Source organism: Ensifer sp. 2TAB8, from assembly GCF_052115125.1.
Taxonomy (GTDB): domain Bacteria; phylum Pseudomonadota; class Alphaproteobacteria; order Rhizobiales; family Rhizobiaceae; genus Ensifer.
The window spans coordinates 893,411-1,112,323 of record NZ_JBFRGB010000001.1 but is presented as its reverse complement, the minus strand read 5'-3'; the positions used below and the strand labels follow the sequence as shown (position 1 = coordinate 1,112,323).

The 218,913-nt window shown below is 63.0% G+C and carries 229 protein-coding genes, 3 tRNA genes and 1 other RNA gene (2 of these 233 only partly in view); 113 read left to right on the top strand and 120 right to left on the bottom strand.

Annotation, left to right across the window (positions count from 1 at the left end; genetic code table 11):
• Window positions 1-645 carry the 5' portion of a tetratricopeptide repeat protein gene (locus AB4Z53_RS05550; RefSeq protein WP_223726015.1) on the bottom strand. 180 nt of this gene lie to the left of the window's left edge, so the window shows 645 of its 825 coding nt (coding positions 1-645); it begins with the start codon at window positions 643-645; its stop codon lies off the left edge, out of view.
• A 131-nt stretch (window positions 646-776) separates the two neighbouring features.
• Here AB4Z53_RS05550 and AB4Z53_RS05545 point away from each other — a divergent pair, with 131 nt between their 5' ends.
• The 3 genes from AB4Z53_RS05545 (at window position 777) to AB4Z53_RS05535 (ending at window position 3,462) form a co-directional block, all read left to right on the top strand.
• Window positions 777-2,168: a leucyl aminopeptidase family protein gene (locus AB4Z53_RS05545; protein WP_223726016.1), complete on the top strand. Its 1,392-nt coding sequence runs from the start codon at window positions 777-779 to the stop codon at window positions 2,166-2,168.
• Between the two features lie 82 nt (window positions 2,169-2,250).
• Window positions 2,251-2,601: a MarR family transcriptional regulator gene (locus AB4Z53_RS05540; protein WP_275022093.1), complete on the top strand. Its 351-nt coding sequence runs from the start codon at window positions 2,251-2,253 to the stop codon at window positions 2,599-2,601.
• A 6-nt stretch (window positions 2,602-2,607) separates the two neighbouring features.
• Window positions 2,608-3,462 carry a C40 family peptidase gene (locus AB4Z53_RS05535; protein ID WP_291150075.1) on the top strand — a complete coding sequence of 285 codons (855 nt, stop codon included), beginning with the start codon at window positions 2,608-2,610 and terminating at the stop codon, window positions 3,460-3,462.
• A 54-nt stretch (window positions 3,463-3,516) separates the two neighbouring features.
• Here the strand turns inward: AB4Z53_RS05535 and AB4Z53_RS05530 are convergent, their stop codons facing one another.
• The 5 genes from AB4Z53_RS05530 to AB4Z53_RS05510 all read right to left on the bottom strand — a co-directional run bounded on the left by AB4Z53_RS05530 (window position 3,517) and on the right by AB4Z53_RS05510 (window position 10,390).
• A complete protein-coding gene (locus AB4Z53_RS05530; RefSeq protein ID WP_441595153.1) occupies window positions 3,517-4,476 on the bottom strand; it encodes a 2-hydroxyacid dehydrogenase in 960 nt (319 codons plus the stop codon).
• 9 nt (window positions 4,477-4,485) lie between these two features.
• Window positions 4,486-6,114 carry an ABC transporter ATP-binding protein gene (locus AB4Z53_RS05525; RefSeq protein WP_291150080.1) on the bottom strand — a complete coding sequence of 543 codons (1,629 nt, stop codon included), beginning with the start codon at window positions 6,112-6,114 and terminating at the stop codon, window positions 4,486-4,488.
• An 8-nt stretch (window positions 6,115-6,122) separates the two neighbouring features.
• Window positions 6,123-7,268, bottom strand: coding sequence for an ABC transporter permease (locus tag AB4Z53_RS05520; RefSeq protein ID WP_441595151.1), 1,146 nt, complete (start codon window positions 7,266-7,268; stop codon window positions 6,123-6,125).
• A complete protein-coding gene (locus AB4Z53_RS05515) occupies window positions 7,268-8,353 on the bottom strand; it encodes a microcin C ABC transporter permease YejB (protein ID WP_223726021.1) in 1,086 nt (361 codons plus the stop codon). Before AB4Z53_RS05515 ends, AB4Z53_RS05520 begins: the two co-directional genes overlap by 1 nt.
• Before the next feature lie 177 nt (window positions 8,354-8,530).
• A complete protein-coding gene (locus AB4Z53_RS05510) occupies window positions 8,531-10,390 on the bottom strand; it encodes an extracellular solute-binding protein (RefSeq protein ID WP_223726022.1) in 1,860 nt (619 codons plus the stop codon).
• Window positions 10,391-10,622: 232 nt separating this feature from the next.
• Between AB4Z53_RS05510 and mepA the strand changes: the two genes are divergently transcribed.
• From mepA to AB4Z53_RS05480, 6 genes are all read left to right on the top strand, one after another.
• Complete coding sequence (gene mepA / locus AB4Z53_RS05505) at window positions 10,623-11,678, top strand: penicillin-insensitive murein endopeptidase (protein ID WP_441595148.1); 1,056 nt, start codon at window positions 10,623-10,625, stop codon at window positions 11,676-11,678.
• Window positions 11,679-11,778: 100 nt separating this feature from the next.
• Entirely contained in the window at window positions 11,779-12,162 is a 384-nt protein-coding gene (locus tag AB4Z53_RS05500; protein ID WP_113539909.1) for a methylglyoxal synthase, read from the top strand.
• Between the two features lie 116 nt (window positions 12,163-12,278).
• Window positions 12,279-13,298: a glucokinase gene (locus tag AB4Z53_RS05495; protein WP_223726024.1), complete on the top strand. Its 1,020-nt coding sequence runs from the start codon at window positions 12,279-12,281 to the stop codon at window positions 13,296-13,298.
• A 112-nt stretch (window positions 13,299-13,410) separates the two neighbouring features.
• Window positions 13,411-15,228 carry an ABC transporter ATP-binding protein gene (locus tag AB4Z53_RS05490; protein ID WP_441595145.1) on the top strand — a complete coding sequence of 606 codons (1,818 nt, stop codon included), beginning with the start codon at window positions 13,411-13,413 and terminating at the stop codon, window positions 15,226-15,228.
• A gap of 118 nt (window positions 15,229-15,346) precedes the next feature.
• Window positions 15,347-16,165: a 4-hydroxy-tetrahydrodipicolinate reductase gene (gene dapB, locus AB4Z53_RS05485; RefSeq protein WP_441595143.1), complete on the top strand. Its 819-nt coding sequence runs from the start codon at window positions 15,347-15,349 to the stop codon at window positions 16,163-16,165.
• A gap of 35 nt (window positions 16,166-16,200) precedes the next feature.
• On the top strand, window positions 16,201-16,836 hold the full coding sequence (locus tag AB4Z53_RS05480; RefSeq protein ID WP_441595141.1) for a 2,3-bisphosphoglycerate-dependent phosphoglycerate mutase: 636 nt from the start codon (window positions 16,201-16,203) through the stop codon (window positions 16,834-16,836).
• A 77-nt stretch (window positions 16,837-16,913) separates the two neighbouring features.
• Here the strand turns inward: AB4Z53_RS05480 and AB4Z53_RS05475 are convergent, their stop codons facing one another.
• Window positions 16,914-17,801: a methylated-DNA--[protein]-cysteine S-methyltransferase gene (locus AB4Z53_RS05475; RefSeq protein ID WP_223726028.1), complete on the bottom strand. Its 888-nt coding sequence runs from the start codon at window positions 17,799-17,801 to the stop codon at window positions 16,914-16,916.
• A gap of 105 nt (window positions 17,802-17,906) precedes the next feature.
• The gene (locus AB4Z53_RS05470; protein WP_223726029.1) at window positions 17,907-18,404 is read right to left on the bottom strand and encodes a DUF2244 domain-containing protein; all 498 of its coding nucleotides are present in this window, start codon (window positions 18,402-18,404) and stop codon (window positions 17,907-17,909) included.
• 22 nt (window positions 18,405-18,426) lie between these two features.
• Here AB4Z53_RS05470 and nth point away from each other — a divergent pair, with 22 nt between their 5' ends.
• Window positions 18,427-19,203 (top strand): endonuclease III, encoded by a 777-nt coding sequence (gene nth / locus AB4Z53_RS05465; RefSeq protein ID WP_441595139.1) that lies wholly within the window; start codon window positions 18,427-18,429, stop codon window positions 19,201-19,203.
• A gap of 3 nt (window positions 19,204-19,206) precedes the next feature.
• On the opposite strand, the gene AB4Z53_RS05460 is transcribed toward nth, so the two are convergent.
• Window positions 19,207-19,800 carry a TetR/AcrR family transcriptional regulator gene (locus tag AB4Z53_RS05460; protein ID WP_441595137.1) on the bottom strand — a complete coding sequence of 198 codons (594 nt, stop codon included), beginning with the start codon at window positions 19,798-19,800 and terminating at the stop codon, window positions 19,207-19,209.
• Between the two features lie 66 nt (window positions 19,801-19,866).
• Between AB4Z53_RS05460 and AB4Z53_RS05455 the strand changes: the two genes are divergently transcribed.
• Both AB4Z53_RS05455 and AB4Z53_RS05450 read left to right on the top strand, forming a co-directional pair.
• Window positions 19,867-20,295, top strand: coding sequence for a VOC family protein (locus AB4Z53_RS05455; protein WP_441595135.1), 429 nt, complete (start codon window positions 19,867-19,869; stop codon window positions 20,293-20,295).
• Window positions 20,296-20,382: 87 nt separating this feature from the next.
• Complete coding sequence (locus AB4Z53_RS05450) at window positions 20,383-21,375, top strand: adenosine kinase (protein WP_441595133.1); 993 nt, start codon at window positions 20,383-20,385, stop codon at window positions 21,373-21,375.
• A 40-nt stretch (window positions 21,376-21,415) separates the two neighbouring features.
• On the opposite strand, the gene AB4Z53_RS05445 is transcribed toward AB4Z53_RS05450, so the two are convergent.
• Window positions 21,416-21,967 (bottom strand): SH3 domain-containing protein, encoded by a 552-nt coding sequence (locus AB4Z53_RS05445; RefSeq protein ID WP_113539918.1) that lies wholly within the window; start codon window positions 21,965-21,967, stop codon window positions 21,416-21,418.
• A 284-nt stretch (window positions 21,968-22,251) separates the two neighbouring features.
• Here AB4Z53_RS05445 and AB4Z53_RS05440 point away from each other — a divergent pair, with 284 nt between their 5' ends.
• Entirely contained in the window at window positions 22,252-23,256 is a 1,005-nt protein-coding gene (locus tag AB4Z53_RS05440; RefSeq protein ID WP_113539919.1) for a 2-hydroxyacid dehydrogenase, read from the top strand.
• A 60-nt stretch (window positions 23,257-23,316) separates the two neighbouring features.
• Here AB4Z53_RS05440 and AB4Z53_RS05435 read toward each other — a convergent pair whose 3' ends face one another.
• The 3 genes from AB4Z53_RS05435 to recF form a co-directional block, all read right to left on the bottom strand.
• Entirely contained in the window at window positions 23,317-23,784 is a 468-nt protein-coding gene (locus tag AB4Z53_RS05435) for a GNAT family N-acetyltransferase (protein WP_441595231.1), read from the bottom strand.
• Between the two features lie 10 nt (window positions 23,785-23,794).
• On the bottom strand, window positions 23,795-24,556 hold the full coding sequence (locus AB4Z53_RS05430) for a molybdopterin-synthase adenylyltransferase MoeB (RefSeq protein WP_441595131.1): 762 nt from the start codon (window positions 24,554-24,556) through the stop codon (window positions 23,795-23,797).
• Between the two features lie 120 nt (window positions 24,557-24,676).
• A complete protein-coding gene (recF, locus tag AB4Z53_RS05425; protein WP_441595129.1) occupies window positions 24,677-25,801 on the bottom strand; it encodes a DNA replication/repair protein RecF in 1,125 nt (374 codons plus the stop codon).
• 203 nt (window positions 25,802-26,004) lie between these two features.
• On the opposite strand from recF, the gene AB4Z53_RS05420 reads away from it, so the two are divergent.
• Window positions 26,005-26,649 (top strand): DUF47 family protein, encoded by a 645-nt coding sequence (locus AB4Z53_RS05420; RefSeq protein ID WP_113539957.1) that lies wholly within the window; start codon window positions 26,005-26,007, stop codon window positions 26,647-26,649.
• Window positions 26,649-27,653 (top strand): inorganic phosphate transporter, encoded by a 1,005-nt coding sequence (locus AB4Z53_RS05415; protein ID WP_113539921.1) that lies wholly within the window; start codon window positions 26,649-26,651, stop codon window positions 27,651-27,653. The genes AB4Z53_RS05420 and AB4Z53_RS05415 overlap by 1 nt, the downstream gene beginning before the upstream one ends.
• 51 nt (window positions 27,654-27,704) lie before the next feature.
• Here the strand turns inward: AB4Z53_RS05415 and AB4Z53_RS05410 are convergent, their stop codons facing one another.
• Both AB4Z53_RS05410 and AB4Z53_RS05405 read right to left on the bottom strand, forming a co-directional pair.
• Window positions 27,705-29,063 carry a serine hydrolase gene (locus AB4Z53_RS05410; protein ID WP_441595126.1) on the bottom strand — a complete coding sequence of 453 codons (1,359 nt, stop codon included), beginning with the start codon at window positions 29,061-29,063 and terminating at the stop codon, window positions 27,705-27,707.
• A gap of 177 nt (window positions 29,064-29,240) precedes the next feature.
• Window positions 29,241-30,140: a LysR family transcriptional regulator gene (locus AB4Z53_RS05405; RefSeq protein WP_113539922.1), complete on the bottom strand. Its 900-nt coding sequence runs from the start codon at window positions 30,138-30,140 to the stop codon at window positions 29,241-29,243.
• Window positions 30,141-30,279: 139 nt separating this feature from the next.
• On the opposite strand from AB4Z53_RS05405, the gene AB4Z53_RS05400 reads away from it, so the two are divergent.
• The 3 genes from AB4Z53_RS05400 to AB4Z53_RS05390 all read left to right on the top strand — a co-directional run bounded on the left by AB4Z53_RS05400 (window position 30,280) and on the right by AB4Z53_RS05390 (window position 32,749).
• Window positions 30,280-31,029 (top strand): SDR family oxidoreductase, encoded by a 750-nt coding sequence (locus tag AB4Z53_RS05400; protein WP_113539923.1) that lies wholly within the window; start codon window positions 30,280-30,282, stop codon window positions 31,027-31,029.
• Window positions 31,030-31,226: 197 nt separating this feature from the next.
• On the top strand, window positions 31,227-31,862 hold the full coding sequence (locus AB4Z53_RS05395) for a DUF1326 domain-containing protein (RefSeq protein WP_223726039.1): 636 nt from the start codon (window positions 31,227-31,229) through the stop codon (window positions 31,860-31,862).
• A 5-nt stretch (window positions 31,863-31,867) separates the two neighbouring features.
• Complete coding sequence (locus tag AB4Z53_RS05390) at window positions 31,868-32,749, top strand: DUF2182 domain-containing protein (RefSeq protein WP_441595123.1); 882 nt, start codon at window positions 31,868-31,870, stop codon at window positions 32,747-32,749.
• 63 nt (window positions 32,750-32,812) lie between these two features.
• Here AB4Z53_RS05390 and dnaJ read toward each other — a convergent pair whose 3' ends face one another.
• The 4 genes from dnaJ to AB4Z53_RS05370 form a co-directional block, all read right to left on the bottom strand.
• Window positions 32,813-33,949 (bottom strand): molecular chaperone DnaJ, encoded by a 1,137-nt coding sequence (dnaJ, locus tag AB4Z53_RS05385; protein ID WP_113539926.1) that lies wholly within the window; start codon window positions 33,947-33,949, stop codon window positions 32,813-32,815.
• 255 nt (window positions 33,950-34,204) lie between these two features.
• Window positions 34,205-36,127, bottom strand: a complete 1,923-nt coding sequence (dnaK, locus tag AB4Z53_RS05380; protein WP_113539927.1) for a molecular chaperone DnaK — start codon at window positions 36,125-36,127, stop codon at window positions 34,205-34,207.
• Between the two features lie 259 nt (window positions 36,128-36,386).
• Window positions 36,387-38,651: a transglycosylase domain-containing protein gene (locus tag AB4Z53_RS05375; RefSeq protein WP_441595120.1), complete on the bottom strand. Its 2,265-nt coding sequence runs from the start codon at window positions 38,649-38,651 to the stop codon at window positions 36,387-36,389.
• Window positions 38,652-39,017: 366 nt separating this feature from the next.
• Window positions 39,018-39,332, bottom strand: coding sequence for a hypothetical protein (locus AB4Z53_RS05370; protein ID WP_441595118.1), 315 nt, complete (start codon window positions 39,330-39,332; stop codon window positions 39,018-39,020).
• A gap of 559 nt (window positions 39,333-39,891) precedes the next feature.
• Between AB4Z53_RS05370 and AB4Z53_RS05365 the strand changes: the two genes are divergently transcribed.
• The gene (locus tag AB4Z53_RS05365; RefSeq protein WP_441595116.1) at window positions 39,892-40,380 is read left to right on the top strand and encodes a hypothetical protein; all 489 of its coding nucleotides are present in this window, start codon (window positions 39,892-39,894) and stop codon (window positions 40,378-40,380) included.
• Between the two features lie 75 nt (window positions 40,381-40,455).
• Here AB4Z53_RS05365 and AB4Z53_RS05360 read toward each other — a convergent pair whose 3' ends face one another.
• The 3 genes from AB4Z53_RS05360 to AB4Z53_RS05350 form a co-directional block, all read right to left on the bottom strand.
• The gene (locus AB4Z53_RS05360; protein ID WP_441595114.1) at window positions 40,456-41,415 is read right to left on the bottom strand and encodes a lysylphosphatidylglycerol synthase transmembrane domain-containing protein; all 960 of its coding nucleotides are present in this window, start codon (window positions 41,413-41,415) and stop codon (window positions 40,456-40,458) included.
• A gap of 470 nt (window positions 41,416-41,885) precedes the next feature.
• Window positions 41,886-43,277: a M20/M25/M40 family metallo-hydrolase gene (locus AB4Z53_RS05355; RefSeq protein ID WP_113539932.1), complete on the bottom strand. Its 1,392-nt coding sequence runs from the start codon at window positions 43,275-43,277 to the stop codon at window positions 41,886-41,888.
• A gap of 223 nt (window positions 43,278-43,500) precedes the next feature.
• Window positions 43,501-43,944, bottom strand: a complete 444-nt coding sequence (locus AB4Z53_RS05350; protein WP_057247769.1) for a MarR family winged helix-turn-helix transcriptional regulator — start codon at window positions 43,942-43,944, stop codon at window positions 43,501-43,503.
• A gap of 504 nt (window positions 43,945-44,448) precedes the next feature.
• Here AB4Z53_RS05350 and polA point away from each other — a divergent pair.
• Window positions 44,449-47,457 carry a DNA polymerase I gene (polA, locus tag AB4Z53_RS05345; RefSeq protein WP_291150139.1) on the top strand — a complete coding sequence of 1,003 codons (3,009 nt, stop codon included), beginning with the start codon at window positions 44,449-44,451 and terminating at the stop codon, window positions 47,455-47,457.
• Between the two features lie 237 nt (window positions 47,458-47,694).
• Complete coding sequence (gene purU / locus AB4Z53_RS05340; protein ID WP_441595111.1) at window positions 47,695-48,549, top strand: formyltetrahydrofolate deformylase; 855 nt, start codon at window positions 47,695-47,697, stop codon at window positions 48,547-48,549.
• Between the two features lie 57 nt (window positions 48,550-48,606).
• Here purU and AB4Z53_RS05335 read toward each other — a convergent pair whose 3' ends face one another.
• From AB4Z53_RS05335 to AB4Z53_RS05295, 9 genes are all read right to left on the bottom strand, one after another.
• Window positions 48,607-49,251: a TetR family transcriptional regulator gene (locus AB4Z53_RS05335; RefSeq protein ID WP_441595109.1), complete on the bottom strand. Its 645-nt coding sequence runs from the start codon at window positions 49,249-49,251 to the stop codon at window positions 48,607-48,609.
• Between the two features lie 51 nt (window positions 49,252-49,302).
• Window positions 49,303-52,443, bottom strand: a complete 3,141-nt coding sequence (locus tag AB4Z53_RS05330; protein WP_441595107.1) for a multidrug efflux RND transporter permease subunit — start codon at window positions 52,441-52,443, stop codon at window positions 49,303-49,305.
• A gap of 9 nt (window positions 52,444-52,452) precedes the next feature.
• Entirely contained in the window at window positions 52,453-53,676 is a 1,224-nt protein-coding gene (locus AB4Z53_RS05325) for an efflux RND transporter periplasmic adaptor subunit (RefSeq protein ID WP_441595105.1), read from the bottom strand.
• A gap of 257 nt (window positions 53,677-53,933) precedes the next feature.
• On the bottom strand, window positions 53,934-54,935 hold the full coding sequence (locus tag AB4Z53_RS05320) for an ABC transporter ATP-binding protein (RefSeq protein ID WP_441595103.1): 1,002 nt from the start codon (window positions 54,933-54,935) through the stop codon (window positions 53,934-53,936).
• Window positions 54,936-54,947: 12 nt separating this feature from the next.
• A complete protein-coding gene (locus AB4Z53_RS05315) occupies window positions 54,948-56,012 on the bottom strand; it encodes a Gfo/Idh/MocA family protein (RefSeq protein ID WP_441595102.1) in 1,065 nt (354 codons plus the stop codon).
• Window positions 56,009-56,848, bottom strand: coding sequence for a carbohydrate ABC transporter permease (locus AB4Z53_RS05310; protein WP_057247778.1), 840 nt, complete (start codon window positions 56,846-56,848; stop codon window positions 56,009-56,011). The genes AB4Z53_RS05315 and AB4Z53_RS05310 overlap by 4 nt, the downstream gene beginning before the upstream one ends.
• 11 nt (window positions 56,849-56,859) lie before the next feature.
• Window positions 56,860-57,810 carry a carbohydrate ABC transporter permease gene (locus AB4Z53_RS05305; RefSeq protein WP_441595100.1) on the bottom strand — a complete coding sequence of 317 codons (951 nt, stop codon included), beginning with the start codon at window positions 57,808-57,810 and terminating at the stop codon, window positions 56,860-56,862.
• A gap of 347 nt (window positions 57,811-58,157) precedes the next feature.
• Entirely contained in the window at window positions 58,158-59,417 is a 1,260-nt protein-coding gene (locus AB4Z53_RS05300; protein ID WP_291152493.1) for an ABC transporter substrate-binding protein, read from the bottom strand.
• A 58-nt stretch (window positions 59,418-59,475) separates the two neighbouring features.
• Window positions 59,476-60,372, bottom strand: a complete 897-nt coding sequence (locus AB4Z53_RS05295) for an N-acetylmuramic acid 6-phosphate etherase (protein WP_291152496.1) — start codon at window positions 60,370-60,372, stop codon at window positions 59,476-59,478.
• Window positions 60,373-60,571: 199 nt separating this feature from the next.
• Between AB4Z53_RS05295 and AB4Z53_RS05290 the strand changes: the two genes are divergently transcribed.
• From AB4Z53_RS05290 to nagA, 4 genes are read left to right on the top strand one after another with little or no spacing between them, the layout of a single operon-like run.
• Window positions 60,572-61,456: a BadF/BadG/BcrA/BcrD ATPase family protein gene (locus tag AB4Z53_RS05290; protein ID WP_441595097.1), complete on the top strand. Its 885-nt coding sequence runs from the start codon at window positions 60,572-60,574 to the stop codon at window positions 61,454-61,456.
• A complete protein-coding gene (locus AB4Z53_RS05285; protein ID WP_034804855.1) occupies window positions 61,453-62,217 on the top strand; it encodes a GntR family transcriptional regulator in 765 nt (254 codons plus the stop codon). Before AB4Z53_RS05290 ends, AB4Z53_RS05285 begins: the two co-directional genes overlap by 4 nt.
• Window positions 62,218-62,245: 28 nt before the next feature.
• Window positions 62,246-63,268: an SIS domain-containing protein gene (locus AB4Z53_RS05280; protein WP_441595095.1), complete on the top strand. Its 1,023-nt coding sequence runs from the start codon at window positions 62,246-62,248 to the stop codon at window positions 63,266-63,268.
• Window positions 63,265-64,425, top strand: a complete 1,161-nt coding sequence (gene nagA / locus AB4Z53_RS05275) for an N-acetylglucosamine-6-phosphate deacetylase (RefSeq protein WP_441595093.1) — start codon at window positions 63,265-63,267, stop codon at window positions 64,423-64,425. Before AB4Z53_RS05280 ends, nagA begins: the two co-directional genes overlap by 4 nt.
• 75 nt (window positions 64,426-64,500) lie before the next feature.
• Here nagA and AB4Z53_RS05270 read toward each other — a convergent pair whose 3' ends face one another.
• Genes AB4Z53_RS05270 through AB4Z53_RS05260 form a run of 3 tightly spaced genes read right to left on the bottom strand, consistent with a single transcriptional unit; the run spans window position 64,501 to window position 67,501 of the window.
• Window positions 64,501-65,235 (bottom strand): copper homeostasis protein CutC, encoded by a 735-nt coding sequence (locus AB4Z53_RS05270; protein WP_113539944.1) that lies wholly within the window; start codon window positions 65,233-65,235, stop codon window positions 64,501-64,503.
• Window positions 65,232-66,143, bottom strand: a complete 912-nt coding sequence (locus AB4Z53_RS05265) for an ROK family protein (RefSeq protein WP_441595092.1) — start codon at window positions 66,141-66,143, stop codon at window positions 65,232-65,234. The genes AB4Z53_RS05270 and AB4Z53_RS05265 overlap by 4 nt, the downstream gene beginning before the upstream one ends.
• Complete coding sequence (locus AB4Z53_RS05260) at window positions 66,140-67,501, bottom strand: amidase (RefSeq protein WP_441595090.1); 1,362 nt, start codon at window positions 67,499-67,501, stop codon at window positions 66,140-66,142. The genes AB4Z53_RS05265 and AB4Z53_RS05260 overlap by 4 nt, the downstream gene beginning before the upstream one ends.
• A gap of 199 nt (window positions 67,502-67,700) precedes the next feature.
• On the opposite strand from AB4Z53_RS05260, the gene AB4Z53_RS05255 reads away from it, so the two are divergent.
• Together AB4Z53_RS05255 and AB4Z53_RS05250 are read left to right on the top strand one after the other, a co-directional pair.
• Window positions 67,701-68,438, top strand: coding sequence for a sulfate transporter family protein (locus AB4Z53_RS05255; RefSeq protein WP_441595088.1), 738 nt, complete (start codon window positions 67,701-67,703; stop codon window positions 68,436-68,438).
• Window positions 68,439-68,540: 102 nt separating this feature from the next.
• Window positions 68,541-68,750 (top strand): SlyX family protein, encoded by a 210-nt coding sequence (locus tag AB4Z53_RS05250; protein WP_113539946.1) that lies wholly within the window; start codon window positions 68,541-68,543, stop codon window positions 68,748-68,750.
• Between the two features lie 75 nt (window positions 68,751-68,825).
• Here AB4Z53_RS05250 and AB4Z53_RS05245 read toward each other — a convergent pair whose 3' ends face one another.
• The 3 genes from AB4Z53_RS05245 to AB4Z53_RS05235 form a co-directional block, all read right to left on the bottom strand.
• Window positions 68,826-69,818 carry a BMP family lipoprotein gene (locus AB4Z53_RS05245; protein WP_113539947.1) on the bottom strand — a complete coding sequence of 331 codons (993 nt, stop codon included), beginning with the start codon at window positions 69,816-69,818 and terminating at the stop codon, window positions 68,826-68,828.
• Window positions 69,819-70,221: 403 nt separating this feature from the next.
• Window positions 70,222-70,875: a peptide-methionine (S)-S-oxide reductase MsrA gene (msrA, locus tag AB4Z53_RS05240; protein WP_441595085.1), complete on the bottom strand. Its 654-nt coding sequence runs from the start codon at window positions 70,873-70,875 to the stop codon at window positions 70,222-70,224.
• A gap of 41 nt (window positions 70,876-70,916) precedes the next feature.
• Entirely contained in the window at window positions 70,917-71,234 is a 318-nt protein-coding gene (locus AB4Z53_RS05235) for a hypothetical protein (protein ID WP_441595083.1), read from the bottom strand.
• Window positions 71,235-71,613: 379 nt separating this feature from the next.
• Between AB4Z53_RS05235 and AB4Z53_RS05230 the strand changes: the two genes are divergently transcribed.
• The 7 genes from AB4Z53_RS05230 (at window position 71,614) to AB4Z53_RS05200 (ending at window position 75,480) form a co-directional block, all read left to right on the top strand.
• A tRNA-Ser gene (locus AB4Z53_RS05230) sits at window positions 71,614-71,703 on the top strand.
• Window positions 71,704-71,891: 188 nt separating this feature from the next.
• Window positions 71,892-72,206, top strand: a complete 315-nt coding sequence (locus tag AB4Z53_RS05225; protein WP_113539964.1) for an ArsR/SmtB family transcription factor — start codon at window positions 71,892-71,894, stop codon at window positions 72,204-72,206.
• Window positions 72,203-72,559, top strand: coding sequence for an SRPBCC family protein (locus AB4Z53_RS05220; RefSeq protein ID WP_441595081.1), 357 nt, complete (start codon window positions 72,203-72,205; stop codon window positions 72,557-72,559). The genes AB4Z53_RS05225 and AB4Z53_RS05220 overlap by 4 nt, the downstream gene beginning before the upstream one ends.
• Before the next feature lie 44 nt (window positions 72,560-72,603).
• Window positions 72,604-73,236: an ATP-dependent Clp protease proteolytic subunit gene (locus AB4Z53_RS05215; protein WP_441595079.1), complete on the top strand. Its 633-nt coding sequence runs from the start codon at window positions 72,604-72,606 to the stop codon at window positions 73,234-73,236.
• Window positions 73,237-73,421: 185 nt separating this feature from the next.
• Window positions 73,422-73,727, top strand: a complete 306-nt coding sequence (locus tag AB4Z53_RS05210) for a putative quinol monooxygenase (RefSeq protein ID WP_291152520.1) — start codon at window positions 73,422-73,424, stop codon at window positions 73,725-73,727.
• A gap of 125 nt (window positions 73,728-73,852) precedes the next feature.
• Window positions 73,853-74,710: a sigma-70 family RNA polymerase sigma factor gene (locus AB4Z53_RS05205; RefSeq protein ID WP_441595077.1), complete on the top strand. Its 858-nt coding sequence runs from the start codon at window positions 73,853-73,855 to the stop codon at window positions 74,708-74,710.
• A 131-nt stretch (window positions 74,711-74,841) separates the two neighbouring features.
• Window positions 74,842-75,480: a class I SAM-dependent methyltransferase gene (locus AB4Z53_RS05200; protein WP_441595075.1), complete on the top strand. Its 639-nt coding sequence runs from the start codon at window positions 74,842-74,844 to the stop codon at window positions 75,478-75,480.
• A 48-nt stretch (window positions 75,481-75,528) separates the two neighbouring features.
• Here AB4Z53_RS05200 and AB4Z53_RS05195 read toward each other — a convergent pair whose 3' ends face one another.
• A complete protein-coding gene (locus AB4Z53_RS05195) occupies window positions 75,529-76,344 on the bottom strand; it encodes an aminotransferase class IV family protein (RefSeq protein WP_291152529.1) in 816 nt (271 codons plus the stop codon).
• A gap of 92 nt (window positions 76,345-76,436) precedes the next feature.
• Here AB4Z53_RS05195 and AB4Z53_RS05190 point away from each other — a divergent pair, with 92 nt between their 5' ends.
• Entirely contained in the window at window positions 76,437-76,790 is a 354-nt protein-coding gene (locus tag AB4Z53_RS05190) for a MerR family transcriptional regulator (RefSeq protein ID WP_291152532.1), read from the top strand.
• A gap of 132 nt (window positions 76,791-76,922) precedes the next feature.
• On the opposite strand, the gene AB4Z53_RS05185 is transcribed toward AB4Z53_RS05190, so the two are convergent.
• Window positions 76,923-77,390, bottom strand: a complete 468-nt coding sequence (locus tag AB4Z53_RS05185; RefSeq protein ID WP_441595072.1) for a DUF6636 domain-containing protein — start codon at window positions 77,388-77,390, stop codon at window positions 76,923-76,925.
• Window positions 77,391-77,533: 143 nt separating this feature from the next.
• Here AB4Z53_RS05185 and AB4Z53_RS05180 point away from each other — a divergent pair, with 143 nt between their 5' ends.
• The 3 genes from AB4Z53_RS05180 to AB4Z53_RS05170 are packed head-to-tail and all read left to right on the top strand — an operon-like array spanning window position 77,534 to window position 78,977.
• Window positions 77,534-77,866 carry an ArsR/SmtB family transcription factor gene (locus AB4Z53_RS05180; RefSeq protein WP_291152619.1) on the top strand — a complete coding sequence of 111 codons (333 nt, stop codon included), beginning with the start codon at window positions 77,534-77,536 and terminating at the stop codon, window positions 77,864-77,866.
• A gap of 1 nt (window position 77,867) precedes the next feature.
• Window positions 77,868-78,344 (top strand): SRPBCC family protein, encoded by a 477-nt coding sequence (locus AB4Z53_RS05175; protein WP_113538833.1) that lies wholly within the window; start codon window positions 77,868-77,870, stop codon window positions 78,342-78,344.
• Between the two features lie 12 nt (window positions 78,345-78,356).
• A complete protein-coding gene (locus AB4Z53_RS05170) occupies window positions 78,357-78,977 on the top strand; it encodes a dihydrofolate reductase family protein (protein ID WP_291152540.1) in 621 nt (206 codons plus the stop codon).
• A 116-nt stretch (window positions 78,978-79,093) separates the two neighbouring features.
• Here AB4Z53_RS05170 and AB4Z53_RS05165 read toward each other — a convergent pair whose 3' ends face one another.
• The 5 genes from AB4Z53_RS05165 to AB4Z53_RS05145 form a co-directional block, all read right to left on the bottom strand.
• A complete protein-coding gene (locus AB4Z53_RS05165; RefSeq protein WP_441595069.1) occupies window positions 79,094-80,023 on the bottom strand; it encodes a hypothetical protein in 930 nt (309 codons plus the stop codon).
• Window positions 79,963-80,931: a MerR family transcriptional regulator gene (locus AB4Z53_RS05160; RefSeq protein WP_441595067.1), complete on the bottom strand. Its 969-nt coding sequence runs from the start codon at window positions 80,929-80,931 to the stop codon at window positions 79,963-79,965. The genes AB4Z53_RS05165 and AB4Z53_RS05160 overlap by 61 nt, the downstream gene beginning before the upstream one ends.
• Window positions 80,932-81,053: 122 nt before the next feature.
• Window positions 81,054-82,250 carry a CmlA/FloR family chloramphenicol efflux MFS transporter gene (cml, locus tag AB4Z53_RS05155; protein WP_441595065.1) on the bottom strand — a complete coding sequence of 399 codons (1,197 nt, stop codon included), beginning with the start codon at window positions 82,248-82,250 and terminating at the stop codon, window positions 81,054-81,056.
• Between the two features lie 252 nt (window positions 82,251-82,502).
• Window positions 82,503-83,309, bottom strand: a complete 807-nt coding sequence (locus AB4Z53_RS05150) for a nucleotidyltransferase domain-containing protein (RefSeq protein ID WP_441595063.1) — start codon at window positions 83,307-83,309, stop codon at window positions 82,503-82,505.
• Between the two features lie 140 nt (window positions 83,310-83,449).
• Complete coding sequence (locus AB4Z53_RS05145; protein ID WP_441595061.1) at window positions 83,450-83,722, bottom strand: BON domain-containing protein; 273 nt, start codon at window positions 83,720-83,722, stop codon at window positions 83,450-83,452.
• Window positions 83,723-83,963: 241 nt separating this feature from the next.
• Between AB4Z53_RS05145 and AB4Z53_RS05140 the strand changes: the two genes are divergently transcribed.
• Entirely contained in the window at window positions 83,964-84,908 is a 945-nt protein-coding gene (locus tag AB4Z53_RS05140; protein WP_441595059.1) for an AEC family transporter, read from the top strand.
• Between the two features lie 165 nt (window positions 84,909-85,073).
• Here AB4Z53_RS05140 and AB4Z53_RS05135 read toward each other — a convergent pair whose 3' ends face one another.
• A complete protein-coding gene (locus AB4Z53_RS05135) occupies window positions 85,074-85,775 on the bottom strand; it encodes a c-type cytochrome (RefSeq protein WP_441595057.1) in 702 nt (233 codons plus the stop codon).
• Between the two features lie 156 nt (window positions 85,776-85,931).
• On the opposite strand from AB4Z53_RS05135, the gene AB4Z53_RS05130 reads away from it, so the two are divergent.
• From AB4Z53_RS05130 to AB4Z53_RS05120, 3 genes are all read left to right on the top strand, one after another.
• On the top strand, window positions 85,932-86,696 hold the full coding sequence (locus AB4Z53_RS05130; protein ID WP_441595055.1) for a 3-deoxy-manno-octulosonate cytidylyltransferase: 765 nt from the start codon (window positions 85,932-85,934) through the stop codon (window positions 86,694-86,696).
• Between the two features lie 18 nt (window positions 86,697-86,714).
• Window positions 86,715-87,569, top strand: a complete 855-nt coding sequence (locus AB4Z53_RS05125; protein ID WP_441595053.1) for a prephenate dehydratase — start codon at window positions 86,715-86,717, stop codon at window positions 87,567-87,569.
• A 454-nt stretch (window positions 87,570-88,023) separates the two neighbouring features.
• Entirely contained in the window at window positions 88,024-88,161 is a 138-nt protein-coding gene (locus tag AB4Z53_RS05120) for a DUF1127 domain-containing protein (protein ID WP_064817013.1), read from the top strand.
• Between the two features lie 106 nt (window positions 88,162-88,267).
• Here the strand turns inward: AB4Z53_RS05120 and AB4Z53_RS05115 are convergent, their stop codons facing one another.
• The 4 genes from AB4Z53_RS05115 to AB4Z53_RS05100 form a co-directional block, all read right to left on the bottom strand.
• Window positions 88,268-88,636 carry a VOC family protein gene (locus AB4Z53_RS05115; RefSeq protein WP_113538842.1) on the bottom strand — a complete coding sequence of 123 codons (369 nt, stop codon included), beginning with the start codon at window positions 88,634-88,636 and terminating at the stop codon, window positions 88,268-88,270.
• A 75-nt stretch (window positions 88,637-88,711) separates the two neighbouring features.
• Window positions 88,712-89,419, bottom strand: a complete 708-nt coding sequence (locus AB4Z53_RS05110; protein ID WP_441595051.1) for a helix-turn-helix transcriptional regulator — start codon at window positions 89,417-89,419, stop codon at window positions 88,712-88,714.
• A 28-nt stretch (window positions 89,420-89,447) separates the two neighbouring features.
• Entirely contained in the window at window positions 89,448-90,428 is a 981-nt protein-coding gene (gene nudC / locus AB4Z53_RS05105; RefSeq protein ID WP_113538844.1) for an NAD(+) diphosphatase, read from the bottom strand.
• A 2-nt stretch (window positions 90,429-90,430) separates the two neighbouring features.
• On the bottom strand, window positions 90,431-90,880 hold the full coding sequence (locus AB4Z53_RS05100; RefSeq protein ID WP_162768814.1) for an HIT family protein: 450 nt from the start codon (window positions 90,878-90,880) through the stop codon (window positions 90,431-90,433).
• A 64-nt stretch (window positions 90,881-90,944) separates the two neighbouring features.
• Here AB4Z53_RS05100 and ffs point away from each other — a divergent pair.
• The 6 genes from ffs (at window position 90,945) to AB4Z53_RS05070 (ending at window position 96,124) form a co-directional block, all read left to right on the top strand.
• An RNA gene (ffs, locus tag AB4Z53_RS05095) (signal recognition particle sRNA small type) lies at window positions 90,945-91,041 on the top strand.
• 45 nt (window positions 91,042-91,086) lie between these two features.
• Window positions 91,087-92,955, top strand: coding sequence for a DNA polymerase III subunit gamma/tau (locus AB4Z53_RS05090; RefSeq protein WP_441595048.1), 1,869 nt, complete (start codon window positions 91,087-91,089; stop codon window positions 92,953-92,955).
• A 39-nt stretch (window positions 92,956-92,994) separates the two neighbouring features.
• Complete coding sequence (locus tag AB4Z53_RS05085; protein WP_029742357.1) at window positions 92,995-93,318, top strand: YbaB/EbfC family nucleoid-associated protein; 324 nt, start codon at window positions 92,995-92,997, stop codon at window positions 93,316-93,318.
• A gap of 230 nt (window positions 93,319-93,548) precedes the next feature.
• On the top strand, window positions 93,549-94,160 hold the full coding sequence (locus tag AB4Z53_RS05080) for a LysE family translocator (RefSeq protein ID WP_113538847.1): 612 nt from the start codon (window positions 93,549-93,551) through the stop codon (window positions 94,158-94,160).
• Window positions 94,161-94,237: 77 nt separating this feature from the next.
• Window positions 94,238-94,843 carry a recombination mediator RecR gene (recR, locus tag AB4Z53_RS05075; protein WP_113538848.1) on the top strand — a complete coding sequence of 202 codons (606 nt, stop codon included), beginning with the start codon at window positions 94,238-94,240 and terminating at the stop codon, window positions 94,841-94,843.
• A gap of 42 nt (window positions 94,844-94,885) precedes the next feature.
• Window positions 94,886-96,124 (top strand): lytic murein transglycosylase, encoded by a 1,239-nt coding sequence (locus tag AB4Z53_RS05070; RefSeq protein ID WP_113538849.1) that lies wholly within the window; start codon window positions 94,886-94,888, stop codon window positions 96,122-96,124.
• Between the two features lie 121 nt (window positions 96,125-96,245).
• Here AB4Z53_RS05070 and AB4Z53_RS05065 read toward each other — a convergent pair whose 3' ends face one another.
• The gene (locus tag AB4Z53_RS05065) at window positions 96,246-97,880 is read right to left on the bottom strand and encodes an MFS transporter (RefSeq protein WP_291152587.1); all 1,635 of its coding nucleotides are present in this window, start codon (window positions 97,878-97,880) and stop codon (window positions 96,246-96,248) included.
• Window positions 97,881-98,152: 272 nt separating this feature from the next.
• Between AB4Z53_RS05065 and rimP the strand changes: the two genes are divergently transcribed.
• From rimP to rpsO, 10 genes are all read left to right on the top strand, one after another.
• Window positions 98,153-98,773 carry a ribosome maturation factor RimP gene (gene rimP, locus AB4Z53_RS05060; RefSeq protein ID WP_113538851.1) on the top strand — a complete coding sequence of 207 codons (621 nt, stop codon included), beginning with the start codon at window positions 98,153-98,155 and terminating at the stop codon, window positions 98,771-98,773.
• A 46-nt stretch (window positions 98,774-98,819) separates the two neighbouring features.
• Entirely contained in the window at window positions 98,820-100,439 is a 1,620-nt protein-coding gene (gene nusA / locus AB4Z53_RS05055) for a transcription termination factor NusA (protein ID WP_113538852.1), read from the top strand.
• 5 nt (window positions 100,440-100,444) lie between these two features.
• On the top strand, window positions 100,445-101,152 hold the full coding sequence (locus AB4Z53_RS05050; RefSeq protein ID WP_441595044.1) for an RNA-binding protein: 708 nt from the start codon (window positions 100,445-100,447) through the stop codon (window positions 101,150-101,152).
• A 105-nt stretch (window positions 101,153-101,257) separates the two neighbouring features.
• Window positions 101,258-103,969, top strand: a complete 2,712-nt coding sequence (gene infB, locus AB4Z53_RS05045) for a translation initiation factor IF-2 (RefSeq protein ID WP_441595042.1) — start codon at window positions 101,258-101,260, stop codon at window positions 103,967-103,969.
• Window positions 103,969-104,421 (top strand): hypothetical protein, encoded by a 453-nt coding sequence (locus AB4Z53_RS05040; protein WP_291152592.1) that lies wholly within the window; start codon window positions 103,969-103,971, stop codon window positions 104,419-104,421. Before infB ends, AB4Z53_RS05040 begins: the two co-directional genes overlap by 1 nt.
• 82 nt (window positions 104,422-104,503) lie before the next feature.
• Window positions 104,504-104,911 carry a 30S ribosome-binding factor RbfA gene (rbfA, locus tag AB4Z53_RS05035; RefSeq protein ID WP_104662459.1) on the top strand — a complete coding sequence of 136 codons (408 nt, stop codon included), beginning with the start codon at window positions 104,504-104,506 and terminating at the stop codon, window positions 104,909-104,911.
• An 8-nt stretch (window positions 104,912-104,919) separates the two neighbouring features.
• Window positions 104,920-105,855 carry a tRNA pseudouridine(55) synthase TruB gene (gene truB / locus AB4Z53_RS05030; protein ID WP_113538857.1) on the top strand — a complete coding sequence of 312 codons (936 nt, stop codon included), beginning with the start codon at window positions 104,920-104,922 and terminating at the stop codon, window positions 105,853-105,855.
• 184 nt (window positions 105,856-106,039) lie between these two features.
• A complete protein-coding gene (locus AB4Z53_RS05025; protein WP_441595230.1) occupies window positions 106,040-107,749 on the top strand; it encodes a sensor histidine kinase in 1,710 nt (569 codons plus the stop codon).
• A 21-nt stretch (window positions 107,750-107,770) separates the two neighbouring features.
• Window positions 107,771-108,118: an SH3 domain-containing protein gene (locus AB4Z53_RS05020; protein ID WP_441595039.1), complete on the top strand. Its 348-nt coding sequence runs from the start codon at window positions 107,771-107,773 to the stop codon at window positions 108,116-108,118.
• Between the two features lie 169 nt (window positions 108,119-108,287).
• Window positions 108,288-108,557 (top strand): 30S ribosomal protein S15, encoded by a 270-nt coding sequence (gene rpsO, locus AB4Z53_RS05015; protein WP_029742369.1) that lies wholly within the window; start codon window positions 108,288-108,290, stop codon window positions 108,555-108,557.
• A gap of 17 nt (window positions 108,558-108,574) precedes the next feature.
• Here rpsO and AB4Z53_RS05010 read toward each other — a convergent pair whose 3' ends face one another.
• Entirely contained in the window at window positions 108,575-108,841 is a 267-nt protein-coding gene (locus AB4Z53_RS05010; RefSeq protein ID WP_291152603.1) for a hypothetical protein, read from the bottom strand.
• A 65-nt stretch (window positions 108,842-108,906) separates the two neighbouring features.
• Between AB4Z53_RS05010 and pnp the strand changes: the two genes are divergently transcribed.
• From pnp to AB4Z53_RS04995, 3 genes are all read left to right on the top strand, one after another.
• Window positions 108,907-111,060: a polyribonucleotide nucleotidyltransferase gene (pnp, locus tag AB4Z53_RS05005; RefSeq protein WP_441595037.1), complete on the top strand. Its 2,154-nt coding sequence runs from the start codon at window positions 108,907-108,909 to the stop codon at window positions 111,058-111,060.
• 81 nt (window positions 111,061-111,141) lie between these two features.
• On the top strand, window positions 111,142-112,158 hold the full coding sequence (locus AB4Z53_RS05000; RefSeq protein ID WP_441595035.1) for a class I SAM-dependent methyltransferase: 1,017 nt from the start codon (window positions 111,142-111,144) through the stop codon (window positions 112,156-112,158).
• A gap of 161 nt (window positions 112,159-112,319) precedes the next feature.
• Entirely contained in the window at window positions 112,320-112,541 is a 222-nt protein-coding gene (locus AB4Z53_RS04995; protein WP_113538862.1) for a hypothetical protein, read from the top strand.
• 74 nt (window positions 112,542-112,615) lie between these two features.
• On the opposite strand, the gene fabI is transcribed toward AB4Z53_RS04995, so the two are convergent.
• The 3 genes from fabI to fabA are packed head-to-tail and all read right to left on the bottom strand — an operon-like array spanning window position 112,616 to window position 115,212.
• On the bottom strand, window positions 112,616-113,422 hold the full coding sequence (gene fabI / locus AB4Z53_RS04990) for an enoyl-ACP reductase FabI (protein WP_113538863.1): 807 nt from the start codon (window positions 113,420-113,422) through the stop codon (window positions 112,616-112,618).
• 4 nt (window positions 113,423-113,426) lie between these two features.
• Window positions 113,427-114,650, bottom strand: a complete 1,224-nt coding sequence (gene fabB, locus AB4Z53_RS04985) for a beta-ketoacyl-ACP synthase I (protein WP_113538864.1) — start codon at window positions 114,648-114,650, stop codon at window positions 113,427-113,429.
• 46 nt (window positions 114,651-114,696) lie between these two features.
• The gene (gene fabA, locus AB4Z53_RS04980) at window positions 114,697-115,212 is read right to left on the bottom strand and encodes a 3-hydroxyacyl-[acyl-carrier-protein] dehydratase FabA (protein WP_113538865.1); all 516 of its coding nucleotides are present in this window, start codon (window positions 115,210-115,212) and stop codon (window positions 114,697-114,699) included.
• A gap of 322 nt (window positions 115,213-115,534) precedes the next feature.
• Here fabA and irrA point away from each other — a divergent pair, with 322 nt between their 5' ends.
• On the top strand, window positions 115,535-115,957 hold the full coding sequence (irrA, locus tag AB4Z53_RS04975; protein WP_057247827.1) for an iron response transcriptional regulator IrrA: 423 nt from the start codon (window positions 115,535-115,537) through the stop codon (window positions 115,955-115,957).
• Between the two features lie 133 nt (window positions 115,958-116,090).
• Here irrA and AB4Z53_RS04970 read toward each other — a convergent pair whose 3' ends face one another.
• Complete coding sequence (locus AB4Z53_RS04970; RefSeq protein WP_113538866.1) at window positions 116,091-116,726, bottom strand: trimeric intracellular cation channel family protein; 636 nt, start codon at window positions 116,724-116,726, stop codon at window positions 116,091-116,093.
• Window positions 116,727-116,795: 69 nt separating this feature from the next.
• A complete protein-coding gene (locus AB4Z53_RS04965) occupies window positions 116,796-117,587 on the bottom strand; it encodes a YdcF family protein (protein ID WP_291153071.1) in 792 nt (263 codons plus the stop codon).
• 21 nt (window positions 117,588-117,608) lie between these two features.
• Here AB4Z53_RS04965 and AB4Z53_RS04960 point away from each other — a divergent pair, with 21 nt between their 5' ends.
• Window positions 117,609-118,067: a hypothetical protein gene (locus AB4Z53_RS04960; RefSeq protein ID WP_162768816.1), complete on the top strand. Its 459-nt coding sequence runs from the start codon at window positions 117,609-117,611 to the stop codon at window positions 118,065-118,067.
• Window positions 118,068-118,099: 32 nt separating this feature from the next.
• On the opposite strand, the gene AB4Z53_RS04955 is transcribed toward AB4Z53_RS04960, so the two are convergent.
• Together AB4Z53_RS04955 and AB4Z53_RS04950 are read right to left on the bottom strand one after the other, a co-directional pair.
• Window positions 118,100-118,175, bottom strand: a tRNA-Ala gene (locus tag AB4Z53_RS04955).
• A 200-nt stretch (window positions 118,176-118,375) separates the two neighbouring features.
• A complete protein-coding gene (locus AB4Z53_RS04950; RefSeq protein WP_113538869.1) occupies window positions 118,376-118,765 on the bottom strand; it encodes a TIGR02300 family protein in 390 nt (129 codons plus the stop codon).
• A 390-nt stretch (window positions 118,766-119,155) separates the two neighbouring features.
• Here AB4Z53_RS04950 and aroA point away from each other — a divergent pair, with 390 nt between their 5' ends.
• The 4 genes from aroA to rpsA all read left to right on the top strand — a co-directional run bounded on the left by aroA (window position 119,156) and on the right by rpsA (window position 123,837).
• Window positions 119,156-120,502, top strand: a complete 1,347-nt coding sequence (gene aroA / locus AB4Z53_RS04945) for a 3-phosphoshikimate 1-carboxyvinyltransferase (RefSeq protein WP_441595032.1) — start codon at window positions 119,156-119,158, stop codon at window positions 120,500-120,502.
• Window positions 120,499-121,269 carry a hypothetical protein gene (locus AB4Z53_RS04940; protein ID WP_441595030.1) on the top strand — a complete coding sequence of 257 codons (771 nt, stop codon included), beginning with the start codon at window positions 120,499-120,501 and terminating at the stop codon, window positions 121,267-121,269. Before aroA ends, AB4Z53_RS04940 begins: the two co-directional genes overlap by 4 nt.
• Before the next feature lie 57 nt (window positions 121,270-121,326).
• Window positions 121,327-121,965 carry a (d)CMP kinase gene (gene cmk / locus AB4Z53_RS04935; RefSeq protein WP_113538871.1) on the top strand — a complete coding sequence of 213 codons (639 nt, stop codon included), beginning with the start codon at window positions 121,327-121,329 and terminating at the stop codon, window positions 121,963-121,965.
• Between the two features lie 147 nt (window positions 121,966-122,112).
• Entirely contained in the window at window positions 122,113-123,837 is a 1,725-nt protein-coding gene (gene rpsA / locus AB4Z53_RS04930) for a 30S ribosomal protein S1 (protein ID WP_113538940.1), read from the top strand.
• Window positions 123,838-123,923: 86 nt separating this feature from the next.
• Here rpsA and AB4Z53_RS04925 read toward each other — a convergent pair whose 3' ends face one another.
• Window positions 123,924-125,516, bottom strand: coding sequence for a hypothetical protein (locus AB4Z53_RS04925; protein ID WP_441595028.1), 1,593 nt, complete (start codon window positions 125,514-125,516; stop codon window positions 123,924-123,926).
• Between the two features lie 320 nt (window positions 125,517-125,836).
• Between AB4Z53_RS04925 and AB4Z53_RS04920 the strand changes: the two genes are divergently transcribed.
• Complete coding sequence (locus tag AB4Z53_RS04920; protein ID WP_113538873.1) at window positions 125,837-126,166, top strand: DUF6665 family protein; 330 nt, start codon at window positions 125,837-125,839, stop codon at window positions 126,164-126,166.
• On the opposite strand, the gene AB4Z53_RS04915 is transcribed toward AB4Z53_RS04920, so the two are convergent.
• Window positions 126,167-126,928 (bottom strand): hypothetical protein, encoded by a 762-nt coding sequence (locus AB4Z53_RS04915; protein ID WP_441595026.1) that lies wholly within the window; start codon window positions 126,926-126,928, stop codon window positions 126,167-126,169.
• Window positions 126,929-127,112: 184 nt separating this feature from the next.
• Window positions 127,113-127,610 carry a BA14K family protein gene (locus tag AB4Z53_RS04910; RefSeq protein WP_441595024.1) on the bottom strand — a complete coding sequence of 166 codons (498 nt, stop codon included), beginning with the start codon at window positions 127,608-127,610 and terminating at the stop codon, window positions 127,113-127,115.
• A 213-nt stretch (window positions 127,611-127,823) separates the two neighbouring features.
• Between AB4Z53_RS04910 and AB4Z53_RS04905 the strand changes: the two genes are divergently transcribed.
• The 3 genes from AB4Z53_RS04905 (at window position 127,824) to AB4Z53_RS04895 (ending at window position 130,656) form a co-directional block, all read left to right on the top strand.
• A complete protein-coding gene (locus AB4Z53_RS04905; protein WP_441595022.1) occupies window positions 127,824-129,257 on the top strand; it encodes a phosphomannomutase in 1,434 nt (477 codons plus the stop codon).
• A 77-nt stretch (window positions 129,258-129,334) separates the two neighbouring features.
• Window positions 129,335-129,421: transfer RNA gene (locus AB4Z53_RS04900), tRNA-Leu, on the top strand.
• 281 nt (window positions 129,422-129,702) lie between these two features.
• Window positions 129,703-130,656 (top strand): adenylate/guanylate cyclase domain-containing protein, encoded by a 954-nt coding sequence (locus tag AB4Z53_RS04895; protein ID WP_441595020.1) that lies wholly within the window; start codon window positions 129,703-129,705, stop codon window positions 130,654-130,656.
• 3 nt (window positions 130,657-130,659) lie between these two features.
• Here the strand turns inward: AB4Z53_RS04895 and AB4Z53_RS04890 are convergent, their stop codons facing one another.
• The 3 genes from AB4Z53_RS04890 to AB4Z53_RS04880 all read right to left on the bottom strand — a co-directional run bounded on the left by AB4Z53_RS04890 (window position 130,660) and on the right by AB4Z53_RS04880 (window position 134,391).
• Window positions 130,660-132,666, bottom strand: a complete 2,007-nt coding sequence (locus tag AB4Z53_RS04890) for an adenylate/guanylate cyclase domain-containing protein (protein ID WP_441595018.1) — start codon at window positions 132,664-132,666, stop codon at window positions 130,660-130,662.
• A 151-nt stretch (window positions 132,667-132,817) separates the two neighbouring features.
• A complete protein-coding gene (locus AB4Z53_RS04885; RefSeq protein ID WP_441595016.1) occupies window positions 132,818-133,846 on the bottom strand; it encodes a hydroxyacid dehydrogenase in 1,029 nt (342 codons plus the stop codon).
• Between the two features lie 233 nt (window positions 133,847-134,079).
• Window positions 134,080-134,391 carry a hypothetical protein gene (locus AB4Z53_RS04880; RefSeq protein WP_113538880.1) on the bottom strand — a complete coding sequence of 104 codons (312 nt, stop codon included), beginning with the start codon at window positions 134,389-134,391 and terminating at the stop codon, window positions 134,080-134,082.
• A gap of 107 nt (window positions 134,392-134,498) precedes the next feature.
• On the opposite strand from AB4Z53_RS04880, the gene AB4Z53_RS04875 reads away from it, so the two are divergent.
• Complete coding sequence (locus AB4Z53_RS04875; RefSeq protein WP_113538881.1) at window positions 134,499-135,125, top strand: ribonuclease D; 627 nt, start codon at window positions 134,499-134,501, stop codon at window positions 135,123-135,125.
• A gap of 52 nt (window positions 135,126-135,177) precedes the next feature.
• Here AB4Z53_RS04875 and AB4Z53_RS04870 read toward each other — a convergent pair whose 3' ends face one another.
• A complete protein-coding gene (locus tag AB4Z53_RS04870) occupies window positions 135,178-135,537 on the bottom strand; it encodes a YqaA family protein (protein ID WP_113538882.1) in 360 nt (119 codons plus the stop codon).
• A gap of 68 nt (window positions 135,538-135,605) precedes the next feature.
• Entirely contained in the window at window positions 135,606-135,887 is a 282-nt protein-coding gene (locus AB4Z53_RS04865) for a SelT/SelW/SelH family protein (protein ID WP_113538941.1), read from the bottom strand.
• 218 nt (window positions 135,888-136,105) lie between these two features.
• Here AB4Z53_RS04865 and AB4Z53_RS04860 point away from each other — a divergent pair, with 218 nt between their 5' ends.
• Window positions 136,106-136,561, top strand: coding sequence for a DoxX family protein (locus AB4Z53_RS04860; protein ID WP_113538883.1), 456 nt, complete (start codon window positions 136,106-136,108; stop codon window positions 136,559-136,561).
• A gap of 95 nt (window positions 136,562-136,656) precedes the next feature.
• Here the strand turns inward: AB4Z53_RS04860 and rnk are convergent, their stop codons facing one another.
• Window positions 136,657-137,061 carry a nucleoside diphosphate kinase regulator gene (gene rnk, locus AB4Z53_RS04855; RefSeq protein ID WP_113538884.1) on the bottom strand — a complete coding sequence of 135 codons (405 nt, stop codon included), beginning with the start codon at window positions 137,059-137,061 and terminating at the stop codon, window positions 136,657-136,659.
• Window positions 137,062-137,416: 355 nt separating this feature from the next.
• Here rnk and AB4Z53_RS04850 point away from each other — a divergent pair, with 355 nt between their 5' ends.
• The 4 genes from AB4Z53_RS04850 to AB4Z53_RS04835 are packed head-to-tail and all read left to right on the top strand — an operon-like array spanning window position 137,417 to window position 139,745.
• Entirely contained in the window at window positions 137,417-138,172 is a 756-nt protein-coding gene (locus tag AB4Z53_RS04850) for a type 1 glutamine amidotransferase (RefSeq protein WP_441595012.1), read from the top strand.
• Window positions 138,169-138,648: a GFA family protein gene (locus AB4Z53_RS04845; RefSeq protein WP_441595010.1), complete on the top strand. Its 480-nt coding sequence runs from the start codon at window positions 138,169-138,171 to the stop codon at window positions 138,646-138,648. The genes AB4Z53_RS04850 and AB4Z53_RS04845 overlap by 4 nt, the downstream gene beginning before the upstream one ends.
• Window positions 138,645-139,217 (top strand): sugar O-acetyltransferase, encoded by a 573-nt coding sequence (locus tag AB4Z53_RS04840; protein WP_441595008.1) that lies wholly within the window; start codon window positions 138,645-138,647, stop codon window positions 139,215-139,217. Before AB4Z53_RS04845 ends, AB4Z53_RS04840 begins: the two co-directional genes overlap by 4 nt.
• A gap of 24 nt (window positions 139,218-139,241) precedes the next feature.
• Window positions 139,242-139,745 (top strand): GNAT family N-acetyltransferase, encoded by a 504-nt coding sequence (locus AB4Z53_RS04835; protein ID WP_441595006.1) that lies wholly within the window; start codon window positions 139,242-139,244, stop codon window positions 139,743-139,745.
• Between the two features lie 251 nt (window positions 139,746-139,996).
• Here AB4Z53_RS04835 and lepA read toward each other — a convergent pair whose 3' ends face one another.
• Together lepA and AB4Z53_RS04825 are read right to left on the bottom strand one after the other, a co-directional pair.
• Entirely contained in the window at window positions 139,997-141,823 is a 1,827-nt protein-coding gene (lepA, locus tag AB4Z53_RS04830; protein ID WP_441595004.1) for a translation elongation factor 4, read from the bottom strand.
• 70 nt (window positions 141,824-141,893) lie between these two features.
• Window positions 141,894-143,135 (bottom strand): MFS transporter, encoded by a 1,242-nt coding sequence (locus tag AB4Z53_RS04825; RefSeq protein WP_441595002.1) that lies wholly within the window; start codon window positions 143,133-143,135, stop codon window positions 141,894-141,896.
• Between the two features lie 220 nt (window positions 143,136-143,355).
• On the opposite strand from AB4Z53_RS04825, the gene AB4Z53_RS04820 reads away from it, so the two are divergent.
• From AB4Z53_RS04820 to AB4Z53_RS04805, 4 genes are all read left to right on the top strand, one after another.
• Window positions 143,356-143,934: a helix-turn-helix domain-containing protein gene (locus AB4Z53_RS04820; RefSeq protein ID WP_441595000.1), complete on the top strand. Its 579-nt coding sequence runs from the start codon at window positions 143,356-143,358 to the stop codon at window positions 143,932-143,934.
• Between the two features lie 2 nt (window positions 143,935-143,936).
• Window positions 143,937-144,464 carry a GNAT family N-acetyltransferase gene (locus AB4Z53_RS04815; protein ID WP_441594998.1) on the top strand — a complete coding sequence of 176 codons (528 nt, stop codon included), beginning with the start codon at window positions 143,937-143,939 and terminating at the stop codon, window positions 144,462-144,464.
• A gap of 273 nt (window positions 144,465-144,737) precedes the next feature.
• Window positions 144,738-145,763: a histone deacetylase family protein gene (locus AB4Z53_RS04810; protein WP_441594996.1), complete on the top strand. Its 1,026-nt coding sequence runs from the start codon at window positions 144,738-144,740 to the stop codon at window positions 145,761-145,763.
• A 101-nt stretch (window positions 145,764-145,864) separates the two neighbouring features.
• Window positions 145,865-146,212 (top strand): antibiotic biosynthesis monooxygenase, encoded by a 348-nt coding sequence (locus AB4Z53_RS04805; protein ID WP_441594994.1) that lies wholly within the window; start codon window positions 145,865-145,867, stop codon window positions 146,210-146,212.
• A 56-nt stretch (window positions 146,213-146,268) separates the two neighbouring features.
• On the opposite strand, the gene AB4Z53_RS04800 is transcribed toward AB4Z53_RS04805, so the two are convergent.
• Window positions 146,269-146,907: an exopolysaccharide biosynthesis protein gene (locus AB4Z53_RS04800; RefSeq protein WP_223737004.1), complete on the bottom strand. Its 639-nt coding sequence runs from the start codon at window positions 146,905-146,907 to the stop codon at window positions 146,269-146,271.
• Window positions 146,908-147,152: 245 nt separating this feature from the next.
• On the opposite strand from AB4Z53_RS04800, the gene AB4Z53_RS04795 reads away from it, so the two are divergent.
• Window positions 147,153-147,815 carry an OmpA family protein gene (locus tag AB4Z53_RS04795; RefSeq protein ID WP_113538895.1) on the top strand — a complete coding sequence of 221 codons (663 nt, stop codon included), beginning with the start codon at window positions 147,153-147,155 and terminating at the stop codon, window positions 147,813-147,815.
• Window positions 147,816-147,871: 56 nt separating this feature from the next.
• On the opposite strand, the gene AB4Z53_RS04790 is transcribed toward AB4Z53_RS04795, so the two are convergent.
• The 6 genes from AB4Z53_RS04790 to epmA all read right to left on the bottom strand — a co-directional run bounded on the left by AB4Z53_RS04790 (window position 147,872) and on the right by epmA (window position 153,905).
• Window positions 147,872-148,696, bottom strand: a complete 825-nt coding sequence (locus AB4Z53_RS04790) for a class I SAM-dependent methyltransferase (protein WP_223726122.1) — start codon at window positions 148,694-148,696, stop codon at window positions 147,872-147,874.
• A 98-nt stretch (window positions 148,697-148,794) separates the two neighbouring features.
• A complete protein-coding gene (locus AB4Z53_RS04785) occupies window positions 148,795-150,222 on the bottom strand; it encodes an MFS transporter (protein ID WP_441594992.1) in 1,428 nt (475 codons plus the stop codon).
• A gap of 88 nt (window positions 150,223-150,310) precedes the next feature.
• A complete protein-coding gene (gene sigJ, locus AB4Z53_RS04780; RefSeq protein ID WP_441594990.1) occupies window positions 150,311-151,204 on the bottom strand; it encodes an RNA polymerase sigma factor SigJ in 894 nt (297 codons plus the stop codon).
• Window position 151,205: 1 nt separating this feature from the next.
• The gene (locus AB4Z53_RS04775; RefSeq protein ID WP_113538899.1) at window positions 151,206-151,637 is read right to left on the bottom strand and encodes a carboxymuconolactone decarboxylase family protein; all 432 of its coding nucleotides are present in this window, start codon (window positions 151,635-151,637) and stop codon (window positions 151,206-151,208) included.
• Between the two features lie 163 nt (window positions 151,638-151,800).
• Entirely contained in the window at window positions 151,801-152,856 is a 1,056-nt protein-coding gene (locus AB4Z53_RS04770; RefSeq protein WP_441594988.1) for a lysine-2,3-aminomutase-like protein, read from the bottom strand.
• Window positions 152,853-153,905, bottom strand: coding sequence for an EF-P lysine aminoacylase EpmA (gene epmA, locus AB4Z53_RS04765; protein WP_291152996.1), 1,053 nt, complete (start codon window positions 153,903-153,905; stop codon window positions 152,853-152,855). The genes AB4Z53_RS04770 and epmA overlap by 4 nt, the downstream gene beginning before the upstream one ends.
• A gap of 160 nt (window positions 153,906-154,065) precedes the next feature.
• Between epmA and efp the strand changes: the two genes are divergently transcribed.
• Both efp and AB4Z53_RS04755 read left to right on the top strand, forming a co-directional pair.
• A complete protein-coding gene (efp, locus tag AB4Z53_RS04760; protein WP_291152992.1) occupies window positions 154,066-154,635 on the top strand; it encodes an elongation factor P in 570 nt (189 codons plus the stop codon).
• Window positions 154,636-154,798: 163 nt separating this feature from the next.
• The gene (locus AB4Z53_RS04755; protein ID WP_291152989.1) at window positions 154,799-156,040 is read left to right on the top strand and encodes an SAM-dependent methyltransferase; all 1,242 of its coding nucleotides are present in this window, start codon (window positions 154,799-154,801) and stop codon (window positions 156,038-156,040) included.
• A gap of 24 nt (window positions 156,041-156,064) precedes the next feature.
• Here AB4Z53_RS04755 and AB4Z53_RS04750 read toward each other — a convergent pair whose 3' ends face one another.
• Window positions 156,065-156,901, bottom strand: coding sequence for a lipo-like protein (locus tag AB4Z53_RS04750; protein WP_291152986.1), 837 nt, complete (start codon window positions 156,899-156,901; stop codon window positions 156,065-156,067).
• A gap of 162 nt (window positions 156,902-157,063) precedes the next feature.
• Between AB4Z53_RS04750 and mbfA the strand changes: the two genes are divergently transcribed.
• Complete coding sequence (mbfA, locus tag AB4Z53_RS04745) at window positions 157,064-158,047, top strand: iron exporter MbfA (RefSeq protein WP_223726129.1); 984 nt, start codon at window positions 157,064-157,066, stop codon at window positions 158,045-158,047.
• Between the two features lie 70 nt (window positions 158,048-158,117).
• Here the strand turns inward: mbfA and AB4Z53_RS04740 are convergent, their stop codons facing one another.
• Entirely contained in the window at window positions 158,118-158,738 is a 621-nt protein-coding gene (locus AB4Z53_RS04740; protein WP_441594985.1) for a transglutaminase-like cysteine peptidase, read from the bottom strand.
• Between the two features lie 289 nt (window positions 158,739-159,027).
• Window positions 159,028-159,828 carry an alpha/beta fold hydrolase gene (locus AB4Z53_RS04735; protein WP_113538906.1) on the bottom strand — a complete coding sequence of 267 codons (801 nt, stop codon included), beginning with the start codon at window positions 159,826-159,828 and terminating at the stop codon, window positions 159,028-159,030.
• Window positions 159,829-160,047: 219 nt separating this feature from the next.
• Between AB4Z53_RS04735 and infC the strand changes: the two genes are divergently transcribed.
• From infC to pheT, 10 genes are all read left to right on the top strand, one after another.
• Window positions 160,048-160,584 (top strand): translation initiation factor IF-3, encoded by a 537-nt coding sequence (gene infC / locus AB4Z53_RS04730; RefSeq protein WP_057247869.1) that lies wholly within the window; start codon window positions 160,048-160,050, stop codon window positions 160,582-160,584.
• 173 nt (window positions 160,585-160,757) lie between these two features.
• On the top strand, window positions 160,758-161,300 hold the full coding sequence (locus tag AB4Z53_RS04725) for a hypothetical protein (RefSeq protein ID WP_441594983.1): 543 nt from the start codon (window positions 160,758-160,760) through the stop codon (window positions 161,298-161,300).
• 250 nt (window positions 161,301-161,550) lie between these two features.
• Window positions 161,551-162,045 carry a PepSY domain-containing protein gene (locus AB4Z53_RS04720; protein WP_441594982.1) on the top strand — a complete coding sequence of 165 codons (495 nt, stop codon included), beginning with the start codon at window positions 161,551-161,553 and terminating at the stop codon, window positions 162,043-162,045.
• An 8-nt stretch (window positions 162,046-162,053) separates the two neighbouring features.
• Window positions 162,054-162,719 carry a response regulator transcription factor gene (locus AB4Z53_RS04715; protein ID WP_113538908.1) on the top strand — a complete coding sequence of 222 codons (666 nt, stop codon included), beginning with the start codon at window positions 162,054-162,056 and terminating at the stop codon, window positions 162,717-162,719.
• Entirely contained in the window at window positions 162,716-164,083 is a 1,368-nt protein-coding gene (locus tag AB4Z53_RS04710; protein WP_441594979.1) for a sensor histidine kinase, read from the top strand. The genes AB4Z53_RS04715 and AB4Z53_RS04710 overlap by 4 nt, the downstream gene beginning before the upstream one ends.
• Window positions 164,084-164,306: 223 nt before the next feature.
• Window positions 164,307-164,510: a 50S ribosomal protein L35 gene (gene rpmI, locus AB4Z53_RS04705; RefSeq protein ID WP_065372108.1), complete on the top strand. Its 204-nt coding sequence runs from the start codon at window positions 164,307-164,309 to the stop codon at window positions 164,508-164,510.
• A 39-nt stretch (window positions 164,511-164,549) separates the two neighbouring features.
• Window positions 164,550-164,954: a 50S ribosomal protein L20 gene (gene rplT / locus AB4Z53_RS04700; protein ID WP_113538910.1), complete on the top strand. Its 405-nt coding sequence runs from the start codon at window positions 164,550-164,552 to the stop codon at window positions 164,952-164,954.
• A 34-nt stretch (window positions 164,955-164,988) separates the two neighbouring features.
• Window positions 164,989-165,873 carry a serine/threonine protein phosphatase gene (locus AB4Z53_RS04695; RefSeq protein ID WP_441594977.1) on the top strand — a complete coding sequence of 295 codons (885 nt, stop codon included), beginning with the start codon at window positions 164,989-164,991 and terminating at the stop codon, window positions 165,871-165,873.
• Window positions 165,874-165,925: 52 nt separating this feature from the next.
• Window positions 165,926-167,008, top strand: coding sequence for a phenylalanine--tRNA ligase subunit alpha (gene pheS, locus AB4Z53_RS04690; protein WP_223726137.1), 1,083 nt, complete (start codon window positions 165,926-165,928; stop codon window positions 167,006-167,008).
• A gap of 33 nt (window positions 167,009-167,041) precedes the next feature.
• A complete protein-coding gene (gene pheT / locus AB4Z53_RS04685; RefSeq protein WP_441594975.1) occupies window positions 167,042-169,468 on the top strand; it encodes a phenylalanine--tRNA ligase subunit beta in 2,427 nt (808 codons plus the stop codon).
• Between the two features lie 62 nt (window positions 169,469-169,530).
• Here pheT and AB4Z53_RS04680 read toward each other — a convergent pair whose 3' ends face one another.
• From AB4Z53_RS04680 to AB4Z53_RS04670, 3 genes are all read right to left on the bottom strand, one after another.
• Complete coding sequence (locus AB4Z53_RS04680) at window positions 169,531-169,929, bottom strand: VOC family protein (RefSeq protein ID WP_441594973.1); 399 nt, start codon at window positions 169,927-169,929, stop codon at window positions 169,531-169,533.
• Window positions 169,926-170,288: a nuclear transport factor 2 family protein gene (locus AB4Z53_RS04675; RefSeq protein WP_113538914.1), complete on the bottom strand. Its 363-nt coding sequence runs from the start codon at window positions 170,286-170,288 to the stop codon at window positions 169,926-169,928. Before AB4Z53_RS04675 ends, AB4Z53_RS04680 begins: the two co-directional genes overlap by 4 nt.
• Before the next feature lie 102 nt (window positions 170,289-170,390).
• Window positions 170,391-171,386, bottom strand: a complete 996-nt coding sequence (locus AB4Z53_RS04670) for an aldo/keto reductase (protein WP_441594971.1) — start codon at window positions 171,384-171,386, stop codon at window positions 170,391-170,393.
• 245 nt (window positions 171,387-171,631) lie between these two features.
• Here AB4Z53_RS04670 and AB4Z53_RS04665 point away from each other — a divergent pair, with 245 nt between their 5' ends.
• Both AB4Z53_RS04665 and AB4Z53_RS04660 read left to right on the top strand, forming a co-directional pair.
• Complete coding sequence (locus tag AB4Z53_RS04665; RefSeq protein ID WP_113538916.1) at window positions 171,632-172,522, top strand: LysR family transcriptional regulator; 891 nt, start codon at window positions 171,632-171,634, stop codon at window positions 172,520-172,522.
• 80 nt (window positions 172,523-172,602) lie between these two features.
• Complete coding sequence (locus tag AB4Z53_RS04660; RefSeq protein WP_441594968.1) at window positions 172,603-173,238, top strand: hypothetical protein; 636 nt, start codon at window positions 172,603-172,605, stop codon at window positions 173,236-173,238.
• Here the strand turns inward: AB4Z53_RS04660 and AB4Z53_RS04655 are convergent.
• Both AB4Z53_RS04655 and AB4Z53_RS04650 read right to left on the bottom strand, forming a co-directional pair.
• Window positions 173,190-173,663 (bottom strand): GNAT family N-acetyltransferase, encoded by a 474-nt coding sequence (locus AB4Z53_RS04655; RefSeq protein ID WP_223726143.1) that lies wholly within the window; start codon window positions 173,661-173,663, stop codon window positions 173,190-173,192. The two genes, AB4Z53_RS04660 and AB4Z53_RS04655, sit on opposite strands and share 49 nt — an antisense overlap.
• Before the next feature lie 19 nt (window positions 173,664-173,682).
• A complete protein-coding gene (locus AB4Z53_RS04650) occupies window positions 173,683-174,633 on the bottom strand; it encodes an aldo/keto reductase (protein ID WP_441594966.1) in 951 nt (316 codons plus the stop codon).
• Between the two features lie 200 nt (window positions 174,634-174,833).
• Here AB4Z53_RS04650 and AB4Z53_RS04645 point away from each other — a divergent pair, with 200 nt between their 5' ends.
• Window positions 174,834-175,820, top strand: a complete 987-nt coding sequence (locus AB4Z53_RS04645; protein ID WP_441594964.1) for a Gfo/Idh/MocA family protein — start codon at window positions 174,834-174,836, stop codon at window positions 175,818-175,820.
• A 64-nt stretch (window positions 175,821-175,884) separates the two neighbouring features.
• Here the strand turns inward: AB4Z53_RS04645 and AB4Z53_RS04640 are convergent, their stop codons facing one another.
• On the bottom strand, window positions 175,885-176,304 hold the full coding sequence (locus AB4Z53_RS04640; protein ID WP_441594962.1) for a hypothetical protein: 420 nt from the start codon (window positions 176,302-176,304) through the stop codon (window positions 175,885-175,887).
• A gap of 130 nt (window positions 176,305-176,434) precedes the next feature.
• Between AB4Z53_RS04640 and AB4Z53_RS04635 the strand changes: the two genes are divergently transcribed.
• The gene (locus tag AB4Z53_RS04635; protein ID WP_441594960.1) at window positions 176,435-177,214 is read left to right on the top strand and encodes an MmyB family transcriptional regulator; all 780 of its coding nucleotides are present in this window, start codon (window positions 176,435-176,437) and stop codon (window positions 177,212-177,214) included.
• A 3-nt stretch (window positions 177,215-177,217) separates the two neighbouring features.
• Here AB4Z53_RS04635 and AB4Z53_RS04630 read toward each other — a convergent pair whose 3' ends face one another.
• The 4 genes from AB4Z53_RS04630 to AB4Z53_RS04615 are packed head-to-tail and all read right to left on the bottom strand — an operon-like array spanning window position 177,218 to window position 179,546.
• Window positions 177,218-177,430: a hypothetical protein gene (locus AB4Z53_RS04630; protein WP_441594958.1), complete on the bottom strand. Its 213-nt coding sequence runs from the start codon at window positions 177,428-177,430 to the stop codon at window positions 177,218-177,220.
• A 14-nt stretch (window positions 177,431-177,444) separates the two neighbouring features.
• A complete protein-coding gene (locus tag AB4Z53_RS04625; RefSeq protein ID WP_113538923.1) occupies window positions 177,445-177,807 on the bottom strand; it encodes a transporter in 363 nt (120 codons plus the stop codon).
• A 9-nt stretch (window positions 177,808-177,816) separates the two neighbouring features.
• Entirely contained in the window at window positions 177,817-178,521 is a 705-nt protein-coding gene (locus AB4Z53_RS04620; protein ID WP_441594956.1) for a class I SAM-dependent methyltransferase, read from the bottom strand.
• Entirely contained in the window at window positions 178,518-179,546 is a 1,029-nt protein-coding gene (locus tag AB4Z53_RS04615; RefSeq protein WP_441594954.1) for a glycosyltransferase family 2 protein, read from the bottom strand. The genes AB4Z53_RS04620 and AB4Z53_RS04615 overlap by 4 nt, the downstream gene beginning before the upstream one ends.
• 149 nt (window positions 179,547-179,695) lie before the next feature.
• Between AB4Z53_RS04615 and AB4Z53_RS04610 the strand changes: the two genes are divergently transcribed.
• From AB4Z53_RS04610 to AB4Z53_RS04595, 4 genes are all read left to right on the top strand, one after another.
• A complete protein-coding gene (locus AB4Z53_RS04610) occupies window positions 179,696-181,537 on the top strand; it encodes a hypothetical protein (RefSeq protein WP_441594952.1) in 1,842 nt (613 codons plus the stop codon).
• 73 nt (window positions 181,538-181,610) lie between these two features.
• Window positions 181,611-183,215 (top strand): exodeoxyribonuclease VII large subunit, encoded by a 1,605-nt coding sequence (gene xseA / locus AB4Z53_RS04605; protein ID WP_441594951.1) that lies wholly within the window; start codon window positions 181,611-181,613, stop codon window positions 183,213-183,215.
• Window positions 183,216-183,281: 66 nt separating this feature from the next.
• Window positions 183,282-183,857 carry a chloramphenicol phosphotransferase CPT family protein gene (locus AB4Z53_RS04600; protein ID WP_441594949.1) on the top strand — a complete coding sequence of 192 codons (576 nt, stop codon included), beginning with the start codon at window positions 183,282-183,284 and terminating at the stop codon, window positions 183,855-183,857.
• A gap of 167 nt (window positions 183,858-184,024) precedes the next feature.
• Window positions 184,025-184,615 (top strand): NAD(P)H-dependent oxidoreductase, encoded by a 591-nt coding sequence (locus tag AB4Z53_RS04595; protein ID WP_113538928.1) that lies wholly within the window; start codon window positions 184,025-184,027, stop codon window positions 184,613-184,615.
• A 6-nt stretch (window positions 184,616-184,621) separates the two neighbouring features.
• Here the strand turns inward: AB4Z53_RS04595 and AB4Z53_RS04590 are convergent, their stop codons facing one another.
• Entirely contained in the window at window positions 184,622-185,104 is a 483-nt protein-coding gene (locus tag AB4Z53_RS04590) for a MarR family winged helix-turn-helix transcriptional regulator (RefSeq protein ID WP_113538929.1), read from the bottom strand.
• Between the two features lie 102 nt (window positions 185,105-185,206).
• Here AB4Z53_RS04590 and AB4Z53_RS04585 point away from each other — a divergent pair, with 102 nt between their 5' ends.
• The 3 genes from AB4Z53_RS04585 to AB4Z53_RS04575 all read left to right on the top strand — a co-directional run bounded on the left by AB4Z53_RS04585 (window position 185,207) and on the right by AB4Z53_RS04575 (window position 187,207).
• Window positions 185,207-186,085 (top strand): EamA family transporter, encoded by an 879-nt coding sequence (locus AB4Z53_RS04585; protein WP_441594946.1) that lies wholly within the window; start codon window positions 185,207-185,209, stop codon window positions 186,083-186,085.
• Between the two features lie 72 nt (window positions 186,086-186,157).
• On the top strand, window positions 186,158-186,787 hold the full coding sequence (locus AB4Z53_RS04580; protein WP_441594944.1) for an RNA polymerase sigma factor: 630 nt from the start codon (window positions 186,158-186,160) through the stop codon (window positions 186,785-186,787).
• A gap of 21 nt (window positions 186,788-186,808) precedes the next feature.
• Window positions 186,809-187,207, top strand: coding sequence for a VOC family protein (locus tag AB4Z53_RS04575; RefSeq protein ID WP_113538931.1), 399 nt, complete (start codon window positions 186,809-186,811; stop codon window positions 187,205-187,207).
• Between the two features lie 82 nt (window positions 187,208-187,289).
• On the opposite strand, the gene AB4Z53_RS04570 is transcribed toward AB4Z53_RS04575, so the two are convergent.
• The 3 genes from AB4Z53_RS04570 to AB4Z53_RS04560 all read right to left on the bottom strand — a co-directional run bounded on the left by AB4Z53_RS04570 (window position 187,290) and on the right by AB4Z53_RS04560 (window position 190,279).
• On the bottom strand, window positions 187,290-188,543 hold the full coding sequence (locus AB4Z53_RS04570) for an aminopeptidase (protein ID WP_441594942.1): 1,254 nt from the start codon (window positions 188,541-188,543) through the stop codon (window positions 187,290-187,292).
• An 88-nt stretch (window positions 188,544-188,631) separates the two neighbouring features.
• Window positions 188,632-189,519 carry an MBL fold metallo-hydrolase gene (locus AB4Z53_RS04565; RefSeq protein WP_441594940.1) on the bottom strand — a complete coding sequence of 296 codons (888 nt, stop codon included), beginning with the start codon at window positions 189,517-189,519 and terminating at the stop codon, window positions 188,632-188,634.
• Window positions 189,520-189,607: 88 nt separating this feature from the next.
• Window positions 189,608-190,279, bottom strand: a complete 672-nt coding sequence (locus AB4Z53_RS04560) for a glutathione S-transferase family protein (RefSeq protein ID WP_441594938.1) — start codon at window positions 190,277-190,279, stop codon at window positions 189,608-189,610.
• 83 nt (window positions 190,280-190,362) lie between these two features.
• On the opposite strand from AB4Z53_RS04560, the gene AB4Z53_RS04555 reads away from it, so the two are divergent.
• Window positions 190,363-190,818, top strand: a complete 456-nt coding sequence (locus AB4Z53_RS04555) for a MarR family winged helix-turn-helix transcriptional regulator (RefSeq protein WP_441594936.1) — start codon at window positions 190,363-190,365, stop codon at window positions 190,816-190,818.
• A gap of 216 nt (window positions 190,819-191,034) precedes the next feature.
• Here AB4Z53_RS04555 and AB4Z53_RS04550 read toward each other — a convergent pair whose 3' ends face one another.
• The 5 genes from AB4Z53_RS04550 to tatA all read right to left on the bottom strand — a co-directional run bounded on the left by AB4Z53_RS04550 (window position 191,035) and on the right by tatA (window position 194,526).
• On the bottom strand, window positions 191,035-191,622 hold the full coding sequence (locus AB4Z53_RS04550) for a dual specificity protein phosphatase family protein (RefSeq protein ID WP_441594934.1): 588 nt from the start codon (window positions 191,620-191,622) through the stop codon (window positions 191,035-191,037).
• Window positions 191,623-191,747: 125 nt separating this feature from the next.
• Window positions 191,748-192,221, bottom strand: coding sequence for a Cys-tRNA(Pro) deacylase (gene ybaK / locus AB4Z53_RS04545; protein ID WP_113536740.1), 474 nt, complete (start codon window positions 192,219-192,221; stop codon window positions 191,748-191,750).
• Between the two features lie 21 nt (window positions 192,222-192,242).
• Window positions 192,243-192,596 carry an ArsC family reductase gene (locus AB4Z53_RS04540; RefSeq protein ID WP_441594932.1) on the bottom strand — a complete coding sequence of 118 codons (354 nt, stop codon included), beginning with the start codon at window positions 192,594-192,596 and terminating at the stop codon, window positions 192,243-192,245.
• A gap of 119 nt (window positions 192,597-192,715) precedes the next feature.
• Window positions 192,716-193,348, bottom strand: a complete 633-nt coding sequence (locus tag AB4Z53_RS04535; protein ID WP_113536738.1) for a YitT family protein — start codon at window positions 193,346-193,348, stop codon at window positions 192,716-192,718.
• Between the two features lie 8 nt (window positions 193,349-193,356).
• Window positions 193,357-194,526, bottom strand: a complete 1,170-nt coding sequence (gene tatA, locus AB4Z53_RS04530; RefSeq protein ID WP_441594930.1) for a tyrosine aminotransferase — start codon at window positions 194,524-194,526, stop codon at window positions 193,357-193,359.
• Between the two features lie 208 nt (window positions 194,527-194,734).
• On the opposite strand from tatA, the gene AB4Z53_RS04525 reads away from it, so the two are divergent.
• The gene (locus tag AB4Z53_RS04525) at window positions 194,735-195,217 is read left to right on the top strand and encodes an Lrp/AsnC family transcriptional regulator (protein WP_441594928.1); all 483 of its coding nucleotides are present in this window, start codon (window positions 194,735-194,737) and stop codon (window positions 195,215-195,217) included.
• Window positions 195,218-195,260: 43 nt separating this feature from the next.
• Here the strand turns inward: AB4Z53_RS04525 and AB4Z53_RS04520 are convergent, their stop codons facing one another.
• Complete coding sequence (locus tag AB4Z53_RS04520; protein ID WP_441594926.1) at window positions 195,261-196,319, bottom strand: peptidase M14; 1,059 nt, start codon at window positions 196,317-196,319, stop codon at window positions 195,261-195,263.
• 171 nt (window positions 196,320-196,490) lie between these two features.
• Here AB4Z53_RS04520 and AB4Z53_RS04515 point away from each other — a divergent pair, with 171 nt between their 5' ends.
• Window positions 196,491-197,117 carry a glutathione S-transferase family protein gene (locus AB4Z53_RS04515; RefSeq protein ID WP_223726168.1) on the top strand — a complete coding sequence of 209 codons (627 nt, stop codon included), beginning with the start codon at window positions 196,491-196,493 and terminating at the stop codon, window positions 197,115-197,117.
• A gap of 155 nt (window positions 197,118-197,272) precedes the next feature.
• Window positions 197,273-197,737, top strand: a complete 465-nt coding sequence (locus tag AB4Z53_RS04510; protein WP_223726169.1) for a hypothetical protein — start codon at window positions 197,273-197,275, stop codon at window positions 197,735-197,737.
• 203 nt (window positions 197,738-197,940) lie between these two features.
• Here AB4Z53_RS04510 and AB4Z53_RS04505 read toward each other — a convergent pair whose 3' ends face one another.
• From AB4Z53_RS04505 to AB4Z53_RS04485, 5 genes are all read right to left on the bottom strand, one after another.
• Window positions 197,941-198,354 carry a GFA family protein gene (locus AB4Z53_RS04505; RefSeq protein ID WP_441594923.1) on the bottom strand — a complete coding sequence of 138 codons (414 nt, stop codon included), beginning with the start codon at window positions 198,352-198,354 and terminating at the stop codon, window positions 197,941-197,943.
• Window positions 198,355-198,479: 125 nt separating this feature from the next.
• Complete coding sequence (locus AB4Z53_RS04500; protein ID WP_113536731.1) at window positions 198,480-198,947, bottom strand: SRPBCC family protein; 468 nt, start codon at window positions 198,945-198,947, stop codon at window positions 198,480-198,482.
• Window positions 198,944-199,273: an ArsR/SmtB family transcription factor gene (locus tag AB4Z53_RS04495; protein WP_113536783.1), complete on the bottom strand. Its 330-nt coding sequence runs from the start codon at window positions 199,271-199,273 to the stop codon at window positions 198,944-198,946. Before AB4Z53_RS04495 ends, AB4Z53_RS04500 begins: the two co-directional genes overlap by 4 nt.
• A 124-nt stretch (window positions 199,274-199,397) precedes the next feature.
• Window positions 199,398-200,132: an SDR family oxidoreductase gene (locus tag AB4Z53_RS04490; RefSeq protein ID WP_441594921.1), complete on the bottom strand. Its 735-nt coding sequence runs from the start codon at window positions 200,130-200,132 to the stop codon at window positions 199,398-199,400.
• Window positions 200,133-200,224: 92 nt separating this feature from the next.
• Complete coding sequence (locus tag AB4Z53_RS04485) at window positions 200,225-200,593, bottom strand: Atu4866 domain-containing protein (RefSeq protein ID WP_441594919.1); 369 nt, start codon at window positions 200,591-200,593, stop codon at window positions 200,225-200,227.
• Between the two features lie 127 nt (window positions 200,594-200,720).
• Here AB4Z53_RS04485 and AB4Z53_RS04480 point away from each other — a divergent pair, with 127 nt between their 5' ends.
• Window positions 200,721-201,635 carry a LysR family transcriptional regulator gene (locus AB4Z53_RS04480; RefSeq protein ID WP_441594917.1) on the top strand — a complete coding sequence of 305 codons (915 nt, stop codon included), beginning with the start codon at window positions 200,721-200,723 and terminating at the stop codon, window positions 201,633-201,635.
• An 83-nt stretch (window positions 201,636-201,718) separates the two neighbouring features.
• Here the strand turns inward: AB4Z53_RS04480 and AB4Z53_RS04475 are convergent, their stop codons facing one another.
• Window positions 201,719-202,477 carry an alpha/beta fold hydrolase gene (locus AB4Z53_RS04475; protein WP_441594915.1) on the bottom strand — a complete coding sequence of 253 codons (759 nt, stop codon included), beginning with the start codon at window positions 202,475-202,477 and terminating at the stop codon, window positions 201,719-201,721.
• A gap of 148 nt (window positions 202,478-202,625) precedes the next feature.
• Between AB4Z53_RS04475 and AB4Z53_RS04470 the strand changes: the two genes are divergently transcribed.
• Window positions 202,626-203,072 carry a MarR family winged helix-turn-helix transcriptional regulator gene (locus tag AB4Z53_RS04470; RefSeq protein ID WP_113536782.1) on the top strand — a complete coding sequence of 149 codons (447 nt, stop codon included), beginning with the start codon at window positions 202,626-202,628 and terminating at the stop codon, window positions 203,070-203,072.
• A gap of 59 nt (window positions 203,073-203,131) precedes the next feature.
• Here AB4Z53_RS04470 and AB4Z53_RS04465 read toward each other — a convergent pair whose 3' ends face one another.
• From AB4Z53_RS04465 to AB4Z53_RS04445, 5 genes are all read right to left on the bottom strand, one after another.
• Window positions 203,132-203,875 (bottom strand): class I SAM-dependent methyltransferase, encoded by a 744-nt coding sequence (locus AB4Z53_RS04465; protein ID WP_441594912.1) that lies wholly within the window; start codon window positions 203,873-203,875, stop codon window positions 203,132-203,134.
• A gap of 12 nt (window positions 203,876-203,887) precedes the next feature.
• The gene (gene guaA / locus AB4Z53_RS04460; RefSeq protein WP_291150167.1) at window positions 203,888-205,450 is read right to left on the bottom strand and encodes a glutamine-hydrolyzing GMP synthase; all 1,563 of its coding nucleotides are present in this window, start codon (window positions 205,448-205,450) and stop codon (window positions 203,888-203,890) included.
• Window positions 205,451-205,562: 112 nt separating this feature from the next.
• The gene (locus AB4Z53_RS04455; protein ID WP_441594910.1) at window positions 205,563-206,201 is read right to left on the bottom strand and encodes a 5'-methylthioadenosine/S-adenosylhomocysteine nucleosidase; all 639 of its coding nucleotides are present in this window, start codon (window positions 206,199-206,201) and stop codon (window positions 205,563-205,565) included.
• Window positions 206,198-206,650 carry a PaaI family thioesterase gene (locus tag AB4Z53_RS04450; RefSeq protein ID WP_113536723.1) on the bottom strand — a complete coding sequence of 151 codons (453 nt, stop codon included), beginning with the start codon at window positions 206,648-206,650 and terminating at the stop codon, window positions 206,198-206,200. Before AB4Z53_RS04450 ends, AB4Z53_RS04455 begins: the two co-directional genes overlap by 4 nt.
• A gap of 77 nt (window positions 206,651-206,727) precedes the next feature.
• On the bottom strand, window positions 206,728-207,180 hold the full coding sequence (locus AB4Z53_RS04445; RefSeq protein ID WP_441594907.1) for a TspO/MBR family protein: 453 nt from the start codon (window positions 207,178-207,180) through the stop codon (window positions 206,728-206,730).
• Between the two features lie 83 nt (window positions 207,181-207,263).
• Here AB4Z53_RS04445 and AB4Z53_RS04440 point away from each other — a divergent pair, with 83 nt between their 5' ends.
• Window positions 207,264-207,818: a GNAT family N-acetyltransferase gene (locus AB4Z53_RS04440; RefSeq protein ID WP_113536721.1), complete on the top strand. Its 555-nt coding sequence runs from the start codon at window positions 207,264-207,266 to the stop codon at window positions 207,816-207,818.
• 45 nt (window positions 207,819-207,863) lie between these two features.
• Here the strand turns inward: AB4Z53_RS04440 and AB4Z53_RS04435 are convergent, their stop codons facing one another.
• The 10 genes from AB4Z53_RS04435 to AB4Z53_RS04390 form a co-directional block, all read right to left on the bottom strand.
• Complete coding sequence (locus AB4Z53_RS04435) at window positions 207,864-208,952, bottom strand: DUF1513 domain-containing protein (RefSeq protein ID WP_441595229.1); 1,089 nt, start codon at window positions 208,950-208,952, stop codon at window positions 207,864-207,866.
• A 79-nt stretch (window positions 208,953-209,031) separates the two neighbouring features.
• Window positions 209,032-210,021: a magnesium transporter CorA family protein gene (locus AB4Z53_RS04430; protein WP_441594905.1), complete on the bottom strand. Its 990-nt coding sequence runs from the start codon at window positions 210,019-210,021 to the stop codon at window positions 209,032-209,034.
• Window positions 210,022-210,228: 207 nt separating this feature from the next.
• Entirely contained in the window at window positions 210,229-211,347 is a 1,119-nt protein-coding gene (locus AB4Z53_RS04425; protein ID WP_441595228.1) for an imelysin family protein, read from the bottom strand.
• Entirely contained in the window at window positions 211,344-212,873 is a 1,530-nt protein-coding gene (locus tag AB4Z53_RS04420) for a di-heme oxidoreductase family protein (protein ID WP_441594903.1), read from the bottom strand. The genes AB4Z53_RS04425 and AB4Z53_RS04420 overlap by 4 nt, the downstream gene beginning before the upstream one ends.
• Window positions 212,874-212,922: 49 nt before the next feature.
• On the bottom strand, window positions 212,923-214,203 hold the full coding sequence (locus AB4Z53_RS04415) for an imelysin family protein (RefSeq protein ID WP_291150182.1): 1,281 nt from the start codon (window positions 214,201-214,203) through the stop codon (window positions 212,923-212,925).
• 190 nt (window positions 214,204-214,393) lie between these two features.
• Entirely contained in the window at window positions 214,394-215,683 is a 1,290-nt protein-coding gene (locus tag AB4Z53_RS04410) for an RsmB/NOP family class I SAM-dependent RNA methyltransferase (protein ID WP_441594901.1), read from the bottom strand.
• 134 nt (window positions 215,684-215,817) lie between these two features.
• Window positions 215,818-216,192 carry a septal ring lytic transglycosylase RlpA family protein gene (locus tag AB4Z53_RS04405; protein WP_441594900.1) on the bottom strand — a complete coding sequence of 125 codons (375 nt, stop codon included), beginning with the start codon at window positions 216,190-216,192 and terminating at the stop codon, window positions 215,818-215,820.
• A 461-nt stretch (window positions 216,193-216,653) separates the two neighbouring features.
• Window positions 216,654-217,529 carry an SDR family oxidoreductase gene (locus tag AB4Z53_RS04400; RefSeq protein WP_441594898.1) on the bottom strand — a complete coding sequence of 292 codons (876 nt, stop codon included), beginning with the start codon at window positions 217,527-217,529 and terminating at the stop codon, window positions 216,654-216,656.
• Complete coding sequence (gene queG / locus AB4Z53_RS04395; protein WP_441594896.1) at window positions 217,517-218,719, bottom strand: tRNA epoxyqueuosine(34) reductase QueG; 1,203 nt, start codon at window positions 218,717-218,719, stop codon at window positions 217,517-217,519. The genes AB4Z53_RS04400 and queG overlap by 13 nt, the downstream gene beginning before the upstream one ends.
• On the bottom strand, window positions 218,700-218,913 hold the 3' portion of the coding sequence (locus tag AB4Z53_RS04390) for a glutathione S-transferase family protein (protein WP_113536712.1). The gene runs 479 nt beyond the window's last position; the window shows 214 of its 693 coding nt (coding positions 480-693); its start codon lies beyond the right edge, outside the window; it ends in the stop codon at window positions 218,700-218,702. Before AB4Z53_RS04390 ends, queG begins: the two co-directional genes overlap by 20 nt.

The window sequence follows — 218,913 nt, the reverse complement described above, 5'->3', positions numbered from 1 at the left end:
GCGCACGCTGCTGTCAGCGCCGGGCTGGCCGGTTGCCGACTTGAGATAGGTTTCCGCTGTGCGAAGGTCCTTGGTCAGAAGGTAGGACATGCCGAGGTTGGAAAGCACGGAAGGTTCGTTCGGCTTGAGTTCGAGCGCTTCGCGGTAGCGCGTGCGCGCCTCCTGCGGACGTCCGAGCTGGTCGAGGATCGCTCCCTCGGCCGATTTCAGCTTCCAGTCCGGACGGTCCGGGGTCTGGGCACGGCTGATCGTCGACAGCGCCTGATCGAGCTGGCCGGCCGCGGCCTGCGCCTTGCCATAGGCGCCGAGCACTTCCCGGTCCGACGGGTTGTTGATCGCGACCTGCTGCATGACGGCGAGGGCCTGCTCGTTGCGCCCGGTCATGCGCAGGAGGTTGGCGTAGTTGAGGCCAGCTTCGCGATCCCTGGGGTTCTTTTCATAGGCTTGGCCGATGCTCTCAGCCGCCGCCGAAAGTTCGGTTGCGGTCATCGACTGCACCGGTTTAGTAAGCCTTGAGATCGAGCCCGTCGTCAGCTCCTTCTTCGGCTGGTTGGCGCAGCCGGCGAGCGAAAGGGCCACCAGCGCAATCGCCGCGCCCTGGAGGAAATGAGTGGCTTTCAAGGGTGAAGTCGTGCGTTTGGCCATGAGTGTCCCCAGCATGCATTCGCGCACCTGAACTTCAGACAACACCGGCGCAACTTTCACTCCAGCAATAATCTGTTAACCCTAACAGAGCGTTAATGGCGCGATTCCATCTCTGTCAGCCGAGGACTTTCATGGCTCCCTATCAGTTCATCGAACGGCCGTCGCCGTTCAACACCAGCGCCGGCAAGACCCTGCCGATTTTCGCCGTCACGCCGGCGCATATCGAGACCGGGACGATCGATCCGATCGCTTTGGACTGGGCGCGCAAGGCTGGATTCACCGCCGATTCCGGCGCGGTTCTGTTGATCCCATCCGCTGACGGCCATCTCGGCGGTGCACTCTTCGGCCTCGGCAGCAACCCGTCGGAGGCGCCCTTCCTTGCCGGCAAGCTCGCGCGGGCGCTGCCGGCGGGCAAGTGGCACATCGAAACTGCGCCGCTCACGGCCAACCGGCTGGCGCTTGGCTATGGCCTCGGCTCCTATCGCTTCGAGCGCTACAAAGCCAGCAAGGGCGAGCCGCCGACGCTGCTGATCCCCGCCGACGCCGATGCCACCGACATCAAGCGGCAGCTTGCAGGCGTGTTCCTGGCGCGTGACCTCATCAACACGCCGACCAACGACATGGGCCCTGAGGCGCTCGAAGCGGCCTTCCGCGCGCTTGCCGCCCACTACAAGGCAGATGTCTCGGTCATATCAGGCGAGGCGCTGCTGACGCAGAACTTTCCGCTGGTTCATACCGTCGGCCGCGCAAGCGCCGAGGCGCCGCGTCTGCTCGAGCTGCGCTGGGGCAAGAAGGGCCACAAGAAGGTAACCCTCGTCGGCAAGGGCGTCTGCTTCGATACCGGCGGTCTCGACATCAAGCCGGCCTCTTCCATGCTGCTGATGAAGAAGGATATGGGCGGTGCCGCCAATGTCCTCGGTCTCGCCCTGATGATCATGGACGCCAAGCTCAAGATCGATCTGCGCGTCATCGTGCCTGTGGTGGAAAACTCGATCTCGGCCAACGCCTTCCGTCCCGGCGACATCTACCGCAGCCGCAAGGGGTTGACGGTTCAGATCGACAACACCGATGCCGAAGGCCGGCTGATCCTCGCCGATGCGCTCGCCTATGCCGACGAAGAGAAGACCGATCTCCTGGTCGACATGGCAACGCTGACCGGTGCCGCCCGCGTCGCGCTCGGCCCGGACCTGCCGCCCTTCTTCACCGACGATGCCGACCTTGCCCGTGATCTTTCGGAAGCAAGCCTCGAAGTCGATGATCCGATGTGGCGCATGCCGCTCCACAACGGCTACGACAAGGATGTCTCGGCGCGGATTGCAGATCTGACCAATGCGCCGGCGGGCGGGATGGCCGGTTCGATCACTGCCGCGCTCTTCCTCAGGCGCTTCGTCACCAACACCAAGAGCTGGGTGCATTTCGACATCTTCGGGTGGGCGCAGTCCGAACGGCCGCATTCGCCGGTTGGCGGCGAGGCACAGGCGATTCGGGCGCTCTACCAACATATCCAGGAGATGGCGAAGTAGCCGGACCGGCTGGCAGAAAGAAACGCTTGCGTAACGATCCGCCGCTATCGTGGCGGATCATCTTCCTGCGCAGGAGCCGCCATTGCCGATCGAGCTTACGCCTTCCCAGGCCCTAGGGCTTTGGCACTCGGTGTCGCTCGCTCAGGTTCGCGTCGACAGCCGCGACCTGACCTTGCGGCAGCTGGCGATCCTCCTGCATATCTATCTCGTGCCGCCGCCTCATACCGTTCGCGGCCTGGCAGCGACCCTCGGCGTCACCAAGCCGGTCATCACGCGGGCGCTCGATACAATGGGCGCGCTTGGCCTCGTCGATCGCGTCCGCGATGACCGTGATCGCCGCAACGTCGTCATCAAAAGGACAGTCGAGGGTGCTCTCTATCTTGAAAAATTTGGTGACCTGATCATTGATCAGGGCCGCAAACAGCCCAAGTGAGTAGATATGTCGACACTGCCCGATCGCCGCCTGAATGCCTACCGACCCGACCTTGCGGAGAACCGCCTTCGCGGTGTCGTGCAAGCCGAACGTTACGTCGAGGGAAGCGTTGCCCGCGTCTCGGTTCCGGTCACGCCGCTTCGGGCGCGGCCTGATCTCGGCTGCGGCACCGACACCGAGCTGCTGCTCGGCGAATCGGTGCGGGTGCTCGACACCAGCGAGAGCTGGTGCTGGGTGAAGGCCGATCTCGACGGCTATGTCGGCTACCTGCCGGAATATTGCCTCGCGCCGGTGGTCAAAAGTCCGACGCATATCGTCTCGGTACCGCGCACTTTCGTCTATACCGGTCACGATCTGCGCTTCCCGACTGTCTATCCGCTTTCGATGGGCAGCCGGTTGACGGTTGTTGATGAGCGCGAAACCCGCGGGACGCGCTACTTCCTGCTCGACGGCGGCCAGGCGGTTATCGCCAATCACTGCATTGAGGTCGGCAGTGTCGTGCCGGAAGACTATGTCTCGGTCGCTGCCCGCTTCGTCGAAACGCCCTATCTCTGGGGTGGACGCTCCGGCTTCGGCATCGATTGCTCCGGCCTCGTGCAATTGTCGATGATGATGGTAGGCAGGCAAGCACCGCGCGATTCCGACATGCAGGCAGCAGGTCTGGGAACGCCGATTGCGCGCGAAGAGCTCAAGCGCGGCGACCTCGTCTTCTGGAAAGGGCACGTCGCGCTGATGGAGGACGACGAAACCTTGATCCACGCCAACGGGCATACGATGACGGTTGCGCGCGAAGGGTTGGAAGCCTCGATCGAGCGGATTGGCTGGCTCTATGAGCAGCCGACGGGCTATCGCCGTCCCTGACCGCCGCGCTTGATAAGGCGTTACGCACCAGCGGCACGCCTCACCTTCACTAGATCAATAGCCGGCTACCTTATCGACCACGTGTTCAAGCGATTGGCCGCTTTCGAAGCGGGCGATCTGCTGCTCGACATGGCGGAACAGCGCCTTGACGTCCGAGGATGCCGCTACGTGCGGCGTCACATAGACGTTTGGCATGGTCCAGAAGCGGCTGTCGCGGGCAAGCGGCTCCTCTTCGAAGACATCGAGCGAGGCGCCGCCGAGCACGCCGCTGTCGAGTGCGATCAGGATATCGGCTTCCACTTGGCTGCCGCCGCGGCCGGCATTGATGAACACAGGTGCCCCGAAGGGACCGTTACGGCTGAGCTTCGCAAACAGGCGCAGATTGAAGATGCCGCGGGTGTCCGGCGTCAGTGGTAATAGGCCGACGAGGAAATCAGTGCGGGCGAGGAAGCTGTCGAGTTCGCTGCCGCCAAAGGTTTCGATGCCCTCGACGGATCTTTTGCTGCGCGACCAGCCGACGACCTTGAAGCCCATGGTGGATAGCTTGCGGGCGGCGTCCTGGCCAAGCACGCCCATGCCCATGATGCCGACAGTGATATCGGCCGCCTCCGGCTGGCTGAGATCTTGCCATTCGCGCTTCGCCGCCAGCGCCTCGTAGGCGCGGTGCTGGCGCAGATGCAGGAGGCATTGCATGACCACCCATTCGCTCATGCGCGTCGTCAGCGTCTGGTCGACGAAGCGCACCAGCGGCACTTCGGGCAGGCCCGRTAGCGTCAGAACGTGATCGACCCCAGCGCCGCCGGAGAAGACCACCTTGAGGTCCGGCGCCCGGTCGAAGAGATCCGGTGCCGATTTCCAGACGACCGCGTAATCGATGCCGGAGAGGTCGCGGTTGTGGTGAACGACGTCGGCGCGGTTGATCACCTCGCGATCGGGAAAGGCGCCGCGAAGGGCCGCCTCCACCTCTTCGGGAATGAACTTCAGATCGACGATGACGGGGCTCTTTGCGGACATTGCGGACACCTACTGGCGGATCGCGGTGAGATTGACGGCTTCGAGATTGAAAGCGGCTGCCATCAGCGCCTTCGTGTAGTCTTCGCTTGGCGCATTGAAGATGCGCTCGGCCGGCCCCTGTTCCACCACCTTGCCCATGCGCATCACGATCATCTCGTTGGCAAGCGCGCGCACGACCTTCAGGTCATGGCTGATGAACAGATAGGCGAGGTCGTGCTTGCTCTGCAGATCGCGCAAGAGATCGACCACCTGTGCCTGCACGCTCATGTCGAGCGCCGAGGTTGGTTCGTCGAGCATGACGAATTGCGGCTTCAGCACCATGGCACGCGCGATGGCGATACGCTGGCGCTGGCCGCCGGAGAACTCGTGCGGGTAGCGCCAGCGGGTCGAAGAATCGAGCCCGACCTCTTCGAGCGCTGCGGCGACACGGGTGTCGCGCTCGCTTTCCGAGAGCGAGCGCTCGTGGATCTTCAGCCCCTCGGCAATGATGTCGGCGACCGACATGCGCGGGCTGAGCGATCCGTAGGGGTCCTGGAAGACGATCTGCATCCGGTTTCGAAGCGGCCGCATCTCGTTGAAGCTATAGCGATCGATATCCTTGCCGACGAAGGCGATGCGCCCCTTGGACGAGATCAGCCGCGTCAGAGCCAGGCCGAGTGTCGTCTTGCCGGAACCGGATTCGCCGACGACGCCGAGCGTCTGGCCGGCGCGAAGCTTAAGGTCAATGCCGTCGACGGCCTTCACGTGATCGACCACCTTGCGCATGAAGCCGGCCTTGATCGGGAACCACACCTTCATGTCGGAGGCTTCCATGACGATCGGCTTCGACGCATCTGATGGCGGCGGGTTGCCCTTCGGTTCGGAGGCGAGCAGATGGCGGGTATAGGCGTGCCGGGGATTAGCGAAGATCTCGGCGGTCGGCCCTGTCTCGACGATCTTGCCCTTGGTCATCACACAGACCCGGTCGGCGATCTTGCGCACGATGCCGAGGTCATGGGTGATGAACAGCATCGACATGCCGTGCTCGTCCTTGAGCGTCTTCAAGAGCTCGAGGATCTGCGCCTGCACGGTCACGTCCAGCGCCGTGGTTGGCTCGTCGGCGATCAGCAGTTCCGGCCGGTTGGCAAGTGCCATGGCGATCATGACGCGCTGGCGCTGGCCGCCTGACAGTTCGTGCGGATAAGCGCTGAGGCGCTTCTCCGGCTCGCGGATGCCGACCTGGTTGAGCAGTTCGAGAATGCGCGTGCGCGCAGCAGCGCCCTCGAGACCCTGGTGCAGTTCGAGGATCTCGCCGATCTGCCGCTCGATCGAATGGAGCGGGTTGAGCGAGGTCATCGGCTCCTGGAAGATCATGGTGATGTCGTTGCCGCGTACATTGCGCAGCTCCGCATCGCCGGCCTTCATCAGGTCCTTGCCGTTGAACAGGATTTCGCCGCTCGGGTGGCTGGCCGAAGGGTAGGGCAGCAGTTTCAGGATCGAGTTCGCGGAGACCGACTTGCCGGATCCGGATTCGCCGACGAGCGCCACCGTCTCCCCGCGCTTGATCTCGAAGGAGATGTGGTCGACGGCGAGCGACGTGTTGCCGCCCTGATGGAAGGCGACGGAGAGATCACGGACGGAGAGGAGGGGTTCTGTCATCGTCGCGCTCACCGGAACGTCTTTCTCGGGTCGAAGGCATCGCGTGTGGCTTCGCCGACGAAGATCAGCAGCGACAGCATCAGCGACATGACGCAGAAGGCCGTCAGACCCAGCCAGGGCGCCTGAAGGTTGGACTTGCCCTGGGCGATCATCTCGCCGAGCGAGGGGGAGCCCGGCGGCATGCCGAAGCCGAGGAAGTCGAGCGAGGTCAGGGTCGTGATCGAACCGGAGAGGATGAAGGGCAGGAAGGTCAGCGTTGCGACCATCGCGTTCGGCAGGAGGTGGCGATACATGATCGTGCCGTTGCCGACACCGAGCGCCCGGGCCGCGTTCACATACTCGAAGTTGCGCGCCCTGAGGAACTCGGCGCGCACCACGCCGACGAAGCCGACCCAGGAAAACAGCAGCATGATGCCGAGCAGGATGAAGAAGCCGGGCGGCAGAATCGCGGCGATGATCAGCAGGATGTAAAGCACCGGCATCGACGACCAGATCTCGATGAAGCGCTGCATCAGCAGATCGGTCCATCCGCCGAAATAGCCCTGGACGGCGCCGGCCGTGACGCCGATCACCGCCGATGCGATGGTGAGCGTCAGGCCGAAAATCACCGAGATGCGGAAGCCGTAGATCATCCGAGCCATGACGTCACGCGCCTGGTCGTCGGTGCCGAGCCAGTTGAGATTGCCGACGATGCAATTGCGGTCGTTGGTCTTCTCCGGATAGGCGGAGCACCGCTCTTCCTTGTCCATCAGCCAGAATGGCTTGGTGGGCGCCGAATGGGGAATGTTGGAGTTGACCGTCTGGTAGGAGTAGCGGACCGGCGGCCAGATCATCCAGCCATTGGCCTCGATCTCGTCGCGAATGAAATCCGATCGGTAGTCGGTTTCAGCCAGGAAACCGCCGAACTTCTCCTCGGGGTAATTGATCACCACCGGGAACAGGATCTCGCCCTTGTAGGATGCGACGATCGGCCTGTCATTGGCGATGAACTCTGCCAGGAGGCTGAGCACGAAAAGCAGGAGGAATATCCAGAGCGACCAGTAGCCACGCCGGTTCGCCTTGAAATTCTGCCAGCGCCGCTGGTTGACCGGGGATAGCCAGCCGCGTGGCGGCATGGCCGCGGGCGCAGTCGGAGAGGTCGTCACGTCAGCCATCAGACATCCCTCCGCTCGAAGTCGATACGCGGATCGACCCAGGTGTAGATGAGGTCCGAGAGCAGGCTGACGAGCAGCCCCATCAGCGAGAAGATGAAGAGCGTCGCGAAGACGATCGGGTAGTCGCGCTTGACCACAGAATCATAGCCGAGGCGGCCGAGGCCATCGAGCGAGAAGATGTACTCGATCAAGAGCGAGCCGGTGAAGAAGGCCGAGATGAAGGCACCGGGAAAGCCGGCGATGATGATGAGCATGGCGTTGCGGAACACGTGGCCGTAGAGCACCTGGCGGTCGTTGAGACCTTTCGCCCGCGCCGTGGTCACATATTGCTTCTTGATCTCGTCGATGAAGGAGTTCTTGGTGAGCAGCGTCGTGGTCGCGAACGCCGAAAGCAGCAGCGTGACCAGCGGCAACGTCATGTGCCAGATATAGTCGAGCGGCTTCTGCCACCAGGGCAATTGCCAGAAATTGTCGGAGACGATGCCGCGCAGCGGGAACCAGTCGAAGAACGATCCACCGGCGAAAATGACGATCAGCAGGATGCCGAACAGGAAGCTCGGCACGGCATAGCCGATGACGATGATGCCGGAGGTCCACACATCGAAGGCCGAGCCGTCGGAAACGGCCTTCTTGATGCCCAGCGGGATGGAGATCGCGTAGGAAAACAAGAGGATCCAGAGGCCGAGCGAGATCGAGACCGGCATCTTCTCCTTGATCAGGTCGATGACCGAAGTGTTGCGGAAGAAGCTCTCACCGAAATCGAAGCGGATATAGTTCCACATCATCATGGCGAAGCGTTCGAGCGGTGGCTTGTCGAAACCGAACTGCTTTTCGAGCTTGGCAATGAACTCCGGATCGAGGCCCTGGGCGCCGCGATAGCGGCCGCCTTCGTCGCCGCCTGACTGCATCAGGTCGCCGCTGCTTCCGCTCAAGCGGTCGGAGCCGCTACCGGCATTCGTGAGGTCCGAGATCACCTGCTCGACCGGGCCGCCCGGCGCGAACTGGACGATGGCAAACGAGATCGCCATGATCCCGAAGATCGTCGGGATCATCAACAGAAGGCGGCGCAGGATATAGGCACCCATCAGGCGAGCCTTTCGATCGACGTGTGGGCGGTGACCCGGACCGGCGAAGCGTCGGCATGCCGTCTATGGTGTCTCAATCCCAGGGTCTCCTTGCGGCGATCAGGCCCGGATCGGGGCTTGTTTCAGTGATTCGTTTTTTTGCATTTGGAATCGAGACGCCATTCGAGTGCAAGGACTTCATTTGGGGGAGGCGTTTTTCGACCACCAGCTGTCCGGGAACCCGGTCGAGTAGTAGGGAAGCTCCTTCAGGTGGGCGAGCTGGTTCCAATAGGCGACGCGCACCGACTTCGAGTAGAACAACGGCACGACAAAATGGTGAGCGAGGAGAACGCGGTCGAGCGCCCGCGTCGTTGCAATCAGCTCCTCGCGGTTCGGTGCGAAGATGACCTTGCGGATCAGCTCGTCGATTGCCGGGTCGGATATGCCGGCATAGTTTCGTGATCCCTGCTGATTGACCGAGCTCGAACCCCAGTAGTCGAGCTGCTCGTTGCCGGGCACCAGCGTTTGCGCCCAGATACCATAGATCATGTCATAGTCGAAGCTTCTGACGCGGTTGGTGTATTGCGAGTCGTCGACGGTGCGGATGCGCGCATCGATGCCGATCCGCTTCACGCTGTTGATGAACGGCATGACGGTGCGCTCGAAGGAGGGGTTCGACAGCAGTAGCTCGAAGCCGAAGGGTTCGCCCGTCTTGGCATTCACCAGGCGGGTCCCCTTGAGCTCGTAGCCCGCCTCCTTGAACAGATCGAGGGCTTTGCGCAGGTTGTCGCGCACCTTTTGCGGCTCGCCGTTGACGGGGTTGGTGTAGGGCGTGGTGAAGACTTCTGGCGGAACCTTGTCCTTCAGCTCCTCGAGGATCGCCTTTTCCCGGCCTTCGGGAAGAGCGGAAGAGGCAAGCTCGGTACCCCAGAAGTAGCTGTCGACACGCTTGTATGCGTTATAGGCAAGGTTGCGGTTCAGATCCTCGAAGTCGAAGGCGTAGTTCAACGCCTCGCGCACTCTTGGATCCTTGAATTTTTCGCGGCGCATGTTCGGCACAAGCGCCTGCATGATACCGGTTGCGCGCAGCGGATTTTCGATCTCCTCGCGGATCACCCGACCATCTTTCATTGCCGGGAAATCATAGGCGGTCGCCCAATGACTGGCGCTGTTGTCCTGGTAGAAATCGACATTACCGGAGCGGAAGGCTTCGAACTGCACGTTCCTGTCGCCGTAGAAGCCATAGCTGATCACGCCGAAATTATATTGACCGACGTTGACGTTGAGGTTCTTGGCCCAATAGTCGTCCCTGAGTTCGAAGCGGATCGAGCCGCCGGCCTGGAAAGAGGCGATCTTGTAGGGGCCGGAACCCATGACCGGCTCCAGTGTCGTTTGGCTGATGTCGCGCTTTTTGCCCTGAGCGTCCTCGCCTTCCCACCAGTGCTTGGGCAGGATCGGGAACTGGCCGAGGATGTTCGGCAGTTCGTGATTGTTCTTCTCGTCGAAGTGGAAGGTAACGTCGCGCTCGCCGGTCTTCTCCGCCGAAGTGACATGGCGGTAATAGTTGGACAGAAGCGGATTGTACTGCTTCACCATCTCGAACGAGAAAACCACGTCCTCCGGCGTCACCGGCTTTCCGTCCGCCCATTTCGCCTCAGCGCGAAGCCGAAACGACGCGGAGGAAATATCATCGGGATAGGAGACGCCTTCAGCGAGCAGACCGTATGCGGTGGTGATCTCGTCTTCGGCGGATTTCAGCAGCGTATCGAACACGAGAGATGTGACACCACTCGCCGCCTCGCCTTTGGAAAGGATCGGGTTGAAGGTATCGAAGGTGCCGTTTTCCGAGAGCCGCAGTTCTCCGCCTTTGGGCGCATCCGGATTGACGTAGTCGAACCGGGCGAATCCTTGCTTGTATTTGGGCTCGCCGATTGACGAGGTGCCATGACGCCAGACGGGCTGATCTTCGGCATTGCCTGCAGGAGGGAAGAGAAGAAACGCTGCTGTCAGAAGTGAGGCAGCGAGGCCAGGTTTCACGGTCCTGCAGAAGTTTGGCATCCAGCCGGTACCCCTTATATTTCAATCTTCTTTTGCGAGAGCATAGGCGAAATCCGGGCAATTGACAGGCACTGCCGCAAATCAGGCAAAATTTTTGAGTCACATCCCGGTGATTCACAAGCGTGTGACGCGTAAGGCTGAGGCAAACACGGGGCCTTAGGATCGGGGTTCGTCGGACAGGGCATGGCGCATATCGGCGCCGCTGTTCGCGAGACAAACGGGACGAAATTCAATGATTGCTCCACTTCGACGTTGCGGCTCGGCGTTTCTTGCGTTGCTGCTGGGAACAAGCCTTCTGATCGCCGACAGCGCCGCAGCCGACGATGTGCCGGCCAAGACGCTTTTCGGGGCCAAGGCGCTGCCGGCTGAAATGGCGGCCAACCCCTATGGCTTCTACGCGAAGGGTTGCCTTGCCGGTGGTGTCGCGATCCCGACCGACGGACCCACCTGGCAGGCGATGCGGCTGTCGCGCAACCGTCGTTGGGGTCACCCGCAGATGATCGCCCTGATCGAGCAGTTTTCGCACGATGCCGCCGAAAAGGTCGGTTGGCCCGGTCTGCTGCTCGGCGACATCTCGCAGCCGCGCGGCGGTCCGATGGTGTCGGGGCACGCGTCCCACCAGATCGGCCTGGACGCCGATATCTGGCTGACGCCGATGCCGCAGCGCACGCTCACCTACCGCGAGCGCGAGGACATCTCCGCGACTTCGATGCTGCAGAAGAACAAGTTCCTGACGGTCGACCGTTCCATTTGGACGCCGAAACATGCGCAGCTCATCATGCTGGCGGCGAGCTATCCGCAGGTGGAGCGGGTTTTCGTCAACCCGGCGATCAAGAAGAAGCTTTGCGACACCTGGACCGGCGACCGTTCCGCGCTCGGCAAGGTCCGGCCGATCTACGGGCACGACTATCACTTCCACATCCGCATCAAATGCCCGGCGGGGGCAACGAGCTGCAAGGACCAGGCGGCGGTGCCGGCCGGTGACGGCTGCGACAAGTCGCTGGCCTGGTGGTTCACCGACGAGCCGTGGGCGAAGCCGACGAAGAAACCGGGCGAAAAACCCGTGAAGCCGAAGGTGACGACGCTTGCCGATCTGCCGAAAGCCTGCACACTGGTGCTGAACGGTCCTGCACCGGCGTCGGAAGAGGCCGCCACGTTCGGCACGGCCTATCGGGCAGCGGCACCTGCCCCAGCGGCACAGGGGATCGAGCAGGTGATCGGCGCTGCCGCGGGGGATGTTCCGCCGGCCGATATTCCGGTGCCGCAGGCTCGGCCGACCTTGCAATGATCATGGATGCGCGCGGATGGGCGGGCTTCAACCTTCCCATCGCCGCAGCGTTCATGTATAGGGCGATCAAATCGATTTAAAGATTGATGCGAGGCCCGACATGGCGGATCGGAAATGCATTGCCCTGATCGCTCACGATCAGAAGAAGGACGATCTTGCTGCCTTCGCCAAGGTGCACGAAGCGGTCTTGTCGCAATGGCGTATCGTTGCGACCGGCACGACAGGCGGTCGCGTCCTCGACGTCTGTCCGGGGCTCGACATCACGCGGCTCAAAAGCGGTCCGCTCGGCGGCGACCAGCAGATCGGCGCGATGATCGCCACCGGCGAGGTGCAGCTTCTGATCTTCTTCGTCGATCCCCTCACGGCGATGCCGCATGACGTGGACGTCAAGGCGCTGATGCGACTTGCGATCGTCTATGACATTCCAATGGCGCTCAACCGCGCGACCGCCGAACAGTTGATCGATTTCAACCCAAAATCATAAATGTGATCGCGTCTCGGTAGGGCGGAACGGGCGGAAAGGCGCACACACTTTCCCTTATCCCGCTCTAGCTGATAGACAGCGATATACCTGCCACGACGATCAGGATGGACCTTGCGATGCCCGGCACCAGTGAAAACGCCTTCCCCTTTCCGATCCTGATCGGCGATATCGGCGGCACCAATGCGCGCTTTGCCCTACTCCTCGATGCCTTCGCTGAGCCGAAACAGTTACCGCCGATCAAGACCGGGGATTTCGAAACGATCGAGGAGGCGATGCAGAAGAGCATCCTCGACAAGACCTCGGTGCAGCCCCGTTCGGCGATCCTGGCGGTAGCCGGCCCGATCCGGGGCGACGAAATTCCGCTCACAAATGCCGGCTGGGTGATCAGGCCGAAGGACATGCTTTCGAGCCTCGGCCTCGAAGACGTGCTGATCATCAACGATTTCGAGGCGCAGGCGCTCGCCGTGGCGGCGCCGGCGGACGAGGACCTTGTGCAGATCGGCGGCGGCAGCGTTCGCCCCTTGACGTCGCGTGTCGTCCTTGGCCCGGGCACGGGGCTCGGCGTCGGCGGGCTGGTCTTTGCCCAGCACACCTGGATCCCGGTGCCGGGCGAGGGCGGCCATGTCGACATCGGCCCGCGCAGCGAACGCGACTTTCAGATCTGGCCGTTCCTCGATCCGATCGAGGGACGCATGGCTGGCGAGCAGATCCTCTGCGGCCGCGGCATCATGAACCTCTACCGCGCCGTTTGTGCCGCCGATGGCGCAGACCCGGTGCTCACCGATCCGGCGGAAGTGACCACGCATGCGCTGGCCGAAAGCGACAGGGCGGCGATCGAAACCATTTCGTTGTTCTGTACTTATCTCGGCCGCGTTGCCGGCGACATGGCGCTGATTTTCATGGCCCGCGGGGGTGTTTTCCTGGCTGGCGGCATTTCGCAGAAGATCTTGCCGGCGCTCATGAAATCGCCGTTCCGCGCTGCCTTCGAAGACAAGGCGCCGCACTCGGCGCTGATGAAGACGATCCCGACCTTTGCCGTCATTCATCCGATGGCGGCGCTCTCCGGTTTGGCCGCTTTTGCCCGCACGCCGAGGGATTTCGGTGTTGCAACGGAGGGACGCCGCTGGAGAAGCTGAGCATCCGGCGCGCGCAAAGACTCGCCAAAACGATACCAAACCACTATAGAGCCCCGGGAAAGGTCGGGCCGGAAACCGGCTCGCCACATTGGGTCCAGGGAAGACGGGCTTTTTGAGCGTCAGCAATAGAAAACAGCACGCGGTCGATTCCGATACGATCAGCGGAATTCTGAAACGGGTCATTGCAGAAAACGGTCGCGACCACATTCGCGGCTATGCTTTTGCCATCGCCTGTCTGGCCGTCGTTGCAGCAACAACCGGTTTCACGGCCTCGATCATGGAGACCGTGATCAACGAGGCCTTTGCCAACAAGCGTGCAGATATCGTCCTGCTCGTCTGCGGCGCGATCCTCGCCGCCTTCGTGCTTCGCGGCTTTGCCACTTACGGCCAGGCTGTTGCCCTGTCGAAGATAGGCAACAACATCGTCGCGCGTTACCAGCGCCGGCTCTATGCCCACCTGATGGCGCTKAGCGTCGGCTATTTCAACGAGACGCGTTCGGCACAGCTTGCAGCCCAGATCAGCCAGAACGTCAGCGGCATTCGCGACGTGCTCAACCTGACGGTCACGTCGATTGCTCGCGATCTTTTGACCCTGATCGGTCTTGTCGGCGTCATGTTCGCCAAGGATTGGCTGCTGTCGATCATCGTCTTCGTCGCTGCGCCGCCATTGCTTCTCGGCCTGCGCTACGTTTCCAGGCGCTTGCGTTCCGCCACGCGCGAATCGATCGAGGTCAATAGCCGCGTTCTCGGCGCGATGCAGGAAACCATCCAGGGCATCACCATCGTCAAGGCCTTCACCATGGAAGGCGAACTGCGCGGCAAGGTCGAAACGATCATCGATCGCGCCGAAAACCGCGCCAACCGTATAGCGCGCTTGAGCGAGCGCACGGCGCCGATGACCGAAACCTTCGCAGGTCTCGCGATTTCCGCGGTGCTTGCCTATTCCGCCTTCCGCGCGATCTATGCCGATGTGCCGCCGGGCGCCTTCTTCGCCTTTGTCGTGGCCCTGCTGATGGCCTATGATCCGGCTCGCCGGCTGGCACGGCTTCAGGTCTCGCTGGAACGGGCCGCCGTCAACGCCCGCATGGTCTACGAAATCCTCGATACCGTGCCGCATCAGCGCGACAAGCCGGACGCCAAGGAACTGGCCGTCACGAACGCGGCTGTTGAGCTGCGCGACGTCCGCTTCCAATACGCCAATGGCGACGAGGTTCTGAGAGGCGTCAGCTTCGTGGCCGAAGGCGGCAAGACGACAGCGCTCGTCGGCCCTTCGGGCGCCGGCAAGTCGACGGTCATCAGCCTCATTCCGCGGTTTTATGATCCTGCTTCGGGCCAGATCCTGATCGATGGACAGGACATTGCCGACGTCACCAAGCAGTCGCTGCGCAAGGGCATCGCCTATGTCTCGCAGCAACCCTACCTCTTTGAAGGGTCGATCCGCGACAACATCCGCTACGGTCGCATCGATGCGACCGATGCAGAGATCGAGGACGCTGCGAGGCTTGCCTACGCGCATGATTTCATTCTGGCGCAGCCGCAGGGTTACGATACGCCGGTCGGCGAAAACGGCATGACGCTCTCCGGCGGCCAGCGCCAACGGTTGTCGATCGCCCGTGCGCTCGTGCGCAACGCCCCGATCCTGCTGCTCGACGAGGCTACCTCGGCGCTCGATACCGAATCGGAAGCCGCCGTGCAGAAGGCGCTCGACCACGCCATGGACGGTCGCACGGTGATCGTCATCGCGCATCGCCTGTCGACTGTCGTCAACGCCGACAAGATCATCGTCATGAAGGATGGTTCGGTCGTCGAGGAAGGCACACATGCCGAGCTTGCACGGCGACCGGACGGTCTCTACGCTCGGCTCCACAATCTCCAGGGCCAGTCGCCAGAGGCCAATGTGCCCGAAGCGCCGGCCGGCGCCGAAATCTAGAGCATTTCAAAAAAGTGCGCAGCGGTTTTGCGTCCGGAAATGCGTAAGAACAACGAGACAGAGCGTCCCCGGTTCTTTTGACCGGAACGCTCCAACGCGGACAAAAAGGAAATCACCGATGGGCGAAACCGATATGAAGCTCGTGGTGGTGGGTGCTGCAGGCCGTATGGGCCAGACTCTGATAAGGACGGTTCACGCGATGGAGGGCGTGCGCCTGCATGCCGCAATCGAACGTCCGGGTTCTCCCTTCATCGGCCGTGATGCCGGCGAAGTGGCCGGTCTCGGGCCGATCGGCGTGCCGGTTACCGACCAGCCGCTCGAAGCCTTCGTCGATGCAGAAGGCGTGCTTGATTTCACGGCGCCCGCAGGCACCGTCGAGTTTGCCGGCCTCGCAGCCCAGGCCCGCATCGTCCATGTCATCGGTACCACCGGCTGTTCGGTCGACGATGACGCGAAGATCCGCGCCGCGGCTCGTCACGCCCGCATCGTCAAGTCGGGCAATATGAGCCTCGGCGTGAACCTGCTCGGCGTGCTGACGGAGAAGGCGGCGCGTGCGCTCGGCCCGGCCAACTGGGATATCGAAATCCTCGAAATGCACCACAAGCACAAGGTCGATGCGCCCTCGGGCACGGCGCTGCTTCTCGGCGAAGCCGCGGCTAGAGGACGTGGCATCAGCCTTGCCGACAATTCGGTGCGCGTGCGTGACGGCCATACGGGCCCGCGCCCGGCTGGCACGATCGGTTTTGCGACGCTGCGCGGCGGCTCGGTGATCGGTGAGCATTCGGTCATTCTCGCCGGGGAAGGCGAGCAGGTGACCCTCTCGCACAGCGCGACGGATCGTTCGATCTTCGCACGCGGCGCCGTCACGGCAGCACTGTGGGCACGCAGCCAGAAACCCGGTTTCTACTCCATGCTCGATGTTCTCGGGCTCAGCTGACCCTCTCTCTCACAAGCCTCAAGGGGGGATTCGACATGAGCGGTACTCTCGTCCTTGTCCGGCATGGCCAGAGCGACTGGAACCTGAAGAACCTGTTCACCGGCTGGCGTGATCCGGACCTGACGGAACTCGGCGTCGAGGAAGCCAAGGCCGGCGGCAAGGCACTTGCCGACTACGGCATCAAGTTCGATATCGCCTTCACCTCGGATCTTGTCCGCGCCCAGCGCACCTGCCAGTTCGTGCTCRATGCCGTCGGCCAGTCCTCGCTCGAAACGATCCGCGACCAGGCGCTCAACGAGCGCGACTACGGCGACCTGTCGGGCCTCAACAAGGACGACGCACGCGAGAAGTGGGGCGAAGAGCAGGTGCATATCTGGCGCCGCTCCTACGACATTCAGCCTCCGGGCGGCGAAAGCCTGCGCGACACCGGCGCGCGCGTCTGGCCCTACTACCTGACCGAGATCCTACCGCGCGTACTCTCCGGCCAGAAGGTCCTGGTTGCCGCCCACGGCAACTCGCTCCGCTCGTTGGTCATGGTGCTCGATCGCCTGACAAAGGAAGAGATCCTGAAGCTCAACCTCGCGACGGGCGTGCCGATAGTTTACAAGCTCAACGCCAATTCGACCGTCGCTTCAAAGGAAGTGCTGGGTGACATGTCCGGCGCTCACTGAGCTTTGGCATAATCGGAAATGAAGAAGGGGCGCTGAGCGCCCCTTTTTTGTCTGCTGGCGATACCGGGCTTCAGGTATCAAATCGTGCCGTCGGCCGCCTTGCCGGCTTCCCAGCCGAGGATGGCGCGCTTGCGTGTCAGCCCCCAGTGATAACCGGTGAGATCCCCGCTCTTGCCGAGTGCGCGATGGCAGGGAACGACGAAAGAAATCGGGTTGCGCCCGACCGCAGCGCCCACGGCGCGCGACGCCGTCGGCTGGCCGATCTGCCCGGCGATGTTCGAATAGGTGGTGGCGCAGCCGAGCGGAATCTTCAACAGCGCTTGCCAGACCCGGATCTGGAAATCGGAGCCGATCAGGAAAATGCGCAGCGGCTCGTTCTGGCGCCAGCGCGAGGGGTCGAAGATGCGCGCGGCATATTGGGCCGTGGCCGCACTGTCCTCGATGTAGCGGGCGTTGGGCCAACGTTGTGCCATGTCCTCGAAGCTTGCCTGCTCGCCGCCGGAATCGTTGAAGGCAAGGCCTGCAAGTCCGCGTTCGGTGATCATGACGAGCGCCGTTCCGAAGGGCGAGGGGTGGTAGCCGTAGCGGATCGTCAGACCCTCGCCGCGCGCCTTCCATTCTCCTGGAGACATCGCCTCATGGGTGACGAACAGGTCGTGCAGGCGGCTCGGCCCCGACAGTCCGACCTCGATGCTGGTTTCCAGCAGCGGCATGTCCTCCTGGCGCAGCAGCCGCTTGGCATGGTCGAGCGTCACGGCCTGGAGGAAGGCTTTCGGAGAAAGTCCGGCCCAGCGGGTGAAAACTTTCTGGAGTTGCGTCGGCGACTGCTTCAGGCGCTGCGCCACGGCTTCGAGCGACGGCTGGTCGCGATAATCCTCGGTCAGCATTTCGATCACGCGGCTAACCGTATCGTAATCGGTGCCTTTCGGCGTGATGTCTGTGGGTACGGATGTCGCAATGTTCATGGCTCATCTCCTGTCATGCCACAGGTAACCATTTGGCAGCGCCCGCAACCACCCGAAACTTGAGTGAATGCGAGGATTTGCACCCCATTGGTCGATCAGCGGGCGTCAGCGGCGGCGAACGGTCGCAAGCGCACCCGAGAGCGCGAGTGCGAAGGTCTCGCGATCGTCGCGATTAAGAAACGAACCGATGTCGGTTCGGCGGCCACCGCCGCTGATCGTCATCGAGACGATGCCTATCTCCTGATGCCGGGCGACGTTGAAACGCGCCCAGAAGGGATTGAAGCGGTGTTCGGTGATCTGCCCGGAAGGGGTGAACTTACGCACCGAAACGTCGGTCCGGGAAACGCTGACCTCCTCGCGGCTGAGTGCCGAGCGGTTGTTCAGCCAGAAGGCGCCGAACAGCAACAGGTAGTCGAGACCGAAGAAGAACACGACCGGCCAGGCGCCGATGATGAAGAAAACGACGACATGCACGAGGCTCAAAAGCCCGGCAATCAGGAAGAAGACTTTGAAACCTCGGCGTCCGAGCGAACGATAGGGCGTGAGCTCGGCGGTGAAGACCGGCGCATCCTCGGGCGGGGTGGTGGCGTTGCCATTTATCATGACCTTTGACTATAGATGCATCATGAAAAACGTGAAGCCGAAATTGCCCGTTGGCGCCGCAAAACCGAAGTCGGCGACTGCACGCCGCGCCGCGCCACGCGTGAAGAACCTCTATAGCCAGGACGAGCTCAAGGAGATCTTCCGCCGCTTCTCGATCCAGCGGCCGGAGCCAAAGGGTGAGCTGGAGCACGTCAATCCGTTCACGCTGGTCGTCGCCGTGGCGCTTTCGGCGCAGGCGACCGATGCCGGCGTCAACAAGGCGACACGCGCGCTCTTCGCGGTCGCCGATACGCCGGAGAAGATGCTGGCGCTCGGGGGAGAGAAGGTTCGGGACTATATCAAGACCATCGGCCTTTATCGCAACAAGGCGAAGAACGTCATCGCCCTCAGCGAGATGCTGATCCGCGATTTCGGCGGCGAAGTGCCGCGCACGCGCGAAGAACTGGTGACCCTTCCGGGGGTCGGCCGCAAGACCGCCAATGTCGTGCTCTCCATGGCTTTCGGCCAATCGACGATCGCCGTCGACACCCACATCCTGCGCATCGCCAACAGGATCTGTCTGGCGCCGGGCAAGACCCCGGACGAGGTGGAAGACAAGCTGATCAAGATCATTCCGGACGAATATCTCTACCATGCCCATCACTGGCTGATCCTGCACGGGCGCTATTGTTGCAAGGCGCGCAAGCCCGAGTGCGAACGCTGCGTCATCGCCGATCTCTGCAAGTCGCCGGAAAAGACCTGCGACATCCCGGCGCCGCTGGTCGAACTGCCGCCGCAAATCATCTCCGCTGCTGGCTAACGGTCAGGCCGAAACCATCCGGTCGATCAGCGTGCTGATCGTTTCCGCATAAATCTCCGTCGAGCCGCCGTCGGCAATGTCGAGTGCCGCGCGGTCGAAGGCGGCCGATAGCAGCGAAGCCATGGCCGACAGCCTGTCGGCCGAAACGGTGGCCGGAGCCATTGCCTCGGCAATCCCTTCCTCGAGCGTTCTCTGGGCATTGGCCGCATCGATCGCCATCATCTCCTGCTTGCCGAGCACCGCCGGTCCATCGAGCAAAAGCAGACGGATCCGGCCCGGCTCACGCATGGCGCCGAAATAGGCGCGGGCGCCGACCTTCAGTGCCTCTCGGGCCGAGAGGTCGCCTGACGTCGCCTGCTCGATCGATGCCGCCACGGCGCCAGCCTCCCGCTCCACCACGGCGCGGAACAGCGCCTTCTTGTCCTCGAAGTGGTGATAGAGCGCGCCGCGGGTCAATCCGGCGGCGGCGACGATGTCCGGCGTCGAGGTATCGGCGTACCCGCGGGTGACGAAGAGGTCCCGGGCGGCGTCCAGGATCGCGGCGCGCGTCGTATCGGAGCGTTCGCGGTTGGAGCGACGGGAGGTTTCCTGTTGCATACATGCAGCCTGTATGTTAATTAGATACATACAGACTGTATGATATTGCGAGTGCGAGGGAAAGCCATGAAATCAACGAGCTACTATCCTGTCATCATGACGGCAGACGTTGCCGCCACCGCTGCCTTCTACATCGAGCACTTCCGCTTCCAGGCGCTCTTTACCAGCGACTGGTATGTGCATCTCCAGTCGGCCGAGGACGAACACGTGACGCTGGCCGTGCTCGACTATCGCCACGAGACGATCCCCGAGGAGGCGCGCGCACCCACCCGTGGCCTTCTCCTGAATTTCGAGGTCGAGGATCCGGATCGCATCTATGCGCAAGCACTTACCGCCGGCCTGCCGATCCTGAAGACATTGCGGGACGAGGACTTCGGCCAGCGCCATTTCATCACCGCCGACCCGAACGGCGTACTGATCGATGTCATCAAGCCGATCCCGCCAAGCGCCGAATTCGCCGCCGCTTACGATGAAAGTGCGCTTCCTACGGCTTGAAGCATAAGGCACGCGTCTTTTGTCTTCCAAATGGCCGGAAAACCGGTATTAACGAACACCGGCCATCACGGAGACCGGACGAGGTTCATGACAAAATACGACGTGCTGACGATCGGCAATGCCATCGTTGATATCATCGCGCGCTGCGACGATGCCTTTCTCAATGAAAACGGCATCATAAAGGGCGCCATGAACCTCATCGATGCCGAACGGGCCGAGTTGTTGTACTCGCGCATGGGCCCGGCGGTGGAAGCCTCCGGTGGCAGCGCCGGCAATACGGCAGCCGGTGTCGCCAGCCTTGGCGGCCGTGCCGCCTATTTCGGCAAGATCGCGAGTGACCAGCTCGGCGAGATCTTCGCTCACGACATCCGCGCCCAGGGCGTCTACTTCGAGACGAAGCCGCTCGAAAGCGTGCCGCCGACCGCACGCTCGATGATTTTCGTGACCGAAGACGGCGAGCGCTCGATGAACACCTATCTCGGCGCCTGTGTGGAACTTGGTCCCGAGGATGTCGAGGCCGACGTCGTCGCCCAGTCCAAGGTCACCTATTTCGAAGGCTATCTCTGGGATCCGCCACGCGCCAAGGATGCCATCCGCGAGACCGCTCGGATCGCCCACGACAACGGCCGCGAAACCGCGATCACGCTCTCCGACAGCTTCTGCGTTCACCGCTATCGCGACGAGTTCCTTGAGCTCATGCGTTCGGGCACGGTCGATATCGTCTTCGCAAACCGGCAGGAAGCGTTGGCGCTCTACGAGACCGAGGACTTCGATCTGGCGCTGGAAAAGCTGTCGAAGGATTGCAAGCTTGCTGCCGTGACGCTGAGCGAAGAAGGCTCGGTGGTCGTGCGTGGCGACGAACGGGTTAGGGTCGACGCAACGCCGATCGCTCAGGTCGTCGATACGACCGGTGCCGGCGATCTCTATGCCGCGGGCTTCCTGCACGGCTACACGACCGGGCGCTCGCTCGAAGACTGCAGCAGGCTCGGCAATCTGGCCGCCGGCATCGTCATCGGCCAGATCGGACCGCGGCCGATGGTCTCCCTGGAGAAGGCTGCCAAGCAGGCCGGTCTCGCCTGATTCGTCCGGATTGAGTTTTGTGAAAGACGGGCGTGCGGCCTTACTTGAAGGCCTCGCCCGGATAGGCGCCCCAGATCTCGCTCTGGGCGATCCAGCCTTCTACGCCCTGCGTCTCGACATGGCACCAGTCGCCATTGCATTCGCCGACACGCACGATCACGCCAGGCTCCATGCGGGCGGTGATCGGGGCGGTGCCCTGCGGATCACGGCGCATGTTGACGAAGACGCCTTCGCCCTTGCCGCGCATCCACGGTGCGGCGACAGCTGTACGGTCGCCGGAAAGCAGCGCCTGGTTGACCCAGCCTTCGGTGCCGTCGGCGTCGCGGATGCGGCGCCAGTTATCGTATTCCTGGATGATTTCCACCGGCACGCCGGGCTTCATGTAGCGGAAGGCGACCGCGTAATCGACACTCGGGCCGATGCGGAGATTGACGCTCTTGGACTTCAGGCTGACGAAGCGCGGCAGCGGCAGCCCGCTGGCGCCCTTGGCGGCCTGAGCGTAAGCGGCCGATGTCATGATCCCGGCGCCAAGGCACGCGGCAATCAACGAGAGCGAGAATCTGGAAATGATGTGACGCATGACGAAGCTCATTTTCCGTGGCCCTGTAGCGCCGCGTATGTAGTGAGGCGCACAAAGGCCGCTGCAGCACTTTGAGTTGCTGCATGTTTTGTCCTTCAATCGGTGACGACCAAGGGAAACATGCAGTAGCTTATGCAGGCGCAGTTCATTCGGGCCCCGCTCCGCGGACTGAAATCGCGGGGATGACGACGCGAGTTTTGTTTGTCTTCCCGGTGGGGTCTGGTAGAAATTGCGGCTACAGGGAGAAAGTATCGCCCAACTTGGTTAAGGACCCGTCAACAAGGCCCGTCGCAGCAATGACAAGCAAGAAGAAGCCCACGGTCTACATCACCCGCAAATTGCCGGACATCGTCGAGACGCGGATGCGCGAACTCTTCGATGCGGAGCTCAACATCGACGACACGCCGCGCAGCCAGCCGGAACTCGTTGCCGCGGTCAAACGCGCCGACGTGCTGGTGCCCACGGTGACCGATCGCATCGACGCGGCGCTGATCGAGCAGGCCGGCCCGCAGCTGAAACTGATCGCCAGCTTTTCGAATGGCGTGGACAACATCGATGTCGACGCGGCTGCACGCAAGGGTATCACCGTCACCAACACGCCGAACGTGCTGACCGAGGACACGGCTGACATGGCGATGGCGCTGATCCTTGCGGTGCCGCGCCGGCTTGCCGAAGGTGCGCAGATCCTGACCGATCGCAAGGGCGAGTGGGCTGGCTGGTCGCCGACCTGGATGCTCGGCCGCCGCATTGCCGGCAAGCGCATCGGCATCGTCGGCATGGGCCGGATCGGCACTGCCGTCGCGCGCCGCGCCAAGGCCTTCGGCCTTTCGATCCACTATCACAACCGCCACCGGGTGAAGGCGGAAACCGAAGAGATGCTGGAGGCGACCTACTGGGACAGCCTCGACCAGATGCTTGCCCGCGTCGATATCGTCTCGGTCAACTGCCCGTCGACGCCGGCGACCTATCACCTGCTCTCGGCCCGTAGGCTGGCACTGATGCGACCGGACAGCTACATCGTCAACACCGCCCGCGGCGGCATCATCGATGAGACGGCGCTGATCAAGTCCCTGCGTGAAGGCAAGATCGCCGGCGCAGGCCTCGACGTCTTCGAGAACGAGCCGGCCGTCAATCCGAAGCTGATCAAGCTCGCCGGCGAAGGCAAGGTCGTGCTCTTGCCGCATATGAGCTCGGCGACGCTCGAAGGCCGCGTCGACATGGGCGACAAGGTGGTGATCAACATCCGCACCTTCTTCGACGGCCACCGTCCGCCGGACCGGGTGCTGCCGGGCCGCGACTGACCGTGAAACGCCGCACGGCCCTGTCGTGCGGTTGTCCGTCGGGCCGCTCAAACTCGGAAGCTAGAGCGTCTTGCGCATCTCGATCGCTGTCGGCCGGGTAAATCCCGGATGACACATGGTGCCGCTCTGGACGAAGCCCCAGGCAGCAAAGGCGCGGTGGTTACCGGTGAGTTCGATGCGGGTGAGCAGCCGTAGCGCGGGCAGGCTGAGCGCGCGCGCCGTCGCCTCCGCTTCGGCGAGCAACAACCGGCCGACGCCCTTTCCTTGTGTCTGCGGGGCAACCGCGAGCTTGCCGATGTAGAGACAATCGGCTTCAGGCTTGCAGAAGATGCAGCCGACGAGCCGTTCATCGTCGCTGACGCCGAAGGCGATCTCGTCATCGATCTTCTGGCAGAGCGTTTCGATGTTCAATGCATGTGCTGATGACGGCGGATCGATCAGCCCGTCCATGTAGAAGAAGGCACCAAGGATCAGCGCCAGCAGTTCCTCGTGCCGTTCGAATGTTCCGTCGATGCGAAAGATCTGCACCATGGTCGGCCTACGCTCTGTGACGATAGCGGATGGTGTTGAACTGCGCCGTCAGCGCGTCATACATCAAGAGCCGCCCGACGAGTGGCTCGCCGAAACCGGCGATGACCTTGATCGCTTCCATCGCCTGCAATGTACCGATGACGCCCGTCAGTGCGCCGACAATGCCTGCCTCGGCGCAGGAAGGCACGACGCCGGCCGGTGGCGGTTCCGGGAAGAGATCACGGTAAGAGGGGTTCGGCCGTCCATCGGCGCCGGCGGTGTAGGGCATCAGCACGGTCAGCGATCCGTCGAAGCGGCCGACGGCACCGGTCACCAGCGGAATGCCCACTGCCGCCGCCGTATCGGCTGCGAGATAGCGTGTGTCGAAATTGTCCGAGCCGTCGATCACAAGGTGATATTGCCGGAACAGGGCCTCGGCATTCTCGGGATTGAGGCGGAGACGGTGTTCGTCAACGCTGACATGCGGATTGAGCGATGCAATCGCTTCGGCTGCCCGCTCGACCTTGGCGCGATCGATATCCTCAGTACGGTGGATAATCTGCCGCTGCAGATTGGAGAGCGTCACCGTATCGTCGTCAACGATGCCGATCCGCCCGATACCTGCCGCCGCGAGATAGGAGAGGACAGGGGCGCCCAGGCCTCCAGCGCCAATCACCAGCACACGCGCGGCCTTGAGTTTCTGCTGCCCCGCGCCGCCGATCTCCGGCAGCACGATATGGCGGGCGTAGCGGGAGATCTCCGATTGATCGAGCTTGTTCTCAACGGTCATCACCGCGTCCTCTTCATCCGGCTCGGCCGGGGCGGCCGGCCTTTGGATCACAATGATCCATCTGGTTGGAGTGAGTTAGGGACGCAAAACCGCAAACACTTGTCCTCATCCCGCTCATTTCTATCCCGTTACGCTTCCGTGCGAAACGGTCAGGAAGCGGCCGCGCTCGCCAAGTGCTTCGAACATTGCCTGGTCCGTGCCGGTCATGAAGGCCTGGCCGCCGAGGCCATCGACGAGGTCGAACAGGGCCGCACGCCGGTTGACGTCGAGATGGGCTGCGATCTCGTCGAGCAACAGGATCGGTGCGTGGCCGGTCATGTCGCCGACGAGGCGCGCATGCGCCAGCACCAGGCCGACGAGCAAGGCCTTTTGCTCCCCGGTCGAACACCGCGCCGCCTCCATATCCTTGTCGCGGTGGCGCACGAGCAGATCGCTCCGGTGCGGTCCGTCGAGCGTACGGCCCGCCGCTGCGTCGCGCGGGCGCCCGTCGCGCAGCATCCCCAGATATTGTTCTTCGAGATCATAGGCCGGGCGATGGCCTTCACCGTCGAGAAAACCGGAAAGCGCCAGATGCGCCGACGGGAAGACGGTGTCGTCCACATTCCGTTCGACGAGCGCGGTCAATAGGCCGAGCATTTCCTGCCGCGCCAGCGCCATCGACACGCCGAGACCGGCCATCTCGCGCTCGATGGCCGTCAGCCACGCCGGGTCCGGCCGAAATTCGCTGAGCAGGCGGTTGCGGCTGCGCATCGCCCGGTCGAATTCGCTGGCGCGCCGGCCATGCTCCGGATCGAGCGAAAGCACCAGCCGGTCGAGGAACCGGCGCCGGTCGGCCGAGGGGCCGGTGAAGAGCCCGTCCATCGACGGCGTCAGCCAGAGAACACGCAGGTGATCCGTCAATTCGTCGACGGTCGACGCCGGCGTTCCGTTGAGCCGCAGCCGTCGGGATTGCCCTTCCGTCGCACCAGCGGTGCCGGTGCCGATCTCGACCGGCCCTTCCATGCCTTCGACGTCGGCAAAGACGGAAAACCCGTCGCTTGCGCCGACGCGCGTCACGTCGGCATAGGCCGCACGCCTGAGGCCCCGCCCGGGCGACAGGAAAGAGACTGCCTCCATGAGGTTGGTCTTGCCGGCGCCGTTCTCTCCCGTCAGCACCACATGGCGCTGGTCGAGTTCCAGCGAGAGCGCCGAATAATTGCGGAACTCCGTGAGCTTCAGGCGGTTGAGAAAGACCTTATGTGGCATCGGCAGTCCGGATTCGACGTTGCGCGCAGCTAGGACGAAAGCAGGCGCCAAGGCAAGGTGAAACGGCATGCATGTCCATATCGGTGCAAGTTGGCCAATTTCGGCGGGGGAAAGGCGACAAACCCCTTGGATCAGGTGCTTTTCTTGGGCGCTCCGGTCAAATATGACAGTTTCATGACAATCCACGAATGGACATATTTGTGATGCTGGCTTGGTTCCGCAAACTACTTCCCCGCGAGGATCGCTTTTTCGACCTCTTCGCAAAACACTCGCTCACCGTCGTCGGTGCCGCCGAAGCACTCGACAAGCTGCTTGCCGGCGGCGACGACATGGAGAAACAGTGCGACCGGATCGTCGCGCTTGAAGATGAAGCCGATCATATCACCGCCGATGTGCTCCTGGCCGTCCGTCGGTCCTTCATCACGCCCTTCGACCGTGGGGACATCAAGGATCTGATCCAGTCGATGGATGATGCCATCGACATGATGCACAAGACGGTCAAGACAATCCGGCTCTACGAACAGAAAAGCTTCGACCCCGGCATGCGCGAAATGGGCACGATCGTCGGCCGGGCCGCGCATCTGATTGCCGAGGCTGTGCCGTTGCTCGACCGCATCGGCGTCAATCACGACCGCCTCATCGCCATCGCCGAGGAGGTCACCCGCCTCGAGGGACACTCCGACGAACTGCACGAGCAGGGTCTCAAGGACCTGTTCCACCGTTACGGCGCGAGCAACCCGATGGCCTATATCATCGGCAGCGAGATCTATGGCCAGCTGGAAAAGGTCATCGACCGTTTCGAGGACGTCGCCAATGAAATCAGCGGCATCGTGATCGAGAACGTCTGATGGATGCGACGCTCGCCTTTCCGTTGCTCGTCGGGCTGATCGGCATCGCGCTGTTCTTCGACTTCCTGAACGGTCTGCACGATGCCGCCAATTCCATCGCGACGATCGTTTCGACGCGGGTGCTCAGGCCGCAATATGCGGTCCTGTGGGCGGCCTTCTTCAACTTCATCGCCTTCCTGTTCTTCGGCCTGCACGTGGCCGAGACGCTCGGCAAGGGTATCATCGATCCCGGAATCGTCACGCCGCTGGTGATCTTCTCAGCGCTCATGGGGGCGATCGTCTGGAACATCGTCACCTGGCTCTTCGGCATCCCGTCGAGCTCCTCGCACGCGCTGATCGGCGGCCTCGTCGGCGCCGGCCTTGCCAGCACCGGATTTAGTTCCATCGTCTGGACCGGCCTTTTGAAGACCGTAGGCGCCATTTTCATGTCGCCCGCGATCGGTTTCTTCCTGGCGCTGATGCTGGTGTTGATCGTCTCCTGGCTCTTCGTGCGGCAGACGCCCTTTGCCGTCGACCGCACCTTCCGCATCATGCAGTTCATCTCGGCCTCGCTCTATTCGCTCGGCCACGGCGGCAACGACGCGCAGAAGACCATGGGCATCATTGCTGTTCTGCTCTTCTCGCAGGGCTATCTCGGTTCGGAGTTTTACGTGCCCTTTTGGGTGGTGATCACCTGCCAGGCGGCGATCGCGCTCGGCACGCTGTTCGGCGGCTGGCGCATTGTCCACACCATGGGCTCGAAGATCACCAGGCTCAACCCTATGCAGGGCTTCTGCGCCGAAACGGGCGGAGCGATCACGCTGTTTGCCGCCACCTGGCTCGGCATCCCGGTTTCGACGACGCACACCATCACCGGTGCGATCATCGGCGTGGGTGCCGCCCGCCGCGTCTCGGCGGTCCGCTGGGGGCTTGCCGGCAATATCGTCATTGCCTGGTTCATCACCATGCCGGCAGCGGCCGCGATCTCGGCTCTTGCCTACTTCCTGATCGATCTGATCTTCTGATCGAAACACACTGCGTCTCCCGCCTATTTGGCGGGAGACGCCCATCATTTCTTATTTCTCGACCCGGGGCGCGGGACTGTCTCGTCCGCCCTGATGCAACGTCAGGCTCTCGGCGCGAGAGCCGGTTACCGTGAAGCTGATCTGCGCATCGATGAGCTTCGCAAAGAAGCGATGCTCGGCCTCCGGAAGGATTTCTAGCCGGTCCTGGCCTGTTGCCTGGGCAAACAGCCGATTGCCATCGCGAAAGATCGTCAGGTCGAATCCAGGTGCCAGCCGGTAGGTGCCGAGATAGGCATCGTAGCTTGCCGGATCGACCGTTACGGCCGTGCGCCGGACGGTTGGAGGCGCAAGCGGAGCGTTGCTATTCAGCAGATGGCGGCCGATGTCGTCGACGCCGATGTCGGTCGACGCATTGGAGAGGGCGACCACGCCGACACCCGTCGACGGACGGTAGCCGACGAAGGATCGGTAGCCACCGGTCCCACCATTGTGCCAGATGAATTGCTCGTCGCCCTTGCCCGAGATGACCCAGCCGAGCGCCTGCTGGTCGTCGTCTCCATTGCCGAGCGGCTGCCGGGTTGCGAGCAGGGTAGCGAAGGCCGGTGCCAGCGACGATGGCTTTCTCCCCATGGCCGCCTCCAGGAAGATCAGAAGATCGTCCGCGGTGGAACGCAGGGCACCCGCGCCCTGCAGCGCGTTGAGATCCCAATCGCTGACCGGCTCCAGGGCCGCGTCGTGCCCCTTCGCCTGCCGTCCGGACCAGTCGGGCCGCAGCGTAATCGCCGTGTCTTTCATTCCGAGAGGCGCGGCGATGCGGCTGGCGACGAGCTCTTCATAGGAAAGCCCGGCCTTCAAGGCGAGCACGTGGCCGAGAAGGCCTGCGCCGAGATTGGAGTATTCGTGCTCGACGCCAGGGCGCCGCAGCGGCTTGTGGCTCGTAAGAAAGGCATGGAGCTTGGCGGCGTCGTAGTCCGCATAGGGATTGCTCATGTCGGCCGGCGCCAGATTGCTGGGTAGCCGCGGCAGGCCGGACATGTGCGTCGCCAGGTCTTTCAGCGTGATCGCAGCCTGCTTGTCGTCGGGCATCGTCGCACCTGCAGGGAGTAACGTCGAGACGGGCGTATCGAGGCGCAGCGTGCCTTCTTCTACCGCGTCGGCGAGCAGCAGCGCGGTGAAGACTTTGGTGACCGAACCGATCTCGAACACGGTCTGCCCGTCGACCGGGCGCGGGTCGCCCTTGGCCGGATGACCGTGCGCAACGATGCGCCGGCCATTGGCGTCGATGATGCCGACGACGATGCCGATCGACTGCTGCTGCCTGTCGATCCGGTCGGTCAGGATTTCCTGAATTTCGGCATCGGTCGGGGCCGTGGAGAGGGAGCCCGCATGGGCTGAGGTGCCAAGCGTCATGGCGACGATCCAGTTCAGAAAGAAGGTCCGCATGGTGAAAGATAGGAAGACTATCCCTGGTTGCGATGGGTGCGATGCGAATGCCAGCCGGTTTCGATCAAGCTTCCGTCGAGACTTGACCGGCAATCGGCGAGCAATCGTCGCCGGCAACGATTACGCCGGGGTTGCGGGCGCGCCTCACGGGTCCCAATAGGGGGGATCGCCGAAAGCCTCTTTCAGGTGCTGGGCAATGGCTCTGAGCTTGGCCGAGACGCGCCGGCCTTCCGGGTGCGCCATATAGATGAATTCCGCCTCCGGGCGCAGTCCGACTTCGATCTCCCGGAGTTGCCCATCACGCACGGCCGGGCCGGCGATGAAGGCAGGCAGTAGCGCAATGCCGAGCCCGGCAACGGCGGCGTCGTGCAGCATGTCGCCATTGTTCATGCCAAGCGCCAGGCGCGCCCGCACGATCGTTGCGCCTGAGGGCCCCTCGAACCGCCAGTCGGCCGCTCCGCGATTGGTGTAGAAGATGCCGCGATGGCCTTCGAGTTCGCCAAGCGACGCCGGGGTGCCGTGGCGATCGAGATAATCGGGAGAAGCGACGAGCAGGCGCCGGCTTCTCGCAAGCTTCCAGACCACCAGTCGAGAGTCGGCGATCGTGCCGTGGCGAACGATCGCGTCATAGCCCTCGGAGGCAGCGTCCACCCGGCGGTCGTCAAGGTCGAGCGTCAATTCGATTTCCGGATGCTTCGCCAGGAACGGGTAGAGCGCCGGGCCGAGATGGAGGCGGCCGAAGCTGACGGGCGCTGCGATCCTGAGCGGTCCCGTCAGAAGCCCGCGGCGCTCGGCAAGATCGCTGGCCGCCGCCTGCACTTCACTCACGATCCGGACGGCTCGCTCGCGGAAGGCGATGCCGTCCTCGGTGAGCGTCAGCTTGCGCGTCGTGCGATGGAGCAGGGTGGCGTTGAGTCCGCGCTCCAGTTCGGCCACTCTTTCGCTGACGACGGATTTCGACAGGCGCAGGCGGCGCGCCGCTTCGCTGATCGAGCCGGCTTCGGCGACCGCAACAAAGGCCGCTATTCCTTCGATCTTCATCATCGTTCGGCTTTCCCGAATTTCAGTTCCAACATTGGAAGACTAATCCGAACGATCGTTTTCCGCCATATCTGTGTGCATTCGAGGACGACGGCTCCAGCCGAACCGGCCTCCTCTTCAACTCAACGAGAGGACTTTCATCATGTCACGTTTGCAGAACAAGACGGCGCTCATCACCGGCGGCACCAGCGGGATCGGTCTCGAAACCGCGCGTCAGTTCATCGCCGAAGGCGCAAGGGTCGCCGTCACCGGCACCAACCCGAAGAACATCGCCGAAGCCCGCGCCGTCCTTGGCGAGGCCGCGTTCATCATCGAGGCCGATGCCGGCAATGTCGCGGGCCAGGCTGCTGTCTCTGAAAAGATCCGTGCCGCCTTCGGCACGCTCGACATCCTGTTCGTCAATGCCGGCATCGCCAAGCTGCAGCCGATCGAGCAGTGGGATGAGGCAAGCTTCGACCGGTCGATCGCCATCAACGTCAAGGGCCCGTATTTCCTGATCCAGGCGCTGCTGCCGGTGTTCTCGAAGCGCGCCTCGGTCGTGCTCAATACCTCGATCAATGCCCATATCGGCATGCCGACCTCGAGCGTCTATGCGCTGACCAAGGCGGGCCTGCTGTCGCTGGCCCGCACGCTGTCCGGCGAACTGATTGGCCGCGGCATCCGCGTCAACGCCGTCAGCCCCGGACCGATCCGCACGCCGCTCCATGACGGCCACGCTCCGACGCCCGAGGAAAACAAGCAGGTCGTCGATGCCATCGCCGCGCAGATTCCGCTTGGCCGCTTTGGCGATGCGAGCGAGATCGCCAAGGCGGTCGTCTTCCTCGCCTCCGACGAAGCCACCTTCACCGTCGGCGCCGAACTGATCGTCGACGGCGGCATGGCCACCCTCTAGTGGCGTTCCTGCCCACGATCTGAAAAACCTCGGTGTGCGTTTTTGAGCGCCGCGGGTCCCATGGATCCGCGGCGCCGACGTGCCGACGAGCGTTGGCATTGGTAGAGGAGAGGAGTATATTTTCGCGATCTAATAAAAGGCATCCGTTCGCGGAGAGTTCCGCGAGACGAACACCGATCAGATCCCGGGAGGAGACGATGACGAGTGTGAGATGGATGATGAAGGGGCGCGAATTCATTCATTGCAATTGCGCCTATGGCTGCCCCTGCCAATTCAATGCATTGCCGACGCAAGGCCACTGCAGCGCCGTCGGTGCCTTCGAGATCGAGGAAGGCTATCACGGCGACACCCGACTGGATGGGCTTCGTGGCGGCCTGATAGCCGCCTGGCCGGGCGCCATTCACGAGGGGAGAGGGAAGGTGGTGCCGATCGTCGATGTTCGGGCCTCCGACGCGCAGCGTGGGGCGCTTCTGCGCATCATGAGCGGGGAGGACACGGAGCCTGGCGCGACCTTTTTCCAGGTCTTCGCAACGACCTTCGAAACCATGTACGACCCGGTCTTTGCCGAGATCGATTTAGAGGTCGATGTCAGCGGCCGTCTGGCGCGGCTGAATGTGCCGGGCTGGATCGCTGCACGCGGCGAACCGATCCTCAATCCGGTGACCGGCGTCGCGCATCAGGCGCGCATCAATCTCCCGCAGGGATTTGAATACGATCTTTGCGAAGTCGGGCGCGGGTGGGCCGAGACGAAGGGACCGCTGACCTTGGCGCTGGTGGATTCGCACGCCCATTTCGCGCGGATGCACCTGACCGAAAGCGGCGTGATCCACTGACGTCGATGAGGGATACGGCGCTTGAAACCCTGCTCAGACGCGACCGCGCGATCGTCGCGGCGGCGCTGGTTACGTTGGCGGCAATCAGCTGGATCTACATTCTCTGGCTGGCATCGGCCATGGATATGGCCGCTGCTCCGGCGTCCCACGGCAGCATGGATATGGGCTCGGCCATGGATATGCCCATGGACATGCCGATGAGCACGCCGATGGAAACGCAAAAGGGGGCGATGACATCCGTGTCAGCGGCGGCCGTCGGTCCCTGGACCGCGGCAACCTTCGCCTATGCCTTCATCATGTGGGCCGTCATGATGGTGGGTATGATGGTGCCGTCGGCGACGCCGATGATCCTGCTCTATGCCCGTGTCGGCCGCCAGGCGGCGCAACAGGGCAAGCCCTTTGCCGCCACCGGCTTCTTTGCCATCGGCTACCTGTCGGCATGGATCCTGTTCGCGCTCGTCGCTGTTCTCGGGCAATGGCTGCTCGATCGCGCACTGTTGTTCACACCGGCGCTTGCCAGTGCCAGTGCGGTTCTCAGCGGCATCGTGCTGATTGCCGTCGGCCTGTTCCAGTTCACGCCGCTCAAGGATCGCTGCCTCAGCCAGTGCCAGGCGCCGCTGCTTTTCATACAGAACCACGGCGGCTTTCGTCGGAAGGCGGTCGGCGCCTTCGGCCTCGGTGTACGGCACGGGCTTTATTGCGTCGGCTGCTGCTGGGCGCTGATGGCGCTGCTGTTCGTCGGCGGGGTGATGAACGTGCTGTGGATCGCCGCGATCGCCATCTTCGTTCTGGCGGAGAAGGTCGTGCCCGGCGGCAGGATCCTGTCCCGCATCGCAGGGGTAGCGCTCGTTTTGGCCGGGCTGTGGCAGCTCACGGCCCTGCTCTGAAATAGACGCGCCGCGCAACCGTTTCCGGCGCGCGGCGTTGTAGAAGTCGTCAGGCTCGAAGCTTCAGTCGCTCAGCGTATCGAAGAAATCCTTCATCCGGGCAAAGAAGCCCGTCGATTCCGGATTGTTGTCCTTGGACGAGATCTGCTCGAATTCCTGCAGCAGCTCGCGCTGGCGCTTGGTCAGCTTCTGCGGCGTTTCGATCTGGATCTGGATGTAGAGGTCGCCGGACTGGGCCGAGCGCAGCACCGGCATGCCCTTGCCCTTGAGGCGGAACTGCTTGCCGGCCTGGGTACCCTCGGGAACCGTGACGCGCGACTTGGTGCCATCGAGCGTGGTCACGTCGAACTTGCCGCCAAGGGCAGCCGTCGTCATCGAGATCGGCACGCTGCAATAGAGATCGGCGCCATCGCGCTGGTAGAACTCATGCGGTCTGACCGAAAGGAAGATGTAGAGGTCGCCCGCCGGTCCGCCGCGAAGCCCGGCTTCGCCTTCGCCGGAAAGGCGAATGCGGGTGCCGTCCTCGATGCCGGCCGGAATGTTGACCGAGAGCGTGCGCTCTTCGGTGACGCGGCCCTGGCCGTGGCACTTGCCGCAGGGATCGGTGATCGTCTGGCCGCGCCCGCCGCAGGTGGGGCAGGTGCGCTCGATCGAGAAGAAGCCCTGGGCTGCGCGAACGCGGCCGGAGCCGTGACAGGTGCCGCAGGTTTTCGGGCTGGTGCCGGGCTTGGCGCCGGAGCCGGTGCAGACGTCGCAGGTGATCGAGGTCGGAACGCGGATCTGCGCGGTCTTGCCGGCGAAGGCTTCCTCGAGCGAAATCTCCATGTTGTAGCGAAGATCGGCGCCGCGTTCGCGACCGCCTGACGAGCGCCGCTGGCGTCCGCCGCCCATCATCTCGCCGAAGATGTCCTCGAAGATGTCGGAGAAGCCGCCTGCGCCCGCGCCGGCGCCGCCGAAGCCATTGCCCATGCCGCCCTGCTCGAAGGCCGCGTGACCGTAACGATCGTAGGCCGCCCGCTTCTGCGGGTCCTTGAGCATCTCGTAGGCTTCGTTGATTTCCTTGAAGGTCTTCTCTGCTGCCGCGTCGCCGGGGTTCTTGTCCGGGTGATACTTCATCGCGAGTTTGCGGAAGGCGCTCTTCAGCTCCTTCTCATCGGCATTCTTGGCAACCCCAAGCGTTTCGTACAGATCACGTTTCATTCGTCGAAGATTGTCCTGTTGACAAGGCGTGCCAGCGCGAAGGCTCGGCGGCTGCCCGTTTACCTTGCCACCGATTTAGTAAACCTTGAAGCGCGATACCATAGCCCGAACGGCGGTAGATGCGGTTTTTTGTCGGAAAAGTAACGTTTGCCGCGCGGCGCGGCCCCTCTCGCCACATTTGCCCGTCGCGTCAGACCAAGCGGCCAACAAAAAAGCCCGGGCGAACCCGGGCTTTTCGTCTGTTCGAAGGGCGACTTAGGCCGAACGCTTGCGGTCGTCCTCGTCGTTGACTTCTTCGTAGTCGGCATCGACGACATCGCCGTCACGGGCAGCGTCCGCAGCGGCATCCGCATGGGCGGCTTCCGTCTGCTGCGCTTCGTAGATCGCCTGGCCGAGCTTCATGGAAACTTCCATGAGCGTGTTGGTCTTGGCCTTGATGTCCTCGGCGTCCGGCTCGGAAGCTTCGACGGCGGTCTTCAGCGCTGCGATCGCGTCGGAGATCGCCTTGCGGTCGGTTTCCGAAACCTTGTCGCCGTAATCCTTCAGCGACTTCTCGCTGGAGTGGATCAGGCTTTCGGCCTGGTTCTTGGCTTCGACACCCTCGCGGCGCTTCTTGTCGACTTCGGCATTGGCTTCGGCGTCCTTGACCATCTTCTCGATGTCGGCGTCGGAGAGACCACCGGATGCCTGGATGCGGATCTGGTGCTCCTTGCCGGTGCCCTTGTCCTTGGCCGAAACCTGCACGATGCCGTTGGCGTCGATGTCGAAGGTGACTTCGATCTGCGGCATGCCGCGCGGTGCCGGCGGAATGCCGACGAGGTCGAACTGGCCGAGCAGCTTGTTGTCGGCCGCCATTTCACGCTCGCCCTGGGAGACGCGGATCGTCACGGCCGACTGGTTGTCGTCGGCGGTCGAGAAGGTCTGCGACTTCTTGGTCGGGATCGTCGTGTTGCGTTCGATCAGGCGGGTGAAGACGCCACCGAGCGTTTCGATGCCGAGCGACAGCGGGGTCACGTCGAGCAGCAGAACGTCCTTGACGTCGCCCTGCAGAACGCCGGCCTGGATGGCAGCGCCCATGGCCACCACTTCATCCGGGTTCACGCCCTTGTGCGGCTCCTTGCCGAACAGCTGCTTGACGGTTTCCTGCACCTTCGGCATGCGGCTCATGCCGCCGACGAGAACGACTTCGTCGATCTCGGCAGCCGAGACGCCCGCGTCCTTGAGGGCGGCCTTGCACGGCGCAACGGTGCGCTGGATCAGGTCGTCGACAAGCGCTTCGAACTTGGCGCGGGTCAGCTTCATCGTCAGGTGCTTCGGACCGGAAGCGTCAGCCGTGATGAACGGCAGGTTGATTTCGGTCTGCTGCGACGAGGACAGCTCGATCTTGGCCTTTTCGGCAGCTTCCTTCAGGCGCTGAAGAGCGAGCTTGTCATTCTTCAGGTCGATGCCCTGTTCCTTCTTGAATTCGCCGGCGAGGTACTGGACCAGACGCATGTCGAAGTCTTCACCGCCGAGGAAGGTGTCGCCGTTGGTCGACTTCACTTCGAAGACGCCGTCGCCGATTTCGAGAACCGAGATATCGAAGGTGCCGCCGCCAAGGTCATAAACGGCGATCGTCTTGCCGTCCTTCTTGTCGAGGCCATAGGCAAGGGCTGCTGCAGTCGGCTCGTTGATGATGCGCAGCACTTCGAGGCCGGCGATCTTGCCGGCATCCTTGGTTGCCTGGCGCTGAGCGTCGTTGAAGTAGGCCGGTACGGTGATGACGGCCTTCTCGACCTTTTCACCGAGGTAGGATTCAGCCGTTTCCTTCATCTTCTGAAGGATCATGGCGGAGATCTGCGACGGGGAGTAATCCGTGCCGTGCGCTTCGACCCAGGCGTCGCCATTGTCGGCCTTGGTGATCTTGTAAGGAACCATGTCCTTGTCTTTTTGCGTGGTCGGGTCCTGGAAGGTCCGGCCGATCAGGCGCTTGATCGCAAAAAGCGTGTTTTCCGGATTGGTGACCGCCTGGCGCTTGGCCGGCTGGCCAACGAGACGTTCGCCGTCGTCGCTGAATGCCACCATCGAGGGGGTCGTGCGCGCGCCCTCGGCATTTTCGATCACCTTCGCGTCTTTTCCGTCCATGACGGCGACGCAGGAGTTGGTCGTTCCCAGGTCAATACCAATAACTTTAGCCATGTCGTTCTCTCCTTGCAGCGGACTGTCGGAACCCGGTCAGGCATTCGTAAGACAGCCCCTAACGGGATGGTCTCAGGATTTCTTCGCAGCCGAGACTGCGCCGATGCGGCGTATATAAGGACCGGCGTTTCGGACTGCAAGGCATTCTGCGGGGCGTTTGGGGGCAAATGCAAGTCCGCGATTTGCCCAGCCGGAAATGGGCTGTCCGCCGCCGGTGAGAAAGGCGCCAGTTGTATGCTTCCGGCACGGTCGCGCCGGCTCAACCGCCGGTCAAAATGTCAAAGAGGGTCGTACGGCGCGTGGCGCCCGTCGTCTGGCCCACATCGGCCGGTGGCACCAGGCCGCCATTGCCCTGATCGGCGCTCTGACCACCCCATTCGCCGCCCTGGTCCACGGGACGTTGTCCGACGGCGACCGCGCCATTGGCGCTAACGGGCGCTTCCGGGAAGGCCTCCGGATCGCCGGAGAGCAAGTCGCCGGCCGGCGTGTTCACGCCCTCGTCGAAGACCGGCTGCACGCCCGTCGTGCCGAAGAGCGGCGAGGGCGAGAGTCCCTCATGGGCTGCCATCATGAAATCGTGCCAGGCCTTGGCCGGCAGGCCGCCACCGGTGACCTTCTTCATCGACTTGCCGTCATCGTTGCCGAACCAGACGCCGGTGGTCAGGTTCGAGGTGTAGCCGACGAACAGCGCATCACGGAAGGATTGGGTCGTGCCGGTCTTGCCCGCTGCCTCCCAACCCTTGAGCTGCGCCTTCTTGCCGGTACCCTTGGTCAGCACCCGCACCATCATCTGGTTCATTTCGCTGACGATCGCCGGATCGAGCACGCGCGGCGGGTTGTCGTAGGTGTTCTCGTAGAGCACCGTGCCGTCGGCCTTGGAGATGCGGCGGATGACGTGCGGCGTTGCCTTGAAGCCGCCGTTCATGAACGGGGCATAGGAGGACGTCAGCTCGACCAGGCTGACTTCGGATGTGCCGAGCGCGATCGAGGCATTGGCCTGCATTTCGGAATCGATTCCGAGGCGATGGGCCACCTTGACGACATTCTGCGGCCCGACCTCCATCACCAACTGCGCGGCGATGGTATTCAGCGAATTGGCGAGCGCATCGGCGATCGTCACTTCGCCACGATACTTCTGGTCGTAGTTCTCGGGCGTCCAGTTGCCGATCCGGACCGGTCCGTCGTTGCGGATCGACATCGGCGTGCGGCCGATCTCGAGGGCCGCGGCATAGACAAAGGGCTTGAAGGCGGACCCCGGCTGGCGCTTTGCCTTGGAGGCGCGATCGAACTGGCTTTCGGCATAGTCCTTGCCGCCGACGAGCGCGCGGATGGCGCCGGTGCCGTCGATCGAGACGAGGGCAGCCTGCGAGGCGTCGAGCTTCTTGCCGTCGGTGTCGAGCGTGGCTGCGATCACCTCCTCGGCCTTCTTCTCGAGATTGAGGTCGATCGTCGTGTCGATGACCAGGTCTTCCTTGACCTCGCCGATCATGCCGGGAAGCTGGTCCATCACCATGTCGGCGACGTAATGTTCGGCGCCGGACCAGTAGCTCTTCGCCTTGGTCGGCGTCTGCGACATTGCCGTCTTGATTTCGCTGTCGGTGACGTAGCCTTCGTCGCGCATGGCGCCGAGAACGACCTGGGCTCGTTCTTCCGCCGCCTGTGGGTCGCGCGCCGGCGACAGGCGGGAAGGGGCCTTGAGCAGGCCTGCAAGCAATGCCGCCTCGCCGAGGTTCACGTCGCGCGCCGACTTGTTGAAGTAGCGCCGCGATGCGGCTTCCACGCCATAAGCGTTGGAGCCGAAGAACACCCGGTTGAGATACATCGCCAGGATCTGATCCTTGGAATATTTCTGCTCGAGCCAGAAGGCGAGCAGCACTTCCTGCACCTTGCGCTCCAGCGTGCGCTCCGGCGACAGGAACAGGTTCTTGGCAAGCTGCTGTGTCAGCGTCGAGCCACCCTGCACCATGCGGCCGGTGGTGAGGTTCGTCACCATGGCGCGGGCAAGCCCCAGCGGATCTATGCCGAAATGCGAGTAGAAGCGGCGGTCCTCAATGGCGATGACGGCCTGCGGAATATAGGGCGACATGTTTTCCAGCGACAATGCCTCGCCGCCGGTGGTGCCGCGATTGGCGATGACGTCGCCGCTGACCGCCAGAATCTTGACGTTCGGCGGGCGCTCGGGAATCGACCAGCTTCCGGCGCTCGGCATGCGCGCGCCGTAATAGAGGACGAGGCCGCCGACGCCCATGGCGCCCCAGATGCCCAGCACGATGCACCAGTAGGAGAGTGTGCGGACAAGGCCGATGAAACCGCCACCGCCTGAGCCGCGACGCGCGCCGCCGCGCTTGCCGGCTGCCTTCTTCTTGCCGTTGCCCTTCTTGCTATTGCCCGAAGATTTGCCGCGAGGCGCCTTGCGGCTGGTGGTCACACGATCGCTGGCCTCGACGCGAAAGTCGTCATCATCGTCCTCGTCTCCGCCGAACGATGGCTCGATCCGCTGTCCTGACCTGCCGTTTGTTGCCATGCCGTTTGGATTTGTCCCTCTGCCGTCTGCCGGGGCCGGTTGGCTCAATCGCGACGGTGACTTCGATCTCGACGGCGGTACCAGCACTCTGCGCCCCTCCGCCACGGCGACCGGGTGAACTTTAAATGCGGCAATTTAAGGGGGAGTTAAGAAGCAGATCGTGAAATACCCATGGTCTTCAACAGCTTGCCTTTCCACATAGCGGTTCCCCGCGCCGGGCGGCAGGATGGGGGTGACGGGTTCCAGCATCGTCCCGAGGCGATCGCGGCCGATGGCTTCGTCAAGACAGTGTCTTGGTGGTAGCGTCTGCAACGCGCCAGATGCTTGCCGCAGTCGAGACCGGCATCACGTCGCTGTTTCTCCGCATCATTCGATGGCCGTGCGCAGCGGGGTTTCCTTGACCAACTCGATCGGTGCATAGGGTGCGGTGAAATCATGGAGCCACTGGCTGTAGGGCAGCCGGACGAGGACCGTTTTCGCCAGGTGGTTCATCGCGACGTCCTCGCAATCGTCCGCCGGGCGGTTCTGTCGGCCGCACATGGCAAGCGGGCTATCGAGCAGACGATAGTCGTTGCCATGGTAGACGAGGGCCGTTATCGCCTTCAACTTGAAGGATGCGGGCGGTATGACAACCAAGCGCAGGCTGGCGAGCCAGGTGGCAAGGATCAGTACGACGATCATCGGGGTGGAGGAAGTATCCTATTGCTCTATTTAGTCGTTATATCCTAAAGGACGCAAAGATTAGAAAAAGCTATCATTGGTTGTGGTTGCCGATATGTTGCCGCGGTTCGTTTGCCCTCTTGAGGCGATGGTCGGCAGTTTCGGTAGCGGACGATGCATTGCCGCCGCGAGTACAATCCGCGCCGGCGGCTTCACGATTTTGTGCAATGCAAAAATTACCCTTGAAATTGGTGCAATGCATAATTATTATATGACTTATCGAAGCGCTGCACCTCCTCCCGCGGCGCCCGATGCGGATCGGTGGCACTCCTCCTCCCAGTCACCGATCAAGTTCGAGAGCCCCGTGTACCTCCTCCCACACGGGGCTCTTTCCATGTCTTGCCCTCCGCGCATGAGGCCGCTTTCATCTGGTGCCGCGTAGGTACCTGAGGGTAAAGCGCCAGGACGATCGCATCCTTGCCGTTGCGACACCTCTCAACGAAACATGTGGGTAGCGAATCCTGCTATGGCTTCGCCTTATTGTTGTGCTCGGCTGTTGCGCGACAAACGGAGGACTGCCATGAATTTTCGATCCACCGCCTTCGCCCTCGGCGCATTTGCAGCGTTGAATGACGGGGCTCTGGCACAGGAAAGCGTCGCCTATGTCGACGACCGCTCCGACGGCGCGGCTCTTGTCCGTTCGCTCTACAACGCCATCAACCGCAGGGAATATGCCCGCGCCTACGGCTATTTCGGCGAATCGAGGCCAGTCGGCGGCTTCAAGTCCTTCACGCGTGGTTATGATCGCACCGTGTCGGTCGAGGTGAAGATCGGCAAGGTGAAAACGGAAGCCGGCGCCGGCAGCATCTATTCCGCCGTACCGGTCGCGGTGAAATCCACCGAGCAGCGCGCGCGGGTCCGATTCTTCGCCGGCTGCTACGTTACGCGCATCATCAACCCGTCGCTGCAGGTACCGCCCTTCACGCCCTACCAGATCGAAGCGGCGCGGCTTCGTGAGGTGAAGGGGCCGCTCGAACAGGCGCTGCCGACGGTCTGCAACGCGCCCTGAAGCGCGTCGAGGGAAAGGTGTGCGGTCTTCCGTATTCCGCTGCAATTGCCGGCTGCTGAAGCAAGATCTATCCCGTCAGGAAGGATCGGCGCCTCCCGGCGGCGGGCGTTGCGCCACGAAGCGTGCCCGCTCGAACACAAGGATCACCACCAACGCCAGGATGAAGGGGATGACCAGGTAGAGCAGACGGAAGATCGCAAGGGCGGCGAGAACGTCGGCCGGATCCATCTCCGGCAGCGCGGCGATGAAGATCAGCTCGAGTACGCCGAGCCCGCCGGGCGCATGCGAGAGCAGCGCCGCCGAGAATGAGGCAAGGAAAATCCCGAGAATGACGATATAGCCTGGGTTCCCGGCTTCCGGGAGCGCGAAATAGATGATCCCGGCAGCGCCGATCAGTTCCACGGGCGCGATCACCAGCTGCCGGAAGACGATCTTTGGTTTCGGGTAGTGAAGCTGGAACCAGCGCGTGCGGAACGACGGCAGCCCGACAAGGCTGCCGATGACGTAGAGTCCGATGACGATGAGGATGAGCACGCCTGTGGTCAGCGACATTTCCACCGGCAGGAACTCGGCGAAACGCTCGATGATGTCGGGCCGCATCAGGAGGACGACGGCCGAAAGCACCAGTGTGCCGAGCGTGAAGGTGAAGGAACAGAAGGCGACGAGCACGCCGACTTCACCCGGCGAAAGCCCCTTGGAACGATAGGCCCGGTAACGCACGACCGCGCCGGAAAATACAGAGGCGCCGAGATTGTGTGACAGCGCATAGGTCGTGAACGAGCAGAGCGTGATGAACCAGATCGAGATGCGGTGACCGAGATGGTCAAGCGCCAGCCGGTCGTAGGCCGCCAGCGCCGCATAGGCGACCAGCGTCGAGCCGATCGCCAGCAGCCAGCTCCTGAGCGAAATCGCGTTGAAGCTCGCGAGGAATTCGTCGAGCGAAAGGCCGCGAAGCTCGTGATAGAGCGCATTCACCGAAAAGAGGATCGCAAGAAGCCCGACGATGGGCCAGAAATAGGTCTGCAGCCGCTTCATGCCGGCGCCGTGATCGGTGCGAGGTCATGGGCGAGGCGTTCTAAGGACACTTCTGTTGCAGCTGCCGGAGTGCTTCTCCGAGCGGAGACATCCTGTTTTATGAGCTGCTTTGTCATAACGCCGCGCCCGCAGCGCGTCGCTTCGGTCCCTACCCTTGCCAACGATCCGACTTCCCTTTGTGATTTGTTTCACAAAAAGGAAGCACCTGAGACCCCGCAGGTCAAGGATTGACGGTCTGTCGGAAACGGAGAAACCGCCGGGAAACGGTGAAGGGGAAACGGTAAAACGTGGACATCGCACCGATCGGGCAGCAACGCGTGCGCGCTGGCAGACGGATTGCGCGTGAGGGCTGTGTTATTGGCTGAGTGCAACTGAAAACGAACGGCCGCGGTGGAGAGCTCCACCGCGGCCGGAGATCAAAGTCGAGCGGGATGGGCGCGAAAACCATACGGATCCCGCTCTGACCATCTTTAAGCGGCGAGCGCGTCCAGGATGCGGATCCAGGAGCGGATGCCTTTGTGGTAGGACTGCAGCTCGTACTTCTCGTTTGGCGAGTGAATTCGGTCGTCGGAAAGGCCGAAGCCGACGAGCAGCGATTCCATGCCGAGCATCTTCTGGAAGTCGCCGACGATCGGGATCGAGCCACCCATGCCGATGATGACGGCCGGCTTCGGCCATTCATCCGAAAGCGCCACCTTCGCCGTGTTGAGCAGCGGCGATTCGTAGGGCAGGTGGATGGCCGGCGAACCGCCATGCGCGTGGAACTCGACCGAGCAGTCGGCCGGAACCTTGGAGCGCACGTAGGCGCGGAACGCCTCGCGGATCTTTTCCGGGTTCTGGTTGCCGACGAGGCGGAAGGAAACCTTCGCCGAAGCCTCGGCCGCGATCACCGTCTTGAAGCCTTCGCCGGTGTAGCCGCCGGTGATGCCGTTGACTTCCGCGGTCGGCCGCGCCCAGGTCAGTTCCAGCACCGAGCGGTTCTTTTCGCCCGACGGGATCGACAGGCCGATTTCGCCGAGGAACTTCTCTGCCGTCTGGCCGAGCGTTTCCCAGGCAGCCTTGATCTGGGCCGGTGTTTCTTCGACGCCGTCGTAGAAACCGGGCAGCGTCACGCGGCTGTTTTCATCGTGCAGGCCGGCGAGAATGGTCGTGAGGATGCGGATCGGGTTGGCAGCGGCACCGCCGAAGTAACCCGAATGCAGGTCGCGGTCGGCAGCCCGGACGATGACCTCTTCACCGACGAGGCCACGCAGGCCCGCGGAAATGGCCGGCGTATCGCGGTCCCACATGCTGGTGTCGCAGACCAGCGCGTAGTCGGCCTTGAGCTCGGCGGCATTGGCTTCGAGGAAGGGCTTCAGCGACGGCGAACCGGATTCTTCTTCGCCTTCGAACAGGATGGTGACGCGGCAGGGCAGGCCGCCATGCACGTCCTTGTAGGCGCGGACCGCCTCGACGAAGGTCAGCAGCTGGCCCTTGTCGTCAGCCGTGCCGCGGCCGGTGATCACCTTGCGGCCGGGTTCGATTTCCTTGAGGCCTGGCTCGAACGGATCCGTGTCCCAGAGGTTGAGCGGATCGACCGGCTGAACATCGTAGTGACCGTAGAACAGCACATGCGGCGCATCAGGCTTGGCGCCATCGTGATGGGCAACGACCATGGGATGGCCGGGAGTGTCGCGCACCGAAGCGGTAAAGCCGAGGCTGTTGAGTTCCGTCACCAGCCATTCGGCCGCCTTGCGGCATTCCGCCTTGAAGGCCGGGTCGGTGGAGATCGACTTGATCCGAACGAGATCGAAAAGCCGGTCGAGGCTCTTCGGCAGGTTGGCGTCTGCACGTTCGAGAACGGGGGTGATATCTGCCATCATGCATATCCTTGCTTGAAGATTTGCCGGAACCTACTGCATCAATCGCCAAATCGAAATCGATTTGAGCACGAAATCGCGCGAGATCGTTCCAGGCGGAGCGAACGTTCGACGCAGCGCCGTTGGACGCGCAAAGTCGCTGGACGCGCTCGCTCCGGTTTAGAGCCTAAGGGCGTCCTCTTTAAGCCAAATATTTTGATGGATCGATCAGGGTAGGCAGGAAGCTTCAGGCGCGGCCGTCGCCACGTGCCACGCTGGCCAGGGCCATGCGCATATATTCGAGCATCAGCTCGCGCTCGAAGTTCCTGAGACCGGAAAGCAGCGACTGGTCGGCGGCAAGGGCTGCTTCTTTGGCGGCCGCCTCCATCTCCTTTGCCCGTTCGGTCAGGAAGATTTGCTGCGAGCGCTTGTCCTGAGGGTGCTTGCGGCGGACGATGAGCCCGTCGCGCTCCATGCGGGAAAGCGTGTTGGCCATCGTTGCCTGCTCGATGTCGAGGCGATCGAGCAGCTGCTTCTGCGTCAGGCCCTCCTCGGCCCAAAGCTCGAGCAGGATGGGAAACTGACCCGGTGCGAAACCAAGCTTCTGGCCACGCTCGTGCAGCGCGCGCGAAAAGCTCTTCGCCAGCAGGCTGGCCAGATAGGTTGCAGATTCCATCCGATTGAAGGCCATAGCTATCGGTACGCCCGAAGCGCCATGAAGACAAGTTACAATGCAGGCGATGAACCTTGGGAAACGCCGGACTCACCTCGATGTGAGCGGACTTGATCGCAGGTCTCTGGAAGCAAAAAACCGTCACGGTGCGGAGGCGGCGCCGTGACGGTTTCTTGAAAACGGGACAAAGGCCCGGAGAGGGGGATAAGGCCTTTGTCCTCATCTGGTGCGGGCGGGGGACAGGCCAATCACCAGAAGACGGCATCACTCGGTGCCGTTGAGTAAGATTTGAGGAGTCAAATGTGGCTTTTCAAGGATAAGCGGTACGAATCGGACATTACAAATACGTAACGTTTGCGTGAAACCTGGAGGCCCTGTTGCCACCCCTTCGGAAAGGAGAACACGGCCTCGCCGCTGCAATCGCCAGTAGCGGCTCGATGCCTCGTTTTCGAGGCGAGAATGTAGTGTTCGGCGGGAAAACCGCAATGGACCTTTGCTTCACCCCGCGCTATCCATTTGCCCATGAAAAACGGTGATCATCTCTTCCTCGTCGACGGCTCCGGATTCATCTTCCGGGCGTTCCACGCCATCCCGCCGCTCAACCGCAAATCCGATGGCCTTCCGGTCAACGCGGTCTCGGGTTTCTGCAACATGTTGTGGAAGCTGCTCACCGATGCGCGCGACACTTCCGTCGGCGTCACGCCGACCCATTTCGCGGTGATCTTCGACTATTCGTCGAAGACGTTCCGCAACGCGCTCTACGATCAGTACAAGGCGAACCGCACGGCGCCGCCGGAAGATCTCATTCCGCAGTTCGGCCTGATCCGCCACGCGACGCGCGCCTTCAATCTGCCCTGCATCGAAAAGGAAGGCTACGAGGCGGACGATCTGATCGCCACCTATGCCAGGCTCGCCGAAGCGGCCGGCGCTGGTGTCACTATCGTCTCCTCCGACAAGGACCTGATGCAGCTCGTCACCCCGAATGTGTCGATGTACGACAGCATGAAGGACAAGCAGATCTCGATCCCGGAAGTGATCGAGAAATGGGGCGTGCCGCCGGAAAAGATGATCGATCTCCAGGCGATGACCGGTGATTCCACCGACAACGTCCCCGGCATTCCCGGCATCGGCCCGAAGACGGCGGCGCAGCTGCTGGAAGAATACGGCGACCTTGAAACGCTGTTGGCGCGCGCCGGCGAGATCAAGCAGGCCAAGCGCCGCGAGAACATCATGGCGAACGCCGATCTCGCGCGCCTGTCGCGCCAGCTCGTCGAACTCAAGACCGACACGCCGCTGGATGTCCCGCTGGAGGATCTGGGCCTGGAGCCGCAGAACGGGCCGAAGCTGATCGCCTTCTTGAAGGCGATGGAATTCACCACCCTGACGCGCCGCGTCGCTGCTGCGACCGGCACCGATGCCGACGCCGTCGAAGCCGCCAATGTTCCGGTGGAATGGGGCGCGGATGCGCGTGGCCCGGATCTCGACAAGGGTGGCGTAGCGACGGCCGCCAGCGACGGTTCGTCATCCAAGGCGGTGGTCCGTGGAGAGGCCGCAGAGGCGGCCGCCGTCCTGTCGCGTGGCGGCGAAACAGACGCTGGAGATGCCACGCCGCAGGCGCTGGCGGCGGCGCGCGCCGAGATCTTCGCCAAGGCGCCGCTCGATCACAGCGCCTATGTCACGATCCGCGACATCGCCACGCTCGACCAGTGGATCGCTGACGCGCGCGATGCCGGCGTCGTCGGCTTCGACACGGAAACGACGTCGCTCGACGCCATGCAGGCCGATCTCGTCGGCTTTTCGCTGGCAATCGCCGATCATCGGGCGGACCCGACGGGCACCGCCATCCGGGCAGCCTATGTTCCGCTGATCCACAAGACCGGCGTCGGCGATCTGCTGGGCGGCGGGCTTGCCGAAAACCAGATCCCGGTCGCAGAAGCGTTGAGCCGGCTGAAGCGCCTGCTCGAGGACCCCTCCGTCCTCAAGGTCGCGCAGAACCTGAAATACGATTACCTCGTGATGAAGCGGCACGGCATCACCGTGGAGAGCTTCGACGACACGATGCTGATGTCCTACGTCGTCGACGCGGGCAACGGCACGCATGGCATGGACGCGCTTTCCGAGCGTTGGCTGAACCACAAGCCGATCCCCTACAAGGACATCACCGGCACCGGCAAGTCGTCGGTCACCTTCGATTTCGTCGATATCGACAGGGCGACGACCTACGCGGCCGAGGATGCGGACGTCACGCTGAGGCTCTGGCATATCCTGAAGGCGCGGCTTGCGGCCAAGGGGCTGACGCGCGTCTACGAGCGCCTGGAGCGGCCGCTGGTCGCCGTTCTCGCCCGCATGGAAGATCGCGGCATCACCATCGATCGCCAGATCCTGTCGCGGCTCTCCGGCGAGCTCGCCCAAGGGGCGGCGGCGCTGGAGGATGAGATCTACAAGCTCGCCGGCGAAACCTTCACCATCGGCTCGCCGAAGCAGCTCGGCGATATCCTGTTCGGCAAGATGGGCTTTGCCGGCGGTTCGAAGACCAAGACCGGCCAATGGTCGACCTCGGCGCAGGTGCTCGAAGACCTGGCCGCCGAAGGGCACGAACTGCCGCGCAAGATCGTCGACTGGCGGCAGCTGACCAAGCTCAAGTCCACCTACACCGACGCGCTTCCCGGCTTCGTCCATCCGGAAACGAAACGCGTGCATACGTCCTACGCGCTTGCTGCCACCACGACCGGGCGGCTCTCGTCTTCGGATCCGAACCTGCAGAACATTCCGGTGCGCACTGCCGAAGGCCGTAAGATCCGCACCGCCTTCATCGCAACGCCCGGCCACAAGCTCGTCTCGGCCGACTACAGCCAGATCGAACTGCGCGTGCTTGCGCATGTCGCCGACATTCCGCAGCTTCGCCAGGCCTTCGCCGATGGCGTCGACATTCACGCGATGACGGCGTCGGAAATGTTCGGTGTTCCGGTCGAGGGCATGCCCGGAGAAATCCGCCGTCGCGCCAAGGCGATCAACTTCGGCATCATCTACGGCATTTCGGCCTTCGGTCTCGCCAATCAGCTGTCGATCGAGCGCTCCGAGGCGAGCGATTACATCAAGCGCTACTTCGAGCGTTTCCCCGGCATCCGCGACTATATGGAAGGCACCAAGGTCTACGCCCGCGAACACGGCTACGTCGAGACCATCTTCGGCCGCCGGGCGCATTATCCGGACATCCGCTCGTCGATCCCGTCGCACCGCGCATTCAATGAGCGTGCCGCGATCAATGCGCCGATCCAGGGTTCAGCCGCCGATATCATCCGTCGCGCCATGGCGAAGATGGAGCCGGCGCTGGCGGAGGCGAAACTCTCGGCCCGCATGCTGCTGCAGGTGCACGACGAACTGATCTTCGAAGTCGAGGACGCGGAAGTCGAAAAGACCATCCCGATCGTCGTCTCGGTGATGGAGAACGCGGCGATGCCGGCGCTCGACATGAAGGTGCCGCTCAAGGTCGATGCGCGCGCCGCGACCAACTGGGACGAGGCGCACTAACCCGGCGGCAATTTGCCTGGTTTTCTGATGAAATCCTCTCAGAAAACCTCAGAAGTCACATGCGATGAATCTTGCAGCGCCCGGAGGCATCTTATGTCTCCGGGCGCCTTTCCATCAGGATGATAGAAAGCGTCAGCCGTCGCGGCCGGAACGATTGCCGGCGCGTTCAACTCCTCATAGGCAGCGCTTGGGAAGGGGCTCGAGCCTCATCCGAAACGGCTGCAATCGGAGGAGATCATGGCGCCGAAGACCTTCATCCTTGTCCTGTCCTGCGACGACAAACCCGGCATTGTCGCCGCTGTCACCACCGAGCTTGCCGCTCTCGGCGCGAACATCGCCGAGAGCAACCAGTTCTGGGATACCAAGACCAACAGCTTCTTCATGCGCATCGCCTTTCAGGTTGCGGCGAGCGTTCAGGCTGGTGATGTCGAGCGGGCGCTTCGCCCGGCCGTCGAGCGGTTCCAGATGCGGACCACGCTCGCGGACGCCGCGGTGAAGCCGAAGATTCTCGTTCTCGTCTCCAGGTTCGACCATGCGCTCCTGCACCTGCTCTACCAGATCCGCGTCGGCTGGCTGAACGCGGAAGTGGTTGCCCTCGTCTCCAACCATGAAGACAGCCGGCGCACGGCCGAGGCCGAAGGGCTCGCCTATCATTGTTGGCCGGTGTCGAAGGACAACAAGGCCGAACAGGAGGAAAGGCTGTTGCGCCTGGTCCAGGAGACCGGCGCCGATCTCGTCATCCTCGCCCGCTACATGCAGGTCTTTTCGGACAATCTGTCGAAGCGCCTCTACGGCAAGGCGATCAACATCCACCATTCCTTCCTGCCGAGCTTCAAGGGCGCCAAGCCCTATCATCAGGCGCATGAGCGCGGCGTGAAGCTGATCGGTGCGACAGCACATTACGTCACGCCCGATCTCGATGAGGGCCCGATCATCGAGCAGGAAACCGAACGAGTCAGTCATGCGCTGACGGCCGAAGATTTCGTCGCCAGTGGCCGCGATATCGAAAGCCGCGTGCTCGCCCGCGCCGTCAAGCTGCACCTCGAGCGGCGTGTCATGCTCAACGGTCACAAGACGGTGGTGTTCAGCTAAAGAGTTCCGAAGGGCGCCTCATGTCGCCGGTACCCGCAGGGGTGCCGGCCACAGCTGTTAAAGGCGTGCGGCCACGGCGGTCGCGGTAACGGCCGGTGCGCGGAAGCTAGCGAACAGCCGGCTCAAGCCTTCGCGCCCCTCGGCCGTCAGATCGAAACGGCGGCCGAACAGCAGCCATTCGGTACAGAGCCCCAGCATCATCCAGTGCAGCGTCCGCGTCGCCGAGGCCGGGGTCCAGGTCTCATGCATCTGCCCCTTGGCAAGCGCGCGGGAAAAAGCGAGTTCGAGCAAGACGTTATGGTGTTCGTCGAGCTCCTTCTGCCGGGCAAGCACCTCGCCCAGGTCCCCGTCGTAATTGGTGCGTAGCATGATCGTGAGAATACGCTGACGCTGCTCGTCGGCGGCGAGAACATCCAGCCAGTCGCCCATGGCGCCTTCGAGGATGGAGAGCGTATCGGCGGCTTCCGCTTCGATCTCGCGGGCGACCATGTCTTCCTGCGGCAGGGGCACGGCATCGTGCAGCGCGAGGAACAGGTCGGTCTTGTTGGCAAAGTGCCAGTAGATGGCGCCACGGGTCACGCCGGCGGCCTTGGCGATTTCTTCCAGCGTCGTGTTCGAGACGCCCTTTTCGTAGAAGACGCGCTCGGCGGCGCATAGGATCTTCTGCCGGGTTGCTTCCGCGTCGGCTTTTGTTCGGCGCATTCATTCCTCCTCATGCGACGGCCCGCCAGAGGCGGGCCGTCCAGTATCGTTTTACTCGGCGGGTGTCGGGTTTTCTGCGGCTGTCGGTGTGTTTTCCACCTTCTTTCGACCGAAGATCTTCGTGACGAATACGAAGAAGACCGGAACGAAGAAGATGGCGAGCACCGTTGCCGAGATCATCCCGCCCATGACGCCCGTGCCGATGGCGCGCTGGCTGCCGGAGCTGGCGCCCGTGGCGATCGCCAGCGGCAGAACGCCGAGCGTGAAGGCCAGTGACGTCATCAGGATCGGCCGGAAGCGAAGATGTGCCGCCTCCAGCGTCGCGTCGATCAGCGACTTGCCCTGCTCGCGCAGTTCCTTGGCAAATTCGATGATCAGGATCGCGTTCTTGGCCGACAGACCGATGATCGCGATCAGGCCCACCTTGAAGTACACGTCGTTCGGCATGTCGCGCATGGTGACCGCCAGCACGGAGCCGATGACACCGAGCGGAACGACCATGATGACCGCGACCGGGATCGACCAGCTCTCGTAGAGGGCCGCCAGGCACAGGAACACCAGCAGGCAAGACAGTGCGATCAGGAGAGGCGCCTGGGTGCCGGACTGGATTTCCTGCAGCGACTGGCCCGTCCATTCGTAGCCGAAGCCCGTGGGAAGCTGTCCGGCAAGACGCTGCATCTCGGCGATTGCGTCACCGGACGAATAGCCCGGTGCCGCCTCGCCGCTGATGCGGACTGACGGATAGCCGTTGTAGCCGATCGTCTGCGTCGACGCCTTGACCCACTCCACCGTCGCGAAGGCCGACAGTGGCACCATGCCGCCATTGGCGTTGCGGACGTTCAGGTTCAGGAGGTCGGCGGTCTGCATGCGCTGACCTTCGTCCGCCTGCACCGTCACGCGCTGCATGCGTCCGGCGTTGGGGAAGTCGTTGACGTAGGACGAGCCGAGGTTGGTCGAGATCGTCGAGTTGATGTCGGCGAAGGTCACGCCGAAGGTGTTGGCCTTCTCGCGGTCGATGGTGACGCTGACCTGAGCTGCGTCCGGCATTCCCTCGAAGCGGACGCCCGCGAGCACCTTGCTTTCGGCTGCCATGCCGAGCAGCTGGTCGCGCGCCTGCGACAGCGCCGCCTGGCCGAGACCGCCGCGGTCCTGAAGGCGGAACGAGAAGCCGCCCGTGGTGCCGAGGCCCTGGATCGCCGGCGGCGACAGCGCGAAGCTGATCGCATCCTTGATCTGGCTCATCGCCATCGTCGCCCGCATGGCGATCGACTGGGCGGCGTTGTTGGCGTCGCGTTCCTTCCAGTCCTTCAGCGTCACGAAGGCGAGCGCTGCGTTCTGGCCGGTACCGAAGAAGGAGAAGCCGTTGATCGCGATGATGCGTTCGACAGCCGGCTCCTGACCGAAGATCTTCTCCGCCTGCTCAACCACCTCGGTCGTACGGTTGCCCGTGGCTTCCGACGGCAGCTGCATCATGACGATCACGAAGCCCTGGTCTTCGTCCGGCAGGAACGACGACGGCAGCTTCATGAACAGCCAGCCGAGGCCGGCCAGCACGGCGACGTAGACGATCATGTAGCGGCCGGTCCGATGGACCAGGCGCCTCACGATGCCGCTATAGCCGTGCGAGGTCTTGTCGAAGCTGCGGTTGAACCAGCCGAAGAAGCCGCGCTTGGCGTGGTGGTGGCCCTTCGGCACCTGCTTCAGGAAGCTCGCGCAGAGCGCCGGTGTCAGCGACAGTGCGAGAAGTGCCGAGAACAGGATCGAGACGACCATCGTCAGCGAGAACTGGCGATAGATCACGCCGACGGCACCCGGGAAGAAGGCCATCGGAATGAACACGGAGGCTAGAACCAGCGTGATGCCGATGACGGCGCCGGTGATCTGCTTCATCGCCTTGCGGGTGGCTTCCTTCGGCGTCAGCCCTTCCTCGGACATGATGCGTTCGACGTTTTCGACGACGATGATCGCATCGTCGACGAGAATGCCGATCGCCAGCACCATGCCGAACATGGTCAGAACGTTGATCGAGAAGCCCATCGCCAGCATGACCGCGCAGGTGCCGAGCAGGGCGACCGGCACGACGAGCGTCGGGATGATAGTGTAGCGGATGTTCTGCAGGAACAGGAACATCACGATGAACACCAGTGCGACCGCTTCGACCAGCGTCGAAAGCACTTTCTCGATGGAAACGGCGACGAAGGGCGAGGTGTCGTAGGGAACCGAATATTCGAGGCCCTGCGGGAAGAACTTCGCCAGTTCGTCCATGCGTGCCTTGATGGCCGCCGATGTCGACATGGCGTTGCCGCTCGGCGACAGCTGGACGGCGATAGCCGCCGAGGGCTTGCCGTTGAGCCGCGTCGAGAAGGCGTAGCTTTCGCCACCGATCTCGATGCGGGCAACGTCGCGCAGGCGGACGGAGGAGCCGTCCGGATTGGCGCGAAGCACGATCGCGCCAAACTCTTCGGCGCTCTCCAGCTGGCCCTTGACGACGACGGGCGCGCTGATCTGCTGGCTGATCGGGTTCGGCTGTGCGCCGATCGAGCCGGAGGCGATCTGGGCGTTCTGCGCCGTGATCGCGTTCGTCACGTCCGCTGCCGTCAGGTTCAGACCCAGCATCTTGTCCGGATCGAGCCAGACACGCATCGAGCGTTCGGTGGCAAAGAGCTGTGCTCGGCCGACGCCGGGCACGCGCTGGATTTCGCTCAGAACGTTGCGGCTCAGATAGTCGCCGAGGCCGATGGCATCCATCGAGCCGTCGGTTGAGGTGAGCGCGACGATCATGAGGAAGCCGGAGCCGGCTTCATCAACCTGAACGCCCTGGCGCTTGACCGAATCGGGCAGGCGCGGCTCGACACGGCGAACGCGGTTCTGGATGTCGACGGCCGCCTGACCCGGATCGGTGCCGGGCGCAAAGGTGGCGCTGATTTCGACCGAGCCGGAGGCGCTGGAGGTTGACTCGAAATAGAGCAGACCTTCGACGCCGTTCAGTTCGTCTTCTATCAGTCGCGTGACGCTCTGATAGGTGTCCTGCGACGAGGCGCCGGGGTAGCTCGTGTTGATGGAGATCTGCGGCGGCGCGACGTCAGGATATTGCGATACCGGCAGAAGCGGGATCGCAATGACGCCGGCGACCATGATGAAGATCGCCACCACCCAGGCAAAAATAGGCCTGTCGATGAAAAAACTAGGCATCAATCAAACTCACTTTGTAGCTTCGGCAGGCTTCTTGTCGGCTTCCGCCGTCGTCTGCGCTGCTTCTGCGGCAGGCTTGGCATCCGGGTTCCAGTCGGTCGGTTCGACCGGGGCACCGGGGCCGATCTTCTGGAAGCCTTCGACGATGACCTTCTCGCCGGCCTTGAGGCCGGAGGTCACTTGCCAGCGGGTGCCGATGGTACGGCCGAGCGTCACGTTGCGGAACTCGACCTTGTTGTCTGCAGCAACGACATAGACCTGCGACTGGCCGGCATTGTTGCGCTGGACAGCCTGTTGCGGAACGGTGATCGCGTCTTTTTCGACGCCCTGCTGGACGAGCACGCGGACATACATGCCCGGAAGCAGGTCGTTGTCCGGGTTCGGGAACTCGCCGCGCAGCGTCACCTGACCGGTCGTCGCGTCGACAGCCGCTTCGGAGAACAGGAGCTTGCCCTTGTGCTCGTAGGCCGTGCCGTCGTCGAGCACGAGCTGTACTTCGGCTTCTTCGCTGTCGCCGTTCATCATCTTGCCGTCCTCGAGCGCCTTGCGCAGGCGGATGAGGTCGGTCGCCGACTGGGTGAAGTCGGCATAGAGCGGGTCGAGCTGCTGGATCGTCGCGAGATTTTCCGAGCTGTTGGTGCTGACAAGCGCGCCTTCGGTGATCAGTGCACGGCCGATGCGGCCGCTGATCGGTGCCGTCACGTCGGCATATTGCAGGTCGAGCTTGGCTGCCGCGAGGCCGGCCTCGGCGATCGCGACATCGGCGTCGGCGGTCGCAAGCAGCGCGGCCGCATCTTCCAGCTGCTGCGCGGCGACGACGTTCGCCTTCTTCAGCTGCTCCTGGCGATCGGCCTTCTGCTGGGCCTGCAGGCGAATGGATTGGGCGCGCCTGAGCGTCGCCTCTGCCTTTTCGACCTGCACGCGGAAGGGCGCGGGATCGATGCGGTAGAGCACATCACCCTCATTGACCTTGGAGCCCTGCTGGAAGACGCGTTCGACGACGATGCCGGAGACGCGCGGGCGGACCTCGGCGACGCGCGTCGCGGCGATGCGGCCGGGTAGCTCGTTGGTGATCGGCAGGGTTTCGGCCTTGGTCGTGAAGACGGCGACGGCGGACGGCGGGAATGCGGCAGCACCCTGTTGTGCTTCCTCTTTCTGGCAGCCGGAAAGAAGAATCACAGTTGCCAAGGCGGCGGCCAGTGTCGGTCGGTTCATGCGCATAGCGATGTCCATATTCGGTGACCGCAGGCAACAGGTGCATCTCGCAAGGTGCCCGTGCGGTCCGGAAGTGAAGGGGAGCGGAACCGGTATCAGGTTCGGCAAATACCGGAAAGCTAATATACAAACACAAATGTATGTTAATTTGCTTCGCAGTGCAACAGCGTGATGCGGCGCGTCGAATCAAAAAATAATTCAGCCACCACAGGTGTTTAGTCCCTATGGCGGCTGATTTTCACATAGCTGTGATGGGGCGAAGGCCCCAAATTGGATCAGACGAGAACGCGGTCGTCGTTACCGAAACGGTGCATGCTGCCGACCATCGGTGTTGCGTAGACGATGTCGTCAGGGGCGTAGCGATGCTCGCCGAAGAGGCGGACGGTGATGGTGCCGACCTGTTCGGAATCGATGTAGACGATCGTGTCGGCACCAAGGTGTTCGACGTGCACCACCTTGCCCTTCCAGTCACCGCTCTCGCGCGACAGCGCCATGTGCTCCGGACGGATGCCGATCGTCTTGGCGCTGGTGTCGCCGAGCCTTGCGCCCTCGATGAAGTTCATCTGCGGCGAGCCGATGAAGCCGGCGACGAAGGTGTTGGCGGGGCGATTGTAGAGATCCATCGGCGAGCCGATCTGCTCGATCTGGCCGGCGTTGAGGACGACGATCTTGTCGGCGAGCGTCATCGCCTCCACCTGGTCGTGGGTTACGTAGATCATCGTCGCCTTCAGGCTGCGATGCAGCCGGGCAATTTCGAGCCGGGTGTTGACGCGCAGCGCGGCGTCGAGGTTGGAAAGCGGCTCGTCGAACAGGAAGAGCTTCGGTTCGCGCACGATCGCGCGGCCGATCGCGACGCGCTGACGCTGGCCGCCGGAGAGTTCGGCCGGGCGCCGGGCAAGGTAGGGATCGAGCGACAGCATGCTTGCCGCCCTGCCGACCTTGTCGTCGATCTCCGCCTTCGGAGCGCCGGCCTGCTTCAGGCCAAGGCCCATATTGTCCTTCACCGTCAGGTGCGGATAGAGCGCGTAGGACTGGAACACCATGGCGATACCGCGCTTGGCGGGTGCCACATGGCCGACCTCTGTGCCGTCGATCTGCACGCTGCCAGAGGTCGCGTCTTCAAGGCCGGCGATGGTGCGCAGCAAGGTCGACTTGCCGCAGCCGGACGGGCCGACGAAGATGACGAACTCGCCGTCCTTCACCTCGAGGTCGATGCCCTTCAGCACCTCATGGCTACCATAGGCCTTGCGGATGGATTTGAGTTGAAGCGATCCCACCTGGTTGCCCCCTTAAAGTTTGACTGGTCTGCCGGTGCGCACGCTTTCGTCTGCGGCAAGGCAGATGCGTAGCGACTGGACGGCATCATTCATGTGACGGTCGAGGTCTATGTCTTCGCGAATGGCCTTCAGCACATAGGCCTGCTCGCGGTCGCAGAGTTCCTGGTGGCCGGGCTCGCCGTCCATCTTCAGGTCCTCGTCAGCCCGGAGGAAACGTCCATCGGGACCGGTTTCGGCATTGTGCAGCCGGATCACTGCGGTCTTGGTGTGCATGTCGATGTCGTCGGACTTGGCGTTCTGGTCCATGACGATCGAGACCGAGCCCTTCGGTGACATCACGTCCTTCACGAAGAAGGCGGTTTCCGAGATCATCGGACCCCAGCCGGCTTCGTACCAGCCGGCGGACCCATCCTCGAAGATCACCTGCAGGTGGCCGTAGTTGTACATGTCCGGCGCGATCTCGTCGGAGAGGCGAAGCCCCATGCCGCGCACTTCCACCGGCTTGGCATCGGTGATCTGGCACATGACGTCAACATAGTGCACGCCGCAATCGACGATCGGCGAGGTCGTCTTCATCAGCGACTTGTGCGTTTCCCAGGTCTGTCCGCTCGACTGCTGGTTCAGGTTCATGCGGAAGACGTAAGGACCGCCGAGCTTGCGGGCCTCGGCGATCAGCCGGATCCACGAGGGGTGATGGCGCAGGATGTAGCCGATCACCAACTTGCGACCGTGCTTCTTCGCCGCCGCGACGACGCGCTCGGCGTCGGCGACGGTGGTTGCGAGCGGCTTTTCGACGAAGACGTCGGCGCCGGCCTCGAACGCCATGACCGCAAAGTCGGCATGGCTGTCCGAATAGGTGCAGATCGAGCAGAGTTCCGGCTTCAAATCGGCAAGCGCCGTCTTGAAGTCGGGGTGAATCTGGTAGCCGCTCAGCTCTTCCGGCAGCGGCACTTTCGAACGGTTGACCAGGCCGACGATCTCGAAGCCCGGATTGTTGTGGTAGGCGAGCGCATGGCTGCGCCCCATGTTGCCGAGCCCTGCTACGAGGACCCGGACCGGTTTGCTGCTTGCACTCACTTGACTGCTCCTGCCGTGATGCCGCGGATCAGTTGCCGCGAGAAGATGACGTAGAGGACGAGGACCGGAAGGATGGCGAGCGACAGGGCCGCAAGCACCGCGTTCCAGTTGGTGACGAACTGGCCGATGAAGATCTGCGAGCCGAGCGTCACGGTCTTGGTCGCTTCCGCCGGTGCCAGGATCAGCGGGAACCAGAGATCGTTCCAGATCGGGATCATCGTGAACACCGCGACGGTTGCCATTGCCGGCCGGACCAGCGGCAGAACCAGGCGGAAGAAGATCGAGTATTCCGACAGCCCGTCGATACGCCCGGCATTCTTCAGATCATCCGAAACCGTGCGCATGAACTCCGAGAGAATGAAGATCGCCAGCGGCAGTCCCTGTGCCGTGTAGACAAGGATCAGCGCCGTCAGCGTGTTGACGAGGTTGGCGGCGACCATGCCCTGGAGGATGGCGACGGTGCCGAGACGGATCGGGATCATGATGCCGATCGCCAGATAAAGGCCCATGACCGTGTTGCCGCGGAAGCGGTATTCCGACAGCGCGAAGGCGGCCATCGCCCCGAACAGCAGCACCAGCGCGATCGAGACGATCGTGACGATGAAGCTGTTCTGGAAATAGGTGGCGAAATCGCCCTGGCCGAGGACCGTTTCATAGCCGATCAGGCTGAAGGTCTGCGGGGTCGGGATCGTCAGCGGCGCCCGGAAGATCGCGTTGCGATCCTTGAACGAGTTGATGATCGTCAGGAACACCGGGAACAGCGACACGAGCGTGTAGGCGATCAGCGCCACGTGGACGAAGCCGGTGCGGAGAAAAGAATCGCGTGCTTTCGACATCTCCGGTCTCCTCAGAACTGGTAGCGGCGCATGCGGCGCTGGATGACGAAGAGGTAGAGCGAAACGCCGGCAAGGATGATGAGGAACATCACCGTCGCGATCGTCGCGCCCATGGAGCGGTCACCGAGCTGCAGCTGGAAACCGAAGAAGGTGCGGTAGAGCAACGTGCCGAGAATGTCGGTCGAGCCATCGGGGCCGGCAAGTGCGCCCTGCACCGTATAGACCAGGTCGAAGGCGTTGAAGTTGCCGACGAAGGTCAGGATCGAGATGATGCCGATGGCAGGCAGGATCAGCGGCAGCTTGATCTTCCAGAACTGGCTCCAGCCGGTGACGCCATCGCATTCTGCCGCTTCGATCACTTCATCCGGGATATTGAGCAGCGCCGCGTAGATCAGCATCATCGGAATGCCGACATATTGCCAGACCGAGATCAGCGCCACGGTGATGAGCGCGGAACCCGGCTTTCCGAGCCAGGGCGCAAACAGCGACTTCAGCCCGACGAGATCGAGCATCCAGGGCGCAACACCCCAGATCGGCGACAGGATCAGCTTCCAGATGAAGCCGACGATCACGAAGGACAGCAGCGTCGGCAGGAAGATCGCCGTACGGTAGAAGGTGACGAAGCGCAGCTTCGGGATCGACAGCATGGCAGCCAGCGCGACACCGATCGGGTTCTGGACGCACATGTGGATGATGAAGAAGATGACGTTGTTCTTCAGCGCGTTCCAGAAGTCGTGCGCCCATCGCTCGTCACCGAACAGCGTCTGGAAATTGGCAAGCCCGACGAAGGTCGACTGGCCATCGACCGTGTTGAACAGCGAGAGCCTGAGCGTCTCGATCAGCGGCAGGATCATGACCGCCGAATAGATCAGGAAGGCCGGGAGCAGGAAGACGAGGATGTGCCAGCGCTTCGGCCGCCTTGCCGTCGGCTGTCCCTCTTGCACTGAAAGAGCGTCACTCATTGATCCATCCGTTTCTAGAAGACCGGTTCCCCAGACAATCACGATGCGCACCGACGCCACACGGCCGGTCTCGCCGCATGCCATCTGCTCTTTTCTTGAGAGCTCATGACGAAGGTTAAGTCTATCGCGTTCTTTTGCAAACGACTGCGTCGTTGGCCTCCCACAAGGGGAGGCCGGTGACGCTTCGGCTGGGGGAGTGCCGCCTTCGGCATGTCGCCCCGCCCGGTCCCTACAGCATCCTAAGTTCCGTTCGGTTTAAGGTGCCCATTGCGCGTCCAGGACGCGCGGCGCTGTAGGGCCGACCCTCCCCCGTCAAGGGGAGGGAACCAGTTGCGCTTACGTCAGTCTTACTTCGCCGGCTTGTACCAGCCGTCGAGGCCCTTCTGCAGCTTTTCGGCGGCAACCTCAGGCGTATCCGTGCCGTTGATCACGTTGGCCGATTCCACCCAGGTTTCGTTTTCCAGGTTCGGCGTGCCGCGCGACAGGATCTGGTAGGTCGAGCGGATCGTCGGCTTGCACTTTTCGCGCCAGGAGACGAATTCCTGAGCGAGCGGATCTGCCATCTTCACCGGGGTCGAGTTCAGGCTGAAAAAGCCCGGCAGTGCGTTGGCATAGATTTCGGCGAATTCCGGCGACGAGATCCAGGTCAGCAGCTTCTTGGCTTCCTCGGCATGGGCGCTCTTGGCGTTCAGGCCGACACCGATGTCGTTGTGGTCGGAGATGTAGCAAGCGTCGCCGGCGTTCTTAACCGGAGGCGGGAAGGCGCCCATCTTGAACTGGGCCTGGGTGTTGAACAGGCCGATTTCCCACGAGCCGGCGGGGTAGATTGCTGCGCGGCCGAGCGTGAACAGGTTCTGGCTGTCCGGATAGGTCTGGGCTTCGAAGCCGTCGCCGAGGTAATCCTTCCACTTGGCCAGGACCTTGTAGGGCTCGACCCACGGTGCGTCGGTCAGCTTTTCTTCGCCCTTGATCAGCTTGGCGCGGCCTTCTTCACCCTTCCAGTAGGTCGGACCGATGTTCTGGTAGCCCATGGTGGCGGCTTCCCAGAGGTCCTTCGTGCCCATCGCCATCGGGATGTAGTTGCCATCGGCCTTGATCTTGTCGAGGGCAGCGAAGAATTCCGCTTCCGTTGTCGGGATCTGGATGCCGAGCTGGTCGAAGGCGTCCTTGTTGTAGATGAAGCCGTGGATGACCGAAGCCATCGGCACGCAGAAGGTCGCCTTGCCGTCATCGGTGGTCCAGGCGGACTTGGCAACCGGAGAGAAGTTTTCCATGCCCGGCAGCGCGGTCAGGTCGGCGAGGTGCTTCTTGTTGTAGAGTTCGAGCGAGGCGTCGAACGGACGGCAGGTGATGAGGTCGCCTGCCGAACCGGCGTCGAGCTTGGCGTTCAGCGCGGCGTTGTATTCGGTCGGAGCGGTCGGAGCGAACTTGACCTTGATGCCCGGATTCTTCGCTTCGAAGGCCGGGATCAACTTTTCCTGCCAGATCGCCAGGTCGTCGTTGCGCCAGCTTTCGATGGTCAGCGTCACGTCCTCGGCGTGTGCCAACCCGGCCGTGCCGAGAATGCTCGACGCGAGCAGCAGGCCCTTAATAGTCGTACGGGTCATTTAGCTTCTCCCTCTTATATTGCGCCGTTTTTGGCGCGGTTTGAGTCCCAGGCTTATGTCAGGCCGTGACGATATCGATCGCCCGGCGCAGGTTCTGTTTGGTCTGGCTGAGTGCCGCCTCGGCTGCCGCCACGTCTTTCGCGCCGGAAGCCAGCAAGATGGCGATCTTGACCGAACCGGAGGCGTCGTTGATCAGCCGTCCGGCTTCGGTGACGCTGATGCCGGTGATGTCGGTGACGATGCGGATGGCACGGCCATGCAATTTGATGTTGTCGGCACGCAGGTTGACCATATGGCCGTCGAGCACGTGGCCGAGATGAATGCCGACCAGCGTCGAGAACATGTTGAAGGCGATCTTCTGCGCCGTGCCGGCGCCCATGCGGGTAGAGCCGGAGACGACTTCCGGCGGCGTCTGCAAGAGGATCGCCACGTCGGCGTCCTTGAACAGCGCTGCGCCCGGATTGTTGGCAACCGCGATCACCTTGGCGCCGCGCTTGCGGGCTTCGTCGGCGGCGGCAAGTGCGTAAGGGGTGGAGCCGCTGGCGGAAACGGACACGAGACAGTCGCCGGCGCCGATGCCGGCCTTGCGCACGTCCTCGCGGGCGAGGTCCATGTCGTCTTCATAGCCGCCCGCCAGGTCGCTGAGGCTGGCTGCGCCGCCCGCAAGCAGGATGACGATCTGGTCCTGGGCAATGCCGTAGGTGCCGGGCAGCTCAAGCGCATCGGCCATCGCCATCAGGCCGGAGCTGCCGGCGCCCGCATAGGCAAGACGTCGGCCAGAGGAAAGTGCTTCGGCCGCGATCGATGCGGCCGCGGAGATCGACTCAATCGCCGCATCGACGGCCTTGGCCGCGGCCTGCTGGCCGGCTGCGAGCAGTCGCAGCGCCAGTGCCGGATGCATGAGATCCAGGCCCTTGGCGTTGTCGTGACGCTCTTCGGTCTTTGCTGACGGCATAGGTCGTGTCTCCTCTCGGTTGAAATTAATGCCAAAAAAATACCAATTGTCCAGCGGAATTTAACTTTTGACGCTCGAAAAAACTAATCGTCTAAATTAGCCATTAAATTTCAATGGATTGCAACGAAATCGAAAGCGTTGACGGATTCAGACTTGGTTATTGGTATTTTTTTGGTATCCTCAATGAGCGGAGGTACTCATGACAAATTACCTGATCGGAATCGATGGCGGCGGAACCAGCTGCCGAGCTGCCGTGGCAACGGCAGACGGGCGCATTCTCGGGCGCGGCAAGGTGGGTGCGGCCAACATCCTCACCGACCCGGAGACCGCGCTCGCCAATATCGGTGAGGCTGCGCGCGCTGCCTTTGAAGAGGCCGGTCTCGATCCCGAAGGCATTGCAAATGCCAAGGCGATCGTCGGCGTCGCCGGGCACAATGTCGGCGATGCCGTGCATTACGTAAAGCGCCGTCTGCCCTTCGCTGCCGCAGATATCGAATCGGACGGTTTGATCGCGCTGCAGGGCGCACTCGGCAACCAGGATGGCGCGGTCGCCATTCTCGGTACAGGCACGATTTACATCCTGCGCCAGGGCGATGCCGTCAGCTATGTCGGCGGCTGGGGTTTTACCATCGGCGACCATGGCAGCGGTGCCCGCATCGGTCACGCGCTTCTGCAGGAAAGCCTGCTCGCCTTCGACAATATCCACGAGGCCTCCCCGGTCACGGACTCCGTCATGGCCGAATTCAACAATGACCCCCGCGACGTCGTCGATTTCGCCCGCCTCGCCAAACCCGGTGAGTTTGGCCGCTACGCGCCGCGGGTGTTCGAAGGCGCTGCCGCCGGCGACCCCGTCGCAGTACGGCTCTTGAAGGCTGCAGCCATCACCGTGGACGAGGCGCTCGACGCCGTGGTTGCAAGGGGATGCGAGCGGCTGTGTCTGCTCGGTGGATTGGCTCCGCTTTACCGGCCCTGGCTTGCGGAGCGGCACAAGGCGCTGCTGGTCGAAGCGGAAGCGGATGCGTTGACAGGGTCGGTCGCGCTTGCGGCCCAGCGGTTCGGTTCGCAGGCGAGGGCAGGCGCATGACGCACCAGCTCGCTTCCATTCTGCCGCTCGAGGGCCTGCAGTCCGGAGGATCGGGGCCGCTCTATCTCAAGCTTCGGCAGTCGCTCGAAGACGCCATCCAGTCGGGCAAGCTCAATCACGGCGACGCACTGCCGCCGGAACGCGATCTGGCCGACTACGCCAATATCAGCCGCGTGACCGTGCGCAAGGCGGTCGACGACCTCGTGCGCGACGGTCTGCTGGTTCGCCGCCACGGCTCCGGCACCTTCGTCGTCAAGCCTGTCTCCAAGGTGCAGCAGTCACTGTCGCGGCTGACCTCGTTTACCGAAGACATGGCGCGCCGCGGGTTGAACACCCACGCGCGCTGGCTGGAGCGCGGCCTGTTTCATCCTTCGCCGGATGAGATGATGGCGCTCGGCCTGCCGGCCGATGCGCTGGTTGCGCGCCTCGGACGCCTGCGCATTGCCGACGACATGCCGCTCGCGATCGAGCGCGCCAGCATCTCGGCGGAGTTCCTGCCGGATCCGCAGGCCGTTACTTCGTCGCTCTATACTGCGCTCGACAAGACGCGCTCGCGTCCGGTTCGCGCCGTGCAGCGCATCTCCGCCTGCAACATCAAGGATCCGGATGCCTCGATGCTCGGCGTCGCCGTCGGCTCGGCCGGCCTTTCCATCGAACGTGTGTCCTATCTCGCATCGGGACGCGTCGTCGAATTCACCCGCTCGCTCTATCGGGGCGATGCCTATGATTTTGTCGCGGAACTGACGCTGTCGGAATCCTAAAGCGACCGCCCGCAGAAAGGAATTGACCATGCAGACCAATATGCGCCGAGAAATCGACGAAATCCCCGAGGCCGCCCAGCGCCTGCTGGAGCGCTCCTCCGATCAGCTGAAGGCAGCCGGCGCCGCACTCCGTGCCAAGGACCCGGCCTTCTTGGTGACGATCGCCCGTGGCTCCTCCGACCATGCCGCACTGTTCCTGAAATATGCGATCGAACTGCAGGCCGGCCGGCCCGTCGCCTCGCTCGGGCCGTCGCTGGCTTCGATTTACGGCGCCAAGCTGAAGCTCGGTGGCGCTGCGGCGATCGCGATTTCGCAATCGGGCAAGAGCCCTGACATCGTCGCCATGGCGCAGGCCGCGACCGATGCCGGCGCGGTCTCGATCGCGCTCACCAACACGCTGCCTTCGCCGATCTCCAAGGCCTGCACCAACCCGCTCGACATTCTCGCCGGCCCGGAAATTGCGGTTGCCGCCACCAAGTCCTACGTCAATTCGATCGTCGCCGGCCTTGCGGTGCTCGGCGAGTGGACCGGCGACGCAGCACTTCAGCGCGCGGTCGCCGACCTGCCGAACCAGTTTGCCAAGGCGGTCAAGCTCGACTGGCAGGCGTTTGCCGATGATCTCGGCGAGGCGGAATCGCTCTACGTGCTCGGCCGCGGCCCGGCGCTTGCGATCGCCAGCGAAGCAGCGCTGAAATTCAAGGAAACCTCTGGCATGCATGCGGAAGCCTATTCCGCGGCGGAAGTGCTACACGGACCGGTGGCGCTCGTCGGGGCCAAGTTCCCGGTGCTGACGCTCGCTGCCCGAGACGCGGCCGAAACCTCGGTCGCCGGCATCGCCGATGGTATGGCGGAAAAGGGCGCGGTGGTTCATGCTACATCGAGCCGTGCGACCAAGGCCAAGCGCCTGCCGTTCGTCGAGACGGGCCACCCGATCACCGACGCGCTGACGCTGATCCTGCCGTTCTATGGTTTCGTCGAGGCCTGGTCGCGTTCGCGCGGTCTCAACCCCGATGCACCGGCAAGCCTCAAGAAGGTAACGGAGACGAGATGAGCGAGAGGAAGGCAATCACCGGCGCTCGCCTGTTCGACGGCGTCGAATGGCACGACGGCTGCGCCCTCGTGATCGAGGCCGGCCGGGTCAAGGCCATCATGGCGTCGGCGGATGTTCCCGCCGATGCCGAAAAGATCGATGCCCATGGCATGCTGCTCGTGCCGGGCTTCATCGACCTGCAGGTGAACGGTGGCGGTGGTGCGCTTCTGAACGAAGAGCCGACCGTTGAGGGCATCCGGCAGATCTGTTCGGCGCATGCCAAGTTCGGCACCACGGCGCTGCTGCCGACGCTGATCACCGACACGCGCGAAGTTCGAAGCGCCACCATCAAGGCGGGCCTCGACGCGAAGGCGGCCGGCGTGCCCGGCTTCCTCGGTCTGCATCTCGAGGGCCCGCATCTCTCGGTCGCCCGCAAGGGCGCGCACGATCCGAAGCTGATCCGCCCGATGGACGATGCCGATCTCCAGGAAATGCTCGATTGTGCGAAGGCGCTCGGCGTTCTGATGGTGACCGTGGCGCCGGAAAACGCCACCAAGGAACAGGTTCGGGCGCTCACTGACGCGGGCGCCGTCGTCAGCCTTGGCCATACGGATGTCGGCTACGAAACCGCGGTCGCCTATGCCAAGGCGGGCGCGCGCACCGTCACCCACCTCTTCAATGCCATGAGCGGTCTCGGTCATCGCGAGCCCGGCGTGGTCGGCGCGGCACTTGCGACCGGCACGCTGCATGCGGGCCTGATCGCCGACGGCTACCATGTCGAGCCGGCGTCCATGGGCGTCGCGCTGCGGGCGAAAGTCGGGCCGGGACAGATCTTCCTGGTAACCGACGCGATGTCGCCGATCGGCACCGACATGAAAAGCTTCCAGCTCAATGGCCGCGAGATTCTGCGCGAGGGTGGTCGTCTGACGCTCGCCGACGGCACGCTTGCCGGCGCCGACATCGACATGCTCTCGTCGGTCCGGTTCGTACACGAGAAGCTTGGCCTGCCGGTCGAAGAAGCGTTGCGCATGGCGTCCGCCTATCCGGCCGATGCCATGGGGCTTGCCACCCACAAGGGACGGCTGAAACCCGGGGCCGATGCCGATTTCGTGCTGCTGACGCCGGACCTCGGCATGGGCTCCACATGGATTGGCGGCACGCAGGTTTACGCTGCCTGATCATTCGACCGTCGTCATCGAAGGACCCGGGAAGCGTAAAGCTGCCCGGGTCTTTTTCTTTGGGTCAGCCAGCTGCTATCGCGGGCTGTGAGCCGCTAGCTTCGCCTTCATCGCCCGGACCGTCTCCGCATCGGTGCGGCGGCGGTCGGCCGAGACGAAACCCATCTCGATCAATCGCTGATCCTGAGCCGGCTCTCGAACGGAGCAGGAGGAGTGAACTTCGCCGACGGCCAGCCGGTCGAGAACGGCGTCGACCGTATCGAGGGTGACTCCGGATCCAGGCATGATCGACAGCCGCCCGGCTGCGCGTTCGGTCAGTTCCGACAAGCGATCGATCGCCTGCGGCGCGCTCTTCGCGCCGCCCGAGGTCAGGATGCGCTCGAAGCCGAGTTCCACTGCCACGTCCATCGCCTCGGCAAAATCCGGCACCAGATCGAAGGCCCGGTGCAGCGTCATGCCGAGCCCGGCCGCGTGGCCGGTGAGCTTGATCAGCATCGATGCGTCGAGCCGGCCATCGGCGAGAGAAGCGCCGAGCACAACGCCGGCCAGACCCGCGTCGCGTGCGGCATCGATGTCGCGGCGCATGATATCGAGCTCGGTGGCGGAGAAGATGAAGTCACCCGGCCGCGGCCGGATCATCGCGTAGACCGGTACCGGCGGCGGGCCGGCAAGCGCCATCAGCCCGGGATTGGGCGTCAGGCCGCCGATGGAAAGAGCTGTACAGAGCTCGATGCGATCGGCGCCGCCCTCGATCGCCGCGTTCAACCCGTCGGCATCGTCGACACAGACTTCGAGTTTGATGTCGCTCATGCTTTGTCTCCTGAAAGTCCGAGCAGTGCGGCACCGATCAGGCCGGGCTCGATCCGGCATTCGCCGCGCACCACCAGCGGCCGGTCGAATTGCCTCAGAATCCGGCTACGCACCGTCCTGTCGATCTCGGCGAGCAGTTCTTCGGAATTGGAAAGGCCGCCGCCGACAGGCACGATCGTTGCACCTGTGATGTTGATGACGAGCGCCAGCGGCGAACTGACGAGATCGACGAGAACGTCGACCGTGCGCTTCGCCTCTGCATCCCCGGCCTTCCAGGCTTCCATAATCTCGTGGCTCGAAAGCGTCTTGCCGTGCGCGGTCTGGTGCAGCCGTTCGAGGCCACGGGCGCCGCCGACCGTATCGACGCAGCGCCTTTGGCCGCAGCCGCAATCATAGGGAGGGATGGCGATCGGCGGGTTGCCGGCCTCCGCCGCAATCGCGGGGCCGTGCCCCCATTCGCCGGCAAAACCGCCGTCGGCATTGATCAGCCGGCCGTCGATCACCAGGCCGCCGCCGACACCGGTGCCGAGGATCGCACCGAAGACGATGCGATGACCGCGCCCGGCGCCCGCGCCGGCTTCGGCCAGCGCAAAACAGTCGGCGTCGTTGGCAAGCTTCACCGGCAGATGCAGCGCCGCTTCGAGTTCGGCGACCAGCTCACGCCCGTCGATGCAGGGAATGTTGGCGCATTTGATCCGCCGCGTCTCTGGATCGATGACGCCGGTGATCGAGATCGCCACGCAATCGGGATGGCCGCCCGCCTCATCCAGAACCGATTCCAATTCGCGGATGAACTGCCGGAAATCGTTGAGCGGCGTGGTTCGGCACGGCAACGGAAAGATCCGATCGCGCGAATGGGTGATCGCGCCCTTGATTGCCGAGCCGCCGATATCGAAACAGACGATCATGCCTCACCCCGGATGATCGCTTCGGCAGAGAGCGCGACCGAAAGCAGCCTGTCGTCCTGGTGGTGTGGTGCCGCAAGCTGAAAGCCGACGGGCATTTCTGCAGCCCCAAGCCCACAGGGGATGGAGATGCCGCAGAAATCCAGGAAATTGCCGATCGAGGTGTTGCGGAGCGTCTTGGCGTTGGTCTTGAAGAATAGCTCGTCGTCTTTAAGAAGCGGCGCGATCGGCGGCGCCACATGTGGCAGCGTCGGGTGGGCTATGAGTTCGTTCGGCCTCAGGCTGTCGACCGTCTCATGGATCAGTTGGTCGCGCGCGTCGAGCAGGGCGATGTAGTCGGGCATGGTGATCTTCTCGCCGAGCCGTATGCGGGCAACGACGCGTGGATCGATCGCATTGGCTTCGGGTCCGGCCAGCCGTTCGCGATGAAGCGCATAGGCCTCCGCCGTTACCAGGGCGCCGTGGCGCGCCATCAGTCCGAAGACCGCCGAGAAGGCCGGGAAGGCGCGGCGGCTGACCGCAACGCCGGCCTTTTCGAGGCGCTTGATCGCATCCTCGAAGGTCTCGACGACCTCCGGCTCCGCATCGTCGAAGACGACCGTTTCCGGGATCACCAGCGCCACGCCCGAGAGGTCGGCGCGCCGCACCGTTGGGGCCGTCAGTCCGTGCATGGCGGCATCCACCCACACGGCATCCTGCACCGTATGGCAGAGCGGCCCGAGCGAATCGAGGCTTTCGGCCAGCGGATAGACGCCCTTCATCGCGTAGCGGCCACGCGTCGCCTTGTACCCGACGATGCCGGTCATCGCCGCGGGAATGCGCACGGACCCGCCGGTATCGGTGCCGATCGCCGCGGGCACCAGTCCTGCCGCGACCGCGACAGCCGAGCCTGAAGACGAGCCGCCGGGAATGCGCTCGACGTCGCTGGCCGCGGGGTTTCGCGGCGTGCCGTGATGCGGATTGATGCCGAGGCCCGAAAAAGCGAACTCGCTCATGTTGGTGCGGCCGACGCTGACCATGCCGGCAGCAGCGACTGTGGCAACGACAGGTGCGTCGGCGGTGGCGGGAGCATTTGCCTGCAGCACAGTCGAGCCGGCGGTGGTGACGTTGCCGGCGGTGTCGAACAGGTCCTTCCATGCAACCGGCAGGCCGTCGAGCATGCCGAGCGAACGCCCCGCCCTGAGGCGCCGCGATGCCGCCTCGGCATGCCGGGTCGCCCGCTCGGGCGTCAGTTCGACGAAGATGGCATAGTCGCCATGTGCATCGATCGCCGCATAGGTTTCCTTGGCAAGGTCCACCGGATCCAGCTTGCCGCTCTGAACCAGGACCGAAAGGCTGGCGAGTGTCTTTTGTTCTGTCATGTCATCCTCCGCGGAGTTCTTGCCTGCTGCCGTCATCCGGTACGTCTACAATATCGCCGCCCCCAGCGTTTTCCATGCTTCCCTTAGACGAGGCGCATGAATCTTGCATAAAGACTGGCACCAGCCGCGCATGTCTTGTCGCTGGTGGCGGCCCTGCCTACATGCATCATCGAACCTTGGCCCATACTGGAGAGCAATGATGATCCTGGACGCGGCGCGACTTTCGCTTGCCAATCTCCTTGCGCCCGAGACCCGGTCGGTCTTCTGGAAGGTATTGGGCCTGACGATCCTCGCGCTCGTCGCGCTCTGGTTTGCCGTGCGCGAAGTCTTCATCTGGCTGGCACTGCCGTGGATCGACACGCTGATGCCGGGCACACCCGTCTGGGCCGGCTGGCTGACCTTCGTGCTCGGTATCTTCGCGAGCCTTGGGCTGGCGCTGGCGCTCGCCTTGCTTCTGGCGCCCGTCACCGCGCTGATCGCCGGCTTCTTCCTCGACGACGTCGCCGAGGTGATCGAGAAGCGGGACTATCCAAACGAGCCGCAGGGCCGGCCCTTGCCGCTCGGCGAAGCGATCGCTGGCTCGGTAAAGTTTCTCGGCGTCGTCATCCTCGGCAACCTGCTCGCGCTTTTCCTGCTGCTCGTCCCGGGCGTCAATCTCGTCGCCTTCTTTCTCGTCAACGGCTACCTGCTCGGACGGGAATTCTTCGAGTTCGCGGCGATGCGCTATCGATCACCGTCCGAGGCGCGGCTTTTCCGCGAGAAGCATCGCTCGGCCGTCTTCCTCGCCGGCCTGCTGCTTGCCGCCTTCCTGGCGGTGCCCTTCGTCAACTTGCTGACGCCGCTTTTCGCCGCCGGTCTGATGGTGCATCTGCACAAGCGGCTTTCAGCAAAGGACCCCGGTTTTTCGGTGTCGGTCAGCGCTGTGGCAAAGGCCTGAAGGGCTCCTGCTTGACATCATGCCTGCCGTGGCCAATCTGCCGGCAAAACCCCATGGCGCTGCGCGGGCGCGCCGGCGCGTGGCAAGACGGAGTTTCCCCCTATGAACAAGACGGACGAACGGATCACACACCTCGAAGAAACGGTGGCCCATCAGGCCAAGACCATCGAGGAGCTTTCCGACCAGCTGGCCGAGCAATGGAAGGTGGTGGAACAGACGCGCGCCAAGCTCGACCGCCTGACCGAGCGTTTCCTGTCGCTCGAGGAACAGTCGCTCGATGCGCCGCCGATCACCCGGCCGCCGCATTATTGAGCGCGCAAGGCAGGGCAAACAAAAAGGCCGCCGGTCGAGTGAACCGGCGGCCTTCTTGTTATCCTGCTGCTGCTCTTAGTAGGGGCAGGACTCGTCGCTCATGTAGTCGTGAACTTCGACCTTGCCGGCAATGATTTCGGCTTTCACCTTTTCCACTGCGTCGAGCATCTCAGGCGTGATCAGGGCCTTGTTGTTGTCGTCGAGCGCATAGCCGACGCCATCTTCCTTGAGGCCGAGGTTGGAGATGCCGAACTCGAACTTGTCGTTCTTGGCAGCGGTGAAGGCTTCGTAGACGGCGACGTCGACGCGCTTCAGCATCGAGGTCAGTACCTTGCCCGGCTGCAGGCCGTTCTGGTTGGAGTCGACGCCGATACCGAGCTTGCCGGCATCTGCAGCCGCCTGCAGAACGCCGACGCCGGTGCCGCCGGCAGCGTGGTAGACGACATCCGAGCCCTGGTCGATCTGCGACTTGGCGATTTCGCCGCCCTTGACCGGGTCGTTCCAGGCGTCCGGCGTGGTGCCGGTATAGGCTTCCAGAACCTTGACGTCAGCACCGGTCGACTTGGCGCCGCCGACATAGCCACAGGCGAACTTGTGGATCAGCGGAACGTCCATGCCGCCGATGAAGCTGACGGTCTTCGACTTCGAGGCGAGGCCGGCGAGAACGCCGACGAGGTAGGAGCCTTCCTGTTCCTTGAAGACGACCGACTTGACGTTCGGCTTTTCGACGACCATGTCGATGATCGCGAACTTGATATCCGGATATTCCGGCGCGATCTTTTCGAGCGAAGCCGCCCAGTTGAAGCCGGCCATGACGATCGGGCTGTTGCCGTCGCTCGCGAAACGACGCAGCGCCTGTTCGCGCTGGGCGTCGTTGGCGATTTCGAACTCGCGGTATTCGACGCCCGTTTCCGTCTTGAACTTCTCGGCGCCGTTGAAGGCAGCCTCGTTGAAGGATTTGTCGAACTTGCCGCCGAGATCGTAGATGATCGCCGGCTTGATGTCGGCGGCCAGTGCCGTCGCGGACATCATCGAAAAGGCAAAGAGACCGAGAATTGTTTTTTTCATCGTGCAGCCCTGTGTCGCTATTGATCTTATTGGGTCCTCCCGCTGGCCCCGAGAGGAGCCTGTCTGCGGAACCCACCCCCTTCTCCTTGGGGCTAGGGTGGCGCATCCTTGCACGGTCACGGCAAAAAAACACTCAAAATTTTTCAGATGGTAAAAATTGAAGCCACGGAAGCGGCTACCCGTAAGGCACCGGTTCTGTTGTACTTTTGAGATCGCAGACAAGTGTATGCTCCCGTCCTGAGCGGCCTCTGGGTTGTGGCATTGCTCCAATGTTCGGGATACCCAAAGCGGGCCTGCTTCGGGACGGGACGAGAAAAAGGGCGCGTGGTTTGCCACCCGTATCCCGCTCCGACCTATGCACAGGGATCGCATTTATGGTTGGGGTCGATTGGACCGGGCACGCCTAGTGGCCGATGGGGCAGCTCACGCCGGTGCCGCGCAGACCGCAATAGCCACTCGGGTTCTTCGCCAGGTATTGCTGATGATAGTCTTCGGCGAAGTAGAACGGGCCCGCCTTGCCGATCTCGGTGGTGATCTTACCGCCGTGGTTGGCATACTTCAGCGCCGATTGGAACGCGGCACGCGCGGCCTTGGCTTCCGCCAGCTGCTCGTCGTCATAGGCGTAGATTGCCGAGCGGTAGGTGGTGCCGATGTCGTTGCCCTGGCGCATGCCCTGGGTGGGGTCGTGCTCCTCGAAGAAGGTCTTGAGCAGGGTGGCGAGCGGTACCGTCTCGGGATCATAGACGACGAGCACCACCTCGGCATGGCCGGTAAGCCCGGTGGTCGTCTCCTGATAGGTCGGATTGCGCGTCAACCCACCAGCGTAGCCGACAGCCGTCACGTAAACGCCGGGAATTTTCCAGAGCAACCGTTCGGCGCCCCAGAAGCAGCCCATGCCGAGCAGAATCTGCCTGGTGCCATCGGGGTAGGGGCCTTTCAGCGGCCGGCCGGAAACGAAATGCGTCTCAGCCGTCGGAATCGCCTCGTCGCGACCCGGCAGTGCCGTCTGCGCGTCCGGCATGATCGTCTTCTTGTTGAACATGTCGATCAGGAACATCAGCATACTCCTCGTCGGTACGGAGGCAGACTCCGCAAAAATCAGGCGGCGAAGCGGCCCGCCGCCGGTCGTTTCTTGTATCCGGCCATCCACAGAAGGAGCGCGAGCAGCGCCAGCACGGCAAAAGCCGGCTGCGCCAGCACCCAATGCAGGATCGCGTGCCAGATTGTCGGCGCCGTATCGGAGCGTTGTGCAAACTGGAACCAGCTCGCCGTATCGGCGCCCAGCGCCTCCAGATCGTCGCCAAGCGAGGTCATCACCAGTTCCGATGCGGCGACCGACTGGATCGCATCGACGACGCCCGCAAGCACGGCGGCAAACAACACGATGGCGCTCGCCAGCCTTAATAGAAACCGCATCGGTCTAAATTCCCTTCATGTCACCGGTCGCGCCCTGCCGTGGTCAGGCTCAGCGTCCCGGCGCATCTTCTTCGATGGCAGGGGGCTCGGACAAGGCCCGGCGACGAAATTAGCCGGTGAACTCGATAGTGCCGAGCCGGCATCCGGCTCATGCCGGGAGCGTAACGCGCGCCCCGGTGCAAGAGATAAGCCTACCGTCTGGTATGCACAATGGGGACGACGGGCCGCTCGTTTCACAAGATGTCAATAATCTGTCAGAAAGCAGTTGATCCCAAGCAAATCATCGGTATATAGACGCGCGTCCGCCGGTTCACACTGGCGACATCGAAGGGCCTCGCCCTTCCCATCCAGCCGGATTGACCGTCGGCTGCTGACGGATGGACAGGTGGCCGAGTGGTTGAAGGCGCACGCCTGGAACGCGTGTATACGTGAAAGCGTATCGAGGGTTCGAATCCCTCTCTGTCCGCCATTTTCTCTCTTGTTCTGTTTTCCATTGCCAGCGCGTACGCAGCGCTACCCATGTCCTATCCGCTGGCAGGATTGATCTGCGACGCCGTGACCGTGTCGTTCGGCGCGTCAAAATCGCGCTCCATTTCTTTTCTCCTCCTGCTGAACGGCGCACTTGTCATTGAGATAAGTACGTGCTTATGTGTCGACATGATCGAGAACGAGATATTCAGGGCCCTGGCTGACCCGACGCGACGCGCCATCTTCGAGAAGCTTGCTGACGGATGCATGAATGCCAGCGCTTTGCGGGAAGGTATGGACATAAGCCAGCCGGCCATGTCCCAGCACATTTCCGTGCTGCGGAATGCCGGGTTGGTAAAGGAGCAGCGGCAAGGTCGGTTCGTAAATTACGAAGTCGACCCGGACGGGCTGGCCCTCATTGCGCAGTGGCTCGCGAAGTACCGTGCCTACTGGCCCGCACGCATCGAAGCTCTCAAGATCTTGCTGAAGGATATGGACCAATGAACCGCGAAAGCAGCGTCTCGGACAACAATAGCCTCGAGCTGGAATACGAACTCGACGAGGCGCCGCAGAAGGTCTGGCGCGCGATCAGCATCCCGGCATTTCGCGAAAACTGGCTACCGAAAGAGGCATTGGCCGACCCCGAAGGCGCCGTCGTCGTTCCCGGAGAGGAAGTCCGCTACAGGCTGCGTGAAACCGAGGCTCCGTTTCTCGAAAGTACGGTCACCTTCCGGATCGCGCCGATCGGTTCCGACAGAACCAGGCTGCGGATCGTCCACGAACTCCCGAATGTTCGCAGCGGTCGCGTGACCAGGACGGCCGCGAACAACAACGATATTCTCATGCTCGCCGCCTAGGCCGACGGGCTTCCCCACAAACTCTGGATAATTGGAGTTCGCCGATGCGCGAAGCGATGCAACTCGTCCCTATGGTCGTCGAGCAGTCGAACGGCGGAGAGCGCTCATTCGACATTTATTCCCGCCTGCTGCGCGAGCGAATCATCTTTCTCAACGGTGAGGTGAACGACACGGTCTCCGCGCTGGTCTGCGCCCAGCTGCTTCTTCTCGAAGCGGAAAATCCGAAGAAGCCCATCCATCTCTACATCAATTCGCCGGGCGGCGTGGTGACCAGCGGTTTCGCCATGTACGACACCATGCGCTACATCGGGGCACCGGTGCACACGCTCTGCATGGGGACCGCACGCTCCATGGGTTCGTTTCTGCTGATGGCCGGCACACCGGGACAAAGGGCCGCCTTGCCCAATGCCAGCATCCTCGTGCACCAGCCGTCAGGCGGATTTCAGGGGCAGGCATCCGACATGCAGATCCATGCCGAGGAGATCCTTCGCACCAAGCAGCGCATGACGCGGCTCTATGCGGAACATTGCGGGCGGTCCTACGAGGAGTTCGAACGCGCCATGGACCGGGACCGTTTCATGACCGCCGAGGAGGCTTTGGAATGGGGCCTGATCGACACCATCCTGAAGGTTCGCGACGACGGCGAGCTATCGCCTTCCAGCGGCTTTGCTCTCTGACGGTCGGTCTCGTCAGGCGGACCATTTGCCGAGGACGGATGGTCCGCTGCACGAGCTGGCCGAGGGCGCTCCCCTGCTGAGGGGGGATTCCCGACGTTCGAATGGCGCTAAAAAACTTCTCCCCCTGCGATCCGTTTCGCCTCTCCGCTTCGTCTTTGCTGCATCCGCAACGAAGGAGAAGCGCCATGACCACTGCACCCGTCACGCTCGTCAACGTTCTGAAGGTCGAACCCGATAAGCAGGCGCAGCTGATCGCGCTTCTGAAGCGCAACATCGACACCGTCATTCGCTCGCTTGCTGGCTGGCGGACGAGCCGGCTGATTGCCGCAAGGGACGGCACCAGCGTCATCATCTATTCGGAATGGGAGACACAAGCGTCGGTTGAGGCGATGCGGTCCGATGTCAGGATGAAGGCCTATTTCCCCCAGATCCTCGAACTGGCGAGCCTCGAATCGATCCTGGGCGAGGCCGTGTTCAGCGACAACAGGTGATGTCGATCCGCCGCTGACGCCTGCAGGGGCCTGCAAGAAGGCGGCGGACATTATTTCGGACCCGCGCTATCGTGCCGCCCTCTCCGGTGGACTGACGGCTTGGAGTGGCCAATGGGGCTCAAGACATGAACGAAGAAGACTTCGAGGATCGCCTGCGGGTATTCAGGCCGCGGCTGCATCGCTATTGCGCGCGCATGACCGGCTCGGCCGTGGATGGCGAGGACGTGCTGCAGGATACGCTGATCAAGGCTGTGCAGGCGCGGGCGGACGGGGCAGTCGTTGACAATCTCGAAGGCTGGTTGCTGCGCATCGCCCACAACACCAGCCTCGATTTCCTGCGCCGCCGATCCCGTCACAAGATCGTTCCGCTGCTCGACGACATGGAAGACGCACCACTGCCCGAGGCGGATATCGTCGCGGTCGGATTTCAAACCTTCCTGCAATTGCCCGAACTGCAGCGCTGTGCCGTGATCCTCAAGGATGTTCTCGGACATTCGGTCGAAGAAATCGCCGACATTGCCGACTGCACAGAGGCGGCGGCCAAATCGGCGCTCCAGCGCGGGCGGGTGGCACTCCGGCAACTGGCGGAGCGCCCGGACGATATGCGGTTGCCGCTGATGTCCGATGCGAACCGGCATAAGATGGCGGCCTATGTGCGCCTGTTCCAGGGCGGTGACTTCGACGCGATCCGCGCCATGCTGGCCGACGACGTGAAGCTGGAGTTGGTCAACAGGTTGAGGCTGCAGGGCCGCGAGGGCATTGGCCGCTATTTCAGCCGCTACGCGCAGGAGACGCGGTGGCGGTTTGCGCTCGGAGCGATCGAAGGGCGCCCCGTCATGCTGGTTTTCGACAGCACGGGTCCGATGGAAAAACCGGCGCATTTCGTCCTTCTCGACTGGCGCGCGGACGAAATCGCTGCGATCCGCGACTTTCTTTTCGCGCCCTATGTGCTTGAAACCGTCGACTGGGTTCGCCTGATCTGAAGAGGCGTCCGCTGATTGGCGGTTCTTTCTCCGCCATTTGTTGACGATTGCGCGGTAGGCGGAATCCTTTGAACGGCGTGGCTCGGGCCTCGACCGTCCGGAGATCTGGTCGCGATCTGGGAGCAGGCAGCATGAGCACGGCGAGCGACGCGCGTTTTTGGGACCGGACGTCGCGGCGATATGCCAAAGGGGCGATCGCGGACCCCGCCGGATATGAGCGCACGCTCGACCGTACCCGTTCGTTGCTTTTGCCCGACGACGCCGTGCTGGAGCTTGGTTGCGGCACGGGAACAACGGCGTTTCGGCTCGCAGGCGACGTCCGGGACTATCTTGCGGCCGACTTTTCCGGCGAGATGACCGCGATTGCCAGGGAGAGATACGCCGTCGACCTGGTGCCGAACCTCGTCTTCCGCACCGCGACCGCTGAAACGCTTGCCGCCGAGCGCGTGCAATACGACGCGGTCCTGGCCTTCAACTACCTGCATCTGGTGCGCGATCTCTCGGGCACGCTCGGCAGCATCCATGCCCTGCTCGCATCGAGGGGGCTGTTCATCTCCAAGACGCCGTGCGTCGGAGAGATGAGCCCGCTGATCCGTTTGGCGCTGTTGCCGGCGATGCGCGCGCTCGGACAAGCGCCCTATGCGGGAACCTTCGGGCTGATCGCGCTGAGCAAGGCGATAATGGCTGCCGGTTTTGAGATCCTGGATATCGAAAATCACGCGACCAGGGGCGACGACAAGCGTCCATACATCGTCGCCCGCAAACAGTGAGGCGGGCCACGGCGGTACTGTTGTCCGCCCTGGCCAACCTCGAGACCTCTAAACAGTTTCGGCCGGCTCTGCCGCGTGCGCCCGATGCAGCAAATCCACAAACGTCTTTGCCTGCGGGATTTCGGTCGAACCGATGGTGTTGACGGCGATGCCCGGTGTCCACGAATTCATGACCGCTGCACCGGAGAATTCCGTGAGCCGGCTAAGGGTGACTTCTTCCTGACGCTGCGGCACGCCGAGGCGCTCGAGCTGTCGCTGGACTGTACCCATCATCGTGCCGGTCAGCATCTCGGCCTGGGGCCAGATAACCGCTTCGCCATCCCAGAAGACCAGGTTCCAGATACTGGCTTCGCTAAGACGCCCCTGCCGGTCGATGAAGGCGGCGTCGTCGAAACCCTTCCGGATCGCCTGATGCAGGTAATAGGTTTTGCCGGATTCTCCGACGTGCTTGATCGTAGCGTGTGGCCGTTCGTGCTCGACGACGGCAAGCCGAAGCGGACCCTTCGGGCCATTGGAGGGTGGGCCGCTGCGCACGAGAACGGCGAGGCCGCCCTGCATGCTGTCGGCAGTAAACTCGCCGTCCGGTGAATAGACCGTGACTGTCAGCGACTGGTCTGCTGGACCAGCATCGATCGCCTGCCTGATATGGGTGCGCAATTCTTCGTCGGGCAGGGCGCGGTCGAAGAATGCAAGCGAAGCGTTGCGCAGGCGCTTCAGATGCAGGTCGAGACCCCTGATCTTGCGATCCCTGACCTGAATTGCGGTGAAGTGCGCGAAACCGGCAAAGGCCAGGGGCATCAGGTCGGCTGCGCTGGCCGGTCGCCCGTTGAGCGCTGCGGGATAGAGGCTTGTTTCGTTGGGCATGTTCTTGCTCCCGGGTGTGTTCACATGGAGGAGCCAATAGGTCTAAGGTCTGACAGCGCTGTCAGAGTCAAGCGCCCGGCGAAGGTATCGGAATGAAAATAGGCGAGCTGTCGAAACGCACCGGCGTCAGCGTCAGGATGTTGCGCTACTACGAGGCCGAAGGGCTTTTGAAGCCCGAGCGCACCGAAAGCGGATATCGTGATTATGATCTGGCGGAGGTGAGAACCGTCGAGCGCATCAAGCTCCTAGGCGCCGGCGGCATGACCCTTCCGACGATCCTGCAGTTCCTGCCCTGCGTGCGCGGCGAAGGTCCGATTTTCGAGCCCTGCGACGAACTGCGCGTCACCCTGCGCCAGCAGATACGCCTCGTTGAAGAGAAAGCGGAGAAGTTGGCGCAGAGCCGCAGCGTACTGACGAGCTTTCTGGCCGAGATCGGTGAAAACTGAGCTTCGAGCCGCAGCGTTGCACGGCGGCCGTAGTCGTTGACCCCGTCAGCGCTTCAGATTGCGACCAAACCCGCTCTGGCCGTCACCAGAACGCAGAGCACGGCAAACCGTAGGCACCTTCCTGCCGCTGCTTTAGTAGACGTCGGTCTTCGATCGACTGATGTAAAAACCGTGGCCGTCGCTGCGCGTGCAGCTGAGCCCGGTTTTGCTGGACCGACAGCTAAACGGCCCCTTCTTCCAGCTGTTGCCGTAGCTCAGGATATGTGAGCCGTCGCAGCATGCTGTGTCGCCGGCATTCTGGAAGCGTCGGGCCTTGCCCGCCTTTCCCAGAATGAACCGCTGAAAGGTCGGTTCGATGCGGTCGCAGCCAAGTTCCGGACCGCCGTCCTCCGGGACATAAACATCGGAGCCGCCGGCTGGCGTGTATTGGCAGCCGATGTTGCCGGCCGGCATGTTGAAATAGATCAGTCTGCCATCGGCGGGGAAGGTCTGCTCTGCCGCATTCCCGTCGAATGCGGCAAGCGCGGCAACCGCGAATACAAGCAAGCGCACCATCGAGCTTTGGCCCCCGACCTTTGTCGAACCCGCAAGGTGCAGCAAGTAAAACACATCAGCAGGATTGGGGAAATGATTTCGGCTCTCTACCTGCGGTCGCCGGCACGGCGCCGTGTGACAACAAGCTCCATGCGTCGAATTTAATAGTTATCCATTGTGCTAAGTGTTTCTCCATGATACTTAGCCTTATGGAACAGTATTCAAATCGATTGGACGTGATCTTTCAGGCGCTCGCCGATCCGACCCGGCGCGCCGTACTGGCGCGGCTTGGCGGCGGCCCGGCAAGCATCAGCGATCTCGCCCGCCCCTTCGAGATGGCGCTGCCATCCTTCATGAAGCACATCCATTACCTGGAAGGCAGCGGCCTGATCCGCACGCACAAGCAGGGCCGGGTGCGCACCTGCGCCCTTGAGAAGGCGCAGTTCGCCGTGGTCGAGACCTGGCTTTCGGCGCAGCGCGCGCTCTGGGAAGGCCGTGCTGACCGGCTGGAAAAATTCGTCACCGAACACGAGGAGGAATGACATGACCCGCTCTCCAGACCCCGAACTCGACCTGACGATGGCGCGCGTCATCAAGGCGCCGCGCGCGGCCGTCTGGCGCGCGTGGACCGATCGGACCCGGCTTGAGCAATGGTGGGTGCCGGCGCCGGCCATATGCAAGGTGATCGACATGGATCTGAAGCCGGGCGGCAGCTTCGTGACCCGGATCAGCGAGGACGGCGGCGATTTCGTGCCGCACATCAATGCCTGCTTCCTTGCGGTCGACGAACTCTCGCGCATCGTCTTCACCGACACGCTGCTTGCCGGCTGGCGCCCGGCGGAAAACGCCTTCATGACCGCAATCATCACGCTGAGCGATCATCCGGCCGGCACCGAATATGCCGCCCATGTGATGCACCGGAACGGTGCGGACCGGAAGATGCACGAGGAGATGGGTTTCCACGACGGCTGGGGAACGGTGGCCGAGCAATTGGCCCGCTTCGTCGAGCAAACCCACTGAGGAGGCAATGACATGCGCAATATCGTGCTGCAGATGATGACGACGCTCAATGGTCGCCTGGACGATCCGCTTGCCTGGATGGGCACGGTCGTTGACGAGCAGTACCGGGCGATCGACCGTCTCTACGCCGGCTACGACACGGTTCTCGTCGGTCGCACCACCTATGAGGAGATGGTCGGCTACTGGCCGGGCGCGCTGAACGACGAGGCGGGCGGCGAGACGAACCGCGTAATGGCCAAACGCATGCACGACTACCGCAAGATCGTGTTCTCCCGCACCGGCGAACCGATCAGCCCTTGGCACAATGCCGAGCGGGTCGTGGCTGCCGATGATGAGGCGCTTTCGCGTTACCTCACGGATCTCAAGGCCGGGCCCGGCGGCGATATCCATCTCTCGGGTGGAGCAAGCCTGGCGCAGACGATCATCGGCCTCGGACTGGTCGATCGCTACCACTTCTTCGTCTATCCCGTCGTCTCGCCGGGAGAACCGTGGTTCGCGCGGCTGAGGGATAAGAACGACCTGCGGCTCATCGGCAGCGAAAACTACGACAACGGTGTCGTCGGCCTTCACTACGCGACAGTGCGCGACGCGAAGTCTGAACGCCCGAAGAGCTTCTCTGAGCTTATCGCCTGAAGCAACTCCAGGAAAAGTGCGAGGCGGTTTTCCGTCCGGAGTTGCGTCACTTCGATGAGCCAACTCCAGGAAAAGTGCGAGGCGGTTTTCCGTTCGCGATGCCGTGGTCACCGCAATCAGTCTCCGCTTCGCAGAGCGGTGAGCAGCCGATCGTAGGTCGGAGCCAGCCGCCGCAGTGTTTCGGCGGCTTCCGCATCTCTGCGCAGAACCAGCGGGTATTGCAGCGCGCCGATGAACTGCGCCTGTTCGCCCGCGATCGCCGCGGACCTGGGAAGGCCTGCGCGCTTGAGGCAGGTTGCAGCGTCTGCGGCGCGGCGGGCACCGACACGAACGGCGAAGTGGACGAAATGGGCGCGCAGACCCTGGTCACAACCTTGTTCGACGCGCGTCGCCAGCGTCTCGGCGGCGTCGGCGTTGCCGAGGCTATCAGGCGGCATCGGCCGGTCCGTCGCCATAGATAGCCAGTGGATTGCAGCCGGCAGCGAGGCCCGGATCGCCTCCACCTCCGAAACCTCCGCCACGCACGAGAAACCGGACCGCATCGTGAAGGAATCGCCGTAGGTGAGCGTCTTCGCGCTCCAGGCCGCCATGAAGTCGCGGATGGGCAGCGAGGCGTAGGGGTAGCCCTGCGGGTCGTGCATCAACACCCGTTCTTCGTCGAGCGCGAGGATCACGACATAATGGTCGGCCTCGATCGGCCCGGTCATGCCGGGCTGATGGCGGAGATGACCCATTTCCACCGGCCCGACCCAGACGGGCCCGTCCTTCAGTGCCGAGCGGAGACGCGAAAGCGCGTCCTCGGCATCGTCACCCTTGCTGACCTCCGAGGTCCAGCCGAGCGCGGCAAGTGCGCCGTCGAACCCGGCTTCCGGATCCCAGCCATAGGGATCGAAGAACGGCAGCGAGCCGCCGATGAGCTGCATGCCGAACGGGCTGCTCGTGGCAAATTCGATGACGGTGGGCGAGGGCGCCGCCTCGCCGAACATCATGGCGAAGGAGTTGGCGTAGCAATAGGGGCCGGAGCCCACATAGGGAACGTGCCGCATTGGTTGGTTCCTTGGGTTATCGGAGGTGCGAGGTGGCTTGCGGAATGGCTTCGATCAAGCATTTCCGGGGCCGGGGACGTGGTATTCCCTGAGGAATGGGTTCTAGGCTCGATGGGATAGGCGACGTCGAACCGGGCGCCGTCGCTGCCGGGATAGATTTCGTAGGGGCTGCCGAAACAGTCGAGATCGCTGCCTTGTTCAAACCAGGCCTCGATCGCGTCGTAGATACGAAGCACCGCCGGAAAGGTTTCGAACGCCTCGGGCACCGGCAGGAACGCCGCTCGCCCCGCTGGCTGAAGCCGCAGGTGCAGATCGCCTGCCGGCTCAAGACTGCCGGCATAGCCGATCGCGACTTCGACGAGGCCCTTGCCGTCATGGTTCACGGGTTCATGGAAATGCAGCGTCATCGGCCCGTCGTTGCTTTTGCCGCATTGCGCCAGATAGCTCCGGATCTCCGCTTCGGCGCTTTCCGTGAAAGCTTCAAGCGCGTCGACGGTCACATGGCCCTGCCGATAGACGATCTTCGAAGGGGCGACGTCACGGAGGCGAACGGCCTCGATCAGTGCATCATCGCCACCGGTGGATTGCCTGACGATTGCCTCTACCAGTTCGCTCTGCTCCTCGAGCCGTTTTGTCTGTACCTCCAGCCAGGCGCGCAGTTCGGTGAGGCGCACCTCGGGCTGAAGCTCGATCAGGCGCGCGATCCGGGCAATCGGCAGACCCAGTTGCCGCAGTCTTGCAATCAGTCGGGCGCGACCCGCCTGCTCGGCGGCGTAGTAGCGATAGCCGGTTACCGGATCGATATGGGCGGGTACGAGCAGGCCCTGCTCGGCATAGAGCCGCAATGCTTTCGGCGACAGTCTTGTGGCGGCGCCGAATCGGCCGGCGAGGAAATAGGAATCGGTCATGGGGACAAGTCTGGGGCTTGCCCCAGGGGCGAGGTCAAGAGGCATCCTTTGATCGTCACGGCCACCGCCGGATATGTCGGTGGAAAGCTCCCGGAGCAGGTGACCGCTCCGGGAGATCGGGCCTAGCGCCGTTCACGCCGGTTCAGGCACGCCAGCGTCAGCAGCGTGATCGTCGCCATCACCAGGCAGTAGCCGACGAGCGGCCAGGCCGTGTCACCCCTGAGCAGCAGCACGGCGCCGGTGCCGACGAGGCCGACGATCAGGCTCTGGACGCAGAAGTAGAGTGCCACGGCCGTTCCTGCGATCGCGTCGAAAGCTTTGAGCGCGCCGTTTGCGGTTACCGAGGCACTCATGACGATGCCGACGGTGATCACCCACATGGGCAGCACGAAGCTGACGAACGAAGGTGTGGCAAGGACGTCGCCGACCGCAAGCAGCAGCCCTCCGAGCATGATCAGGCCCATGCCGCGGGCAAGGCAGCCCGGGATTCCGTAGCGCGCGACGAAGCCCTTGGCGAAGCGCGTGGTGATGATCATCACCACCGCGGCGGTCGCAAAGGCCAGGCTGAAGCCGAACTGCGAATAATCGGCGCGATCGATGAGCAGGCGTGGCGCGGTCGAGAAAAACACGAAGAACGCGCCCATCGCCGTACTGAAGCCGAGCGTATAGGTCCAGAACGCACCGCTCCTGAGAACCGGTGCGAAGCTGGGCATCACGTTGCTCGACTGCGCTGGCCGGGTTTCCGACCAGCGCAGCAAGGCCTGGCCGAGTGCGGCAAGACCGAGCACGCCGAGCGTCAGGAAGATCGCCCGCCAGCCGAAGGTACCTGCTATCAGCGCGCCGGCAATCGGCCCGAGCGCCGGCACGAACGAGAGCATGGCGCTGAAGAGGCCATAGATGGTCACGCCCTCCGGGCGTGCGCCATAGACGTCGCGCACCGTCGCGAAGGTCGCGACCAGTGCGGCCGAAGCGCCCGCCGCTTGCACCAGCCGGAGTGCCACGAAGGCCGGTGCCGAACTCGTGGCTGCAAGCCCCAGCGACGAAAGCGCAAACAGCGTCGCGCCACCGAGAAGGACCGGACGCCGACCGAAGCGATCAGAGAGCGGGCCGAAGAGGATCTGTCCGAGGCCGAGTAGCAGCATGTAGAGGCTGAGCGTCAGCTGGACGATCGCCGGTGACGTGCCGAGGATGCCGGGCATTTCCGGCACGACAGGCAGATAGATGTCCATGGCGAGCGACGCCAGGATATCGAAAGGCGCCATCAGCAGCAGGGCTGCCGGTAGCGAATAGGACCAGAGGGGTGAGTTATGATCGGGCATGATGAAACATCCGCACAAATGGGTAACATTCGGCGGCGATCTGCCACTTCATCAAATCTTGGGAGTGTGAGCCGACAGACGCCGCAACAACTTTTTCAAACCGTTGTTGCGGCTTACCTGGTTGCTGACGCTTCGGTCCTCATGCGGTCAATCCAAAAAAGAGTTCATCGATCAAACGTCGGCGTGCTTAGCATCTGGGCCAGGTTTCAACAACCCGGGCACGCGTTGCTCGCAGACCCTGGATCTCGGTCGTCAAGCCCGAGCACCTTCGGCGAAGCTGAGCACCGTTTCTTGAAAGAATGTTTCCACATCTCCGTAGGCTTCCGGCGGGGCATGTATGCGACCACCGCCAAATGCGTCCTGCGCCAGCAGGAACTCGTTGTCGATGAAGTTGAGAATAGGGCGTGGAACGGCGGCAAAGCCCAGTTCTCGACTGGATGCTTTGCGCAACAGAAGTTCATCCACGATCGCCCTGACCCGGGGTGGCAGGTCAATTTCGGCCATGAGGGTCGGAAAATGCATGGGAGGCACGGCCAGATCGGGATGGCCGCGCAGCCATCTCAACGCAGCCGCAGGCCGTAGCGCATAGAAGACCTTCTTTTGGGCAACGTTCTGGGTGTCGCCAAAATAGGTTTTGCGCTGGCGATCGCCCAGGTGAAGGTAGTGGCGCCCGATCAGGTCCCTGCTCGCATAGAGATGGGCCAACTCCAGAAAGCGGGTGCGAAAGGATGCTGAGCCGCAATAGACGATTGGGGATGTCAGCCATTCGAGGATCACGGCATTGCCCTTGAGCATCAGTTTCAGCGCTTTGCCGAGGTCCCATCCGTTGACGTCGAAAACGCCTTCGAGCGGCGTTTCGATAACGTCCCGCTTGACCCAGGGAGACAGGTAATCTTCCAGCCGGCGAACGAAGATGAAGCGGCAGTCATAGTCGCTGTCCGGGGAGGGGAAGCCCCATGCGCGGCTGCCGCTTTCGATGGCGATCGGGATTACGACGTGGTTCTGCGCTCGGATCGCCTCAAGCCTCCGATCGATGTTCGCCACGACGTCCAGCGCCATGTTCGGCGCAATAGCCCTCAGTCCCATTTCCAACTTCCATCCGAATCGATCGAAACATGTGTTCATGCATGGATCGATAGCGTTTCGCCCAGAGGTTGTCCTGGAGAATGTGGCCCAGAAAATGTGGATAGGGGCTTGGTTCAGTCTGCCGCGTCTGGCTTCGCGGTCAATCGGTTCTCGACGCTCGCGACGCCGACGACGAGTGCCGCCGCATCGCCGGCGCAGGAGATGTCCGCTTCGCTTGCAACCTCGCCGGAAAGCACCACGATCTCGCCGAGCGCCATCACCGAGACCGCGCTGGTATCGATCATCGTCGCATAGCCGATAAAGCGCAGCACCTTGGCGGCGAGCGCGTCATCCCTCAGATGCGGGTCATCGTCCCGGTGGGCATATATGGGTCTTTCTGGCGGCATGGTCCGTTCCTCACGCTCTTCCGAACGCCTGCAACCGACGAAGGTTCCCTTGGTGTTGGGGCCGCACATGCGCTTGCGGCCCGGGTGCGAAGGCGGTTATTGCTGGTGCGACCATCCAGGAGCGGGATGAGGAAAGTGCCTGCGGTCCTCCGCCCGCATCTCGCTCTACCTCATGAGAAGCGATCACGTTCGGTGATTTCGAGGCGACACGCCGCAAATCATTGTGATCCAGGGCCCGTGCATGTCCGATATCTTCCAGAACGTCCTGCCTATCTTCATACTGATCCTTGCCGGCTGGCTCCTGGTTCGCTCAGGCTATCTGAAACCGGCAGTCGGTGAAGCGCTCGGGGACTTCGTCTTTCGCGTCGCCGTTCCCATTCTGCTGTTTCGCACCATTGCCGAAGCGGATTTCAAGGACGGGTCGCCCTGGCCGCTCTGGGTCGCCTATTTCTCCGGCGTCGCCGTCACCTGGACAGTCGGGCATCTGGCGGCAACGCTCGTTTTCGGCCGCGATGCACGCATGGGGGTTCTCGCCGGCGTCTCCTCGGCCTTCGCCAACACCGTGTTCATCGGCTTGCCGTTGGTTTCACGCATCGTTGGCGAAGAGGGCATCGTGGCGATTTCGATCCTGCTCTCTGTGCACCTGCCGGTCATGATGATTGCGGGCACGCTGCTGATGGAACGGGCCGAACGGCGCGCGAGCGGAAAGCCGGGGCAAAGCCCGCTGCAGCTTCTGGCCGGCGTCGGCCGCAACCTGGTCCGCAATCCGCTGGTCATCGGGCTTGCCTGCGGTGCCGCGTTTCACCTCATCGGTCAACCGCTCGGCGGCCCGGTGAAAACCGTCGTCGACCAGCTCGCCTCCATGGCCGCGCCCGCAGCGCTGATCTCGATCGGCATGGCGCTCGACAAATACGGCCTCGCCGGCAATCTCGGCCTGGCGTCGTTTACCAGCGTGCTGAAGCTCCTGGTCATGCCCGCGGTCGTGTTCACGAGCTGCCATCTGCTCGGCCTCAACGACAACTGGACGACGGCGCTGGTGCTGACATCGGCGGTGCCAACCGGCGTCAACGCCTGGCTGATCGCCAACCATTTCAACGTCGGCCACGCACTCGCTTCCTCGACCATCACGTTGACGACCGCGCTCGGCGTCATCAGCGTTTCGGTCTGGGCCTATATTCTGGTGTGACTGCTCCTGAATGTCCGGAAAGAGTTTCGTCGGGAGGAGCGAAATCCCTCTGGCGATTCGGCCGGATGGGTGGTGTCCGGATGCGCGGTGCAATGTGCCCTGGAAACGCAAAAAGGCCCGGCGCGAGCCGGGCCCTTTCGAATGGGTTGGTTCCAACCGCTAAGCTTATTGTGCCGGTGCCGGCTGGCCTTCGGCAGGCTTGGATTCCGTGGCCGGCGCAGCCTGGCCTTCAGCCGGCTTGGTTTCGGTCGCCGGAGCTTCGGCCGGAGCTGCGCCTTCGGTGCCAGCAGCCGGTGCAGCTTCCGCCGCGCCGCCAGACGCATCCGGCAGCGGAGCCGGCGAATCTGCCTGCTCGCGCAGCCAGGCGATCAGGTTGGCGCGTTCGTCGGGCTTCTTGACGCCGGCAAAGCCCATGGCAGTGCCCGGAACGTGCTTCTTCGGCGCTTCGATGAAGAAGCTCAGGTGATCGTAGTCCCAGACGACCTTGCTGCCTTCGGAGAAGGTCTTCATGCCTGCCGAATAGCTGAAGCCTTCATGCGAGGCGATCGGACGGTTGACGAGGCCCCAGAGGTTCGGACCAACTTTGTTTGCGCCGCCCTTGTCGGCGGTGTGACAGCTTGCGCACTTCTTGAACACGGTTTCACCGGCAGAAGCGTCGGCCTTGAGGAGCAGCGGCTTGATGTCGACTTCTGCTTCTTCCTTGCCACCGGTGCCAGCTTCAGCCGTGCCTTCTTCGGCGACGATCGTGAAGCCTTCCTTCTCGGGAGCCTCGGAATGGAAAATGCCTTCTGACGCAATGGACACGGACATCAGAACGAAGACCGTCCCCAGAAAGGCACCCACGCCCATGTTCACATATGAATTCATCTGCAAACGCTCCCTTTGCCACCGGCGCAAACAAAAACCCGGCCTATCTTGAAATCGCGCGGAACCTATGTCTTTTGGCTCTGCGTTGCAACAGTGATTATCGGCCCCGAACTGAGACTTATTGACACTTTCGGCGGGGTTTTTGAAAGCAAGATCATGAATCGCGAAAATTCAGGCAAAGCCATCGTGCTCATTCCGGCGCGCATGGCCTCGACACGCCTTCCCGGAAAGCCGCTCGCCGACATTTGCGGCCTGCCGATGATCGTCCAGGTGGCGAAGCGCGCCAGCGAAGCGGATGTCGGTCGCGTCGTCGTCGCCGTCGACGATCGGGAGGTCTTCGATGTGGTGCGTGCCGCCGGGTTCGAGGCGATCATGACCCGGATCGACCACCAGTCCGGCTCCGACCGGATCTACGAAGCGCTGCAGAAGGCCGACCCCAACGGCGACGCCGAAATCGTCATCAACGTCCAGGGCGATCTGCCGACGGTCGAGCCGGCATCGATCCGCGCCGCGCTGAACCCGCTTGAAAACGCCGGCACCGATATCGCCACGTTGACGGTGGCGATCACCGAAGAGAGCGAAAAGACCAACCCGAACATCGTCAAGGTCGTCGGTTCGCCGCTGAGTGATACGCGGTTGCGCGCCCTCTATTTCACCCGCGCGACCGCACCTTACGGTCAGGGCCCGCTCTTCCATCATATCGGCCTCTATGCCTATCGTCGCCAGGCGCTGGAGCGTTTCGTTGCGCTTCAGCCCTCGGTGCTTGAGCGCCGCGAGTCGCTGGAGCAGTTGCGCGCGCTCGAAGCCGGCATGCGCATCGATGTCGAGATCGTCGGTTCGGTGCCGCTCGGCGTCGACACGCCGGTCGAACTGGAAAAAGCCCGCCGTATTCTCTCCGCCCGCCTTACCCATTCCGAATAGCCTGAGAAGGAAGCTACCGTGACCGTCAAGACCAACAGGATTTCCTTCCAGGGCGACTACGGCGCCAATTCCGACATGGCCTGCCGCGACATGTTCCCGTCGATGGAGCCGCTGCCCTGCCAGACGTTCGAGGATGCCTTCGTCGCTGTCGAGAACGGTGAGGCCGATCTCGCGATGATCCCTATCGAAAACACGATCGCCGGCCGCGTCGCCGATATCCATCACCTCCTGCCCGAATCGCGGCTGCACATCGTCGGCGAATACTTCATGCCGATCCGCTTCCAGCTGATGGTGCTGCCGGGTGTCACGCGTGACGAAATCCGCACCGTCCACAGCCACATCCACGCACTCGGCCAGTGCCGCAAGATCGTGCGATCCAATGGCTGGAAGCCGGTTGTCGCCGGTGACACGGCCGGTGCAGCAAAGCTCGTCTCCGAAAAGGGCGATCGCTCGATGGCAGCACTTGCGCCGCGGCTTGCCGCCGATCTCTATGGCCTCGAGATTATCGCTGAGAATGTCGAGGATACCGAAAGCAACGTCACCCGCTTCGTCGTGCTTTCCCGCGAAGAGCAGCGCATCGCCCGCAACAGCGACGACGAACTGATCATCACCACGTTCGTCTTCAACGTCCGCAACATTCCGGCCGCGCTCTACAAGGCGATGGGTGGTTTCGCGACCAACGGCATCAACATGACGAAGCTCGAGAGCTATCAACTCGGCGGCAAGTTCGTGGCCACGCAGTTCTATGCCGACATCGAAGGGCATCCGGACGATATCGGCGTGCGTCACGCCATGGATGAGCTTCGCTTCTTCTCCGAGAAGGTCCGCATCCTCGGCACTTACAAGGCGCATCCGATGCGCGGCGTGCTCTGAGCAGACAGCCTAGCTCGAGCTGAAGTCCAATCTCTTGCGCTTTGGAGGTGCGGGTCAGCCGGACCTCCAAACTTCGTTGGGCATGCGGGTCGGCGCCGCTTCTCTTCAAGGGGGATCGCGTCGGAACTTCCGTTCGTGGGTGGGCGTTCAGAACTGGAACTGCCTGAATTTTGACCAATTACTAAAACTCCCGGTTGTCTAATTGATGGGCCTGCCTCAGGTGCGACCTCGCATCTGGCTAACATCTTTCACGTGCATGTGGGGGCAATCAGGCGGAGTGCCGACCGGATTTCCCGCGAGAATCACTGGCTTCGAACTGCATGCCCGGTGATGAAAGTGGCGAAAATTCGTTAACCGGCTACGCGTTTGGTGCATGCCTAGTTTGCAATCGTGGCGCTACACAAATTTTAGGCAAATGCCTATTTGACGCTCGTACAAGTAAGGAGTGTTAAAGATGAAGATCCGTCAGAAGATCATGGAATATGCGAAGACCCGCCGTGCGATCCGCGAGCTGAACGCTCTCGACGATCACGCACTGAGCGACATCGGTCTTTCCCGTTCGCAGATCCAGGCCGCCGTTTACGGCCGCTAATCCGCATCATTCGCGTATCCCGCCGCCATTCAGTTACGGCCACCTTTGCACGTTCAGATGTGCGGCGCTGTAGAGGCTGGCGGGATACGCGCAGCTGCCTTCCCGATCACGAATCATGGAGGCAGACGCGCAACCGGTGACCATCCGGATCAAGCGCGACGAAGGTCGGACCGAAATCCATCTCGGTCAGTTCCTGTGCAATCGGCAGGCCCTTCGCTTTCCAGTCTTCGTACTGCGCGCGCACCGCGCCCTCATCTTCCACCATGAAAGCCAGTTCTGATCGATGGCCCGATGCCGTCGGCTCCGGGGCAACCGTGTGTTCGGCCCAAAGCCCGAGCGTGAAACCGCCCGGCAGCTCGAAGGACGAAAAGGTCTGGTAGGTAACGCTCGGTTCCTGCGCGAGGACCGTGCGATAGAACGCGACGCTTTCCAGCGGGTCCTTCACATAAAGTACGATGAGATTTGCCTTGGTCATGCTCTGCCTCCTTGTTGCGGGAGTTGCAGGCTAAGTTCGGCCGCTGCCAGTTTCTGTCAGCATCCTGCGCGCGTGTCAGGAGCCCACCGTCTGTCGGTTTGACGCGACAATGTTCTGGCTGGCGCGCCAGTCCTTCATCAGCACCTGACGGCGGCGCGGATAGCGCGCCTCGGTCACGGCCATCTGGCGCATGCGGTCCGCCCGGAAGTGGCGAAAGTCCAGGCGAAGTTCGCACCAGGCCATGACCATGCGGACATTTTCGAAGAAACCCAGAGCAAAGGGCCAGATCGTCCGCTCCGTTTCGCTGCCATCGTTGTCGACGTAGCGCAGTTCCACCTTGCGTTCGTTACGGATCGCCCGCCTGAGTGCGGCGATGTCGATGCCGTTGGTGGCCGGCGGGCTTGGGCCCACGAGAAGGGTCGAGCTTTCCAGCTCGTCGCGCAGTTCGGACGGCAGCACGGCGGCGATTTTGGCGAGCGCATTCGCTGCAGCCCCCGCCAGGTCGTCGTCTGTGCGTTTGGAAACCCAGCGCGAGCCGAGCACGAGCGCTTCGATTTCCTCCTGCGAGAACATCATCGGCGGCAGCATGAAGCCCGGCTTCAGGATATAGCCGAGCCCCGGCTCACCTTCGATGTGGGCGCCCTGGGCCTGCAGGCTGGCAATGTCGCGATAAAGCGTCCTGAGGCTGACGCCGGTTTCTTCCGCCAGCCGCTGGCCGCTCACCGGTTGACGATAGCGGCGCAGCACCTGCAGAAGATCGAGCAATCGTTCGGAGCGGGACAATTCCGATCCCCCTTGTCGAAGGCTGGCCTTACGCCCGCTCGCCCCAGGCGAGCCAGTCGCGCATGAGTTGGTGCGCGATCGCGCCCTTCGGCGGCGGAATATGCTCGTCGCCGGTATTGGCAACGCCGGTCGAGCGTTCGAGCATCGCGATCGTTTCCTCGCGCGTGAACCAGCGCACGTCCTCCAGTTCCTGCTCGTCGCGCTTGATGACCGTCGATTTCGCTTCGGCGTAGCAGCCGATCATCAGCGTGTGCGGCATCGGCCAGGGCTGCGAGGCATGGTAGCGCACCCGGCCGATATGGATGCCGGACTCTTCGTGCGTTTCGCGCCGCACCGCGTTTTCGATCGTCTCGCCCGGCTCGACGAAGCCGGCCAGACAGGAATACATGCCGGGCGCGAAATGCGGGCTGCGTCCCAGCAGGCAGAGGTCGCGTTCAAGGTCGATCGTCATCATGATGACGACCGGGTCGGTGCGCGGGAAAACCATATGGCCGCAGGCGGTGCAGACCCGGCGATAGCCGCCGGACTTGCCTTCCATCGGGCCGGCGCAGCGGCCGCAGAAGCGGTTGTTGGCGTTCCAAGTAATCAGGCTCGATGCCTGCGCGAACTGGCCGAGCAGTTCCTCCGGCAGCATCTGCTGCCTGTAGAGCGTGCGGCCGTCGGCGATCTTGAAGGGCTCGGTGATCGTCTCTTCGGTCAGGCCGGTCGGGACCGCGAGCCGTGGCTCGCCGTTCGGCAGGTAGCCGAGCAGAATTGTCTCGTCGAGCACCGGTTCGAGCCCTTCGAGTTCATAGGGAGCAAACAGCGGATCGATGATCTTTTCGTCGTGCTTGACGATCAGCTTTGGCCCCGAGAAGGCCAGAAAATGGGCGCCGGGATGCTTGAGCGCCAGCTCGACGCAATCGTCGGCGCGGTGCTCTGACTGGCGGTCCAGGTGATTCTCGGAAAAGGCGACGAGGGTGCTTGGCTCCGGATGCGGGCTACGAAGGTCAAAGATCGATTTCGTCATGTTCAGAGGTTTTCCAGAATGCGCGCTGCGAAGGCCTGATGTTCTTTCTCGTCCCATGGCTCCGACTTGCCGAAGCCCCAGACCGGCCCCGGCCAGTTCGGGTCGCCGTCGTTGCGGGCGATGATATGCACATGTAGCTGCCGGACGATATTGCCCAATGCGCCGACATTGATCTTTTGCGCGCCGGTGACCTTCTTCAGGGCGGTCGCCGCCATCGTCGTCTCGAAGGTCAGCATCGTCTGGTCGAGCGGGGTCAGGTCGAAGATTTCCGAGATGCCTTCACGCTGCGGAATGAGCACGAGCCAAGGCCAGCGGCGGTCGTTCATCAGCCGCATCTGGCAAAGCCCGATCGAGGCGATCGGGATGCCGTCGCGTTCGAGCCGCTCGTCTAGGGTGAAGGTCGCCAAGTCATTCTCCTCAGGCAAAGACAACGGATTCGCCTTGTTTTGCATATCGATATCAGTTTTTTGATGGCTTGGCTTGCATTTGCTTTCGATATTGCCGATATGGAAGCCGGGAGGTTGGTGGTGGACGAGCCACTCGCCAACCGGGTCAGGTCCGGAAGGAAGCAGCCCCAACGAGCCCGGCACGGGTCATCGTGCCAGCCTCCCACCTTTTCCGTCCTGTCGGGACAAGAGTTCGAACAGCGGCAGGGTCGATGAGCGACGACACGTCCATTTCATCCGTTGAGAAGCCGGCCGCCTACCGTGTTCTGGCGCGCAAGTACCGCCCCAAGGATTTCTCCGACCTGATGGTCGGCCAGGAGCCGATGGTGCGAACGCTCACCAACGCGTTCGAGACGGGTCGCATCGCGCAGGCCTACATGCTGACCGGGGTGCGCGGGGTCGGCAAGACGACCACCGCCCGCATCCTTGCCCGTGCGCTCAATTACAAGACACCTGACATCGACCGGCCGACGATCGACTTGCGTGTTCCCGGCGAACATTGCCAGGCGATCATGGACGGCCGCCATGTCGACGTCATCGAAATGGACGCCGCCTCGCATACCGGTATCGACGATATCAGAGAGATCATCGAGCAGGTGCGCTACCGCCCGGTTTCGGCGCGCTACAAAGTCTATATCATCGACGAAGTGCACATGCTCTCGACCCAGGCCTTCAACGGTCTGTTGAAGACGCTCGAAGAGCCGCCGGAGCATGTGAAGTTCATCTTCGCTACCACCGAAATCCGCAAGGTTCCGATCACGGTGCTGTCGCGCTGCCAGCGCTTCGACCTGCGCCGCATCAGCGCCTCCGATCTCGTCGGCCTGTTCTCGACCATCCTCGGTAAGGAAGCCGTTTCCTTCGATCCGGAAGCCCTCGCAATGGTCGCCCGTGCCGCCGAAGGCTCGGCGCGTGACGGCCTGTCGCTGCTCGACCAGGCGATCGCCCACGGCGGCGGTGCGGTCGAGGTCGAAACCGTGCGCTCGATGCTCGGCCTTGCCGACCGCGCCCGCATCGTCGACCTCTTCGATCATGTCGTCAAAGGCGATGTCGCGGCAGCACTCCAGGAATTTACCGCACAGTACGAGGCCGGCGCCAATCCGACGGTCGTGCTGACCGATCTTGCCGATTTCACCCATCTCGTCACCCGCATGAAATATGTGCCGGAGGCGGTCAACGATCAGTCGCTGAGCGAGGTCGAGCGCACCCGCGGCGCCGTCTTCGCCGAGACCGTCGCGGTCACCGCGCTGTCGCGCATCTGGCAGATGCTTCTCAAGGGCATTCCCGAGGCCGAAAGCTCGGCGCGCCCGGCCGGTGCTGCCGAAATGGTGCTGATCCGTCTGGCGCATGCCGCACATCTGCCGGCGCCGGAAGAGGCTGCGCGGCGTGTGCTTGAGCTTTCTGGCGGTGAAGGCGGCGGCGCCCGTCTTGGCCCGGGCGGTGGCAATGGCGGCGGAGCACAGGCTTCGGTTTCAGGTTCGATCTCGACGCAGGCAGCCCAGGCAATGCCGGTGCAGCGCCCGACGAGCAATGGCGCGACGATGTTGCGCGCGGTGCCGGATGTCGCGCCGCAACCGGTCGCAGTCGGCCGGATCGAAGAGCGACCGATGGCAGCCGTGGCTGCCAAGCCGCAGCCGTCGGTGCCGGTCAATTCGATCTCGGATATTGCCGAGCTTTGCGCCAAGAACCGCGACATCAAGCTCAAGACGCTGGTGCGCGGCTTCCTGCGGCTGGTACGCATCGAGGCTGGCCGTCTCGACGTCAACGTTTCCGACGATGCTCCGAAGACGCTGCTCGGCGAGGTCGCCGTCAAGCTCAAGGAATGGACCGGTATCCATTGGATCGTCAGCTACAGCCGCGAGGCCGGCGAGCCGACGCTGATCGAGCAGGAACAGCGGGCGCAGGAGCAGCGCGTCAGTGATGCGCGCCAGGATCCCGACGTCGCTGCCATTCTCGCCCGGTTCCCAGGTGCCAAGATCACCGACGTGCGCATTCGTGCCGTCGAGGAAGAGGCCGAGAGCGTTGCTCCGGCGACAGCCGAATCCGCCGATGGCGATATCGTCCCTGGCGACGACATCGAATAGTCCCGTCTGCGAGCAGAAACCAAAGAACAGGAGACGACGATGCGCGACATCATGGGGATGATGGGCAAGGTCAAGGAAATGCAGGCCAAGATGGAGAAGATGCAGGCGGAAATCGCTGCGCTCGAAGTCGATGGCACCTCCGGCGGAGGTCTGGTGACCGTTCGCCTCGATGGCAAGGGCACCCTCAAGAGCCTGAAGATCGACCCATCGCTCTTCAAGGAAGACGACGTCGAGATCCTCGAAGACCTGATCGTTGCCGCCCACAAGGACGCCAAGGACAAGGCCGAAGCCGTCCAGGCGGAAAAGACCCGCGAACTGACCGCCGGCCTGCCGATCCCGCCCGGCATGAAGCTGCCGTTCTGATCGCCTCCAAGGTTGAGTTCAGGATGCGGGCGGAACGCCGCCCGCAGATGTTGCGGTTGTGCCTGGCCGTGCGCATCGCCGGGTAACGCGCCGGCCCGTCTTCTGGCGCGTGAGCGGCCAACCTAGCGATCAGCAACGGATCGCGCCCGGTCCGCAACGCATGCATGCCCGCCGCTGCTGCCAACGGGGCCGATCCATGTTAGGTTGCAGCCTCCAAGAGGAGGCTGCCCATGACACTCACGTCCCTGCTTGTCTTTGCCGGCGCATTGCTGGTTGCGGCCGGTTCACCCGGCCCGAGCGTTGCGGCGCTGGTTGCCCGCGTGCTGGCAAAGGGTGCGCGCGATGTCATGCCTTTCCTCGTCGCGCTCTGGATCGGCGAGGCCATCTGGCTGTCCTTCGCCGTCGCCGGTCTTGCGGCTATTGCCGAAAGCTTCCATCTGCTCTTCCTCGCGATCAAGTGGCTGGGCGTCGGCTATCTGCTCTACCTCGCCTGGAAGATGTGGTCGGCCGAGCCGGATATGCCTGGCGATAACCTGCCGCAGTCGCGCTCCGCCATGAAGCTGTTCTTCGCCGGCATCACCGTCACGCTCGGCAATCCGAAGGTGATGATGTTCTATGTCGCGCTGCTGCCGTCGATCATCGACCTCAGCTCGGTGACCGTCGTCGGCTGGATGGAGCTGGTCGCGACCATGCTGGTCGTGCTCGTGGTCGTCGATTTCGGCTGGGTGGCGATGGCGTCGAAGGCGCGCACCTTCCTGAAAAGCCGCCGCGCCGTGCGCATCGCCAACCGCACGAGTGCCGCGACGATCGCCGGTGCTGCGGTAGCGATCGCCACGCGGTAGCCGCCTCTGCCGGTATCGTCGCAGCGCTTCTCTCGAAGACGATTCCGTTTCAGGCCGATATGGGCTAAAAGCGCGGCATGGCAAAACGAGTCACCGGCCCCGAAATCGAAAAACTCATCCAGCTCCTGGCAAAGGTCCCGGGGCTCGGGCCGCGTTCTGCACGGCGCGCCGCCCTCCATCTTGTCAAGAAGAAGGACCAGCTGCTGGGTCCGCTCGCCGATGCGATGGGCGAGGCGCACCGCAAGGTCCGCATCTGCTCCTGCTGCGGCAATGTCGATACGATCGATCCCTGCACCGTCTGTTCCGACGAGCGTCGCGACCAGTCCGTGATCATCGTCGTCGAGGACGTCTCCGACCTCTGGGCGCTGGAGCGCGCCGGCGCAATGAACGCCGCCTACCACGTGCTCGGAGGCACGCTGTCGCCGCTCGACGGTGTCGGCCCTGACGATCTCAACATCAAGGGCCTCGTCCAGCGCGTCGCCAATGGCGGCGTCCGCGAACTGATCATCGCCGTCAACGCCACTGTCGAGGGCCAGACCACGGCGCACTACATCACCGACCAGCTTGAAGGCATGGAGGTGAAGATCACCCGGCTTGCCCATGGCGTGCCGGTGGGTGGCGAGCTCGACTATCTCGATGAAGGCACGCTGGCGGCTGCGCTTCGCGCCCGCACGTCGATCTGAGCGGCGCCTTCGAACCCCGCGATCCAACCGATAGGAAGCCGGATGCTGAGACTTCTTTCACTTTCGACACTGCTGTTCTGCGGCTGGCTGGGGCTCGCGCAAGCGGCAACGAAGGCGGATGTCGAAGCTCAATTCCGCAGCTGGTTGCAGAACGACCTCTGGCCGGAGGCGAAAAAGGCGGGCATTTCCGCTGGTTCGTTCAAGGCGGCGTTTTCCGACGTGAAGCTCAACTGGGATCTGCCGGATCTGGCGCCTCCCGGCTTCCCGAAGCCGAAGGAACAGAAGCAGAGCCAGGCGGAGTTTTCTTCGCCCGGCAGCTACTTCTCTGAGAAGCGCCTGCAAGGGCTCGCCGCGACTGGCCGCAGCCTTGCCGCCACCCATGCGTCGACGCTCAAGAAGATCGAACGCACCTATGGCGTTCCCGGTTCGGTGGTCGTGGCGATCTGGGGGCGTGAATCCGGCTTCGGTCGCGCCAAGATCCCCTATCCGGTGGTCGACGTGCTGGCGACCAAGGCTTTCATGTCGACGCGACCTGATCTTTTCCGGCGCGAGCTGATCGCGGCGTTGCATATTCTCGACAGCGGTGACGTCGACGAGGCGGCGATGCGCGGCTCCTGGGCCGGCGCCATGGGCCAGCCGCAGTTCATGCCGTCGAGCTTCCTGCAATATGCCGTCGATTTCGACGGCGACGGTCGCCGCGACATCTGGAATTCGGTGCCCGACAGCCTCGCCTCGATCGCCAACTATCTCGTCAAGAAGGGGTGGCAGCGCGGTCGCGACTGGGGCTTCGAGGTGTCGATCCCCGAAGCGGTCTCCTGTGCGCAGGAAGGGCCGGATCTCGCCCAACCTCTCTCAAGCTGGGCGAATAAGGGCATCACGCGGATTTCCGGCAAGGTCTTCCCGTCGCACGAACTGTCGGCATCCTCGATGATGCTGGTGCCGGCCGGCCGGCACGGGCCGGAATTCATCGTCACGCCGAACTTCTATGTGCTGAAGGAATACAACAACTCCGATCTCTACGCGCTCTTCATCGGCAACCTCGCCGACCGCATCGCCACCGGCGGTGGTGCATTCCGCGGCAACTGGGGCGATGTCGGCAACATGCTGCGCTCGGACGTTCTCGCCATGCAGAAGGCGCTCGTTGCCAAGGGTTATGACGTCGGCAAGGTCGATGGTCTCCCCGGCTACAAGACGCGCCGCTCGCTCGGCGACTGGCAGGCAAAGAGCGGGCTTGCCGCCACCTGCTTCCCCGATGCCTCGCTGAAGGCGAAGCTGCGCTAACGTAAGTCTAGTCTGACGCTTCCGCGCGCTTACGTGCTGAAGTGCGAAAACGAAAAAGGCCCCGATGACGGGGCCTTTTTGTTGCATGGATCGATGTCAGCGTGGGGGTCGGCGACAGCACCTAGTGCATGTCCACGTTCACCTGTCGCTTGTAGCGCTCGTAATGCGTCGGAACGATCGTCTGGCGCTCGATCATCCGGTGCACGCGCGGCGGCGCAGCACCGCTATGCAGCGCCGTCAGCTTGTCGCCGACGGCGGCGTCGGCCTGGGTGCGCCGCTGGTTGTGGCGCACATACTCGACCCAGGTCGGCACGTGGTAGGTCTCGGTCCAGGTGGTCGGGTTCTCCAGATCGCGCATCAGCGCCCAGTGGCCCGCACCGTCACGGATGCGGATGCGCCGGCGTTCCGCCATGGTCGTCAGGAACTCGGGGATATCGTCATCGGCGATCTCGTAGTCGATCATGATGACGATCGGGCCGCTGCGCGGCTTGAGATCCAGTTCGAGCGGCGGCTCGTTGAAGCGGTTCAGCGGATCGAGGTTGAGCGAGGTGAACTCCGGTAGCGGCAGCCGGAAGCCGACCACGACGCCGGCGAACATCAGCAGACAGGAGCCCATCAGCGCGTTGGCCGCGCCATATTGTTCGGCCGCCGTACCCCAGAGCCAGCTGCCGCCGGCAATGCCGCCGAAGGTCATCGTCTGGTAGAGCGACAGAGCGCGGCCGACCACCCAGCGCGGCGTCGAAAGCTGTACGGTTGTGTTGAACAGCGACAGCGCCAGCACCCAGCAGGCGCCGGAGATCAGCAGCACGAGACAGCTGAGCCACGCATAGGTGCTCCAGGCCGTGATCGCGGCGCTGGCGGCAAAGCCGGTGAACGCGATGCGCACGATTGCCTCGCTGGAAAGCTTCTCCCGCAGGCGGGCGGAGAGCAGCGCCCCGCCGATCGCGCCGAGGCCGAAGCCGCCGAGCATCAGGCCGTAGGTGAGCGGTCCGCCCTGGACGAGGTCGCGGGCGACGAGCGGCAGCAGCGCGAGGATCGCGCTTGCCGAAAGGCCGAAGAGGAAGCCGCGCAGAAGCACCTTGCCGATGTTGGGCGACATCGCGACATAGCGCAGGCCCGCGGAAATGGCACGCCCCAGCGTTTCGCGCGGCAACGTGTTCGTCGGCACTTCACGCCGCCACCGCATCAGCGCGAAGAGGATCGCGAAGTAGCTGAGCGTATTGGCGAAGAAGGCAGCCGCCGCACCCAATGCCGCGACGATCGCGCCGCCGATGGCGGGGCCGACGCTGCGGGTGATGTTGAAGCCCATGCTGTTCAGCGCCACGGCGGCCGGCAGGTCTTCGCGCGGGACCATGTCGCCGACCGAGGCCTGCCAGGACGGATTGTTGAGCGCCGTGCCGCAGCCGATGAGGAAGGTGAAGAGCAGGAGCAGCCAGGGCGTGATCAGGCCGACATAGGCGCAGATCGTCAGGAGCGCCGAGACGAAGAGCATGAAGCACTGCGCCACCAGCATGATCCGCCGCCGGTCGAAGTTGTCGGCAAGCGCGCCGGACACGAGTGAGAAGAGCATGATCGGCAGCGAGGTCGATGCCTGCACGAGCGCCACCATGTTCGCCGAGGAGGAGATCGAGGTCATCAGCCAGGCGGCGCCGACCGATTGGATGAGGCCGCCGAAATTGGACGCGAGGCTCGCGATCCAGATCGTGCGGAAGATGTCGTGCTTGAAGGGTGCAAGCGGCGAAATACGGTGGGGCACCTCGTCTTCTCTCTTGTCCTTGATTGTCGTCTCGAAGCAGTTCGATTCCTGTTATAGGCCTGAGCACGCGAAGTGCCACCCGCTGAAACTGACCTTGTTGTCGAAGATCGCCGGTTGCGAGTGGATCGCTGCATTTGCAGCATGAGGCTCAACGCCTTGCAATTTGCGGCGATGGGGCGTATATGAGCCTCAAATTCTTGATCGGTAGATGAAGAGTGGGCCCGTCAGGACCCGCTCTTTTTTATTAGCCGGTCCGATGAGGAGATGATCGTTTGTCCGATACGACAACGGCTGAAAATGCAAATGAACCGCGCCTGATCACCGAAACCGGTCTCGACCAGCGCATCGCCGACATCATCGAGCCGGTCATCGTGCCGATGGGCTATCGCCTGGTGCGCGTGCGCATGTCCGGCCAGAATGGCCTGACGCTGCAGATCATGGCCGAGCGCAACGACGGCACCATGACCGTCGAGGATTGCGAAGAGATCTCCAAGGCCATTTCGCCGGTGCTCGATGTGGAAGATCCGATCGACAAGGCGTATCATCTCGAAGTGTCGTCGGCCGGCATCGACCGCCCGATGGTGCGCAAGTCCGACTTCTTCCGCTGGCAGGGTCACCTGCTGAAATGCGAGACGTCGGTTCTGGTCGATGGCCGCAAGCGGTTTCGCGGCAAGATCGTTTCCGTCGATGACGATGGTTTCCGGCTTGAGCGTGACCAGCCTGCGTATGGCGAGGAACCTGTTGTCGTGATCCCGTTCACCACGCTTTCCGAAGCGCGGCTGATCCTGACCGACGATTTGATCCGTGATGCGCTGACAGCCGACAAGAAGGCGAAGGCCGAGCGCGCCGCGAACGAGAATTTCGAAGACGAAGATTCACCTATTGAGGAATAAGTCGGGCGGAGCGTGAAGCCCCCTGCAACCCAAACGGAGACAAGACATGGCAGTCAGTGCTAACCGGCTCGAGCTTCTGCAGATCGCGGATGCTGTCGCGCGTGAAAAGGTGATCGACCGCGAGATCGTTCTGGCCGCGATGGCCGATGCGATCCAGAAGGCCGCCCGCTCGCGCTATGGGTCGGAATCGAACATTCGCGCCGACATCAACTCGAAGACCGGTGAAATCCGCCTGCAGCGTCTTCTGGAAGTGGTCGAGAAGGCTGACGACTATTCCACGCAGATCCCGCTCGAGCTTGCTCGCGATCGCAATCCGGACGCCAAGCTCGGCGACTTCATCGCCGATCCGCTGCCGCCGATGGACTTCGGCCGTATCGCCGCCCAGTCTGCCAAGCAGGTCATCGTGCAGAAGGTTCGCGAAGCCGAGCGTGACCGCCAGTTCGACGAATTCAAGGATCGCGTCGGCGAAATCGTCAACGGCACGGTCAAGCGCGTCGAATATGGCAACGTCATCGTCGATCTCGGCCGTGGCGAAGGCATCATCCGTCGTGACGAGATGATCCCGCGCGAAAACATGCGCTACGGCGACCGTGTCCGCGCCTTCGTCTACGACGTTCGCCGCGAACAGCGCGGCCCGCAGATCTTCCTGTCGCGCACCCATCCGCAGTTCATGGTGAAGCTCTTCACCATGGAAGTGCCCGAAATCTACGACGGCATCATCCAGATCAAGTCGGTTGCCCGTGACCCGGGTTCGCGCGCCAAGATCGCGGTTGTCTCGAACGATAGTTCGATCGATCCGGTCGGCGCCTGCGTCGGTATGCGCGGTTCGCGCGTTCAGGCCGTCGTCGGCGAACTGCAGGGCGAAAAGATCGACATCATTCCGTGGTCGCAGGATCCGGCATCGTTCATCGTCAACGCGCTGCAGCCGGCGGAAGTCGCCAAGGTCGTTCTCGACGAAGATGCAGAGCGCATCGAAGTGGTCGTTCCGGACGAGCAGCTTTCGCTCGCCATCGGCCGTCGCGGCCAGAACGTTCGCCTCGCTTCGCAGCTGACCGGCTGGGATATCGACATCCTCACCGAGCAGGAAGAGAGCGAGCGTCGTCAGAAGGAATTCACCGAGCGCACCAACCTCTTCATGGACGCGCTCGACGTCGACGAGATGGTCGGCCAGGTTCTGGCTTCCGAAGGCTTTGCCGCCGTCGAGGAGCTCGCCTATGTCGATCTCGACGAAATCGCGTCGATCGACGGCTTCGACGAGGAGACCGCGACCGAAATCCAGACCCGTGCGCGCGAATTCCTCGACAAGCTCGAAGCTGAAATGGATGCCAAGCGCAAGGAGCTCGGTGTCGCCGACGAGCTGCGCTCGATCGACGGCCTGACGAGCCAGATGCTCGTCGCCCTTGGCGAAGAAGGCATCAAGACGATCGAGGACTTTGCCGGCTGCGCCGCTGACGACCTCGTCGGCTGGAGCGAACGCAAGGACGGCGAGACCAAGCGCTTCGAGGGCACCTTCTCGAAGTTCGACGTTTCGCGCGCCGAAGCCGAAGCCATGATCGTTCAGGCCCGCCTCGCGGCCGGCTGGATCACGGAAGAGGACCTGGCAAGCGATGAGGCCGAAGGCGAAGAGCCGATCGAAGTTGCCGAAGGCGCCGAGCAGGACGCTTAAGGACAATGATCGCCTCTGATGATGCCGACAGCCTGCCTTCGGACACTCTGCCCACGGACGGGGGCCCGAAGGATCGGAGCGGCAACACGCGGACCTGCATCGTCACCCGCGAGAGCGGTTCACTCGACGAGTTGATCCGTTTCGTTGCCGGGCCGGACGGTCGCGTCGTTCCCGATCTGAAGCGGCAGCTTCCGGGACGCGGATGTTGGGTGAAGGCCGAGCGGGTGCTCATTGAAAAGGCGGTGGCGAAGAAGTTCTTCGCCCGCGCCCTGAAAGCGGACGTCAAGGCTGACGCAACGCTTGCCGATGACGTCGACCGGCTGCTCTGCGAGCAGTTGGCCGGCATGATGAACATGGCTCGCAAGGCGGCCCAGTTCATCTCCGGCGCAACGAAGACGGAACAGGCCGTACGCGGCCTTGCAGCGCTTGCCGTGTTCCATGCAGCCGATGCTGCGGCGGACGGCGTGCGCAAGATAGACCAGGCTCGCAAGGCGATGAGCTTCGTGGCCGACGACGAAATGGAAATACCTTCTTTCCGTCCCTTCACCGGGGCGGAAATGGAGGGCCTTTTAGGAAGTAATGCTTTTATCCATGCCGCAGCGCTTGCAGGGCAGGCGGGTGAGGGTGTAGTGAAGCGCGCAATCATGCTCGAAAAGTACCGAGGATCCGTCCCGGTCCGGGCCGAAGGCGGCGCTGGCAAGCCACAGCAATGACACGCGTCACCGGCGAATGCCGGCATCGCGGGTATTGTTCGAGACAATTTAGAAGACGGGGTCGGGTGATACGCATCCGGGCCTGATCGCTAGGAACGGAACGGAATGACTGACGACAACAACGACGACAAGACAGGCAGCGCAGCAGGCAAGAAGACGCTGACCCTGAAGCCCCACGGGGTTTCGCAGGGGACCGTGCGTCAGGACATCGGTCGTGGCCGCACCAAGGCGGTCGTGGTCGAAACCAGGAAACGCCCGACTTCTTTCCATCGCCCCAAGGAAGAGCGTACGATCACGCCAGTGAGTGCGGCACCTGCCGCACGGCCGGCTGAACAGCGTCCGGCTCAGCCGCAGCCTTCCGGCCGTCCGGCTCCGCAGCCGCAGCACCATCAGACCCGTCAGGAAGCCAACCAGGCCAACCGTCCGCGCGTCGGCGTCGTCCTGAACCAGCTTTCCGCCGGTGAGATCGATGCGCGCCGCCGCGCCCTGGCAGAGGCCCAGATCCGCGAAGCCGAAGAAGCGGCCATCCGTGCTGAAAACGAAGCGCGCCGCAAGCGTGAGGAAGAAGCCCGTCTCCAGCAGGAGAAGGAAGAAGCCGCACGTCGTGCCGCCGAGGAAGCTGCCCGCCCGGCAGTCGAGCCCGAAGCAAAGGTTGAAGAGGTTGTTGAAGAGCGCCCCGTGGCTGCTCACGCACCGGCTTCCGCCGAGCGTCGCGTCGATAATCGCCCGCAGGCAGGACGTCCCGCTGCTGCTCCGGCAGCCGGCCTTCCGACGCCGGCACCGGCTGGTGCCCTGCGCGGCCGCAAGGTCGACAACGAAAAGGACGAGGATCGTGGTCCGCGCCCGGGCGCCGGTCCGGCGCGCGGCAAGGTCGTGCGCCCCGAGCCCGCCAAGGCTCCGGCCCGCCCGAAGGGCGACGACGGTCGCCGCCAGGGCAAGCTGACGCTGAGCACCGCTGCCGACGAGGATGCCGGGCAGCGCGCCCGCTCGCTGTCGGCGATGCGTCGCCGCCAGGAGAAGTTCAAGCGCAGCCAGATGCAGGAAACCCGCGAGAAGATTTCCCGCGAAGTCATCCTGCCGGAGACCATCACCATCCAGGAACTGTCGCAGCGTATGTCTGAGCGCGCGGTCGACGTCATCAAGTACCTGATGAAGGAAGGCCAGATGATGAAGCCCGGCGATCTGATCGACGCCGATATGGCTGAACTCATCGCTGGCGAATTCGGCCACACGGTCAAGCGCGTCTCGGAATCCGACGTCGAAGAGGGCATCTTCAACGTGTCGGACTCGGAAGAGGAAATGCTGCCGCGTCCGCCGATCGTTACGATCATGGGTCACGTCGACCACGGCAAGACCTCGCTGCTCGATGCGATCCGCCACGCCAACGTGGTGGCCGGCGAAGCCGGTGGCATCACCCAGCACATCGGCGCCTATCAGGTCGAGCAGAACGGCAACAAGATCACCTTCATCGATACGCCCGGTCACGCGGCGTTCACGGCGATGCGTGCCCGCGGTGCCCAGGCGACCGACATCGCGATCCTGGTGGTTGCGGCTGACGACAGCGTGATGCCGCAGACGATCGAATCGATCAACCATGCCAAGGCTGCCGGCGTTCCGATCATCGTTGCGATCAATAAGGTCGACAAGCCGACGGCAAACCCGCAGAAGGTTCGCACCGAACTGCTGCAGCACGAAGTCTTCGTCGAATCCATGGGTGGTGAAGTTCTCGACGTGGAAGTATCCGCGAAGAACGGCACCAACCTCGACAAGCTGCTGGAAGCGATCCTGCTTCAGTCCGAAATCCTCGACCTGCGCGCCAATCCGAACCGGACGGCCGAAGGTACGGTGGTCGAAGCTGAACTTGACCGCGGCCGCGGTGCGGTTGCGACCGTCCTCGTCCAGAAGGGCACGCTGCGTCCGGGCCAGATCATCGTTGCCGGTGACCAGTGGGGCCGTGTGCGCGCGCTGGTCAACGACAAGGGTGAACATGTCAAGGAAGCCGGTCCGTCGATGCCGGTCGAGGTTCTCGGCCTTTCCGGCACGCCGGCTGCGGGCGACAAGTTCGCCGTCGTCGAGAACGAAGGCCGCGCTCGCGAGATCTCGGAATACCGCCAGCGTCTCGCCCGCGAGAAGCAGGTTGCCCGTCAGTCCGGCTCGCGCGGCTCGCTCGAGCAGATGATGACGCAGCTCCAGACCTCCGGTCTCAAGGAGTTCCCGCTGGTCATCAAGGGCGACGTGCAGGGTTCGATCGAAGCGATCGCCGGTGCACTCGACAAGCTCGGAACCGACGAAGTTCGTGCGCGCATCGTGCATTCGGGTGCCGGTGGTATCACCGAGTCCGATATCTCGCTCGCCGAAGCGTCGAACGCCGCGATCATCGGCTTCAACGTCCGTGCCAACTCGCAGGCCCGTTCGGCCGCCGAGCGCGCCGGCATCGAAATCCGCTACTACAACATCATCTACGATCTGGTGGATGACGTGAAGGCGGCGATGTCGGGTCTGCTCTCGCCGGAACGTCGCGAAACGTTCCTCGGCAATGCCGAAATCCTGGAGGTGTTCAACATCACCAAGGTCGGCAAGGTTGCCGGTTGCCGCGTCACCGAAGGCAAGGTCGAGCGTGGCGTCGGCGTCCGTCTGGTTCGCGACAACGTCGTTATCCACGAAGGCAAGCTCAAGACCCTCAAGCGCTTCAAGGACGAAGTCTCGGAAGTCAACGTCGGTCAGGAATGCGGTATGGCCTTCGAGAATTACGAAGACATTCGCGCCGGCGATACGATCGAGTGCTTCCGCGTCGAGCACATCACGCGGACGCTTTAATGGGGCTGAAAGCCCGGCAATTCTGCACAACGGCGGCCTTGGCCGCTGTTGTGTCGTTTTGGTGGGAGACGGCCTTTGCGGAAGTCTGCGACAAGATCTATCCCGGATGGGATGGGCAGGATTTCTCCGTTTTCAATGAGGCGGCCGCGTTTCTGACCAACTGGGTCGGTCTGGCGGCGCTTTTCTGTCTGGCGATCGGCTCGACGGTATTGCGCCTTCGGGCGTTGCTTTGGGTCGGAAGCCTTCTCGGCGGTTTGCTCTTGTTGATAGCCATAACGTCCCGAGGTGATGCCGAGCACGAGGTATGGCAGTCCGCCATCAAAGAGGGTTGCGCTCACCCGCAATTCGAATTGATCCACCTGCTGTCCGCGTCGGCTTTGACCGCCATGGGTGTTTTCTTGGCCCTGCGCCAACGACGGCGGGCCCGGTCAATTGGAACTATCCGCGCCTGAGGCACAGACGATATATTACGCTAGAGAGCAAAACGGTTTTCCGCGCCCCGGGAGGGTGCAGAACCTTGGAAAGTCAACGACCATGAGCAAAGCTACATCCTCGGCCCCCTCCCAGCGCATGCTGCGCGTCGGTGAGCAGGTGCGCGCTGCGATCACGCAGGTTCTGCAGCGTGGCGAGGTGCGCGATCCCGTGATCGAGAAGACCGTCATCGCGATCTCGGAAGTGCGCATGTCGCCCGACCTGAAGATTGCGACTGCCTATGTCACGCCGCTTGGCGTGCCCAACCATGCCGAAGTCATCGAGGCGCTCAACCGCAATGCCAAGTACATTCGCGGCCGCCTCGGCCCGCAGCTCCGGCAGATGAAATACATGCCCGACGTTCGTTTCCGTGACGATACGAGCTTCGACAACTACAAGAAGATCGACGAGCTCCTGCGTTCGCCGGAAGTCAGCCGCGATCTCGACCAGACCAGCGAAGACGAAGAATAGTAGATTTCATGTCCAAACCGCGTAAGCCCAAGGGCCGCCCGATCTCGGGCTGGCTGATCCTCGACAAGCCGCTCGACTTCGGCTCCACCGAAGCCGTCTCGAAGATCAAGTGGCTGTTCAAGGCCCAGAAGGCCGGCCATGCTGGCACGCTCGATCCGTTGGCCTCCGGCATGCTGCCGATCGCCCTCGGCGATGCGACGAAGACCGTCCCTTATGTAATGGACGGACGCAAGATCTACGAATTCACCGTTGCCTGGGGCGAGGAACGCTCGACCGACGATCTCGAAGGCGAGGTCACGCATTCCTCGAGCGAGCGGCCGAACGAAGAGGCGATCCGCGCATTGCTTCCGAAATACACCGGTGTCATCAGCCAGGTGCCGCCGCAGTTCTCGGCGATCAAGATCGATGGCGAGCGCGCCTACGATCTGGCCCGCGATGGCGAAACCGTCGAGATTCCGGCCCGCGAGGTCGAGGTGCACCGCCTGACGCTGCTCGGTGCCACTCCCAATCTCGCGCATTTCGAGATCGAGTGCGGCAAGGGCACCTATGTGCGCTCGCTCGCCCGCGACATGGGTCGCGATCTCGGTTGTTTCGGCCACATCGCCTCGCTGCGCCGAACCTTTGTCGCGCCGTTCGGTGAAGAGGACATGGTGCCGCTCGCCGATCTGGTGGCATTGGAAAAGATCGAGAGCGACGAGGAACGCCTGGCGGCGCTCGACGCCTATCTGATCGAGACCGGTGAAGCGCTTTCCAGCCTGCCGCATGTTGCCGTCAACGATGATCAGGCGCACCGCCTGAGGATGGGCAATCCCATCATCCTGCGCGGTCGCGATGCGCCGCTTGCGACGCCTGAAGCCTACGCGACGGCACGCGGCAAGCTCATCGCCATCGGTGAAATTGCCGAAGGCGAATTCCGCCCGAAGCGGGTTTTCGCCACGGGCTAAGCACCCGGAAGCGTTTGCCTTTGCGCCATCCTTGACGCATGATCCCCGGCATGGGCTTCCAATCCATCCGAGGTGATTCCGTTTCCTTGCCGTGCTGCAGAACCGAATGGCGGTCGCACCGCCTTTGGCAGCGCGCGCCGAAGGCGGCTGTGCCGTTGGCGCGGCAGGAAGAAGGGCGACTGAGGTGACCGGCGTGTTGGACGAAGGAAAGCGAAAGGCTGCGAATGGCCTGGCGGCGGTGAGCGACCTCGTCCGTCATCGATTGACCCGGCCTTTCAGCTTCTATCTGACGTCGCTGCTGCTTGTGGCCATCGTCCCCGCCTTCATCTTTTCGCTCGTGGTGCTGAAGCGCAGCGTCGATCAGCAGGAACAGGTGATCACGGCCCTGCTGCAGGCCTCGACCGGCTCGGTGACGCGCATCGTCGAACGTGACATCGAGGGCATGCTGACGACGCTGAAGGTGCTGTCGACTTCGCAAGAGATCGAAGACGGCAACATGGAGGCCTTCTACGGCCGGGCCGCCACGGCGCTTGCCGGAACGGATTCCTACCTGATCGTCATCGATCGCAATCACAACCAGCGGCTCAACACCCGGGTTCCTTTTGGCGCGCAGCTTAGCAAGGCTTCGGACCCTGATTCCGTCGAGCGCGCCTTCACCAACAATGACGCGCCGCTCGTCTCCAACGTGTTCTTCGGCCAGACCGCGGGAAAATGGGTGTTCAACGTCTACCTGCCGGCGAAGCTGTCGACCGGCGAGGAATATCTGCTGACGTTGACGCAAAACGCCGAAAACATGGCCAAGGCGGTCAACCGCGACACGCTTTCTCCCGGATGGAGCGCAGCACTGGTCGATGGCGCAGGCAAGGTCATCATTTCGTCGGATGCGAAGGTCAAGGCCGGAGAACCGTTCTTCCTCGACAAGGTGCCGGCGATCAGCATCGGGGTCCGCAATATCAAGGAAAACGGCACGGAGTACCGGGTCGCGACCGAGTTCTCGGTCGTGACCGGCTGGCGGATCATCGCCTGGGCGCCGCGCGCGACGGTCGATGCTCCGGCGGTCTGGTCGTTCCTCTGGCTGTCGCTCGGCGGCATCATCTTTGCCGGCATCGCGATCGCCGGATCGTTGGCAATTGCGCGGCTGTTGTCACAGGGCGTCAAGCTCGTGGCGCAGGATGCGCGTCGCCTCGGCGCCGGTGAACGGATCGAATCCCGCCCGCACATGATCGCAGAAGTCGAGCAGGTCTCGGCAGCGCTGGCGCGCGCAGCAGCGGCGCGCGGCAAGGCCGAAAACGAGATCCGCTTCCTCATGCGCGAGGTGGCGCACCGCTCGAAGAACCAGCTGACCGTCATCCAGTCCATGCTGAACCAGTCGGTCTATTCGGCCGAGAGTGCCTCGGACTTTGCCGATTCCTTCCGCAAGCGCATTGCCGGGCTCGCGCGCTCGACCGACCTGATGATTGCCAACGCCGCCCAAGGCGTCGACTTCCGCGAGCTCGCCCAGAACCAGTTGCAGCCCTTCACGCCTGACGATCCGACGCGCGTGATCCTTTCCGGCCCGACCCTGAGGCTCGACACGCAGATCTCGCAAACGCTCGGCATGGCCCTGCACGAACTGGCAACCAATGCCACGAAATACGGTGCGCTCGCCAACACCACCGGGGTCGTCAAGCTGAGCTGGTCGCTGGAGGATGAAGGCATCGCCATTCGCTGGCGGGAGGAGGGCGCCGATCTCGCAGGCAAGCCTTCGGACCCCGTCCGCAAGGGCTTCGGGACGCTGGTATTGGAGCGCATGCTCGGCATGGCGCTGAACGCCACGCTGGAGAGGGTGATGCATGCCGATGGCATCGAGTGGCGGATCACCATTCCGCGCGATGCGAAGGAAGAAGGTTCATGAGGCGCACCTGAGGGGACTGCGATGAAATGCTCTTTCGCCCGCTGGCGTGCGCTTGCCGCCATCTCGATGGTGGTCGTGGCGGCGGGCGGGCCCGCACGTGGCGCCGAGATTGCCTGCACGGTCGCGGATCCGACCGGAACACCGCTCAATGTGCGCGACACGCCAAACGGGCGCGTCGTCATGACGTTGTCAAACGGGGCGAAGGCGGGCCAGGCGGGAGAGCGCGACCACAGTGGCAAGCGCTGGTCTCTGGTCGCCAACGAAGCGGGGCCGCTTGGCTGGGTCTTCTCCGCCTATCTCGACTGTGTCTCCGTCAATCGCGATCAGCAGAAATCCGCGCCGATGCGGCCGCGTCCGAGGAGCAACTAGCGCTCTCCGTCGGCCCTTCTTTGTGCCGGTTCATGACCCTTTCCTTTTTCATCCAATTCGTTTATAGGCACGCCAGCAAAAGGCGCATGCCGGTTGCATTCACGGCCGCAGCTGGACGACATCCCGGCTGAAGGCGTCCCTAAATCCTCGAAATCGAAAGGATCATCCGATGTCGATTGCTGCAGAGCGTAAGGCTCAGCTCATCAAGGAATTTGCAACCGTTGAAGGCGATACCGGTTCCCCGGAAGTCCAGGTTGCTATCCTGACGGAACGGATCAACAACCTGACCGAACACTTCAAGGGCCACAAGAAGGATAACCATTCCCGCCGTGGTCTTCTCGCGATGGTTTCCAGCCGTCGTTCGCTCCTCGACTATCTGAAGAAGAAAGACGAAGCGCGCTACACCAAGCTGATCGGTGCCCTGGGCATCCGTCGCTAAGCGACTTGTCCGGCGGGTCATTGCGGCCCGCCGGCTTTTTTATGGAGCGCTGGGCGCTCAAGGAATAAACTCTCCGGCCGCATAGGAAACGTGGCTAAAGGAGAGAATCCAGCGAACCGGATGGGCCGGTTTCGCGGATCAACCGATGGCCCGTCATGGGGCAGGATTGCAGGATGCTTCGGCCCGTTTGCCGAGATGCCGCAGAGCAGCGGCCGGTGAAGCGGAAACAAGCCGATTTCAAGCGTGAAGCCTCCCGTTGTCTTGCCCGTGATGCGCCATTTCATGCGGCCCTTCGACCACCCGCGCTGCAACAGCCGCGGAAAGGTCCGCCGCACACGAAGGACAGAACATGTTCGATACCCACACGGTTGAAATCGAATGGGCAGGGCGTCCGCTCAAGCTCGAAACCGGCAAGATCGCCCGCCAGGCTGATGGTGCCGTGCTCGCCACCTACGGCGAAACCGTCGTTCTCGCCACCGTCGTTTCGGCCAAGTCGCCGAAGCCGGGCCAGGACTTCTTCCCGCTGACCGTCAACTACCAGGAAAAGACCTATGCCGCCGGCAAGATCCCGGGTGGCTACTTCAAGCGCGAAGGCCGTCCGAGCGAAAACGAAACGCTCGTTTCCCGCCTGATCGACCGTCCGATCCGCCCGCTTTTCCCCGATGGCTACAGGAACGACACCCAGGTCATCGTCACGGTCATGCAGCATGACCTCGAAAACAATCCCGACATCCTGTCGATGGTCRCAGCTTCCGCTGCGCTGACGCTGTCCGGCGTTCCGTTCATGGGCCCGATCGGTGGCGCGCGCGTCGGCTACATCAACGGCCAGTACGTTCTCAACCCGCATCTCGACGAGATGGACGAATCGACCCTCGACCTCGTCGTCGCCGGCACCCAGGAAGCGGTGCTGATGGTCGAGTCGGAAGCCAAGGAACTGCCGGAAGACGTCATGCTCGGCGCTGTCGTATTCGGCCAGAAGGGCTTCCAGCCGGTCATCGACGCCATCATCAAGCTCGCTGAAGTCGCTGCCAAGGAGCCGCGCGAGTTCGAACCGGAAGATCATTCCGCTCTCGAAAACGCCATGCTCTCGCTTGCCGAAGACGAACTGCGCAACGCCTACAAGATCACCGAGAAGGCCGCTCGCTACGCTGCCGTCGACGCCGTCAAGGCCAAGGTGAAGGCTCACTTCCTGCCGGAAGGCATCGAGAACCCGGCCCACACGGCCGAAGAAATCGGCGCCGTCTTCAAGCACCTGCAGGCCAAGATCGTTCGTTGGAACATCCTCGACACCAAGAGCCGTATCGACGGCCGCGATCTGGAAACCGTTCGCCCGATCGTCTCGGAAGTCGGCCTCCTGCCGCGCACCCACGGTTCGGCGCTGTTCACCCGCGGTGAAACGCAGGCGATCGTCGTTGCCACGCTCGGCACCGGTGAAGACGAACAGTACGTCGACAGCCTGACCGGCATGTACAAAGAACGCTTCATGCTGCACTACAACTTCCCGCCCTTCTCGGTCGGTGAAACTGGTCGCATGGGCTCCCCGGGCCGCCGCGAAATCGGTCACGGCAAGCTCGCCTGGCGTGCGATCCGCCCGATGCTCCCGGAAGCCGAACAGTTCCCCTACACGCTGCGCGTCGTATCCGAGATCACCGAGTCCAACGGCTCGTCCTCGATGGCCACCGTCTGCGGCACCTCGCTCGCGCTGATGGATGCCGGCGTTCCGCTCGCAAAGCCGGTTGCCGGTATCGCCATGGGCCTGATCAAGGAAGATGAGCGCTTCGCCGTTCTCTCCGACATCCTCGGTGACGAAGACCACCTCGGCGACATGGACTTCAAGGTTGCAGGCACCGAAGCCGGTATCACCTCGCTCCAGATGGACATCAAGATTGAGGGCATCACCGAAGAGATCATGGGCATTGCGCTCAACCAGGCCAAGGGCGGCCGTCTCCACATCCTCGGCGAAATGGCAAAGGCCATCTCCGAAAGCCGCGGCCAGCTCGGCGAGTTCGCTCCGCGCATCGAAGTCATGAACATCCCGGTCGACAAGATCCGCGAAGTCATCGGTTCGGGCGGCAAGGTCATCCGCGAAATCGTCGAAAAGACCGGCGCCAAGATCAACATCGAAGACGACGGCACCGTGAAGATCGCCTCTTCGTCCGGCAAGGAAATCGAAGCGGCCCGCAAGTGGATCCACTCGATCGTCGCCGAGCCGGAAGTCGGCCAGATCTATGAAGGCACCGTTGTGAAGACCGCCGACTTCGGCGCCTTCGTCAACTTCTTCGGCGCCCGTGACGGCCTCGTCCACATCTCGCAGCTCGCCTCCGAGCGCGTCGCCAAGACGACCGACGTCGTCAAGGAAGGCGACAAGGTCTGGGTCAAGCTCATGGGCTTCGACGAGCGCGGCAAGGTTCGCCTGTCGATGAAGGTTGTCGATCAGGCCACCGGCAAGGAAATCGTTGCCGAAAAGTCTGAGAAGAAGGGCGACGGCGAAGCCGCAGAATAAGCGGGCTTCACCCGAGAGCATTCGGGGCGCGGAGCGGATCGCTCCGCGCCCCTTTCTTGTAGGAAGATGACGGATAGACCGATGAGCCGAGATGCGTTGAAGACCCTGTTTTACCCGTTCGATAGCGGCGTGATCGACCCGCCGGGCGAGGGCGAGCGTGCGCTCTTTCTCGGCGCCGAGGCGGGCTACCGGTTGCCCAAGGGCTTCGAAGCCTCGATAGCAGCCGTTCAGCCGTCAAGGCCGCTCTATCGCGCCCTGGAGGCCGTGCGCGCCGATGTGACGCCTGAGGTCACCGGCGAGGACTACGACGTCACGCTGGTTCTGTGTGGCAAGCACAAGGGTGAGAACGAGGACCGTATCGCCGAGGCGTTGAAGCGCACGCGTGAGGGCGGCCTGATCGTCGTTGCCGGCGGCAAGGAAGACGGCATCCAGTCGCTGAAGAAGCGGATTGCCAAGTTCGAATGGGATGGCGATCACCTGCCGAAGTATCACGGCGTCGCCTTCTGGTTCACTCGTCCCGAAGATGTGACCGATGCCGTGCACAAGCTCGCCAAGGTGCCGGTGCGCGTCGAGGGACTGTTCGAGGCCTCGCCCGGCATGTTCTCGCACGACCGCATCGATGCAGGTTCCGAGCTGCTCGCCTCGCGCCTGCCGAACGATTTTCATGGCCACGCCGCCGATTTCGGCGCAGGCTGGGGCTATCTTGCTGCAAAGCTTGCCGAAACCGCACCGGGCACCAAGGGCATCGACCTGTTCGAAGCCGATCACGAGGCGCTCGAGGCCGCCCGCGTCAACATGATGGCGAACGCTCCGCGCATGCCGGTGCGTTTCTACTGGTTCGACCTCACGAGCGAAGAGCCGCGCGACAAGTACGATCTCATCGTCATGAACCCGCCCTTCCATGAGGCCCACGCCGCCGAGCCGGCGCTTGGTGTCGCCATCATCAAGACGGCGCTGAAGGCGCTGAAGCAGGGCGGCAAGCTGATGCTGGTCGCCAACCGGGGCCTGCCCTATGAGCAGGTGCTGGCAGAGAATTCCAAGGAATACGGCGAAACCTGCCGCAACGCCCGTTTCAAGGTGCTCTGGGCCAAGCGCTGAGGACCACTGAGGATCAAGCAGAGAGCCGGGCCAAACGCCCGGCTCTTTGCGTTTCGGGCACTTCTCTTCGGCCGGTGTGAAGCGACAGTTTGCCTGTTGCCATCGCCCCTGTTCGGGCTCACCATGACGTCGTCGGTATTTCTCGTCGGAGGATGAGTGCCATGACATGGGGTGTGAACAGGCCGCCTTTGAGCGAGGACGCGGCCGAGGCTGTTGCCAAGGACATCAAGCATGCCGAGGGACATGGAGCGACCTCCGAGGTCCCCATGTCGTTCCTGAAGAGTCTATATCACCTGCCTATGGCGCCGGGGCGGCGCACACATACGGGTTTCATCGTGCTGGCGATCGTCGTCGCCGTGCTCGCGCTGTTTCTGTTTCCCTGAGCGGCTCCTGAACGACAAAGCCCGCGGATCGATGCCGATCCGCGGGCTTTGTCGTGGTTGGTAGATTGAGAGCGCTACTCGGCGTCGGCCGTCCTGAGCGTGTCGAGCGCCGGCATCGAGGTGATGTTGTAGCCGGAATCGACATAGTGGATCTCGCCCGTGACGCCGCGCGACAGATCCGAAAGCAGGTAAAGCGCAGAGCTGCCGACGTCGTCGATGGTGACGGTGCGGCGCAGCGGCGAGTTCTTCTGCTGCCAGGAGAGCATCGCCCGGGCGTCGGAAATGCCGGCGCCGGCAAGCGTGCGGATCGGGCCGGCCGAGATTGCGTTGACACGGATGCCGCGCGCGCCGTAGTCGGCGGCGAGGTAGCGTACCGAAGCCTCGAGCGCGGCCTTGGCAACGCCCATGACATTGTAGTTCGGCATGACGCGCACCGACCCGCCATAGGTGAGCGTCAGCATCGAGCCGCCGTCGTTCATCAGTTCGGCGGCGCGCTTGGCGATTTCGGTGAAGGAGAAGCAGGAGATCACCATCGTGCGGCTGAAATTGTCGCGCGAGGTGTCGGCGTAGAGGCCCTTCAGTTCGTTCTTGTCGGAGAAGCCGATGGCATGGACGATGAAGTCCAGCGAGCCCCAGCGCTCCTTGAGCGCGTCGATGACGGCATCGACAGACGCAATGTCTTCGACATCGCAGGGAAGCAGGAAGTCGGAACCGAGTTCGGCGGCCAGTGGCTTGACGCGCTTGCCGAGAGCTTCGCCCTGGAAGGTGAAGGCAAGGTCAGCGCCCTGCGCTGCCAGCGCCTTGGCGATGCCCCAGGCAATAGAATGGTTGTTGGCCACACCCATGATGAGGCCACGCTTTCCGGTCATCAGTCCCGTCATGGTGTTATCCGTTGTAGCGCTGGAAGACGAGCGTTGCATTGGTGCCGCCGAAGCCGAACGAGTTCGAGAGAACTGTGTCGATCTTGGCGTTGTCGATGCGCTTGCGAACGATCGGAACGCCATCGAACTCAGGATCGAGCTCGCTGATATGCGCGCTTTCGCCGATGAAGCCAGCCTGCATCATCAGCAGGCCATAGATGGATTCCTGCACGCCAGCGGCGCCCAGCGAGTGGCCGGTGAGCGACTTGGTCGACTGGATGTGCGGCATCTTGCTGCCGAACACTTCGCGGATCGCCCCGATTTCCTTGCTGTCGCCAACAGGCGTCGAGGTGCCGTGGGTGTTGATGTAGTCGACATCGCCCTTCACCGTCGAAAGCGCCTGGCGCATGCAGCGGATCGCGCCTTCACCAGAAGGTGCCACCATGTCGTAGCCGTCGGACGTCGCGCCGTAGCCGACGATTTCGGCGTAGATCTTGGCGCCGCGGGCCTTTGCGTGTTCCAGTTCTTCGAGAACGAGCACACCTGCGCCGCCGGCAATGACGAAACCGTCGCGGTTGGCATCATAGGCGCGGGAAGCGCTCGCCGGCGTCTCGTTGTATTTCGAGGACATGGCGCCCATGGCGTCGAAGAGGTTGGACATGGTCCAGTCGAGATCTTCATGGCCGCCGGCAAACATCACGTCCTGCTTGCCCCACTGGATCATTTCGGCAGCATTGCCGATGCAGTGCGCCGAGGTCGAGCAGGCCGAAGAGATCGAGTAGTTGACGCCGTGGATCTGGAACCAGGTCGCGAGCGTCGCCGACGCCGTGGACGACATCGCCTTCGGAACAGCGAACGGGCCGATGCGCTTCGGGCTCACATTCTTGCGGGTGATGTCGGCAGCTTCGACGATGGTGCGGGTGGACGGGCCGCCCGAACCCATGATGATGCCGGTGCGCTCGTTGCGGGCGATGACGGACTCCTCAAGACCGGAGTCGGCAATCGCCTGCTTCATCGCCACATGGTTCCAGGCACCGCCCTGCGACAGGAAGCGCATGGCGCGACGGTCGACGAGTTCGGTCGGATCGAGCGACGGGGCACCCCAGACCTGGCACTTGAAGCCGTTTTCCGCGAAATCGGGAGAAAACGTGATGCCCGACTTTGCATCGCGCAGCGACGCCGTGACTTCGTCCGCGTTGTTTCCGATCGAGGAAACGATGCCGAGGCCCGTGACAACAACCCGTCTCATGATACTGACCTTTTCTTTATTTCGTTCGGTGCAGGCAGGCCTGGACTTACTCGGCCTTTTCCTTCGACAGACCGACGCGCAGGTCGGTTGCCTGATAGATAGTCTCGCCGTCGGCCTTCAGCCAGCCATCGGCAGTGCCGAGCACGAGCCGGCCGCGCATGACGCGCTTGAAGTCGATGCCGTACTGCAGCAGCTTGGTTTCAGGACGAACCATGCCCTTGAATTTGACTTCGCCGGTTGACAGCGCCATGCCGCGGCCCGGCTCGCCGAGCCAGCCGAGGAAGAAGCCCGTCAACTGCCACATGCCGTCGAGGCCGAGGCAGCCAGGCATGATCGGATTGCCCTGGAAGTGGCAGGGGAAATACCAGTCGTCGGGACGCACGTCGTACTCAGCGCGCAGATAGCCCTTGTCGAAGGCGCCGCCCGTCTCGGAAATCTCGGTGATGCGATGAACCATCAGCATCGGCGGCAGCGGCAGCTGCGCGTTGCCAGGGCCAAACAACTCGCCACGGCCGCAGGCCAGGATTTCTTCGTAGCTGAAGCTGGATTGTTTGGTGGTCATGAATAGATGCTTCCCCGAATGACTTAACGTGTTGTCCGATCTGCTTTAGAGCAAGTTCGGCTTGAAATGAAGCGTGGCGAACCCGGACCTTCTCGTTTCCGGCCAGGATAGCGTCGCCTCAGATGGCATTTTCGTTCCGCCGTCGCTTACAGGATCAATGTGGGCGCGACCAGAGTTAATTGCCAGCCTTCCCCGAGTTTGACCGGTTTTTCAGGCTTTGCAACGCATGTCTGGCCGAGAATCTATTGAAAGCGCCGGGCGCAAAAGTTATATCGCAACGGAAGTATTGTGAATTTCGCCGGGATACATGGAACGACCCTTGATGACGAAAGCAACAGAAGTGAGTTCGGAAGAAAGGCTGCGCCACTCAGGCCTGCGTCCGACCCGTCAGCGCGTTGCCCTCGCCGATTTGATCTTCGCCAAGGGTGACCGTCACCTGACCGTCGAGGAACTGCACGAGGAGGCTGTCATGGCCGGGGTGCCCGTTTCGCTCGCAACCGTCTACAACACGCTGCATCAGTTCACCGAGGCCGGCATGATCCGTGTCTTGGCGGTGGAGAGCGCCAAGACCTATTTCGACACCAACGTGTCGGATCACCATCACTTCTTCGTCGAGGGCCAGAACGAGGTTCTCGATATCCCCGTCAGCAACATCCAGATCGACAACCTCCCGGAGCCGCCGGAGGGAATGGAGATTGCGCATGTCGACGTGGTGATCCGCCTGCGCCGCAAGAACGGCCGCTGATCCAGGCACCATTCCGGGAAAGGCGCGGAACGCGGTTTCGCGCGAAATTGCGGGACTGAATCGGTCCCGCAGGGCGATGCTCAAAATAAGTTGATCACGCGTACGCTGGGCCGATCAGGCGCAGAAGCCCCATTCACATCACATCGTCAGGATTTCTGCCCGGCTGCGCCTTGCCAGTCGGCAGCGTCCAGCCGAACTTGAGCGCGCCGCCGCGCACGGCGAAGGCAGAGATGACGCCGAGCGTCGACGCCCCCGCCAGCGGCAGGCCCGCCATCGTCGCAAGCACGAAGGCCCCGGCGCCGATCAGCGCCGCCGTGACATAGACTTCCGGCCGCAGCAGCACTGAGGGCTCCCCGGCGAGCAGGTCGCGCAGGATACCGCCGAAGGTGGCCGTCAGCATGCCGGTAACGAGTGCGACGCCCGGCGAACCCGTGGCCGCAAATCCCTTCGCAGCACCCATGACGCAATAGGCCGATAGGCCGATCGCATCGAGCCAGACAAGGACCCGGTAGCGCGAACCGAACAGGTGGGCGGTGAAGAACACGACGACCGCTACAGTGGCGCAGACCAGGAGATAGGTCGGGTTGGTGACCCAGAAGACCGGCGTCGCGCCGAGGACAACGTCGCGCATCGTCCCGCCGCCGATCCCGGTCACCGAGGCGAGGAAGAGGTAGCCGATGATGTCGAGCTGCTTGCGCGAGGCCGAGAGCGCTCCGGTCGCTGCGAAGACGGCCACGCCGGCATAGTCGAGGATTTCGAGGATGGGCATGGGCGCTCCGGGTAAGATTCGGCGGTTCGGCTTGAAGCTGGGCCATCTCGTACCCCGGCGTCAACTGCGTCAGGGCGCCGGCAGGATCGAGGGTGTCCGACCGGCGAGGCGATAGGCGAGCAGGCCAATCCATTCGCGCACGGCCGTCGTCGTCAGCTGGGCATTCAGCGATGGCTGGGTGAAGTCGAAGCCGAGGCCAAGCTTGCCGCTGGTGCGGTAATCCGTCGGCCAGGGAATGACGGGTATGTCGAGGGCGCGGAAGAGCCCGACCGAGCGCGGCATATGGAAGGCGGAGGTGACGAGCGCGCAATTCGAAAGCCCGTGCGCCGCCAGCAATTCGCGGGTGTTGCGGGCGTTCTCGAAGGTCGTGCGCGATTGCTCCTCGCGAATCAGCCGCTCGCCACCGACGTCGAATGCGGCGAGAAAACTTTCCGATGCCTGGGCATCGCCGGCATAGGCGCCGCTGAACGAACCATCGCCGCCGGAAACGAGAATGTGGGCCTCGGGATAGCGCTTGGCGAGCGTCACCGTCTCGATGAAGCGGTCCGCCGCCTGGTTGAACTCGGTGCCACCCCGTCCCGCCATCACTTCATTCTCGAAGGCGCCGCCGAGCACGATGATGCAGGAAAGCGTCGCAGGCGGTGGCGAGGGGCGTGTGAAACGATCTTCGAGCGCCTGGAGCGCGTAAGGCCCCGCGGTCGTGAACAGGCTCAGGAAGAGCACCAGCGCGCCGAGCCCGCCAAGGAGGCCGCCGATGCGGCGCAAGCCCGCCGCCGTCGCCAGCAGCCCGGCAAAAGCGGCGAAGAACGAGAACGACAGCGGCTGTGCGACCAGCCAGAAGATTTTCGAGATCAGGAACATGGCATCAGCTTCTGCGTTTCGATGCTTAACAAAGCGTCAATGCATCGTGCGCGGTGGCGCGTTTACTTTGGCGGCGAACCGCGTCGCGTTGCGCGCATCTGCGCGTTGCAGATGGGCCCCATCCCACCACTTTCATTTGAAGCCGAAAGGAGTATCATCCGGGAGATGACCACGATATCGGGCTTCAGATCCCAGCTGTTTCGTGCCGCCAATGAGGTTCATGAACTTACCCCGTTGCAGGCACAGCGGCTGCTCGAAGGCGCAGTGGCGCTGATCCGCTGCATGCGCGAGCAAACCGGCATGGAGCCGAACACCGAAGCGCCCGATGTGACCAACGTCCTGCTGGACATCGCCGCTTCTGCGCCCAATCGATCGGAACGCGAAATCCGCAACGCCCTGCTCGAGTCTGCGGATATCATCCGATTGTTGACGATGATCCTAGATTCGCTGGACGAACTGGAAAGCAGCGGCGGGCCTTGAGGAGTTAATTCTGATCAGTCGAAGGGAAAATTTGGTGGAGCTAAGCGGGATCGAACCGCTGACCTCTTGCATGCCATGCAAGCGCTCTCCCAGCTGAGCTATAGCCCCATATCGGGTTCCGGCTAGGCCGGTCCGGGAAGTTCGCCGGGCTGTTGTGCTCGGCGAGTGGCGGCTTATTACTTCCCCTTTTTGAGGATGGCAAGCCGAAAAATGCGTGGCCTGTGGATTTATTTTCAGTCCGGGCCGATTTTCTCCCGTCCGGGCCGTAAAGGCCGAGGACGGGAGCATTACCATGTCATTTGAAGCGCTTAGACGTCTTCGTCTTCGTCGGACACGCCGATGAGGCCGCTCATGTCGTCGTCGTCTTCGTCTTCGTCGGCTTCGAGGAAGGTGTCGTCGTCGTCACCGTCGATCTCGACATCGTCGTCGCCGAGATCCGGCAGGTCGTCGCCGCCCGCTGCCTCGTCATCGGCATCCTCGAGCGAAACGAGTTCGACTTCGGTGTTCTCTGCATCAACTTCCGTGACGTCTTCTTCTTCTTCCTTCTCGAGCACCTTGGCGACCGAGGTTTCTTCGAAGAACGACAGCGGGTAGGACTTGCCGGTGTAAGGCGAAACGATCGGATCACGGTTCAGATCGTAGAATTTGCGCCCCGTTTCCGGGTCGATGCGCTTTGTTCCAAGTTCCGGTTTTGCCACAGTCAAAGCCTCTTGAATGGCCGGCCGTGCCGGCTCTTGCCGGAAAACCGGCGGGTGGAAAGGGTATCAAGCTTATGATGATTAGCCGGTCCCCATAATCATCTTGATAGCATCTGTCAAAGACAAAACGTGCAAGCCCCTGTGTCGCGGGCGTTCCCGCGCTCGCAGGAATGCCTTCCGGTGACGATTTATGGGAGCATGCAGCAGGGGTTGTGGTAGGGGTGTCGCTGAAAGCGGGTGCCGGCCCGCTAGGATGCCCTGGGGGCGGCTGCAGGACTTTCTTGGATCCCATCCGATCTAAGAATGGAAACAGACAGCCGTCCAAAGTGCTAAAGCGACCTTGGCGCGTTTCAAAATGCGCCCGCCACTGTCACGGTTCGAGGATACCGCATGTCCCATGGAGCGGGCCAAAGCCCTGCCACTGCCCGCAAATCCGACGGCCTCAAGGGCACGGTCCGCATTCCCGGCGACAAGTCGATCTCGCACCGGTCGTTGATGCTGGGTGGCCTTGCTGCCGGCGAGACGCGGATCGTCGGCCTGCTCGAAAGCGCGGACGTGATTGCGACCGGCCGGGCCATCCAGGCCATGGGCGCCAGGATTCGCAAGGAAGGCGACACCTGGATCGTCAATGGCGTCGGCAATGGTGCTTTGCTCGCGCCGGAAGCGCCGCTCGATTTCGGCAATGCCGGCACCGGTTGCCGCCTCACCATGGGTCTCGTCGGCGTCTATGATTTCGAAACGACCTTCATCGGGGATGCCTCGCTCAATCGACGGCCGATGGCGCGGGTGCTCGATCCCTTGCGCGAAATGGGTGTGCAGGCGAAGGCCGCTACCGGTGACCGGCTGCCGGTGACGCTGCGTGGACCAAAGACGCCGACGCCGATCACCTATCGAGTGGCGGTCGCATCCGCGCAGGTGAAGTCCGCCGTTCTGCTTGCCGGTCTCAATGCGCCGGGCATTACCACGGTCATCGAACCGGTGATGACCCGTGACCACACGGAGCGCATGCTCCGCGGGTTCGGCGCCGAACTCTCGATGGAGACCGATGCCACCGGTGTCCGAACCATCCGGCTCGAAGGGCGCGGCAGGCTCGTCGGCCAGGAGATCGACGTGCCCGGCGATCCGTCCTCGGCGGCTTTCCCCTTGGTTGCGGCGCTCGTCGTTCCGGGCTCGGACGTCACGATCCGCAACGTGCTGATGAACCCGACCCGCTCTGGGTTGATCCTGACATTGCAGGAGATGGGCGGCGATATCGAGACGGTCGACGTCAGGCAGGTCGGCGGAGAAGACGTGGCGGATCTGAGGGTGCGCCATTCCGAACTGAAAGGCATGACGGTCCCGGAAGGGCGGGCGGCCTCGATGATCGACGAGTATCCCGCTCTCGCCATCGCCGCCGCCTTTGCCGAAGGCGCGACCGTGATGAGCGGCCTCGACGAGCTGCGCGTAAAGGAATCCGATCGCCTCGCCGCCACCGCGGCAGGCCTGAAACTCAACGGTGTCGATTGCGATGAGGGCAAGTCCTCGCTGGTGGTGCGCGGGCGTCCCGGTGGAAGGGGCCTTGGAAATGCTTCCGGTGCCGCTGTGAAGACCCATCTCGATCATCGGATTGCCATGGGCTTTCTCGTGATGGGACTTGCTTCGGAACATCCCGTTCAGGTTGACGACGTGGGAATGATTGCGACGAGCTTTCCAGCGTTCATGGATTTGATGACAGGGCTTGGTGCGAGGATCGTGTGAAGATCACGGCACTCGCGGTAAGCATGAGATGGCTGCCCACGATTGCAGTCGTAGTTCTCCTGACGCTACTGACGCAGATTGGTGGAGTAGTCTGGCTCGTTGCTGTCGGTCTTGCGCGCCGATGCAAAACCGGTGCTTTCGGTTTTCTTGCACTTTTTCTTGGCATTTATGCCGCCGGTAGTGCGCTTGGTTACACGGTGGCACCGATCTTCGGCCGGGTTTCGCTTCCCTGTTTCGACGACGGCACATCGCGGCTCAAGATGCAGTCGCCTTTCTTCTGCGTCCTGAACCGCCAATATGTCGTTCCGGAACTGAAGGAAGCGGCTCTCGCCTTGTCGAGGCACATGGATCAGGCGTTCCCCGGAACGACGACCTTGGCGCTCGACGCCAATTTTCCTTTTTTCAGCGGCTTTCCACTGTTCCCGCATCTGTCCCATTCGGACGGCCGCAAGCTGGATGTCGCGTTTTTCTATCAGAATGCCGATGGCAGCTATCTGGATGAAAAGACTCGCTCGCTGATCGGCTATTTCGCCTTCGAGCAGCCTCGGCTGGATAGTATTCTTCCGTGCCGGGATCGCGAAGATCTCTTGACCTTGCGATGGGACTTGGACTTCTTGCAGTCGTTGTGGCCGCCCTTGCCGCTGGAGGAAAGTCGCACCGGGGAGGCGCTGCGCTGGCTCTCCGGGGAGGGGAGCAGTTTCGGTAGAGAAGATATTCGTGGAGCCGCATCTGGCGCAAAGACTTGGCGTTCAGGCGGAGTCCATTAGGTTTCAGGGTTGCAGAGCCGCCAGGCACGACGACCATTTACATATGCAGGTTGGAAAATGACGTTCACCATCGCCATCGACGGGCCGGCCGCAGCCGGCAAGGGTACGCTGTCGCGCCAGATCGCCGAGGAATACGGCTTTCATCATCTCGATACGGGCCTGACCTATCGGGCCACCGCCAAGGCGTTGCTGGATAGCGGCCTGCCGCTCGACGACGAGGCGGTCGCCGAGAAGATGGCCCACGATGTCGAGCTGGCCGGGCTCGACCGTTCGGTGCTTTCCGCCCACGCAATCGGCGAGGCGGCGTCGAAGATCGCCGTCATACCGGCGGTGCGTCGGGCGCTGGTCGAGGCGCAGCGCGCCTTTTCGCAGCGCGAACCCGGAACCGTCCTCGACGGCCGCGACATCGGCACGGTCGTCTGCCCGGATGCGCCAGTGAAGCTCTACGTGACCGCCTCGCCGGAAGTGCGGGCGAAGCGCCGCTACGACGAGATCGTCGGCAATGGCCAACCGGCTGATTATGCGGCCATCTTCGAGGACGTGAAGAAGCGCGACGAACGCGACATGGGTCGCTCCGACAGTCCCTTGCGTCCCGCCGAAGACGCGCACTTGCTTGATACGTCTGAAATGAGTATAGAGGCGGCGTTTCAGGCCGCGAAGACTTTGATCGATGCGGCTCTGATGAAGAAGATCTGAAGAAGAGCCCATCCCCGACTTGGTCAGGATCGCTCTTCTTGCATAAGCCTGAAATTCCGTCCACGCGCCGGATTGCCCCTTTGATGGGGCGGACTGGGTTCAGGCCTGTTCAACACCAGCCCCCGGCGCATGTGCGTCTCGAATGAGATGCATGCAGGAGATTCCATGTCTGCTACCAATCCTACCCGTGACGATTTCGCCGCCCTTCTCGAAGAATCCTTCGCGAAGACCGATCTCGCCGAAGGCTATGTTGCCAAGGGCATCGTTACGGCCATCGAAAAGGACGTCGCCGTTGTCGACGTCGGTCTGAAGGTCGAAGGCCGCATCGCTCTGAAGGAATTCGGCGCAAAGGCCAAGGACGGCTCGCTCAAGGTTGGCGACGAAGTCGAAGTCTACGTTGAGCGCATCGAAAACGCGCTCGGCGAAGCCGTTCTGTCGCGCGAGAAGGCTCGCCGCGAAGAGAGCTGGCAGCGCCTGGAAGTGAAGTTCGAAGCCGGCGAACGCGTCGAAGGCATCATCTTCAACCAGGTCAAGGGTGGCTTCACCGTCGATCTCGACGGCGCCGTTGCCTTCCTTCCGCGCTCGCAGGTCGACATCCGTCCGATCCGCGACGTCACCCCGCTGATGCACAACCCGCAGCCCTTCGAAATCCTCAAGATGGACAAGCGCCGCGGTAACATCGTCGTGTCGCGTCGTACGGTTCTCGAAGAGTCCCGCGCCGAGCAGCGTTCTGAAATCGTTCAGAACCTTGAAGAAGGCCAGGTTGTCGAAGGCGTCGTCAAGAACATCACCGATTACGGTGCGTTCGTCGACCTCGGCGGCATCGACGGTCTGCTCCATGTCACCGACATGGCATGGCGCCGCGTGAACCATCCGTCGGAGATCCTGAACATCGGCCAGCAGGTCAAGGTTCAGATCATCCGCATCAACCAGGAAACCCACCGCATCTCGCTCGGCATGAAGCAGCTCGAGTCGGATCCGTGGGATGGCATCGGTGCGAAGTACCCGGTCGGCAAGAAGATCTCCGGTACCGTCACGAACATCACCGACTACGGTGCGTTCGTCGAGCTCGAGCCGGGCATCGAAGGCCTGATCCACATCTCCGAAATGTCCTGGACCAAGAAGAACGTACACCCCGGCAAGATCCTGTCCACGAGCCAGGAAGTCGACGTTGTCGTTCTCGAAGTCGATCCGACCAAGCGTCGTATCTCGCTCGGCCTCAAGCAGACGCTCGAGAACCCGTGGCAGGCATTCGCGCATAGCCACCCGGCTGGCACCGAAGTTGAAGGCGAAGTCAAGAACAAGACCGAATTCGGCCTGTTCATTGGCCTCGACGGCGACGTTGACGGCATGGTGCACCTTTCCGACCTCGACTGGAACCGTCCGGGCGAGCAGGTCATCGAAGAGTTCAACAAGGGCGACGTCGTTCGCGCTGTTGTTCTCGACGTCGACGTCGACAAGGAGCGCATCTCGCTCGGTATCAAGCAGCTCGGCAAGGATGCAGTCGGCGATGCCGCCGCTTCCGGCGAACTGCGCAAGAATGCCGTTGTTTCGGCCGAAATCATCGCGATCAACGATGGTGGCATCGAAGTGAAGCTCGTCAACCACGAAGACATCACCTCGTTCATCCGCCGCGCTGACCTCGCGCGTGACCGCGACGAACAGCGTCCGGAGCGTTTCTCGGTTGGTCAGGTTGTCGACGCTCGCGTCACCAACTTCTCCAAGAAGGACCGCAAGATCCAGCTGTCGATCAAGGCTCTGGAAATCGCTGAAGAGAAGGAAGCCGTTGCTCAGTTCGGTTCGTCCGACTCGGGCGCTTCGCTCGGCGACATCCTCGGCGCGGCTCTGAAGAACCGCCAGAACAACGAGTAATCGTTGCCTGACATCTGAACTGAAAAACCCGCGGAGAGCGATCTCCGCGGGTTTTTCTTTGGTCGAAAAGTGTCCGTCTCGCCGCCTCAGCCAAGGCCGCCAAGTCTGCGGTAGAGATCATAGGCGTCGGGTGCGTCGGGCGTCGTGTCTTCGGACACGGCTTCGTCCGTTGCCTCTGTTCCGTCCCCTTGGCCCTGGCCCTCGCCTTCGTCAGTGCTTTGGTCTTCGTCCGATGCTTCGTCTTCCGATCCGCCAGGCATTTCGTGACTGAGGTTTTCGGTCTCCGCCGCATCGTTGGCGACCGGCGGGTAGGGGATCATGGCAAAGGGAATGGCTTCGCGCGGAAGGCCGTTTTCCACCAGCCTGGCGATGACCTGCTGCATCGTCTGTTCGTCGGCTGCCCGTTGCGGCCGCATGTCTGCCGGCATGCGTTGGGCCGCTTTCGCGTCCTCGGACTTGTCGTCAAGCAGGGGCGGCAGGGTGTTGCTGCCATCCGGCGTCTCACGCATACGTGCTGCGGCGTCGGTCGCGCGCGCTGGCATGGCGGTTTCTTTGTCCGGGACCGGTGCTGACGCGTCCGCTCCATCGGCGTGCGCGGTGGCCGGCTTGGTCTCGGTGCCGGGAGTTCCAGGCGGGGCCACGCTGTCGCGAATGAGCGTCTTGATCGCCTCGAAGAGCACCCGCATAGGCCTGGCTTCCGGATTGGCGCGACTGGCCGCGGCGGTGGTCTTGGTGTCGCTCTCCTCCTCGGCATCGGGCATCGGGCCATAGGTGCCGTCTGGGTCCACATCCTCGGTGGATTCGGCAGAAGCATCGGCATCGACTGGTACCGCTGTGATCTCGCTGGTCGATGCCTCGATTTCGACATGCCCGCTATTGGCGGTTTCTTCGGGTTCGGGCCGGAGCGGGGGCTGCGGCGCTGCTTCCTCGACTTCGCCTTCGCCGGTGAGCAGGGCAGCGGCACTTTGGATCGGCGTGCCGTCTGCTGCAGCGGGCTTCCCCGTGCTTGCGCGCGTTTCGTGTCGCTCGGCCGGTACGCCGGTCCGACCTTTCGAAGGCGCCTCAGTCGTTCCGCCCTGGTCAAGGTCGTCGCCCTGCGGCTCGAGCAGGTCGCTGTCGTTGCCGGCCCCGAAGGTCTTTCGCAGTACCGCTTGCAACAGTGCGACCTCGCCGGCGGCAGGCAAGCGTGTAGCGCCCGGGTTGAACGGCATGGCCGGCTGGAGGGAGGGATTGCGCAGGATGACGTCGCGCGCCTGGGCAGGCATCGGTGTTGCCGTGCTGCTCGGCGCGTTCGCGCCGTTGCGGATCGCCGGTAGGTCGGCAAGCAAGCCAACCCGGATGGAAAGGTTGCGCCCGCCGAGCTGGCGTTCGAGCAACAGGCGATCGGACGCTGGCATCGATTCGAGGAAGGCCACGAGGCGGCGTACGAAATCCCGTCCACCTTCCTGGGGCAGGGGAGGGAACTTCAGGATACGCGCCAGATCCTCCATCAGCCGCACCAGTGCGTCCTTGGAGAGGATTTCACGGCCCGAGAGATGCCGGGTCAGTGCGTCCAGGATCTTCTGGATGGCTTCGCCGCGTTGGCCGGCGGGCAACAAGGCTGTCTGCGGCTGCGCTTTGGCGCTCGTGTCTTCTGCGGTAGCGGCCGCGGCTCGGGCCGTCTGGATGGGTATCAGCATTCTGGTCTCCATCTCGCTTGACCTCGGGTTGACCAGTCGTCGTTGACCGACGAAACGCGGGTGCACGCTAGGGCACGGACCGATTTCCGGCTCGCGTGCGGATAGTTCGCTTCGCTACATACGGGTTGGCGCCTCATGCGCGTCTCGGCCAATGGCCGGACAGCCGCGACACCGTCGCGGATAGGGGAATCGGCATGATGTCCGAGGTTAGGTGAAAGAGGTTTATGAAATCTTAACCATGTTTCGATGGCGGCAACGATCCGCGCCCCTTGCCTGCCGCCCACCGCAGCGCCATCTTCAGGGCTTCCGAGGAGTTCCGGATGACCGTTCGTCCCCCAAAAGCCCTGAGCCCGACCTTCTCGACCAACGGCGCCTTCAGTGTGCTCGAATACGAATTGATGTCCGAGCGGGCCGACGCGCTCGGCCGCCATGGCCTAAAGGTGGAAAAGGCGCTTGCCGCGCTCGCGGCGCTCAAGCCGGAAGCCACCTCCGATCTGCGCGAGCGACTACTCGATGACGCCTCCGACGCTGTCTGGGCGTTCTTCATTCAGCGCGAGATTTGCGGGCTGCGGGACAGCCGCGACGCCGTTCTTCGTTATGGCATCCCCAAGGAGGTCATGGCGCGCCTGGGTATCGTGCGCAAGAAATGATCAGCCAAAGCTCTGGCTGGCGAGGCTGTAAAGGCCGATCTCGTCGAAGCGGATGAGCTTTGCCTGTCGCGCCTCCTGCTGGTCGGCGATGGACTCCAACTCGTCCTTGAGCTGGAGTCCGCGCACGCGTTCCTCCTGCTCGTCGAGCGACTGCTTGTCGGTGCTGCGCGTCGGATCGTTGCGTAGACTGTCGACCTGGGCCTCCTCGGCCGATCCGGATTCCGTCGCCGATTTCAGGCGATCCACCGCCTTTGCAGCCTGTGCCTGGCTTTGAGCGCTCTTGTCGCTCGTCTCGCCGAGCGCCGCCTTCAGTATCTGGTTCTCCCGGCCACCCGGATTTTTGAGCGCCTGGGTCAGTTCGGCAAGCGTAACGCCGAGCTTGTCCAGCCCAAGCCGCTCTTCGACCTTGGCGACGTCCCCTGGCTCAAGCGCCTTGATCTGGTTGTCGACGGCCCGTGCGAAAGCGGCATCAGACTTGAACGCCTCGCGGTCGAGCTCGAAGAACGCTCCGACCTGACGGATGAGCGCGGCGCGATTGCTGTTGGGGTCGTTCTGGGTGCGGTCGAAGAAATGGGCGTTGATCTTGTCGTTGGCCGCCTTGCGGGCGCCATCGGACTGGACCTGCGCCTTCAGGACCTTGTCGTCCTTTGTGCCCTTGGCCTTTTCCTCTTCTTCCGCCTGCCGCTTTTCGATGTCCTTGAGGATCGAGCCGACCAGGCTGGTCGTTGCGGTGGCAGTCGATTGCTGAGTCGGAAGCAGCATGTTTCATCCCCGGACAGCATCGTGGCGCTTTCCGGAACGGTAGGCCGTCGCGGTTAATGCCGGCTTAACCGAAGTCTCCCACAAGTCGGGACCGATCGGACACACGGAACGCCATCTCCACGCTTGCGCGCGGAGAAACATGAGGCGCCTTTGCCTTCATACGGCGTCGCGCAGCAGGTCTCGTCTATCGGTAGGGCGAATAGCAGACCTTGTAGGCGCCGCCATAGCTCAAGAACCGGTTGGTCGCCGGATTGTAAGAGCGGTAGCGCGACATGCACCAGCTGACATGTGAGCCGCCGTGAACATATCGGTCGCGATAGTAGTAGTTACCGCCATAGTAGCGACGCGGGTAATAGCCGTAGCGGGGGTAGTAACCGTAGCGGGGGTAGTAGCCGCCATAATAGCCACTACCATAGTAGCCGCCCGAGCCGAAAGAGAAGCTCAGCCCCGAGCCGTAGTACGGTCCGCCCCAACCGTGACGGTAGTAGGGTCCACCCCATCCGTGGCCCCACCCGCCGCCCCAGTAGCGCCGGTGGTAGTACTGCACATTTTGGACGTCGCCCTGTGCCTTGATCTGGAGATCGGGTGCCTGGATAGGCATTGCCTGGACAGGCCCGATGGCGGTGATCAGGGAGGTGGCGGCCAAGCTGCAGCCGATAACGAAATCGCGAAATCCCGTCATTTTTTCCTCACTTTCAGAAGGTCATGTCTTCCGGTTGTGTCCCTGCCTGTATTACGTTTGTTTTTCTTGGTTTATTCATGGCGCCGGGCGCTTTGCGCAGTTGCGGGAACCGCTGGATCTCCGCCCGTTGCCCTCTACTGTACGATGCGCCTATCCTTCAGTCGTGTCACTGCGGTTCTTTTCCGATCCTTTCCCCCGTCAGCGAGGTACGCGATGCAATTGAAGTTTGGCACCAGTGGCTTGCGCGGCCTCTCCGAGGAACTGAAGGGTGAGCCATCCGCGCGCTATGCGACGGCCTTTGCCCGACACCTCGTGGCGTCCGGCCACAGCCGGCCCGGTGACGCCATTCTCATCGCTCGCGATTTTCGCGATTCGAGCCCTGAGATCGCGGCCGTTTGCGCCGCTGCGCTGGCACGCGAGGGTCTGCGTGTTTTCGATTGCGGTGCGGTGCCGACCCCGGCGCTGGCGCTTTACGGCCTCGCCAACAAGGCCGCGGCCTTGATGATCACCGGTTCCCATATTCCGGCCGACCGCAACGGCATCAAGTTCTATCGTCCCGACGGCGAGATCGACAAGGAGGATGAGGTGGCGATCAGCGGCATCGCCGACGGGATTGCGCACCAGATCGCGCCAGTCGCCGATGCCGGGATCGGGGAAGACCATGCAACCCGGGTCGCCGCACTCTTCATGGCAAGGAACCGGCAATTGCTGTCCGCCGGCGCGTTGTCCGGCCTCAAGGTGGGCGTGTACCAGCACAGTACCGTGGCGCGCGACCTGATTGCCGAACTGCTGGCTTACTTTGGCGCCGACGTCGAGGCCCTGGGGCGCTCCGAACAGTTCATTCCGGTCGATACCGAAGCGGTATCGGCGGAGACGATCGAGCGGCTTCAGGAATGGGCGCGCGAACACCGCCTCGATGCGATCGTGTCGGCGGATGGTGACGGCGACCGGCCCCTGGTCGCCGACGAGAACGGGCTGCCCTTGCGCGGCGATCTGCTCGGCCTGATGGCCTGTGGTTTTCTCGGCGCAAGACTTGCCGTCACTCCGGTAACCTCCAACTCCGGCCTGGACGGCAGGGAAGGGCTCGCTGTCCAGCGCACTCGCGTGGGCTCGCCCTTCGTGATCGCGGGCATGCAGCAGGCGTTGAAGGACGGCGCGCAGAAGGTCGCCGGCTTCGAGGCCAATGGCGGCACGCTGACTGCGAGCGCCTTCGCGGTCAATGGCGCAACGCTCGAAGCGCTGCCCACGCGCGATAGCTTTCTGCCGATCGTTGCGGCGCTGGCAGCGGCCGCTGAGGCCAAGCTGTCGCTTTCTGCGCTCGCCGCGTCCTACCGGCTTCCGGTGGCGCTCAGTGATCGGCTCGAAAACTTCCCGGTCGAAACGAGCGCCCGGCTGATGACATTTCTGCGCGCAGACGAAGCAAATCTTGCGAAATTCCTGGCGCCGATCGGCGGCGTCGCTGCGGTCAGTGACATTGACGGGCTGCGCGTGACGCTCGACGATGGCCGAATCATCCATTTCCGCCCGTCGGGTAATGCGCCCGAGATGCGGTGCTATGTCGAAGCGGAGACGCCGGAAGCTGCCGAAATGCTGCTCTCAAGAGGTCTATCCACAATCCGCCGTTGGTCGGAAACCGCTTCGAGTTGAGTTTTTTGCAATCCGACACGAAAACTTCAAAAAGCCTGTTGACACTTTAGCCCGGGCCTTCTACACCCCCGCTCGTCGCCCAGATGGCGGAATTGGTAGACGCGCCAGCTTCAGGTGCTGGTACTCGAAAGGGTGTGGAGGTTCGAGTCCTCTTCTGGGCACCAAATTCCCAAGCCAAATCGTTGATTTGGTTTTGAAAAACCCCGGCTTGCCGGGGTTTTTTCGTTTCTGGATTTTGGCCGGAATTCGACACGATTTTCCGCCGAGCGGCACGCACGCTTGCTTTAAAATGGTTGCGCGCCGTCGTTATTTTCGCGCGACGTGCCTTGAAGCTTCGATCTCCAGCATTGATATTCTATCCGCAACGCAGGGGCGTGCGGACCGTGCGAACGCGGCACCATGCAATCGTCCGCCGGAATGGCGGAACTTGAGCGAGGATGAGGCGATGTCTGAGACGCGTCGCAAGCTGACGACAATCCTATCCGCGGATGTCCAGGACTACACCCGGCTGATGCGTGCCAACGAGGAGGGCACGCTCGCCACTCTGAAGCGCTATCGCGATTCCATGGGGCGGCTCATCGAGGCGCATGAGGGCCGCGTGGTCAACACCTGGGGCGACGGCCTCATCGCGGAATTCCCGAGCGTCGTTGAAGCCGTGCGCACCGCGGTCGACGTGCAGAACGAACTGGCAGGCTGCAACGAGAACTGCCCCGCCGACGAACAGATGCTGTTTCGCATCGGCATCAATCTCGGCGACGTGATCGCCGAGGGCGACGACCTCTACGGCGACGGCGTCAATGTCGCAGCGCGCCTGCAGGCTTCCGCTCCTGCGGGCGGCATCGTCATTTCGAACACGGTCTACGACCAGGTGCGCAATAAGGTCGCCGTCGGTTTCGATTTTCTTGGGCCGTTGGAGGTGAAAAACATCGATGGCGGCGTGCCGAGCTATGCGGTGCGCATCGGCATTGCTGATACCCGCCCGGCGCTCAGGAGAGAAACCTTTGGGCGTCCCGGCGATGGTGCAGCTTCGGACGACGGGCGCGCCCATCCCAAGCCAAACCAGGGCGGCTTGATTGCCGCGGTCAAGACAGGATCGCTTCCCGTCCTGGCCGTCATCGCTGCCGGGCTGGTCGCTCTTAACCTGCTCACCTGGAACGGCGTGCTGTGGGCCGCCTGGCCGTTGCTCGGGCTTGGCATCCTCGCCGGCCTTGCCTGGCTCAGAACCAACCGGCGGGTGGACCGCGGCATCGGCGTGCTGGCGCTTTCCGGGCTGGTGCTTCTCACCATCAATCTGTTGACCTGGCGCGGCGTGTTCTGGGCCGTATGGCCGCTGCTCGCCTTTGCCGTGGTGGGTGGCATTCGCTGGGTAACGCGTCAGAAGCGCAGCCTCCGGTCCTGAGCCCTACACGCGGTCCTTCGCGCCGCCAGAAGCGTCATCGGGCTTTGTCGGCAGAGAATCCGCCGCCGCCGGTTCTTCCGGCTCGGCGCCCAGCACCTCGTAGATCTCGAGCGCAGAGGCGCGGCCCTTGGCCTGCGCCGAACCGAGCGGCCGGAAACGGATGGCCTTGCCGGCCTGGGCGACGACCGCGCCGCTTGCCATGATCGTGGTGTCGTAGTTCTTGTTCATGCCTTCCAGGCGGGAGGCGACGTTCACCGTGTCCCCCATCGCCGTATATTGCAGCCGCTCCTTGGCGCCGACATTGCCGACGACGGCTGTACCGGTGTGGATGCCGAAACGGGTGCGAAACTCCGGAAGCCCCTTTTGGCGCTGGGCTTCGTTGAAGACACGCAAGCGCTCCTCGACCGCCAGCGCGCACCGACAGGCATGTTCGGCATGTTTTTCGTCCGGCGCCGGCGCGTTCCACATCGCAAACACCGAGTCGCCGAGAAATTGGATGATCGTTCCGTCGTGCTCTCCCACCGTCTCGCTGAAGATGTCGAAATACTCCGACAGCATCGCCACGACCTCTTCGGGCGGATACTTCTCGCTGAGCGTGGTGAAATCGTAGATGTCTGTGAAGACCGCCGTCACCTCCTGTCGCCAGGCGGAGCGGCCGCTGAACTGGCCGGACTCGATGCCTTTGCGAACCAGTTCCTTGGGCACGTAGAGCGCGAAGGTGAAGATCGCGTCCCGTGCCCGGTTCATGGCTCCACCGAGTGTGGAGATCTCGCTGACATGCGACGAGACGTCGATGGGCGTGGTGAAGTCGAGATCCTGCAGCCGGTTGGCGCTGGCGGTCAGCTGGTTGAGCCCCTTTGTGATCAGGTGCGCGAGCACCAGCGAAGCAAGCACCGCGAGGGCCACGACCGAACCGGAAATCGCCAGCCCCTGCACGAGCGTCTGGTTCGCCTCTGCCATCAGTTCGTCGAGCGGTGCAGCCACCACGGCGCGGTTGCCGGAGAGAAGCAGTGCAGATTCGAGCGGCGTCACCATGACGAGATAGGTTCGGTCTCCGACCTCGACGAAGTCTGCCTTGCCGGGCTCGGGCGGATGGAGGCGGATACTCTGGATCAGCGGGTCGCTATCGGCCTGCACGATCGGGCTATCCTTGCCCTTCGCCGCCATGATGCGACGCATCATCACCCGGTCCGAATGGATGATCGGACGCCCGACGGCATCGAGGATGAACGAGACGGAACCGGTCGTCAGCCGCTCGCGGGCAAGAAAATCGGTGATCGTATCGAGAATGACGTCCGCGCCGATGACGATCTGAGGATTGCCGCGATGCGCCTGCGAGATTGTCATCCCAAGCGTTTCGGTCGTGGCACTTTCATATGGGCCGGTCGAGACCGCGGCCTTTCCGTTGACGGCCGCGCGGTACCACGGACGGGTCCGCGGATCGAAGCTGGAAGGCGGAAGCCGCCGCTCGGAAAATTGCGTCCCGTCCTTGTCCAGGAAGAGCACGCGCTGAAGAGGCTTGCCGTTTGCATCCTTTTCCATCGAGCGCACGGCAATGGCAGCACCACGCGGCGCGTCGAGTGCCATGCGCCAGGCGATCTGCTTGAGGTCGACCACCTGAAAGAACGCGCCGTTGGGATAGCCGACATAGACACCGTCGATATGCGGCGAGCGGGTGATGCCCTCGCGCAAGACCGCCACCTTGTCGTTCATGCGCTCTGGTGGCGGCACCAGGAAGGAATTGGCGACCGAGGAGACGAGGTTGACGAGGGCCGAGGTATCGCCGGAGAGCACGCCCAGCCGGTCGACGAGGCGGTTCATGAAACCGCGCATATTGGCCTCGGCGTCGGCGATCGCGGCGTTGCGTGAGCGATGATAGTCAAGCCCGACGAGCGTGGCGGAGACGACGATCAGCATGGCAACAATGACCAGGCTGAACAGCGATCGCAGCGAGCTGTTCCAGCCTTCGCGCGTTCTGCTTCGTCGAGTGTCGGGCGTCGTGTCTGCCATTGCGGTTCTCTGGTCCGTACCGATCAACTGACGACGACCTTAACGTGCAAGGATGGTCGCATGTGCAAGGAAAGTTAAATGCGAATCCCATAAAACACGTTAATCGGCGGGATGCACGCCCCGCCGACATCCGCCGCAAAAAATCGGTGGCTCAGTTCACCGTCACAGGCTTTGAGCGCATGCGCGCGACGGTTTCTCGCTCGGCCCGCTTGCAGCGCATCGGCGGCAGGTTGCGGTCCATCAGATCCATGTCCTCGAGCACCATCTCGCCCATCTTCTTGAAGGCGCTGTCGAGCGCGCCGGCGCGATGGGCCGAACGCAGAAAGCCCGGCAGGCGGCGAACCGGGTGGTCGAGCGGCAGCGGCTCTTGCGGAAAGACGTCGCTGGCCGCCACGATATGGCCGCGTTCGACGGCTGCCATCAGTGCATCGAAATCGACGACGCCGGCCCGGCTCAGGAGGATGAAGGCGGCGCCAGGGCGCATGCGGGCAAAGGCCTTTTCGCCGAGGAAGCCTTCGTTCTCGCTGGTGACCGCGGCGACGACGAAGACGAAGTCGCTGTCGCCGAGAACCGTATCGAGCGACGCGGGCTCGACGCCGTTGTCCCTCAGGATCGAGGCCGGCATCCAGGGATCGAAGACGCGGATCCTGGCACGGAAACCGGAGAGCACGCGGTTCAGCGCCTTGCCGAGATCACCGAAGCCGATGATGCCGATGTCTGAGCCGGAGAGGAGCCGCGCCGAGCGGTTGCCGTCGCCGCCCCAGAGTTCGTGCCCCTCGCGGAAGGCAAGGTCGGCGTCGACGACACCGCGGGCGATGTTGAGCGCCATGGCAAGGCCGAGTTCGGCGACCGGCTCGGCAAAGACCTGGCCCGTGGTCACCACATGGATGCCGCGTTCGAACAGCACCTCGTAGGGCATGTTGTTGATCAGGTTGCTCTCGACATTGAGGATCGCCCTGAGCTGGCCCATGCGCTGGAGCGTAGCGTGATCGAGCGGCGGCTGGCCGATGATGTAGCGCGCTTCAGCCAGAACCGCGTCGCCGACCCCGGCGATATCGTCCGGGTCGGCTTCGACGATCCGGTAGCGCTGGTGCAACTCCTTCAGTGCTTCCGGCGTGAAGATGAGGTCGAGCGTGCGTGGCGCGGGCGCGCTGATGGCAAGCGGTCTCGTATCGGACATGGTTCCTCCCACGGCGTGTTTCCCTCAATCCTAGCCGATCAAAGGATAAAGACACGCAGCAATTCAAGGTGCTGCAGCAACCTTTGCACGCCTGAGTACGTCACGCGGCGCTATGGGCGGAGGCCCCTCCGCTTGTACGGTCAGACTGGGAACAAGTTCGCGTCTCGCCAGGCGGCATGGTCCTCAAGGCGGCAGGCTCGCGAGGAGCCCGCCAGGCGCCTTGGCGCGCCTCTTCAATAGCCGAGACCGCGTTTCTGGCGGTAGAGCGACGGCGGCAGACCGCTGCCCTGGAAGACCGGACCATCGCCTCGGCGGCAATTGTAGATCGTGTCGTAGACGGGACCGCCGCGCGCTGACGATTCGAACGGATAGTTGCGGTCGACGAAGGTCTGTTCGCAGACCGTCTGGTCGTTGCCGCCATTCAACGGATCCATCTGGCGCACGCCGGGCAGGTCCCGGTAGCTCTGTGCCGGTGCCGGGATGGCGGAGAGCCCCAGTGTCAGCGTGAGGGCCGAAAGGGCGAGGGCGGGGCGAAGAGAGGTCATTGCAGGACTTTCGAACGGGCGACCGTCGGGCGGGATACGGTAACGGTATCGCCGGCGCCAAACTTGCGCTATAGGCCACACCACTTCGTTTGATCTGGGGATTTTCGATGCCGAATGCAATACGGGTCCATGAAGGCGACATTTCCGCAGCCGATGCCGCGCGCTATCGAGGCGCGATCGCCATCGACACCGAAACGCTTGGTCTCATCCCCCGCCGTGACCGTCTCTGTGTGGTGCAGCTTTCGCCGGGCGACGGCACGGCCGATGTGATCCGCATCGCCGCCGGGCAGAAGGAGGCACCGAACCTCGTCGCCATGCTCGCCGATCCGGCCCGCCAGAAGATCTTCCATTTCGGCCGCTTCGATATTGCCGTGCTGTTCCACACCTTCGGGGTGACGACGACTCCGGTCTTCTGCACCAAGATCGCCTCGCGGCTGACGCGGACCTATACCGACCGCCACGGCCTCAAGGACAATCTCAAGGAAATGCTCGACGTCGACATTTCCAAGCAGCAGCAGTCGTCCGACTGGGCGGCGGATATCCTGTCGCCGGCGCAGCTCGAATATGCGGCTTCCGATGTCCTGCACCTGCACGCGCTGCGCGACAAGCTGACGGCACGCCTGATCCGCGATGGTCGCATGGAGCACGCCGATGCCTGTTTCGCTTTCCTGCCGACGCGTTGCAAGCTCGACCTGCTTGGCTGGGACGAGACGGACATCTTCGCTCACAGCTAGTCCGTGAGCGCGATTTCGTGATGGCTTCGCTTGGCCTCGGCTCGCGCGGGTGTCAGGGCGTGATGTACAGAACGACGGCATAACGCGCCGCCTTGCCGATCGTGACGAACAGTAGGAACAGCGGCAGCGACATGCGCAACAGGCCCGCGACCAGCGTTAGCGGATCGCCGATGACGGGCAGCCAGGAGAGCAGCAGCACCGGTTGGCCGTAGCGGGCAAAAAGCGCCTCCGCTTTCTGACGGTTTGCTGCGGAAACCGGAAACCAGCGCCGCCCTTCGAACCGGATAAGAAAGCGCCCCAGCGCGAAATTGACGACGGCACCGAGCACGTTGCCGAGTGTCGCCGCAACGAAGAGCGCGGGGCGACCGGTCTCTCCGTGCAAGGCGGCAGCAACGACTGCGGCTTCCGACATGCCGAAGAGCAGCGTCGCTGACAGGAATGCGGCGGAAAAAACGCCGGCAAGAATTCCGAAATCCAGGATCAGCTCCTGTCCGTATGGCCGAGATCGCGCTCCGGCTCGATGATGTCGCGGATGCGCTGTTTCAGTTCCTTGGGGCCGGGGAAACCGCCGTCGCGCTTGCGTTCCCAGATGAGCGCGCCATCGACGCGGATCTCGAAGTTGCCGCCGGTGCCGGGAATGAGCGCCACTTCGCCGAGCGACTGCCCGAAGGTCTGCAGCAGTTCCTGCGCCATCCAGCCGGCGCGCAGGAGCCAGTTGCACTGGGTGCAATAGAGGATGGTGATGCGCGGCTTCTGGTCCATCGGATTGGTCTCGGACGTGTGTCGGGCGGCGACCATACTGGCGGCGCCGGGCGGAAACAACTGCGTCGTCGCGCCTCACGCGCTCACGCCGTACTCACATAATTGTCAACTTATTTAGTCATGTTTTTATCGGCCTGCAGCTTGCTTTGAGAACGCGCCGCGGCGAGAGAATGCGGCATTGCACAAATTGTCGCACCCAACCGCCGGAGAGGCCATTCATGACCGACGTCACCGCTTCCAGTTCCCGCCCGCGTTCCATCCTGCCGGCTCTGGAAAAGATCTATCTGCCGCTCGACACATCAGCCGAAACGCTGCTGCGTGTGCTTGCCGGTGTGCTGCTTGCGGTTCACGGGTTCGGCAAGATCACCGATCCCTTTGGTGCGATCGGCATGGTCGAGGGCCTCGGCTTCTATCCTGGCGTCTTCTGGTCGCCGCTGCTCGCCGCGACAGAATTCTTCGGCGGCATTCTGATTGCGATCGGCCTGCTGACGCGCCCGGCTGCCTTTGCCGGTATGATCGTTCTGCTCGTCACCGTCTACTTCCACGGCATCGTGCAGGGTGAGGGGCTTTTCGGCGCCGAGAAGTCCATTCTCTGGGCGGCGATCCTGTTTTTCTTCGCCATCCGCGGCGCCAACAGCCAGTCGGTCGACGCCAAGCTTGGCAAGCAGTTCTGATCGATCGAACGATTGTCAGGGAAACGGGGAGGCGGTGGAAACCGGCCTCCCCGTTTTGTATTGCGCCATGGTATGCCCACGCCGCCGGCCTGTCTTCAGGCGCTTTCCTTCGCCGTCACGCTGCGGATAGTCATGCGATGGACCTTGCCCGACCGGTCCTGCCAGTCAATCGACTGGCCGACGGAAAGGCCGATCAGCGCCGCACCAACGGGTGTCAGCACCGAAATGCGTCCGGCCTCGATATCGGCCTCGCCGGGGTAGACGAGCGTTACCTGCTTGGCAAAGCCATTGTCCGCCTCGAAGGCGACGGTGGAGCCCATCTGCACGCTGTCGGCGGGCAGCGCGTCCGGTGCGCCGGTGCGGGCCCGGTCGAGTTCGGAGAGCAGCGCTTCGGCCACGTCCGGCACGCGGTCGAGCGCGGAGGAAGCCAGCGCCGTCAGCCGCTTGTGGTCCTCGGCGTTGATGATGATGGAGGGAAGTTTCTTGCGGGATGCCGTCATGATGTGACCTGCCGTGTTCGGCCGTGGCGCCCACGGGCGCACTCGGAATAGATTGTCTGGGAATTCGGCGCTCGTTCAGCCGCGTTCAGAAATTTCTTCTGCGGACGCGAAAGGCTCCCCTTACCCGGAGAGCGCACACGTCCGGGCTGGGGTCAGGTTCCTGCGATCGGGCACACCCGGAAGCAGTGATATGAAGAAGTCGTCGACATCATGATGCCCCGAAAGTCGGAAAGTTTGACCGGGAAGTCAAGACCCGCGGCGGACGCGGCAAAGCGCAGGGCGGATCATCGCGCCTCTTGAACGACGGCCGCGCTCGTGGTCAATCTCGATTTGCGACGGCAATGGGAAGGTGACGATGCGCGTATTGGTGGTTGAAAACATGGCGAAGACCGAACTCGGCCAGGTCGGCTCGGCACTTCGCGAAGTCAAGGCGCAGATCGAGATCCACCGCGCCTATCTGGGTGATCCCGTGCCTGAAACGCCCGACGGTTACGATGCGCTCGTCGTGCTTGGCGGCGAACAGAGCGCGCTCGACGATGCCGCCTATCCCTATCTGCCCGATCTCGCCGCATTGATGCGCGCCTTCGGCGAAAGTGGGCGCTCGGTGCTCGGCATCTGCCTCGGAAGCCAACTTCTTGCGCGCGCCTATGGCGCGGAAAACCTGCTGGGCGCCGCCAAGGAGTTCGGCTGGTGCCGGGTGGAGGTCCGCGGCGAAGGCGCTGAGGACCCGGTGCTTTCCAGCGTCGGCGAAAGCTTCCCGATTTTCCAGTGGCACGGAGATACCTTCACCCTGCCCGAGGGCGCCGTTCATCTCGCCGAAAACGCCGTCACCACGCATCAGGCCTTCCGCATCGGCCGCGCCGCCTATGGCACCCAGTTTCATTTCGAGGCGGACACGCACCTCGTCGAGGACTGGAACCGGGCCTTCCCGGACACGATCAACCGGCTCGACCCCACCTGGCTAGCCCGCTATCGCGAGCACGCCGCCCGTCACGGCCGGGAGGCCGATGCCGCGGGCCTGGCGTTGGCGCGCGCCTGGGTCGCGACGATCGTCCGCCAGGATGGCGCATCGACGACCACGGATCCGGTACTCGAGGAGATGGACGGATGAGCGAAGCACTCAACGGCGGCTGCTTCTGCGGCAGGATCCGCTACCGGCTGAAGGCGGCGCCGATGTTCGTCAATTGCTGCCACTGCTGCGACTGCCAGCGCCAGGTCGGCAGCGCCTTCGTCGTCAACGGCGTCATCGAGCGCGACAACATCGAGCTTGTCGAGGGCGAGCCAGTCGTCGTCACACTCCCCACCGACAGTGGCCGCCCGCACGACGTCTATCGCTGCGCCGCCTGCCAGACGGCGCTCTGGAGCGATTATGGCCGCCGTGGCTGGCTCTCCTTCCTCCGCATCGCGAGCCTTGACCGCCCATCGGATTTCCCGCCGGACGCCCATATCTTCACCCGCTCCAAGGTTAAGTGGCTGTCGCTCGAAGGCGGCGCCCCGGCCTTCGAGATCTATTACGACATGAAGACGATGTGGCCGGCCGAAAGCCTGGCGCGGCGAGAAGCGGCAGAAGCAAGGGCTGGGGCGTGACCGCGAGCGAACGCGACAAGATGGCGGCCGGGCAATGGTATTCGTGCCTCGACGCCGAACTGGAGGCGCTGCGGTTGATCGCGCGTGTCGCGGTGCACCAGCACAACACCGTGGCGCCAGCCGAGCGCGGAAGCATGGCGCCGGCGCTGCGCGCGCTGTTCGGCGCGGTTGCCGATGATGTCTTTATCGAGGCGCCGTTCCATTGTTCCTACGGCATCAACACAAGCCTTGGCGCCCGCGTCTATCTCAATGCCGGCTGCACGATTCTCGACAGCGGCCGGGTGACGATCGGCGAGGGGACGATGCTGGGGCCGAACGTGCAGATCTACTGCGCCGATCACCACAGGGATGCGGTGTTTCGCAGCCAGGGCCTCGAGGTTGCCAAGGCGGTGACGATCGGCGCCGATGTCTGGATAGGCGGCGGCGCCATCATCCTCGGTGGCGTGACGATCGGCGATAGCGCAATCGTCGGCGCAGGCTCGGTGGTGACGAAGGACGTGGCGGCAGGCGCCGTGGTTGCCGGCAATCCGGCCCGCCTGCTGCCGCGGGCAGCGAACTCAATGCTTTAGACCTTTTCAAGGAGTATTTCTCATATGGCCGATGCGACGAGAACGATCCATGTCCGCCCGGCGCGGCCCGACGATGCGCCGGCGCTCACAGCCTTCCTGAACGAGATCATCGAGATCGGCGGCACCACTGCCCATCAGACGCCGTTCACGCCGGAGAGCTTCGTGGCGCACTATCTCGCCGGCCCAGGCTTCGTTTCCTGCTTCGTCGCCGAGGATGAAACCGGCGCGCCCTGCGCCTTCCAGGCGCTGGACCGCTGGGACGGTATACCCGCGGACTGGGCCGACATCGGCACCTTCTCGCGCCCCGGCAACAGGGTGCGCGGCGCCGGCACCGCGCTCTTCGAAGCCACTTGCGACTACGCCCGTTCGATCGGCCTCAAGGCGCTCAACGCTACCATCCGCGCCGACAATACGGGCGGCCTGACCTATTATGGCAAGATGGGGTTCACCGACTACAAGGTCGACAAGGCCGTGCCGCTGGCGGATGGCCGGCCGGTGGATCGAATCTCGAAGCAATATGTGCTTTGACGGGCGCGCAAGCACTCGCTGACGCGTCACCTCCACCCCGTTGCTATTGTCAGGCTTGATCGGAGGATCCAATCCCGGACCGGGCAACGACGCCCCGGTATTTGAACGCCGCCCCCAGGCAGTCGGCGGGCATTGTCTGGTACGGCAGGGCGGGCCTTCGTCGACCGCAAAGCGATATGCAACGCAAACCCAAACCAAAAAGGGCGACCGGAGGGCCGCCCTTTCAAACGTAGAGGTGTGCGCCTCGCCGCTTATTCGTCGCCCATCTTGAGCGCGGCGATGAAGGCTTCCTGCGGGATCTCCACCTTGCCGAACTGGCGCATGCGCTTCTTGCCGGCCTTCTGCTTTTCCAGAAGCTTGCGCTTGCGGGTGGCGTCGCCGCCGTAGCACTTGGCGGTCACGTCCTTGCGGAGCGCCGAGATGGTTTCGCGGGCAATGACGTTGCCGCCGATCGCCGCCTGGATCGGGATCTTGAACATGTGCTTCGGGATAAGCTCCTTGAGCTTCTCGCACATTTCGCGGCCGCGCTTTTCCGCCGCCATCCGGTGCACCATCATCGACAGCGCATCGACCGGCTCGCCGTTGACGAGGATCGACATCTTCACAAGATTGCCCTCCTTGTGCTCGGTGATCTGGTAGTCGAACGAGGCATAACCCTTGGAGATTGACTTCAGCCGGTCGTAGAAATCGAAGACGACTTCGTTGAGCGGCAGGTCGTAGGTCAGCATCGCGCGGGTGCCAACGTAAGTCAGCTCGATCTGGATGCCGCGGCGGTCCTGACAAAGCTTCAGGATGCCGCCGAGATAGTCGTCGGGCGTCAGGATCGTCGCGCGGATCCACGGCTCGTGGATTTCCGCGATCTTGACGACGTCGGGCATGTCGGCCGGGTTGTGCAGCTCGCGCTCCGAGCCGTCGGTCATGAACAGCTTGTAGACCACCGAAGGGGCCGTCGCGATCAGGTCGAGGTCGAACTCGCGCTCCAGGCGTTCCTGGATGATCTCAAGATGCAGCAGGCCGAGGAAGCCGCAGCGGAAACCGAAGCCGAGAGCCGCAGACGATTCCATTTCGAAGGAGAACGAGGCGTCGTTGAGGCGCAGCTTGCCCATGGCCGAGCGCAGGTCCTCGAAGTCGGCGGCATCGACCGGGAACAGGCCGCAGAAGACCACCGGCTGCGCCGGCTTGAAGCCTGGCAGTGCGGTTGCGGTCGGGCGCTTGTCCTCGGTGATGGTATCGCCGACGCGGGTATCGGCCACTTCCTTGATCGAGGCGGTGATGAAGCCGATCTCGCCCGGGCCGAGCGCATCCATCGCCACCATCTTCGGCGTCAGCACGCCGACGCGCTCGATCGTGTACTTGGCGTCGGTGCCCATCATGCGGATGGTCATGCCCTTCTTGAGCGTACCGTCGATGATGCGCACGAGAACCATGACGCCGAGATAGGTGTCGTACCAGCTGTCGACGAGCAGTGCCTTCAACGGCGCCGCGTCGCCGCCCTCGCTCTTCGGCGCCGGCAGCTTGGTGACGATAGCTTCGAGCACATCGGGAATGCCGAGGCCGGTCTTTGCCGAAATCAAAACCGCGTCCGAAGCGTCGATGCCGATCACTTCCTCGATCTGCTCCTTGATGCGGTCGGGTTCGGCCGCCGGCAGGTCGATCTTGTTGAGCACGGTGACGAGCTCGTGATTGTTGTCGATCGCCTGGTAGACGTTGGCGAGCGTCTGGGCTTCCACGCCCTGGGACGCGTCGACGACGAGCAGCGAGCCTTCGCAGGCCGACAGCGAGCGCGAGACTTCGTAGGCGAAGTCGACGTGGCCGGGGGTGTCGATGAGGTTCAGCACATAGGTCTCGCCATCATTGGCCTTGTAGTGCAGGCGCACCGTCTGGGCCTTGATGGTGATGCCGCGCTCGCGCTCGATATCCATGCTGTCGAGCACCTGCTCGGACATCTCGCGTTCGGCGAGACCGCCGGTGGACTGGATCAGCCGGTCGGCAAGCGTCGACTTGCCGTGGTCGATGTGGGCCACGATCGAGAAGTTGCGGATATGCGAAAGGGGCGTCTTCGAAGATGTTGTGCTCATGGGCCGCATATAGCAGTGCCTTCAAGCGCCGCAAAGCGGGAAATGAAGGCTTCGTTCACTATAAATCGGCCTATTCGGCGCTCGCTTCCGCATCGACGAGCGCGCCGGCATTGGGGACCTGCGCACTCCTGATCTCGAAGCTCTCGCGCTCGGCCGCCGGCGCCTCGTCACGTTTGCGCAACCGGAGCAGCACGAAGAGCGCATAAAGGGCGGCAACGACCATCGCCGCATAGATGAAAGTGCGCTGCCCGAACACAGGTGTCAGCAGCGTTACCAGCATCGGCACGACGGTCGCGGCGATCGACCAGGCGACCAGCATGGTGCTGGCGAGCGGCACGAAATCGGCAGGATCCGTGCGGTCGTTGGCATGCGCATTGGCGATCGAATAGACGGTCTCGACCGCGCCGGCAAAGAGCGCAAAGACCAGCATCAATAGGATCAGATTGCTGAAGGAGGCCGAAAGCGCGAAGAAACCGGCGGCGAGGATCAGGAGGCAGGTGCCGATCAGCACCAGGCGGCGGTCGATCCGGTCCGATAGCGTTCCCATCGGATATTGGATGGCGATCAGGCCGAACTGCATGACGAACATCAGGTTGGCGACGTCGCTCTGGCTGACGTCGTTGGCGGCCGCATAGATCGGCGTGAAGCCCTGTACCACCATCGAAAGGCCGCCGGCGGCGAGCACGCCGATGAAGGCGACGGGGGAATTGCGCCAGACCATGGGGATGTCGATGCTGACCTTGGCGGGGGCCGGTGGCGTCGGCAGCCGCGTCAGCCCGATTGGTAAGAGCGCGAGTGCCGTGAAGAAGATGGTGACGAGCGGCGGCAGGTTGCCATCGGCCGGAATCTGCCCGAACAGCCAGGCACCGGTGCCGAGCCCGATGACATAGGCCATGTAGAACAGAGCCATGGCCTTACCGCGCCAGTGGTTCTCGCTCGCATGGTTGAGCCAGCTCTGGGCGATGATGAAGTTGGTGTTGCCGGACGCGCCATAAAGGCCGCGGGCAAGCACCCACAAAAGCGGATGCATGCCGAGCGCGATCGTCAGGGCCGACAGGATGACGAGCGCCATCGAGCAGGAGAAGGCGCGCGCATGGCCGACGCGGCGGATCATCGGTCCGGCGATGACGCAGCCGACCAACCCACCGAAGGCAATCATCGTCACGGCGGCACCTGGTACCCAGTCCGGTGCGTCGGAACGCGTCAGCGCAAAGGGCACATAGGCGAGCATCATGCCGTTGCCGATCGCCACCGCCGTCATCGAGGCAACGATGCTGGCGATCGAGGTCAGCGAAGAGGGCTGCTTGGTCATGTCCAACCTGTCGATGGMGGCGCACGGGATACGTGCACTGGGTGTGGTCGATGAGAATTATCTAAAGTATTGAAGTGTAAGCTTTTCTCGTTTGTGCTCGCGAAACGGCCACCATAGCCGAAAGCCCTGTGTCGCGCTGTCGCCAAAGCGGCATCGCATGCCCGTATTTTCAGTCTGTCTGCGTCTTGACTCTATTATATGAGAAATGCAATCTCAAATAATGGAAAACGCTACCGACACCCTCGAACATGCCATCGGCGAGCGCATTCGCACTCTGCGCAACCAACAGAACCTGACGCTGGACGAGCTCGCCGCCAGTTCCGGCGTCAGCCGGGCTATGATCTCGCGCATCGAGCGCGGCGAGGCGAGCCCGACCGCCCAGCTTCTCGCCAAGCTCTGCAGCGCGCTCTCAACCACGCTCTCAGCACTCTTCGCCTTCGAAACGCAGGAGGCGTCGCCGCTTGCAAGGCGTGCGGAACAACGACTCTGGCGCGATCCGGAATCCGGCTATCTGCGCCGCTCCGTCTCGCCGGACGGCCTCGGCTCGCCCGTCGATATCGTCGAGGTCGAGTTTCCGCCGGGCGCCCGCGTGGTATTCGAGCGGCAGCCGTCGGACCGGGGCATCACCCAGCATCTTTGGCTCTTTTCCGGGCGGCTCGAAATGACGACCGCAGCGAGCTCCCATTCACTTGAGCCAGGCGACTGCCTGTTCATGGGGCTGGAATACGGCCACATCTTCCACAATCCTCACGATGAGCCGGCTCACTATGCCGTCATCCTCTGTCGCACCAAGGTTTGACCATGCCCGATATCCAGATCCGCCTGCTCGATGAAGCCCAAGCCCGCGACGCCATGCCGGCTCTTGCCGAGGTGCTTTCCGATTGCGTCGAGGGTGGCGCCTCGGTCGGCTTCATGCAGCCCTATCCGCCGGAAAGCGCGCTTGCCTACTGGCGCGGTGTCGTTGAGGCCGTCGCTGCGAACGAAACGCTGCTGATGGTGGCGGAGGTCGCCGGCCGCATCCTCGGCACCGTGCAGGTCGGTGTCGCGCAGATGCCGAACCAGCCGCACCGCGGCGACCTCAAAAAACTGCTGGTGCATCGCGATGCCCGCGGCAAGGGGCTGGCGCGGCGGCTGATGGAGGCGGTCGAACAGGCGGCGGCGGCCCGCGGCAAGACGCTGCTGGTGCTCGACACGGCGACCGGCAGCGATGCTGAGGCGATCTATCCGCGCCTCGGCTGGGAGCGCGTCGGCGTCATCCCCGACTATGCGATGTGGCCGGAAGGCGGCCTCTGCGCCACGACGTTCTTTTACAAGCGGATTGCGGCTTAGCGGCATTTGTCGCGGCTCGCGATTGCCCCCTCACCCTAACCCTCTCCCCGCTCGCGGGGAGAGGGGACGTGCCCGTTCGTAACCCTGCTGAGCGGAGCTATGGTCCTTCGACGGTGCTGTTGTCGAGGCAAGCAGCTGCCGCGAGTCTCCTTCGCCCCACTTGCGGGGAGAAGGTGGCCGGCAGGCCGAATGAGGGGCATCCACCAAGGTTGCCAAGCCTAAAACCTGGGGTAGGGTACCGGCACCCGTCTGTTGCCTCTTCAGGATACCTCTATGCGCATCTTTTACACCGAGGACCACAAGCTCCGCGACGCCAAGACCGAACTCTTCGGCGGCGAACTCGTGCMGCCTTTCGAGGCGCCGTTTCGCGCCGAATGGATCCTGGCAGCGGTAAAGGAAGCCGGCTTCCACGATATCGCAGCGCCCGATCGCCACGATCTCGAGGTCGCGCTCAAATTGCATACGCCTGACTATCTCGCGTTTCTCGAAACCGCCTGGTCGCGCTGGGTTGCCGATGGCTACCGCGGCGAAGCGATCCCGGCCTGTTTCCCGGCGCGGCGCATGCGCCAGCGCCCACCGAGAGATATCGACGGTGCGCTCGGTTACTATTCCTTCGCGGCGGAAACGGCGATCACTGAGGGTACTTATGCCGCCGCGCGCGCCGCGATGGATTGCGCCATTTCGGCCGCCGATCACATCCACGCCGGCAACCATGCCGCCTTCGCGCTCTGCCGCCCGCCCGGCCATCATGCGGCGATCGATCTCTATGGCGGCTATTCCTTCATCAACAACGCCGCTTGCGCCGCCCAGCGGCTAAGGGATCACGGTGCGCAGAAGGTCGCCGTGCTCGACGTCGACTTCCACCATGGCAATGGCACCCAGGATATCTTCTACGAGCGCGGCGACGTCTATTTCGCCTCGCTGCATGGCGACCCGGTCGAAGCCTTCCCGCATTTCCTCGGATTTGCCGATGAGGAAGGCGCCGGCGAGGGGCTGGGCACGACCCGGAACTATCCGCTGCCGCGCGGCACGCGGTTTGACGCCTGGTCGGCGGCGATGGCCGACGCGCTGTCCCGCATCGAGGCGTTCGGTGCCGAGGCCCTGGTCGTCTCGCTCGGCGTTGATACCTTCGAGCGCGACCCGATTTCGTTCTTTCGGCTGAAGTCTGACGATTATCTGCGCATGGGCGAGGCGTTGAAGCGTGCCGGCCTGCCGGTCGTCGTCTGCATGGAGGGCGGCTATGGCGTGCCGGAAATCGGCCTCAACGTTGCCAATGTGCTGACTGGCATTTCCAGCTAGGGATCAGGCATTCGGAAAAATGCGTTTGCCGCTATTGACCTCAACTTTACTTGAGGTCGTACGACTGCTCTCGTTCAAAATGAGATGAGAGGGAAAGAGCTATGAGCAGTCAATCGAATAGCGTGGCGCCGCTTTACCGTATCAACAAATACACCGTACCGGTGGAAGCACGGCAGGAATTCGTCGAACTGGTCGACAAGACGCTGGCCGTCATCCGCAAGCAGGACGGTTATGTGAAAGACCTGTTCCTGGAGCAGCACGCCGGTCCCGGCCAGTTCGATTTCATTACCATGATCGAATTCGCGAGTGCTGACGTCGCGCCCAAGGTCGCAGCCGCGCTCATCGCGTTCGACCACCAGCTCGGTCTCGATCGCGAAGCGCTGATGAAGACGCTTGGCATCCGTACGGACTTCGCCAGCTACCGGGCTTTCGGCGGGTTGGCTGCCTAAAACCGAAAGGCCCGGCAGTTGGCCGGGCCGATTCATACGTCTGATGTGAATATGTGTCAGGAAACGAAGAACGTCGACAGGCCCTGGCCGGCGGCAAAGGCCATATAGGCAAGCACGGTGAAGTAGACCGTTGTTGCGATCAGGAAGAGATAGCCCCCGGCGACCATCAGCCCGTCGCGCTGGATGATGCCGAGCGAGAGCAGCAGGATCGCGATCCCCGGCAGCGTGTTCGACAGCGGGATCAGCCCGAGCGGGAACATCAGGAGAATGCCGCCGGCCATGATCATCAGGCCGTTGAAGCGGTTCATCATGGCGCCCTGCGTCAGGAAGCCCAGGCGCGGCCGCACGTAGCGGTCGAGCTTGGAGACGATGCTTGCCCCCTTCTGCAGGGTCGGAACCAGCTTCTCGGTCTCGATCTTGCGGTCGAGAATGCGCCGTGGCACCCAGGGCAGCCGGTTGAGTGTGATCGATACGGAGATCAGGATGATTGCCGCCCCGAAAACGGTGCTGACGCCAGGGATCGACACCGGCAACAGGAACGGCAGCGTCAGAAGGGCGCACAGCAGCAGGAACCCCTGTTCGCCGATCTCGGTCATCAGCTCGCGCAGCGTGATCGTCTCGCCGCGAATGGAGGCAATCATGCCGTTGAGCGTGTCGCTGAGACTGCGTTGCGTGTCGCCGAACTCGATTGCCATCAAATATTGCCTCGTTCTTATCAATGGGCGGCGTCGGAAGGCCGCTTATACGTCTTGGTCGTCTGGATGTCCGTCCTATCAAGGGCATGTGAAGGATCGGTTATAGTGTGGCCCGACCGGCACACCGAATCCGCGCAACACGGCAATTGCCGGTAAACCATGGCGTGATTGGGACGCCTCTTCATCTTCCTGCCGCAATCGCTAGTATGAAGCACTTTCGAGCACCAATGGGGACAACTGATTCCATGATCAAGAAATGCGCCATTCTGGCTGTTGCGGCCATCTATCTTTCGGGATGCACAACCACCGATCCCTATACGGGTGAGCAGAAGATGTCGAACACGGCCGGCGGCGCGCTGATTGGCGCGGGTCTCGGTGCTGCGACCGGTCTGCTCGTCGGCGGTAGTGCCGCAGGCCGGCGCGACTCCGCGCTCGTCGGCGCCGCGATCGGCGGTCTCGGTGGTGGCCTGATCGGCAACTACATGGACAACCAGGAAGCGGAGCTGCGCGCCCAGCTTCAGGGCACCGGCGTCTCGGTCACCCGTGCGGGCGACCGCATCATCCTCAACATGCCGTCGAACATCACGTTCGCGACCGACCGCGACCAGGTGATCCCGGCCTTCTACGACACGCTGAACTCGGTGGCGATCGTGCTGCGCAAGTTCAACAAGACGATGATCGACGTCGACGGTCACACCGACGCGACCGGCAGCGCCTCGTACAACCAGGGCCTCTCCGAGCGCCGCGCCGCTTCGGTTGCCAACTATCTGGCTGGCCAGGGCGTCGACCAGCGCCGCATGTCGGCGATGGGCTACGGCAAGGAGCGCCCGATTGCTTCCAATTCGAGCGAAGCCGGCCGCGCGCAGAACCGCCGCGTCGAAATCTCGATCGCGCCGATCAAGGCCTGATTGGCCGAAATCGACCGCCTGCAATCGAAGGGTCGCGCCGCAAGGCGCGGCCTTTTTCATGCCTGCTTGAAACTGTAGCGCAGCAGGCGCCCCATGCGGCGCAGCATGGGAATCACACTGACGAACTGGACCGCAATTCGCGCCATCGGCGACATGCGCGCGATCTGCGCGGCATCGTAGTCATGGATGTCTTCGAGCAGCGTCAGCCCGGGCACGTCCCGTTCCAGCGCCCGCGCGTCCTCTATCCCCCAGCGCAACTCCGCACCCGTCGCGCGCAATGACGGGTTGAAACGCAAAAGCTCGATACCGAGATGGCTATAGGCGTCGAAGACGATCTCGCCGCCGGCAAGACATGTGACGACCCGCCGCATGAGATCGCGCACTTCCTGGTCGTGAAGATAGGGCAGCACCCCCTCAGCGACGATAATCGCCGGCCGGTCGTCAGGGATGCGGTCGATCCAGCCCCGCTCGGTAATGGAAGAGGCGATCGTAGTGCAGCCGACGCGATCGGCGAAGAACTGCTGGCGCAAGGCAATCACGTCTGGAAAGTCGATGTCGAACCAGGCGACGGATGAAGGCGGATCGAGCCGCAGGATCCGCGTGTCGAGGCCGCAACCGAGATTGAGCACGACCGCATCCGGATGGCTTTCGATGAAAGTTCGGGTCCACCGGTCGAGCAGATAGGCGCGCATCGCGATGCCGATCGTCATGTCGTGACCGACATCGGGCGCCTTCGCCTTGCCGTCGAGGCGTCGCATCAGCTCGGCGGCGAAGCGGTCGTGCAGGAGAGAATCGGGCAGCGCGCTTTCCGCAGCCTTCGCCCGGAGCGTGATCAGCAGCGTTTCCCGCACGCCATGAAGGCCGATGCCCTCGGCTTCCATCGTTCCCTCCCGGCGGCGCCACGTCGAACGCGCTAGCGGTGCCGCTGTGTCTGGCAGCGACCCGCCGTGGTTTTCGGCGGGCCGCATTAGTCGATGGCCTAGGCCGTCGTTCGTCTTGCGCGCCGTACACGCCTGGCCGTCAGCAGCGCCAGCGCCGGCAGCAGCGCAAACAGGCCGAAGAGCCAGGTCGTCGCCAGCGCCACGCCGCCTTCTGCCGATGACTCGATCCCGGCGAGGTTGGCCGTCAGTCCGGCCAGCGCTGCGCCGAGTGCGGCGGCAAAGAGCTGGACAGTGGTGATCGAACTCGAGGCCTTCTCCGCTTCGCCCTCCGGCGCGAACTCGTAGACAGCGGTAACGATATGCGGCCAGGCAAAGCCCATTCCGAAGCCGACCGCGACAATGCCTGCGCAGAGTGGCGCCGCGATGACCAGGAACTCCGCGCCCGCCATCGGCATGAACAAGGCGATCAGGGCCAGGCCGACGAAGCCGAGGGCCGGACCGGCAAAGATCGTCTGCTTCGCCCGTTCTCCGTGCCAATGGGCACTCGTCATCGATCCCGCCGTCCAGCCGATCGACATCAGCGCTGCGATATAGCCGGCCACCAGCGGTGACAACCCATGCAGTTCCTGCAGCAGATACGGCACATAGATTTCCGGCTGCAGGCCCACCATCAGCAGCGTGATCGTAGCATAAAGGGCGGCCAGCGGGGAGGTGAGGGTGAAGCTGCCGGAGGGCAAGAGATTGCCCGCCGCGCGACGCTCGACCAACAGCAGGCTTAGGAACAGGAGGACCGCCGCGCCAACGCAGGCAATCTGCTCGAAGGCGACGGTGCGCGTGCTTGCAACCGATAGCGCGAGCACGATGCCGACGAGAAACAGGAGTTGCACCAGGGGAAGCGGCGTACGCCCTTCTTCGTCCGCCGCCTTGCGCGGAAGCGTGGAGAAGGCGAGTGCTGCAAGCAGCGCCGTCAGCGGCAGCAGCGACCAGAAGGCGACGCGCCAGGTGGAAAATTCGGCAAACATGCCGCCGATCGCAGGCCCGATCAAAGTCGCCGTTCCCCAGGTTGCCGAGATCAGGCCGATGGCGCGGGTCCAGAGCTCGGGACGGAAGACCTGCCGGATCACGCCATAGGCCAGCGCATAGAGCAGGCCGCCGCCAAAACCCTGGATCGCACGGCCGGCAAGCAGGATGGTCATGGAGGGGGCCGTGGCGCAAAACAGCGTACCCAGGCCGAAGACAAGTGCGCCGATCGCATAGGCGCGGCCGGCGCCGACGGCACCAAGCAGCCGTGCCGACAGTGCGGCGCCGAGGATCGAGGCCGCGACGAAGACCGTCGTGCTCCAGGCATAATATTCGAGCCCGCCGATCTCGCGCACGATCGAGGGCATGATCGTCGTCACCACATAGACGTTGAGCGCGTGCAGCGCGACGCCGCCGCTGAGCACGAGCGAATGCACGGCGTTATCGCCTGTCAGCAGCGCGCGCCAGCCGGTTTCCTGTTGGGGGGCGGGTGTTTTTTCAAGCATGTCAGTACCTCACGCGGGACACCACGGCGAACGCGCACCGGTTGATCCGGTTTCGGGTAATCGCGCTCGCTTCGGCGGTGCCGCTATGTCAGTGGAGCGCAGCCTCGCCAAAATGCGTGAGCTTGTCCGGGTTGCGCATGATGAAGATGTCGTTGACGTTTCCGTCGCCGTCATAGCCGAAGGCGACCGTCGCGGCGATCTCGTTTTTCGCCTCGTCCCTGAGCACGATGCCGCGGCCGCCATTGATGTCGCCGATCTCCCAGGCGTAGTGCGCCCAGTACTCGGTGAGCCGGTCGATGATGAAGGCGAGCACCGTCTCCTTGCCAGCAAGGACGCCGAGCACGGTCGCAACCTTGCCACCGCCGTCGGCCGTCAGCTTCACGTCGGCGGAAAGCAACGCCGAGAGACCGGCGACACTGCCGCCGTGGATCGCCTGGTGAAAGGCCGAGAGCAATGCGTCCTGGCGTTCCCGCGGCGTCTGGTGCCGGGCCTTCTCCAGGCCGATATTTGTCTTGGCGCGCGACACCAGTTTGCGGGCGGCGGTCTCCTGCATGTCCAGGGTTTCGGCGACCTCGTCATAGGGCTGGCCGAAGATCTCGTGCAACAGGTAGGCCGCGCGCTCCTTCGGGGTCAGTCGCTCGAGCATCAGCAGGAACGCGGTTGTGAGCGAAGAAGTGAGCGCCAGCTTTTCTTCGGCATTGTCTTCGGCTGCCGTGTGGATCGGTTCTGGCAGCCAGGCGCCGACATAGTCGACGCGCTTGCGGTGTGCGGCCTTCAGGAGATCCAGGCAGCGCCGGGTGCAGGCAGTGGTCAGCCAGGCCGCCGGCGTGTCGATCGATGCCCGATCGACCTCCTGCCATTTCAGGAAGGTGTCCTGCACCGCATCTTCCGCATCGGCGCGCGAGCCGAGAATGCGGTAGGCGAGGCCGAGAAGGCGCGGACGCGCCTCCTCGAAGATCTGCATGTGCTGCCTGTCGTTCATGTCAGTGCCTCGAAATCTGGATGCGATTCCAAAGGTTGATCATCGCCACCGTCGAGGTGATGACGCTGATTTCCTTCTCGCTGAAGTGCTGGCGCAGCTCGGCGCGGAGCGGCGAAAAATCGGTGCGGGGCTCAAGTTCGGTCAGCGCCTCGGTCCAGGCAAGTGCTGCCTTCTCGCGCGGCGAGAAATCATTGACCTGGTCCCAGACGATGATGCGGTCGAGCCGCTCGTTGCTCTCGCCCTCGGCGCGGGATTCCTTGGTGTGCATCTTCACGCAGAAGCCGCAGCGGTTGATCTGCGAGGCGCGCAATTGCACGAGATTGTGGATCGTCCGGTCGAGCCCGTGCAGGTCCATGGCCTTGTGCACATCGGCGAGCGCGCCGAGTACATCCGGGATTTCCTGTTCGTAGCGGACGGCTTTGGTATCGGTCATGGTCTCAACTCCATCGTTGTCGTGTTGCCTATGACCAATTGACGATCGACGCCGCACAGCTGTGACGCGGCTCCATGAATTTTCTCGCAGGACGCGAAGAAAAATGCATGAGCTGAATATTTTGAAGAAGTTTCAATAATTTGAGAGTCGCGATTTCTCGCGGTCATCCGGCTTTCGGTGGGTAGCTGTGCTCGCCGCCGCGAAAATCCGTGACCGTGTAGCAGCCGCCGCCATCGGCCGCGATCGCCGCGGCGCTGATCACTGCCTTTCCGTGTCCGCCGGGGATGTCGAGGATATAGGTCGGCTGGCAGAGACCGGAAACACGACCGCGTAACGTGGCGACGAGCGCCTGGCCTTCCTCGATCGACAGGCGGAAGTGGCTGGTGCCGGGGGCGAGGTCCGGGTGGTGCAGATAGTAGGGCTTGATCCGCGTCTCGACGAAGGCGCGCATCAGGTCGGCGAGCACGTCCGGATCGTCGTTGACGCCCTTCAAGAGCACCGACTGGCTGACCATGACGATGCCGGCATCGATCAGCCGCGCCGAAGCAGCGCGCGCCTCGTCCGTCAGTTCGCGCGGGTGGTTGGCGTGAAGCGCGACATAGGTCGCCTTGCCACTGGCCCTCAGCGCCTCGATCAGGTCGGCGTCGATGCGCGCCGGCTCGACGACGGGGACGCGCGTGTGGAAACGAACGATTTTCACATGCGGGATCGGCTTCAGCCGTTCCATCAGTTCGCCGAGCCGCCGTGGCGACAGGATCAGCGGATCGCCGCCGGTGAGGATCACCTCCCAGATTTCCTCATGCGCAGCGATATAGGCGATCGCGGCGTCGAGCTCGGCCGGTGTCAGCGTGCCGAGGCCCTGCGGCCCCACCATCTCGCGGCGAAAGCAGAAGCGGCAATAGACCGGGCAGACATGCACGGCCTTCAACAGGACGCGGTCCGGATAGCGGTGGACGATGCCGGTGACCGGGCTATGCGGCTTGTCGCCGATCGGGTCCTCGCGTTCCTCAGGCAGCAGCGTCAGCTCGGCGGCATCGGGCACGAACTGCCGGGCGATCGGATCATGGGGATCGCGGGGGTCGATCAGGCCGGCGATCACGGGGCTGATCGCAACGGCATAGCGCTCGGCGACGGTGGCCACCGCCGCCTCCTCGGCTCTGTCGATAAGGCCGGCATCAACCAGCTCGCGCGCGGTTTTGATCGGGCGATGGACGTTCATGATCGCGTCTCCGGCACCGGCGCCCAGAGCACCTGGTCGATGCGCGACGCACCGGTTGCCAGCATCGCCAGCCGGTCGAAGCCGAGAGCGATACCGCTTGCCTCGGGCATGATGGCGAGCGCTGCCAGGAAATCTTCGTCGAGCGGATAGGTCTCCCCGTAGACACGCGCCTTCTCGGCCATTTCCATCTCGAAGCGCCGGCGCTGTTCCGCCGCGTCAGTCAGTTCGCCAAAGGCATTGGCGAGCTCCACACCGCAGGCATAGAGCTCGAAGCGTTCGGCGACGCGCCGATCGCGCGCCGCTGGCCGCGCCAGCGCTGCCTCGGCGGTCGGATATTCGTCGAGGATCGTCGCGCGGCCGAAGCCGAGATGCGGCTCGACCTTTTCCACGAGCACGCGGCTGAAGAGATCCGCCCAGGTGTCGTCATGGGCGACCCGAAGGCCGGCCGCGGTCATCTCCGCGGCGAGTTTCTCGCGGTCGGTTTCGCCGTCGGCGGCGATCGAGGCCAGCAGGTCGATGCCGGCAAAGCGCGCGAAAGCTTCTGCGACGCTCAGCCGCTCGGGCGTGGCGAAGGGATCGCAGATGTGGCCCTGGAAGGCGAATTGTCTGGTCCCGGTGGTCTCTGCGGCGAGCGCCAGGATCTCGGCGCAGTCGCGCATCAGCGCCTCGTAACCCTCGCCTGCGCGATACCATTCGAGCATGGTGAACTCAGGATGATGCAGCGGGCCGCGCTCGCGGTTGCGGTAGACATGGGCAAAGCAGGCGATGCGCTGTTCACCGGCCGCCAGCAGCTTCTTGCAGGCAAATTCCGGCGAAGTGTGCAGGTAGAGCGGGTGGCCGGAGCCGTCATGATCGAGCGCCTCTGTTGCGAAGGCGTGCAGATGCGCCTCGTTGCCGGGCGAGACCTGCAGCGTCGCGGTATCGACCTCGATGAAATCGCGCGTCTCGAAGAACCGGCGCAATGCCGATTGGATCCGGTTGCGGCCGAGAAGAAACGGGCGCCGGTCGGCATGGACATCGGGTGTCCACCAGGGTGAGGCATGCGACATGATCGGTTCAGTCCAGGCTTTCTTCGCGCAGATGCCGGCTCAGGCTGGCTATTTGCACGAAATTAGGGTAGTGGCGGCGCGAAATCCTTATTTTCGCGTCCTTCAGGGCCAGTGTTTCCGGCCCGCGGTGTCGCGCATACCTCTGTTACAAGGAAGACTAATGGTCAAGGTCATCGCTTCATCTGTCCGTAAGGGCAACGTTCTCGACGTCGACGGCAAGCTCTATGTCGTGCTTACCGCCCAGAACTTCCACCCGGGCAAGGGCACGCCGGTCACCCAGGTCGACATGCGCCGCATCTCCGACGGCGTGAAGGTCTCCGAGCGCTACCGCACGACCGAACAGGTCGAGCGCGCCTTCGTCGAAGACCGCGAACACACCTTCCTTTATGAAGATGCCGAAGGCTTCCACTTCATGAACCCGGAAAGCTATGACCAGCTGGTCATGAGCACGGACGATATCGGCGATCTCAAGGCCTACCTGCAGGAAGGCATGGCCTGCATTCTCTCGGTCCACGAAGGCCTGGCAATCGCCATCGACTTGCCGCGCCACGTGATCCTCGAAATCACCGAGACCGAGCCGGTCGTCAAGGGCCAGACGGCCTCGTCGTCCTACAAGCCGGCTGTCCTGTCGAACGGCGTTCGCACGCTCGTTCCGCCGCATATCCAGGCCGGCACCCGCGTCGTCATCGCGACGGAAGACGGCTCCTACGTCGAGCGCGCCAAGGACTGAGGCATAAGCCAGGTCAATTTGGAACGGGGACGGTAGCGACAGTTGCCGTCCCCGTTTTCGTATCGGCAGCTTCGATCAGCAACCACAAATTTAGGGAGCGCATTTCGAAAAACGGGTGCTAGGATGCCGCCGTCACACTGCTTCGTGTCACGAGAGGGCCTGCATGTTCCCACTGTCGCATATGATGAAGTCGTTCATTCGCAAGGGTCGCCTGACGGTGATCGACGCTGACGGCAAGCGCCACGTCTTTTCCGGGACGCCTGGGCCCGAGGTGACGATGCGCCTCACCGACAAGAAGCTCTACCGCAGCCTCGTCTTCAATGCGGAGCTCGCCGCCGGCGAAGCCTATATGGACGGCACCATGCGCTTCGAAGAGGGCTCGACCCTCAGGGATTTCCTGACGCTGTTTTCGATCAACCGGCTGTCGCTCGGCTCTTACCCGATCCAGAAGCTCCTGCGCGCGGTGAAGATGCGCTTCCGCAAGCGTCAGCAGGCAAATCCCAAGGGCAAGGCGCAGCAGAACGTCGCGCATCACTACGATCTCGGCAACGAATTCTACAAGTTGTTCCTCGACGAGAACATGCTTTACTCCTGCGCCTACTTTCGCGAGCCCAATGAAACGCTGGAGACGGCGCAGCGCAACAAGCTGAGGCTGCTTGCCTCCAAACTTTGCCTGGAGCCCGGCATGAAGGTGCTGGACATCGGCTGCGGCTGGGGCGATCTTGCGATGTACCTCGCGCAGCTCGCCGATGTTCAGGTGCTCGGCGTGACGCTTTCCAAGGAGCAGCAGGCGCTTGCTACCGAACGGGCGCGCAAGGCGGGCCTGTCGGACCGGGTGCGCTTCGAGCTCAAGGACTATCGCGATGTGCAGGGGCCGTTCGACCGCATCGTCTCGGTCGGCATGTTCGAGCATGTCGGCGTCCACCACTATGACGAGTTCTTCAAGAAGCTCAACGCGCTGATGCCGGATGATGGCCTGGCGGTGCTGCATTCGATCGGACACATGAGCCCGCCCGGCATGGCCAGTTCGTGGCTTCGCAAGTACATCTTCCCCGGCGCCTATTCGCCGGCGCTTTCGGAGGTCTTCGAGGTCGTCGAGCGCAACAGCCTCTGGGTTAGCGATCTCGAATTCCTGCGGGTGCACTACGCTACGACGCTTGCGCACTGGGGTGCGCGCTTCGAGGCGAACCGCGACAAGGTGATCGCCCTTTACGACGAGCGCTTTGCCCGCATGTGGGAGTTCTACCTGATCAGCGCCGAGATGATGTTCCGCACCGGCAGCCAGCTTGTCTTCCACATGCAGCTCTCGCGCTCGCGCGATGCCGCTCCGATCGTGCGCGACTACATCACCGATCGTCAGCGCGACTTCATGGCCCGCGAACAGGCGCTCGCGCTCAATCTTTAGAAAGGAGCAATCCCAGGAAAACCGCTACACGCTTTTCCTGGGATTGCTCTCATCGGCGGCATACCAGCGCAGCCGCTTGTAGTCGAAGCCGAACTCCAGCGTCGGCTTGACGATCGCGAAGAACGGCGAGAGGTCGAAATCGCGCGGCGTGTAGAGCGAGTGGTGCCGGATGTGCAGGATCTCCTCGCGGGAATAGGTCGAGGTGGCCGCGGCCCGCCCGGGCGCGCGCGTGACTTCGGGAAGGATCGGATAGCGGATCTGCTCGAAGGCGGCCGCAATCAGCGTCGAGCAGATCGCCCGCGTCGGATCGCCCGAGCCGAAGGCTAGCAGGCGGCGGCGCCAGCGCACCGGCACCGGCGGTGTCGGCATGAAGTAGCGCAGCATGTCGAGAATGTTCTTCAGGTCATACTTCATCCCCAGCCGCGAGATCATGAAGCCGACGAGCGCCGTGCGATCATCCGGCGTCAACGCGATCGGCCGGCAAATCCGCGTGTTGAAGGATGCATATTTCTTCAGCGGCACCGCGACGCAGCCCTCGCCGATATTGACCTCGATGAGCTGCGGCCGTTCGATCACCGGCAATGTCGCCTGATCGAGCGTCAGCGGCATCTGGTCGCCGGCAAAGAAGGCGGCGTGCGACCAGGTCGATTGCGTCAGATACTTGATCGCGGCCGAAACCTTCTGGTTGCCTTCGATCAAGAGAACGTCGCCCGGGCGGAGCGTGCGCGCCAGGGTTTCCTGATCGGAAGGAGTATAAGGCTCGTAGCCGGATGTCTGCGCTTGCAGCCGCGCGGCAACCCTTGCGCCGAGACGATCCAGAAACGTGTCCTTGCTTTCGGAAAGCGGATAGATGGTCCTCATCGAGGCGATCGCTCCGGGAATGAAGGGGATTCGCAGGAGCCTTCATCGTGGCTCAGCCGCGACGCCCTGTCGAGAGATTGTCGCATGATTGCATGGCTTTGGCCTTGACGACGCATTCTTCGATTTCTATTTTAGAATTATTCTAAAGAAGGTTTCATTCCGATGTTTTCGCGCCTTTTCTCCCGATCCAAACGGCCCTTTCTTTCCCTAAGCGAACAGGAAATCCTGGCGCTCGCCATCTCCTCGGAAGAGGACGACGGGCGTATCTATCTCGCCTACGCCGACGCGCTGCGGCAGCAGTATCCGCACTCGGCAAAAGTGTTCGAGGAAATGGCGGAGGAGGAAAGCCACCACCGGCAGTGGTTGATCGATCTGCATGTCCAGCGCTTCGGCAGCCGCATTCCGCTTATCCGGCGCGAACACGTGCGTGACTTCCCTGAGCGCAAGCCGGACTGGCTGATTGCCGAAATGCCGATCGAAAAGGCGCGTGAGGAAGCCGAAGCGATGGAGGAGGCAGCACACCGTTTCTACGTCGAGGCCGCGGCGCGAACCCAGGATGCGGCCACCCGCAAGCTGCTCGGCGATCTCGCGATCGCCGAAAAAACCCACGAATCGCTCGCCCGCCGGCTGGGTGAGAAACACACGCCAGAGGATGTGCGCGCCGAGGAGGACCAGACTGCGCGTCGGCAGTTCATCCTGACTTACGTTCAGCCCGGCCTCGCCGGCCTGATGGACGGTTCGGTTTCGACGCTGGCGCCGATCTTCGCCGCCGCTTTTGCCACCCAGGACACCTGGCAGACCTTCCTCGTCGGCCTCTCGGCCTCCGTCGGCGCCGGCATCTCCATGGGCTTCACCGAAGCCGCCCACGATGACGGAAAGCTCTCCGGTCGCGGCTCGCCGATCAAGCGGGGCCTGGCCTCCGGCATCATGACTGCACTCGGCGGTCTCGGCCACGCATTGCCCTATCTGATCCCGCATTTCTGGACGGCGACCGCCACCGCGGCCGTAATCGTCTTCTTCGAACTCTGGGCGATCGCCTTCATCCAGAACCGCTACATGGAAACGCCGTTCCTCAGGGCCGCATTCCAGGTCGTGCTCGGTGGCGGTCTGGTGCTGGCGGCCGGCATCCTGATCGGCAACGCGTGACGGGCGAGCGGCAGATACGAAAAAGGGCCGGTGTGACCGGCCCTTTTGAAACTCTTTGCTTTGCCCTGGATCAGTTGCCGACCGAACCGACGACGACTTCCGCGCCATTCTGGATGGTGACCCAGCGGCCGCTGTGGTTCGAGGCCTGGCGCTTCAGATAGCGGTAAGGCGTGTTGGTCCAGAGCTTTACGCCGTTTTCGAGATTGTCGAGAATGAAGTCGCCCTGCGACGTGCGCACGGTCAGCACCGCGTGGCCTTCGCCATCGGGCTTGCGAACGACGGTGATCAAGAGATCGCTGGCCGAGAAACCCTTGTTCATCAGGCGCTTGCGCTTTTCGAGTACGAAATCCTCGCAGTCACCGGCCTTGTCCGGATAGGACCAGACTTCGTCTCTGCCATGCAGTTCCAGATCGGTGACCGGTATGATCTCGCGATTGACCGCGGCATTCACCTGCCGGATCGTCGCCCAGCCGCGTTCAGTCACGCGCACAGCAACCGTTCCCTTGGAGCGCACATTGCATTCGCTCTTGTACTTCTGGCAGAACTCATAGTGACCGATCGGCTGAGAAGTGGCGGAGCCGGTCTGCATCCATGGAGAAGATCCTGCCTGTGCAGGAATTGCCGTGTTTGCTGAAATGAAAAGTGCGCAAAGCGCTGCGATACTTCCCTTAACCCCAGTCCAAGACGCCATACAAGTCCCCTGCGGCGCGGTATGCCGGACGCTCTCTGTCCGGACGTATTCGCGCAATCCTGAGTTGAAGGCAGCTTCTTTAGGTTCGTCCCCGCTGCTGCTCTAATCGTTAATAAAGAGTTAATAGCGTCGGCGCTGCAGAGTCAATCGTCGGAATCGGGACATCGGGTTTTATGGTTAAAAGCGCGGCGGAGCGCACGCAAACCGTTGCACCGCAGGCGGTCCACGGTGCAGGGCGTGTTTCGGTTCGCGTTGTGGTGGAAGGGGCGGGGCTTGTCCCCGCCCGGCATCAGGCGAGCATCGTGCCGATGGCCTGTTTCATTTTAGCAATATCTTCTTCACGCGAAAGGCGATGATCGCCATCGCGGATGAGCGTCATGACGACATCGTCCGACGGCAGGTGCTCCATCAGTCGCAACGCGTGGGTATAGGGAACGTCGGGGTCGCGCATGCCCTGCAGGATGTGTACCGGGCAGCCGGTGGTGATCGTGCCGTCGAGCACCCGGTTGAGGCGCCCGTCTTCGATCAGCGCGCGGGTGAAGATGTTCGGCTCCGGGCTATACTCGGAAGGTTCCTCGAAATAGCCGCGTTCGGCAAGCGAGAACCTCTCCGCTTCCGTCAGGTTGGGTTCGATCAGTTCCGCCGTGAAGTCCGGCGCCGGAGCGATCAGGACGAGGCCGGCGACACGCGATCCGTCGCCACGCCGCCTGAGTTCCTGGACAACCCGCAGCGCGATCCAGCAGCCCATCGACGAGCCGACCAGCACGACGCGCCCCGGCGCCGCCTGATCAATGACGGCAAGGCTCTCTTCGAGCCAACGCGAGATCGTGCCGTCGGTGAAGGCGCCGCCGGAGGCGCCGTGGCCGGAGTAATCGAAGCGCACACAGGCCGCACCTCGCTCCATGGCGTAACGCTCGACCTCGACCGCCTTGGTGCCGGTCATGTCCGAACGGTAGCCGCCGAGCCAGACGAGCGTCGGCTGTTCCGAAGGCTTTTCCGGGTGGCGCACGCGCATCGCGATCCTGCGCTCAGCCGCAGGCGCACCGACGTCGATGAAGCTGATTTCCGTCTCGGATGGCGTATCCTGCATGCAATTTCTCTCCAAAGGCCGGTTTCGCTGGCGATTTTCTTTCTAAAACAGATTCGCCTTGGTATCGACAGGTGGTGATTTTCCTTGCAAGCCGTGCTATTGACTCTCCCGTCGCAATTCACACATTGCCGTCGGTGACAGATTCAGGCGCTTCATATGTGATCGCGCCGATGATCGAATTAAACTATATTCCGTAAACAGCTCGAGGAGAGTACGACCATTCGCAGACCGTTCAAAACGGACGCCCCCGTCAAGGAGGGACCGCGCTCAAACAAGGAAATCCGGGTTCCCCGGGTTCAGCTTATCGATGCCGAAGGCCAGAATATCGGTGCCGTCCCGATCGACCAGGCGCTCCGCATGGCGGAAGAGGCCGGTCTTGATCTGGTAGAGATCGCACCGAACTCCGAACCGCCGGTATGCAAGATCCTCGATCTCGGCAAGCTGAAATACGCCAACCAGAAGAAGGCGGCCGAAGCGCGCAAGAAGCAGAAGATCGTCGAAATCAAAGAAATCAAGATGCGCCCGAACATCGACACGCATGACTATGACGTGAAGATGAAGGCGATGAACCGGTTCTTCGAGGACGGCGACAAGGTCAAGGTCACGCTGAAGTTCCGCGGCCGCGAAATGGCCCACCAGGAACTGGGCATGAAGCTCCTGCTTCAGGTCAAGGACGACACCCAGGCGATCGCCAAGGTGGAGGCCGAGCCGAAGCTCGAAGGCCGTCAGATGATGATGGTTCTGGCGCCGCGCTAAGCCGCGCTACCGTCGATCAAGAGACCTGATGAAAGCCGCCTGCTGGGCGGCTTTTTTCGTTGCGGGCTCGTGCCGGCACGTTCCTGACAGAATGCTGACAACCTGCCTCAGCGATCTGTCAGGGGGCGGATGCCATTGTCTGTGCATCGGCAACCGGAGAAGGATCGGAAATCATGACTTCCGCGCTGCGAAAAGCCCTGCTTGTTACCACTTTCGGCCTCTGCGGCCTCGTATCCGCGCCGATCGGCCTGTCTGTCATCGCCAATGGTCCTGCGCATCCGTTCTCGGCCGCGGCCCTCGCGGATGACGATGACGGCGACGATCATGGCGGTGGCGACCGCGATGGTCGCGGTCACGATGGCCGAGATGATCGCGACAACGACGACCGAGGTGGTCGGGACAACGACGACCGCGACGACAACGATCAGGGCGGTCACCACGGCGACCGCCATCGCGATGACGACGATGACGATCGCGATGACGACGACTTCCGGGATGCCCGCGCCCGTCCCGAGATCGAGCTCCGCGTTTCCGAGGAAAGCCTTCGCGGTCTGCGCGACGGGTCGCTGATCGCCGTCGACGATCTCGGGCGTGTGCTGGAGGTCGAAGTGGAATTCGAACATGGTGTGCGTGTCGTGAAGGTCGAGCCGCACCGCGGCGACTTCCGCCGCAACCCGGGACCGATTACCACCGTCTCCATCAGGCCGGCGCCCTAATCTGTCCAGAAATGCCCGACGCATTACCCCCGCACGATGCGTCGGAGCGAAGGTCGACCGCCATCAGCCCGCCCGGCGGCTCGATCCGGCTAGCGCATGCCCCCGTGCCAAAGCGGCGCTGGGGGTATGCGCGTTGCTGGCGTTGTGGTCGCGCCTGGCGTAGGCTTGCGCCTTGACGGCAGGGCCCGCGCGCGCTGAGGAAATGAACGCTGAAACCAAACCGAAGAGGCAACCGCGACCGGATGACGCCATGGCGATGACACGACGAGACCTGATAGCGCTCTTCTGCTGCTCGCTCCTGCTTTCGTTGACGCCGCAGCCCGGTCGCTTTGCGGCTCTGGCAAAGGATGGCGAATCCGGCGGTGGCGGCGGTTCACACGGTGGCGGCGGCGACAACAGTGGCAGCGGCCACGGTGGCGGTGATGACGACCACGACGACGATCGCGGCAACGACGGCGATGATGACGACGACGATGACGATGACGACGCAAGCGGCGCTGGCAGTGGTCGCCGCAGCGACCAGGAGCGTGCGCGCGACGCCGTCGAAAGAGGCGATATCCTGCCGTTGAAGGATGTTCTCCGACTGGTCGACGAGGACAAATACGGCACGGTCATCGCGGTTGATCTCAGGCACTCCGGGAGCAGCGAGGTCTACCGGCTGCGCACGCGTGACCGGCAAGGGACGATCCGAAACCTGCGCATCAACGCGCGCACCGGAAAATTCATGAACATCTTCGGTTTCTGAGGGGCGGAATGCGCATTCTTCTGGCGGAGGACGATCCCAATATCGCAGCCCACGTGACAAGCAGGCTCGAGGCGGAAGGCTATGGCGTCGATACGCTTGCGCTGGGGCCGGACATCTGGGAGCGAGGGGAAAGCGGCAACTATGCTGCAATCATCCTCGACCTCGGTCTGCCGGGCATGGACGGGCTGTCGATCCTCAAGCGCTGGCGACAGGCGGGGCTGGAGACGCCCGTCCTCGTGCTGACGGCGCGTGGCTCCTGGATGGAGCGCGTCGACGGGTTCGATGCCGGCGCTGATGATTATCTGCCGAAGCCTTTTCGGGCCGAGGAGCTGCTGGCGCGACTGAGGGCCCTGTTGCGGCGTGCCGGCCCGCGCGTCACATCGGTGCGGGCCGCCGGACGTTTCACCCTCGACGAGGCGACGCGACGCGTGACCTTCGATGGAGCGCCGCTCGAACTCAGTCCTCTCGAGTACCGCATGGTCGCGCTCTTTTTCGACCGCAAGGGCCAGGTGGTTACGCCGCTGGAACTGGCGAGCCATGTTCAGGGCCGCGATGACGATACGGCGAAGAACGCCGTCGAGGCGATGATCGCCCGTCTGCGCAAGAAGACCGAAAGCGGCGCAATCGAAACCCGGCGCGGCTTCGGCTACGTTTTGCCGGACGGACCGGCATGATCCGTTCGCTGCGGCTTAGGCTCGCCATCGGCGCATCGATCGCCATAGGCCTGGTGCTGCTGGTGGTTTGGCTCTCCTTGAGCAGGCTCTTTACCGACTACGTTGTCGAGCGCTACCGCGCGGAAATGGCGACGCTGGTCGATACCATCGCCGCCCAGGTGGCGGTGCGCGACGGCGAACTCGTTCTGCCGCGAGAGCCGGCCGATCCAAGGCTGAGCCTGCCGGCTGGCGGACGCTACTGGCAGATCACTCGCGATGGCGGCACCCCCATTCGCTCGCGCTCTCTATGGGATACTGTGATCGACGACGATCGGCCATCGGCGCCGCACCATCTGGGCTTCCTGGAGATGGAAGGTCCGGACGGGGCGCCCATGCTGATCTATCAGCAAGCCCTGGCGCTCGGCGAGGGACCGACCGCGCAACGGTTTTCCGTTGCGGCCGGCTTTGCCCGCACTGAACTCGACAATGCGCTGGCCGCCTTTCACAGCCAGATCCGGCTGATGCTGCTTGCAACCGCCTTCGTGCTCGTTGGCGCCGCCTTCCTGCAGGGCGCGCTCGGGCTTTCGCCGCTGGTGCGCTTGCGCGATCGGGCGGCCCGCGTTCGTTCGGGCGCCGAGAAGGACTTCGGCTCGGCCGGCCCCAGCGAAGTCCAGCCGCTGGTCGCCGAGATCAATCTGCTGCTTTCCGAGCGCGAGACAGCCCTGGCGCAGGCGCGCGCCCGTGCCAGCGATCTGGCCCACGGGCTGAAGACGCCGCTGACCGTGCTTGCCCAGCTTGCCGAGAGCCTGCCGGAGGACCAGCGGCAGACCGCGCTCGAGCAGGTCGATCTCGTGCGCCAGCGCGCCGATCGCCAGTTGCAGGCGGCCCGCATGGGCGTCGAGCGCATGGCGACCACGTCGATCGCGACGCTTGGGGGTAAGCTGGTCAACGTCCTGCGTCCGATCACGGCGGAGCGCGGCATTGCCTGGGAAGTCGATGTCGATCCGTCGATCTCGCTCGACGTCGACCCGGCGGACCTCGCCGAATGCCTCGGCAACTTGCTCGACAACGCCGCCAAATGGGCGCGGAGCCGCATCCGCCTATCGGCCGAGGCGACAGGCGGGTGTGTGCGCATTGCCGTTGGCGATGACGGTCCGGGCGTTGCCGAGGGCGACAGGGAACAGGTGATGCGCCGCGGCACCCATGGCGAGAACACAAAGGGCAATCACGCCGCGAACACTGGCCTTGGACTTGCGATCAGCGCCGATATCGCTGATGCCTATGGTGCGGTGCTGTCGCTGGGGCAGTCGCCGCTGGGCGGCCTCGAGGCCGCATTGCTTTTCGACGCCGGCGGCGGCCGCCGGAGGCCACGCGATCCCGCCTAGGGCGCGTGCTTCCGGATGTGCTGGGAGATGCGCCGGGCAAAGATGGGGATGCGCTGTGTCATAGCTCGCAGCGTCATCTTCGATTCCCCAGTTGCGCTTTTCGGGATGTACGGTTATAAGCCCCCGTCCGAACGGTCCGGCAGGGCATGCCGTGGCCGTTCTTAACGCTGGAAATGGACCTCGTCTGTCTGTTTCGCATTCTTAAGAACAATGGAGTAGCAAAATGCCCAAGATGAAGACGAAATCGTCTGCCAAGAAGCGGTTCAAGATCACCGCAACCGGCAAGGTTCGTGCAGCGGCTGCTGGTAAGCGCCACGGCATGATCAAGCGTACCAATAAGTTCATCCGCGACGCGCGTGGAACCATGGTTCTCGCCGAGCCCGATGGCAAGAAGGTCATCAAGAACTACCTGCCGAACGGTCTCTAAGACTTTCAGGCATATTGGACACGTTAAGGAGATCATGACATGGCACGTGTAAAACGCGGCGTTACCGCTCACGCCAAGCACAAGAAGACGCTGAAGGCAGCCAAGGGCTTCTACGGCCGTCGCAAGAACACCATCCGCGCCGCCAAGGCAGCGGTTGATCGTTCGAAGCAGTTCGCTTACCGCGACCGCAAGGTCAACAAGCGCAACTTCCGCGCTCTCTGGATCCAGCGCATCAACGCTGCCGTCCGCGAATTCGGCCTGACCTACGGCCGCTTCATCGACGGTCTGAACAAGGCTGGCATCGAAGTCGACCGCAAGGTTCTGTCCGACATGGCTATCCATGAGCCGGCAGCATTCGGCGCTCTCGTCGAAGCTTCCAAGAAGGCGCTCGCCTATCTCAAGGATGCCGGCACGGCAAACGAGTTTGAAAGCGCTGTCCGTTAAGCCAGCGTTTTCCCAAAATCGTTCTTGAAATTTGTTGGGAAACCCGCGCTGGCAGGGCTGGCGCGGGTTTTTCTTATTCTGCGGGACGAAAGTGCACCACGATCGAAAGGGACCGTCAGCGGTTCCGGAGCTTGATGACGACGACATGAAGGCTTTGCTGGCTGCGCTTGCCGCCGGCAGGGAACGTGTCGAGTGTTGCGAGCTCAAGGATCGGACGGTCTGGATCAAGCGTTACCGTCGCCCGGGTCCACGCCTCATCCTGCGTGCTCAGGCGCTCGTCGCGCGGCTCAGCGGATTGCCGGTCCTGCGGCCTTCGCCACTTCTCGGCATCGAGGGCATGATCGAGCGCGAGGTCCGCCAGATCGCTCTCTTCTCCGAGGCCGGCTTCAGGGCGCCCGAGGTCCTGTATCGCGGCCCGACGGTCCTGGTCCTCTCGCACCTGGGACTGCCGGTCAGCAAGCAAATGGGGCCGTTGCGCGCCAGCGACGCGGAAGCGCATGACCAGTTGCTTGTCCGCTGCGCCGCGGAGCTCGGGCGGCTGCATGCCGCCGGGCTTTGCCACGGCCGGCCGCATCCGCGCGATTTTGTCATCGATGGCGACACGTTCGGCTTCCTCGATTTCGAGGAGGTGCCGGCCACCGTGATGCCGCTTGCAACCGCTCAGGCGCGCGACTTGTGGCTGCTGTTCCTGCAGGTGGCGAGCAGGGCGCTGCGACCGGAGACGCCGGACCGCGCCTTTGCAGCCTGGAGGGTCGTCGCTCCCAGGAAGGCCGCCCGCGCGCTGGGTGAGTTTATTCCGATGGTCCGGCGCTTCTTGCCGCTTGCGCGCTTTCTGCTGCGCATGCGCGAGGGACAGGACCTTGTCCGTTTCATTGCCGCGACTGCCTATCTGGCCAACGTGACGCAATCATATTCCTGAAGACTAGAACCGATATAGAACCGAACCCATTCCCGCATCGAGGCAGGACAGAATGAGCGAACTGGAAACACTGGAACGGACACTGCTGGCGGACATCGACGCCGCCGGTGACGAAGGATCGATCGAGACGGTGCGTGTCAACGCGCTCGGCAAGAAGGGCTCGATCTCCGAGCTCTTGAAGACGCTCGGCACCATGACGCCGGAAGAGCGCCAGACCCGCGGCGCCCAGATCAACGCGCTGAAGAACACGGTTGCCGAGGCGATCGCCGCCCGCAAGTCGGCGCTCAAAGATCAGGCGATCGCCGAGCGCCTGGCGCGCGAGACCGTCGACATCAGCCTGCCGGTCCGCTCGTCGCCCGCCGAGCGTGGCCGCATTCACCCGATCAGCCAGATCGTCGACGAGATCACCGCGATCTTCGGCGACATGGGCTTCTCGATCGCGGAAGGTCCCGATATCGAGACCGACTACTACAACTTCACGGCGCTGAATTTCCCCGAGGGCCATCCGGCCCGCGAGATGCACGACACCTTCTTCTTCAACCCGGATGAGAAGGGCGATCGCAAGGTACTGCGTACGCACACCTCGCCGGTGCAGATCCGCACCATGGAAGCGCAGCAGCCGCCGATCCGCATCATCATCCCCGGCAAGACCTACCGGCAGGACTCCGATGCGACCCATTCGCCGATGTTCCATCAGGTCGAAGGCCTGGTCATCGACAAGGCTGCGAATGTCGCCAACATGCGTTGGGTGCTGGAAGAATTCTGCAAGGCCTTCTTCGAGGTCGACCAGGTGACGATGCGTTTCCGCCCGTCCTTCTTCCCCTTCACCGAGCCGTCCTTCGAGGTCGACATCCAGTGCGACCGTTCCGGCCCGATCGTGAAGTTCGGCGAGGGCACCGACTGGATGGAGATCCTCGGTTGCGGCATGGTGCACCCGAATGTGCTGCGCTCCGGCGGGCTCGATCCGGACGAGTACCAGGGCTTCGCCTGGGGCATGGGCCTCGACCGCATCGCCATGCTGAAATACGGCATGCCGGACCTGCGCGACTTCTTCAACGCCGACGTTCGCTGGATGACCCATTACGGCTTCCGCCCGCTGGACATGCCGACGCTGTTCGGCGGTCTCTCGGCCTGATCGCGCGCAGATATTTAGGACACAGGTGAAATCATGAAATTCACGCTTTCCTGGCTCAAGGACCACCTTGAAACCGACGCTACGCTTGAGGAAATCTGCGCGCGCCTGACGATGATCGGGCTCGAAGTGGAAGATGTCGACGACAAGGCCGCCTTCAAGCCCTTCGTCATCGCCAAGGTCGTCTCGGCCGAGCAGCATCCGAACGCCGACAAGCTGCGCGTGCTGATGGTCGACACCGGCTCGGGCGCTCCGATCCAGGTCGTCTGCGGCGCACCGAATGCGCGCGCCGGTCTCGTCGGCGCCTTTGCGGCGCCCGGCACCTACGTGCCCGGCATCGACGTGACGCTCGCCGTCGGCACCATCCGTGGCGTCGAAAGCCGCGGCATGATGTGCTCGGAAAAGGAACTGCAGATCTCCGACGACCACAACGGCATCATTGACCTCCCCGCCGATGCGCCCGTCGGCACGAGCTACGCCACTTACGCCGGCCTCGACGATCCGATGATCGAGATCAACCTCACGCCGAACCGGCCGGACTGCACCAGCGTCTACGGCATTGCCCGTGACCTCGCCGCTTCCGGCCTCGGCACGCTGAAGACGCGAAAGGCACCGTCCTTCGCCGTGGAAGGCAACACGCCGGTGAAGCTGACGCTCGACCTCGGTGAAGACAGGCATCTTTGCCCGGGCTTCTCCCTGCGGCTCGTGCGCGGTGTCAAGAACGGTCCGTCGCCGACGTGGATGCAGCAGCGTCTGCTGGCGATTGGTCTCCGCCCGATCAACGCGCTCGTCGACATCACCAACTACATGACCTTCGACCAGGGTCGCCCGATGCACGTCTTCGACGCCGCCAAGGTCAAGGGCAACCTGACCGTCCGCCGCGCCAAGGACGGCGAAACCGTGCTGGCGCTCGACCAGCGCGAATACAAGCTCGGCCCCAACAACGTCGTCATTTCGGACGAAAAGGCGATCGAGTCGATCGGCGGCGTCATGGGCGGCGAGCATTCCGGCTGCGACGAGAACACCACCGACGTGCTGATCGAGTCGGCGCTCTGGGACCCGATGAACATCGCCAAGACCGGCCGCACGCTCGGCATCATCACCGATGCGCGCTACCGCTTCGAGCGTGGCGTCGACCCGGAATACATGGTGCCCGGTCTCGAACGCACCACCGAACTGGTGCTCGAACTCTGCGGCGGCCAGGCGGCCAAGGCAGAAGTGGTCGGCTATGCGGGTCATGAGCCGAAGGTTGTCGACTTTCCGGTTTCCGAAGTGAAGCGCCTGACGGGTCTCGAAGTTTCCTCCGAGGAAAGCGTCTCGATCCTGAAAAAGCTCGGCTTCGGCGTCGAAGGTTCGGGTGAACGCTTCAAGGTCTCGGTTCCGTCCTGGCGCCCGGATGTCGACGGCAAGGCCGATCTCGTCGAAGAGGTCATGCGCATCCACGGTGTCGACAACATCGTCGCCGCGCCGCTGCCGAGCCATGGCACCGTCAACGGCAAGATCCTGACGACGCTGCAGATCCGTACGCGCCTTGCCAAGCGCGCGCTCGCGAGCCGCGGCATGCTGGAAGCGGTCACCTGGTCGTTCATCTCCGAGGGGCAGGCAAAGCTCTTCGGCGGTGGTGCGCCGGCGCTGAAGCTCGCCAACCCGATCGCCTCCGACATGTCGGACATGCGTCCGTCGCTGCTGCCGGGGCTGCTGACCGCCGCCCAGCGCAATGCCGACAAGGGTTTCGGCGACGTCGCGATCTTCGAGGTCTCGGGCACCTATGAAGGCGATACGCCGGACGCGCAGCGCCGCGTCGCCGGCGGCATTCGTCGTGGCACCGCATCGCTGAATGGCGCCGGCCGTCTGTGGTCGAACGCGGCCAAGGGCGGCGGCAAGCCGGTCGACGTCTTCGACGCCAAGGCCGACGCGATTGCCGTACTCGAAGCCTGCGGCGTACCTATGGGCAACGTCCAGTTCGAGCCGGGCGGTCCCGCCTGGTACCATCCGGGCCGCTCCGGCACCATCAAGCTCGGCCCGAAGATCGTTCTCGGCACCTTCGGCGAATTCCATCCGAAGACGCTCGAAGCGCTCGACGTCTCGGGCGCGCTCTCAGGCTTCGAGATCTATATCGATGCCATGCCCGAGCCCAAGAAGAAGGCGACCCGCACCAAGCCGGCGCTCGACCTCTCGCCGTTCCAGGCGGTGAAGCGCGACTTCGCCTTTGTCGTCGACAAGGCGGTGGAAGCGGGCGTCATCCTGCGCGCGGCCTCCGGCGCCGACCGCAAGCTGGTGACCGGCGTCAGCGTCTTCGACGTCTTCGAAGGTGCGTCGCTCGGCGAGGGCAAGAAGTCGATCGCCATCGAAGTCACCATCCAGCCGGTCGAGCGCACGCTGACCGACGAGGACTTCGAGGCGCTGACCGCCAAGATCGTCGCCAATGTGACGAAAACGACGGGCGGCGTGCTGCGCGCCTGATCCGAGCCAACACGGCAGATACGAAAAGGGCCGCTGCATTGCAGCGGCCCTTTTCGCTTGAGCTAATCGGTATGCTGCATCAGTTCGATGCGGTTGCCGAAGGGATCGTCGACATAACATCTGCGGTAGCCGGCAAGCGGCTCGTCTTCGACCGTTGCCACGCCAGCCGCTTCGAGCCGCAGCCTCAGGCGATCGAGATCGTCGACGAGGAAAGCGGGGTGGGCCTTGCGCGCCGGCCTGAAGTCCGGGTCGATGCCGAGATGCAGGCGGATGCTGCCTTGCTCGAACCAGCAGCCACCTCGGGTAAGAAGGTTGGCCGGCTTGCTGACCTCAGAGAAACCGAAGAGACCGCCGTAGAAGCCGCGTGCCGCCGGTTCGGCACCCGCCGGCATGGCAAGCTGGATATGGTCGATGCCGATGAGCCTGCCCGTCGGCTCCGATTTCGGCAGGATCGCCGTCATGACGCGTGCTGGTGGAAGACCTTGTTGACGATCACCCAGCGCCCGTCGATCTTCACCAGCGCCAGATGGTCGGAGTAGCGTTCGCCGGCGAAACTGTCGACCACCCGCACGGTTGCGGTATCACCGGTGATATCGATCTTCTGCACGTCCATCTCCGGCTGCGTGCCAGGGGGGGCTGCACCCGCCTCGACGATCGTCTTGATGAAGCCGTCGCGCGTCGTCCATTCGAGCGCGCCCTTGTAGTTGCCGATAATCGCCGCATCGGGGTGAAACGCCTTGCGCAGTGCGCCCTCGTTGGCAAAGGCCATGCCGTCGACATAGAGGTGCACCACCGCGCTGATCGCCTGCTCGTCGGACATTCCCGCTCCTCCTGAAATGTTCACCGCTGGTTGAGAAGTAGTGCGCCCGGCGCGAATTTCGATGGGGAGCTCCCCGCTTCGGCTGAAACGGGGAGAGTTGGGTCAACGGTTGGTGAGCGCCAGCGAGGCGTCCGCGTAGCGACTGCCGGCGACATGTTCCGGAGAAAGCGCGTCAGCGAGGCGACTGGATTCCTCGGCACTGAGGGTGATCGCCGCGGCCGCCGCATTCTGCTCCAGATGGTTGAGCTTGCTGGCGCCCGGGATCGGCACGATGAAATCACCCTGATTGATGACCCAGGCAAGCGCAAGCTGGGCGGCGGTCACGCCCTTCTCCGCAGCCAGCACTTGCAGCGTCTCGACGAGCCGGGCATTGGCATCGAAATTTTCCGCCTGGAAGCGCGGCAGAGTGCGACGGAAGTCGTCGGCTGCGAGATCCTCGGCCTTGCGGATTGCACCCGTGAGCATGCCGCGTCCGAGCGGGCTGTAGGGCACAAAGCCGATGCCGAGCTCGCGGCAGGTGGCAAGCACATCGGCTTCCGGATCACGCGTCCACAGCGAATACTCGCTCTGGACGGCGGCGATCGGATGGACCTTGTGAGCGCGGCGGATGGTGGCGGCGCTCGCTTCGGAGAGGCCGATCGCCCGCACCTTGCCCTCGCGCACCAGTTCCGCCATGGCGCCGACAGTGTCCTCGATCGGCACGTCAGGATCGACGCGGTGCTGGTAGTAGAGATCGATGACATCGGTGCCGAGCCGCTTGAGCGAGGCTTCTGCCACGGCCTTTGCATGTTCCGGCCGCCCGTCGACGCCCCTGATCGCCTGGGCCGCCGGCACGCCGGGCTCGATGCGGAAACCGAATTTGGTGGCGATCGTCACCTTGTCTCGCACGGCACCGAGCGCCTTGCCGACGAGTTTCTCGTTCTCGAACGGGCCATAGACTTCGGCCGTGTCGAAGAAGGTGATGCCGAGATCGACGGCGCGGTGAAGCGTGCGGATCGACTCCGCCTCATCCGTAGCGCCATAGGCGAAGCTCATGCCCATGCATCCAAGGCCGATGGTGGAGACGGTAAGGTCATTCCCGAGTTTGCGGGTCTTCATGTCGTTTCCTTGTCTGGCTGCCACGCGTCGGAACTAGCGTGCTGGGAGCGCACGTCTATCGTCCGAGGCATGAATTGATGGTTGGATACCGCCGATGCGCCCAAGTGGCGGGCGGCGGTTCCTCGTTGCCATCGCAGACGATCTCCTCGCTTCGTCCAGGCGTTGGCAACGATTGAAGAATAGGGCCATCTGCTGCGGCTGAAAATCACTGTCAATTCTCACGGGTTGTTCTATTATTTCGATCAATGAACAGAACGCAGCTCTCCCAACTCGCGGTATTGGCCGCCGTCGCCGCCCATGGCAGCTTTCGCGGGGCTGCCCGGGAGCTCGACGTGGCGCCATCCGCCGTCAGCCATGCCGTCGGCAGCCTCGAAGCGAGCCTCGGCATTCGGCTTCTGGCGCGTACCACGCGCAGCGTCGCGCCGACCGAGGAGGGGCGCCGGTTGCTCGAACGGCTGGCACCGGCGCTCGACGAGATCGCCCATGCATTGGAGGCTGCCGCCGACGCCCGCGAGCGTCCGGCCGGGAACCTACGCATCACGGCGCCGCGTTTTGCTGCCGACCTCATCCTCGCACCACGGCTTGGGGCTTTCCTGGATCGTTATCCCGAGATCGTGCTCGAAATTGCCAATGAGGACGGCTTCACCGATATCGTCGAAGAGGGCTACGATGCCGGCATCCGGCTCGGCGAAAGCCTGGAGGCGGACATGATTGCCGTGAGGGTCGGGCCGGAACTCGAAAGTGCCGTCGTCGCTTCGCCAGATTACTTTAAGCGATATGGCCGACCGCAGCATCCGCGGGATCTGGCCGCGCATCGCTGCATTCGGCGGCGCTTCTCCAACGGCACGCTCTATCGCTGGGAGTTCGAGAAGGATGGCGAGGAGCTGACGGTGTCGGTCGAGGGACCACTGATTCTTGGCGAAGACCGGCCGATCATCAAGGCGGCAATGGGTGGCGCCGGCCTTGCCTATCTGTTCCTGTCCCGTGTCGAGACCGGGATTGCCGAAGGGAAGCTGGAGCGCGTCATGGAGGACTGGTGCGCGCCCTATGCCGGTCCCTATCTCTACTATCCGAGCCGCCGGCAGATGCGGCCGGCGCTGCGCGCCTTCATCGATTTCTTCCGGCACAGCGGATAGCAGACGGCTCGAAATCGGGTGGCGCGGCAGGCCCGGATCTGGAATGCCATTTGTTTCGTGTTTCGATGAGAGGAAAGCCCATGAAGAAGCCCGGTTCGATGAAGGGTCTCGAAGATCTCGGCCGGGTAAGGCTCTCCCGAAACTTCTTCTTCCGCGATTTCCTGCATTCGGAAATCGCCGATTTCTACCGCATTCCGAACATCCCCGATGATCCCGATCTGGCGATCGAGGCCGGCCGCCGTCTCTGCGAGGAATTGCTGGAACCGCTGGAAGCGACCTTTGGCCGTCTCGTCATTCGTTCAGGCTACCGCAACCGCGCCGTCAACGGCTTCGGCAATGCCAATGGGCTCAACTGCTCGACCAATGCCGCCTCGGCCGCCGATCACATCTGGGACATGCGCGATGCGGACGGATGCATCGGAGCCACTGCCTGCATCGTCATTCCCTGGGTATGGGATCGCCGCGGCGAGATCGGCGGCTGGCAGTCGATCGCCTGGTGGATCCACGACCACTTGCCCTATGCCTCGCTCTGCTTCTTCCCGAAGCTCTGGGCTTTCAACATCCAGTGGCACGAGCGGCCGGCACGACGGATTTCAAGCTTCATCCAGCCGCGCGGGCTGCTGACCAAGGCCGGCATGGCGAACCATGCCGGCAAACATTCCGAGACCTATGCCGGATTTCCGGATTTGAGGACCTCGCCGAAATTGACCTTGTAGCGCACGTGCTCGTCGGTCCCGGAGTAACGGTCATAGAGCCGCCGTGCCGTGGCATTGTCGGCTTCCGTGTACCAGTAGAGCCGGTCCCAGTCCTTGTCCCGGCAGAGCGCGATGAGATCGTCGATCATCGCCCGTGCCACGCCCTGGCCGCGTGCAGCGGGATCGACATAGAGATCCTCGATGTAGCAGATCGGCCTCCGGAAGAAGGTGGCGAGCTGTTCCTGGCAGATCGCGAAGCCGACCAACTGGGTGTCGAGGATCGCCAGCCGCGCGAAAAGCGGTGCTGCCGGATCGATCAGCCTCTTCCAGGTGAGATCGATGATGTCTTCGGCCAGCTCGGAGCCGGAAAAGGCGACATAGCCCGCCCAGAGCCGGCGCCAGTCCGCCTCGTCGCCGCTTGCCGCGGGGCGTATCGTCAACGCCATCGTGTTGGTTCAGCTCCCGTCATTCGCCGACATCGTTGAGCTTTCGGATCGCTTCGTCCGACAACCTAAGCTCGGCAGAACGAATGAGGCTCTCCAATTGCGCGAGGCTTGTGGCGCTGGCGATCGGTGCGGTGACACCCTTGCGGGTCCGCACCCAGGCGAGCGCGATTTCCGCCTGGGTCGCCCCGGTTTCTGCCGCGATGTCGTCGAGCACGCCGAGGATTCGCATGCCGCGCCCGTCGAGATATTTCTCGACACCGCTGCCGCGCGCCGAGCCTTCAAGGTCCTTGTGGGTCCGGTACTTTCCCGAGAGAAAGCCCCGCGCCAGACCGAAATAGCTGATGACGCCGATCTCTTCGGAAATGCAGAGATCGCGCAGCGGCCCTTCGAATGCGTCACGGTCGTAGAGATTGTATTCCGGCTGCAGCACCTGATAGCGTGGCAAGCCCTGGTTGGCGGAAACGTCAAGCGCCTCGCGCAGTTGCAGCGAGTTCAGGTTGGAGGCGCCGATGGCCCGAACCTTGCCCTCGGTCAGCAACTGATCGTAGGCCGCGAGCGTCTCTTCGTAGGGCGTTTCCGGGTCCGGCCAGTGCGAGAGATAGAGGTCGATGTGGTCGGTCTGCAGCCGCTTCAGCGAATCTTCGACCGCCTGCAGGATCCAGCGACGCGAGAGCCCCTTGCGATTGGGCCCGAGCTCCGAGCCGACCTTGGTGACGATCACGGCCTTGTCGCGTGACCGGCCGGACTGTTTCAGCCATTTGCCGATGATCGTTTCGGATTCGCCGCCCTGATTGCCCGGCGCCCAGGAGGAGTAGACATCGGCAGTGTCGATGGCGTTGAACCCAGCATCGAAAAAGGCATCGAGCAGGGCGAAGGAGGTCTTTTCGTCGGCGGTCCAGCCAAAGACATTGCCGCCGAATACGAGTGGCGCGATTTCCAGGTCGGTGCGGCCAAGTCTCAGTTTTTCCATGGTTTTGCTCCATTGGACTGGATGAAGGCATGGTGCGATCGGGAGGATTGCGAAGAGAAAGATAGGGCAGAAAAGCTGACATTGTCACCCGCCCCCGGGCTTTTTTCTCAGGAAGGGGAATCCTCGGTCGGGCGTATGCAGCCGCTTGATAGGTACGTACCTCGGCGCTAGTCTTTGCGACCAAATCAGGGAGCCTCGCCATGCTACGTTTCGGAATTCTGTCCACGGCCAAGATCGGCCGCGACCTCGTCGTGCCTGCCATTCAGGACGCGGAAAATTGCGTCGTCTCGGCTGTTGCCAGCCGCGATTTTGCCAAGGCCCGAGCCAAGGCCGATCGCTTCTCGGCGCCGCATGCTTTCGGCTCCTACGAGGAGATGCTGGCCTCCGACACCATCGACGCGGTCTATATTCCGCTGCCGACGGCTCAGCACGTCGAGTGGTCGATCAAGGCGGCCAATGCCGGCAAGCACGTACTATGCGAAAAGCCGATCGCGCTGCGTGCCTCGGAGATCGATGCGCTGATCGCCGCGCGTGAGCGCAACGGTGTGCAGATCGCCGAAGCCTTCATGGTCACCTACAGCCCCGTCTGGCGCAAGGTGCGCTCGCTACTGGCCGAAGGCGCGATCGGCCGGCTGCGCCACGTCCAGGGTGCCTTCACCTATTTCAACCGCGACCCCAACAACATGCGCAACATTCCCGCGCTTGGCGGTGGCGGCCTGCCGGATATCGGCGTCTATCCCACGATCACCACCCGCTTCGTCACCGGCAAGGAGCCGGTGCGGGTGCAGGCAAGCACCGACCGTGATCCGGAGTTCGGCACGGATATCTATTCGAGTGTGCGCGCCGATTTCGGCGACTTCGAGCTCAGCTTCTACATCTCCACCCAGCTCGCCGCGCGCCAGGTCATGGTCTTCCACGGCGACAAGGGTTTCATCGAGGTGAAGTCGCCCTTCAACGCCGACCGCTACGGTCGCGAGGAGGTGGAACTGACGAACCAGAACCACGCCCAGTCCCAACTATTCCGCTTCCAGGATGCGCGCCAGTACAAGCTCCAGGCGGAAGCCTTCTCGCGCGCTGCCAAGGGCGAGGACGAGGAAGTGGTGACGCTCGAGAATTCCCGCCTCAATCAGAAATTCATCGATGCGATCTACCGCGCCAGCGCCAGGGACGGCTGGGAGACGATCTGAGCCATAGGACGAAGCCCGCCGGCTTGGCTGGCGGGCCTCTATTCTGATCTCTTGGAACTGATGGTCAGGCGATGGCGGCGTTGCGTTCCCGCGCCAGTCCCCGCAGCTTGAAGAACAGGAAGTCGGCGACACCGATCATGCCGACGACGACGAGAGCGATACCGGCTGTGGAAAGAAAAGCATAGGCGTTCAGCAGCAGCGCCAGGCTTGCCACCTGCCAAAGCACGTCACCGGCAATGCTGATCCGCGCCGATGCCGTCACCGGGCCGCCGTTGCGCGCTGCCGAAAGATGGAAGAGGCCCCAGATCAACAGTCCCGCACCCAGCGCCTTCAACATGACAGGCGTAACCAACGGCGTGGCAGACGCGCTGGAGAGCGCAGCCAGCGGCACCGCCGCGAGGATCAGAGCGGCGCCGGCAACAAGCGAGAAGGCGCCGTCGGCGAGGAAGGTTTTGTTGAGAAGGCTGCGGTTCGAGAGGTTCATCTTCGGCTCCATCCGTTTGTCGATGGCCAGATGTTTGCGCCGATGACGTCATCAAGCCAATTACCTCTGAGGTAATGGATTTTACCCCGCACGCGCGCCACTCTGCCGGTCCACTGGAGAATCACGACACATGCTGTTCGGAGAACATCTGAAGGAATGGCGCGGGCATCGCCGCATGAGCCAGCTTGACCTCGCGGTTGCCGCGGGCATATCGGCGCGGCACCTGTCGTTCCTGGAAACCGGCCGCTCGAAGCCGTCGGAGGGCATGATCCTGCGACTGGCCTCGGTGCTCGATATTCCAGCCCGCGACCAGGGCACGCTGTTTTCGGCAGCCGGCTTTCGGCCGCGCATGGCGACGCGGCCTGCTGCGGGGCTCGATGCCATGCCGCCCGCTGTCGCCAACGCCATCCGGCTGATCCTGGCGCGCCACGATCCCTATCCCGGCCTGGTGCTCGACCACGAATACACGTTGCTCGTCGTCAATCCGGCGCTGGCGAGCCTTGCTGTGGCAGCCAACATTCCGTTTCAGCCGGGAGAAAACTTCCTCGACACCTTCCTCGGCAACGACAACGTTCGCAAGCTGGTCGTCAACTGGGAGGCAGCGGCGGCCGATCTCGTGCAGCGCGTGCGCACCGAGGCCTGGTTGCAGGGGCCGCGTAGCCGTCTCGGCAAACGCCTGGAAAAGGCAGCGTCGAATTCGGCGATCGAGCGTGCGATTGATAATCATCCGGACACGGACCGATTGCCCGTGCTGCCAATCGAGCTCGATGTCGGCGGCCTGCGGCTGAGCTTCATCACCACGCTGCAGACCTTCGGCTCGACCCAGGATGCCCTTGTGGAAGGCGTGCTGATCGAATCCTTCTTCCCCGCGGACGAGGAGACCAAGGCGTTTTTCGAGCGAAAGGGATGAGCGCTACCGGCCGTCCCGCTGCAGGTCGATGGCGATGGCGCCGCAAAGCATCAGCGCGAGGCCCATATTGTAGGCGCCGATCGCCGCCGCAGCTTCAATCCAGTTGCCGCTTGCGCCGGCCAAAACCAGCAAGACCGAACCGACCAGCAGGCAGACGCGCGGAGAACGCAGACTGCATGTGATGATGCCGAGGAGGAAGGAAGCGGTGACGATCATGGTCCCGGGCACCCTTACGAATTGATGATGATCATGCCGCTGATGATCAGCGCGGCGCCAAGGGCGTAGCGCAGCGTCACGGCCTCGCCGAGAAAGACGGCGGCAAGCAGCGGCACGATGCAGAAGGTCAGCGCCATGAACGAATAGGCGATCGTCAGCGGCACGGACTTGATCGTGAAGATCCAGATGATCGTGCCGATGCCGTAGACCGCCAAAGCGATGAGCAGTGTCGGGCTGAAGGCCAGCGCCAGCAGCCCTTGGGCGTTGGCGTTTCCGGTCTTGGCGCTCGTGAGCTTGAAGAGAATCTGACCGGCCGAAATCAGCACAGGCGTGAAGAACAGACCGAACCAGACGGTGGGCGCCAGATTGAGGTTCATCGCCACGCCTCACACCGCCCCAGCTTTGTCTTCGCAGTAGAAGATGTCGCGGCCGATATCGACGCAGTCGTGCTTGGCTGGAACCGGATGCACTGCGCGCAGGAAGGAGTGGGTGTAGGGGAAGAAGTTGAAGTGTGGGTTGAACGTGTAGCGATACTCGCGCTCGCGCGGCACCACGATGATCAGGCGCCGGCGGGCAATCCGGCGGAGCTCGGAGATCGCCTTGCGATAGTCGAGGATATGTTCGATCACATGCGTGCAGACGACCGTATCGAATTCGCCATCCGCAAACGGCAGGTCCTCGATCATCGCGGCGTGATACTCGATGCCTTCGATCCGGGCTGCATCGTCGATGGCGAAGTCGACGCCCGTGAGGCGCTGAAGGCGAGGGTTGGCCTCCCGGATGCGCTTCAAGAGGACGCCCGTTCCGCAGCCGACGTCGCAAACGCTGTCGCCCGCGATGCTGGCCGCGATCTTGCGCACACAGGCTTCGGAGTTATCGGTTCCCTCGTGAACCCTCGGATGATGGCGGTAGAGGTCTTCGTATTCGCGGGCCGAAAGGAACGGCGCCCGAGCGCGAAACTCGGCAAGGTGGGCGATGTGCTTGCCCCAGGCGAGGCTGGCCATGCCCTTGAAGAAGCGCGAATCCCTGAGGACCGGCGGGATGACGTCTTCGATGATGAAGCGTATGCGGTTGGTCGTTTCCCGGTTCATCCGTGGCGTTCCCGAACAATGCGTGGCGTCGGCTGCAAGCCGGTTTCCTGGTCGTCAACCCGGGTCGAAGCGATGCCGCTGTTCAGGCTGGCAAGGGGCGTTGCCCGTGAAGGGGTCGCAATATAGTGCAGCCGAAGCTGTTCGGTCCGGCCCCGCGAGACTGAATCGAGGATCACGCCCGCCGTGAACATGATGATCGACATCATCAGCATGGCCAGCGCGAAGACCCAGGTCGGCATGCGCGGCACGAGCCCGGTGGCGAAATATTCGAACAGCACCGGCATCATGAAGCCGATGCTCGTCGCAAAGAATGCCATGCCGATCAGTCCGAAGAACGTGAAGGGCCGCGTTTCTTTCATGAGCATCGCGAAGGTCCAGAGGATCTTGGCGCCGTCCTTGTATGTCGACAGTTTGGAATGGGAACCTTCCGGGCGCCGGCCATAGTCCAGTTCAAGCTCCGCGACCGGCAGCTTGAGACGCGAGGCATGAACGGACATCTCCGTCTCGATTTCGAAACCGTTGGAAATGGCCGGGAAGCTCTTGGCGAACCGTCGCGAGAGCACGCGGTAACCGGAGAAGATGTCGTTGAAATCCGTGCCGAATATTTCCCGGTACAGAAGGTTGAAGATCCTGTTGCCGAAGGCGTGACCCTGTCTGCCGGCATCGTCGTGAACGCCGCGTCGCGTCCCGACGACCATGTCGGCGCGCTCGGTGATCAGGGTGCGGATCAGGTCTTCCGCATCCGTCGGGCAATAGGTGCTGTCGCCGTCGGCCATGACATAGATGTCGGCATCGATATCGGCGAGCATGCGGCGCACCACGTGCCCCTTCCCCTGCCGGCGTTCGCGCACGACGGTCGCACCGGCGAGCATGGCCTTCAGCGCCGTGCCGTCGGTCGAATTGTTGTCGTAGACATAGACATGTGCCGTCGGCAGCGCCGCCTGGAAGCCCTGAACCACTTGTCCGATGGTCGATGCTTCGTTGTAACAGGGCAGCAGTACGGCGATGTTGAAACGGTCGAACATCCGGGTGGCTCGGCTCGTGTTGGGTTGGCGCCATCATAGGCATCAGGGTGTTAACAAGACGCCAAGGGCACGTTCGTGCGTGCGGCGCCTGGAGTCGACCGCTGCAGGCTTTACGCTTTCTTGAGCGCGTATCGTTAGGCTGCCATGGGATGGAGAAGGACAAGGAATCCATGGTGAACGGGACGGCGACGCTTTCTGAGGCGACTTCAACGGACGCGCCGAGGCCGTTCTGGTCGAGCCTGCGTTGGATGGTGTTCGTCTACGGCGTGCCCACAGTCCTCTTCCTCGTCACCCGGTTCCTGACGGCGCCCGACTATGTTGGCCGCGACAACGACGACGTCATGCGCCTGGTTCAGGTGCGCGATCTCCTTACTGGCCAGAGCTGGTTCGACCTGACGCAAGTCCGCCTCGGCCTGGAAGGCGGCACGCTGATGCACTGGTCGCGCCTCATCGACCTGCCGATCGCCGCACTCATTTCCGTCTTCAGGCCATTTGTCGGCCCTGTGCAGGCTGAAACCCTGGCCTTGGGGTTCTGGCCGATTTCCCTTGCTGTGCCTTTGCTGGCGGCGATGGGGCTGGCCGGTCGTCGAGCCGGTGGTGTGGATGCCATGCACTTCTGCCTGGGACTGAGCGTGATCTTCATCATCACGACCAATCGATTCCTCGGCGGAGCGATCGACCATCACAATGTGCAATTGGTCCTGGTTGCTGCCATGGCGGCAATGCTCGTCGATCATACGTACCGCGCGGCGAGCTACACCATTGCAGGATTGGCGGCAGCGCTGGCGATTGCCATTGGTGCAGAAACGACGCCGTTTGTGGCCATGGTCTGCGCGGTCGTTGCCTGCCAGTGGGTTTGGGCCGGTCGAAAGGCTTTGCGGGCCACCGTCGCCTTCGGCCTTTCGCTGGCTGCAGGCATCAGCCTGTTCTTCTTCGCGACGGTGCCGCCGCGTCTCTACCTGGCCGCGACCTGCGACAATCTCTCGATCGCCTTCTATTTGCTGGCGCTGACCGGGAGTGGTCTGTTGGCGCTTGCCGCCGCCACGCTCAGCGACCGGTCAGCCGTCGCAAGGATGATCGCTCTTGGCGCGTGCGGCCTGGCCGTCATTGCCGTGGCACTGGTTGTGGCGCCGCAATGCCTGGGCAATCCCCTGTCGGGGCTCGACCCGCTGCTTCTCGAACTGTGGCTCGACAATGTCACCGAGGCGCGTTCCTTCCTGGCGGTCGCAAGGACGGAGCCCACGAGCCTCGGCGCCTACTACTTCACCGGTGCCTTTGCCGCGCTTGTCTGCGCCTGGCGCATCTGGCGTCGGGACAGGGTCGATCTCAACCTCATTCTCTTCGCGCTAGTGTTTTCGAGCCTGATGATTGCGCTCATTCAGGTGCGCGGAATGGCCTTCTCCAATCTTTTGGCTATCGTGCCGCTTGCCTCGCTGCTTTCGGATCTTCGTGCCCGCTCGAAAGGTGGCACGGCGGGTACGGGCGCCTCCCTGCGCTATGTCGGCACGCTTCTCATTTCGGTCCCGGTTGTCTGGGCTATTGCCGGGGAGCTTTTCGACAAGGGGATCGGGGGCGTCATGGCGGGCGAGCCCCAAGCCTCGAATGGTGAGGCGTGCCTGACACCGGCATCGCTGGCCGATCTGGAGGGCCTTACGCCTTCATTCATCGTCGGACCGTCCGATATCGGTGCCGCCGTCCTTCGCCATACGCAGCACCGCGTTCTGAGTGCGCCCTATCACCGCAATGCTGCGGGGATGCTTACGGAGTTGAAGATCGGCCTGGCCCGGACTGAGGATGCGGCGAACATGCTGCGTCAGCTCGGGCATCCGATCCTGGCCTTCTGCGCCGCGGACGTTCAGGCACGAATGATCGCCGCGCGAGCGCCGCAAGGGCTCTATGCCGAACTTGCGGCCGATCATGTGCCGGCGTTCCTGTCGCCCTTGCCGATTTCGGCAGGTTCGCCCATCCGGCTCTATGCTCTGAAACCTTAGGCGGTGCCTGCCCGGCGGGTGGAAAGCGCAACGGATATGCTGGCCTTCGGCGAAGGGTGCGGTAAAAGAAGCCATGGCTTCTTTCTTCGACAGCGATTCTCCGAGCAACCTTGCCGAATATTCGGTGTCCGAGCTTTCGGGCTCGATCAAGCGAACCGTCGAGCAGGCCTTCGACCAGGTGCGCGTGCGCGGCGAGATCTCCGGCTATCGCGGCCCGCACTCGTCGGGCCATGCCTACTTCGCGCTCAAGGACGACCGGGCCCGCATTGACGCGGTGATCTGGAAGGGCACCTTCTCGCGCCTACGCTTCCGCCCGGAAGAGGGCATGGAGATAATCGCGACCGGCAAGGTCACGACCTTCCCGGGTTCGTCGAAATACCAGATCGTCATCGAATCGATGGAGCCGGCCGGTGCGGGCGCGCTGATGGCGCTTCTCGAAGAGCGCAAGCGCAAGCTCGGGGCCGAGGGTCTCTTCGATGCCGCCCGCAAGCGGCCGCTGCCCTATATGCCCAGGGTGATCGGCGTGGTGACCTCGCCGACCGGTGCCGTCATCCGCGATATCCTGCACCGCATTGCCGACCGCTTTCCGGTGCACGTCGTCGTCTGGCCGGTGCGGGTGCAGGGCGATGGTTCGGGCGACGAGGTAGCAGCGGCAATTCGCGGCTTCAACGATATTGAACCCGGCGGCCCGATCGCCCGTCCGGATGTGTTGATCGTTGCGCGTGGCGGCGGCAGCCTCGAAGACCTCTGGGGCTTCAACGACGAGGCCGTCGTTCGTGCCGCGGCCGCCTCTCAGATTCCGCTGATTTCCGCCGTCGGGCACGAGACCGACTGGACGCTGATCGACTATGCCGCCGACCAGCGCGCACCGACGCCGACCGGGGCGGCCGAAATGGCCGTGCCGGTCCGGGCCGATCTCGAGGCGGCGGTCTCCGGCCTGTCGGCACGCTTGAAATCTGCGGTCGGGCGGCAGATGGACAATCGCCGCCAGGCGGTGCGCGCACTGGCGCGGGCGCTTCCGTCACTCGATCAACTGCTGGCGCTGCCGCGCCGTCGCTTCGATGAGGCAGCGCTGGGCCTCGGCCGTGGCTTGCAAATGAACACGGCGAACAAGCGCCGGCAGTTCGAGCGTGTCTCGGCCGAGCTGCGCGCCGATCTTCTGAAGGGCAAGCTTTCCGAGCGGCGTCAGCGCCTTGTCGATGCCATGAACAAGGCCGAACGCATCGTCGAGCGGCAGGTCCATCGCGGCGAGGCGCGGGTCCAGGCGGCGGATGCGGCGCTGCGGGCGCTGCCCTCACGCTTGGTCGGCCAGATCCACCGCGCTTCCGATCGTGTCACGGGGCTTGCCGCCCGGTCGGATGCGGCGATCCGTGCAGACGTGCGCCGCCTGCGCAGCGTCATTGTCGCCCAGGATCGCATCCTGCAGTCGCTCTCCTATCGCAACGTCCTGCAGCGCGGCTTCGCTCTTGTTCGGGACGCCGATGGCGGTCCCGTGCGCCAGGCGGCATCCGTCTCGGCCGGCATGGCACTCAGTCTGGAATTTGCCGATGGCCGCGTTTCGGCAATTGCGGGCGAAGGCGAGGGCGAGCCGGCTTCTCCGTCGCCGGTGCCACGCAAGAAGCAGCCGAAGCCCGCGGAGCCGGCGGGAGATCCGCCGAAACAGGGCAGTCTGTTCTAGCGCGTCATCTCGTTGTCATGGCCACGACCTAACGCCATGGTTCCCTAAAGATTGACGGAGCCCGGCATGACTGAGCGAGCCAAGATTATCTTCATCCACGGCGCCTCCAGCAGTGGGAAATCGACACTGGCGCGCGCGGTCCAGGCGCAGATTGGCGAGCCGTTCTGGCATGTTTCGATCGACCATATTCGCGATTCGGGAACGGTGCCGATGGAGCGGTTCCGCCGCGGCGACTTTCGCTGGAAAGAACACCGGGCCCGCTTCTTCGACGGGTTTCACCGCTCGCTGGTCGCCTATGCATCAGCCGGCAACAATCTCCTGCTGGAGCACATTCTCGAGGAGCCCGGCTGGGCCGTCGAACTGGCGGCGATGTTCGAACCCTTCGACGTCTTTTTCGTCGGCCTTCATTGCGAACTCGACGAACTCGTCCGAAGGGAAACGCTTCGCGGCGATCGGCCGATCGGCAGTGCCGCGGAGGACTTTCATCGGATCCATGAAGGACAGCGCTACGATCTCCAGCTTCGCTCGGATCAGCCCGTGGAAGACAACGCCGCGCAACTCATATCCGCCTGGGCTTCGCGCCGGTTGCCATCCGTTTTCGCGGAACTGGCCCGCAACGCGCGTCCGGTTTATCCTCGATAGCCGAGCAAGGACTCCATCAATCTGCAGCGGCGCGAATGGCTTCGTTTTTCAAGCCCATTGCAACGTCGACATTCGCCGCCAGGTGGGCTTCCAGCAACAGATTGATTTTTTATAGCATTTGAACGAGAGATCATTTTCGATCCTGCCTGACACACGAGGAACATCGGATGCGCATTCTGCTTGTGCTTGCTCACCCGCTCGAAGACAGTTTTGCCGTCAACGTCGCGCGTGAAGCGCGCACGGCCCTGGAGGCGAACGGCCATTCGGTCGATTTGCTCGATCTTTATCGCGAGGATTTCGATCCGCGTCTCACCGTGGCCGAGCGCGGCAGCTACTTCACCGACGCCTATGACCGCTCGGCAGCGGCCGACTGGATAGCGCGCCTGCAGGCGGCCGACGGGTTGGTGCTCGTGTTCCCACAATGGTGGTTCAATTTTCCGGCGATCCTCAAGGGCTTCTTCGATCGCGTCTTTGCGCCTGGTGTCGCCTTCGACAACGATCCGGCCGGCGGCCGCATCATTCCGCGGCTTCATAACATCAAGGTCTTCTGGGCGCTGACCACGACAGGCTCGCCCTGGTGGGTGGTGCATCTCTATATGGGCAACCCGGTCAAGCGGCTGCTGAAGCGCGGTATCGCCGCCTTCTGCGCCAAGGGGCTGAATTTCCGGATGCTTGCGCTGCACGACATGGATCGCGCAACCGACGCCAAGCGCAAGGCCCATCTCGTCCGTGTGCGTCGGCTCATCGCGGGCATCTAGCCGCGGCTACTCGAATGTCGCCAGATATTTTCTAAGCAAGCCGTCGAGCGTCGCCCGCTCCTCGGGCGATAGCTCGGAAACGACGCGATGCTGGTTTGCCACGTGCGCCGTCGCTGCCTCGTCGACACGGCGCAGCCCTTCCTCCGTGAGCGCGATGATGACGCTGCGCCGGTCCTCGGGGTTGGCAATCCGCTCGACGAGCCCGGCCTTCTCCAACTGGTCGATGCGGTTGGTCATGGTTCCCGAGCTGACCATGGTCGTATCCAGCAGATCTCCGGGCGAAAGCCGATAGGGCGGCCCGGAGCGGCGCAGCGTCGCGAGCACGTCGAAGCTCGAAGCGGAGAGGCCGCGCTCGGCAAAGGTTTTTTCGACTTCCCGGCCGATATGGGTCGAAAGCCGCGAGAGGCGGCCAAGCAGCCCCATGGCCGTCACATCGAGATCCGGCCGTTCCCGGTGCCACTGGGCCAATATCCTGTCGACGCGATCCATCAGAGAGTCTCCACTGTTTCGCCAGTCATAGAGTATCTTGACGTAGAGATAAACTGTGCTAGCTTCATTTTATCTTGATGTAGAGATTCTTGAGATAAAGATATGACCACGAACCGCACCGCCGATCTCGCCTTGACCGCACTCGCCCCGGCCATCTGGGGCAGTACCTACCTCGTCACCACGCAGTTCCTGCCGTCAGGCTACCCGCTGACCGTTGCGATGTTGCGGGCGCTTCCGGCCGGGCTCCTGCTCTTGCTCATCGTACGGCGCCTGCCTGAAGGTATCTGGTGGCCGCGCACGTTCGTGCTCGGCGCACTCAACTTCTCCTTCTTCTGGGCCGTGCTGTTCGTTTCGGCTTACCGGTTGCCGGGCGGCGTTGCGGCCACGGTGGGGGCCGTCCAGCCGCTGATCGTCATCCTTCTGTCGCGCGTTTTTCTGGGCTCGCCGATCCGCCTAGTCAGTGTCGTCGCCGGCCTCGCAGGTATCGTCGGCGTCGCCCTGCTGGTGCTCACACCCGGCGCCGCGCTCGATCCGCTCGGCGTGCTGGCCGGTCTCGCCGGCGCCGTTTCCATGGCCTTCGGCACGGTGCTGAGCCGCCATTGGGCGCCGCCGGTGCCGCCGCTCACCTTCACCGCCTGGCAACTGGCCGCCGGTGGTCTGATGCTCGTGCCGGTGGCGTTGTTCTTCGAGCCGTCGCTGCCGCCGCTGACCTCGGCAAACGTCCTCGGGCTTGCCTATCTCGGCCTGATCGGTGCCGCCTTCACCTATCTGCTCTGGTTCCGCGGTCTTTCGCGCCTCGAACCGTCGTCCGTTTCGCCACTCGGCTTCTTAAGCCCAGTCGTCGCCATCCTGCTCGGATGGGGTGTGCTCGGTGAGCAGCTGACCCCGGTTCAGGCGCTTGGCATCTTGGTGGTCTTCATCAGCGTCTGGCTCAGCCAGCGTGCGCAGCTGTTGCCGAAGGTGCGACCGGCCCGCGCTTGAAGGCGGGCTTGCAACCATAGGGCAAGCGCTTCACATTGCCGGGAACTTCAACCCGCAAGAAGCGCATGCCTGATGATCGAACACCTGACGCCGGCGCACTATTCCGATCTCCTTCGCTTCGCCAGGCGCCAGTCCCGCCGCACGGCCGAGGCGGAGGATCTGCTGCATGAAGCGCTGATCGTGGCGCTCAAGGCAGGACGTTTTCCAAGCGGCGGTGATCGAGCCTGGTTCTGCGGCGTCATCCGCAAGCTCGCTGCCATGCAGGCGCGTAGCGCCGCCCGACGCCTTCGCCGCGAGCAGCAATCGGACGTGCCGGAAACGGAAGAGGGGCGCTCTGACGATCCGCTGGCTTTCGCCGCCACGCTCTCACCCGGCGTCAGGATCGTGTTGCTGCTCGCGATTGCCGGCCACAATCGCCTCGAAATCCGTCATCTCCTCGGCATTTCCGACGAGGCGCTGCGCCAGCGCATCCTGATGCTGCGCCGTAGCTGGCGTGCCGCCGGTCATGGCGAGACCAATCTGGAACTGACGGGGCTGCGCTATCCGCTGGAAAGCGGCCGTATCCGCCAGGCGCTGCTGCCGGTGACGCGCGACGGCCGGGCTGCCTTCGCCAGCCACGATCCGGATGGCCATCTCTTCGCGATCAATTTTTCTTTGCGCGCGCCTCACAAAGCGGCAACCGGCGGCAACAAGCCGGCGTGACAAACAGAAAGGGAGCAACCAATGCTGTCGAAACCACGTATCGGGGCCATCTGCTACTTCATCTCGGATCTCGGCCGAACGGAAGCCTTCTATCGTGATGTCCTTGGCCTCACGGTCCAGCGCATGGAGGACGACGACGCCGGCACCTGGCTGATGGCCAAGATAGAAAACGAGGTCGAGTTGATCTTCTTCGTCGTCGAAAGCAAACCGGGCAACACGCCGATCGTCGTGTTCGATCTCGCTGAAGGCGGCATCGACGATGTGGTCGCCGGCCTCGCGGAAAAGGGAACCACCATCGTCACACCGGTGAGCCACGCGCCGGGCGGCTGGTCGGCGGAATTCGCCGATCCCGATGGCCATGTGCTGTCGCTCTACCAATCGGCGGAGATGCCGCGTCTGAAGCGGGCTGCCAACGGCTGAGGGCGCCCAAAGAAATGGCCGCCGCATGTGTTGCGGCGGCCACAAATCCTTCAGGTCGGACGAGACTGACAAGAAGCCGTGATCAGGCCCACTCGCCCTTTCGCATGACCGGCACGCGGCTGCCGTCGGCGCGCACGCCGTCGATGTCGACCTGGCCCGAACCGATCATCCAGTCGATGTGGATCAGGCTGGAATTGCCGCCCTGGGCGCGGATCTGTTCCGGTGTCAGCTTGGTGTCGTCGACGAAGCAGCCGGAATAGCACTGGCCGAGCGCGATGTGGCACGAGGCGTTTTCGTCGAACAGCGTGTTGTAGAACAGGACGCCGCTCGCCGAGATCGGCGAGGAATGCGGCACCAGCGCCACTTCGCCGAGCCGGCGCGCGCCTTCGTCGGTATCGAGCACCTTGTTCAGCACTTCCTCGCCGCGCGATGCCTTCGCCTCAACGATCCGGCCGCCTTCGAAGCGTACCTGGATGTTGTCGATCAGCGTGCCCTGGTGCGACAGCGGCTTGGTCGAGGAGACGTGGCCCTCTACGCGCAGCGCATGCGGCGTCGTGAAGACCTCTTCGGTCGGGATGTTCGGGTTGCAGGTCACGCCGTTCTTGGCTTCCGATGCACCGCCGCACCACAGATGCCCATCGGCAAGCCCGACAGTCAGGTCGGTGCCGGGGCCGGTGAAATGCAGTGCCGCGAAGCGCTCGCCGTTCAGCCAGGCCGAGCGCCGGGCGAGGTTGGCGTTGTGCTCCTTCCAGGCGGTCACAGGATCGGCGACGTCGACGCGCGAGGCGGCGAAGATGGCGTTGGCGAGCTTCTCGACGGCCACGTGTTCCGGATCACCAGGGAAGACCAGCTTCGCCCAGGACGGATTCGGGTAGGAAACGATGTTCCAGTTGATGTCGAAGTTCGAGATCTTTTCGAGCGCGGGTTTGTAGGCGATCGAGTTCGCCTTGTTGGCACGCGCGACCTTGGCCGGGTCCTGCGCCGACAGCATCATCGGGTTGTCGCCGGAGATCGCAAGCCGTGCAGCGCCACCGGCAAAGGCCTCGGCCATGCCCTTGAACAGCCAATCGCTCGCCCGGTCGAAGCTTTCGTCGGGAGCGTAGGCGTAGCGCGCGAGCGTCGTGTCCTCGTCGGAATAGAGCGTCGTCACCAGTCCCGCACCCGCCTTGTATGCGTGCTTGGTGATGAGGCGGACGAGCGGCATGGCCGCCACCGGCGCGGTCATCACCAGGTCCTGGCCGCGCTGAAGCTGCAGGCCGACCTGGATCGCGACTTCCGCGAGCTTGTCGAGTTTTACCGGATCAATCGGATTGGGCGTATTGGCGGGATAGGTCATGATCTGCCTGTCTTTTGAATCGGAAGAAGAAGACTTAGAGCGCTTTGCGGCGAAAATGAAGGCTGGTGGTCATCGTGGGTGTCGCGGCTCAATCCGTCAGGAGAACGGCCCGCATTCGCTCGATGTTGCTCCGGTGCACCGCCTCGTAAGGTGCGAAATAGCGGATCGCGCCGGAGGCGATCTCTTCGGCGGCGAATTCCTCGAGCGTGCCGATTGCCGCTCCGGCCGAAATGGCGCACGTCAGTCTTTCGATGTAGCCGCGATTGGCATCGATCAGGTCCGGCCTGTAGCCGCCGGCGGCGATGCGTTCGCGGTCGCCATGGGCCGGCAGAATCCGAGCAATCGGCCATTGCCGCAGACGCCTGAGTTCCGCGACGTGCGTCGCCGTCTGGTCGGCCTCGCTGATGAAGGTTGTCGTATCCTCGAGCGTATCGCCGGCCAGCAGCAGCCTTTCCTCAGGCAGCCAGATGACATTGCCGTCGGCGCTGTGGATGGCGAAGTGATGCAACTCGACGCGACGTTCGCCGACGGTCAGCGCAAGCGTCTCCGCAAACAGCCGGTTCGGCATGACGAGGGGATGGATCGGCGGCGTCGCCGTCTCGATCCGTTCGCGATTTTCTTCAAGCTTCTCTGCCGTCAGCCTGAGCGCGATGATCTCGCAGTCGGCGAAGACGGCGTTTCCCGCCACATGGTCCTTGTGCCAATGGCTGAGCACGACGCGGATCGACGTGACACCGAGGCTCTCGAGGTGATTGCGGATCGCCCGGGCATGGGCGAGCGAGATATGGGTATCATAGACCAGTGCTTGCTCGCCGCCGACGATCGCATAGGAGGCGACGCCCAGTTCATAAGCGCCGTCGTCGAGCCAGTTCGGTCCTTCCGAAAAGAGCCGCACCCCGGCGATGCGCCCGTCGCAATAGGCGTAGAGGCCGGGGTGGGGCTCCAGGATCGTCAAGGTCGAGGTCATGTCCGTCATATGCAGTTCCTCCCGCATGGCTTGGTGATGTCATAGGCCAGTGCGAAACGAAACTGAAGGACGGGATGTTGCCCTCGACACTGTCCGTCTACGCCTGACGGGCGCGCAGCAGATAGGCGTCGTGCTCCCGCAGAAAAGTCATCAGCCGCTCGCCGTAATCCGTCGTCACGGCCGCCTTGACGCTCGGCCGGTCCGCCAATGCAGCACGCCAGGCGCGGATACGATCGAGCCCGTCGAATATGCCGTGGTCGGCAAGCGTATCGAAGAGGTCGAAGTAGCGGAAGATCGGCGCGAAGACCGCATCGACGAGCGAAAATCGTGTGCCGGCGAAATAGGGGCCGTCGCCGAGCGCCGCCTCCATCGTCGCGAATTTTCCGGCCAGTGTCTTGCGCTTCTGTTCGTAGGCTTCGCGGTCGCTGGCGGTCTCGAAGCCCCAGAGATCCGAGAGGATCGACGAGCCGAACTCCATCCATCCGCGATGCCGGGCGCGCTCCAGCGCATCTCCAGGGTGAAGCTTCGGCCCAGCTTGGCTTTCCTCGACATATTCGGCGATGACGGAGCTTTCGAACAGCACCGTTTCACCGCCTTGCTGCGGCACCTGCAGCAGCGGCACCTTGCCGAGCGGCGAGATCTTCAGGAACCAGTCGGGCTTGGCCTTGAGGTCAATGTAGGTCCGCTCGAAGCGAACGCCTTTTTCGTCGAGCGCGATCGAGGCGCGCTGCACATAGGGGCAGAGATGGTGGCTGACGAGGGTAAGCATGGCAGTCTCCCGGTTGAGGCAAGTAGATGCATTTGCATGTATGTGGGCTTGCTTCGACTTTCAAGGTGGATGTAATTGCATCTATGAGCGAAGAGACGAAAAATGACGGAAAGCGTCCCGGACCGGAAACGACCGAGGCCTGGATCGGGCTGGTGCGGGCGCGCGAACGCGTGCTTGCTCGAATCGAGGCCGATTTCAAGGCGGCCAGCTTGCCGCCGCTCGGCTGGTACGACGTGTTGTGGGAGTTGGTTCAGGCAGAGCATGGACGGCTGCGTCCCTTCGAGATCGAGGCGCGCACGCTGCTCGCCCAGTACAATCTCTCCCGGCTGATCGATCGTCTGATGAAGGAGGACCTTGTCCGCCGTGAAACCTTCGACGCCGATGGTCGCGGCCAATGGGTGGTGATTACCGAGGCCGGCCGGGCGATGCGCGCGCGCATGTGGCAGACCTATGGCCCCTCGATCGAGGCCCATGTCGGCGCCAGACTGACCGAAACGGAGGCGCGGCAACTGGCGGCGCTGCTGGCGAAGCTAAGGTAGCGGCTTTTAGTTTTGGACAGTGTCATAGCAGGCGTTGAATTGCGACGCCCACGCGAATTGCCTCTCTCCTCAAGTTAGCCCGAGGATGAAGGTGGTTGTTGCCGAGACGAACGGGCGCCACGCATGTCCTTCGCCCCGCTTGCGGGGAGAAGGTGGCCGGCAGGCCGGATGGGCGCGCGCCGATGGGCGACCGTCAATCTAGGACGCCGTCGTCGCCTAGCTGCTGAGGCCGAAGGATTTTTCCAGGGCTTCCCAAGTCTCGTCCATGGCAAAGGTACCGGACAGATAGGGAATGGCCACATGGCCGTAGAGCGGCGAAAGCTGCCACTCGGCCGTCTCCTCGTCGACGCCGGCGATCTGCTGCAGGTAGATCGTCGAGACCAGCCCGGTGCGGTCGGCGCCGGCCTTGCAATGGATCAACAGCGGCTTCGGTGCGTCCTTGAGGATCGCGATCAGCGCGTCGGTTTCCTTGCGGTCGATTTCCGCCGAGGCGGACATGGGGAAGTTGATGAGCCGGATACCGTTGCGCTCGGCCGCGGCAACCTCGTCGCGATACCAGCTTTCGTCCAGCCTCTCGCCGCGCAGGTTGATAATGGTGCGGATGCCATAGGCCTTAGAATAGGTGGCGATCGCCTCCGGCGTCGGCTGTGCCGAGCGATAGACCTCACCGGCGACGAGCGTGTGGAAGTTGCCGGTCCATTGCAAGCCAACGAGATAGAGAACCATGGCCGCGACGAGCGCAGCCGTGCCGACGGCGAGGCGTTTCAGAAGACGCTTCGCGCGCAGAAACCTTGCAGATGCCATGAAACAACTCCGAAGCGGCCCCAAGCTCCAAGCCGTGAGCGGGCTGCGGGCGGAAAACAGCGAACGCTTTCCTGAACCCGCTTTGGCTGCTCCTATATGCCATCCGTGATATTTTGATGGCAAGATCAGGCGATCAGCGGCGCTGCGATTGCTTTCAGTGCAGCCTGCGCATCGCGCGGTGCTAGCCGCACCTGCAGCCCCCGCTGGCCGCCATTGATATAGACCTGCGCCTCGGCAAGCGCTGCTTCCTCGATCGCCGTCGGCACCAGCTTTTTCTGGCCGAACGGGCTGATGCCGCCGACATGGTAGCCGGTCAGCCGCTCGGCATCCGCCGGCTTCATCATTGCGGCCGATTTGCCGCCGAAGGCGGCGGCCAGTTTCTTCATGCTCACTTCGCGATCGGAGGGCACGACGCAGCAGACTGGCTTGCCGTCGACATCCGCCATCAGTGTCTTCAGCACCCGGCTCGGATCCTCCCCGAGCGCTTCCGCCGCCTGCAGGCCGACGCGTTCGGCATTGGGGTCGTAATCATAGGTATGCACGCTGAAAGCGACGCCGGCCTTCGAAAGCGTCTGCGTGGCGCGCGTGGTCTTCGACATCGTCGTCGCTCCAAATGGGGATCAGGCTTTGGCGAGCAGTGCCTCGTAGAGATCCGGCTTGAAACCGATCAGCAGGTTGCCGTCTGCTTCGAGCACCGGACGCTTGATCATCGAGGGCTGCGCCAGCATCAGCGCAATGGCTTTTTTCTGGTCAAGGTCCTGCCTGTCCGCTTCGTCGAGCTTGCGGAAGGTCGTTCCGGCGCGGTTCAACACCGTTTCCCACCCGGCTTCCTTGCACCAGCGCTCGAGATGCGGGCGGTCGATACCTTCGGCCTTGTAGTCATGAAAGCGATAGGCAATGCCGCGGCCGTCGAGCCAGGTGCGCGCCTTCTTCATCGTGTCGCAATTCTTGATGCCGTAGATCGTAATCGTCATTTCCATGCTCCAGCGTCATCGTCGTGCGGTCCGGGGAAACCGTCCGGAATCACACGATTTGAAAGGGTGGCAGGAGTGATAGCCGCCCAATGCGCGGGAGGGAAGACCGAGACCTGGCGTCAGGTCACACCGGCGTAGCGGCCGGGCTTGTGGTTGATCGCCAGGGTCATGTTGACGACGGCCGCACCGATGACCGAAAGCACGAGGTTCGATGGCGGCAGCACGAAGAAGGCGGCAGCCAGAATGGTGAGATCGACCGCAAGCTGGAAATATCCGGCACGGATGCCGAACCTCTCCTGGAGATAGATCGCCACGATGTTGATGCCGCCAAGGCCGGTGCGGTGGCGGAAGAGGATCAACAGGCCCATGCCCATCAGCCCGCCACCGACAACCGCCGCATAGATCGGGTCGAGCCGGGCTATCTCCACCCAGCCGGCCGTCAGCCGAGAAAATAGGGAGACGAGGCTGACGGCGATGAAGGTGCGCAGCGCAAACATCCAGCCGAGCCGTTTGACCGCCAGAATGTAGAAGGGCAGGTTGACGAGCGAAAAGACCAGCCAGAACTCGGCGCCGGTCGCATATTGCAAAAGCAGCGCCAGGCCCGACGTGCTGCCCGTGAGCAGCATCGCCTTGCTGTAGATGATGATGCCGAGCGACATGATCAGCGTGCCCGTCAGGATCGCCAGCGCATCCTCGTAGAGGCGATGGCGTTCGGTCGGGATTTCTGTCGCGTCGATGCTGCGCTCGGCCATCATGGTCCTCAGAGGTTCTTGAAGTTGGCGATGACGCCGTCGACTTCCGCCGTCTTCAGGCCGGCAATGTTGATGCGGCCGGAACCGGGCATATAGATGCCGTGCTCGTTCCTGAGCCGCATGACGTCGGCCTCGGCGAGCGGCAGCAGCGAGAACATGCCTTCCTGGCTGGCCACGGCGCCGAGCGCCTGCCAGCGCTCACGCAAGCCTTCGGCGAGCGCCCGGCGGATGTTGGTGATGCGCAGCCGCATGGTTTCAAGTTCTTCTTGCCAGTCACGCTTGAGCTCGGCGTCTGAAAGAATCATCCGCACGATCGCTGCGCCATGATCCGGCGGCATCGAGTAGCTGGTGCGTGCGAGACCTGCGAGGTTGGACCGGACCGTATCGGCAGAGGACGACGAAGTCGTCACCGCGAAGATCGCGCCGGCGCGCTCGCGGTAGAGGCCGAAGGACTTGGAGCAGGAAACGGCGACCAGCGCTTCGGGCACGACGCCGATCAGGTGGCGGAGACCGGCGACATCCTCGTCGAGGCCGCGGCCGAAACCCTGGTAGGCGAGGTCGATCAATGGCAGCAGGCCGCGCTCGGCTATGACGGCGGCAAGCTCCATCCACTGCGCTTGTGTGATGACGCCGCCGGTCGGGTTGTGGCAGCTGGCATGCAACAGCACGGCATCGCCGGCGGCAGCGCCCTGCAGCGCCGTCATCATGTTGTCGAAGAGGACGTTCTGCGACGGCACGTCGAAGAACGGGTAGCCGGCCGGTTCAAGGCCAGCGGTCTTGAAGATGCTGGCATGGTTCGGCCAGCTCGGCAGACCGATCCAGATGCGCTTGCCGCCCATCTGGTGAATGAGGTCGGCCGCGAGCCTGAGCGCGCCGGAACCGCCCGGCGTCTGCACGCCGGCGATATGGCTGCGATCGATGGTATCGCCACCGACCAGCGTCCAGAGATGATCGATGAAGACGAGATCACCCTCGGGGCCGACGTAGGACTTGCTGTCCTGCGTTTCGAGCAGGCGCTTTTCCGCTGCCTTGACGGCGCGGAAGATCGGGGTGTGGCCGGTTTCGTCGCGGTAGACGCCGACGCCGAGATCGACCTTTCCGGGGCGTTCGTCCTTGCGGTAGAGCCCGATCAGGGCGAGCAACGGATCGTCGGGTTGGCGGGTCAGAGCGTCGAACATGCCGGAAATTCCCCCTTGAGTGGCAGCGATGCGTTATCGGTCGAGAAAGCCTGCCGGCCGCCGCTTCTCCGGCTGCCCTGCGGTCTCCTTCATAAGTCAGCGCATGCGCAAAATCGATGCGATTTTTGCCACGGAGACAATATCGACAGCGTGCTATTTGCGCAAAACTCTGCAATTGATTTGCTGATTTGCGCGCTAGGGGCCGACGATGGTTGAAAAGGTGGCGATGGAACTGGATCAGGTCGACCGACGGATCATCCGTCTGCTGGTCGAGGATGCGTCGCTCAGCAACAACGAGCTGGCAGCGCGCGTCGGTCTCTCGCCGGCGCCGCTGTCGCGCCGCCTCGCCAGGCTCTATGCGACGGGCGTCATCCGCCAGACCGTAGTGGTCAATCCGAAGGCTGCCGGCATCGGCTTCCAGGCCTTTGTCGAAGTGACGCTGGAGCGCACCGCAAGCAAGGTCGGTCACCGCTTCATCGAGCTGGTTTCGCGCATGCCTGAGGTGGTGGAGTGCCATACGGTCGCTGGCGACTTCGACTTTCTCCTGAAGATCGCGGTGCGCGACGTCGCAGACTACAAACGGCTGCTCTGGAGTGAGTTCGAGCAGATTGCCGAGATCAAGACGCTGCGCTCGACCATCCTTCTCGACAGCCCGAAAATGACGGCCGCCACCTTGGGTGACGGTCGCTGAATAGGGCGAGCCGAGACACCTTCACGCCGTCCCGGGATTGCTCTCAGGCCTCGAGTGGTCCTGGCTTGCGCGCAGCGCTGGAAGCCGTGGCGCAGGCGATCTTCATCAGGTCCGAACGTCGCCGCGCAAGCCGCGTCGAGACGCGGGTGACGATCAGCCCATCCTGCGGCGCGCGAACCTCCAGCGCACCGTCGGGCCGGCCTGGACGGGTGAGAATGGTCGCGAGCAGGTCGCCGGCCTTCACTGTCTCGCCGATATCGCGATGGAACAGGATTGCGCCCGCCTCCGGTGCGCGGATCATCTCGATATTGTCGAGCGGCGCGACGATGCCGGCGAAGGGTGCGATCGTTTCGTCGTCACCGGCAACAACGCCGCGGGCGACGAGGAAGCGGAAGACACCGTCGGCGTCCTTGCGCGCAAGCTCCGGATAGACGTCGCGTGTGCCGCGAAGCTCGACGGTGACCGAAAGACGTCCCGGAAGGCGTGCCTTCTTCTGCCCGCTCTCGTATTTCCAGGCATAGGCGACGGCCTCCTCGAAAGCGGAGCTTTCGCCATCCGAGAGGAATACCGCCTCCATGTCGAGCGCCGAAGCGAGGTCCCCCGCCTCCGGCCAGAAGGCGTCGTCGATATAGGCGTATTGCAGCGCCTCGTCGTCGCAGTGAAGGTCGAGCATCAGGTCGGCGCCGAGCGCCATATGCAGCAGCTGCCGCTTCAGGCGATCTGTCGCCGAGTAGCGGTCGAGATCGTCGATCAGCCGGTCACGGTCGCCAAGAGCGATTAGCGGGAAATCGCGGTTGAAGTTGGTGCGCGATCCCAGGTCGAAGCGCCCCTGCAACTCGCCGAAATGCGACTGCGCCGTGCCGATCGGGTTTGCCTGCGGCACGACGGTGATGTCGCCAAGTATGGCGCCGTCTTTCTCCGCCTGCTCCAGCTTTTGCAGGAGGAAATGCGCCAGCGCGGTGCCGGGCAGTTCGTTGGCGTGCAGCGCCGCCTGGATATAGGTCCTGGGTGCCGCAGCGCTCCTGCCCTTGAAGCGGTAGACCGGCAGGCGCCATTCGATACCGGGCGTATCGCCGGCGATGATGATTTCGGAAATGTCCATGGGGCTCCTCCCGTATCGTTTATTGCTGGCGCTTATCGGCATTCCCACCACACTCCGCAAGTCGCTAAGAACAGGGGTGCGGTCTTGGCTTGCGCTGAAGCTGCTTTGACTTTGACACGAGGGGGAGGGCTGTTGTCCCCTGAGACCGTTCCAGAGGGAGGAGCTTGAACCATGATCCTGATCGGCCAGTATGACTCGCCTTTCGTGCGTCGCGTCGGCATTGCGCTGGTGCTCTATGATATCCCGTTCGAACATCGCCCCTGGTCGTCCTTCGGCAATGCGGACGCGCTTCGCGCCTACAATCCGCTGACGCGCGTGCCGACGCTGGTGCTCGACGACGGGACGGCGCTGACGGATAGCCATATCATTCTCGACTACCTCGATAGCCTCGTCTCGCACGATCGGGTCATGTTCCCGCGAACCGAGCCGGCGCGACATCGGGCGCTGAGGATCGCTACGCTTGCCACGGGCCTCGGCGACAAGGCCGTCAGTCTCTTCTATGAAAAGCGCCTGCACGGTGAAGTCTCGGCTGTCTGGGTCGATCGATGCCGCCGCCAGATCGAGGAAACGCTTGCCGTACTGGAAGGAAGCCGCGCGGAAAGCCAGAGCGAGTACTGGTTCTCGGAGCGCATCGGCCATGTGGATATCGCCGTTGCCGCCGTGTTGCGCTTCCTCAACGAGGTGCATCCCGAACTCGTCGCGATTTCCAGCTACCCCCGGCTGCACGCGCATGCCGGGAAGCTGGAGGCGCTGCCCGTTTTCCAGGCGATCAGCCAGCCGTTCATTCCACCGGCCTGATGCAATTGTCGAGGGTAGTCGGCCCGGCCATGGCGAACCAGGCAGCCGGCGAAAGTCTTCCATCATCCGGTCACAAACGGGGAGGATTCTTTCGGTGAGGCCGGCGTTCAAGAGCCTCTTGGGCGTTTGATGCCTCTTGAAAAAGGGGAATTCCCATGAAGATTACCCGTATTGCAGCAATTGCCGCCCTCGCGTTTTCCCCCATCCTTCTGACATCCCCCGCGCACGCGTTGAGCATGACCGAATGCAGCGCGAAATATAAGGCCGCGCAAGCCGCCGGCTCGCTCAACGGGATGAAATGGAATGACTTCCGCAAAGCACAGTGCGGAACCGATACCGCTGCCAAACCCGCAGCCATGACGAGTGAAGAACCAACGGCCGCCAACACCGACAACGCGCCCGAGCCGGCGGCGACGACCGCAAAGGCGCCGAAGGGCGTGGTTTTCCCGAAGGCAGTCGATCCGAAATATTCAAGTGAATCCGCTGGAAAGGCGCGCATGCACACCTGCCTCGACCAGTACAAGGCCGACAAGGCAAACAATTCCTTGGGCGACCTTACCTGGATCAAGAAGGGCGGCGGTTACTACAGCATGTGCAACACGCAGCTGAAACACTCCTGAGGTCAGACATTCGCGAAGCGACATCAGCGAGACCGGTGTCGCTGCCTGATATCGTGGCTGCCTTTGGTTGCCGTAGTCGGTGCGCGACCAAAGGCCAGCCATGACGTGCCATTCTCCTCGGCGGGCGGCGCTGCATCGCGCGTAAGACGCAGCACGCCAGTTCGAGATCGGAACCTAGACCGGCGGCGCAAGGCGTTGCCGCCTCAGGCCGGCGGCATCTTCTCGAATTTCACCAAGGCCGGATCGAGGTGGTCCCAGGCATGGCCGCGGATCGCATAGGTCACCGCCTGCGGCTTGTAGCGGCCGGGATCGTCCAGGCTTGCTGCGCGAACGCTGAAGAACTCCGGCATTGCCGAAAAGGTCATGTAGACGGGCGAGCCGCAGGTGGGGCAGAAACCGCGCGTCTTCACATGACCGCTGTCGGCGACCATGTCCCAGTGCGTCGCCTCGCCTTCGAGTTTCACGCCGTCGCGGCGGAAGGTCATATGCGATCCATGCCCGGTTCCGCTTTCGTGCTGGCAATCAAGACATTGGCAGTCGTTGGAGAAGACCGGTTCTCCGGAGATTTCGTAGCGGATCGCACCGCAGGCGCATCCGCCGATATAGGCCTTGCTCATACATTTCCTCCTGTTGCGGGCACGGCAAAGCCTGGCGCGCGGCCGCAAGTGCGACGCCAACCATTGTCTTTGCCTGTTTCGGGTTTGTGAGGTGCCGGATCGCCGTGACGATCCGGTTTCGGCTTTCAGTGCTGTTCGTCGGAGACGGCGCCGAGGCGCGACAGGACCTTCGGCCAGCCGTTGCTCATGTTCGCGTAGGCGCTGTCGTTCTTCGGCGTGACGAAGCCGGAATGCACCAGGCGCAGCCGGGTGCCGGTGTCGACCTTTGTCAGTGTCCAGGTGACGACGGTATCGAGGCGGGACCCGTAGCCGGCATTGCCTTCATGCCCGCCCTGCCAGGAGTAGACGAAGCGCTCATGCGGACGTACCTCCAGGACCTGGCAACGAATGGTCCCGTCCCAGGCGCCGGCGGGCGTCGTCTGGAAAGTGAAATGCGTGCCTTCCACCGCTTGAAACCCTGCCGGCGGCATGATCCAGCGGCCCATCAATTCGCCGTTGGTCAGCGTTTTCCAGATCGTCTCGGGCGTATGCGGAAAGACCTCGTCGACGACGATATCCTGCGTCTCGAGTTTCAGAGCTGCTGCGTCGGTCATGGATCGATCTCCTTGAGAAGAGTGCGCAGATTGGCAAAGCGGTCGCGCCAGAAGGTGCCGTAGTGGCTCATCCAGTCGACCAGCGGCGCCAGGCCCTCGGGCTCGGCGCGGTAATAGACGTTGCGGCCCTCCGGACGCTCGGCGACGAGACCCGCCTGCTTCAGCGACTTGAGGTGCTGCGAGATCGCCCCCTGCGTCACACCGCTGCCGCGCGTCAGTTCGACGACGGTGATTTCCTCGGCATTGGCGATGCGCTCGAACACGGCGCGACGTGTCGGATCGGCAAGGGCACGCATGACGGCGGTGATAGGGGCGGTTTCGATCATCATGGCTAAATCATTAGTACATACTGATTGATTAGTCAACACTATTGATTAAGGCGGCACTTCCGAAATGAAAAGGCACGCCCGAGGCGTGCCTTCATGCCGGATTGCTTGCCGCCGGCGCACTTCAATGCGGGCTCGCCGTCGGGCGCACGATGATCTCGCTGACGTCGACATCAACCGGTTGGCCGATGGCATAGGCAATCGAGGAGGCGATGGCGTCCGGGCTGATGCAGATGGCCCGCCATTCCTTCATCGCCGCGCGCGCGGTGGTATCGCTGATCGTATCGGCGAGCTCGGACGTCGTCGTCCCGGGCGAGATGACGGTGACGCGGATGCGATCAGTCTCCTGCCTCAGGCCATCGGAGATGGCCCGGACGGCGAACTTGGTCGCGCAGTAGACGGCGGCCGTCGGCGACACCGAATGCCCACCGATCGAGGAAACGTTGACGATCTGCCCGGACCCTTGCGCACTCATGATCGGCAGGGCCGCCGCAATGCCGTAGAGAACGCCCTTGATGTTCACGTCGACCATGCGGTCCCACTCGTCGACCTTGAGTGCCGCCAACGGCGACAGCGGCATTACGCCGGCATTGTTGACGATGACGTCGAGGCGGCTGAATTCGGCTTCGGCAAAGCGGGCAAAGGCAGCGACGTCATCGCGGTCGGTAACGTCGAGCATGCGAAAGCGGATCTCGCCGCCGGCGGCGGCGATTTCATCGGCGATGCGCTCCAGCCGATCGGACCGGCGGGCGCCGATTACGACCCTGGCTCCGGCGGCCGCCAATGTCTTCGCGGTGGCTTCGCCGATGCCGCTGCTTGCGCCGGTGATGGCCACGACTTTTCCTTGAACATTCTCCATGGTTATTGTCCTTTCGAGGGGTCCGTTTGTGGTTGGGGTGTGGTTCGTTCCACTTACCGGCAGAGGGGCGTCGATTGCTCGGGGGAGGGCTATCAGCGGCGGCGAAGGATCATGCCGCCATGGTGCAACGTGTCACGGTCGACGAAGTCGCCATCCGCCGTGAAGCCGGTATCGTCCCGGTACTCGATGTGCGTCCCGGTGATTTCGTAGCGCCCGCGATAGGCGCTCTCCCGTGTGCCTCGGGCCTCGTCGTAGCGCCCGCTCGCCAGCAGTTCGTGACGCACGTAACCGTCGTCGGTCACCCACATGCCCACATATGGGTGTTCTGCCGTTTCGCTTTCACTGTGCTCCACTTGGGCATTCTTGCCCGGTGTCTTGCCGCCTGCCTCCGCCGGGGTTGCGTTGCCTGCAGTGACGGCCAGTGCAAGCCATGCGGCTCGCGGAAATAGGGAGGTCGCCATGTCTGTCTCCATCTCGTTCGGTCCGGCGTAGACGCTTTGCCTTTGCTCCGGTGAAGCAGAAGATAGAAAAGGCGATCTGATCGATCGAGTTGCCAATCGGGGATGACGTGGTTAGAAATTCTAACCAATGACCGATACACTCGAAGGAATGTCCACATTCATCGCCATCGCCGAGGCGCGCAGTTTTCGCCTTGCCGGCGAGCGGCTTGGCGTCACCCGCTCTGCCGTCAGCCAGGGCTTGCAGCGGCTGGAGGATCGCCTGGGTGTGGCGCTGGTTCAGCGCACCACCCGAAGCGTCCGCCTGACCGAGGCCGGCGAGCAACTTTATGCCAGCGCTCGCCCGGCTCTGACGGACCTCGCGACGGCGCTGCAGGCGGTGACGGAACTGCGCGCGCGGCCGCGCGGCCGGCTTCGCGTCAGTGTCTCCTCGATTGCAGAGAGCTTCCTGTCGGGCGCCGCCTTGGCTGCGTTCATGGAAGCTTACCCCGATATCAACCTTGACCTCACCGTGACCGATGAGGAATACGACATCGTGCGCGAAGGCTTCGACGCCGGCGTTCGGCTCGGCGAGGTCATCGAACAGGACATGATCGCCATTCCGGTATCGCGGGAGCAGCGGCAGGTGGCCGTGGCGTCGTCGCGTTACCTCTCTCGCTGCGGCGCGCCGCAGCACCCGCGCGATCTCGTCGCACACACCTGCATCGGCTGGCGTGCGCGGCCGGATATCGCCCCCTACCGGTGGGAGTTCACGGAGGACGGCCGTGACTTCGATGTCGCCGTCGAGCCGCGGGTGACGACCAACGACATGAACACGATGGTTCGGCTTGCCTGCGCTGGCGCCGGCATCACCTTCGGCATGCGCGAGACCTTCGAGCCCTATATGGAACGGGGCGAACTGACGCCGCTGCTGGAGGCGTTCTGCCCGCCATTCCCCGGCTTCTATCTCTATTATCCCCGCCGACAGCAGCAGCCTCAGAAACTGCGCGTGCTTATCGAGCATCTGCGAGAGTGGAGCCGGCAGCACCCAGCCGGTGTCCGCTAACATCTGCCGAGCCGCTTCGGAGACAAACACAAAGGGCGGAGCTTCGCGCTCCGCCCCTTTGTATCGCTGTCGGTCGGCGTAGCCTATTCGCCCGCTTGAGCCGCCTGCTCGATGAGCGCCGCAACGGCGTCCGGCTTCGAAACGTAGACGGCGTGGCTGCCTGCAGTTTCGACAACAGTCGAGCCGGCGCGTTTGGCCATCTGGCGCTGGGCAGCCGGCGGGATCATGTGGTCGTCGGTGGCGACGAGGTAGAAGCTCGGCTTTTCCTTCCAGGCCGGCGCGGTCACAGTGCCGGCGGCCGCTTCGACGCCCCAGGGAACCTGGGAGTCGGCCATGAAGGCCGCAGTCCCGGGATCGACATCGGCCGCGAAGGCTGCGGCGAACTTCGCCTTGTCGAGCGAAAGGAATCCATCCACCGGCGGCAGGATCGGCGGAACGGGTGCACCGGCCGGCGGGTTGGCGATGAGTGTGGAAACCGACTCGCCCTTGTCCGGCGCGAAGGCGGCGATGTAGACGACGGATTTTACCTTCTCGTCGGTGCCGGCTTCCGAAACGACCACGCCACCATAGGAGTGGCCGACGAGCACGACAGGGCCGTCCTGCGCGGCGATCGCGCGCTTGGTAACGGCGACATCGCCAGCAAGCGTCAGGGTCGGGTTCTGCACGATGGTGACGTTATAGCCGTCCTTCTTGAGGATTTTGTAGACGCCCTGCCAACCCGAGCCGTCGGCGAAGGCGCCGTGAACGAGCACGACATTCTTGGCGGCGGGGGCGGCCTGGGCCGGGGTGAGTGCGCTTGCGGAGAGGGCGAAAGCGGCGGCGGTGATCAGGGACTTGAGCATTTCGGGTCTCCTTGTTTGATTTATTTCGCGGCAATTATTATCGCGATAATCATCGTATACGCCGACTCAATTTTCTTGTAAAGAGATTTATTATCGCGATATTGATTTTCGCAGCAGGAAACCCTCACTGTGCCGCAAGGAGGCTGAGATGCCGGAAGAACCGACCACGCTGCCGCTGGACAGCCAGCTCTGCTTTTCGATCTATTCTGCGTCGATCGCCATTAACCGCGTCTACAAGCCGATGCTCGACGCGCTCGGCGTGACCTATACTCAGTATCTCGTCTTGAGCACGCTCTGGGAAAGGGATGGTCTGACGATCTCGGCGATTGCCGATCGACTGGGCCTTGAATCGAGCACCATCACGCCGGCCGTCAAACGGCTGGAGGCCGCCGGTTTCCTCGGCCGGCATCGCAGCGTCACCGACGAGCGACAGGTGGAGGTTCACCTTTCGGCAAAGGGACGCGGCCTGCATGTGAAGACCGGTTGCCTGACCGATGCCCTGCTGGAGAATTCGGGCTTCACCGTGCCAGAGATGATCGACCTCAACGAACGGGTCCGGAAACTGCGCGATGGAATGCGCGACGCGGTGAAATAGCGGCGACACGCCTGCGTGGATTTTGAAGGGTGGAAGCGCGGTGCCGGCCTGCGGCGAGCCTAGCGCAGCCGGCCGATCGGAATGATCTCGGGTTCGGAGGCTCCGAAAGGCCTGCCGTCCCAGCCGCCAAGCCAGGTTTCGACCACAAGTCCGGCTTCGTCGATCATCGCGACCAAGTCTTCATGGGACGGGAAGGCGATTTTCGACCGGGCCGTGTAGGCGCGTCCGTCCGCTGCGACCCGATAAAATGTTCCATACTCCACGACGCCCGTGGCCGGGTCGTGCTGCACATCGTTCCAGGCGAGGACCTGGCCGAGGACCGGATGAACGATATCCCGTTCGGAACCGGCCGGCGTCCATTCCCGCCATTCCTCGACCTGCGGATTGCGGCTGTCGAAGATGAAACGGCCATCGAGCGAGAGATGCGCCGCGATGGTCTTGAGTGCGGCGAGTTGATCCTCTCTGGTGAGGAAAACCTGGAAGGCATGGCCGCTGAGCAGCACCATGTCGAAGGTCTCGCCAAGGCGGATGGTCCGGCCGTCGCCCTCGACCCAGCGCACCCGGTCACCACCGGGCCTTTGTCTTGCGACATCCAGCATTGCGGCCGCCGGATCGACGCCGACGACGCGCTTGCTGTTATCCGCCAGCGCGGCTGTCAGCATGCCGGTGCCGCACCCGAGATCGAGGAACGAGGTGCGGCCCGCGGCCATGGTCTTCAGATATTCGGAATCGGCGGTCCAGCCGTTCTCGATGTCGTAGAACTCTACAAGCCCTGGATCGTTATAGAGCTGGTCTGACGGCATCGAGGCGACTGCTTATTCCCACTCGATCGTGCCCGGCGGCTTCGAGGTTACGTCGTAGACGACGCGGTTGATGCCGCGGACCTCGTTGATGATGCGCGTTGCGGCGCGGCCGAGGAATTCCATGTCGTAGTGGTAGAAATCTGCCGTCATGCCGTCGACCGACGTGACGGCGCGCAGCGCACAGACGAACTCGTAGGTGCGGCCATCGCCCATGACGCCGACGGTCTGCACCGGCAGAAGCACGGCGAAAGCCTGCCAGATGGCGTCGTAGAGGCCGGCCTTGCGGATCTCGTCGAGATAGATCGCATCCGCTTCGCGCAGGATTTCGAGCTTTTCGCGGGTGATGCCGCCCGGGCAACGGATGGCGAGGCCCGGACCCGGGAAGGGGTGGCGGCCGATGAAGCTGTCGGGCAGGCCGAGCTCGCGGCCGAGCACGCGCACTTCGTCCTTGAAGAGTTCGCGCAGCGGCTCGACGAGCTGCATGTTCATGCGTTCGGGCAGGCCGCCGACATTGTGGTGCGACTTGATCGTCACCGACGGGCCGCCGGTGAACGAGACGCTTTCGATGACGTCGGGATAGAGCGTGCCCTGAGCGAGGAAGTCCGCGCCGCCGAGCTTCTTTGCCTCTTCCTCGAACACTTCGATGAACAGGCGGCCGATGATCTTGCGCTTGGTTTCCGGGTCGCTCTGGCCTTCCAGTTCGCCGATGAAGCGGTCGGATGCGTCGACGTGCAGGAGGTGCAGGTTGTAGTGCTCCTCGAACATCGCAACGACGTTCTTCGCCTCGTCCTTGCGCATCAGGCCGTGGTCGACGAGGATGCAGGTGAGCTGGTCGCCGACGGCCTCATGGATGAGGAGTGCGGCGACCGAGCTGTCGACGCCGCCCGAGAGCGCGCAGATGACCTTCTTGTCGCCGACTTGGCGGCGGATCGCTTCGACCGCCTTGGCGCGGTAGGCCGACATCGACCAGTCGCCCTTGATGCCGGCGATCTTGTGCACGAAGTTCGAAATCAGCTTGGCGCCATCGGGCGTGTGCACCACTTCCGGATGGAACTGCACGGCGTAGTACTTGCGCTTCTCGTCGGCGATGAAGGCGAAGGGAGCATTGGCCGAGGTTGCGACGACCTCGAAACCTTCGGGGATCGCGGTGACGCGGTCTCCGTGCGACATCCACACCTGGTGGCGCGAGCCGACCGACCAGAGTCCTTCAAACAGCGGGCAGTCCTTCTCAACTTCCAGGAAGGCGCGGCCGAACTCGCGGTGATGGCCGCTTTCGACCTTGCCGCCGAGCTGGGCGCACATGGTCTGTTGGCCATAGCAGATGCCGAAGACGGGCAGGCCGGAATCGAAGATCGCCGAGGGTGCGCGCGGCGAGCCGATGTCGAGCGTGGAGGCCGGGCTGCCGGACAGGATCACGGCTTTCGGCTTCAGTCGCTGAAAACCTTCTTCCGCCGACTGGAACGGCACGATTTCGCAATAGACACCGGATTCGCGGACGCGTCGGGCGATGAGCTGCGTCACCTGGCTGCCGAAGTCGACGATGAGAACGGTGTCGGGATGGGCTGTCTGGGTCATTGGAAGCCTTCAAACAAGCTTGATCATGGCGAGCCTTTAATGAAAGGCCGCCATCAGCGCAACGATTCAATTGCACCCGGACAATTCCGGGGTTTCAGAGCGGGATGGGCATCTAGAGCCGGATCACGCCGCTCGAAACCGCATTCTCCATCCGGTCGATCACATCAGCAAGTTTCTCGTCGATGATGTGGAGATATTCCGTCCAGTCGTTGACGTGCTTAAGCTCCGCCTTGCCGTCGGAAATGCCGCGAAGCGCAATCAAGGGAACGCGGAAGGATTGGCAGGCGCGTAAGACCGCGAAGGTCTCCATCTCGACCATGTCGGCGTCGATTGCGTGATAGGCTGCGCCCGAGACGATGTTGGCGCCGGTCGAAAGCCGCGCCTCCGGCACACCAGGGATGCGCAACGACAGCGGAACCACGGCAGGCAGGTCGAGAAAGGGCGTTCTCCCCTTCTCGAAGCCGAGCGGCGAGGCATCCATGTCGCGGTAGCCGACGGAGATAGCCTGGTAGACTTCCGTCTGTTCGAGCTTGGCTGCACCCGCCGAACCGAGGGAAACGACGAGATCGGGCAGTGCCCGCTCGGCCGTGAGTTCGGCAAGCGTGCGCGTCAACACGACGGCCGCCTCGACCGGACCGACACCGGTCATCAGCGGCTTGATCCGTTCTTTAAGGTGCGGGCCGTATTCGGCATCCACGGCCATGACGTAGAGGACCCTGCGTCCGGCGACGTCCTTGACGGCAAAACTCATCCTTCGATACCCTCGCGTCCGCGCACCACCATCATCGTCCCCGTCATCGACGCGATCAGCTTTGCCGGCCCATCGGAGCGGATCGCATAGCCGCGGCCGTCGGAAACGATGATCGTCGAGCCGGGCTTGGTGACTTCGCCGCGGAACAGGAATCGCTCGCCGCGCCCCGGCGAAAGCAGGTTGACCTTGAACTCGATCGTCAGGATCGAGGCATCCGGGTCGATCACCGAATACGCCGCATAGGTGCCGGCCGAATCCAGTGCCGCCGAGATCACGCCCGCATGCAGGAAACCGTGCTGCTGCGTCAGCTTCTCGTCGAAGGGCAGCTCGATCTCGACCGTGCCCTGTTCGACGAGCGTCAGCTCCGCGCCGATCGTGCGCATCGCCGCCTGCCGCGCAAAACTGTTGCGGATGCGGTTTCGGAAATCGGGGGGATCGCGGTCGTCCATCAGTCCATAGGGCCTTTATTGTCGATGGCATCATTATGCCTGCCGGACAGTGGCATGGTCGTGAAGGTCCGACAAGTTCAATTCATGAGCAAAATCGCGCTGTTGAGTACCGTCGCAAACGCAACCCAGGCGAGATATGGAAGGAATAGCAGGGCCGAAATGCGGTCCTGTCGCCAGCTTGCGATGGCGAAGCCGGCAACTGCGATCAGGAGCGCGATGATGACGATCAGGGCCGAGGAGATGTCCTGCATCCCGAAGAACAACGGGGACCAGAGGAAGTTGAGGATCATCTGCGCCAGCCAAAGGCGCATGGCGGCGGTTCGGCGATGGTCGAGAAACATCCGGGCGCCGACAATGCCGATTATCACGTAAAGGATCGACCACACCGGCGCGAAGACCCAGTTCGGCGGATTGAAGGCTGGTTTTGCCAGCGACTGGTACCATTCTCCGGGGATGTTGTTGTAGCCGATGAGAAGACCGAGGCCGAGAACGGCGGCGACGAAGACGATGTACACGATGGTTCTGTTCATGGCTTCGACAGATAGAACAGAGTTTCAGCCTTTCCATGGGGCAGCCGTTTTGAAGCCACGATGTGCCACCTATATCATGGGCCATGAAGAGCTTCAGACGCATCGATATCCGACCGGCCGGGCCGGATGACATCATGATGATCGCCTCCGTCATCGTCGAAAGTTGGCGATCGACGTTTCGCGGACTGATTTCCGACGCTTTTCTCGATGGCATGAGCGTCGAGGAACAGGCGCTGCGCCATGCAAGGCGCATGCGCGTCGCCGATGTCTTTCATATGGTCGCAGTCGACATGAGCACGAACAGGGTGATCGGCTTTGCCAATTATGGAAAGGCCCGCTCGATGCCTCAGCGGTTCGATCGTGAGCTCTATGCGCTCTACATCCTCAAGGAATTCCAGGGTGCTGGCATCGGCTCGGCGCTGGTGCGCAGCGTTGCCGGCCACTGCCGGGAGCTGGGCGGCAAGTCTCTGTTTGCCTGGGTGCTTTCCAGCAATCCGAACCGGGCATTTTATGAGCACCTCGGTGCGGTCGCCGTCGGCCAGGGTCAGGTTAGCCTCGGCGGCGAAAACCACGAGCAGACCGCCTATCGCTGGGACGACCTGGTTAAGCTCTCCGGCGCGGGTCGCTTTTCCGCTTGAGGGAGTTGAGACGCGAGATGTCTACGAATTTTTGCCGGAGTTGCTTCAGCTGCGGCCGAGCCGGACGATGTGCTGGTCCCAAGCAACGCGGCTCTGGCTATCCTTGAAGTGGCCGTCATAGGAGGAGACGGCGAAGCCGTGATCGGCGCTGGCAACCCCCGCCGCATCGGCGACGCGTTCTTCCTTCAGTACCGCGCCGCTCCGGGCATCGAGCGTCACCGCCACGCCGCCCTTCGGCGAAGTCAGCCCGATCAGCCCCTCGTTCCGGTTGACGGCGATCGCGCCGACATAGTTCGCCAGCGCTTCCGTCGTGCGGTCGGGCAGCGACAGGAATTTCAGGTCCTCGCCTTTGGAGAAGGATCCGACGAGCGGCGGCAGGTCGTTGCGCGCGCCTTCGTACTGGCAGGCGAACCAGATCTCACCCTTCGGGCCGATATCGACATGCCGGGTCGAAAGGCGGCTGAGATACTCAGGCAGGCGGTGCTTCTGCACGAGCGCGCCGGTTCGCGTATCGACCAGCGTCAGGCTCGGCTCCATATGGTCGAGATTGAGCTTGGTACGGCCGAAATCCGGATGGGTCTCGATGCCGCCATTGGCAATCGCCAGCAGTTTCCCATCGGCGCTCAGCGTCATGTCGTGCGGGCCGATGCCATAGGTCGGGAATTCGCCGATGCGGGCGAAGTTGTCGGTGCCGTCATAGATGCCGACCATGCCGCGATTGGCGGCAAAGTCGTTTTCCGTGGCGTAGAGCAGCTTGCCGTCTGCCGAGAAGCAGCCGTGCCCGTAAAAATGCCGGCCGTCGGTTGCGGCGATCACCACCGGCTCGGCCGCGCCGTCGGTCGAAAGGATCATCGCATAGGTGCCGGGCCTGCGGGCGAAGGCGACGGCGCGGCGGCTGACCGGCGAATAGGCCATGCCATGCGCGCGTGCCGGCAGCGCGGTGCGGTCGATGATGTCGCCGGCCTCCGTGAGCGTCGCAACGCCATAGCTCCCATCCGGCGCCATGAAGGCCGAGGCAAAAACGGCATCGGCTCTGCCAAGGGCGAAGGCTCGGTCGGGCAAAAGGCTTGCCACCCAGGCCGCGCCCGCCATTTTCAGGAAACTGCGCCGGTCCATCAGGCCCGTGGCCGCCATCATGCTGTCGTCTCCACCAAGGCATTTTCAGGCAGGCGGCGACGCCTGGCGCCGCCGCTTGTATTAGCGAACGACGTGGTCAGAGCCAGCCCCGCCGCTTGAAGTAGAAATAGGGCACGATTGCCGAGATCACCATCAGCATCAGTGCCGCAGGGTAGCCGAACTCCCACTGCAGCTCCGGCATCACGCCGAAGTTCATGCCGTAGATCGAGGCGACCAGTGTCGGCGGCAGGAAGACGACGGCGGCGACAGAGAAGATCTTGATGATCTGGTTCTGTTCGAGGTTGATGAGACCGAGCGTCGCGTCGAGCAGGAAGTTGATCTTGTTCGACAGGAACAGTGCATGGTCGCCAAGCGAGGTCGCGTCCCGCTGGATCAGCTTGATCCGCTGCCGGCTTTCTTTTCCTGACTTGCGCGGCCCCATGCCGTCAAGCGCCACATGATAGGCGACGAGCCGACCGATGCTGACGAGGCTTTCCCGGATGACCGTCAGGAGGTCGCCCTTCTGGCCGATCTGCTCGATCAGCGACTGCAGGTCGCGCGTCTTCTTGGTGGCGCTGGCATTGGTCTTGCGAAACACGTCCCGCGAAATACCGTCGACTTCGCTGCCGGCCCGTTCCAGCGCGTCCGCCGTGCGGTCGATGATCGCTTCCAGGAGGCCGAGCATCACCAGTTCGCCGCTCTCGCAGATCTGGCCGTTCGCCTTCTGGATGCGGTTGGAGAAGGTCTGGAACGGCTTCGGGTCCGCATGGCGCACCGTGACCAGCGTCGTGCCCTTGAGGATGAAGGTCACCGGCACCTTGACCGGATAGTCGCTGTCGAGCTTGGCAGCCGCCGTCATCGTCATGAACTCGGCGCCGGCCTCCTGGTAGAGGCGGTCGGAAAGCTCGATCTCCTGCATCTCGTCGCGGGTCGGGATCTCGATGCCGAGCTGGCCTTCGACGAGCCGCGTTTCCTCGACCGATGGATTGAAAAGGTCGTACCAGATTGCCGGCGTCGGCAAGGCAATGCCATCGATCATATCGACGAGCACGAGGTGGCTGTTCTGGCTTTTGTAGATGCGCAGCATTTTGGGCTCCATAGGGCGAGTCATCCGACCGCCTGAAGCCCTGATCAATCAGGACCGGACGGCCGTGAGCGTGAAGGCTCGACTTCGACTGTCGGGGTTCATTGGGAGTTGGTCCTTGTGGTGAAACGTGCCCGCGAGAGCGGACACGGAAAGCGCTTTGCGCCTAAAAGCCTTGATTGTCAACACTCTGCCAGCGCGGCCGTTTTGTCAGTCGCCGTCGGCGAAGGAGAACCCTGCGCCAAGCCCGATCGCGCCGCCGAAATCGTTGTTCAGGCGGTTGAGCAGGTCATTGGTGTTGAGCGACAGGAAGGCGAGCTTGGCGCGCTTGTCGTCATCGGCCAGTGCCGCATCCATCGGACCGTCGATGTTGCCGGCCGCGCCGATCACCGACTTGAAGACGAAGTCGGCCGAGCCCGCCACGGAGCGGCTGTCTTCCGGCAGCAGGCTTTGCATGTCGGCGGCATCGAACAGCGTCTTCAGGCCCCGCACGTTGGCGGCGATCGAGGCCATGGTGTTGCCGGAGCGCCAGTAGATCGCGAGCTTCGGATGGCCCTTGTCGTTCTTGCCCTCGTAAAACGGCTTCAGTCGCTGGTCCTTCACCGTCTCGACGCCATGGACGAGAATACCGAGCAGTTCGGTGGCAGCCTCGCGGTTGTCACGGAATTCGGGATTGTCAGGGCCTGGATGTTTCCAGGCCGCCTGAATGCCGTCGGGCTTCTGCCAAGCGGCCAGGAACTCGTTGGCGATGATGTCGAGGTTCCTGGTGATCGCAAGGCCATAGCGGCAGCGGAAGTCACCTTCCTTGTTCAGAAGCGTCTCGGCGCCGGTGCCGTAGAGCACGTATTCGAGCGCGCCGAGGCCTTGCGCTGCGACGCTCTTGCCCTTGAGCTTGACTTCGTCCGCTGCGCTTTCGTCCTTCTTCAAAACGATCGCCTGCACCTGCTTCAAGCCCGTGCTCTTGCGATCGGGGTAGAAGAGGAAACGCTCGAAGCGGTTCTGTTCGAGGGCCGGGCCAAGCCGCACGACCTCGATCGCCGACCAAGCGCCAACCAGGTCGGAGAACGCCCGCTGCGCGTTCTGGAGAGCCGGCTGCGACGGCATCTCGCAGAGCTTGGCCGTCGCCTGCGTCGCGGCCGCGGTCTTTTCCGTGAGCTTGCGATAGCCCGGGATGATGAAGTCGTCGACGGCCTTGGTCATGACGGTGGGCACGGCGGCCTCGTTGACGACGCGCGGCGAGAGTGCGCTTCCTTCCTGGGCCATTGCGGGCCATGCGGCCGTCAGTGTCAGGGCGAATGCAAAAGTGAGCGTATGTTTGGGGGACATCAGAGAGACTCCAGGAAGGCAAGGAGATCGCGGCGATCGCTTGCGGCAAGGGCGGCGAAAGCGTCTCGGGCCTTCTGCCCTTCGCCGCCATGCCAAAGGATCGCTTCAGTGAAACTGCGTGCGCGTCCGTCGTGCAGCAGGAAAGTGTGCCCACTGACGGTCTTCGTCAAGCCGATGCCCCAAAGCGGCGGCGTGCGCCACTCACTTCCGCTTGCAACGCCCACCGGCTGCCCGTCCGCGAGCCCTTCGCCCATGTCGTGCAGCAGGAAATCGGAATAGGGCCAGATCAGCTGGAACGACTGCGCCTTGTTGGCCGCGTCGCGGCGGGTGACGAATTTCGGCGTATGGCAGCTGGTGCATCCGAGATCGTAGAAGACCTTCTTGCCGCTGAGCGTTTCGGCAAAGCTCGCCTTGCGTCGCGCCGGCACGGCAAGGTTCTCGGAATAGAATGTAACAAGGCCAAGCACCGGATCGGGCGCCTCGGTCGGCCCGAGGCGCGCCTGCACCCCGGTTGCCATCGTCAGGCACTTTGTCTGGGCCGGCGTGCAATCGCCATGCGGCCGGTCGGCGTCCGGGGAAGAGATGCCGATATCGGTGGCGAAGGCATCCGCGCTCTGCTGCCGTACGGTGGCGTTCTGCGCCTTCCAGCCGAAGCGACCGAGCATCAGCGTGCCGGTCCTGGCATCCCGCGTCAGCGCCGGTCGGCCGCTGATCCCGTCGCCATTGGCGTCGTCAGGATCGGCGAGCGCCAGAATATCCGCCTCGTGGATCGCCTCGATCAGGCCGAGCCCGATCATCGGCTGCGCTACGCGCGGCGAGAGCGTTGTCGCCGGATCGAGCGGTCCATAGGCGAGGTCCGCCACCGTGTAGCTCGGCCGGCGCAGCGAAACCGTCTCGCCGTCGGGGAAGGTGAAGGGTTCCTCGGTGTAGCTGACCTTCAGATGCCCTTCAGCCGCAAGGCCGGGCACGGCGCTATCCTGAAGCTGGGCGCCATAGACCGGGTCCGGGAAATTCACGACCCGATGTGTCTCGACCAGTCGGCGTTCCTCGTCGTCGCGCGGCGGGCGCGCCAGGCGGAAGAACATCGACGTCGTATCGTTGGAGCCTTCGGGCGGGCGACCGCGCCCATCCTTCAGGTGACAGCTCTGGCACGCCCGCGCGTTGTAGAGCGGACCAAGGCCGTCGGAGGCCTGGGTGGAAGACGGAGAGGAAACCCAGAGCTTGCGAAACAGCGCATTGCCGAGCTTGAAGCCTTCTTCTTCCTGGAAAGTGAGATTGGCCGAGAACTGCGAGAAGCTGTCGGCGTTCACAGGCGCGATCGAGGTCGCAGCCCCACCGGACATGGCCTCGAAGCTTTCCGCCTTGGAGAAATCATCGGTCGGCCGCGTCACCGCTCCAACGCGGTTACGATCGGCAGTGTTGAGGTCGGTGCGTTCCGTTGGAAGGTCGTCGCCGGCAGCGGCGGGCAGCGCCGTGGAGAGCGCCTGAGCAAGAAGCAGAGCGAAAAGGCGAGAAGCGCCAGGATTCATCGGTGGAGGACCGGGCCGCACCGGTCTCGATGCGGCCCGCCTTTTCAGCTTATTTGAAGACGGCGTTAGGATTGTCCAGGCTGTCTGAACCTTCAAGCTCGATCGTGCCGAGATCGAGCGACGCAATGACGCGCTGCACGGTCTTCGCCTGGGCGATCAGGCCGTCGATCGCGGCCTGAATGGTGGCGTTGCCCTCGGCATTGCCTTCGCCGATCATCTGGTCGTAGGCCTCGGTCGTTTCCGCGCGCTTGGCCATCGCCTGCATCTTCTCGACCGTGGTGGCGAGGTTGCCCGCCATCTCCTTGTCGAGCGCGGCATCCTTGGCCGCGACGAGTTCGGAGAGCGACGGGCCGGTCATCTTCGTGCCGTCGACGCGTGTGTATTCGCCGGTATAGGCCGACTGGATGCCGATCGCGTCATGCAGATGCGAGTTGTGCGTGTTGTCGGAGAAGCAATCATGTTCTTCCTCCGGATCGTGCAGCAGCAGGCCGAGTTTCATGCGCTCGCCGGCAAGTTCGCCATAGGAGAGCGAGCCCATGCCGGTGAGGATGGCGACGAGGCCGGCCTTCGGATCGGCCTCGACCGCCTTGGTCGCGGCGCCGTCCGGCGTCCAGTTTGCGAGCATTTCCTTGAGGTCGGCGACGAGGAGCTCGGTAGCGGCCTTCAGGTAGGCGCCGCGGCGATCGCAGTTGCCACCGGTGCAGGCCTTGGTGTCGTAGTCCGTGTACGGGCGGTTGCCGGCGCCAGCCTTGGTGCCGTTCAGGTCCTGGCCCCAGAGCAGGAACTCGATCGCGTGGTAGCCGGTCGCGACGTTCGCCTCGATGCCGCCGGCTTCCTGCAGCGTACCCGCCAGGAATTCCGGCGTGATGTTGGTGGCATCGACGTCCTTGCCGTCGATCTTGATCGTCTTGTTGGCGATGACGTTGGCGGTGAAGAGCGCGTTCTCGTCGCTTTCGCTGCCGTAGCTCGGGTCGACATAGTCGATCAGGCCTTCGTCCAGCGGCCAGGCATTGACCTTGCCTTCCCACTCGTCGACGATCGGGTTGCCAAACCGGTAAACTTCGGTTTCCTGGTAGGGGTTGCGGGCCTTCTTCCAGGCGTCGCGCGCAGCCGTCAGCGTTTCCTCGCTCGGCGTCGCGATCAGCGCGTCGATCGCCTTGTCGAGGGCTTCTGCGGTCGTCAGCGCATCTTCGAACTTGGCGTGGGCGACGGCGGTGTAGTGCTTCACGACGGCGGCGGCGTCGGTTGCGGCGTGGGCCGGCTGCAGGGCCAGAGCCGACGTTGCCGTCATGAACGCCAGCGTGGCGCCGCGGATGAAATTCTTGGTCATGACCCTCTCCTGTTGCTTCCTTCGGCGCAGCCGAGCGAGCCCGCAAACGCGGTGTCGTTCAGGCGTCGGGCCATGAGAAAAGGCCCCAGCCGGGCCCGCTTCTCATGAACCAAAACTAAACTTGTGTCAAAGTGTATAGTTTAGAACGTTTTCAATCTGATGCGGGGCCTTCGGCGACCTGCAAAGGGCCTCAGCCCTTGCGTTGCATCAGGCAGAAGAAGAAGCCGTCCGTGCCGGTCGAGGCGGGCGTCAGCGTCACGGTCTTCATGTCGGCCGACCAGGGCTGCGGCTTGTCGGTACCGAACAGCGTCGCCCAGATATCGGCCGCCGACAGGATCTCGAATTCCGGATTGTCTTCGCAGAAGCCGTAGACCTGGGCTTCGTTCTCCTCGGGCAGCACCGAGCAGGTGACATAGATCAGGTGGCCCCCGGGACGCACGAACTGTGCGGCACTCGCCAGCGCCTCTTCCTGCTGGGAGATACGCTCTTCGAGGTTCTTCTGGTTGAGCCGCCATTTGGTGTCCGGTCGCCGGCGCCAGGTGCCGGTTCCGGTGCAGGGGGCATCGACCAGCACGCGGTCGAAACGGCCGGCAAGCGGCGCGAGGCTGTCTGCGGACTCGTGCACCTGGACATTGCGGGTGCCCGCACGCTTCAGCCGCTCGATGATCGGCGCGAGGCGCTTGCGGTCGGTGTCGTAGGCGTGCACCTGACCCTTGTTGTTCATCRCCGCCGACATGGCGAGCGTCTTGCCGCCGCCGCCGGCGCAATAGTCCAGCACCTGTTCGCCTTCCTGCGGGTAGGCGAGATCGGCGACGATCTGCGAGCCCTCGTCCTGCACTTCGAACCAGCCCTTCTGGAAGGAAAGCTCGGCCGTCACGTTCGGCAGGCGCGAAGCGCCTTCGCCGGCGGGAATGCGGATGCCGTTGCGGGCGATCGTCGCGGCCTCGGCGCCGCTACGCTCCAGCGCCTTCAACACCTTGGCGCGTGTGGCTTTCAGCGTGTTGGCCCGCAGGTCGAGCGTCGGCCGGCCGGCGAGCGCTTTCGCTTCGTCGAGCCAGTCGTCGGAGAAGTTCTCTTCGAAGGAGGCCTGGGTCCACTCGGGGATATCGCCCTGCACATAGGCGGGCGCGTCTTCGAGCCTCCGCGTCGTGAAGGCCTGCATCCGCTCGGCGGAGGGGGCCTCCGGCGCGAACTTGTCGCCGTCGAGTTCGGCTGCGAGCTTGTCCGGGGTGAAGCCCCATTGCCGGTACATCACGGCATGGCCGAGGGCCGACGCGCTGTCGCTGTCCATCAGGTAGGCGTGGGAGAGTTTCATGCGAAGGGCGTCGTAGACGATGTTGCCGATCGCGGAACGGTCGCCGGATCCGGCGAAACGGTGGGAGAGGCCCCAATCCTTGAGCGCGTCGGCGACCGGGCGCTTCCGCTTTTCGATATCCTCAAGAACCTCAATGGCTCCAGCGAGCCTGCCGCCCAAACGCATCTTCGATCAACTCCTTTTTCGCCGTGGTAGCGGCGATGGCATCGAAGAGCAAGACGGCGGCGCAGATTAACCGTCGAGAACGGTCTTTCTCAAGTAAACCCACCCGACTACTGGCCGGATGTCAGTATTCAGGATCAGGAGTTGATGACGCGGTAACAGACGCTGGCGGTGCCGGAGCGGACCATGCCGATCTGTGAGGCTGCAGCCTTGGAAAGATCCATGACGCGTCCGCGAATGAACGGTCCACGGTCATTGATCCGAACGACTACGGTCTTGCCGTTGCGCTTGTTGGTGACCTGAACCTTGGTTCCGAACTTCAGGCTACGATGGGCGGCTGTCAGGTGCGCGGCATTCATTCGCTCGCCTGAGGCGGTCTTGGAACTCAGCGCATACCAGGATGCGCCGCCGCAGCCGGCGCCGGCTGCATGGCTATCGGAAACGGAAACGAGACCGATAGCGGTCGTGAACAGCGCTGCAGCGGCAGCAGTCTTGAACTTCGCTGGCGTCAAACTGGCGATCCCCTCGGTCAAAACACTTGGTTAAAAACTTCTGAGAAACGCTAATTGGGGCGAAAAATGGCAAAAACGTGCTTCAACCATTTACACTCTATTAGGATTTATTAAAAAAGGACGAAAATTCAAAAACGAAGATCGTTTGAAATAGTTTAAACAGAGCCGGGAAGTTCTTTGGAATCAGTGGTTGAACGCTAACAGCCTTCCGCACGCAGGCGCAACTCAGTGGTAAACGAAAAATTTCATTAAAAATTTCGAATTGGACGAAATTTCCGGAATCTAGATGGTCGAAAAATCGATACTAGCGCACAGGTTGTATTTAATTCGTCAAGTATCGAAGGAATATCCAGAGAATGTCACAATTCTGGCGGCGTTTCCGTCATCAATACTGATGAGCAGACTATCGGCATTCTATAAGCATTTCGGATTATGTTATTGAATAAGCACCGAGTTGCGTTTCAAGCATTGCGCCAGGTGCCGGATTTCCAGAGCTGCGCAAGCGAAACGCGATAATCGGGGTACGTGAACTCGAAACCGGTGGCGCGCATGCGGGCGTTCGAAACGCGTTTGTTCTCGCCATAGAAGGAGCGGGCCATCGTCGACAGTTCGGCCTGCTCGAAGGGCGTCTCCGGGGGAGGTTCGACACCCATCAGCCGCGCGGCTTCGGCCACCACGTCCTGTGGCGGCGCCGGCTCGTTGTCGGTGATGTTGAAGACGCCGCTCGTACCGTTGTTTGCGAGGAACAGAGACGCCGCCCCGATATCCTCGACACGGATGCGGTTGAACACCTGACCCGGCTTGATCAGGCGTCGGGCCGTGCCATTTGCGAGATTGCAGAAAGCGTTGCGCCCTGGACCGTAGATGCCGGCGAGCCTTAGTACGGCGACCGGGATGTTCTGCTTTGCGCCGAAGGCGATCCAGGCGTCCTCCGCTTCCACCCGTTCGACTGAGCGGGCAGAGACCGGTTTGCGCAGCATGTCCTCGGTGACCCATTCTCCGCCATGGTCACCATAGACACCCACCGTCGAGAGATAACCGATCCATTCGAGGTTTGGCGCGAGCCGTGCGAGATCCGGGGTGGAAGCGCGGAACATCGGGTCGCCATCGCGGCCGGGCGCGATCGACTGGATCAGGTGGGTCGCCTGGCCAAGTGCGGCAGCGAGTTCGTCGGAGATCGTTTCACCGTCGAAGAGGATCGGGCGGACGCCGGCCTTTTCGAGGTTTGCCGCCTTTTCCTCGGTGCGGGTGGTGCCGACGACGCTTGTCGCCGTCGGAGCCATGGCCCGTGCGATTGCCATGCCGGAGTAGCCGGCGCCAAGGATCAGGACTTGCATCGGCTCACTCCCGCCATCTGCCATTCGTTGAGGACGTCTTCGTCCGTCTCTGGCTCGCATTGTTCGGCAATTTCCGCAAGCGCTGTGGGCGCGACCAATCGTGACAGCGCCCAGACCGCCATTGCCCGCACCACCGGTGAGGCGTCATCGATGCGCGCCTTGACAGCAGCGACAAGTGCCTGGTCGCCGGAGTTGCCGGCGGCGATCAGCACGTTGCGTACGAAGCGGTCGCGGCCGATCCGCTTGACCGGCGAGCCCGAGAACAGGCTGCGGAAGGCGGAGTCGTCGAGATCGAGCAGGCCGTCGAGCGCCGGCGCCTTCAGATCGTTGCGCGCCTTCAGCCTCATTTCGGAAGCCGCCTGCGCGAACTTGTTCCAGGGACAGGCGGCGAGACAGTCGTCGCAACCATAGATGCGGTTGCCCATCAACGGGCGAAGGTCCGGGTCGATCGGCCCCTTGTGCTCGATCGTCAGGTAGGAAATGCAGCGCCGCGCGTCGATCTGATAGGGCGCTGGAAACGCGTTGGTGGGGCAGGCGTCAAGACAGGCGCGGCAGGAGCCGCAATGGTCCCGCTCCGGCGCGTCGATGACGAGTTCGGCTGTGGTGAACAGGCTGCCGAGAAACAGCCAGGAGCCATATTCGCGGCTGACGAGGTTGGTGTGCTTGCCCTGCCAGCCGAGGCCGGCCTTCTCCGAGAGCGGCTTTTCCATCACCGGGGCCGTGTCGACGAAGACCTTGACGTCCTCGCCGGCGCGCGCGGCGAAACGGGTCGCCACTTCCTTGAGCTTGCCCTTGATGATGTCGTGATAATCGCGGTTCTGGGCATAGACCGAGATCGCGCCGCGGTCGGTCCTTTCGAGAATCCCGCGCGGATCCTCTTCTGGCCCGTAGTTCATCGCAAACATCACCACCGAGCGCACGTCGCTCCAGAGCGTGCGCGGGTCGGAACGGCGTTCGGCCGTTTCGGCGAGCCACTCCATCGTGCCGTGGAAACCGTCGTCGAGAAAATCTTGGAGCCGAGCCGGCGCCTCGGGAATGGCGTCCGGCCGCGTGATGCGACAGAGATCGAAGCCCTTGTCTGCCGCTTCGGCCTTCAGGAATTCGGTCAGCTTTAGCCGCCGTCGTTCCCCATTGTCAGCCTTGGCAGCGATGCCGGGCACAGCTTCAGCCTCAGAAGTCGAGGTCCGCATAGTGCGGAACCGGGGTCACGCCGCGTACACGCTCGGAGAGCAGCGGGCGGAAGGAGGGGCGGGACTTCAGCCGCTGGTACCACTCCTTGGCGGTCGGGGCATCCGACCAGTCGATCTCGCCGAGGTAATCGAGCACGGACACTGTCGCCGCCGCTGCAAGGTCCGCATAGGAGATGCGGTCACCGGCAAGCCAG

Bases quoted from the DNA above. Each gene is read 5' to 3' on its own strand.
- AB4Z53_RS05545 (WP_223726016.1), top strand. From the start codon at position 777: ATGGCTCCCTATCAGTTCATCGAACGGCCGTCGCCGTTCAACACCAGC.
- AB4Z53_RS05535 (WP_291150075.1), top strand. From the start codon at position 2,608: ATGTCGACACTGCCCGATCGCCGCCTGAATGCCTACCGACCCGACCTT.
- AB4Z53_RS05525 (WP_291150080.1), bottom strand. From the start codon at position 6,114: ATGACAGAACCCCTCCTCTCCGTCCGTGATCTCTCCGTCGCCTTCCAT.
- AB4Z53_RS05520 (WP_441595151.1), bottom strand. From the start codon at position 7,268: ATGGCTGACGTGACGACCTCTCCGACTGCGCCCGCGGCCATGCCGCCA.
- AB4Z53_RS05515 (WP_223726021.1), bottom strand. From the start codon at position 8,353: ATGGGTGCCTATATCCTGCGCCGCCTTCTGTTGATGATCCCGACGATC.
- AB4Z53_RS05510 (WP_223726022.1), bottom strand. From the start codon at position 10,390: ATGCCAAACTTCTGCAGGACCGTGAAACCTGGCCTCGCTGCCTCACTT.
- mepA (WP_441595148.1), top strand. From the start codon at position 10,623: ATGATTGCTCCACTTCGACGTTGCGGCTCGGCGTTTCTTGCGTTGCTG.
- AB4Z53_RS05500 (WP_113539909.1), top strand. From the start codon at position 11,779: ATGGCGGATCGGAAATGCATTGCCCTGATCGCTCACGATCAGAAGAAG.
- AB4Z53_RS05495 (WP_223726024.1), top strand. From the start codon at position 12,279: ATGCCCGGCACCAGTGAAAACGCCTTCCCCTTTCCGATCCTGATCGGC.
- dapB (WP_441595143.1), top strand. From the start codon at position 15,347: ATGGGCGAAACCGATATGAAGCTCGTGGTGGTGGGTGCTGCAGGCCGT.
- AB4Z53_RS05475 (WP_223726028.1), bottom strand. From the start codon at position 17,801: ATGAACATTGCGACATCCGTACCCACAGACATCACGCCGAAAGGCACC.
- AB4Z53_RS05470 (WP_223726029.1), bottom strand. From the start codon at position 18,404: ATGATAAATGGCAACGCCACCACCCCGCCCGAGGATGCGCCGGTCTTC.
- nth (WP_441595139.1), top strand. From the start codon at position 18,427: ATGAAAAACGTGAAGCCGAAATTGCCCGTTGGCGCCGCAAAACCGAAG.
- AB4Z53_RS05460 (WP_441595137.1), bottom strand. From the start codon at position 19,800: ATGCAACAGGAAACCTCCCGTCGCTCCAACCGCGAACGCTCCGATACG.
- AB4Z53_RS05455 (WP_441595135.1), top strand. From the start codon at position 19,867: ATGAAATCAACGAGCTACTATCCTGTCATCATGACGGCAGACGTTGCC.
- AB4Z53_RS05450 (WP_441595133.1), top strand. From the start codon at position 20,383: ATGACAAAATACGACGTGCTGACGATCGGCAATGCCATCGTTGATATC.
- AB4Z53_RS05445 (WP_113539918.1), bottom strand. From the start codon at position 21,967: ATGAGCTTCGTCATGCGTCACATCATTTCCAGATTCTCGCTCTCGTTG.
- AB4Z53_RS05440 (WP_113539919.1), top strand. From the start codon at position 22,252: ATGACAAGCAAGAAGAAGCCCACGGTCTACATCACCCGCAAATTGCCG.
- AB4Z53_RS05430 (WP_441595131.1), bottom strand. From the start codon at position 24,556: ATGACCGTTGAGAACAAGCTCGATCAATCGGAGATCTCCCGCTACGCC.
- recF (WP_441595129.1), bottom strand. From the start codon at position 25,801: ATGCCACATAAGGTCTTTCTCAACCGCCTGAAGCTCACGGAGTTCCGC.
- AB4Z53_RS05420 (WP_113539957.1), top strand. From the start codon at position 26,005: ATGCTGGCTTGGTTCCGCAAACTACTTCCCCGCGAGGATCGCTTTTTC.
- AB4Z53_RS05415 (WP_113539921.1), top strand. From the start codon at position 26,649: ATGGATGCGACGCTCGCCTTTCCGTTGCTCGTCGGGCTGATCGGCATC.
- AB4Z53_RS05410 (WP_441595126.1), bottom strand. From the start codon at position 29,063: ATGACGCTTGGCACCTCAGCCCATGCGGGCTCCCTCTCCACGGCCCCG.
- AB4Z53_RS05405 (WP_113539922.1), bottom strand. From the start codon at position 30,140: ATGATGAAGATCGAAGGAATAGCGGCCTTTGTTGCGGTCGCCGAAGCC.
- AB4Z53_RS05400 (WP_113539923.1), top strand. From the start codon at position 30,280: ATGTCACGTTTGCAGAACAAGACGGCGCTCATCACCGGCGGCACCAGC.
- AB4Z53_RS05395 (WP_223726039.1), top strand. From the start codon at position 31,227: ATGACGAGTGTGAGATGGATGATGAAGGGGCGCGAATTCATTCATTGC.
- AB4Z53_RS05390 (WP_441595123.1), top strand. From the start codon at position 31,868: ATGAGGGATACGGCGCTTGAAACCCTGCTCAGACGCGACCGCGCGATC.
- dnaJ (WP_113539926.1), bottom strand. From the start codon at position 33,949: ATGAAACGTGATCTGTACGAAACGCTTGGGGTTGCCAAGAATGCCGAT.
- dnaK (WP_113539927.1), bottom strand. From the start codon at position 36,127: ATGGCTAAAGTTATTGGTATTGACCTGGGAACGACCAACTCCTGCGTC.
- AB4Z53_RS05375 (WP_441595120.1), bottom strand. From the start codon at position 38,651: ATGGCAACAAACGGCAGGTCAGGACAGCGGATCGAGCCATCGTTCGGC.
- AB4Z53_RS05370 (WP_441595118.1), bottom strand. From the start codon at position 39,332: ATGATCGTCGTACTGATCCTTGCCACCTGGCTCGCCAGCCTGCGCTTG.
- AB4Z53_RS05365 (WP_441595116.1), top strand. From the start codon at position 39,892: ATGAATTTTCGATCCACCGCCTTCGCCCTCGGCGCATTTGCAGCGTTG.
- AB4Z53_RS05360 (WP_441595114.1), bottom strand. From the start codon at position 41,415: ATGAAGCGGCTGCAGACCTATTTCTGGCCCATCGTCGGGCTTCTTGCG.
- AB4Z53_RS05355 (WP_113539932.1), bottom strand. From the start codon at position 43,277: ATGATGGCAGATATCACCCCCGTTCTCGAACGTGCAGACGCCAACCTG.
- AB4Z53_RS05350 (WP_057247769.1), bottom strand. From the start codon at position 43,944: ATGGCCTTCAATCGGATGGAATCTGCAACCTATCTGGCCAGCCTGCTG.
- polA (WP_291150139.1), top strand. From the start codon at position 44,449: ATGAAAAACGGTGATCATCTCTTCCTCGTCGACGGCTCCGGATTCATC.
- purU (WP_441595111.1), top strand. From the start codon at position 47,695: ATGGCGCCGAAGACCTTCATCCTTGTCCTGTCCTGCGACGACAAACCC.
- AB4Z53_RS05335 (WP_441595109.1), bottom strand. From the start codon at position 49,251: ATGCGCCGAACAAAAGCCGACGCGGAAGCAACCCGGCAGAAGATCCTA.
- AB4Z53_RS05330 (WP_441595107.1), bottom strand. From the start codon at position 52,443: ATGCCTAGTTTTTTCATCGACAGGCCTATTTTTGCCTGGGTGGTGGCG.
- AB4Z53_RS05325 (WP_441595105.1), bottom strand. From the start codon at position 53,676: ATGGACATCGCTATGCGCATGAACCGACCGACACTGGCCGCCGCCTTG.
- AB4Z53_RS05310 (WP_057247778.1), bottom strand. From the start codon at position 56,848: ATGTCGAAAGCACGCGATTCTTTTCTCCGCACCGGCTTCGTCCACGTG.
- AB4Z53_RS05305 (WP_441595100.1), bottom strand. From the start codon at position 57,810: ATGAGTGACGCTCTTTCAGTGCAAGAGGGACAGCCGACGGCAAGGCGG.
- AB4Z53_RS05300 (WP_291152493.1), bottom strand. From the start codon at position 59,417: ATGACCCGTACGACTATTAAGGGCCTGCTGCTCGCGTCGAGCATTCTC.
- AB4Z53_RS05295 (WP_291152496.1), bottom strand. From the start codon at position 60,372: ATGCCGTCAGCAAAGACCGAAGAGCGTCACGACAACGCCAAGGGCCTG.
- AB4Z53_RS05290 (WP_441595097.1), top strand. From the start codon at position 60,572: ATGACAAATTACCTGATCGGAATCGATGGCGGCGGAACCAGCTGCCGA.
- AB4Z53_RS05285 (WP_034804855.1), top strand. From the start codon at position 61,453: ATGACGCACCAGCTCGCTTCCATTCTGCCGCTCGAGGGCCTGCAGTCC.
- AB4Z53_RS05280 (WP_441595095.1), top strand. From the start codon at position 62,246: ATGCAGACCAATATGCGCCGAGAAATCGACGAAATCCCCGAGGCCGCC.
- nagA (WP_441595093.1), top strand. From the start codon at position 63,265: ATGAGCGAGAGGAAGGCAATCACCGGCGCTCGCCTGTTCGACGGCGTC.
- AB4Z53_RS05270 (WP_113539944.1), bottom strand. From the start codon at position 65,235: ATGAGCGACATCAAACTCGAAGTCTGTGTCGACGATGCCGACGGGTTG.
- AB4Z53_RS05265 (WP_441595092.1), bottom strand. From the start codon at position 66,143: ATGATCGTCTGTTTCGATATCGGCGGCTCGGCAATCAAGGGCGCGATC.
- AB4Z53_RS05260 (WP_441595090.1), bottom strand. From the start codon at position 67,501: ATGACAGAACAAAAGACACTCGCCAGCCTTTCGGTCCTGGTTCAGAGC.
- AB4Z53_RS05255 (WP_441595088.1), top strand. From the start codon at position 67,701: ATGATCCTGGACGCGGCGCGACTTTCGCTTGCCAATCTCCTTGCGCCC.
- AB4Z53_RS05250 (WP_113539946.1), top strand. From the start codon at position 68,541: ATGAACAAGACGGACGAACGGATCACACACCTCGAAGAAACGGTGGCC.
- AB4Z53_RS05245 (WP_113539947.1), bottom strand. From the start codon at position 69,818: ATGAAAAAAACAATTCTCGGTCTCTTTGCCTTTTCGATGATGTCCGCG.
- msrA (WP_441595085.1), bottom strand. From the start codon at position 70,875: ATGTTCCTGATCGACATGTTCAACAAGAAGACGATCATGCCGGACGCG.
- AB4Z53_RS05235 (WP_441595083.1), bottom strand. From the start codon at position 71,234: ATGCGGTTTCTATTAAGGCTGGCGAGCGCCATCGTGTTGTTTGCCGCC.
- AB4Z53_RS05225 (WP_113539964.1), top strand. From the start codon at position 71,892: ATGATCGAGAACGAGATATTCAGGGCCCTGGCTGACCCGACGCGACGC.
- AB4Z53_RS05220 (WP_441595081.1), top strand. From the start codon at position 72,203: ATGAACCGCGAAAGCAGCGTCTCGGACAACAATAGCCTCGAGCTGGAA.
- AB4Z53_RS05215 (WP_441595079.1), top strand. From the start codon at position 72,604: ATGCGCGAAGCGATGCAACTCGTCCCTATGGTCGTCGAGCAGTCGAAC.
- AB4Z53_RS05210 (WP_291152520.1), top strand. From the start codon at position 73,422: ATGACCACTGCACCCGTCACGCTCGTCAACGTTCTGAAGGTCGAACCC.
- AB4Z53_RS05205 (WP_441595077.1), top strand. From the start codon at position 73,853: ATGAACGAAGAAGACTTCGAGGATCGCCTGCGGGTATTCAGGCCGCGG.
- AB4Z53_RS05200 (WP_441595075.1), top strand. From the start codon at position 74,842: ATGAGCACGGCGAGCGACGCGCGTTTTTGGGACCGGACGTCGCGGCGA.
- AB4Z53_RS05195 (WP_291152529.1), bottom strand. From the start codon at position 76,344: ATGCCCAACGAAACAAGCCTCTATCCCGCAGCGCTCAACGGGCGACCG.
- AB4Z53_RS05190 (WP_291152532.1), top strand. From the start codon at position 76,437: ATGAAAATAGGCGAGCTGTCGAAACGCACCGGCGTCAGCGTCAGGATG.
- AB4Z53_RS05180 (WP_291152619.1), top strand. From the start codon at position 77,534: ATGGAACAGTATTCAAATCGATTGGACGTGATCTTTCAGGCGCTCGCC.
- AB4Z53_RS05175 (WP_113538833.1), top strand. From the start codon at position 77,868: ATGACCCGCTCTCCAGACCCCGAACTCGACCTGACGATGGCGCGCGTC.
- AB4Z53_RS05170 (WP_291152540.1), top strand. From the start codon at position 78,357: ATGCGCAATATCGTGCTGCAGATGATGACGACGCTCAATGGTCGCCTG.
- AB4Z53_RS05165 (WP_441595069.1), bottom strand. From the start codon at position 80,023: ATGCGGCACGTTCCCTATGTGGGCTCCGGCCCCTATTGCTACGCCAAC.
- AB4Z53_RS05160 (WP_441595067.1), bottom strand. From the start codon at position 80,931: ATGACCGATTCCTATTTCCTCGCCGGCCGATTCGGCGCCGCCACAAGA.
- cml (WP_441595065.1), bottom strand. From the start codon at position 82,250: ATGCCCGATCATAACTCACCCCTCTGGTCCTATTCGCTACCGGCAGCC.
- AB4Z53_RS05150 (WP_441595063.1), bottom strand. From the start codon at position 83,309: ATGGCGCTGGACGTCGTGGCGAACATCGATCGGAGGCTTGAGGCGATC.
- AB4Z53_RS05145 (WP_441595061.1), bottom strand. From the start codon at position 83,722: ATGCCGCCAGAAAGACCCATATATGCCCACCGGGACGATGACCCGCAT.
- AB4Z53_RS05140 (WP_441595059.1), top strand. From the start codon at position 83,964: ATGTCCGATATCTTCCAGAACGTCCTGCCTATCTTCATACTGATCCTT.
- AB4Z53_RS05135 (WP_441595057.1), bottom strand. From the start codon at position 85,775: ATGAATTCATATGTGAACATGGGCGTGGGTGCCTTTCTGGGGACGGTC.
- AB4Z53_RS05130 (WP_441595055.1), top strand. From the start codon at position 85,932: ATGAATCGCGAAAATTCAGGCAAAGCCATCGTGCTCATTCCGGCGCGC.
- AB4Z53_RS05120 (WP_064817013.1), top strand. From the start codon at position 88,024: ATGAAGATCCGTCAGAAGATCATGGAATATGCGAAGACCCGCCGTGCG.
- AB4Z53_RS05115 (WP_113538842.1), bottom strand. From the start codon at position 88,636: ATGACCAAGGCAAATCTCATCGTACTTTATGTGAAGGACCCGCTGGAA.
- nudC (WP_113538844.1), bottom strand. From the start codon at position 90,428: ATGACGAAATCGATCTTTGACCTTCGTAGCCCGCATCCGGAGCCAAGC.
- AB4Z53_RS05100 (WP_162768814.1), bottom strand. From the start codon at position 90,880: ATGCAAAACAAGGCGAATCCGTTGTCTTTGCCTGAGGAGAATGACTTG.
- AB4Z53_RS05090 (WP_441595048.1), top strand. From the start codon at position 91,087: ATGAGCGACGACACGTCCATTTCATCCGTTGAGAAGCCGGCCGCCTAC.
- AB4Z53_RS05085 (WP_029742357.1), top strand. From the start codon at position 92,995: ATGCGCGACATCATGGGGATGATGGGCAAGGTCAAGGAAATGCAGGCC.
- AB4Z53_RS05080 (WP_113538847.1), top strand. From the start codon at position 93,549: ATGACACTCACGTCCCTGCTTGTCTTTGCCGGCGCATTGCTGGTTGCG.
- recR (WP_113538848.1), top strand. From the start codon at position 94,238: ATGGCAAAACGAGTCACCGGCCCCGAAATCGAAAAACTCATCCAGCTC.
- AB4Z53_RS05070 (WP_113538849.1), top strand. From the start codon at position 94,886: ATGCTGAGACTTCTTTCACTTTCGACACTGCTGTTCTGCGGCTGGCTG.
- nusA (WP_113538852.1), top strand. From the start codon at position 98,820: ATGGCAGTCAGTGCTAACCGGCTCGAGCTTCTGCAGATCGCGGATGCT.
- AB4Z53_RS05050 (WP_441595044.1), top strand. From the start codon at position 100,445: ATGATCGCCTCTGATGATGCCGACAGCCTGCCTTCGGACACTCTGCCC.
- infB (WP_441595042.1), top strand. From the start codon at position 101,258: ATGACTGACGACAACAACGACGACAAGACAGGCAGCGCAGCAGGCAAG.
- AB4Z53_RS05040 (WP_291152592.1), top strand. From the start codon at position 103,969: ATGGGGCTGAAAGCCCGGCAATTCTGCACAACGGCGGCCTTGGCCGCT.
- rbfA (WP_104662459.1), top strand. From the start codon at position 104,504: ATGAGCAAAGCTACATCCTCGGCCCCCTCCCAGCGCATGCTGCGCGTC.
- truB (WP_113538857.1), top strand. From the start codon at position 104,920: ATGTCCAAACCGCGTAAGCCCAAGGGCCGCCCGATCTCGGGCTGGCTG.
- AB4Z53_RS05020 (WP_441595039.1), top strand. From the start codon at position 107,771: ATGAAATGCTCTTTCGCCCGCTGGCGTGCGCTTGCCGCCATCTCGATG.
- rpsO (WP_029742369.1), top strand. From the start codon at position 108,288: ATGTCGATTGCTGCAGAGCGTAAGGCTCAGCTCATCAAGGAATTTGCA.
- AB4Z53_RS05010 (WP_291152603.1), bottom strand. From the start codon at position 108,841: ATGAAATGGCGCATCACGGGCAAGACAACGGGAGGCTTCACGCTTGAA.
- AB4Z53_RS05000 (WP_441595035.1), top strand. From the start codon at position 111,142: ATGAGCCGAGATGCGTTGAAGACCCTGTTTTACCCGTTCGATAGCGGC.
- AB4Z53_RS04995 (WP_113538862.1), top strand. From the start codon at position 112,320: ATGACATGGGGTGTGAACAGGCCGCCTTTGAGCGAGGACGCGGCCGAG.
- fabI (WP_113538863.1), bottom strand. From the start codon at position 113,422: ATGACGGGACTGATGACCGGAAAGCGTGGCCTCATCATGGGTGTGGCC.
- fabB (WP_113538864.1), bottom strand. From the start codon at position 114,650: ATGAGACGGGTTGTTGTCACGGGCCTCGGCATCGTTTCCTCGATCGGA.
- fabA (WP_113538865.1), bottom strand. From the start codon at position 115,212: ATGACCACCAAACAATCCAGCTTCAGCTACGAAGAAATCCTGGCCTGC.
- irrA (WP_057247827.1), top strand. From the start codon at position 115,535: ATGACGAAAGCAACAGAAGTGAGTTCGGAAGAAAGGCTGCGCCACTCA.
- AB4Z53_RS04970 (WP_113538866.1), bottom strand. From the start codon at position 116,726: ATGCCCATCCTCGAAATCCTCGACTATGCCGGCGTGGCCGTCTTCGCA.
- AB4Z53_RS04965 (WP_291153071.1), bottom strand. From the start codon at position 117,587: ATGTTCCTGATCTCGAAAATCTTCTGGCTGGTCGCACAGCCGCTGTCG.
- AB4Z53_RS04960 (WP_162768816.1), top strand. From the start codon at position 117,609: ATGCTTAACAAAGCGTCAATGCATCGTGCGCGGTGGCGCGTTTACTTT.
- aroA (WP_441595032.1), top strand. From the start codon at position 119,156: ATGTCCCATGGAGCGGGCCAAAGCCCTGCCACTGCCCGCAAATCCGAC.
- cmk (WP_113538871.1), top strand. From the start codon at position 121,327: ATGACGTTCACCATCGCCATCGACGGGCCGGCCGCAGCCGGCAAGGGT.
- rpsA (WP_113538940.1), top strand. From the start codon at position 122,113: ATGCATGCAGGAGATTCCATGTCTGCTACCAATCCTACCCGTGACGAT.
- AB4Z53_RS04925 (WP_441595028.1), bottom strand. From the start codon at position 125,516: ATGCTGATACCCATCCAGACGGCCCGAGCCGCGGCCGCTACCGCAGAA.
- AB4Z53_RS04920 (WP_113538873.1), top strand. From the start codon at position 125,837: ATGACCGTTCGTCCCCCAAAAGCCCTGAGCCCGACCTTCTCGACCAAC.
- AB4Z53_RS04915 (WP_441595026.1), bottom strand. From the start codon at position 126,928: ATGCTGCTTCCGACTCAGCAATCGACTGCCACCGCAACGACCAGCCTG.
- AB4Z53_RS04910 (WP_441595024.1), bottom strand. From the start codon at position 127,610: ATGACGGGATTTCGCGATTTCGTTATCGGCTGCAGCTTGGCCGCCACC.
- AB4Z53_RS04905 (WP_441595022.1), top strand. From the start codon at position 127,824: ATGCAATTGAAGTTTGGCACCAGTGGCTTGCGCGGCCTCTCCGAGGAA.
- AB4Z53_RS04895 (WP_441595020.1), top strand. From the start codon at position 129,703: ATGTCTGAGACGCGTCGCAAGCTGACGACAATCCTATCCGCGGATGTC.
- AB4Z53_RS04890 (WP_441595018.1), bottom strand. From the start codon at position 132,666: ATGGCAGACACGACGCCCGACACTCGACGAAGCAGAACGCGCGAAGGC.
- AB4Z53_RS04885 (WP_441595016.1), bottom strand. From the start codon at position 133,846: ATGTCCGATACGAGACCGCTTGCCATCAGCGCGCCCGCGCCACGCACG.
- AB4Z53_RS04880 (WP_113538880.1), bottom strand. From the start codon at position 134,391: ATGACCTCTCTTCGCCCCGCCCTCGCCCTTTCGGCCCTCACGCTGACA.
- AB4Z53_RS04875 (WP_113538881.1), top strand. From the start codon at position 134,499: ATGCCGAATGCAATACGGGTCCATGAAGGCGACATTTCCGCAGCCGAT.
- AB4Z53_RS04870 (WP_113538882.1), bottom strand. From the start codon at position 135,537: ATGTCGGAAGCCGCAGTCGTTGCTGCCGCCTTGCACGGAGAGACCGGT.
- AB4Z53_RS04865 (WP_113538941.1), bottom strand. From the start codon at position 135,887: ATGGACCAGAAGCCGCGCATCACCATCCTCTATTGCACCCAGTGCAAC.
- AB4Z53_RS04860 (WP_113538883.1), top strand. From the start codon at position 136,106: ATGACCGACGTCACCGCTTCCAGTTCCCGCCCGCGTTCCATCCTGCCG.
- rnk (WP_113538884.1), bottom strand. From the start codon at position 137,061: ATGACGGCATCCCGCAAGAAACTTCCCTCCATCATCATCAACGCCGAG.
- AB4Z53_RS04850 (WP_441595012.1), top strand. From the start codon at position 137,417: ATGCGCGTATTGGTGGTTGAAAACATGGCGAAGACCGAACTCGGCCAG.
- AB4Z53_RS04845 (WP_441595010.1), top strand. From the start codon at position 138,169: ATGAGCGAAGCACTCAACGGCGGCTGCTTCTGCGGCAGGATCCGCTAC.
- AB4Z53_RS04835 (WP_441595006.1), top strand. From the start codon at position 139,242: ATGGCCGATGCGACGAGAACGATCCATGTCCGCCCGGCGCGGCCCGAC.
- lepA (WP_441595004.1), bottom strand. From the start codon at position 141,823: ATGAGCACAACATCTTCGAAGACGCCCCTTTCGCATATCCGCAACTTC.
- AB4Z53_RS04825 (WP_441595002.1), bottom strand. From the start codon at position 143,135: ATGACCAAGCAGCCCTCTTCGCTGACCTCGATCGCCAGCATCGTTGCC.
- AB4Z53_RS04820 (WP_441595000.1), top strand. From the start codon at position 143,356: ATGGAAAACGCTACCGACACCCTCGAACATGCCATCGGCGAGCGCATT.
- AB4Z53_RS04815 (WP_441594998.1), top strand. From the start codon at position 143,937: ATGCCCGATATCCAGATCCGCCTGCTCGATGAAGCCCAAGCCCGCGAC.
- AB4Z53_RS04805 (WP_441594994.1), top strand. From the start codon at position 145,865: ATGAGCAGTCAATCGAATAGCGTGGCGCCGCTTTACCGTATCAACAAA.
- AB4Z53_RS04800 (WP_223737004.1), bottom strand. From the start codon at position 146,907: ATGGCAATCGAGTTCGGCGACACGCAACGCAGTCTCAGCGACACGCTC.
- AB4Z53_RS04795 (WP_113538895.1), top strand. From the start codon at position 147,153: ATGATCAAGAAATGCGCCATTCTGGCTGTTGCGGCCATCTATCTTTCG.
- AB4Z53_RS04790 (WP_223726122.1), bottom strand. From the start codon at position 148,696: ATGGAAGCCGAGGGCATCGGCCTTCATGGCGTGCGGGAAACGCTGCTG.
- AB4Z53_RS04785 (WP_441594992.1), bottom strand. From the start codon at position 150,222: ATGCTTGAAAAAACACCCGCCCCCCAACAGGAAACCGGCTGGCGCGCG.
- sigJ (WP_441594990.1), bottom strand. From the start codon at position 151,204: ATGAACGACAGGCAGCACATGCAGATCTTCGAGGAGGCGCGTCCGCGC.
- AB4Z53_RS04775 (WP_113538899.1), bottom strand. From the start codon at position 151,637: ATGACCGATACCAAAGCCGTCCGCTACGAACAGGAAATCCCGGATGTA.
- AB4Z53_RS04770 (WP_441594988.1), bottom strand. From the start codon at position 152,856: ATGAACGTCCATCGCCCGATCAAAACCGCGCGCGAGCTGGTTGATGCC.
- epmA (WP_291152996.1), bottom strand. From the start codon at position 153,905: ATGTCGCATGCCTCACCCTGGTGGACACCCGATGTCCATGCCGACCGG.
- efp (WP_291152992.1), top strand. From the start codon at position 154,066: ATGGTCAAGGTCATCGCTTCATCTGTCCGTAAGGGCAACGTTCTCGAC.
- AB4Z53_RS04755 (WP_291152989.1), top strand. From the start codon at position 154,799: ATGTTCCCACTGTCGCATATGATGAAGTCGTTCATTCGCAAGGGTCGC.
- AB4Z53_RS04750 (WP_291152986.1), bottom strand. From the start codon at position 156,901: ATGAGGACCATCTATCCGCTTTCCGAAAGCAAGGACACGTTTCTGGAT.
- mbfA (WP_223726129.1), top strand. From the start codon at position 157,064: ATGTTTTCGCGCCTTTTCTCCCGATCCAAACGGCCCTTTCTTTCCCTA.
- AB4Z53_RS04740 (WP_441594985.1), bottom strand. From the start codon at position 158,738: ATGGCGTCTTGGACTGGGGTTAAGGGAAGTATCGCAGCGCTTTGCGCA.
- AB4Z53_RS04735 (WP_113538906.1), bottom strand. From the start codon at position 159,828: ATGCAGGATACGCCATCCGAGACGGAAATCAGCTTCATCGACGTCGGT.
- AB4Z53_RS04725 (WP_441594983.1), top strand. From the start codon at position 160,758: ATGACTTCCGCGCTGCGAAAAGCCCTGCTTGTTACCACTTTCGGCCTC.
- AB4Z53_RS04720 (WP_441594982.1), top strand. From the start codon at position 161,551: ATGGCGATGACACGACGAGACCTGATAGCGCTCTTCTGCTGCTCGCTC.
- AB4Z53_RS04715 (WP_113538908.1), top strand. From the start codon at position 162,054: ATGCGCATTCTTCTGGCGGAGGACGATCCCAATATCGCAGCCCACGTG.
- AB4Z53_RS04710 (WP_441594979.1), top strand. From the start codon at position 162,716: ATGATCCGTTCGCTGCGGCTTAGGCTCGCCATCGGCGCATCGATCGCC.
- rpmI (WP_065372108.1), top strand. From the start codon at position 164,307: ATGCCCAAGATGAAGACGAAATCGTCTGCCAAGAAGCGGTTCAAGATC.
- rplT (WP_113538910.1), top strand. From the start codon at position 164,550: ATGGCACGTGTAAAACGCGGCGTTACCGCTCACGCCAAGCACAAGAAG.
- pheS (WP_223726137.1), top strand. From the start codon at position 165,926: ATGAGCGAACTGGAAACACTGGAACGGACACTGCTGGCGGACATCGAC.
- pheT (WP_441594975.1), top strand. From the start codon at position 167,042: ATGAAATTCACGCTTTCCTGGCTCAAGGACCACCTTGAAACCGACGCT.
- AB4Z53_RS04680 (WP_441594973.1), bottom strand. From the start codon at position 169,929: ATGACGGCGATCCTGCCGAAATCGGAGCCGACGGGCAGGCTCATCGGC.
- AB4Z53_RS04675 (WP_113538914.1), bottom strand. From the start codon at position 170,288: ATGTCCGACGAGCAGGCGATCAGCGCGGTGGTGCACCTCTATGTCGAC.
- AB4Z53_RS04670 (WP_441594971.1), bottom strand. From the start codon at position 171,386: ATGAAGACCCGCAAACTCGGGAATGACCTTACCGTCTCCACCATCGGC.
- AB4Z53_RS04665 (WP_113538916.1), top strand. From the start codon at position 171,632: ATGAACAGAACGCAGCTCTCCCAACTCGCGGTATTGGCCGCCGTCGCC.
- AB4Z53_RS04660 (WP_441594968.1), top strand. From the start codon at position 172,603: ATGAAGAAGCCCGGTTCGATGAAGGGTCTCGAAGATCTCGGCCGGGTA.
- AB4Z53_RS04655 (WP_223726143.1), bottom strand. From the start codon at position 173,663: ATGGCGTTGACGATACGCCCCGCGGCAAGCGGCGACGAGGCGGACTGG.
- AB4Z53_RS04650 (WP_441594966.1), bottom strand. From the start codon at position 174,633: ATGGAAAAACTGAGACTTGGCCGCACCGACCTGGAAATCGCGCCACTC.
- AB4Z53_RS04645 (WP_441594964.1), top strand. From the start codon at position 174,834: ATGCTACGTTTCGGAATTCTGTCCACGGCCAAGATCGGCCGCGACCTC.
- AB4Z53_RS04640 (WP_441594962.1), bottom strand. From the start codon at position 176,304: ATGAACCTCTCGAACCGCAGCCTTCTCAACAAAACCTTCCTCGCCGAC.
- AB4Z53_RS04635 (WP_441594960.1), top strand. From the start codon at position 176,435: ATGCTGTTCGGAGAACATCTGAAGGAATGGCGCGGGCATCGCCGCATG.
- AB4Z53_RS04630 (WP_441594958.1), bottom strand. From the start codon at position 177,430: ATGATCGTCACCGCTTCCTTCCTCCTCGGCATCATCACATGCAGTCTG.
- AB4Z53_RS04625 (WP_113538923.1), bottom strand. From the start codon at position 177,807: ATGAACCTCAATCTGGCGCCCACCGTCTGGTTCGGTCTGTTCTTCACG.
- AB4Z53_RS04620 (WP_441594956.1), bottom strand. From the start codon at position 178,521: ATGAACCGGGAAACGACCAACCGCATACGCTTCATCATCGAAGACGTC.
- AB4Z53_RS04615 (WP_441594954.1), bottom strand. From the start codon at position 179,546: ATGTTCGACCGTTTCAACATCGCCGTACTGCTGCCCTGTTACAACGAA.
- AB4Z53_RS04610 (WP_441594952.1), top strand. From the start codon at position 179,696: ATGGAGAAGGACAAGGAATCCATGGTGAACGGGACGGCGACGCTTTCT.
- xseA (WP_441594951.1), top strand. From the start codon at position 181,611: ATGGCTTCTTTCTTCGACAGCGATTCTCCGAGCAACCTTGCCGAATAT.
- AB4Z53_RS04600 (WP_441594949.1), top strand. From the start codon at position 183,282: ATGACTGAGCGAGCCAAGATTATCTTCATCCACGGCGCCTCCAGCAGT.
- AB4Z53_RS04595 (WP_113538928.1), top strand. From the start codon at position 184,025: ATGCGCATTCTGCTTGTGCTTGCTCACCCGCTCGAAGACAGTTTTGCC.
- AB4Z53_RS04590 (WP_113538929.1), bottom strand. From the start codon at position 185,104: ATGGATCGCGTCGACAGGATATTGGCCCAGTGGCACCGGGAACGGCCG.
- AB4Z53_RS04585 (WP_441594946.1), top strand. From the start codon at position 185,207: ATGACCACGAACCGCACCGCCGATCTCGCCTTGACCGCACTCGCCCCG.
- AB4Z53_RS04580 (WP_441594944.1), top strand. From the start codon at position 186,158: ATGATCGAACACCTGACGCCGGCGCACTATTCCGATCTCCTTCGCTTC.
- AB4Z53_RS04575 (WP_113538931.1), top strand. From the start codon at position 186,809: ATGCTGTCGAAACCACGTATCGGGGCCATCTGCTACTTCATCTCGGAT.
- AB4Z53_RS04570 (WP_441594942.1), bottom strand. From the start codon at position 188,543: ATGACCTATCCCGCCAATACGCCCAATCCGATTGATCCGGTAAAACTC.
- AB4Z53_RS04565 (WP_441594940.1), bottom strand. From the start codon at position 189,519: ATGACGGACATGACCTCGACCTTGACGATCCTGGAGCCCCACCCCGGC.
- AB4Z53_RS04560 (WP_441594938.1), bottom strand. From the start codon at position 190,279: ATGCTTACCCTCGTCAGCCACCATCTCTGCCCCTATGTGCAGCGCGCC.
- AB4Z53_RS04555 (WP_441594936.1), top strand. From the start codon at position 190,363: ATGAGCGAAGAGACGAAAAATGACGGAAAGCGTCCCGGACCGGAAACG.
- AB4Z53_RS04550 (WP_441594934.1), bottom strand. From the start codon at position 191,622: ATGGCATCTGCAAGGTTTCTGCGCGCGAAGCGTCTTCTGAAACGCCTC.
- ybaK (WP_113536740.1), bottom strand. From the start codon at position 192,221: ATGTCGAAGACCACGCGCGCCACGCAGACGCTTTCGAAGGCCGGCGTC.
- AB4Z53_RS04540 (WP_441594932.1), bottom strand. From the start codon at position 192,596: ATGACGATTACGATCTACGGCATCAAGAATTGCGACACGATGAAGAAG.
- AB4Z53_RS04535 (WP_113536738.1), bottom strand. From the start codon at position 193,348: ATGGCCGAGCGCAGCATCGACGCGACAGAAATCCCGACCGAACGCCAT.
- tatA (WP_441594930.1), bottom strand. From the start codon at position 194,526: ATGTTCGACGCTCTGACCCGCCAACCCGACGATCCGTTGCTCGCCCTG.
- AB4Z53_RS04525 (WP_441594928.1), top strand. From the start codon at position 194,735: ATGGTTGAAAAGGTGGCGATGGAACTGGATCAGGTCGACCGACGGATC.
- AB4Z53_RS04520 (WP_441594926.1), bottom strand. From the start codon at position 196,319: ATGGACATTTCCGAAATCATCATCGCCGGCGATACGCCCGGTATCGAA.
- AB4Z53_RS04515 (WP_223726168.1), top strand. From the start codon at position 196,491: ATGATCCTGATCGGCCAGTATGACTCGCCTTTCGTGCGTCGCGTCGGC.
- AB4Z53_RS04510 (WP_223726169.1), top strand. From the start codon at position 197,273: ATGAAGATTACCCGTATTGCAGCAATTGCCGCCCTCGCGTTTTCCCCC.
- AB4Z53_RS04505 (WP_441594923.1), bottom strand. From the start codon at position 198,354: ATGAGCAAGGCCTATATCGGCGGATGCGCCTGCGGTGCGATCCGCTAC.
- AB4Z53_RS04500 (WP_113536731.1), bottom strand. From the start codon at position 198,947: ATGACCGACGCAGCAGCTCTGAAACTCGAGACGCAGGATATCGTCGTC.
- AB4Z53_RS04495 (WP_113536783.1), bottom strand. From the start codon at position 199,273: ATGATCGAAACCGCCCCTATCACCGCCGTCATGCGTGCCCTTGCCGAT.
- AB4Z53_RS04490 (WP_441594921.1), bottom strand. From the start codon at position 200,132: ATGGAGAATGTTCAAGGAAAAGTCGTGGCCATCACCGGCGCAAGCAGC.
- AB4Z53_RS04485 (WP_441594919.1), bottom strand. From the start codon at position 200,593: ATGGCGACCTCCCTATTTCCGCGAGCCGCATGGCTTGCACTGGCCGTC.
- AB4Z53_RS04480 (WP_441594917.1), top strand. From the start codon at position 200,721: ATGACCGATACACTCGAAGGAATGTCCACATTCATCGCCATCGCCGAG.
- AB4Z53_RS04475 (WP_441594915.1), bottom strand. From the start codon at position 202,477: ATGCTCAAGTCCCTGATCACCGCCGCCGCTTTCGCCCTCTCCGCAAGC.
- AB4Z53_RS04470 (WP_113536782.1), top strand. From the start codon at position 202,626: ATGCCGGAAGAACCGACCACGCTGCCGCTGGACAGCCAGCTCTGCTTT.
- AB4Z53_RS04465 (WP_441594912.1), bottom strand. From the start codon at position 203,875: ATGCCGTCAGACCAGCTCTATAACGATCCAGGGCTTGTAGAGTTCTAC.
- guaA (WP_291150167.1), bottom strand. From the start codon at position 205,450: ATGACCCAGACAGCCCATCCCGACACCGTTCTCATCGTCGACTTCGGC.
- AB4Z53_RS04455 (WP_441594910.1), bottom strand. From the start codon at position 206,201: ATGAGTTTTGCCGTCAAGGACGTCGCCGGACGCAGGGTCCTCTACGTC.
- AB4Z53_RS04450 (WP_113536723.1), bottom strand. From the start codon at position 206,650: ATGGACGACCGCGATCCCCCCGATTTCCGAAACCGCATCCGCAACAGT.
- AB4Z53_RS04445 (WP_441594907.1), bottom strand. From the start codon at position 207,180: ATGAACAGAACCATCGTGTACATCGTCTTCGTCGCCGCCGTTCTCGGC.
- AB4Z53_RS04440 (WP_113536721.1), top strand. From the start codon at position 207,264: ATGAAGAGCTTCAGACGCATCGATATCCGACCGGCCGGGCCGGATGAC.
- AB4Z53_RS04435 (WP_441595229.1), bottom strand. From the start codon at position 208,952: ATGGCGGCCACGGGCCTGATGGACCGGCGCAGTTTCCTGAAAATGGCG.
- AB4Z53_RS04430 (WP_441594905.1), bottom strand. From the start codon at position 210,021: ATGCTGCGCATCTACAAAAGCCAGAACAGCCACCTCGTGCTCGTCGAT.
- AB4Z53_RS04420 (WP_441594903.1), bottom strand. From the start codon at position 212,873: ATGAATCCTGGCGCTTCTCGCCTTTTCGCTCTGCTTCTTGCTCAGGCG.
- AB4Z53_RS04415 (WP_291150182.1), bottom strand. From the start codon at position 214,203: ATGACCAAGAATTTCATCCGCGGCGCCACGCTGGCGTTCATGACGGCA.
- AB4Z53_RS04400 (WP_441594898.1), bottom strand. From the start codon at position 217,529: ATGCAAGTCCTGATCCTTGGCGCCGGCTACTCCGGCATGGCAATCGCA.
- queG (WP_441594896.1), bottom strand. From the start codon at position 218,719: ATGCGGACCTCGACTTCTGAGGCTGAAGCTGTGCCCGGCATCGCTGCC.